This window comes from Sphingomonas xinjiangensis (assembly GCF_014199255.1).
GTDB classification, from domain to species: domain Bacteria; phylum Pseudomonadota; class Alphaproteobacteria; order Sphingomonadales; family Sphingomonadaceae; genus Sphingomonas; species Sphingomonas xinjiangensis.
The window spans coordinates 220,441-450,027 of the sequence record NZ_JACIJF010000001.1 but is presented as its reverse complement, the minus strand read 5'-3'; the positions used below and the strand labels follow the sequence as shown (position 1 = coordinate 450,027).

Sequence of the window (229,587 nt, the reverse complement as noted above, 5' to 3'; positions counted from 1 at the left end):
GACGGCCTGACCCCGGGTCAGCAGCTCGCAGCCATCCTGGCCGAAGCGGCGATCCTCGCCGACAACCAGCAAAGCGTCTGGAACGTGATCCGCAGCGAGCTGGCGCAGGCCGGTATCCATGTCCTGGAAGCCGACGCGATCGAGGGCGAGAGCCAGGACTGGCTGGAAGCGCATTTCGGCGAGCAGATCTTCCCGATCCTGACGCCTCAGGCGCTCGATCCCGCGCACCCGTTTCCCTTCATCCCCAATCAGGGGCTTAGCGTTATCTTCGACCTGGTGCGCGATACGGACCAAGAGCCGATCCGCGAACTGGTGCTGTTGCCCACCACCATGCCGCGCTTCATTCGCCTGCCGGGCGAACCGGCGCGCTATGTCGCGATCGAGACGGTGGTGAAGCATTTCTGGCACCTGCTGTTTCCCGGCTACACGGTGCACGGCTCCGGGGTGTTCCGGGTGCTGCGCGACAGCGACCTGGAAATCGAGGAAGAGGCCGAGGATCTGGTTCTCACCTTCCGCAGCGCGATCAAGCGCCGCCGCCGCGGCCGAGTGATCCGCCTGGAAATGGAGGACTCGATCCCCTCTGCGCTGGAGGCGGTACTCAAGGAGGAACTGGGCGGCAGCGAGGCGCTGCTCACCGAAACCGGCGGCTTCCTGGGCGTCGGCGATCTGGCGAAGCTGGTTGATGAGGAGCGGCCCGAGCTGAAATTCTCGCCCTACACCCCGCGCTTTCCCGAACGGATCCGCGAATATGGCGGCGACTGCTTTGCCGCGATCCGGGCCAAGGACATCGTCGTCCACCACCCGTACGAGACCTTCGACGTGGTGATCGCCTTCCTGACGCAAGCGGCGCAGGACCCGGACGTCGTCGCGATCAAGCAGACGCTGTACCGCGCGGGCAAGCAGGCCGGCGTCATCAACGCGCTGATCGCCGCGGCGGAGGCCGGCAAGTCGGTCACCGCGGTCGTGGAACTCAAGGCCCGGTTCGACGAGGAGCAGAACCTTCTCTGGGCCACCGCGCTCGAGCGTGCGGGGGTGCAGGTGGTCTATGGCTTCATCGATTGGAAGACCCACGCCAAGATCTCGATGGTGGTCCGGCGAGAGGGTAATGGCTTCCGGACCTATTGCCATCTCGGCACCGGCAATTACCACCCGGTCACCGCGCGCATCTACACCGATCTCAGCTTCTTCACTGCCGATCCGCGCATCGGCACCGATGCGGCGCAGATCTTCAACTATGTGACCGGCTATGTCGAACCCAAGAGCCTGAAGCTGCTGGCGATCAGCCCGCGCGATTTGCGCAACCAGCTCAAGGATCTGATCGACGGCGAGATCGCCCAGGTCCGCGCTGGGAAGCCCGGTGCAATCTGGGCCAAGATGAATTCGCTGGTCGACCCCGCGACCATCGAAAAGCTGTACGAGGCGAGCAATGCCGGCGTGGAGGTCGATTTGATCATCCGTGGCATCTGCTGCCTTCGCCCCGGCGTGCCCGGGATGTCGGAGAATATCCGCGTCAAGTCGATCGTCGGCCGCTTCCTCGAACACAGCCGCATCTGGGCATTCGGCAACGGCGCTACGCTGCCCAACGATGGAGCCAGGGTGTTCATCTCGTCGGCGGACTGGATGCAGCGCAACTTCGATCGCCGCGTGGAGTTCATGTTACCGATCCTCAACAAGACGGTGCATGATCAGGTGCTGGATCAGGTGATGGTGGCCAACCTGCTCGACAATGAACAGAGCTGGTTCCTCCAACCTGACGGTAGCTATGTCCGCGCCGATGCCAGCGAAGGGGCATTCAACCTGCACCGGTATTTCATGACCAATCCGTCGCTGTCCGGCCGCGGTGCCGCGCTCGAAAAGCGCAAGCCTGTGCCCAAGCTGTCGTTGAAGCGTCGGCGCGCTGCGGCGAAGGGCGCTTGAGCTTGACCACCGTGTCGTCCCGAACCCCGCCCCGTGCGGGGGACGCCGGGGAACCTCGCATTGCCATCATAGACATCGGCTCCAATTCGGTCCGCCTGGTGGTGTATCAGGGGCCGGCGCGCTTGCCCGCGATCCTGTTCAACGAAAAGGTCATGGCCGGGCTCGGCCGCTCGCTCAGCCAGACCGGCGCGATCGAGGCCGCCGGGCTGGCGCTTGCCTGCTCTGCGCTGCAACGCTTTGCCAAGCTCGCGCGCGAGATGCAGGTGACCGAGCTGCGCACCGTCGCCACCGCCGCCGTGCGGGACGCGTCCAACGGCCACGAACTGATCGACGCTGCACGGCGCTACGGGCTCGAGGTTGAGCTGCTGCCGGGGGAAGAGGAAGCGATGGCTTCCGGATTCGGGGTGCTCTCCGGTATCCCGGACGCGGACGGTATCGTCGGCGATCTGGGCGGCGGCAGTCTCGAGCTGGTCCGCGTCGTCGCGGGCACGGTCACCGACCGCATTTCCTATCCGCTCGGCGTGCTGCGCCTGGGTGCGATCCGCGCCCAGGGCAAGGGCGTGCTCGACCGCACCGTTGCCCGGCTCATTGCCGAGGCGGGGTGGACGGGCAGGGGCAAGGGCCTGCCTTTTTACCTGGTCGGCGGTTCGTGGCGCTCGCTGGCCAAGCTGGACATGCACCTGGCAGCGTATCCGCTGCCGGTGGTGCACCAATATCCGCTGTCGCTCGAGCGCATCGGTGAGCTCACGCGCATGCTTGCAGACTTGTCCAAGGCCGAGCTCAAGGCTGTGCCCGACCTGTCGAGCGCGCGCCTGCCCACCCTGGGCGATGCCGCGGCGTTGCTCGGGAGTGTCGTCAAGCATCTCGGCAGCAGCGGCACGACCGTATCGGCCTATGGCCTGCGCGAAGGGCTGTTGTTCCAGCGCCTTTCGGTCGCGGAGCGCCAACAGGACCCGCTGATCGTCGCCGCACGCGACGAGGGCCGCCGCCTCGGCCGCTTCCCCGAACATGGCGATCTGCTCGGTCGCTGGATTGCGCCGCTGTTCGCCGATGAGCCCGCCGAACTGGCGCGGCTGCGCCATGCCGCTTGCCTGCTCGCCGATGTCGGCTGGCGTGCCAATCCCGAGTTCCGCGACGAGCGCGGCATGGAAATCGGGCTGCACGGCAATTGGGTCGGTGTCGACGCCACCGGCCGCGCGCTGATAGCCCAGGCGCTGTATGCGTCGCTGGGCGGCAAGATGGACAGTCCTGAACCGCTGGGGCGGCTTGCCGGACTTGAAGCGTTGCGCCGCGCCAAGCTCTGGGGTCTTGCTATGCGGCTCGGCCAGCGGCTGAGCGGCGGGGTCGCGGCGCCGTTGCAGCGCTCGCGTCTCGCCCTTTCGGACGGAGCCCTCGCGCTGCGCCTGCCGCCCGACGATGAGGCGCTCTACGGCGACACTGTCGAGCGGCGGCACAAGGCGCTGGCTGCCGCCTTCGGGTGCCAGCCGGTGCTGGAACTCTAGGCCATAGCTGCATTTGCATTTCCCCTCCTTGCAAGGGAGGGGAGTTCAAAGCGCTGAAGGTCGCTACAGCCTGGCCGCGGTTCAGCTGCAGCCGGCGCGCTCGATCTTGCCTTGTGCGTCTAGGTGCAGGTTTAGCCGGTCCTCGCGATAATCCATGGTGACGGCCTGGCCCGGCTCGATCCAGCGCAACGTTTGCGCGCCGGAAAGCCGAAGCGCCTCGGCCGCGACCGCTTCGCTGCGGGTTTTGCCCACCAGCGCGGCAAGGCCTTCCTTGGTGCAGGCGCCCCCGGGGACGGCAGGCGGGGCGACTACCGTGGTCTGGGGATGCTCCTGCTGTGGGTGCCCTTGCGTGCAGGCGGCACAGGCAAGCGCGGCGACGGGCAGCAGAGAACGGATCATGCAGTTGGCTCCTCGGTACGGGTCATCTTCAGCTTTCCGCCCTTGACGGTGAACCCAAGCTGACCCTCTACCAGCGCCAGCGCGTCGCGGCCAAACTGCTCGTAGCGCCAGCCCTCCAGGATCGGTAGCCCGGCCCGTACGCCGGCGGCGAGCGCCTCCAGGTCTTCCGACCGGGCCAGCAGCCGGGCCGCCACGTTGATTTCCTTGGCGCGGATTTTGAGCAGCAGCTTGAGCAGATCGGCGACCAGCGCACCGTCCTTGCCCAACGCCGGCTTGCGCTCGTCGCGTGAGGGCATCTCCGCAGCCGACATCGGCTTCGATCCCTCGATCGCCGCCATCAGCCGCCCGCCGATATCGTTGTTCGCCCATGCCGCGGACAGGCCGCGTACTCGCGTCAAATCCGCCTGCTTGCGTGGTGGATTGCTCGCCAGGTCGGCCAGTGTCTCGTCCTTGACGATGCGGCCGCGCGGCAGGTCCTTGCCCTGCGCTTCCAGTTCGCGCCAGCGGGCGAGCGCCTTCAATCGCCCCAGCACTTCGGGCTTCCGGCTGGAAATGCGCACGCGTTCCCAGGCGACATCCGGATCGTTGCGATAATTCTCCGGATCGCCGAGCCGATCCATCTCCTGGTTCAGCCACACGCCGCGCCCGCTCTTGCGCAGCTTCTCCAGCATCTTGGGGAAGATCTTTGACAGGTGCGTGACGTCGCCGATCGCATATTCGATCTGCCGCGCATCGAGCGGTCGGCGCGCCCAGTCGGTGAAGCGCGCGCCCTTGTCGACGACAATGCCCAGATACGTGTCGACCAGGTTGGAATAACCGATCTGCTCTCCCTGACCCAGCGCCATCGCCGCCACCTGCGTATCGAACAGGGGGAAGGGGGTCTTGCCGGTCAGGTTGTAGACGATCTCCAGATCCTGTCCGCCGGCGTGGAAGACTTTGAGCACGTCGTCATTCTCGGTCATCAGCTCGAGCAGTGGCTTCAGGTCGAGCCCGGGCGCCATCGGATCGATCGCCGCAGCTTCTTCCGTGTTCGCCACCTGGATCAGGCAAAGCTCAGGCCAATAGCTGTTCTCGCGCATGAACTCGGTATCGACCGTGATGAAGTCGGACTTTGCCAGGCGAGAGCAGAGAGCGGCGAGGGTGGCGGTGTCCTCGATCAAGCCATGTATGTGCATCGGCATGGCCATATACCGGTCTTCGGGTTGACAAAAGTGGGGTGTGACAGGAATGCGCGGCCACGCTTAACATGCCTGCGCTGCCGCTAAGGCGACGATCATCGAGAGAATGACCATGCACCCCTATCGCACCCACACCTGCGCTCAGCTCCGCGCCGACCATGTCGGGCAGGAAGTCCGCGTCTCCGGCTGGGTGCACCGCAAGCGCGATCATGGCGATCTCGTCTTCATCGATCTGCGCGATCATTATGGCATTACCCAGATCGTCACCGACGTCAGCGGCCCGGCCTTTGCGGCGATCGAATCGCTGCGCAGCGAATCGGTGGTGACGGTCACCGGCACCGTCGTCGCTCGCGACGCCAGCGTCGTGAACCCCAACCTGCCGACCGGAGAGATCGAAGTCCGCGCGGCCCAGGTCACCGTGCAGTCCCAGGCGCAGGAGCTGCCGCTCCCGGTGTTCGGCGACGCCGAGTATCCGGAGGATATCCGCCTGCGCTACCGCTTCCTCGATCTGCGCCGTGACAAGGTGCACAAGAACATCCTGCTGCGCTCGAACGTCATCTCGTCGCTTCGCCGCCGGATGATCGACCAGGGCTTCACTGAGTTCCAGACCCCGATCCTGACCGCGTCCAGCCCGGAAGGCGCGCGCGACTATCTGGTCCCCAGCCGCGTTCACCCGGGCAAGTTCTACGCGCTCCCCCAGGCGCCGCAGATGTTCAAGCAGCTGCTGATGGTGGCCGGTTTCGACCGCTATTTCCAGATCGCCCCCTGCTTCCGCGACGAGGACGCCCGCGCCGATCGCTCGCCGGGTGAGTTCTACCAGCTCGATTTCGAAATGAGCTATGTCACGCAAGACGATGTTTTTGCGGCGATTGAGCCGGTTCTTCACGGCGTGTTTGAAGAGTTCGCCGATTGGGAAGGGAAGGGCCGCACTGTCTCGGCGCTTCCCTTCAAGCGCATTCCCTACCGCGAATCGATGCTGAAATACGGCAACGACAAGCCTGATCTGCGCAACCCGATCCTCATCACCGACGTGTCCGAACACTTTCAGGGTTCGGGCTTCGGCCGCTTCGCCTCGATGGTCGAGGGCGGCGATGTCGTCCGCGCGATTCCGGCGCCGAACACGCATGAGAAGAGCCGCAAGTTCTTCGACGACATGAACGCCTGGGCGCAGTCTGAAGGCTTCCCCGGTCTCGGCTATGCCACCCAGAAGGATGGCGTGTTCGGCGGCCCGATTGCCAACAACCATGGCCAGGACGGCATGAAGGCGATCGCGCAGGCGATGGGTCTCGGCCCAAATGACGGCATCTTCTTCGCCGCTGGCAAGGAAGCCCAGGCCACCAAGCTCGCCGGTCTGGCGCGCACCCGCGCTGCCGAGCAGCTCGACCTGATTGACAAGAAGCGCTTCGAATTCTGTTGGATCGTCGACTTCCCGATGTTCGAATATGACGAGGACGCCAAGAAGGTCGACTTCAGCCACAATCCCTTTTCCATGCCCCAGGGCGAGTTGGAAGCGCTGGAGACCAAGGACCCGCTCGAGATCCTGGCTTACCAGTACGACATCGTCTGCAATGGCATCGAACTGAGCTCGGGCGCGATCCGGAACCACCGTCCGGAAATCATGTACAAGGCGTTCGAGATCGCCGGCTACAGCCAGGCCGATGTCGATGCGAACTTCGCGGGCATGATCAACGCGTTCAAGTTCGGCGCGCCCCCGCACGGCGGCTCGGCACCGGGTGTGGACCGCATCGTCATGCTGCTCGCCGACGAGCCGAACATCCGCGAGGTAATCACCTTCCCGATGACTCAAAAGGCCGAGGATCTGATGATGGGCGCCCCGTCCTTCGTCAGCGAGAAGCAGTTAAAGGAGCTGAGCATCCGCCTCTCCCCCCAGGTCGCCGCCGACCTCGCCAAAAAGGGCACCGACGGCATCGTCGATCCAGCCGCGGGCTAAGCAGCATCGTCAAAGGCGCTCCGGCCCTCGCCGGGGCGCCCCCGCGCGCCTATATGGTCAAGTGAAGAAGCCGCGCAGGAGAGAGCATGTTGGATCCGGCGAACCCCCGCGCCCGCACCCAGGCGGAGGCGACGATCGGCCTGGCTGACCTGTTCACCATCGGCATCGGCCCGTCCAGCTCGCACACTGTCGGCCCGATGCGCGCCGCCGCCGCCTTCGCCGAAGCCGCGATCGATCGCGGGACACCCACTGCCGTCTCTTGCGAACTGTTCGGCTCACTCGCGCTTACCGGTCGCGGCCATGCCACCGATATCGCGGTGCTGCTCGGCCTCGCCGGCCACCGTCCCGAGGCCGTCGATCCGGACGCCGTCGCGACCATCGTCTCCACCATCCGCGCCGAACAGACGCTCGTCCTCGGCGGCCACGTCGCGGTCCCCTTCGTGGAAGGCCGCCACCTGATCTTCCGTGAGGACCGGTTTCTTCCCGCGCACCCCAATGGCATGCGCTTCGTCGCGCATTACGCCAATTCCGAACCCTATGAGAGCTTCGTCTATTCGATCGGCGGCGGCGCGATCGTAGAGGGCGGCTGCGAACCGCCCCAGACCAACGTCAAGCTCCCTTTCGCCTTCACCTCGGGCGCCGAGCTGCTCGCGGTGGGCGAAGCGCAGGGCGTCTCCATCGCCGACATCGTCCGCGCCAACGAAGCCGCCTGGCGCGACGATGCCGAGACCGACGCCTTCATCGACAGCCTGCGCGCCGCCATGTCCGCCTGTATCGACCGCGGCTGCCGGGGAGAGGGCGAGCTGCCCGGGGGCCTCAAGGTCAAGCGCCGCGCCCGCGACCTCCACCAGCGTCTGATCGCCCGCGGCCCACGCAGCGATCCCTCGCTTGTCTTCGACTGGGTCAGTCTCTGGGCGCTTGCCGTCAACGAAGAGAACGCAGCCGGCGGCCGCGTCGTCACCGCACCCACCAACGGCGCCGCCGGCGTGATCCCGGCCGTGCTGCGCTATTACGAGACCTTCTGCGCTGCGCCCACTCCCGCGGGCGCGCGTACCTTCCTGCTCACCGCCGCCGCCATCGGCTTCCTCTACAAAAAGCGCGCCTCGATCTCCGCCGCCGAGATGGGCTGCCAGGGTGAAGTCGGCGTCGCCTGCTCGATGGCCGCCGCCGGCCTCGCCGCCGCGCTCGGCGCCACCAACGCCCAGATCGAGAACGCCGCCGAGATCGGCATGGAGCATAATCTCGGCCTCACCTGCGATCCGATCGGCGGCCTCGTCCAGATCCCCTGCATCGAGCGCAACACGATGGGCGCAATCAAGGCGATCAACGCCGCCTATCTCGCGCTCCACGGCGATGGCAGCCACATCGTCAGCCTCGACGCGGTGATCGAGACGATGCGCCAGACCGGCGAGGACATGCGCTCCAAATACAAGGAGACCGCGCAAGGTGGCCTCGCGGTAAACGTCGTCGCCTGCTGATGCAGCGTTTCGGCGCGCCCGCACGTTGGACCGCGCATGACCATCGACCTCACCGACTATGAAGCCGGCGCGCCCTATGAGGGCAATTACAAGAAGAAGCTGAAAAAGCTCCAGGATCGCCTCAGCCGGATCCACTACGCCCATATCGTGCACAAACGCCGCGCGATCATCCTGTTCGAAGGCTGGGACGCGGCGGGGAAGGGCGGCATCATCCAGCGCCTCACCGCCAAATGGGACCCGCGCTATTTCGAGGTCTGGCCGATCGCCGCGCCCACGCCCGAGGAAAAGGCGCGCCACTTCCTCTGGCGCTTCTGGCGCCGGCTCCCAGCCGACCACAATATCGCGATCTTCGACCGCAGCTGGTACGGTCGCGTGCTGGTCGAGCGCGTCGAGGGCTATGCCAGCGAAGCCGAGTGGCAGCGCGGCTACACCGAGATCAACGACTTTGAAGCCCAACAGGTCGCCGACGGCACCACGCTCATCAAGATCTTCGTCCACACCACGCAGCAGACGCAGGACCAGCGCCTGAAAGACCGCATCGAGCATCCGTGGAAGCGCTGGAAGACCGGCCTGGACGATTTCCGCAACCGCGCTCGGCGCGCTCACTATCTTGACGCCATGCACGACATGTTCCGCCACACCGACACCGAGGTGGCCCCCTGGACCGTGATCGACGGCAACGACAAGAAAGCCGCCCGCATCGCCGCGCTCAAGGCAATCGCCGACGCGCTCGAAACGCAAGTCCCGATGACCCCACCGCTCCTCGACCCACAGGTCGTCCGCGTCGCGGAGGAAGCGCTGGGCACACTCGATATCGGCACTGCGTGTCCAAATGAAGAGAACAACCGCGGCTAACCGGGAATCAGTGGTAGTCTCAAGCTAGTGGCGACGTTGGGTGGATTGCGGACTGGCGGCTTACGTTGCGATCAAGCGGCGAAGCGGACATAACGATGGGACGGACTAGGGGATAGCGCAGGGTGGAACGGTGCCGCTGAAGCGAGAAGCTTTGGGCTTTGCCCTTGCGCCGCTTCCCGTGGTGCTACAGCTCACCCTCCTGTTCGGGATCATCTTGCTCGATCGGCCTAGTGACAGCGCGTCGGTGATCGAGGCTTGGCTCCAGCTTGTTGTCGCCAGCTACGGTGTTTGCCTGCTGGTAGGTACCCCGGTGCACCTCGTACTTCGTTGGCAAAATCGTTGTAGCCTTCCGACCTACCTGGTTGCCACTACCGCAGTCGTGGCAGTCATTGCTGCCGCAATCGGGATCTTCCAGCTTCTGCTTCCTGCGTCACCAGAGCAGAACCCGCACGGCTTCCATCTCGCAAGTCGCGCCGGATTGGCGGCAATGTTGCTCTTCGAAGGTGCGGCAGTCACCGGTGCGTCCATTTTCTGGCGCGTGTCGGTTCGACAGCGGGACGGACAGAGTTCCGATGTTCGCCCCACAACGAGCGCATGGGGCGACTGACTTTGGGGCGGAAGCCGCCGTGGCTAAAAGTGGTGGCTAGCTGCCTTTCCGTTTCAATAGGAACCATTGCATTCCACTCGCGAAAACCTCCGTTCTTCCGGTTGATACTCAATATCGACCTGAGCACATCCACCGCCACTGATGCCGGGAAGATCAGTCCAGTCCTCCACCCAAGCGCTTTCACCGGCATCCACCAGACGTACCTCGCCGCCAGCTATCGGACAGGGGAACGGGGAATCATCCAGTGTTCGGCAATGCTGCGCAATCGTTCGGCGATGGTCTTCGGAGTGGTTGATAAGGACAGCCAAGACAACGCCGTCACGCTCAGCGTAGTATCGCTCGTAGCTCCCTAGCGGCGCCGCTCCTTGCGGCAACACGACGGAATCCTCGATCGTTTCAGCTAATCTCTCCGTGTCATCACTGGCACCTGCACATCCGGCTAGCAACGATGTGAGTAGTGACAGAAAGGTGAAGCAGGCGGTCCGCATGCAGAGAAGATGCCTTCGAAGTTAAATGACCGCAATTGGGCGGAAGCGGACTGGCCGCTTTGAGGTTCCATATCTCAAAAGCGGCCACTACTCTCTCAGGAAAGCCTAATCGCGGCTGCGATCGATTTGACCTGTTTCAAGTGACCTTCGCCAGCCCCCCGCCGCCACGATCCGCCCCGCCTCAAATGTGAAAGTCACAGGGAAGGCGTCGCGTGAGGTCGCATCAATGAATTCAACCTTGACCTTTTGCACCCCACATACATCTTGGACCGGCGTCGGTATCCCGTCCCAGCCATAATAGCGAAACGACGCAGCGTTCATGTGTTTGGTTAGGGCACGCAATCCGTCCACGCCCATACCCATCGGAAGGCCGACATCTCCGCCACCCGACGAGAATTGCGCCGAAGACGAAACCAACTGGGCCAAGCGTCGGTCGGTTGTTGCAGAAGGTGCCGCAGCCAACCGCACCGCGTCCACCGCTCGAATGCTCAGGATGGCCTGCAATTCCCCGATAGTTTGAACCTCGCCCAGATCACAATCATCAGGAGTTGCGGGAGAAGCCGCCAACGGCGCTCCAAATGATGACGCGATGAGCAAGGTTGCTAGACTGGAGACCTTCATAGACCCAATTTGCCCTTCAAAATAGATCGCCGCAACTGGTTGGTCCGGATGGCTATAGCGCTAAGGTGAACGGCCGTTTTCAGTGGCGCCGACAGTTACACGTAGCGGCCGACATTGGGCGGTCATCGCCGTTCGAAGGCGACTGTTTCGCTCGTAGAGAATGGGTCGCTTGTAACCGTCTCAAACCAGTCGGTGCGAAAGCCTGGTAGCGCCGACAGGTAAGCAATGAGGTCTGACCAGCCAGCCGCCTCCTCATGGAAGCTCCAGACTTGCCCGCCGACATCGACCTCGCAGCAAATAAGGTCGGTCGTGATCTCGTCGCGCTTGTAGAACGTCACCGCTCCGATCTCGGCAAGCGGTAGCTGGCGAAGAGTGGCAGGAGTGATCGTCACCGCCCCATCCTGCCCCGCTAAACGATCGTCCGCAATCAGGCACCGGGTCGGCTACGACCGACATTGGGCGTGTCCGGCCGTTCGCATTTGTGGATTCATCCCCAGCTGCTGAATCCCTCCGTCTTCCTGGTAGCGAGCCGGGATCCAGCTTCTTCTCCGCGGGTTCGAAGACAGCGGGACCCCGGCTTAACGCCGGGGTGAGAGTGGAAAATAAGCCGCGACTTCAGGCCGGACCGAAGCCACCATCCTCATCCATCACATGCAGCACGCCATCCGCAATCGCGAAATACGCGCCGTGCAGCGCCAGCTTGCCCGCCGCCTCGCGCTCCGCGACCCAGGGGAAGGTGCGCAAATTGGCAAGCGACACCCGCGCCGTTTCGAGTTCCAGCGCGTGCACCGCCTTTGCCCCCTCGCCATGTTCGGCAACGATCCGCTCGCGCGCCTCGTCCAATATGTCCACCCAATGCGCGATGAAGCCGCCGGCGCCCGGCTCGGCATCGGCGAAGCGCTTGGTCAGCGCCGCGTGGACGCCGCCGCACGCGCCATGCCCCATTACCACGATCTCGGGCACTTCCAGCTGCGTCACCGCGAACTCCAGCGCCGCCGACACGCCGTGGCGTCCACCGCCGGTCTCGAACGGCGGCACCAGGTTGGCGACGTTGCGCACCACGAAAATCTCGCCGGGCAGCGTGTCGAAGATCTGGGCTGGATCCACTCGGCTGTCGGAACAGGCGATCACCATCACCTTGGGATCCTGCCCCTGAGACAATTCGGCCCAGCGTTCGCGCTGGCGCCGATAGTCGCTGGTGCGGAAGCGCTGATAGCCGTCGAGCAGGTCGATAAAGTCGGTCATGGTCCGCTCGGAACGCTCCCGCCGCGCTTGCGATCCCGCTTCGGCGCGCTGCAACCACGGATGCACAGCGCTTGGTTGTGCCCGGGCGGGCGGATCGCTATTTGCCCTCCCATGAACGAGATGTCGCCGCTTCCCCGTCCCGAGCGTGTCCGCAAGCCCGATTGGATTCGCGTCAAGGCGCCGACCTCCGCCGGCTTCGCCCAGACCCGAGCGCTGATGCGCTCGAAAAGCCTGACGACGGTGTGCGAAGAGGCGGCATGCCCCAATATCGGTGAGTGCTGGTCCAAGAAGCACGCCACCGTCATGATCCTTGGCGACACGTGCACCCGCGCCTGTGCCTTCTGCAACGTGAAGACCGGCATGCCGCGCGCCGTCGATCCGATGGAGCCCAACAATGTCGCCGATGCCGCGGCACAGATGGGCCTGGAACATATCGTCATCACTTCGGTCGACCGCGACGATCTGCCCGATGGCGGCGCCAAGCAGTTCGTCAAGGTGATCGAAGCGATCCGCAAGTCGAACCCGGTCACCACGATCGAGATCTTGACGCCCGACTTCCGCAACAAGCATGAGCAGGCGGTCGAGATGATCGTCGCGGCGCGCCCGGACGTCTACAACCACAATCTCGAAACCGTGCCGCGCCTCTATCCGACCATCCGTCCGGGGGCGCGCTATTACGCCTCGATCCGGCTGCTGGAGACGGTGAAGAAGCTCGATCCGTCGATCTTCACTAAGTCCGGCATCATGCTCGGCCTCGGCGAAGAACGCCTGGAAGTTCACCAGGTCATGGACGACATGCGCAGCGCCGACATCGATTTCCTGACCATGGGCCAGTATCTCCAGCCCACGCCCAAGCATGCCAAGGTGATCGACTTCGTCACGCCCCAGGCGTTCAATTCCTATGGCGCGATCGCCCGTGCCAAGGGCTTTCTGCTGGTCGCATCCTCGCCGCTGACACGTTCGAGCTACCATGCCGGCGACGATTTCGCGAAGATGCGCGCCGCGCGTGAGGCCAAGCTCGCACGTGCCTAAGCATTCCGAAACGCGCTCGCTGCCCTACACGCCCGAGCAGATGTTCGATCTGGTCGCCGATGTCGGCCGCTATGGCGAGTTCCTGCCCTGGGTGTCGGCGGTGCGCGTGCGCTCGAACAGCGACACGCAAATGGTTGCCGACCTGATCGTCGGGTTCAAGGGTCTGCGCGAAAGCTTCACGTCCAAGGTCGAGAAGCAGCGCCCCGAGCATATCCGCGTCGACTATCTCGAAGGGCCGCTGAAATATCTGAACAACGACTGGACCTTCCGCTCGGACGGGCAGGGCGGTTGCCAGGTGGACTTCTGCGTCGACTTCGCCTTCAAGAACCGCGTGTTCGAAATGCTGGCCGGCCAGGTCTTCGACCGTGCCTTGCGCAAGATGATCAACGCGTTCGAGGAACGCGCCGCACGGCTTTACGGCGATGCGGGCGCGCAAAGCGCGGCCTGAACGTCCCGCGCACCGGCTCGGTGCTTCGCCATCACCGTTCATCCGGCCGGTCTTCTTGACGGAGTGACACGCGCTGCCCACTCTTCGAAGCTCTCTGCATCGGAGGGACGGATGCACGCATATGACATCGATGTAGGGCCGTGGCGCTCCGGCAATCCGGATCGCGGCGAGGATGGATGGGCCTTCGGGCTTCCACCCGGCATCGCAGCCGAGCAATGGCCGCTCGATCCCGTCACCGGCTATCCGCTGGTCCATGGCTTTACGCTGCTGTTGCCGCAGGACTATCGCGTCCACGGGCCGGATATCGTCGCGGTCTCGTTCTTCGCCACACCCGCTGACAGCAATGACGGCGGCGCGGCGCCATGGAACGATGCGGTGTCAGCATTGATCGCTGCCCCCGGCAATACGCCGCCCGGCGACCCTGCGCTGCTGCCCTGGTGGGAACGCGCCCGACTCGTGCACCCCCGGACTGCCCGGATGGAGGACATCCTCGGCTATGGCTATGCCGCGGTGCTGCTCACCCAGGCGGAATATGACGGCCCTTCCTGCCCGCCGCCGCCGCCGGTCGACGCACCCAATCCAGCCGCCGCACCGGCATGGCTGGGGGAGGGCGCGGCCGTGGCGTTCGAACGGTTCAGCGGTCGATCGCCTTTCGTGCAAGTGCCTCCCGATCCATGGTCGATCCACTGCCCGCTGCGCCTGATCCAGCGCACCGACGATCCCAATGCCGGCATCGCCCCGCAGGACACATGGGACAATCAGGATGCCGAAAACGGCTACACCGCGCGCTTCTTCACCGATGCCGACGGAGAGTGGCATCCCCAGCCCTGGTCCGAAGGGCACGCCGCCAATCATCTCGGCGGCACCATGCAACCCTGCCAGGCCACACCTGCGTTCAGCCCTTATTACATCGAGTTCGAAGAAGGGCTTGGCGGGTATAATTTCGGCGGCGGCAACGCCCAACTCGATCTTCGCGATCTGAAGTTCGATTGGGCCTGCGGATAGCTGCGGTTAGCTGCGGATAGGGGCGCACCGCCGCGCACCGTTGGCGGCCGTGCGATGGGTCTGGGCTACTCGCCGGGCGTTCTGCCCGGTGCCCCCGGCATCAGCAGTTCGAGCGCGCACAGCGCCGCTTGCAAGCGGATGCCGCCCCGGCCACTATTCTCGAAATGGCGCGCGTCGGCCACGATGTGCTGCGGATCGGCGCCGCGCTCGGCCTGCGCGAACACGACCGTCCCGACCGGCTTCTTCTCCGATCCGCCTTCAGGTCCCGCGATACCCGTGATCGCCACGGCGACATCGGCGTTGGAGCGCTTGAGCGCGCCCTGCGCCATGCTCCACGCCACGGCGATCGACACCGCGCCAAAGGTTTCCAGGACGTCGGTGCTGACCTTCAGCGCCTCGGTCTTGGCTTCGTTGGAATAGGTGATGAACCCCACGTCGAACACGTCGGACGATCCCGGCAATTCGGTCAGCGCGGCCGATACCAGTCCGCCGGTGCAGCTTTCCGCGACGGCGATCCTGCGCCCCAGCGCGCGGTTGGCTTCCAGGACCTTGCGGGCGGACTCGACGAGTTCGGCGGGAAGAATCGTATCCATCAGGTGACTGCCTCTGCCACCTTCGGCACCGCGACGCGAGTCATCGCGCTCACGGCAGCGGGGCAGGGACGGGCACGCGCACCGTCGCGATCGCCTGCGCGGCCATGCCTTCGCCGCGGCCGGTGAAGCCCAGCCGCTCGGTGGTCGTCGCCTTGACACTGACGGACGCGATGGGGAGCGAAAGGATTTCGGCGATGCTCGCGCGGATCGCGTCGCGATGCGGGCCGATCTTGGGCGCTTCGCACATCACCGTCACGTCCACGAAGTCGAGCACGCCGCCCTGGTCGTTGAGCAGGCTGAGCGCATGGCGCAGGAACTGGGCAGAGGCTGCGCCGCGCCATTTGGGGTCGCTCGGCGGGAAATGCATGCCGATATCGCCCGCGGCGATCGTGCCGAGCAGCGCGTCGGTGATCGCGTGGAGCGCGACATCCGCGTCGCTATGCCCCGAAAGCCCCTTGTCGTGCGGGATCAGGATGCCGCCCAGCCACAGTTCCTGCCCCGTTTCGAAGCGATGGACGTCGAACCCCTGCGCGCTGCGGACCTGCATCGCGCCGTTCAGCCGCAGCTCGGCGGTGGCGAAGTCATTGGCAACCGTGATCTTTTCCAGCATCGGGTCTCCTTCGACCAGGCGAACGTCGCTGCCGGCCGCGCGCACCATCTGCGCGTCGTCGGTGGCTTCGCGCTCGGCTGGCCACGCTTGGTGGGCGGCAAATAGAGTTGGGAAATCAAAGGCTTGCGGCGTCTGCACCCGCGCCAAACCTGCCCGCGGCACCACGTCTCCCGCATGCGTTTTCCGCGTCGACAAGATAGTGTCCACCACACCCAAAACCGGCAACGCAGCAACATCCTCATCCAGTGCAGCCAGCAACCGATCGATCACCGCATGCGGCAGCAAAGGCCGAGCAGCATCATGCACCAGCACCCGCGATATTCCGTCGTTCTTCAGATATTCCAGCCCTCGAAGGACCGACTCCCGCCGCGTATCGCCGCCCACTACGCATTCAACATCCCCCAATGCCGCAGCAAGCAGCGCCTGCTGCCCTTGGCCGATCACCACCAGGACGCGGTCGATCTGTGGATGGGAGGCAAAGGCGCGGTAGCTATGCGCTAGAACCGGCCTGCCTCCCAGCGAAGCGAACTGTTTGGGCAACGCTGCCCCAGTGCGCGTGCCGTTTCCTGCAGCCACGACCAGCGCGACGGTTGTTGGATGCCCCATACCCGCCGCCTAGCCCGCGACGCCGCGCTTGCCAATCGCGGCTTGTCCGCGTAGCGGCCAGTGCTTAGTTTCCAGGCAGATGATGCGCGAACTTGCCCCCATCCAGATTGGTCCCGTGCGGATCGAAGCGCCCGTGCTGCTGGCGCCGATGACTGGTGTGACCGATTTGCCGTTTCGCCGCGCCGTGCGCCGCTATGGCTCGGGTCTGAACGTGACTGAGATGATCGCCAGCCAGGCGGCGATCCGTGAAACCCGTCAGTCGATCCAAAAAGCCGCGTGGGATCCGATCGAAGAGCCCGTGTCGATGCAGTTGGTCGGATGCACGCCTTATGAAATGGGTGAGGCTGCCAGGCTGAACGAGGATCGCGGCGCTGCGATCATAGACATCAACATGGGTTGCCCAGTGCGAAAGGTCACGAACGGCGACGCCGGCTCCGCGCTGATGCGCGACCTGAAGCTAGCGGCGGCGCTGATCGACGCCTGCGTGAAAGCGGTGACGGTCCCTGTCACCGTCAAGATGCGCATGGGGTGGGACCATGACAGCCTCAACGCGCCCGAACTCGCGCGGATCGCGCAGGACCTGGGTGCGCAGCTCGTCACGGTTCATGGTCGCACCCGCAACCAGATGTACAAGGGTTTTGCAGACTGGGCCTTTATCCGCAAGGTCAAGGATGCCGTAACAATTCCGGTTATCGCAAATGGCGACATTTGCACGGTGGAGGACGCGCAGGAGGCACTCCGGCAGTCCGGCGCGGATGGCGTGATGATCGGCCGTGGCGCCTATGGCAAGCCATGGGTCCTGCGGCAGGTTATGGATGCCCTTGCCGGTAAGAGCAATCGCGCCGAGCCCGGCTTGGAAGAACAATATCGCGTCATCGTAGAGCATTATGTGGACACCCTCACGCACTATGGGGACGAGGTTGGCGTGAATATGATGCGGAAGCACATCGGCTGGTACACCAAGGGGATCCACGGTTCGGCCGAGTTCCGGAACAAAGTCAACCAAGTTGCGAATCCCAAGCAGGTGCTTGTGATGCTAGACGAATTCTATGCGCCATGGCGTGAGCGCGCGGCGGCTTGAGCCCCGAGGTCGTACCTTTCACAGCAAGGCCAAGCCACGCCGATCTATTCTCGGCCATCCCGGTCGCGGTGTTGGTTTTGGATGCGGAGGGACGGATCACGCACGCGAACTCGGCATGCGAGCTGCTGCTGAATCTGAGTGAGTCGGCCATGGTCGGCCAAGCCTTTGAGGCGGTGCTGCGCCCGCCTCAAGACTATGTCGATCGCAAGAACGGTCATGGCTTCGCTGCCTTCGATGTCGAGGTCGAGACGAGCCGCGGCTTGAGAGTTCGAGTCGACCTTCTTGAAACCCCCGTCAACGAATTCGCAGGATGGCGCGTATTGGTGCTGCATCATGCCGCACAGTCGCGCCGCATGACCCAGGGTGCCGATCGGTCTGCGGGTGCTCGAGCGGCGATCGGTGCTGCCGCGATGCTAGGACATGAGGTTAAAAACCCCTTGTCCGGCATCCGGGGCGCTGCCCAACTGCTGCAAAGCGGTGAAGAGGATGACGGGCTGACCACGTTAATCACCAGGGAGGTAGATCGCATCGCTGCGCTGATCGACCGAATGCAGGACTTCACCGACACACGTCCCCTGACGCTTCAGCCCACGAACATCTATCCCCTGCTGGACCACGCCCGTCGCGTTGCTTCGGCCGGGTTTGCACGTGATATCATCGTCGAAGAGCAGTTCGATCCTTCACTGCCGGAGGTCTTGGTCGATCCCGATGCCCTGCTGCAGGTACTGCTGAACCTCATCAAAAATGCGTCGGAAGCGCTACAAGGAACGACCGAGCCGCGGATCACGCTTGCCACAGCCTATCGCCACGGAGTGTCGGTCAGCAGCGCTGCAGGGCGCCCCCGTCAGCCTTTGCCAATCGAGATTTCTGTGACGGACAACGGTCCCGGCGCTCCAGACGATATACTGGACCATCTGTTCGAACCCTTTGTATCGAGTAAGCCGGAAGGTAAGGGACTAGGTCTGCCGTTGGTTGACAAGCTGATGCGGGACATGGGCGGCATCGTGCAGTACTCACGTGAACGCGGCCCGGAGGCGACCGTACTTCGCCTGCTGCTGCCAAGGGCAATGTGATGGCAACTATACTCGTGGTCGATGATGATGCCGCGATCCGGACGGTGGTGGCTGCCGCTCTAAAGCGTGAGGGGCACCGCGTGGTGCTGGCGCAGAATATCGCCGAACTCCGCCGGAACTTGAACGCCGAGACGCCGGATGTGCTGATAACCGACGTCGTGCTGCCCGACGGGAACGGCCTTGAAGAAGTGACGTCCGTGCTGGGGCGCCACCCCGACCTGCCAGTCATCATCTTCTCCGCCCAGAATACGCTGGCCACCGCCGTGCGGGCGACGGAAGTTGGCGCCTTTGATTATCTGCCTAAGCCGTTCGACCTAGACGTGCTGAGCCAAGCGGTGTGCGGCGCGTTGTCGCGGAGGCAGGGCGGCGCGGATGAGCTGATTGCCAACGAGGACGGTGCGGGAGCGCTGATCGGGCGCTCGCCGCCGATGCAGGACGTGTACCGCGTCATTGCGCGCGTCGTGTCGAACGACCTTACCGTGCTCATCACGGGGGAGTCAGGCACCGGCAAGGAACTCGTCGCAAAGGCGATTCACGACTTGGGTGCACGCCGGCGCGCGCCGTTCATTGCGCTCAACATGGCTGCCATTCCCCGTGAACTGATCGAGGCGGAGCTGTTCGGCCATGAACGCGGGGCATTCACCGGCGCCCAGGCCCGCGTAGCCGGCAAGTTTGAACAGGCTTCTGGCGGCACCCTGTTCCTGGACGAGATCGGCGACATGCCAATGGATGCGCAAACGAGGCTATTGCGTGTCCTTCAGTCCGGGGAGTTCACCACGGTTGGTGGAAATCGAACGATCCGAGTCGACGTGCGTATTGTCGCTGCCACCAACAAGGAGCTGCCCCAGCTCGTGCAAACCGGGCAGTTCCGCGAAGACTTGTTCTACCGCCTGAACGTCGTTCCCATTGCGCTGCCGGCGTTGAGGGATCGGCGGGGCGACATTCCTCTGCTGGCGCACCACTTCTTGGATCGCGCGGTGAAAGATGGCCTTCCACGCAAGCGATTAGAGCAGGATGCGCTAAGTGCACTGCAGGCACATCATTGGCCTGGAAATGTACGCGAACTCGAGAACATGATGCGTCGGCTGTCGGCGTTGACGCGAGACGAGCGGATCGACGGCCAGGCGGTTAAGGATGTGCTAGGTTCGGGGCGGCTCTATGCCCCGGCGGGCACTGCAACGCTGGAGGCGGCAGTAAAGGCTTGGCTCGCCGAAGTCGCGATCGACGCGCCACAGGCGATGAACGACGGCACTTTGTACGACCGGCTGATCGAAGAAGTGGAGCGGCCGTTGATCGAGGTGATGCTGATCCGCCATGGCGGGAATCAGCTCCGGGCAGCACGTGCTATCGGGATCAATCGCAACACGCTGCGCAAACGCTTGGACAGCTTGAACATCCCTTCCAGGGATCAGAGTGCGCCTCCGACCAGTGATTAAGCACCGTTAAACGAAATTATGTGTTTTCGGGGCAACGGTTGCGTTGTATCCTGGCCACGATGGATGTGGCCTCCAAGCAGACTGCCGATCTCCGACCGCGCGAGCGGCGCTTGGTTGTCACGCCAACAATCGAATTCCTCGTCCTTGCAGTAGCAGTGATTGCCGCGGTCGCGACGTACCTGGTCGTCACGCGACAGGGTACGCCGCAGCGCCTGCTCACGCCTCCGCTCGTCGCGACTCTTCTGGTCGCGAACCTCATTACCTGCGGGTCGCTGATCGTGCTGGTGGGACGGCGGGTTGCCCTAAGACGAGCGGCACGCCTGCCAGGGGGCGGGCGTGCGCAGCTGCACCTTCGGCTCGTGGCGATCTTCTCGGTTCTAGCGGCAGTGCCGACGGTTCTGCTGGCGGTGGTCGCGTCCATCCTGTTCCAGTTCGTCGCCGAGTTCTGGTTCACCGGTCGCGCGCAAGGACTGCTGGAAAATTCGCGCGGGCTTGCCGAGGAATCTTACGCCCAGCTTCTGCAATATGTCGACAACGAGAACATAGCGCTGGCGCGGGACGTTAATCGCGCCTTGAATTCGGGCTATGTGATCGACACGCCGGAGTTCAAGGCCAGCTTCTCATGGACGGTATTCCAGCGCAGCTTGTCGAGCAGCCTGCTGTTCTCCTTGTCGAGCAAGGGCGAGATTCAGACTCAGGCGTTGGTCAACAACTCCGACCGCAACCTGATGCTCGACGTGAGCCCGGCGGACGTTCGAAAGCTGAGCGAGGGGAAGCTGAGTGTTGTTGGCACCAACCCGAAGTTCACCTATTCGCTCACCCGCGTTCCCGAGACGGACCTGTATCTCTATTCCTATCGCGAACCGTATGCGAACGAGATGGCGGTGCGGCTGGGCCGTGTGAAGTCGGTGTTCACCGATTACAATGCCTTGCTATCGCGCTCTCGGGCGATCCAGCTTCGATTCAACATCGTCCTGTTCGTCATCTCGCTGATAATCATCGCACTGGTGGTATTCTTTGCCATCACGGCAGCGGACAGGTTGGTTAGGCCGATCAACGAATTGGTGGATGCAGCTCGCCGCGTCGCGGAGGGCAATCTAGGCGCCCGCGTCGCCGTGGCGAAGAACGCCGATGAGATTGCCACGCTTGGCAGCGCCTTCAACGGAATGACCGAGCGTCTGCAAGCCCAGACCGAAGCGTTGGTGTCTGCGAATGCGCAGGCCGAAAGCCGACGCGTTCTGATCGAAGCTGTGATCTCGGGAGTCTCGGCCGGTGTGGTCGCAATCGATGCCGACCGAGGCATCCGGCTGATGAACGCCTCGGCCCGATCACTGCTGGGCCGCGGCGAAGAGGATCCGGTAGGGCGTTCCCTGCGCGATGTCGTGCCGGAACTTGATGCGCTTCTTGATGGAGAAGAGCGGGAGGCGGTTGTTCAGATCAGCAAAGGCAGTGACGCACGCACTCTCGCCGTCAAGGTCACGTCTGACGAGCAGGGGCGCGTACTGACCTTTGACGACATTACCCAACAGCTGAACGATCAACGCAGGGCCGCCTGGTCGGACGTGGCCCGGCGGATCGCGCATGAAATCAAGAACCCGCTTACGCCGATCCAGCTCGCAGCCGAGCGGCTACAGAGGCGGTATGGCAAGCAGATCGATCCTGCGGACCCGACATTCTCAAAGCTGACCGAGACGATCGTGCGTCAAGTGGGCGATCTGCGGAGGATGGTGGATGAATTCTCGTCCTTCGCGCGCATGCCCAAGCCGGTGTTTCGCGAAGAGTCATTACTCGACATCGCACGCCAGGCTATGTTCCTGCACGAAGTCGCGCATCCCGGGATCCGCTTCTTGCTGGATGAGCCTGGTGAAGCCCCGAGCATCGTTTGCGACCGACGCCAGATTGGGCAGGCTCTCACGAACATTGTCAAAAACGCAGTGGAGGCGATCGATACGCGGCTGGAAAAGGGCGAGGGGGGCACCGGCGAGGTCGTGCTCACGCTTCATCCCAAGGCGGACCATCGGGTGCTGCTAACGGTATCCGACAACGGAGTCGGACTTCCGGCTGACCGCGACCGGATAATTGAACCCTACATGACGACGCGGAGCCGGGGCACCGGGCTGGGTCTCGCGATCGTGACCAAGATCGTCGAAGAACATTTCGGCACCATCGCTTTTACCGATCGGACCGGGGGCGGGACAGTGGTGACACTCTGCTTCGATACCGAGATGCTCGACCGTGTGACGACTGCCCCTGACGACGGTGGCGATGCTCGCCCGACAGCAGTTATTTCTAGTGGAAGCCGTAGATCATGAGTCTCGATATCCTTGTTGTCGATGATGAACGCGACATTCGCGAGCTGGTTGCCGGTGTCTTGGAGGACGAGGGCTATGCCACGCGCGGCGCGGCGGATAGCGACGCGGCGTTGGAAGCGATCGCCGAACGTAGGCCCAGCCTAGTGTTGCTCGACGTCTGGCTTCAAGGTTCGCGCCTCGACGGCCTGGAGTTGCTAGACGAGATCAAGCGCCGCGATGCCTCTATTCCGGTGCTCGTGATCTCCGGACACGGCAATATCGACACTGCCGTGGCTGCGATCCGCCGCGGCGCGTCGGATTTTATCGAAAAGCCCTTTGAAGCCGAGCGGCTGCTGCTGCTGGTCGAGCGCGCCACCGAAACCGAGCGGCTTCGTCAGGAAGTGGCATCGTTGCGTGCTTCGGTAGGGCGTAACAACGACCTGACCGGCAATTCAGCCGCGATCAACTCGGTCCGGGCAACGCTGAAGCGAGTGGCGTCGACGGGCAGCCGCGTCCTGATCACCGGGGGTCCAGGAGTCGGCAAGGAAGTCGCGGCGCGCCTGCTCCACGGCTGGAGCCAGAGAACCACCGCGCCCTTCGTGATCGTGAGTGCGGCGCGGATGACGCCGGAACGCGGCGAGGAAGACCTTTTCGGCGTCGAGGAGGGCGGGGACCTGATTCGCACCGGTCTTTTGGAACAAGCTCATGGCGGCACGCTGTTCCTGGACGAGATTGCCGATATGCCGCTTGCCACCCAGGCCCGGATTCTGCGGGTGCTGACCGATCAAAGCTTCAGCAGGATCGGCGGTACGCGCACGGTAAAAGTGGATGTGCGGGTTGTGTCTGCCACTTCGCGCGACCTACAAGGCGAGATCGTGGCAGGTCGCTTTCGTGAAGATCTCTATTACCGGCTCAACGTCGTGCCGGTATTGATCCCGTCGCTCACCGACCGGCGCGAAGACATCCCGGTGTTGGTAGAGCACTTCGTTGCGCATTATGCGAACGAGCGCCGCGTGCCGACGCCAGAGGTTGCGCCGGACGCGATGGTGGCACTGCAAAGCTATGAATGGCCGGGTAATGTTCGCCAGTTGCGCAACATCGTCGAGCGAACGGTGATCCTCGCCCCCGGGGATCGCATCGGTCGGATCGACCTCGACCTTCTTCCGCCTGAAGTGCTCGGCGGATCCGGTGACGCCGGCAATGGCATGGGGGCAAGTGCCATCATGGGCACGCCGCTGAAGGAGGCGCGAGAAAGTTTTGAGCGCGAGTATCTTCGGGTCCAGATACGGCGCTTCTCCGGCAATATTTCCCGCACGGCGAGCTTCATCGGGATGGAGCGATCGGCGCTGCATCGTAAGCTCAAGCTGCTCGGCATCACGGAAACGCGCGAGGATTAGCGCGTGGACGAAGGGCTGCTAAGAAACTAAGGTACGCGCACGCGCCAAGGTGGCGCGGACTCTGACGCCGGGAAACGGCGCAAAGCGGACAAACTCCGCCAAAAATAGAAGGACTTGCAGCCAGTGGCCGAGAAGCAAACCTCGCTCCAGGATCTTTTCCTCAATTCGCTACGTCGCTCCAAGGTCCCGGTGACCATGTTCCTAGTGAAGGGTGTGAAGCTTCAGGGCATCGTCACCTGGTTCGACAATTTTTCCGTACTGCTCCGCCGCGACGGGCAATCGCAGCTTATCTACAAGCATGCGATTTCGACGATCATGCCGGCCGGCCCCATGGATCTCACCTCGCTGCTCGAAGCGGCGGGCGAATATCAGCACAAGAACCCCGTGTTGCAGGAGATTTTCCTGAACGCCGTCCGCCGGCAGCAGGAAAACGTGACCATGTTCCTGGTGAACGGCGTGATGCTGCAAGGGCAGATCGCTGCGTTCGATCTATTCTGCATGTTGTTGCAGCGCGAAGGCATGGCGCAGCTTGTCTATAAGCACGCCGTGTCGACGATCCAGCCGGCGCACCCATTAAATCTTGCCGAGGAAACGAACGGCTCTGACGACGATTGATAGCGCATGAGCACTGGTTTCGATCGCGATCCCGACGAATACACGCGGGGGGCAAAAGCAGCTGTCGTCTATCCCGACATGGGGGCTAGCTCCCGAGACGCCGAGGCGCGTCTCGAGGAGACCGCCGGGCTGGCGGCAGCGATTGGCGTCGAAGTTCGAGAGAAAGTGGCGATCAAGCTGCGACAACCGAAGCCAGGCACACTGATTGGTTCGGGTCAGGTTGAAGCGCTGGCCGAGACTGTGCGCGATCGAGAACTCCAGCTTGCAGTGTTCGATGCTGCACTGACACCGGTGCAGCAGCGTAATCTTGAGACTGCGCTTGGGTGCAAGGTTATTGATCGCACCGGTCTCATTCTCGAAATTTTCGGCGAGCGCGCACGCACGGCAGAAGGCCGTCTACAGGTCGAACTCGCGCACCTCGACTATCAGGCTGGACGGCTTGTTCGAAGCTGGACTCACCTTGAGCGGCAACGGGGTGGCTTCGGGTTCCTAGGCGGGCCGGGGGAAACCCAGATCGAGGCTGACCGCCGGCTTATCCGTGATCGCATGGCACGCCTGCGGCGGGAGCTTGATCAGGTAAGCCGTACGCGGACCCTGCACCGCGATCGGCGCCAGCGTGCCCCGTGGCCCGTCGTGGCGTTGGTGGGGTACACCAATGCCGGCAAGTCGACGCTGTTCAATCGGCTGACCGGGGCCGGAGTGATGGCCGAGAATCTGCTGTTCGCCACCCTGGATCCCACCCTTCGTCAGATCTCCTTGCCTGGCATCGACAAGGCCATTTTGTCCGATACGGTGGGCTTTGTGTCAGAGCTTCCGACGCAGCTTGTGGCGGCTTTTAAAGCGACGCTGGAAGAAGTCGTTTCGGCGGACTTGCTTATCCATGTGCGGGACATCGCCCATCCTGATACCGAGGCGCAGCGGGCGGACGTCGAGAAGGTGTTGAGCGACTTGGGCGTAGCAGAAGCGACGCCGCGCTTCGAAGCTTGGAACAAGCTCGATTTGCTGGAGGAGGCTGAACTCGAGCGTGTGTTGGAGGGAGCGGCGAAGCGATCGAACGTGATGCCGATCTCTGCGGTGACCGGAGAAGGCGTTGATCGGCTGATCAAGACGGTGGCGAGCCGGCTTACCGAAGGGCACCGCCGATATACGATCGAACTCAATCCGGCCGATGGCGCAGGGGCAGCTTGGCTTCATCAGCACGGCGATGTCTGCGATCATTGGGTGGAAGGCGATAAGGCAGTTTATGAAGTCCGGATGGCGCCGCAGGACTTCGAGCGATTCGAGACGCGGCACGCCTGACCGATCAGCGCCGATGCTTGGCCTGTTGCCAGAGTGCCTCCTTGGCATTGAGGTCCAGGGCGGCAAAGCTTTGGCCAGCCTGCGCTTCCATGGCCGCGAACCGCGTTTCGAACTTGCGATTAGCATTGCGAAGCGCCGCTTCGGGATCAATGCCGAGTTTGCGAGACCAGTTCACGACTGAGAATAGCAAGTCTCCGATCTCTTCCTCGCGAGTCGCATCATCTGCCGCTTCCACTTCGGCGAGTTCCTCGTCGATCTTTGCCCGCGCACCGCTTGGGTCGGGCCAGTCGAAACCGACGCGTGCTGCGCGCTTTTGAAGCTTTTCGGCGCGGACGAGCGCCGGCAGGGTTACCGCCACGCCGTCCAGCGCACTGGTCGCTCCTTTTGCTTCCCGCTCCTCAGCCTTGATCTGCTCCCAGCGGTGATGACCGCCTTCTTCCGAGCCGCGGAAGATGTGCGGGTGGCGGCGTTCCATTTTGTCGCTGATGGCATCGATTACATCCTGAAGCGCGAAATGACCGGCTTCCTGTGCCATGCGGCTGTGAAAGATAACTTGAAGTAGCAGATCGCCGAGTTCGTCCTTCAGATCCGCCATGTCATTGCGCTCGATCGCGTCGGCGACTTCGTAGGCTTCCTCGATTGTGTAGGGGGCGATGGAGGCGAAATTTTGGGCAAGGTCCCATTCGCAGCCGCGTTCCGGATTCCGGAGGGTGGCCATGATTTGTTCGAGGCGTTGGATGTTGGTGAAAGTCATGCAGAGAGGGCTCCTGACGGGGCACTAAGATATTGATTTCAGGCCGAAATGGTTTCGCAAGATCGGCCGTTCGCAGTGGATCTCTTAGCGCGGCGGCAGCCGGATACAAAGTGGTGCGGGTTTCCTGCTGGCGGCTGGCTGCCTAATGAGGGTGCCACCTGGTGGCTGGGAGTGCCGGTTTGGAGACTGTTTCCATCGTCCTGTTCCTGCTGCTGGCGGTGGTCGTCAGTGGGGCGGCGTCGCGCATGCTGCCAGTGGCGCTACCGACGCCCCTGGTGCAGATCCTGCTGGGTTCGGCGATCGGGCTGTCCACCTCCTACCGCGTCGAGCTGGACCCCGAGCTGTTCTTGCTGCTGTTCCTGCCGCCGCTGCTGTTCCTCGACGGATGGCGCATCCCCAAGGACGAGCTGCTGAAGGATGTTTCCACCGTCGCCGAACTGGCGCTGGGTCTGGTGCTGATCACCGTCCTAGGCATGGGGTTCTTCATTCACTGGATGATCCCGGCGATGCCGCTGGCCGTTGCCTTCGCGCTTGCCGCCGTGGTCTCCCCGACCGACCCGATCGCGGTGTCCGCCATCGCCGCGCGCGTGCCGATCCCGCGACGGATGATGCACATCCTGGAGGGCGAGTCGCTGTTAAACGACGCGTCGGGGCTGGTCTGCCTGCGCTTTGCCATCGCCGCCGCGCTGACGGGCAGCTTCAGCGCGTCGGCGGCCGCGTTCGACTTCCTGTGGGTAGCCGGCGCCGGAATCGTCGTGGGCGTCGTGGTGACTCTAGCCGCGACCCGCGCCAAGGCATGGGTGTCGCGCCGGTTCGGCGAGGAAGCGGCGTCACAGATCCTGGTGAGCCTGCTGATCCCCTTCGGCGCCTATCTGATCGCCGAGCATCTTCATGCATCGGGCATTCTGGCCGCCGTCGCCGCCGGCGTGACGATGACCTTTGCCGAGATTTCCCGCCAGGCTATGGCGAGCACGCGGATGCGGCGCAATTCGGTGTGGGACACCATCCAGTTCGCGCTGAACGGCATCATCTTCGTGCTGTTGGGCGAACAATTGCCGGCGATCCTGTCCGGCGCGGCCGAGACGGTACGGGTGACCGGCCATCACGGTGTAGCCTGGCTGGGCATCTACATCATGGCGATCGTCGCCGGGCTGGGTACGCTGCGCTTCACCTGGGTTTGGGTTTCGCTGAAGCTCACCTTGCTGCGGCGGCGCGCCGGTGCCTCGGAGGCCGTCCCGCTGCATAGCCCCGGCTGGCGGCTGGTTGCGGCGATGTCCTTTGCCGGGGTGCGAGGCGCGATCACACTGGCGGGTGTGCTGACGCTGCCGCTGACCATGAACGACGGCACGCCGTTCCCGGCACGCGACCTGGCCATTTTCCTGGCGGCGGGCGTGATCATCGTGTCGCTGGTGATCGCCAGCATCGCGCTGCCGCTGCTGCTTCAAGGTCTGACCATGCCCGCCGAGCCTTCGCTACAAGCGGAAGACGATGCCGCGCGGGTTGCCGCCGCCAAGGCAGCAATCCGTGCGATCGAGCGGGCGCAGCATGACCTGGCCGAAGAACGCGACGACGCCGATTTCTACGCCGCGGCCGGCAGCCGGGTAATGGACCTGTACCGCGACCGCATCGAGAGCCGCAGCCAGGGCGCCAAGGTGGCAGCCGAGGCGCGGCTTCAGGACAAGCTGGAGCGCGACTTGCGGCTGGTTGGCGTGCGTGCCGAACGCGATACGCTCGTCCGGCTGGCACGCGAGCGAAAGATCGGAAGCGCCACGCTGCAAAAGATCAACCGCGAGCTGGACCTGATGGAAGCGCGGTATCGCGGGTGAGACCAGCCCCGGCCTCCCGTTCTTCCATCGTCCGGAGCCGTTCTCTAGCCTGCGCGTTGCGTTGCTGTAGCCCGGGAGGAAACCGAATCCATGGAAGCCTTGAAGCGCATCGCGGCGGAAGCCGCGGTGGCGGAGATCGCGGACGGCATGCTTGTCGGTCTGGGCACCGGATCGACCGCGGCTTTCGCGATTGCCGCACTCGGGCGGCGGGTGGAAGAAGGGCTTAAGGTGACTGCCGTCTCGACCTCGTTACAGACCGCGCAAGCGGCAGAGAAAGCGGGGATCCGCGTCCTCGATTTCGCCGACGTCGCCGCGACCGATCTGTGCATCGATGGCGTGGACGAGATCGACCCGCATTTGCGCGCGATCAAGGGTGGCGGGGGCGCGATGCTTCGGGAGAAGGTGGTGGCTACCGCCTCTTCCCGCATGATCGCCATTGCCGATGGTTCGAAGTCGGTGTCGCAGCTTGGAACGCGCCCCGTGCCGATCGAATATCTTCCGTTCGCCCGCGCGTTTGTCGCGCGGCGCGTCCAGGAACTTGGCGGAAACGCAGCCGCGCGTCTGACCGAGGCTGGCAGCGTTTTCCTAACCGACCAGGGCAACCCGATATTGGATTGCAGCTTTGGCCCGATCGTTGATCCGGACGCGCTTGCCCTGTCCCTGTCCACCATACCCGGCGTGCTGGGGCACGGACTGTTCGTCGACCAGATTCACACACTCTACCTCGCAACCGCCGCGGGGCTGAAAAGGTGCGACTGGCGGTTCTGAGCATACGACCGAAACCCAGTGTTTCGCGGCATCCTTCCCTGCTGTTCCTCGTTTGAGTTTTATCTGGATCAAGGACGACCATGACCGAAGCTCCCACTGCAACCGGCACGCGCGAAGACGGCTCACCCGAGCGCCTGGCGATCGACACCATCCGCACCCTTTCGATGGATGCCGTACAGAAGGCGAATAGTGGCCATCCCGGCACACCGATGGCGCTGGCGCCGGTCGCCCATACCCTGTGGCGCGATTATCTGCGCTACGATCCCGAGACGCCGGACTGGCCCAATCGCGACCGCTTCGTGCTGTCGGTCGGCCATGCGTCCATGCTGCTCTATTCGCTGCTGCACTTAGCTGGAGTCCGCGAGATCGACGCCGATGGAAAGCCGACCGGGGCCGAGGCGGTGAGCCTGGACGACATCAAGCAGTTTCGTCAGATGTCTTCCAAGACCCCGGGCCATCCCGAATACCGGATGACCACAGGCGTGGAGACCACCACGGGTCCGCTGGGCCAAGGCTGTGGCAATTCCGTGGGCATGGCCATCGCCGAGCGTGCGCTGGCCGCCAAGTATAACCGCGACGGCTTCGACCTGTTCGATCATGACGTGTATGTCCTGTGCGGTGACGGCGACATGATGGAGGGCGTGTCGGGCGAGGCCGCGTCCACCGCCGGTCACTTGAAGCTGTCCAATCTCTGCTGGATCTATGACAGCAACCAGATATCGATCGAGGGCAGCACGTCGCTGGCCTTTGACGAGGATGTCGGCAAGCGCTTCGAAGCCTATGGCTGGAACGTGCTGCATGTCGACGACGCCAACGACACCGCCGCCTTTGCCCGTGCGCTCGACACGTTCAAGGCGACCAAGGACCGTCCGACCTTCATCGTCGTCAAATCGGTGATCGGTTGGGGCAGTCCCAAGGCCGGCAGCGAGAAGGCGCATGGCGAGGCATTGGGCGAGGACAATGTTCGCGCGACCAAGAAGGCTTATGGCTGGCCCGAGGACGCGCAGTTCCTGGTACCCGAGGGGGTCAAGGAAGCATTTGGCGGCGCGATCGCGGCGCGCGGCAAGCCCGCCCGAGAGGCTTGGGAGGCGCTGTTCGCGCGCTATGGCGAGGCGTATCCTGAGGAAGCCGCCCAACTCCAGGATCTGCGCCGCGGCAAGATCAAGGATGGGTGGCAGGACGCGATTCCCAGCTTTCCCGAGGATGCCAAGGGGCTCGCTTCGCGCGATAGCGGCGGCAAGGTGCTGAACGCACTGGCGCCGGTGATCCCGGCGCTGATGGGCGGCGCGGCGGATCTGTCGCCGTCGACTAAGACCGACATCAAGGGCAAGCCTTCGTTCGAGCCCGACAATTATGCTGGGCAGAACATGCATTTCGGCGTGCGCGAGCATGCCATGGGATCGATCGCCAACGGCATGGCGCTGTCTTATCTGCGCTCCTACACCGCCACCTTCCTGGTGTTCGCCGACTATATGCGTGCGCCGATCCGGCTGGCGGCGATCATGGAGCTGCCGGTCGTGTTCGTGTTCACCCACGATTCCATTGGCGTGGGTGAGGACGGACCCACCCACCAGCCGATCGAGCATCTCGCCACGCTGCGTGCGATCCCCGGACTCGACACGATCCGCCCGGGTGATGCCAACGAAGTGGCGATGGCGTGGAAGGTTGCACTGGAGCACACCCATGAACCGACCGCGCTGATCCTGTCTCGCCAAGCGATACCGACGCTGGACCGCGAGAAATATGCCTCGGCCGAGGGCCTGGAGAAGGGCGCCTATATCCTGGCCGATGCCGTGGGTGGCGAGCCCGACGTGATCCTGATCGGTACCGGGTCCGAACTGCCGATGGTGGCCGATGCGCATGAGAAGCTGACCGCCCAAGGGATCAAGTCGCGCGTCGTGTCGATGCCGAGCTGGTATCTGTTCGAAAAGCAGGACCGGGCCTATCGCGAGCAGGTGCTGCCGCCGAGCGTCACGGCGCGGCTTGCCGTGGAGCAGGGCGGTTCGATGGGCTGGGACCGTTATGTGACCAGCGACGGGGCGACGATCACCATGTCGACCTTCGGCGCTTCCGCTCCCTTGTCGAAGCTGCAGGAAAAATACGGTTTCACCGTGGACAACGTAGTCAAGGTGGCGCGCGAGCTGATTGAAAAGAGCAAGAAATGACCAGTCGTTTGAAGCAGCTCGGCGAGGCCGGGCAGGCGGTGTGGCTCGACTTTGTCGACCGAAAATTCCTGGCCGAAGGGGGCTTGCGCACGCTCGTCGAGGAGGACGGGCTGACCGGGGTCACGTCCAACCCGTCGATCTTTGAAAAGGCGATGGGGCATGGCGACGCCTATGACGAAGGGTTCCAGACCTTTCTGGGCAAAGCCGATGCCAGCGTAGTCGATACCTATGAGAACCAGGCGATCGCCGACATCAAGGCGGCGGCGGCCGACCTGCGGCCGGTCTTCGACCGGCTGGGCGGCAAAGACGGCTATGTCAGCCTGGAGGTCTCGCCGTATCTGGCCGAGGGTACGCAGGACACGATCGAGGAGGCGCGGCGGCTTTGGGCCGCCGTCGGCGAGCCCAACCTGATGGTGAAGGTGCCCGGCACCAAGGCGGGCGCCCCGGCGATCCGGACGTTGATTGAGGACGGCATCAACATCAACGTGACGTTGCTGTTTTCGCTCAGCTCCTATCAGGTGGTGGCTGAGGCCTATCTTGCCGGGCTGGAAGCGCGGGTGAAGAAGGGCTTGGGCGTTGACGGGATCGCCAGCGTGGCGAGCTTCTTCGTCAGCCGGATCGATGCGAAGATCGACAAGGCGATCGACGCGCGGATCGAGGCGGGCGATGCCGAGAGCGAGGCGTTGAAGGCGGTGCGTGGCAAGGTGGCGATCGCCAACGCCAAGCTGGCCTATGCCTGGTACCAGGAAATGATCACGAGCCCGCGCTGGCAGGCGCTCGCCGCCAAGGGCGCGATGCCGCAGCGGCTGCTCTGGGCCTCGACCGGCGTGAAGGACCCCGCCTATCCCGATACGCTGTATATCGACATGCTGATCGGGCCGGACACGGTCAACACGATGCCGCCCAAGACGATGGACGCGTTTCGTGATCATGGCACGGTGGCGGTGACGCTGACCGACGACATCGAAGGCGCCCGCCATGTGATCGCTGAGGCCGAGCGGCTGGGGCTGGGACTGGACACGGTGACCGAGGGGCTGGTGCCCGAGGGCGTGCAGCAATTTTCCGACGCCGCCGACGCGCTGCTCGGCGCGGTGGCGGGCAAACGGGCCGCGTTCCTGGGCGACCGGCAGAACGGCATGGACGCCGACTTGCCCGCGCCGCTGGCCAAGGCGGTCGACGCGCGGCTGGAAAGGGCACGGGCGCAAGGCTGGCCACGGCGGCTGTGGCAGGGCGATGCGTCACTGTGGACCGGTGGAGATGAAGCCAAGTGGCTCGGCTGGCTGGCGGCGGGGCGGGGGACGCAGACCGATCCCGACGCGCTGACCAAGCTGGCTGCCCTGGCGAGGGGACATAAGGATGTCGTGCTGCTCGGCATGGGCGGGTCGAGGCTGGGGCCCGAGGTGCTGTCGCTGATCCTGGGCAGCGCAAATGGCGGACCCCGGTTGCATGTGCTCGACACCACCGATCCCGGGCAGATCGCCAGCGTCGCCGGCGCGATCGATCCCCGGGAGGCGCTGTTCATCGTCTCCTCCAAGTCGGGATCGACGATGGAGCCCGAGCTGCTGCGCGCCTATTTTTGGGAACTGGCAGGCGCGGATGGCAGCCGCTTCGTCGCGGTCACCGATCCGGGATCGAAGCTGGAGGCGGCGGCCAAAGCCGACGGATTCGCGATGATCTTCCCGGGCGATCCGGCGATTGGCGGACGCTATTCGGTGCTGTCGGCGTTTGGCATGGTGCCGGCGGCGGCGATGGGCATCGACACACGCGCCTTTTTCGAAGCGGCCGCGCCGATGGTGCTCGCCTGTGGCCCCGATGTGCCGCCCGCGGCCAATCCGGGTTTCCGGCTGGGCGCTGTGCTGGGCGAAGCGGCGGTCTCGGAGCGTGACAAGCTCACCATTCTGCCTTCCCCCGGGCTGGTGCCGTTCGGCGCCTGGCTCGAGCAGCTGATCGCCGAAAGCACCGGCAAGCAGGGCAGGGGCATCGTTCCCGTCGACCTGGAGCCGGTGGGTGACGCGGTTGGCTATGGCAGCGATCGGCTGTTCGTGCACCTTCATCTCGAGGGGGACGAGGATGCCGCGCTTGAGGCCAAGCTCGCCGCGCTGACGCAGGCGGGGCAGCCGCTGGTCACGATCCGGATCGCCCGGCGGGAGCTGATCGGGCAGGAGTTCTTCCGCTGGGAAGTCGCCACCGCGGTGGCGGGCGCGGTGATCGGCATCAATCCGTTCGATCAGCCCGATGTCGAGGATGCCAAGGTCGCGACGCGCAAGCTGGTCGACGCCTATGCGCAGACCGGGGCGTTGGAGCCGGCGACGCCGATCGCCGAAACCGAAGACTTTGCGATCTTTGGCCCGGGCGATGCCGAGTTCGCGGCGACCGATCCGGCAGCGTTGCTGCGGCTGCACTTCGCCAGCCTGTTCCCGCCGCGCTATGCCGGCTTCCTTGCCTATGTGGAGCGAAACGGCGCCAACGCCGCGGCGATTGAGGCGATGCGCCTGGCAGTGCGCGATGCAACGCAGGCGGCGACGGTCGCCGGGTTCGGGCCGCGCTTCCTCCATTCCACCGGGCAGGCATATAAAGGCGGGCCGGCGACGGGCGACTTCCTGGTCATCACGCGCGAGCCAAAGGCCGACCTGGCCATTCCGGGACACCGCGCCAGCTTTGGGACGGTGCAGATCGCCCAGGCGCGCGGCGACATGGACGTGCTCGCCAGCCGTGGACAACGCGTGATGCGCGTGCATTTGAAACACGAGAACGGCATGGACGCGCTGGTCGCGGCCGTTACCCACGCCGTCCGTCGTTAAACGAAAGGAAATACCAATGCGTCTTGCCATGATCGGCCTTGGCCGGATGGGCGCCAATATCGCGCGCCGGCTGATGGGCGGCGAGCACGAGATCGTCGCCTTCGATCGCGACGCGAACGCCGTCGCCGCGCTGGCAAGCGAAGGAGCGACTGCGGCGAGTTCGGTGGAAGACGTCGTCGCCAAGCTGGCCGCGCCGCGCATATTGTGGGTCATGCTGCCCGCCGGCGAGCCGACGGAGAGCACCATCGGCAAGCTGATCGAACTGTGCGAGCCCGGCGACATCATCATCGATGGCGGCAACAGCTTCTACAAGGACGACATCCGCCGCGCCGCCGCGGCAAAGGCGAAGCAGCTCCATTATGTCGATGTCGGCACGTCGGGCGGCGTGTGGGGGCGTGAGCGCGGCTATTGCATGATGATCGGCGGCGACACGGAAACGGTGGACCTGCTCGACCCCATCTTCGACACGCTCGCGCCGGGCTATGGATCGATACCGCGCACGGCCGGCCGCGATGCCGCCGACGACCGCGCCGAGCGTGGCTACATCCATGCCGGACCCGCCGGCGCCGGGCACTTCGTCAAGATGGTGCACAACGGCATCGAATATGGCCTGATGCAGGCCTATGCCGAGGGCTTCGACATCCTGAAGGGCAAGTCCTCCGAAAAGCTGGCGCCCGAAGAACGGTTCGACATCAACCTGCCCGACGTGGCCGAGGTGTGGCGGCGCGGCAGCGTGATCTCGTCCTGGCTGCTCGACCTGTGCGCGATCGGCCTTGCCAAGGACCACGCCCTCGAAGGCTATAGCGGCCATGTCGCCGATTCCGGCGAAGGCCAGTGGACGATCGTTGCGGCGATGGAAGAGGCGGTGCCCGCCAACGTCCTTACCGCCGCGCTGTTCGCCCGCTATCGCAGCCGAGTCGACCACACGTTCGGCGACAAGCTCCTTTCGGCCATGCGCTTCGGCTTTGGCGGGCATGTCGAGATGCCGCAATGAGCGACGCGCCGCGCGCGCCGGCCGCCACACTCGTGATCTTCGGGGCGATGGGCGACCTTGCCAAGCGCCTGCTGGTGCCGGCGATCGTCAATCTGGTCGAAGCCGGGATCATCGACGACGCGACCACGATCCTGGGCGTCAGCCATCACGATGCCGATGATGCGGCGCTGCGCGGCGCATTAGACGAGTTTGTCGAGGACAAGCAGGGCTGGAAGCGCCTGCGCGACCGGATCACCTATATGAAAGGTGACTTCGAGGAGGCGGCGACCTTCACCACGCTCGCCGAGCGCGTCAAGGGGAATGCGGTTTTCTATCTGGCCACCGCTCCAGCCTTTTTCGGCCCGGTTGCCGACGCGCTCGCCAAGGCAGGGCTGATGCGCGAAGATGACGGGTTCCGCCGATTGGTGATCGAGAAGCCGTTCGGCACCGACTTGCCATCTGCCCAAGCGCTCAACGCGCGCCTGCTGGCGAAAGTCGAAGAGCAACAGATTTATCGGATCGACCATTTCCTGGGCAAGGAAACGGTGCAGAACATCATGGTCGCGCGGTTCGGCAACGCGCTGCTCGAGGCGGTATGGAACAGCCGCTATATCGACCATGTCCAGATCACGGCTGCCGAAGCGGTGACGGTGGGTACGCGCGGCAAGTTCTACGACGCGACGGGAGCGCTGCGCGACATGGTGCCCAACCACCTGTTCCAGCTACTGGCGCTGGTGGGCATGGAACCCCCCAACAGCTTCGACGCCGACGCCGTGCGTACGGAAAAGGCCAAGGTCCTCGCCGCTGCTCGGCCGGTGCAGCCGGATCAGGCCGTCCGCGGGCGCTATGCGGCGGGGACGGTCGGCGACAAGACGGTTCCCGCCTATGTCGACGAAGCCGATGTGGGCGAGAACAGCAACACCGAGACTTATGCCGCGCTGAAGGTCGAGGTCGATAGCTGGCGGTGGTCGGGTGTCCCTTTCTACCTGCGAACGGGTAAGGGGCTGAAGGCGCGCGATACGGAGATCGTCGTCCAGTTTCGTGACGTACCGATCGCGCTGTTCCGCGACAACGGCGCCGCTGCGCCCATGATGCCCAACCGCCTCACCCTTCAGCTTCAGCCTGACGAAGGCATGAGCTTCGAGTTCGTTGCCAAGAAGCCTGGGCCGGTGATGGAGACTGCCCCGGTGAGCATGGACTTCCGGTATGCCGACCGGTTCGATGTCGGCCACCAGACGGGCTACGAAACCTTGCTCTATGACGTGCTGACCGGTGACCAGACGCTGTTCCAGCGCGCAGACCAGATCGAAGGCGGCTGGCGCGTGATCCAGCCGCTGCTGGACGCATGGGCATCGGGAGCGCCCGACGACTATCCGGCCGGCAGCAGCGGCCCGAAGAGTGCCAATGCATCGATCGCGCGGGATGGCCGCCAATGGAACGAGATCGCCTGATGCCCGAAGACAATACCATTCGCCTGCTCGTGTCCGACATCGACGGAACGTTGGTGCGCGACGACAAGACGCTGTCCGACGCCGTTATTGCCGCGGTGGCGCGTATCCAAGAGGCGGGGATCGCGATGAGCCTGATCAGCGCCCGACCGCCCAGCGGCATGCTGTGGATCGCCGAGCGGCTGGGCCTGAAGGGGCCGATCGGCGCGTTCAATGGCGGAACGGTTGTCATGCCGGATGGCCGGATCGTCGCAGCCGATCGCCTGGAGCCCGCGATTGCGGCGCGGGCGCTGGAAAAGATCGATCGCCCCGGAGTCACGCCGTGGCTGTTCGCCGATGGCAAGTGGTACGCGCGCGACCGCACCAACCACAATCTTCCGCGAGAGCGGCGCGCAGCCAATGTCGATGCGGTCTTCGATGCGGACTTCGCGCCGTTGCTCGCCCGGGCCGACAAGCTGGTGGGTGTCAGCGACGACCACGAGCTGTTGGCAGCGATCGAGGGTGAAATGCAAATCGCGTTCGGCGAGGGCGCCACGGTGGCCCGATCCCAACCTTATTATCTGGACATCACGGCACCCACTGCCAACAAAGGCGATGGCATCGCCGGGCTTGCCAAAGCCTATGGCGTTCCGCTCAGCGCCGTTGCAGCACTGGGCGATCAGCGCAACGATCTGCCGATGTTCGCACGCGCAGCGGTCTCCGTAGCGATGGGGCAGGCGCCCGAAGAAGTGCGGGCGGCCGCAAAGCATGTTGCGCGGTCGAACCAAGAGGACGGTGTCGCCGACGCGATCGACCGCTTCGTCCTGCCACCAGCGCACGCGTAAGCCGCACTCGGCTGAACTTCCCGCACTGCCATTGCCGGCCATAGCGTGCGAGATCCGAGGGGTAGCTGTTGGACGCGGCCCGCTCGTTTTGGGCGCCGGGTTGGGCGTAAACGGCGGCGCCGCCCGACGTGCCGGAAAAGAGCGCCGGCACATGCGATGTCCGCAGGTTCGGTGTCGCCTTCGCTGTTGATGCGAATGCCCGGTCTGAGCGAGATTACAGCGAGCTACGCCGTGCGCCAGCACCCCGTCGCAAGAGTGGGGTGCTGGCCGGCAGCGTTCATCTACATGCGGAAGGAGATGCTGCCCACGAAGGTGCGCCCGTTTTTGTAGAAGGCCGAGGGGCGATCGGGCGTGCCGCTATATTGGAGGTACGTTTCGTCCAGCAGATTCTGCGCCTGCGCCGTCAGCGTGACATTCTCAGTCAGCTTGAGCGACATCGAGGCGTCGAGCTGGTTGTATGGCGCCACCATTTCCTGTGAGCCGAGGCGGCCGATCGTGCGGAAATAGGCCGACCGGTAATTGTAGCTAAGCCGCGCCTGGAACGGCCCCTTTTCGAAATAAGGGATGATGTTGACGGTGTGCTTCGAGAGATAGGGCAGGTTCAGGATCGCCGTCGAGTTGATCGTCGTCGAGGTGCTGCTGTCCTGATAGGCATAGTTCGCCTGGATGCCGAAGCCGCCCCAAATCTCCGCCTGGCCGTTTATCAGGACTCCGTTGACCTTGCCCTTGCCCGCGTTGATCGGGCGCTGAACGGTGTAGTTGTTCTCAAGCTGACCGGTCAGCGAATTGAACAGCGTCTGGCCGGGGACGCGCTCGTTGATGATGTAGTTGTCGATCTCGCGGCGATACAGCTCAAGCGAAAGCAGTGCGCCCGGGCGGGGATAGAATTCCGCGGTGACTTCGTAGTTGGTCGATTCATAGGGCCGCAGGTTGGGATTGCCGCCGCCCGCGTCACGGGTCACGTCGTTCTGCGTGATCGATGCAGCAAGGTCCTGATAGCGCGGCCGCGAGATCACCTTGGCCACCGCGCCGCGGAAGATCAGCGTCGGGCTGGCTTCATAGGCAAGGTTGATCGACGGCAGGAACTTCAGATAGCTCGACGTGCTCGTGGTCGGCACCGGAACCGGATTGGGATTCGCGGTGGTGGGTAGCGAGAGCGCATATTGCGACTCGTCCTTGGTGTAGACCAAGCGACCGCCGATATTGCCGCGCAGCCCGCCGCCTTCGAAGTTCAGCTGGGCATAGCTGGCGAGTGTCGTTTCCTTCACACGCGTCGACGCTCCGACCTTTTCCACCAACGGCGAGTTGATCGCGTTTTCGAGGACGTCGATCACCGACTGTTCGGGCAGGTTGAGATATTGCGTGGCGTTGCCGTTGCCGCCGGTGCCGCTGTAGACGCCATCCGGCGTGACGCCGGTTTCGACCCCCAGCTGCGAGCCGAGCAGCGACTGCCGAAGGTAGCTATTCACGCCACGCGAATCGACGCGGTTGATGTGGTTGGTGAAGCGCGAGCCGACCAGGAACTGCTTGAAGAAGCCATCGCCGACAGGGACTGTCGCATCGAAGCCGCCAAAGGCGTCGACATCGGTCGTGACGCTGTAGTCGAGCCCGCCGATCTGCGCGCCCACCAGCTCCGTGCCGCCGACGAGCACGGGGCGACCCTCAATCGTAGCGGGATTGTTGTTCGGATTGGTGAAATAGTTCGTCGGGTTGGTCAGATCGCCAACGAAGTTCACGTCCGCCGACGTGGGGGTGATCGAATAGCTGAACGGCAGACGGGTTTGGACATTGAACAGGTACTCGGGATTGCGCCCGCCCGTCGCCTTGCTCCAGCCGCCGGCAAAGGAGACCTTGGCGCCGTCATCGCCTTCCCAATCGGCGAAGAAGTTGAGGTTGTCGGTCTTCAGCTTGGTGTGGCGGACCAGCGTGTCGAGCTGCGCGCTCTGACCGGTGGCGGCGCCGAAGCTGGCGTCGGTCACTACGCCGTTAGCGACTGTGGCGGATTGCAGCACATCGCCGGTCCACGCGCCCGGAATCGTGTACATCGACTGGCTGTAGTTGTTGTAGTTGCCGTTGATGTGCAGGCCGTTGAGCGTCAGGGTGAGGTCGCTCGACGGGCGGAACTGCATGGTTCCGGCAACGCTGGTGCGTTCGCGCTGCTGCTGAAAATAGGCGTAGTTGATGCCGAAGGGTGAGGCTGCCTTATCCAGGTCGGCCAGCGTGCCGCCGGTGATAACTGCCGCCGGGTTCTTCAACACGCGCTGGCCCGCCGCATTGGTGGTCAAGAACGGACTGCCCGAACCGTCGGCATTGTCATAGCCGAAAAACTCGACGCCTGAACGTACCAGATTCTGCTTGTCATAGGTCGCCGCGAGCAGGATGCCGAAGGTCTCGGCGTCGTTCTTCCAGCTGTAGAGCCCAGATCCACGAATGCTGCCCTTTTCGGCGCGGTCATTGTACGAATAGCCGCCCGAGGCGAAGACGGAGTTGGCTTTCAGCTCCAGCGGGCGGCGGGTGCGCACGATGACGGTACCGCCCAGGCTGCCTTCCTCAAGGCGCGGTTCGGGCGACTTGTAGACTTCCAGCCGATCGACCAGCTCGGGCGCGAGCAGCGAATAGTTGAAGGTGCGGCTGCTGGGATCGTTGTCGTTGCCGCCCCAATCGGCCGAGGCGAGACCGTGCCCATCGAGCAGCATGCGGTTGAGCGCAGGATCGGTGCCGAGGATCGCGACCTTTTCGCCTTCACCGAAGCGGCGGTCGATCGATACGCCCGGGATGTGCGACAGCGATTCGGCAACGTTGCGGTCGGGAAACTTGCCGATGTCTTCGGCCGAGATCGCGTCCACGACTGCGTTCGCGTTACGCTTCACCGCGATGGCCTGACGCAGGGCGCCGGCGTAGCCGGTGACGACGACTTCTTCGCCCCTGTCCGGCTCGGCCTGATCAGCGGAGGCGCCGCCACTGGGAGGCTCGGTGCTAGGGGGTGTGGAAGGATCCTGCTGCGCGTGCGCAACACCGGCGAAACCGGTCATCGCGGTCGTTAGCAAGATGATCTGGCGCAAACGCATCTATGACACTCCCCTTACATAATGCGAAGTGCGGAGCGCCTTGCAGCGTCTTCCCACACTCCATCGCTAGTTTCCGCAAGGGGCAGTCGCCTGCCGATTGCGACACGCAGCGTACCCAATCTCTGACGTCACCGCTAACGTTTTTTACATTTGCATGACATCTGTATCGGTGAACGGACGTTGGTGCTTGCCGTGCGGCGGCGGGAGCCGGCGCGTCACTGCGGCTCCATCACCGCGAGCAGATCGTCGATGCTGCCGACGGCGAACGCAGTGAACTCGTCAGCGATGGCATAGGGGAGCAGGATATTGCGCTTATGCAGCAAGGCGCCGCAGCTATAGGTCACGTTGGGGACATAGCCGCCACGTTGCTCGGCACTGGGGAACAACAGGGGAGAGGCGGTGCGCGCGAGCACCTTTGAAGGGTCCTCCTTGTCGAGAAGGCACGCCCCGACGCAATAGCCGCGCACCATTCCGACGCCGTGGGTGAACACCAGCCAGCCTTCTTCGATCTCGATGGGGGATCCGCAATTGCCGATCTGAACGAGCTCCCACGGATATTTGGGGCCCATGATGCGCTCGCCGGTTTCCCAGCTGAACAGGTCGTCCGAATAGAGCAGCCACAGGTTCTCGCTGTCCTGCCGCCCGATCATCGCATAGCGCCCGCCGACCCGGCGCGGGAATAGCGCCATGCCCTTGTATCCGGCCAAGGCGCCGGTCAGCGCCCGCATCTCATAGGTGCGCGCGTCGATGCCGCGCAGGATCTCGGCACGGGCGCTGACACCGTCGAACGCGGTGTAGGTGCCCATAACGCTTCTGGTGCCATCCTGTTCGGTGAAATGGACCAGGCGAAGATCCTCCACGCCGCGTGCCTGGCTGGGCAGGATCGGGAAGATCACGGTTTCGGAGATATTCTCGCTGTCCTCTGCGCGCATGCGCACCCAGCCGGCATCGTCGCTTTCGATCCGGGGCGGCGCGCCGTGCGGGCTCGCCGGATCGATGACAAGCCCGGTGCCGCCGTCCCAGGTACCGGTGCGGAACGTGACCGAGGAGATATGCCCTTCGCCCACCCCGCGCAGCGACAGGATGAAGCGGATCGAGTCATCGTCGGAATCCTGATCGCGGACCTGGACGATGCTGGGGTTGAACAGTGCCGCGGACTCGAAGGCATATTCCTGGCTGAAATACGCGCCGATCAGCAGGCGGTCCTCCGTGGTTTCGACCGTGATATCGCCGATGTCGCTCTTCACTTCGCCGAAGCGCCGCAGGAACACGCTGTCGACGTTGCGATGCCGCGCTTCCATGGCGCCGCGCAGCCCCTCCAGCATCCTCGCGCGCATGGCGGGATCGAGCGCCATCATGCGCCGGGCCACCGCCTGGGCGCGGGTCGGGCGCTCCACGGCGAACGCCTCGGGATAACCGAAGCTGAAGGGGCGGATCACCGTGCGGGATGGATCGGGCTTCAACTCCAAATCCAGAGTGCGAAATACCTCTGCTGCCTTCACGCATCACCCCTTGTGCAAACGCCAACCTGGCCAGTCGAGACCTAAGCGAAGCCACGCTCGCTTCGATCCATGGTGGGGCAGCTATTCGAGCCGACGGGTGGCCTCGATCGCCCGATCAGCGGCTTGTGAGTCGCGCCGCCGCGTGTCAGGTGAAGCCCAGAACGAAAAAGGAGAGGCGCCCATGATCCGACAGGCGTTGATGCTGACGGCGCTTGCGGTCGTGGGGCCAGCCGCAGCGTTGGCCAGGCAACAGGCCGCACGCCCGCCGATCACGGGTGTGTCGCATCTGGCGGTCTATGCCAGCGATCTGTCGGCATCGCAGGATTTCTATGGCCGCGTGCTCGGCGCGAAGAAGGTAGCCGATCCGGAAAACCCCCGGGGCGTCCGCTATCTCTTCAGCGACCACCAGTTCGTCGAGTTGCTGCCGTTGCCGGCCGGGCAGGGCGAAAGCCGGCTGGCGCATATCGCCTACACGACCACCGACGCTGCCGCACTGCGACGCTATTTGCTGAGCCATGGTACCAAGCACGCCACGGCGCTGACCACCAGCGCAAGTGGGGAGCGCTGGTTCGGCACCCGCGATCCCGAAGGTAATGAGGTCCAGTTCGTTCAGCATTCCATCAAGACGCCCACGGTGTCTTCAGGCGTGGTCAGCGGACGGATCATCCATATCGGGCAGGTCGTGCGCGATCGGGTGGTGCAGGATGCTTTCTATCGCAAGCTGCTGGGTTTCCGGCCCTATTGGTACGGCGCGATGAGGGAAGGCGCGACCGACTGGATCTCGCAACAGGTACCCCAGGGACGGGACTGGCTGGAATATATGATGATCGGCGCTGGCTCCACGGTTGACGCCAAACGTGTCGACGCACGATTGCTGGGGGTGTTCAACCACCTGTCGCTGGGGGTCACCGACATGAAGAAGACGGTGGCGCGGCTCGCAGCCGAGAACCGGTTGAGCCCGCGGCACGATGGTCCGCAAATGGGACGCGACGGGAAATGGCAGGCCAACCTGTATGATCCGGACGGGACCCGCGTGGAACTGATGGAATTGCAGCCGGTGGCGGAGCCTTGCTGCTCGCGCTTCACGGCGGACAGTCCGACCGATTGAGGGAGAGATCGATGGAAGCATGGAAAAGCGGCCTGACGCGGCGTGACTGGCTGGGCGGTGCGGCGGCCACCGCCGGCGTATTGGTGATACCGGGTCAGGCATCTGCGCGCCGGATTGCGGCAAGCGACCGCGTCAACGTGGCGGTGATCGGCGCCGGCGGGATGGGCGCGAACAACATGGCGAAGCTCACCAGCCAGAACATCGTCGCCTTGGCCGATGTCGACCTTGCCCATGTCGCCGAGGCGTTCGTCGACAGCAAGGGCGCACCCAAGCCGGAGATGCAGCCGCTCAAGACCGCCTACGACCGTGCCGCTAAGTTCAGCGACTACCGACGGATGTTCGACAGTCGCAAGGACATCGACGCGGTGGTGATCGCGACACCGGACCACCACCATGCCGTCGCGGCAAAAGCCGCGATGGAGCGCGGCATCCATGTCTATGTCCAGAAGCCACTGACCTATACCGTGCGCGAGGGCCGCACGTTGCTCGAGCTGGCGCGCCGCAACCCGAAGCTGGTGACGCAGATGGGCAACCAGGGTCACTCGGGCGACGACGGGCGCCGCGTGGTCGAGTTGATCCGGGGCGGCGCGATCGGGCGGGTACGCGAAGTCCATGCCTGGACCAACCGGCCACTCTGGCCGCAGGGCGAGGCGCGTCCTGCTGCCGTTGCGAAGCCGGCGAGCCTCGATTGGGACGTGTGGCTTGGGCCAGCGGCGGTCGATTGGGGCTATCACCCTGATTACGCGCACTTCAACTGGCGCGGCTGGGTGCCGTTCGGGATCGGCTCGCTGGGCGATATGGGCGCACACTTAGTCGACTTTCCGGTTTGGGCGCTCGAGCCGGGGTCACCGACGCGGGTTGAAACCCGGCACAGCCGTTGGGGTGGGGACGACAATATCTGGGATGGGAGGCCGCCGGCGGATCTAGGCAGCTATCCGCTTGCCAACATCACCACCTACCAATTCGGCAATGCCAAGGGCGGGCCGCTTACCATGACGTGGTATGATGGCGGACTGATGCCGCCGACACCTCCCGCGATGCCAACTACGGCGCGGATGAACCCAGATGGCGGTGTGCTTTATATGGGCGACCGGGGCATGCTGATGCACGACACGTACGGACAAAAGCCCGTGCTGATCGGCGACGGCGTAGAAGCGCGGGCAGCCGCGGTGCCGGTGTCGCTGCCGCGCATCCAGGACGGGCGCGACGGGCATGAGATGAACTGGATTCGCGCGATCCGCGGCGAAGAGGCCATCTCGTCCCCGTTCTCGGTCGCGGTGCCGCTAAACGAGACCATGCTGTTGGGCATGGTATCAATGCGCGCGGATCAGCCGATTGAATATGATGGCGCAAGCGGCAGGATCACCAACGTCGCAGAAGCCAACCGCTTCTTGGACCGGGAATATCGCAAAGGATGGGCATTATGATCGCCAAAGCCACTACCATCGCACTGATTGGTTTCGCCGCAGCCGCGCCGGCGTCGCAGACTGCGTCCGGCCCGAAACCGCAGGACACCGAAGTGTGGCAGCCCGAAGTGCCGGTGGTGACGCCAGGACCCGCCGTCAGCATCCCGGCGCCATCCGACGCGGTGGTGCTGTTCGACGGCAAGGATCTGAGCCAATGGGTGTCGACAAAGGACAAGTCCGCTGCCCGCTGGACCGTAGCCGGCGGGGTGTTGACGGTGCGCAAGGGCACCGGGAATATCGAGACTCGGCGCCGCTTCGGCAACTACCAGCTTCACCTGGAATGGCGCATCCCCGCGGGAATCACCGGTGAAGGACAGGCGCGGGGCAATAGCGGGCTGTTCCTGGCGTCAACGGGAGACGGCGACAATGGCTATGAACTGCAGATCATGGATAGCTTCCGCAACAAGACCTATGTCAACGGTCAGGCGGGAAGCATCTACAAGCAGTTCGCGCCGCTGGCGAACCCGGTGCGCGCACCCGGGGAATGGCAAAGCTATGACGTGATTTGGACGGCGCCGGTGTTCGCCGCCGACGGGGCGCTGAAGCGTCCTGCGGCGGTCACCGTGTTCCTGAACGGCGTGCTGGTCCAGGACCACACCGAACTGAAGGGAGAGACGGTCTATGTCGGCGCCCCGCGCTATACGGCGCATGGCCCCGCGCCGATCAAACTTCAGGACCATGGCGATCCTAGCGCCCCGATCAGTTTCCGATCGATCTGGTTGCGCGAGCTGAAGTGATCCGCATGCACCCAGCGCCGGTCGATCGATAGATCCGCGCCGGCACTTGGTAGCAGTGGCCGATCCGCAAGACGCTGTCTGCTACAACAGCGACCCGGCGCATTCGACGAAGATATGTTGGATGCGCCTGTTCGCTGCTTGCTTCCTCGCAGATTTGTTCTTGGGCACTTGGGCGAAGTCGCCGCTGGCTGGCGCAGCTTTCGTCCAAGAAACGCCACCAATCTAGTCGTGAAATCGTGTTTCGTGCTCACCTGTACAGGCGGCAGGCACTGGTAAAGCAGCGCCCATCAGCAAATTACGAAAAACGGTTTACGAATTCGGTTGGGCGGCTATGCTCACTCACATTGATCACCTGCCGCAAAGAGCAGGTACAATGTGAGGAGAGGTAAATGACCATGCACAAGGGCATGTTGCTGTCTGCTGTTTCCAGCCTGACGATCCTTTGCGCGCTGCCCGCATCTGCGCAGACTGGGTCTCCAGAGGATCAAACGGCCTCCGGCCAAACCGAAACTGATCCCGGTCCAGCTGCCGTTTCATCGGACCAAGATGTCGTCGTCACTGGTTATCGCCGCAGCTTGCAAAGCGCGCAGGCGATAAAGCGCGACTCCGACCAGATTGTTGACGCGGTCGTAGCCGAGGACATCGGCAAGCTGCCGGACAACAACGCCTCAGAAGCGCTTGCGCGGATCACCGGCGTGCAAGTCAACCGCAGCAGCGACGAAGCGGGTGGGGTACAGGTACGCGGCCTTCCCAATCTGACCACGACCTATAACGGCCGAGAGGTATTCACGGCCGAACTGCGCAACGTGGCGCTGCAAGACTTTCCTGCCGGCGCGCTGGCAGGGCTGGAGGTCTACAAGTCGACGACCGCCGACCTAATTGAGGGTGGCATTGCCGGCCTGATCAACGTGCGGTCGCGCCGTCCTTTCGATTTCGACGGCTTCCAGATCGCGGGCGCGTTCCGGGGCACCTATGGCGACCAGGCGCAGAAGTTGGATCCCAACGTCAACGTGCTGGTAACCGACCGGTGGGAAACGGGCATCGGCGACATCGGCGCGCTGGTGAACTTCTCGTACACGCAGCTACATTATCTGACGTCGTCGCGGTACATCAACGGCAACATCGTCGCCCCGCGCGCCGAGCAGTCGGTGACGGGTCCGCGCGACTTCGTTCTGCCAGAATCGGCAGGGGTCTATTATGACCGCGGCAAGCGCTGGCGGCCTTCGATCAACGGCGCGTTGCAGTGGCGGCCGGCACATAATCTGGAACTCTATGCCGAAGGCTTGTGGCAAGCGGCGCGCACCAATGTCGAGAACGACTTTGTCGGGTTGGACCTGGTCAACGGCAACCCTGCGCTGACCAACATCGTCCGCGACCCCGATGCGCCCGGACAGCTGCAAAGCGTCACCGCCACGCCCAACTTCGCAGGGGGTGAGGACATCGATTTTTCGCGGAGCACCCGCGCCGGACGCACCAACACCTATCAAGCGGCAGTCGGCGGACGTTGGGAGATCGACGATCGCGCGACGCTGACGACGGACTTTGCCTACACCGACACCAGCGCCACCTATATCGACCATAATATCGACTATGCACCTTCGACAGGTCAGTCAGCCGACATCGTCTTCGATGTGCCGGGAGGCGACGGTGGGCCGCAGCTTACAATCCCCGGGTTCAACGCACTCAACCCCAACAACTTCATCCTCCGCGGTATCTGGGACCGGACATCCTACGCCGGCGGTCGCGGGATTCAGTGGCGCACCGACCTGAAGATCAAGACCGAAATGCCGGTCATCACTCAGTTGGACTTCGGATTCCGCTACACCGACCGCGACGCGCGGCTGCGCAGCGGCGGGCGTTACGCGACGCTGCGGCCGCTCGGGATTCGGCTGTCTGCGCTGCCGGGCGCCGACGACGGCGGACCCATCCATGCTGGGTTTCGCGGCAGCGGCGATGCACAGCCTTTCCGTCGATGGTACGCGCCGAGCCGCGACGCGATATTCGGCAACATCGACGCGCTTCGCGATCTTGCACGTTCGGGGCTGACGCAGATCGGGACGCCCAATGCGCTTCAAGAACTTGCGCGATACGGGCCGGACATTCCGCCGGAGATCGTGAATGAGCAGTTCGATGCCACCGAGCAATCCTATGCGGTGTATGGCCAAGTCCATTACGACATGGAACTCGGATCACTGCGGCTCGACGGAGTAATCGGCGCGCGTATCGTCAACACGGTCACCGAGGCGACGGGAACCGGACTGGTCGATGGCGTGCCGACACCGGCAACATCTCGACAGAACTATCTCGACGTGCTGCCTAATGTTTCGATGCGCGCGCACCTGACCGACCAGCTTCAGCTGCGGCTGTCGGCGACCGAGACCCGCACCCGGCCCGAGTTCAACCAATTGAGCCCGGCTCTAAACATCAACCTCAACTCGACGCCGCTGACGGGCAACAGCGGGAATATCGGCCTGCAACCGATCCAATCGTCGAATTACGACCTGTCCCTGGAATGGTACTTCACCCGCACCGGCTCGCTGACCGGCGCGATATTCCGTCGCGATGTGCAGGGGTTCATCACCAACCTGAACGTACCGGTGAACGATCCGCTGTACGGGCAGGTGCTGATCAATCGGCCCGAGAATGGCGGACGCGGCAGGTTGCAAGGTGCCGAAGTCGCATTCCAGACCTTTTTCGACTTTCTACCGGGCTGGCTCAGCGGTTTCGGCACACAGCTGAACGCCACCTATATCGATGCGTCGCAGGCTTTGCCGGCAGCTTTGGGCGAGGCTGGGCAGGATACCGACGTTCCGGGGGTCTCCAAGTGGAGCTACAATGCGGTCGGCATTTATGAGAAGGGGCCGATCTCGGCGCGGCTCGCCTATAATTGGCGATCGCGGGTGACCAACTTCTTCGCCACCGACCGGCAAGGCCAACTGATCGGGGGCGAGTTCAACCGGCCGATCGAGCGGCTCGACTTTTCGCTGTCGGTAACCCCGGCCGAGATGGTGACCCTGACCTTTGACGTCAGCAACATCACCGGCACGCCGTTCCGAGCGCTGCGCGACTCTCCCGACCAGGACGGTCCTGGCTATCCGCGCGACGTCCGTTACGACAGCCGTGTGTTCGCGCTCGGCGCGCGGTTCCGCTTCTGATGGGCGGGTTCGCTATATCGCGCCGCGGCTTTGCCGCGGCCGCAGCACTGGCGGCACTGGCTCCACGCGTTGGCCGGGCGGCGGCATCCAGCAATCGCGCGGAGGGCTGGCGCGTGGCGATGGAGCGCGGTTTCGCTCTAGATGACGGAACCGGACTTTACCGGGAGTATGCGCCCGGGACAACCGCAGACGCCAAATACGCGACCGAGTGGCCGTTCTCTCAGGCGCATATCGCCTATCTCGATTTGGTGATGGCGGGTCCGGCGAGCGCGCGCCGTTATGATGCCGGGCTGGCAAAGGTCCGCGCGGCGCAGCAGCTATATTGGTCAGAAACCTCCACCACAGGTCTTCCGGGGTACCTGTCGCGGGTGGTGGCGCCGCTCGGCACGGGCGACGACCTTTTTTACGATGACAATGAATGGGTCGGCCTAGCCGAGGTGCAGCATCATCGCTTCCGCGGCGACGCTGCCTCGCTGACGCGCGCCAAAGCTGTCTTCGAACTGATCCGCTCGGCTTGGTCGAGCGACGCGAACCTGCCGTCACCTGGCGGGGTGCGTTGGACGCAAAAGGCGGATAACGTCGACCGCAATACGGTGTCCAACATGCCGGGCGCGCAACTGGGCCTGCGGCTGCATCAGATCACCGGCGAGCGCGCTTATCTGGACGATGCCGTTCGTTTTTATCACTGGACCAATGCGGTGCTGCAACGGCCCGATGGGCTGTACCATGACCATTTGAAGCTGGACGGCACGATCGAGAAGACCGTGTGGACCTATAACCAGGGCGTGCCGGTCGGCGTGAACGTGCTGCTGTGGCGCGCGACCGGCGAGAAGCGGTATCTTGAAGAAGCGCGTCGGATCGCCGCCGCCAGCCTGGGCCGATTCACGATCGAGCAGTTGGACCGTCAGCCTCCCCCGTTTAACGCGATCTACTTCAAGAACCTGCTGCTCCTGGACAGCGCCACGGGCGGACAGCAGCATATCGCGCGAATGCGCGCCTATGCCGACCATATGTGGCGCAATCGACGTGACGCCGCGACGGGGCTTTGCCGGCCGCGGAAGGGCCGCGCCGAACTGATCGACACCGCCGCCATGGTGCAGATCGAGGCCGTTCTGGGGTGGGCTCCGGAAAAATGGGCGGCGCTTTACTAGCGCAGCGCTTGCGCCGACGTTCAACCGCCACTCAAGAGGGGAGCGCAATTCATGCTTGAAGCACATCGGGGGCAAGGGCGCGTCACGCTGGCCATGATCTTTAGTGCAGCGGGCGCGGCGCTGGGGGGGCTGTTGTTCGGGTTCGATACCGCTGTGATCTCCGGCGCTACTTCGGCTTTGCAGGACCAGTTCGCGCTGAGCGACGCTGCGCTGGGCTTCACCGTTGCGTCGGCGCTGATCGGAACCGTCATCGGATCGCTGATCGCGGGGGCGCCTGCCGACCGGTTCGGCCGCAGGCCGATGCTGCTTGCCGTCGCAATCGCCTATGTCGTGTCGTCGCTGGGATCGGGGCTGGCGCCGACATGGTCGGCCTTGATCGCGTTCCGCTTTCTTGGCGGGCTTGCGATCGGAGCGGCTTCGGTGGTTACGCCGATCTATATCGCCGAAGTGTCGCCTGCGGCATTCCGGGGAAGACTGGTTGCCCTCAACCAGCTCAACATCGTGCTGGGCATCATGCTGGCGTTCGTATCGAACTACATTATCGCGTCGGTAGCTCCCGAAGAAACCGCGTGGCGATGGATGTTCGGCATCGTCACTGTGCCCTCAATCCTGTTCCTCTTGGTAACGCTGGCGCTGCCGGAGAGTCCGCGCTGGCTGGTCGTCCGGCACAAGGAGTCCGCCGCACGCGCGGTGATGGTCAAGCTTGGCTTTGCTGACCCGGACTGGGAGGTCGCCGGCATGCGCGAAGCGGCACGGCGTACGCCCGACACGGCGGCGCCGCGCCTGTTCCAGGCTGCCTATTCGGTCCCGGTCGCCTGCGCGATCGTGATCGCGATGTTCAATCAGCTCTCCGGCATCAACGCATTGCTTTACTACGCGCCGCGCATCTTCGAATTGGCGGGGGCCGGAGAGGGCTCCGCGCTGCTGCAATCGGTCGCGGTCGGCGGAACGAACCTAGCGTTCACGGTGCTTGCGCTGTTTTTTATCGACAGGTTCGGCAGGAAACCGCTGCTCTACGTCGGATCGGTGTTGACCGGGCTGGCGCTCATCCTGGTCGGCGTGCAGCTGGAAAGCACGAGCCCTGACGGGACGCTAGTGCTGGCTGGCCTGCTCGGCTTCATCGCCGCGTTCGCTGTTTCGCAGGGTGCGGTGATCTGGGTGTTCTTGGCGGAAATCTTTCCCAGCCCAGTCCGCGGCAAGGGGCAGGCGCTTGGCAGCACGACGCACTGGGTGATGGCGGCCGCCATTACCTGGACGTTCCCGATGTTCGCTGCCCGGCTCGGCGGCTGGGTATTTGGTTTCTTTGGGGCCATGATGCTTCTCCAGCTACTATGGGTCTGGAAGTTCATGCCCGAGACGAACGGCGTCGCGCTGGAAGAGATGGCCGTCCGCTAAATGCGGAATATGGTCCAACGCCGCTGTTTGTGATGGATTGAAACCTCCGCCCTTCTTCCCAGGTGTAAGAGTGCACGCCGTGCAACCTGTCGCCGGTCGGCCGTGTGTTTCAAGCCTTGATCAAGATTGGTTCTTAGGAACGACGGCGACGCCCAGCACGTTGACCAGCATGCGCGATCCCGCGTTCTGTCGCGCGAAGCACGGATTTGAAAAATGGCTAATGCTGAGATCGAAACTCCTGCTTCCGGTTCGTGCGCGCTGCTGATCATTGATATGATTACCGACCTCGACTTCCCTGGCGGCGTAGAAATGCTCCCCGTTGTTGCCCGCGCGGCGAACGCCATCGACCGACTCCGCACCAAGTGTCGGGAAGTCGGCGTGCCGATCGTCTATGTGAACGACAACTTCGGGCAGTGGCACTCAGAGCGCTCGCGGCTGGTCGATCTTAGTCAGGGAACGCCGGGGGAAGAAATCGTCGACCGCTTGAAGCCGCACGACGATGATTTCTTCGTCATCAAACCGCAGTTTTCAGGTTTCTATGCGACTAACCTCGCCGTTCTGTTGCCCAAACTCGGTGCAAGGCGCCTGATCGTCACCGGTATCTCTGCCGACATATGCATCCTGTTTACGGCGGCCGACGCCCACATGCGCGAGTATGATCTCTGGGTGCCGTCGGACTGCGTCGCTAGCCAAGATGAACAGCGCACCCGTTGGGCACTCGACATCATGGCCAACAGCATGAAAGCCGAGACATCGTCGACTGCGGAACTCGACGTGGGGCAATGGATGGAGAGCGCGCGGTAGCATGCAAGATGGTTTGCCGAACCGCCGCGGGGGCGCAAGGGGGCGCCCCGTGGGCAGTTCTATCAACCGGAGCTGAGGGTGGGGGGCTAACTTACATCTCGATCAACGCTCCACCACGTCCTGCCGTGCCGCACGCATCTGCCAGCAGAAGCACCGAAGGCTGAAAGGAGGGATGGGGTCTACATCGCGCCACGCATCAGGCGAACTGGACCGCCCTCACGGCAAGGGCAAGATCGGTATGCACGGGGCCCACCGGCACCCGCAGCACTCCGCCCAAGCTATTGGCCTCCAAACAAGCCGTGCTTTCGCCCCGGCGCGTGTCGTAGGTCGTTACAGCATAGCTGCCGTCCGCTAAGCCGGGGATGCTCAGCGTGGTGAGTGGCGCAGTTTCACGTGAGGCGAGCGTGCCTTGGGGAGAAAGGCTGTCCGTCCGCACCGTCCAGATGAGCGCCTGGCCCTCATCACCACATCCGGTCAAGGCAAGCCCGGGGTCATCGCAGCGCAGCGCCTTTGAGAGGTTGCGGCGCCTGAAACGACTCCAATCGATCAGCGGAAGGAAACGAGCTAAAGCGCCCTGCGCCTCCCGCATTCCGCGGGTAAGGACATGCGGGTGCCGGTTGGGCCAGCGCATGCCACCGCCAGCGCCCCCACTCGCCAGGTGTGCCCATTGGATGTGCCGGAAATACTCGTCATCGAATGCGACTGGTAAGGTGCGCTTCTTGTCCTTGAAACTGTGGATCGGACCATGTTCGGAATCGAAGACCGGCCGGGTACCCGCCTCCTCGACTGCGGTGCCCATCAGGCGCGCCACTGCCAATGCCGGGGTGACCGTGTCGGCAGGCGCATCGATCGTGCCGTGCTCGTAGAGATGCGTGTTCGCAAAATCGAGCGCTGGGTGCCGGAAGATCGCCTCAGCCAAGCTAGGGTTGTTGATCAACTCCGGGCCAAAGACGGAGACCGTCTGCAGATTTGCGTAGCCACGCCGCTCGATCTCATGAGCCCGCAACCAGCCCGCAACGTCGTCGATGAACGGCGTGGCAGTTGCTGGATCCCCGCCGCCATGCGCTGGGTGGATCTCGTTCCAGATATCCCAGGCGAACAAGGCCGGGCTGCCGCCCCACCGATCGCTGGCAAAGGCGAGGCGATGCTTAATCGCTGCACGCATTTCAGGACAAGTAAGCCATTCAGCCTGGCTTGCGCACGCGCCACCATTCGCCCGATTGTAGGGATGGTGCCGCCACCGGATCCACATGAAGAATGTGTCGTACGGCGTCAGTAGAACGCGAAGTCCGACTTTCTCCAGCAACTCGAACAAGTCGTCCCAGAACTGCACCATATTCGGCGCGAAGCGGCCGACAGATCGCTCGAGATAGCGATGTTCGCCTTGGCAATACTCGAGCATCAATCGAATGCAGGTGACGCCATGATCGCGCAACCAGATCATATGACGCTCGACGGCGCCGGGATCCCGGCGGCGGAACAGCGGATCCAGCTCGGGCCAGTTCACTGCGTCATTGTGCCCGATTGGAGTCCACGTAGCACCATCACCCGTAACGAAGTAGGGGAGCCCGCGAGGAGCGTGGATGCGCGAGAGTGGGCGCGGAGCGTGATTTGAGATCGATAGCACGCGCGGCGCTTAGCGGCGCGTGGGAGACTTGACCACCGGCTGCTGGCCGCATGTGCTTGGATAATCAGCGATTAGCGCTGGTGCTCGACCGACTTAACAGTCGGTGCGAGTAGCTTACGGTAGGTAAGCTCCCGACACATAGCGACTCATATCAAGCGCGACCGATCGTCTCATCTCTAACCCGCTTGATCGATAATACACATTATGTAAAGCGCCGGGCGCTTTTGAAGGATGGCACGTCCACTAAGACTCAATTGCAGACGTTCAGCGGTCGTCAGAGACACTCCGCTGTTCACAGATGTAGCGGCCCGCGTGCTTCAGCTGATCGTCAAGGCCGTTAAACAAGCAGCCTAGGGCTGACGCTGAGGCGCAGGTACCCTCTCGGTTTTGCCATGGTCCGGCGCGCCTCGGGTCGGCTCAAGGATTAGCGTGTTGTTCTCAACCCGCCAACTATGTAGCCGCGACAGGAAGTTCATGCCGAGCACGTCGAGGTTTCCGAAGCTTTCAGAGATTACCACGCCCAGGTCCTGGGCTTCCAACGGTCCGATCGAAAGCCGCTTGATCCGTCCGCGCTGGGCCGCAACGGTGCCGTTTGCAGTCTCGATCATCACTGGAATACCTGCACTCACCGAGATATCCGCGGCCTGCGCCGTTTCGGCGGACACAGCCGTGATGGTGGCCCCGCTGTCAATCAGCATGCGCCGCTGGATGCCATTGATAGTGACGCGCGCCCAGAAATGCCCGTCGGTACCCATGCGGATGCGGACGATCTGTCCGTCGACCTGTTGATCCTGAATGCCCAGCCGCTCAGTCGCCTGACTCCATAGCGCAGCCAATTCGTTGCGGTTCGCCACTGCCAGGATCGCAATCAGGATAATGAGCGCCCAGGAAAGCAGCGACCTCAGAATGAACCCAAAGCTCAGCCGCCGCGCACTCAAGGCGCTCAGCACCAGCACCAGACCGCCGATCAGCCACAGCGCATTGATGTTGTCGAAGCCGTTCACGCAACCATCTCCAGGCCGTCATAGCCTGGCTCGACACCCTGTGGCAGCTCGGCGACCAGACGCATATAGTCCATGCTGTGGTCCATATGAACCAGCGCAGTGCGTTTGGGCCCCAACTCCCCTACCCAGCCCAGCACTTCAGACAGATGTGGATGCGTCGGATGCGGGGCGCGGCGCAGCGCGTCGACCACCCAGACGTCCAATTTCGTATAGAGCGCACGCATGTCGCTCGTCATGATGTTGAAGTCTGTCGCATAACCAATTGAGTGGAAGCCGTTTTCGAACCGCATGCCTGCGGAGGAAATACTTCCGTGCGGTTGGTCGGCGACCGTGATGGCGATGTCGCCGATGATCAGACGGTCGGCCAAGTCTTCAATCGCTACAGTAGGTGGATATCCGCCCCGGCCGTGGAAGACATAATGGAACTTGGCTTCCAATTGCGCGCGCGTGAAAGGTCTCGCTAAGCCGCGGACGGGCGTCCCATCGCGCAGATGCATCAGTTGGCGCAAATCATCGATGCCGTGCGTGTGGTCGGCATGATCGTGAGTCCAGATCACCGCGTCGACATCGCTGACATCTGCCGCAAGCAGTTGTTCCCGCATGTCCGGGCTGGTGTCGATCAAAATGGTGGTCGTCTCTGTGGACACAAGTGCGGAGGAGCGACTGCGGCAGTTGCGGGGCTCGGCGGGATCGCACGCCCCCCAATCGTTGCCGATGCGAGGCACGCCAGAAGACGTGCCAGAGCCCAATAGCCGTATTTTCAGCATGTCAGCTCAGGATCATCGAAGTAGAGGCAGCTCGTACGCGCAGGTCGACGCGGATGCCGCGCTTTCTCATCGAGCCAAGGTCTTGGCAAAGAGCCGATGGAAGTTGTGGCGAGTAGCCTCTGCCAGCTCGTCGGGATCCTCGCCCCGAAGCGCGGCCAGGAAGCGGCAGGTATCAGCGACAAAGGCGGGCTCACCCGGTTTGCCGCGATGAGGCACCGGCGCAAGGAATGGCGCGTCGGTTTCGATCAGAAGCCGACCGAGTGGCAGGCGCGCGGCGGTTTCCTGTAGATCACGGGCATTCTTGAAGGTCACGATTCCCGAGATGGAGATATAGAAGCCGAGTTCCAGCGCGGTGTCCGCAAACGCTCCGCTGGCGGTGAAGCAGTGGATCACTCCGGGAAACGCACCCTTCTCCATCTCGTCGCGCAGGATCGCGGCGGTGTCGTCCTCGGCGTCGCGGGTATGGACGATGATCGGCAGCTGGGTCTCGCGGCAGGCGGCAAGATGGGCGCGGAAGCTGGCCTGCTGGCGCGCGCGGTCGCTGTGATCGTAATAATAGTCCAGCCCGCTTTCGCCGACGCCTACGACCTTCGGATGGCGGGCACGGTCGACCAACTTCGCAGTGTCGACATGCGAATGCTGGTCGGCCTCGTGCGGGTGGATGCCGATCGTGGCCCAGACATCGGGCTCCCGCTCGGCAACGGCGATGACGTCATCCCATTCACGCTCGCGTGTGGAGATATTGAGCATCGCCACGACGCCACTTTCCCGAGCGCGGGCGAGGACGTCCTGCTGTTCTTCAACAAGCCCTTTGTAGTTCAAGTGGCAATGGCTGTCGGCTAGCCTCACGCGCCCTCCGTCTGCTGGATCTCCAGCCGCGGAAAGATGGGAGTGGGCGGCGCGATACGGAAGGCGTCATCGTCCCGCGAGGGCAATTGCGCCAGCAACTTGGCCGCGGAGCCGGGGATCACCGGCTGGATCGTGGTGGCGAGGTGGCGGATCGCGCGGATCAGCGTACGGAGCACCGCGCGCATGCGATCGGGATCGGTCTTGCGCAGGGTCCACGGTGCCTGTGCGTCGATATACTGGTTACAGGCGAAGACGCCGACCATCCACGCCTCAAGCGCCTGGCTGAGCGCAAGATCCTCGAACGCGGCGTTGAAGGCGGCACAAGCGGTGTCGACTTCGGTCAACAGCACGGCGTCGGGCTCATCGGCCCTGCCCTCCTCGACCTGGCCCTCACAATTCTTGGCAATAAAGGCGAGCGTGCGCTGGGCCAGATTGCCGAAACTATTGGAGAGATCGGCATTGGCGCGAGTGACGATCGCCTCGTCGCTGAAGGTACCGTCATTGCCGAAGCTGACGTCCCGTAGGAGGAAGTAGCGCAGGGCGTCGACCCCGTAGAGTTCGGCCAGTTGCATCGGATCGACGACATTGCCGACCGATTTCGACATCTTCTCCCCACGATTGAGCAGGAAGCCGTGGCCGAAAACCTGCTTCGGCAACGGCAGGTTTGCAGACATCAGGAAGGCAGGCCAATACACCGCGTGGAAGCGGACGATGTCCTTGCCGATCAAGTGGATGTCAGCCGGCCAAAATTTTGCGAACCGTTCCGGATCGTGCGGATAGCCGGCGCCGGTTATGTAGTTGGTCAGCGCGTCAACCCAAACGTACATGACGTGATCGGGGCTGTCGGGCACCGGCACGCCCCAATCGAAGCTGGTCCGGCTGACGGAAAGGTCGACCAGCCCGCCCTCGACGAAGCGAAGAATCTCGTTACGGCGCGATTCAGGCCGAATGAAATCGGGATTGGCCGCGTAGAAGTCCAGCAGCGGCTGCTGGTATTTGGACAGGCGGAAGAACCAGGTCTCCTCAGCAGTCCATTCGACTGGCGTGCCCTGGGGTGACAACTTTGGCCCCCCCTCGCCTTCGCTCAGCTCCTTTTCCTCGTAAAAGGCTTCATCGCGAACCGAGTACCAGCCTTCATATCGATCGAGATAGAGGTCGCCGGCATCGGCCATCGCCTTCCAGATCGCTTGGGACGCGGCGTAGTGCTGGGGTTCCGAGGTACGGATAAAACGGTCATAAGAAATATCGAGGATATCGGCCATGTCGCGGAAATAGCTCGACATTTCATCGGCAAGTTGGCGCGCTTCCATCCCCCGGGCGCGAGCCGTCTGAACCATCTTCAGCCCATGCTCGTCGGTGCCGGTCTGAAAGAAGACGTCGCGGCCATGCTGGCGCTGAAAGCGCGCGATCGCGTCGGCGGCGATCATCTCATATGCATGACCGATATGCGGCCGACCGTTGGGATAGTGGATCGCAGTGCTGATGTAGAAGGGGTTCGCCATGTGTCGGCTTTAGGGATCACGCGCAATGTCGGCAACACGCCTCTAAGGCCGACGGCGTTCTCCGCTAGCGCCCACTTAGCCGCGCGAGCAGGCCGCTCATCTCGAACACGGTCGCGCCGGCGTCGAGCGACAGGCCGCGGGCAGCACCAGCCAGGTCGCGGGCAGCACCATGGGCATCCAGTGCAATTCGCAACCGCTGCCCCGCCAGAACCTTCGCGCGCTGGGCAATGAAACTGGGGGCGCGATCCAGAAAGGCCTCGTAGCGCGGTTGCGCCGCCTTGCGCCCCAGCAGTTTGGCGAGGCGGGCGCGCACGGCATTGGACGGGTCGCCGACGGTCGCAAGCTTCTCCATCTCAGCTTCGAGCGCAGCAAGGTCCAGACCTGCGAAACCAAGCGCGCGTCCGGGCGAGCCTTCGCCGGCGCGGATCAGTGCATCGATCTCGTCGGGGCTCGCGTCGGGGAGTTTGGCACGCAAAATCTGCGCGACATCCCCCTCCTCCAGTGCCTCAAAGCGGAGCAGCCGGCAGCGTGAACGGATCGTCGGCAGCAGGCGTCCCGGAGCGTGGCTAACCAGGAGAAAGATGGTGCCCTGAGGCGGCTCCTCCAGGTTCTTGAGGAGCGCGTTGGCCCCGCCGCGCTCCAGATCGTCGATCGCATCGATCAGGATGACCCGCCGGGGCGACAGCGCCGGCTTGGTGGCGAACAGCGGCTGGAGCGTGCGGACTTGAGCAATGGTGATTGACCGGGCAAGCGCCTCGTCGGGCTTCTCGGGATCTTTGGGGAGCCTTGCCAAGATTCGGAAATCGGGGTGGGCGCCTGACGCGATCAGGTGCGCCGTCTGACTATTCTCCGGTACATCCCAGCCACAATGCAGTTTCTGCGGTTCCAGCGCCTCGGCAAGCATGCGCGCCGCGGCGATACGGGCAAAGCTGCCCTTTCCCACGCCTTCAGGCCCGGCGAACAGCCAGGCATGGTGAAGCGCACCGCTGGCCATTGCTGCGGCAAGCGCGTCGCGTGCGGGTTGGTTGCCGAGCAGCATGAGGAAGCCTCTATTCCTCCCCGCAGGCGGGGAGGAAAGCCGGGTCAGGCGAACAGCGACCAGAGCCCCTGCCAGGCGCGGCGGAAGAAGCCAGCTTCGCCAACTTCCTTTTCCGCGACCAGCGGCAGCGTCTGGGTGGGCATACCTGGCGTTTCGACAACCAAGTCGGCGATATGGGCGCCCGCCTTGATCGGCGCTTTGACAGGCCCCTGATAGACGATCTTGCCTTGCATCTGCGGTGAGGTGCCGGCGGGCACCGTGGCGTTCAAGTCGCGCGGGGCAATCACGCCAACGGTGGTGTCGCTTCCGCCCTGCACGTCCACATCGCCGATCTTGCGGCCCTTGGCCGCGATCGGGCGCGCCTTCCACGAGCGGAAGCCCCAATTCATAAAACGCACCGACTCGTCGGCACGGCCACTATAGCTGTCGAGACCGGCGACGACCATCACCAGCCGACGTCCACCCTGTTCGGCCGAGCCGGTGAAGCCATAGCCGGCCTCTTCGGTGTGCCCGGTCTTGAGGCCATCCGCGCCTTCGACGCGGCCAAGCAGCGGATCGCGGTTGCCTTGGCTGATCGCGGCGCCGGCACCGAGCGTCTTGCCCCAAGTGAAGCTCGGCAGCGAGTAGAACTGCTTGTAGAGATCCGGATGGTCCTTGATCGTCGCGGCTGCGAGGTGCGCCAAGTCACGCGCGGTGACATAGGTGCGCCCTTCGTCGGGCCAGCCGTTCGAGTTCCCGAAATGGCTGTTGGCGAGGCCGATCCGCTGCGCCTGCTGGTTCATCAGGTTGGCGAATGCCTCTTCGGTACCGGCTATCCCTTCGGCCAGAACAACGCAGGCGTCATTACCGGAGAGCGTAACGATCCCCTTGAGCAGATCGGATACGGTCGGCTTCTCGCCCACGGCCAGGAACATGGTCGACCCCTGCGAATGCCACTTCTTCCAAGTCTCGGGCCGAACTTCGATCGGCTGATCGAGCTTGATCTCGCCCTTCTTCACCAGATCAAAGGCGACGTAGACCGTCATCATCTTGGCCATCGACGCTGGTGGTATGCGCCTGTCGGCATCCTTGGCGTAAAGAACCGCGCCGGAGGACAGATCCTCCATATACGCGATCGGTGCCGGCGTGTCGAAGGGCGGATTTGCCGCGGTTGTAGGATACGCGATGGCGAGCGCGAGGAGCGAGGCGGCGGCGAGCTTCTTCATGACTGTACCAGTCCCCTTGGGGGTCAGAACTAATTAGCGATGACGCGCGCGTCTGGATGACCCGCGCGGGCGGCCCTGCCGCGAGCGGCTTCGGCCTGCGTTCGCGTAGCGAACGGGCCAAGCTGCACGCGGTGGAGCCCTCCCCCCTGCTTTACGAACCCGCCCATGCTCCGCGCAAGCGCTTGTGCGTTGCCGGCGGAGGAAAGTGCGGCAACCTGCACAACGTAGCGGCCGGGGGCTGCTGCCGGTTTGGAGACGGGAGTGGACGCCATGCGACGCTGCGGCGTGGCCGGTGGTGTGCGGATGGGCGCCGCCGCCGCGCGAAGCGGGGGCGCCGGCGACACCTCGGGCAGGCGCTTGCGAAGCGCAGTAAGAAGCACCCGGGGGGCGTCGGCACGGGGGCTCGGCGCGGTCCCCGATCGAAGCGCGGCCATGTCGGGACCCGAAGGCGTCACCGCGCGCAGGCGAACCGGGATCCGCTGACCGTGCGCATAGCCGAGCTGAGCCGCAGCGCCGGCGGAAAGGTCGAGCGGATGGTCAGCGCCCGGCGGCAACGGACCGGTAACGAGGACGAGAATGGTGCGGCCGGTATCCAGCGACGTCACCTCCAGCACAGTGCCCCCAGGCAGTGATCGGTGACGGGCGACTGAGGCAGCATCGCCAGCCCCCTCACCTTCCACGCTGCGGACGCCAGCATAGCCGGTCTCGTCATACCGGAACTCGCCGGCGCGTGGTCTGGAGGAGCCGCTAGGCCCTTCCGATGCTGGTGGCGCGAAGCCGTCTTCGTCACGGTTTTGCGCTTGTGGCGGGGCATAGCCAGTGCCGGGGAATTCAGCTTCGTAGCGTAAGGCTGGCGCACGCTGCGCAGCATAGGCGGGCGACCCGGCGCACAAGGCGAACAGGGGCAGCAGGGCGGCGGTGTCAGCGTTCCACTTCATCGGCGAGCAATCCTACCGACAGCGCGTAAAAATTCGAGCAATTATAATCGAGGATCACTCGATAATTGCCCGTGAGCAGATACGCCGTGTTGCCTGGGCCGTCCGGCTCAAGCAACGTCGCCTGAACATTGTCCGCGGGCCAGCCCCGCCCGGTGGGCACGATGCCGAGCGCGCGCCATTCGGCCACAGTCTTCCACTGGCTGTGACGCTCATGCACTCGGGGGCAGCGAGGCGACGCGGTGCGGTTACCCAGCGCGCTGCGGTCCAGCCCAGCGGGCACACTGACGGCGAAACCCCAGGGCTGGCCCGCCCGCCAGCCGGCATTAACGAAATATGCGGCGATCGAAGCGAGCGTGTCGGCCTCGCTCGACCAGATGTCGGCAGTGCCGTCACCATCGCCATCGCGGGCGAGGCGAAGATAAACGCTGGGAAGAAACTGCGGCCCGCCGAATGCCCCCGCCCAGCTTCCCACCAACTTGGAGCGCGGTACGCCGCGATCAATCATCTTCAGAGTCGCTATGAACTCGCTCGAGAACAACGCGCGCCGCCGCCCTTCATAGGCGAGGCTGGCAAGCGCGCGCGGCAAGTCAAAGCCGCCCATCACGCGTCCATAATTTGTCTCGTGACCCCAAATCGCCACCATGATCGACTCGGGAACGCCGCTTTCCTGCTCAATGCGTGCGAGTTGTGAGCGCTGGCGCTGATACGCGGTCCGCCCCTGCGATATCCGGGCGGCATCGACATGGCGGATGCGATAAGGTGCAAAGGGCGGTATGGCCGCGCTCGGCCCGCCATCGGGCTGCTGGCGATCAAGTTCGACCACGCGTGGGTTATAGGTCAGGCTCGGTATCACCAAGTCGATCGTCCGCCGCGTGACTCCTTCTCGTTCAGCCTGGCGCGCGAGCGTTCCAAGATAGGCCTGGAACCCTGCTTCATCCTGCGCGGGCGGGGACCCCGTAGGCGCACTTGCCACCAGGCTCAAAGCCAAAGCCGAGGAACTACCGAACGCGCTGAGCCAACCGAACATGAGCCGTGTTTGGCACAGCAGCGCCGCCCGCTGAACCCCCAAGCGCAACGATCCGCCAAGAAATTGTGGCGGCGCGGCGCAGAAGCGGCTAGCGGGGGCAACCCGGAGAGATGGCCGAGTGGTTTAAGGCAGCGGTCTTGAAAACCGCCGTGGGTGGAAGCTCACCGTGGGTTCGAATCCCACTCTCTCCGCCACTGGTCAGAATCTTTTCTGACCCGCGAAGCCCTGTCGCGGCAAGCGCGTTCTCACCTCCTAACCAGAGGATCTGCTCGATGCGCCGCCCTGCCCTGTTCCAGCCGATCACCGTCGGGGGCCTGGAGTTGCCGAACCGGATCGTCATTGCGCCGATGTGCCAATATTCGGCGAATGATGGCTGCATGACCGATTGGCACCTGATCCATCTCGGTCAACTTGCGCTTTCGGGCGCGGCGCTGTTGACGATTGAGGCGACGGCCGTTGTTCCGGAAGGACGGATCACATGGGCCGATGTCGGTTTATGGGACGACGCTACCGAAGCCGCGATGGCGACGGTGGTCGAAAGTATCCGCCGCTGGTTGCCGATGAAAATTGCAATCCAGCTGGCCCATGCTGGTCGCAAGGCGTCCACGGCGCGCCCCTGGGAAGGCGGGCAGCAACTAAGCCCCTCGCATTCCCATGGCTGGCAAACCGAAGCCCCTTCAGCGCTACCCTTTTCTGACGGAGAGACCGCGCCAACGGCGCTAGACCGCAGCGCCCTGGCGCGGGTACGCGACGCGTTCGCGGCTGCGGCACGCCGTTCAGCCCGGCTGGGGCTGGACGCAGTGCAATTGCATGGAGCGCACGGCTATCTGCTCCACCAGTTTCTTTCACCGCTCTCCAACTACCGCAACGATGAATATGGCGGATCGCTCGAGAACCGCATGCGCTTCCCGCTAGAGGTGTTCGACGCGGTTCGCGCGGCTTTTCCCGCCGAGCGTCCGGTGACGATGCGCCTGTCCGGAACGGACTGGGTCGAGGGCGGATGGGACGTCGAACAGTCGATCGCCTTCGTTCAGGCGCTTGAGGCCCGCGGATGCGCCGCGGTGCACGTGTCGAGCGGTGGCCTAGACCCCCGTCAGCAAATCCTCGTCGGCCCGAGCTACCAAGTCCCGCTTGCCCGGGACATCAAACAGGCGACGGCTATGCCGGTGATCGCGGTCGGGCTGATCAGCGACTATGAACAGGCCGAGGCGATCGTGGGCACGGGCGAGGCTGACATGATCGCGCTTGCCAGGACGATGCTCTACGATCCCCGTTGGCCCTGGCACGCTGCTGCCCATCTCGGCGCAACAGTGAAAGCGCCGGATCAATATCTCCGGTCACAGCCGCATCGTTTCAAGAACCTGTTTGGCGGCGAATAGCGCCACCGCGACTTAGCCCTCCCTCAGTTGCGGAAGAGGGGGAATGGCAGAAGCGACGATTGGGCGGCGGATTGCATACGATGCAATTGGCTCGCGCGCAGCGACAGGTCCTGCCCCTCTGCAAGGCTCTTCGCACGTTCCGCTGATTCTTCCAGATCCTGGGCCGGGGTACGCGTCGTCATGGGGCTCTCTCCGCAGCGTGGAGAGGCATTTACACAACTGATATTACGTCGAAATTACATAGGTGTAGGGGCAGAACCGTTCTGTAAGCGCAGCCGCTCGGCTACCATCGCTTGACTGCCCATGTGAGGCGGCTAGTCGGCGTGCCTGCCTGCGACGGTTTTCCTTGCGTCTGTCGGCTACCTCCATGCGTTGGACCAGCTATGCCCAAGACAGCCACCGAATTGATGCAGGAAATCCTGTTCTCCGCATTTCTCGACTCGGTCGATGCGTTGAAGGCAGGATCCAACGGCTTGCCCAATCTGCTGGTGCGCGAGCTCAACAGCATCCATCGCAACACCACCTTCGCAGACCTGCCCAAGGAGGTACAGGACGCGATTTTGACCAATGTCCGCGGCGCATTCACCAAGCTGCTGAAGGAAGGCTACTCGGTCGGTCTGGCAAGCGCCGGAGCCCGGCCCGCACCGGCCCCGCGCGCGGCGGATGGACGCTCTCCGATGCGAGATCGTCCGCGGCGTCCCGACGGTCCCAAGCCGCGCGGACCGGAAGGCCCTCGTGGCGGCGGCAATCGGCCAAAGCCGCGCGGTTAGGCGGAACGACGCCATGCAGTTGGATGATCAGATGGTCCGCTTCTTCGCGACGGCCGACCTGCAACAGCTTTCCCCCGCTGCGCTGGACGCCGGCGTGGAGCGGATGCAGGTGGAGTTGGGCCTGGAAACGGATCGCGCACGCCGATTTGCTCTCTGGTCGCTGATGTTCATGCTGGGCGCGGCGCCTGACTTGGATGAAGTATTCGCCGAACCCGCCGACCGTGACGCGGCGCGCAACTTCATGGACTTGGTCGATAACGCTTGATCGCGCCAGCGCCGCCGTCGCAAAGCGATAAGAACAATCAGATCCCGTCGATCAGGATTTCGGCATCGCCTGCCATACCACCGCTGCAACCCCGCCCCCGCCGACGCTAAAGGCGGGGCTTTCCGTCTCTCCGTCCAGACGAAGCGTGAGCATCGTGCCCAGCGCGGAGCGGCGGAACCGCGGCTTGCGGTAATCGGACAACGTATCACTCACGGCATAGCGGCCCCCGTCGTCCGCCGTTGTCTCCGTTATGCGGGGTATCGCATCGAACGGCTCGTCAAGATCGTCAGGTGCCAGGTCAAATCGCTGCTTTGCAAATCGGGGCGCCGCAATTACTGCACTGCTGCCCAAAGAACGCCCGTCCAGCGTTCGCACGTCGAGCGGCAAGGCAAAACGCTCAGCTTGGGCATAAGCCAATTGCTTACGGCTTGTACCCGAAGAAACAGCCACTTTCTCGCCGGGTCGATCACCTGCGATCGCAGGCGCCGCCAGCATCAACGAAATGGCACAGGCAAGGAGATCCTTGATCATCACCGGTCCCTTCAGCGATGACTTGGATCATGACCTAAATGTGGCGCATCGGCAAGCGTGCACGAAGACCCTACCTGCGGAACGTTCTAAACGAAAAATCCCCGCATCGCGTGGTCGGCGCTGCCAACACACGCGATACAGGGATCGAAATAAACCGAGAGGCGAGAACGCCCCGCCGATTACTTCTTGCCGAGACTGAGGCCGCCGAAGCGCTTGTTGAAGCGGGCTACCTGACCACCCTGGTCGAGCATCTGACCGCGCCCGCCAACCCAGGCCGGGTGGGCCAGCGGATCGATTTCCAGCTGCATCGTGTCACCTTCCTTGCCCCAGGTGGAGCGGGTCTCGTACACGGTGCCGTCGGTCATCTGAACCTTGATCATGTGGTAGTCGGGGTGCGTGTCAGTCTTCACGATCGAATTCCTTGGAAAAGCCGCCGGTTTCCGACCGGCAGCGGATGCGCGCGCCTAGCAAAGAGCCACGGCGCGCGCAACCATGATGAATGCGCTTACTTGGGCGGATCGGCGATCATCGCAGTAAACTCGCACTCCGTGGCGAGTTCACCCTCGACATATGCCTTGCCGGCGAATTTGCAGACGCGAGAGCGCTTCTGGATGAAGCTGACTTCAAGACGAAGCAGCACGCCGGGCTCAACTGGCTTCCGGAACTTCACACCGTCTATCGACATGAAATAGACCAGCTTGCCAGAGCCGGAGAGCTGAAGGCTCTCCACTGCCAGCACGCCCGCAGCTTGCGCGAGTGCTTCGACTTGCAAGACGCCAGGCATGATGGGGCGACCAGGAAAGTGACCCTGGAAGAATCCCTCGTTCATGCTGACCGCCTTGATCGCCACGATGCGCTCGTCGAGAACGAGTTCTTCGACGCGGTCGACCAGCAGCATCGGATACCGATGCGGAAGCGCCGCCATCACCCGCCCGATATCGAGCGGGCCGATGTTCGTGCCGCCGGTCGCTTCCGCTTCGCTCAACGGGGTTCAGCCGGGCGCGGGGTGTTCGCCGCGGGAGCAGCAGGCGCCGCCGCCGGACGGGCTGCGCCACCCTGCTGTGCCGCCTGCTGCTGATAGGCGCGGATCTGCGCGGCCTGCGCGATCTGCTGCTGGATCGTCATCGTGTCACGCGACGGCTGCCAATTGGCCGGGGGCTGAATGCTGACGGTCGGGGTGGTCTTGTCGATCTCCGCAGTGATAGCGGTGCTGATATCCGCCGAGGCCGGTGCATACTGGAACACTTCGGGTGCGAGCACGACCGAAATCTTGCGCGCGTTGACGACGCGCATCATCGCCGGCTCATACTGGCGCAGAACAGACTCGATCGCGAACAGCTCGGCGCGGGCGGCCGGGTTGCTGAGGCGTGACAGATCGTTCTGGGCATTCGTCTGTGCCGTACGGATACGCTCGATCACCGGGTTCTTGGCTGTCTGCGCAGCAGACAGCTCGGCGTCGCTGACCTGACCGTCCTTGTTGGTGTCGATCTGGGTGATGAGCGGCTTGAGCTCGTTTTCCAGCGTCTGGCGGCGCTGCTGCATCTGATCGAACGCAGCCTTGTAGGTCGTGGAGATCTGCTGGTGGGCGGCGGTCAGGGCCTTGGAGCTTGCGACAACGGCAGCCGGGTTTGCCGAGGCGATGCCGGAGACCTGGGCCTGGACCGGAGCAGCAATGGCAAGAGTCGCTGGAGCGGCGAGCATCGCAGCGAGGATGCACTTCTTGGTGATCATCAGAACTGAGTCCCTACGTTGAAAGTGATGAGCTTGTTATCGTCGCCTTCGTTCTTGAGCAGCGCCTTGGCGACGTCGATGCGCAAGGGCCCGAAAGGCGAATTCCAGTTGACGCCGATACCGATGGAGAGGCGCGGCCGCGCGGAGTCACCGACATAACGTTCGAAGAACGGCGTCGTCGGGTTGTTCGCGATCGGATTGATGGTGGTGCCCACGCACGGCTGGCCGGCTGCGGCAGCATAGCCGACCTGGCACGTGGTGGTCACGGTCGTGTTCCCCCCTGCAAAGTACAGCTGATTACCGGCTGCATCCTTCAGGAAGTTGTCCTTGGGCAGCAACGTCGGCGAACCATCGGCATTGAACAGCAACTTGCCGCCCGCATCCGTGGCTTGCGTGAAGTCGATTGTCTTGAGCGGCCGCGTGATGTTGAACAGGCTGCCCGCCATCACATAGATCGACGGCCGCAAGCCCAGTTCGCGTGCACCGGCGCCAAGCGGGATCTCAAGCTCCGCCTTGGTCAGGTAATATGCCTTGCCGCCGATGGCATCGTCGATGATCCGGTCGCGGTCATCAACCAGCAGCTGGGTGCCGGTAAGCGGATCGCCGGTATAGCCGATACGCTGCACGCGGGGGCCGACACCACGGATGTCGAAGCCGCGGAACTGGGGTTCACCCAGATAGAAGCGGTCGGTGATCCGGATCGGGTCCCTTCCCGCCCCCGGGCTATCCTCGAGTGCGTGAATGTAGCCGCCTTCGGCCGACAACGAGAAGATGAAGCCCTTGCCGATGTTCCAGTATTTATCACCGTCGATACGGCCACGCAGGTAACGGACATCGCCGCCAAGGCCGGCGAAATCCGCGCCGATCGTCAGCCGCTGCCCGCGCGTCGGACGCAAACGGCTGTTGAGGCTGTCGTAAATCAACGAGACGCCGACGAGTGAGGTCAGGCGGTTACCGACGGCGTCGCAATAATAGCGCCCCGCGATCAGCGGATCGCAGGTGTCCCGAATACCGTCGCCGTTGGTGTCCGAATAGAAGCTGCTCTTGTCGAGTGTGACGTTATCCTGGGCAAGCTGGTAGCGGCCCGACAGCGTCCAATATTCGGTAAGCGGCACGCCCGCGACGATCTGAAAACCGGTCGAGACCTGGCTGTAGGTCGTATTACGGTCGCTGCCGATATAGTTGAACGCGTTGTAATCGCGGCGGAAGAGCGTGCCGCCCAGGGCGACATTGCTATCGAAGAGATACGGCTCGGTGAAGCCCAGCTCGACCGATTTCGAATAGCTCGAATAATCGACCGAGGCCGAAACCGTCTGCCCCTTGCCACGGAAGTTGCGCTGGCGGATCGAGGCCTGAAGAATGAACTGCTCCAGGCTTGAAAAGCCGGCGGACAGCGTCAGTTCACCGTTCGCGCGCTCTTCGACATTGGCCGCCAGCACGATCCGATCGGGTGACGAGCCTTCCTTGCGCTCGATCTCGAACTTGTCCTGGAAATAACCAAGGCTGTTGATGCGGTCCTGCGAACGCTTGACCAGGAAGGTGTTGAAGGCGTCGCCCTCGGCCACGCGCATTTCGCGGCGGATCACCTTGTCCTGGGTCTGCCGGTTGCCGGTGATGTCGATCCGCTCGATATAGGTACGATTGGCTTCCGCGATGCGAAAGTTCATCGTCATCGTCAGGCTCTCGCGGTCGCGCTGGAACTCGGGCTTAACATCGGCAAAGGCATAGCCGAACGCGCCAGCGGTTTCGCTCAGCTGTTCGACCGTGTCTTCGACTGCCTTGGCGTTGTACCAGTCGCCTTCCTTGATCGCTAGCGCGGTGGCGAGCTTCTTGTCGTCGAAATCGCGGATCGCACTGTCGACCGTCACCGGGCCGAACTTATAGCGCGGGCCTTCCTCGACCACATAGGTGATGATGAAGTCGCGCTTGTCGGGGGTGAGCTCCGCCACGGCCGAGATCACGCGGAAATCGGCATAACCGTTGGTCAGGTAGAACTGACGCAGCTTCTGCTGGTCATAGGCCAGACGATCCTGGTCGTACGACGTGTTCGAGCTCAGCAGGTTTTTGAGGCTGGACGTCTTCGTCGCCATTTCGCCGCGCAACGCGCCGTCGGAGAACACCTCGTTGCCGATGATGTTGATCTGGCGGACCTTGGACTTGGGACCCTCGTTGATCTCGAAGATGACGTCGACGCGGTTCTGGTCCAGGCTGACCATCTTAGGCTGCACGTTAGCGGCGAAGCGGCCCTGGCGGCGATACAGCTCGACGATGCGCGCGACATCGGCGCGCACCGCGGTTCGCGTGAAGATCTGCCGCGGCGACAGCTTCACTTCCTTCTGGATCTTGTCGGCCTTCAGGCGCTTGTTGCCCTCGAACACCACCCGGTTGATCACCGGATTCTCCTTGATCCGGATGATGAGGTCGCCGCTCAGCGCGCCGTCGATCTCGACATCGGCAAGCAGGTCGGAGGCGAGCAGGTCCTTGATCGCCTGGTCGATCGTCTCGTTGGTGTAGTTCTCGCCGACCCGCAGCCGGGTATAGGACAGCACCGTCTCTGGCTCGACACGCTGCGAGCCTTCGACGCGCAGCGTGCGGACGGTGCGAACTTCCTGAACAGGCACCACAAGGGCGGCAGGCGCCGTTTGCGGAGCGGCCGCAGCTTGCCCGGCAGCGGGCTGGCGTGCGGGCGCCGGACGGCCGGCAGCCTGAGCATGTGCCGTTCCCGAGAGCATCGTGCCCGCGAGAAGCACCGCCACTGCGCGTGTGCCGATATTGCCAGTCTTGATATTCACATCCCACCCCAAGTCGGATTTCGAGAAATGCCGCTGCCCATGCGACGCCGGAACATACCGCCCCTGCCTTAACCGCTTCAGCCGATCAAGCCGGCCAGGTTCTTCCACAAGCCCAATGCTCCAAGATCATTCAACGTGACCAGCAGCATCAGCGCCAGAATTGCGATCAGACCACCCCGATAGGCCCATTCCATCACTCGCGGCTCTATCGGGCGTCGGCGTACGGCTTCGACTGCATAGAACAGCAAATGCCCACCATCCAGCACCGGCACTGGCAACAGGTTGATGAATCCCAGATTAATCGAGATGAGCGCGATCAGAAAAACGAATTCGGTCGGCCCCATGGATAGCCGTTCGCCCGAAACCTGCGCGATCTTGAGTGGGCCGCCAAGCTCGGCCACCGAGCGGCGGCCGGTGATGATCTGGCCCAGCCCATCCAGCGTCATCTGGATGATGTCGCCGGTCATGCGCAGCCCCACCAGCGGCGCCTGGAGCACGTTCACTGGTTGCTGCACGGGGTCGCTCGGACCGATACCGAGCCGGCCTATGCGGAACTCGTTGCCAAATCGGTCGCGTTCGACCCGTACGCCGATGGTGACATCCACCGACCGCGCCGACCCGGCACGCTCATAGTCGATCGTTACCGCTTCGCCGGGGCGAAGCTGGGTGTACTTAACCATGTCGGTGTAGGTCGCGACAGACCGGCCACCCAGCGCTGTGATCCGGTCTCCGGGCTGAAGTCCGGCATGCGCGGCGGCACTTCCCGGCAACAGGAACCCAACCGTGCTCGGCGTGCGATTATCGCCATAGGCGAGCGCGAACGCCGACAATATCAGAATGGCGATGACGAAGTTGGCGATCGGGCCAGCCGCGACAATGATCGCGCGCTGCCACAAGTGCTTGGCCTGGAAAGTGCGGGCCCGCTCATGCGCCGGCAGCGCCAGCCAGTCGGCCGCAGGCTGAGATGCCGGGTTCATGTCGCCTGCGAAGCGGACATAGCCACCCAGCGGCAGCAGGCAGAATTTCCACCGGGTGCCGCGGCGATCCGTGATCCCGGCGAGTTCGCGGCCAAACCCGATCGAGAATTCTTCCGCCTTCACGCCGAACCAGCGACCGGCCAGATAATGCCCCATCTCGTGGAGGAAAACGAGCGGCCCGATCACCAGCGCGAAGGCAAGGAGGGTGAGCAGGAAGCCGGGCGATTCGATCAAACGACACAGTCCTTCACACGCTCGACCGCATAGCGGCGCGCCTCGGCGTCGATCGCAAGTACTGCGTCGAGCGTCTCCGGGGCGGCCGGATCGTAGCGGTCCAGCGTATCGGCAACGATTGCGGCAATTTCAAGAAACTTGACGGCGCCGGAAAGGAAGCCGGCGACTGCAACTTCATTCGCCGCGTTCAATACGGCTGGTCGCGCGCCCCCCGCCGCCAGCGCCTCGCGCGCCAGCCGCAGCGCGGGAAAGCGGACATAATCCGGATCCTCGAACTCCAGCTTGCCGATCTTGGCGAGATCCAGCCGTTCGCACGGCGTCTCCATCCGCTCGGGCCAGGCCAAAGCGTAAGCGATCGGCGTGCGCATGTCAGGCGTGCCGAGCTGGGCAAGCACCGACCCGTCGACATATTCCACCATCGAATGGATCACCGATTGGGCATGAACCAGCACGTCAAGCCGATCCGCGCCCACTGGAAACAAGTGGAATGCCTCGATCAGTTCGAGCCCCTTGTTCATCATCGTCGCCGAATCGACCGAAATCTTGGCGCCCATCGACCAATTGGGATGCGCCACTGCCTGTGCCGGCGTGATTGTCTGCATTCCCTCCAGCGGCGTCTGACGGAACGGCCCTCCGCTCGCGGTGAGGATGATCCGCCGCACGGCCTTGGGTGCGCTGCGGTCGAGGCACTGGAACACGGCGTTATGTTCGGAATCGACCGGCAGCAGCGTGGCGCCATAGCGCTGCGCCGCCGCCATCATCACCGCACCCGCGGATACCAGCGATTCCTTGTTGGCAAGCGCGATCGTGCCGCCCCCTTCCAGCGCCGCCATGACCGGCTTCAGCCCGGCGGTGCCGACGATGGCCGCCATGGTCCAATCGGCACCCATACGCGCGGCGTCGCACACCGCGTCCGCGCCACCGGCGGCTTCGATCCTGGTTCCCGCGAGCGCCGCCCGTAGTGACTCCAGGCAATCGGCATCGGCCACCACCGCGCGGCGCGCATTGGTGCGGATCGCGGCGGCGGCAAGCTTTTCGACATCGCGATTGGCGGTAAGCGCCAGCACTTCGAACGCTTCGGGCGCGCGCTCGATCAGATCAAGCGTTGACCCTCCGACCGAGCCGGTGGCGCCGAGAATAGTGACTGTTTTCATCGGGCGAGCGCGAACACCAGCAGAGCGGCGACCGGCGCGACGAACACCAGCCCGTCAAGGCGGTCCAGAACGCCACCATGCCCGGGAAGCAGATTGCTCGAGTCCTTCACCCCCGCCCGGCGCTTCAAATGACTCTCGTACAGGTCGCCCGCCTGGGACAGCGCCCCGAGCAGCGGGGTCGCGAGCGCTAGCGTCAGCGGCAGATCGAACAAGCGCACCAAGATAAAGGCGAACGCCGTCCCCGCGATGAGCCCTCCGATGAAGCCGGCCCAGGTCTTGTTGGGGCTGATCCGCGGTGCAAGCTTGGGTCCGCCAATCGTACGCCCCGCAAAATACGCACCGGTGTCGCACGCCCATACCAGCGCCATTGCCCAAAAGGTGAGAAGCAGTCCGTTATCCTGACGCTCGCGCAGCATCAGCAGCGCGAACACCGGCAGACCCACATAGAGCGCACCGAACGCAAGGCGCGGCCGCGGCGTCGCAGCACCAAGGAACAACACAGCGCCGACCAGCAGCCCCAAGGCAAGGAAGCTCGGCCCCGCCGCCACGTCCGGCGCCATGACCGCAAAGGGAACGCACATCGTATATTGCGCCAGGCGTCGCTGGCGCGGCGTCGCGCCCGTCAGGCCGGCCCACTCCCCCATCATCAGGATGCCGGCCACTGAAAGGATCAGCCAGAAGCCGAGGCCGCCCGCCCAAAGCGCCACAGCCGCCAGGCCGACCAGCGCTACTCCGACAATCGCACGCGTGCCGAGGTCAGACGTCTTGCTGCTCACAACCCCCCGAACCGCCGCTGGCGCTTGCCGAACTGCTCGATGGCCGCGGCAAGCGCCGCCTCGTCGAAATCCGGCCACAAGGTGTCGACGAACAGCAGTTCGGCATAAGCCGCCTGCCACAGCAGGAAATTCGACAAGCGCTGTTCGCCCGAGGTGCGGATCATAAGGTCGAGCGGCGGCAGGTCCGCTGTCTCCAATCCCGCCTCGAACCGCTGCTCGTCGATTGCCGAAGGATCCAGCGTGCCAGCCTTCACCTCCTCGGCAAGCCGCCGTGCGGCGGCCAGGATCTCCGCCTGTGCGCCGTAGTTAAGCGCAATCACCAGCGTGGGTCCCGGATTGTCCGCAGTGCGCGCGATCGCGGAGTCGATCATCGCCACCAGATCCGGCTGAAGCCGCCGCCAGTCGCCGATCACGCGCAGTTTCACGCCTTCGGAGATCAGCTCTTCGAGTTCGCTGGCGAGGAACTGCCGGAGCAGCCCCATCAGGTCACGGACCTCTTCTTCGGGACGGCGCCAGTTCTCCGAAGAAAAGGCGTAGAGCGTCAGTGCCTCGATGCCGAGCTTGCGCGCGGCGCGGCTGATCCGGCGCACCGCCTCAACCCCCTGCTTGTGCCCGGCGATGCGCGGCAGGAACCGCTTCTTCGCCCAGCGACCATTGCCGTCCATGATGATCGCAACATGACGCGGCACGGCAGCGGAGGCGAGTTGGGGCGCTGGCTTAACAGCCACGGACATCCTCACCCGACCAGACAAGGCGATGCCGGAGCATCACTTGTTGAGAATTTCCTTTTCCTTCGCGGCAGTCGCGGCATCGATATCCGCGACGGTAGCGTCGGTCAGCTTCTGGACTTCCGTTTCAAGGCGCTTGCGGTCGTCCTCGCCGAACACGCCCTTCTTTTCGTCGGTCTTAAGGCTGTCATTGGCGTCGCGGCGGACGTTGCGGACCGCGATGCGTGCTTTCTCCGCATATTGGCTGGCCAGCTTGGCGAGTTCCTTGCGGCGCTCCTCGGTCAAGTCGGGGATCGGCAGGCGGAGCGTCTGTCCGTCGACGATCGGGTTCAGGCCAAGGCCCGCCGAGCGGATCGCCTTGTCGGCCGGACCGACGTTAGTCTTGTCCCATACCTGCACCGACAGCATGCGCGGCTCGGGCGCCGAGACGGTTGCCACTTGGTTCAGCGGCATATGCGCGCCATAAACCTCCACCGTCACAGGATCGAGCAGGTTGACCGAGGCGCGGCCGGTGCGGAGACCCGCCAGGTCATGCTTCAACGATTCGACGGCACCGGCCATGCGGCGTTCGATATCGGCTTTGTCGTAAGCGGCCATTATCGGCTCCTGTTCATTCAAGCTTGAGTTTGGACGATCGTCGAGGTGCCCTCACCGCGCAGCACGGCGGCAAGGTTGCCGCCCTCGCGGATGTTGAACACCACGATCGGGATATGGTTGTCGCGGCACAGCGCGACGGCCGACGCATCCATCACCTTCAGATTGTCGGCAAGCACGCGATCATAGCTCAGCGTGTCGTAGCGCGTCGCACTGGCCACTTTCTTGGGATCGGCATCGTAGACGCCGTCGACCGACGTTCCCTTGAACAGTGCGTCGCAGTTCATTTCGGCAGCGCGCAGCGCGGCGGTGGTGTCGGTGGTGAAGAATGGCAGCCCGGTGCCGGCGGCGAAGATCACGACGCGGCCCTTTTCCATATGGCGCTCGGCCCGGCGACGGACATAGGGTTCGCATACGCTGGCCATCGGAATCGCGGATTGCACGCGCGTCTGGACGCCCACTTTCTCAAGTGCGTTCTGCATGGCGAGTGCGTTCATCACCGTTGCCAGCATACCCATATAATCGGCGCTGGCGCGGTCGAACCCCTGCGCCGCGCCGGCCAGGCCGCGAAAAATGTTGCCACCCCCCACGACCATGCAGACTTCCAGCCCGGTCTCGGTCGCCTCCTTCACTTCCGCGGCAACGCGGTCGCAGGTGGCGGGATCGATCCCGAACTGCCCCTGCCCCATCAGCACCTCGCCGGACAATTTGAGCAGGATTCGTTGGAAGCGCGGAGCGGTCATTGGAGCCTTAGATTCGAAGGAGGGCGCAGATAGCGAAGCGGCGCGAACCTTAGAGGTGCCGCGCCGCCGGAACAAGCAGAGATGCCGGGGAGGTCCGACGCAGGCCGCGCCGCCCCGGCATCCTGTCGTAGGATGCTGGTGTTACTTGGTCAGGCCGGCCGTCGCTGCCACTTCGGCGGCGAAGTCGCTTTCTTCCTTCTCGATGCCTTCGCCGAGCTGGAAGCGGACATAGTCGGTCAGCGTGATCGTCGTGCCGGCTTCCTTGCCGGCCTGCGCGATCACGTCCTGCACCGGCGTCTTGCCGTCCATGACGAACGCCTGGGTCAGCAGCGCGTTTTCCTTCTTGAACTTCTCGATCGGTCCGTTGAGGATCTTCTGCGCCACTTCGTCGGACTTGCCGACGATCTTCTCGGCGTTCTTCTCGCGCAAGATCGCGGCTTCGCGCTCGACGACGTCGGGGTCGAGGGTTTCGACCGACAGCGCCAGCGGGAACGCAGCGGCGATGTGCATCGCGATCTGCTTGCCCAGCGGCTCGAGCACGTCGGCACCGGCATCGGATTCCAGCGCGACAAGCACGCCGATCTTGCCGAGGCCCGGAGCGGCGGCGTTATGAACGTACGGGATCACCGCGCCCTTGCTGACTTCGATCTTCTTGGCGCGGCGCAGCACCTGGTTCTCGCCGATGGTCGAGATGTTGCTGGTCAGCACTTCTTCGACGGTACCGGCGGGCAGCTTGGCGGCCTTGATCGCTTCGACATCGTCGCCGATCGCCATTGCAACGGCGGTCACGTCGCGCACGAAGGTCTGGAAGATCTCGTTCTTCGCGACGAAGTCGGTCTGCGAGTTCACTTCGACGGCGACACCCTTGGTGCCGGCGACTTCAACGCCGACAAGGCCCTCGGCCGCAGTGCGGCTGGACTTCTTGGCGGCCGTTGCCAGGCCCTTGGTGCGCAGCCAGTCAACGGCGGCTTCCATGTCGCCGCCCGACTCGTTGAGCGCCTTCTTGCAATCCATCATGCCGGCGCCGCTCTTTTCGCGGAGCTCTTTCACGGCTGCTGCAGTGATCTCGGCCATGTTTCTATCCTTCAGTTAAAATTCGGGCGGAGCAGTGCCTTGCGCCCTGCCCCGCCCCGATTACGGTTCGATGACGAGGCGATTAGGCGTCGATCTGACGCTCACCTTCCACCGACTGGTTCACTTCGGTGACCGCTGCGGGTGCTTCCGGCTCGCTCTGTGCCGGCGCGCTCAGCGCTTCCTCGACCGGGGGCTGCTCGGCAGCACCGAAGTCATAGCCCGAGTTGCGCATCGCGTCCTGGCCGCCACGGGTCGCCGCGATGGCGATCGCTTCGCAATACAGGCGGATAGCGCGGCTGGCGTCGTCGTTCGCCGGAACCGGGAACGCGATGCCGTCGGGCGAGACGTTGGAATCGAGGATCGCCACGACCGGGATACCCAGCGTGTTCGCTTCCTTGATCGCCAGCTCTTCCTTGTTCGCGTCGATCACGAACATGATGTCGGGAACGCCGCCCATGTCGCGAATGCCGCCCAGCGACATCTCGAGCTTGTCCTTCTCACGGGTAAGCTGGAGCACTTCCTTCTTGGTCAGGCCGACGGTGTCGCCCGAAAGCTGCTCTTCAAGCGTCTTGAGGCGCTTGATCGAGTTGCTGATGGTCTTCCAGTTGGTGAGCATGCCGCCCAGCCACCGATGGTTGACGAAGTGCTGGCCTGCGCGACGCGCGGCATCGGCGATCGGCTCCTGCGCCTGGCGCTTGGTGCCGACGAACAGCACCTTGCCGCCCGAAGCGACGGTGGACGACACGAACTCAAGCGCGCGCGCGAACAGGGGAACGGTCTGCGACAGGTCGATGATGTGAACGCCGTTGCGATCACCAAAGATGTAGGGCTTCATCTTCGGGTTCCAGCGGTGCGTCTGGTGGCCGAAATGCGCGCCCGATTCGAGCAGCTGCTGCATGGAGACGACGGGTGCCGCCATAGGGATAACTCCTTCCGGTTGAGCCTCTGGGAAGCGAGTGACCAGGGGTTCCTGGCACCGGCTTATGATGCTTCCCATGCGGGTTGAAGCGCGCGCCTTAGCCGACGCGCTACCAGCAGGCAAGGAGAACAAAAGAGAACAAAGACATTGACAGCAGGAACGTTAACGGAACATAAAGAGTTCAGATGAGGGGTATGGAACGCCACTCTAAGCTAGCGCGTTGGAATCATTAAGTTCTTGGCACGGTCGGTTCGTGTCGCCGCGCGTACGGGAGTCTGTTCATGGCTATATTGGGTACTTATCTGCTGTTCGTGGCGGTGTTCGCTGCCTCGATCTGGACGCTGTTCGCAAGCGTGCGTCCGCAGCTCCACCGTTTCGCCGAACTGGCGCGGCCGGTCAGCATCCTCCCCGCCCTGCCGCCGCGCCTCAGCCGGGTTACGGTGCGGGCGATGCCGGCACGGATGCCGATCCGCCCGTCCCCACCACAGCGCGCAGTCGCCTGATCCGGCGATAGCTGCGGATGCTGAAGGGGATGGCCGCCAGATAGGCGAGCGCCATCACTGCCAGGGTGGGCCAGGGCGCCGATACCAGCGCCGCGACGAACACCACCAGCACCGCCACCGCTTCGAACCGCACATTTTGCTTCAATCGAATCGTCGGCGCGAAGGTGGCAACGCTGGAGATCATCAGGATCGCGACCATCACGGTCCAGGGCGCCACGATCGCCGGCGCGTTCAGCCGCGGCTCGCCGGTCCACAGCCACAGATACAGCGGCGTCAGCGCCAGCAGCGCGCCTGCCGGGGCCGGAACCCCGGTCAGGAAGCCAGCCGATTTATGTGGCTGGTGCTTCTGGTCGATATTTGCGTTGAAGCGCGCGAGCCGCAGCGCGCAGAACAGCGCAAGAAGCAGCGCCACCAGCCAGCCGAAGCGCCCAAGCGCGTTTAGCGACCACAGGTACAGGATTAGCGCCGGCGCCACGCCGAACGAGATCGCGTCGGACAGGCTGTCTAGCTCCGCGCCGAAACGGCTCTCCGCCCGCACGAGCCGAGCGATCTTCCCGTCCACCCCGTCCAGCACCGCGGCGGCCAGCACCATCAGCACCGCCAGCTCCCATTTGCCGATCATCGCAAATCGGATTGCGGTCAGCCCCGAACACAGCGCCAGCGCGGTTACCGTGTTGGGAAGCACGGCGCGCAGGGGAATGCCGCGCGCCGAGTTGGCGAACCGCATGCCCCGTGGCGAGCGGCCGAGCCTGGGTTCACGCATGCAGATCTGCTCCGTGGATCAACGATGAATGTCGCCGGTCACCTGCTTCGGCTCTCCGGTTCGATAAGCCAGAAAGGCACTGCCGCACGCCGCGCGTCACTGCGCGACGCCAACGGCCTGGGTGCCGCTACGGCGGGCGAGGATCGTTTCGCCGGCAATGGCGCGCTGGCCCAGTGCCACTTCGGCGGCATATCCCTCTGGCAGAAACACATCGACTCGGCTGCCGAACCGGATCAGTCCGATCCGCTGCCCGGCGACGACCATGTCGCCTGCCTTGGTAAAGGCGACGATCCGCCGCGCGATCAGTCCCGCGATCTGCGTGAAGCCGACGCGCAACCCGGCCCGGTCCTCGACCACGAAGTGCTGGCGCTCATTCTCGTCGCTGGCCTTGTCGAAGTCGGCGTTCATGAACTTGCCGGAGATGTAGATGACGTGGCGGATCGTACCCGCGATGGGGGTGCGGTTCACATGGACGTCGAACACGCTCATGAATACCGACACCCGCACCATCCGCGCTTCGCCCAGCGCTTGTGGCCCGCGCAGTTCGGGCGGCAACGGCACGCGCTCGATCATGGTGATCAGCCCATCCGCCGGCGACACGATCAGCCCCTCTCCTTGCGGCGTGACGCGGACGGGGTCGCGGAAGAACGCCGCGACGCCGACCGTCAGAAACACCAGCGGCCAGGTTATGAAGTCCCACACGAACAAGCTCAGGAACGCGATCGCGCCGGCGATCAGCACATATTTGCGGCCTTCGGGGTGAATGTCGGGAAAGCGCCATCTCGCCGTTGTCGTGCCGACGGGAGGCTTGTCTAGCGATGCCATATCCCCGGTGTAGCGGGGTATGGCGCACTTTCCTAGGTTCGTGATTCCGCCGGCACACCCGTCACTCAGGCATTCACGTCGGCCGCAACCCACTCCGTCTGCCGCACCCGTCTGCAAATAATGCAACCGCCCCGCTTGCATGTTCGTTCGCTTTTTTGCAGGCGATTGCACCACGTTCGTCACGACATTCAAAGGAAGTTCATGCCCGCATCGACTGCTGCCGCGAAGCGCCGTCGCTCCCGTGCCCGTGCGGCCGGCGTGCCTTCGCCCTGGGTGATGTTCCTCAAGGGATTCCTGAAGAACCCGGTGATGGTGGGCGCGGTCGCCTCCTCATCGCAGCGGCTGGTGCGGCACATGATCTCCAAGGTCGATTGGGATCAGTGCAAGCTGTTCGTCGAATATGGTCCCGGCGTGGGCACCTTCACGCGCCCGATCCTTGAGCATCTCGGTCCGGACGCCAAGCTGGTGGTGATCGACACCAACCCCGACTTCATCCACTACCTTCGGGCGACGATCGACGATCCGCGCTTCTTCGCCGTGCTCGGCTCGGCCGCGGACGTGCAGCGCATCGTCAACGAACATGGCTTCGACCAGGCGGATTACATCACGTCGGGCCTGCCCTTCTCGACGCTCCCGCCGGGGGTGGGCGAGCAGATCGCCAAAGCGACCCACCAGGTCCTGCGGCCGGGCGGCGCCTTCCTCGTATATCAGTACAATCCAAAGGTGCGGAATTTCCTGACTCCGCACTGGCCCAAGATCGATCATGAGGTCGAGTGGTGGAACATCCCGCCGGCCCAGCTGTGGTGGGCCTGGAAGGAGTAAGCGCCTGAGGGCGCTTGATCCCCCTCCACCATCCTCCTAGACGCTCGCTCGACCAAAAACACACAAGGACGAGCGAGCCCATGTCGAAGATCAAGGTTGCAACGCCGGTCGTGGAGATCGACGGCGACGAGATGACGCGGATCATCTGGCAGTGGATCCGCGAGCGCCTGATCCTCCCCTATCTCGATATCGACCTGAAATATTACGATCTCTCGGTCGAGAAGCGCGACGAGACCAACGATCAGATCACGATCGATTCGGCAAACGCGATTCGGCAGTACGGCGTCGGCGTGAAGTGCGCCACGATCACCCCCGACGAACAGCGCGTCGAGGAATTCAGCCTCAAGGAAATGTGGAAGTCGCCCAACGGCACGATCCGCAACATCCTGGGCGGCACGATTTTCCGTGAGCCGATCGTGATCTCCAACGTGCCCCGCCTGATCCCGGGCTGGACCAAGCCGATCGTCGTCGGCCGTCACGCGTTCGGCGACCAGTATCGCGCGACCGACTTCAAGGTGCCCGGCGCCGGCAAGCTGCGCCTGGTGTGGGAAGGCGAAAATGGCGAGAAGATCGACCGCGAGGTGTACAACTTCAAGGACGCTGGCGTCGCGCTGGCGATGTACAATCTGGACGACTCGATCCGCGATTTCGCGCGCTCGTCGCTGAACTACGGTCTCAACCTGGGCTGGCCGGTATATCTGTCGACCAAGAACACCATCCTCAAGGCCTATGACGGCCGCTTCAAGGACCTGTTCCAGGAAGTGTTCGAGACCGAAGGCTTCAAGGAGAAGTTCCAGGCAGCCGGCATCGTCTATGAGCACCGCCTGATCGACGACATGGTCGCCTCGGCGCTCAAGTGGCACGGCGAGTTCGTCTGGGCGTGCAAGAACTATGACGGCGATGTGCAGTCGGACCAGGTCGCACAGGGCTTCGGCTCGCTCGGCCTGATGACCTCCGTCCTGATGTCGCCCGACGGCAAGACGATCGAGGCAGAGGCGGCGCACGGCACTGTCACGCGCCACTATCGCCAGCACCAGCAGGGCAAGGCGACGTCGACCAATCCGATTGCGTCGATCTTCGCCTGGACCGGTGGTCTCAAATATCGCGGCAAGTTCGACAACACGCCCGACGTCGTCCGCTTCGCCGAAACGCTCGAGCGCGTCTGCATCGAGACTGTCGAAAGCGGCAAGATGACCAAGGATCTTGCGCTGCTGATCGGGCCGGACCAGGCCTGGATGACCACTGAGCAGTTCTTCGAGGCGATCCGCGTCAACCTCGAAACCGCGATGGGCAGCTGGCAGTAAGCCACAGCTGAAGGATCGCAGGAAAGCGCGGGGGCGGCAACGCTTCCCGCGCTTTCTTTTTGCCCGCGGCGCGACGCAGGAGGATCGCCGCCAATCCCACTGCAACGCTCTTCGTTTCAACGATGGGCGCCGGGGAGCGCACATGTTCCGGCCGTATCCCCGTGCCGATCAGTCTGGCGGGGATGCGCCGTGTCGCCGCGAACATCGCGCAGGAAGTCGGCATGCTTCTCGACCGCCAGCGTCCGCACCCCGGCGCAGGCGAACAACAACCCGGCAACCATGCTCGCCGGGCTGCCCCGACGATGTGAAGCTCCGTCTCTTGCACATCTGCCGCATGACAATGTCGCAATCAGCCGTTTAGATACAACAATGCTCACCCTTCAGAACAGTGGTCTCAGCGACGCCCTCGTAATCCTCGGCGCGGCAGGGCTGGTGATCCCGGCCTTTGCTCGTTTCCGCGTCAGTCCGGTCATCGGCTTCATCCTTGTGGGCGTTTTGGTGGGGCCTTCGGGTCTGGGCGCCTTGGTCGGACAAAGCCCATGGCTCTATTATTTCACGATCTCGGACGTTCACTCGATCGAACCCTTCGCAGAATTCGGCATCATCCTCCTGCTTTTCTCCATCGGGTTGGAACTGTCCTTTCGCAGGCTCTGGGCGATGCGAGCGCTTGTTTTCGGCGTTGGCGCGGCGGAGTTGCTGGGCGCCGGGCTTATCCTGGGCGGCGCCTTCTACCTTACCGGGCTCAGCACGGGCGGATCGATCGGCCTCGGTCTTGCGCTGGCGCTGTCCTCGACGGCGCTGGTCATCCCGATCGCCGGCACCACCAGCGCGGTCGGTCGCGCCGCCTTTGCGATGCTGCTGTTCGAGGATCTGGCGCTGGTGCCGATTATCTTCCTGCTTGGCGCGCTGGCGCCGTCGGCGGGCGACGCCGGCATGTGGGGCCTGCTGCAGACATTGGGTGCCGGGGTGATGACGGTCGCCGTGCTGTTCGTGGGCGGCCGGTTCCTGCTGCCGCGGATGTTCGCACAGGCCGCGCGTACCAAAAGCCCGGAGCTGTTCCTCGCCGCCAGCCTGCTGGTCGTCATCGTCGCGAGCCTGGCGACTGCCGCGGCAGGATTGTCGCCGATCGTCGGTGCCTTGATCGCAGGGCTGCTGATTGCCGAGACCGAGTATCACGGCGAGGTTGAGGCCATCACCGCCCCATTCAAGGGGCTGGCGCTGGGAGTGTTCCTGATCACCGTTGGCATGCGGCTCGACCTGCGCTTCGTCGGTGAGAATTGGGGAGCGTTGCTCGGCGCGACAATGCTGGTGATGCTGGTGAAAGTCGCCGTGACCATGGGGCTGTTGAAGCTGTCCGGCGCACGGACCGGCACCGCGGCGGAAACCGGCGTGCTGATGGCCAGTCCGTCCGAAACCACGCTGATCGTGCTGGGCGTCGCCGGCGCCGCAGGGCTGATCGCGCCGGGAACCGGCGCATTCTGGACCACCGTCACCGCGATCGGGCTCACCGCAACTCCGCTGCTCGCCAAGGCAGGACAGACGATCTCGCGCCTGATCGAGGGGTCGACGCCCACCGACGGCACCGATACCCTGGTCGACGAGGCCGGTCCCGGAGCAGTGATCATAGGCTTCGGCCGGGTCGGCCGGACCGTCGCCGACATGCTCAATCGGCACAACCTGCCGCTGCTGGCAGTGGATGCCGACATCGACAATGTGAACGCGGCGCGCCGCGACGGGTATCGCGTGCTGTTCGGTGATGTCACGCGCACCGAATTGGTCGATCAGCTACGGCTTGGCCATGCCAAGGCGCTGATCCTCACCATGGACGATCCGGTGCTGACGGTTCGGCTCGCCAAGCGGGTACGTGCCTGGGTGCCCGATCTGCCGATCATCGCCCGCGCCCGTGACGCGGCGCATGCCGCCGAACTGTACCGCGCCGGGGTTACCGACGCCGTGCCAGAGACGCTGGAGAGTTCGTTGCAGTTGTCGGAAGCGGTGCTGGTCGATCTCGGCATGGCGGTCGGCCCGGTGATCGCCTCGATCCACGAAAAACGCGACGAGATGCGCAAGTCGATTCGCCTTGCCGCCGGACTGGAACGCGATCCGCGGCTCCGCCGCAGTCGCATGAGCGACGCGAAGGAATAGGCGAAGGCTGAGCCGATCCGCTTCCCCTGGAAGCGGATCGGCATCAATCAGGCAGCGGCACGCTGCGCTTCCAACGCGCTACGCACGGCGGCGACGGCTTCGTTCGCCTTGCCCGCGTCTGGGCCACCGCCTTGGGCCATGTCCGGACGGCCACCGCCACCCTGCCCGCCCAGTGCCGCGACCGCGCGCTTGACCAGCTCGACTGCGCTCTGGTTGGCGATCAGGTCGTCGGTAACGCCGACCGCCACCGATGCACGCCCGTCATTGGTGGCGACCAGCACCACCACGCCCGATCCGATGCGCTGCTTGGCGTCGTCCACCGCACCGCGAAGCGCCTTGGCCTCCAGCCCGTCCAGCACCTGGCCGACGAAGTTCACGCCCCCGACTTGTTCAGGGCCTGCCGGCGCCGCCCCGGTGCCACCGCCCATCGCTAGAGCCTTCTTCGCCTCGGCGAGTTCGCGCTCCAGCCGGCGGCGCTCCTCGACCAGGCTGGCGACACGCGCCGGCACTTCATCTGGCGAGGATTTGAGGACGGCGGCAGTGTCGCGCAGCTTCTGGTTGCGCGCGGCCAGCCACTGCCGCGCGGCCTCCCCGGTCAGCGCCTCGACGCGGCGAATGCCCGACGACGACGCCCCTTCGTCGACGATCTTGAACAGGCCGATCTCGCCCAGCGCGTTCACATGGGTGCCGCCGCACAGCTCGAGCGAATAGGTCTTGCCATCGTCGTTGGTGCCCATCGACACCACTCGCACCTCATCGCCATATTTTTCGCCGAACAGCGCCATCGCGCCTTCCTCGATCGCCTCGTCGGGCGTCATCAGCCGCGTCACCACGCTGCCATTGGCGCGGATATGGTGATTTACGTCCGCCTCAACCTTCGCGATGTCCTCGGCGGACATCCCCGTCGGCTGGGAGAAATCGAACCGCAGCCGCTCGGCCGCGACCAGACTGCCCTTCTGCGCGACATGGGTGCCTAGCCGCTCGCGCAACGCTTCGTGCAGCAGGTGCGTGGCGCTATGGTTGGCGCGGATGGCGCCGCGGCGGGCATGATCGACGCTCAGGTGCACCGCGTCGCCCACGGCAATCTCGCCAGCGTCGACGCTCAGTTCGTGCGACCACACGCGGCCCAGATACTTGCGCGTATCGCTGACCGTGGCGTGCAGCCCCTTGTCGCTGGTGACCGTCCCGGCATCACCGACCTGACCACCGCTTTCGCCATAGAATGGCGTCTGGTTGACTACCACCGACACCCGGTCGCCCTGCGCCGCCCGCTCCACCCGGACACCGTCCTTCAGGATCGCGAGCACTTCGCCCTCGCCTTGCTCGGCGGCATAGCCGGTGAACTCGGTGCCGCCGAACTCGTCGGCGATGTCGTACCACAGCTCGTCCGAGGCCTTCTCGCCCGATCCCTTCCAGGCTGCGCGCGCGGCGCGCTTCTGTTCGGCCATCGCCGTGTCGAAGCCCCCCCGATCCACCCCGATCGACTTGGAACGCAGCGCGTCCTCCGTCAGGTCGTACGGAAAACCGAACGTGTCATACAGCTTGAACGCCGTCTCGCCGGGCAGCGTCGCGCCCTCGCCCATACCCACGGTCGCTTCGTCCAGCAGGCGCAGCCCGTTGGCCAGCGTCTTGCGGAACCGAGTCTCCTCCTGAAGCAGGGTCGCCTCGATCAGCGGTTGCGCGCGCACCAACTCCGGGAACGCCGCACCCATCTCCGCCACCAGGCTCGGCACCATGCGGTGCATCAACGGGTCCTTGGCGCCCAGAATATGCGCATGCCGCATCGCCCGGCGCATGATCCGGCGTAGCACATAGCCGCGGCCTTCGTTCGCGGGCAGCACCCCATCGGCGACCAGGAAGCCCGACGCGCGCAGATGGTCGGCGATCACGCGGTGGCTCGCCTGGTTCTCACCCGTCGTGGCGGCGCCGGTAAGCGCGCCGCTTTCAGCGATCAGCGCCTGGAAGGTGTCGGTGTCGTAATTGTCGTGCACGCCCTGCAGCACCGCGGCGATCCGCTCCAGCCCCATGCCGGTGTCGATCGACGGCCGCGGCAAGTCGCCGACGATCTGGTCGGCTTCCTGCACGAACTGCATGAACACCAGGTTCCAAATCTCGACAAAGCGGTCACCATCCTCCTCTGGGCTTCCGGGAGGGCCGCCATAAATGTGCTCGCCGTGATCGTAGAAGATCTCCGAACACGGCCCGCACGGGCCATCGGCGCCCATCGCCCAGAAATTGTCCTTGGTCGCGATCCGGATGATCTTGTGCTCGGGCAACCCGGCGATCTTCTTCCACAGATCCGCCGCCTGCTCGTCGGTGTGATAGACGGTGACCACCAGCTTCTCGGCCGGAATGCCCCACACCTTGGTCAGCAGGGTCCAGGCATGGGTGATCGCCTGTTCCTTGAAATAGTCGCCGAACGAGAAATTGCCCAGCATCTCGAAAAAGGTGTGGTGCCGCGCGGTATAGCCGACATTGTCGAGATCGTTGTGCTTGCCGCCGGCGCGCACGCACTTCTGGCTCGACGTCGCCGTCGAATAGGGCCGCGTCTCCAGTCCGGTGAACACGTTCTTGAACGGCACCATGCCCGCATTCACGAACATCAGCGTGGGGTCGTTGTGCGGCACGAGCGGCGCGCTCTGCACGCGGGCATGACCCTGGCCCTCGAAATAGTCGAGGAAGGAGCGGCGGATATCGTTGGTCGACGTCATGGCTTGCGACTTAAGCGGTGCCGCGGCTGCGCTCAAGTGAAACGGTGATGCCTGCGCCAAAGCTTCTTACCGCCGTCTCTCACCCCACCGGCGCGTCGATCGATCGCGGCGGCGTGCTGAACCAGCGCGGCCCCTGCGCGGTCATGTGGAAGCAATCCTCCAGCCGCACGCCGAAGCTCCCCGGGATGTAGATCCCGGGCTCGTTGGAAAAGCACATCCCCGGCGCAAGACGAGTCGTCTCGCCCCGCACAAGGTTGACCGGTTCGTGCCCGTCCAGGCCGATGCCATGGCCGGTGCGGTGCGACAGCCCGGGCAACGCATAGTCCGGCCCATAGCCAAGCGTGGCATAGTAGCGCCGCACCGCATCGTCGACCTGGCCGGTCGGCACGCCGATCCTGGCCGCCTCGAACGCGATCCTCTGCCCGCGCGCGACCTGGTCCCACACCTTGCGCTGCTCGGCCGACGCCGTTCCGTGCACAAAGGTACGCGACACGTCCGACTGATAGCCCTGCACCGCACAGCCGCAGTCCATCAGCACGATGCGCCCGGCCGCGACGTCCGATGGCGTCCGGGTCCCGTGCGGATAGGCCGCCCCTTCGCCGATCAGCACCAGGCTGAACTCCGGCTCCCCGCCCAGCTTCACTGTTGCGGCGTCCATCAAGGCGGCGATGTCGCGCTGAGTCATTCCCCGCTCCACTCGCGGATGCACGAAGCGATAGGCGGCGATCGTCACGTCGGTCGCCTTCTGCATCAATGCGATCTCCGCCGGCGACTTGATCATCCGGCAGCCGCGCACCACCGGATTGGCCGACACGACACGCAGCCCCTGCTTCTGCAAGCCGTCGACCGCGAAGAACCGCACCGTCTCTTCCACGCCCACCGGCCGGCCGCTCAGCTTGCGGTCGCGCAAGAACCCCGCGACCAGCGTCAGCGGATCCTCATGCTCCTGCCACACGCGGATGTCTGCGGGGATCACCAGCCCCTCGCGGGTGCGCGGCGCCTCGAAAAACGGCGTGACGATGCACGGCTCGCCTTCCACCGGCAGCACCAGCGCGGTCAGCCGCTCGCTGCGCCCCCAGCGCAAACCCGTGAAATACAGCAGCGACGATCCCGGCTCGACCAGGATCGCGCCAATCCCCGCCGCTTTCATCAGCGACTGCGCCTTGGCAATGCGCGCGCGGCGCTCTTCCAGCGGAATCGGCACGGTGTCGCCAGTGATGTCGCGCAGCGCTGACAGGTCGGGCTCGGCGGCGCGAAGCACTGACGGAACCCCGAGCAGCGGCAGCGCGGCAGCGGCGGTCAGCATTTGCCGGCGCGTGGTGAGCGGCATCGAAATCTCCTCTGAATTCGGCTGCCGAAGCGATAGGGTGCTTGACCCGGCGGCGACAATCCCCTTCCGTGGTGCGAACTTCTTGGGGGATTGCGTGGGTAAGCGGCTTACTTGGTGGATCTTGGCGGCGCTGGTGCTTGGCGGCATGCTCGGCTGGGCGCTGAACGTCGCCTATGACGGTACCGGCGCAGGTACCCAGACGCTGGCGGACATCGCCTATTATCTCGACATCCCGACCCAGATGTTCCTCCATCTGATCAAGATGATCATCGCTCCGCTTGTGGTTTCCACGCTGGTGGTCGGCATCGCGCATATGGGCGGCGGCGGCGCGATCGGCCGTGTCGGGCTGAAGGCCTTTCTGTGGTTCGTCTGCGCCAGCCTCATCTCGCTGACGCTCGGTCTGTTGCTGGTCAACCTGCTTCAGCCCGGCGTCGGCCTGAACCTGCCGCTTCCCGACGCGGCGGCATCCAGCGGTGTCGACCGCGCGGCGTTCGATGCTGCCAAGTTCTTCACGCACATCGTGCCCACCTCCGCGATCGACGCGATGGCGAGCAACGACATCCTCCAGCTCGTGATCTTCTCGCTATTCTTCGGGGTCGGCCTCGCCGCCGTTGGCGAAAAGGGCGCACCGCTCGTCCGCGGGCTCGAAGCACTGGTCAGCGTCATGCTGACCGTCACCGGCTATGTCATGCTGTTCGCGCCGGTGGCGGTGTTCTGCGCGGTTGCCCGCACGCTTGCGACTAAGGGCCTCGGCGTCGTTGGCGATTTGGCCTTCTTCATGGCCAGCTTCTATATCGGCCTGTTCGCGCTTTGGGCGGTGCTGCTCGGCGCGTGTTTCCTGTTCGTCGGACGCCGTACCGGCACCCTCATCCGCTATTTGCGCGATCCGATCCTGCTCGGCTTCTCCACTGCTTCGTCCGAGGCGGCATATCCCCGCACGCTCGACGCACTCGACCGCTTCGGCGTCCCGCCGCGCATCGCCAGCTTCGTGCTGCCGCTCGGCTATTCGTTCAACCTCGACGGTTCGATGATGTACATGACGTTCGCGTCGATCTTCATCGCCCAGGCCTATGGCATCGCCCTCGATTGGGGCACGATGATCCAGATGCTGCTGATCTTGATGGTCACCAGCAAGGGTATTGCCGGGGTGCCCCGCGCCAGCCTGGTGGTGATCACCGGCACGCTGGCGCACTTCAACATCCCCGAAGCGGGCATCCTGCTGATCCTGGCCGTGGATCATTTCCTCGACATGGGCCGCACCGCCACCAACGTGATCGGCAATGCCGTCGCCGCCGCGGTGGTCGCGCGTTGGGAGGGGCAGCTGGACGTGCCCGAAGCCGCCGAGCCCGCCGTCGCCGTGCCCCATGGCGCGGCGCTAAAGGACGACAGCTTTCAGGAATATGGTGAACCGCGCCACTAGGCCCGAGCTAGCATCTACGCTGCACCGCTCCCGGCAAAGGCTGGGGCTCAGTCGTAGCATCATCGGGGAAGCGGATGGCCTCACCCGCTAAGTAGGTCTTCCTCACCCCGGCCTAGAGCCGGGGTTCCGCTGCCTCCGACCGCCAAAGAAGCCGCATCTCGGCCCGAGGCCGCACGGCAGCAAAAAACGCTCATCCCGCATACGCATAGGGCCCACCTGCCTTCAGCGCCGCCTGATAGGCCGGCCGCGCGTGCACCTTCTCCAGCCACGCGGCAAGATGCGGGCGACCCTGCGTCGCGCCGGCACGCGTGACCGCGGCTTCCAGCGGAAAGCTCATCATGACATCGGCAGCGGTCAGTTCCTTGCCCGCGAACCAGGGCCGCTGCGCGAGTTCGGCCTCGACATAGTCGAGATGCACGTCGACCATTGGCTTGAACTTCTTGATCGCAGTTTTGCCGAACAGCGGCACCCGGCTGAGCACCAGCGTGGTGAAGAGCGGCGGCATCAGCGAGCCTTCGGCGTAATGGAGGAAGTGACGATAGCGCAGCGCGTCCGCGCGATGCGCAGGCGCGCCAAGCCGGCCATCGGCCTTCTCCACCAGATACTCGATGATCGCGCCGGTCTCTGCCACCATCTGGTCGCCATCCTCGATCACCGGCGCCTTGCCAAGCGGATGGACGCGGCGCAGCCCGGCCGGCGCCAGCATCGTCGTCTTGTTACGCTCGTACCGGCGCACCTCATATGCCAAGCCGAGCTCCTCGAGCAGCCACAGGATACGCTGCGAGCGCGAATTTTCGAGATGGTGGACGATGATCATGCGGGCTCTCCTGCGGTCGCGGTCCAGATCCAGGCGCCGGCATCGAATGCGACGGCACCATCCCGTACATGCTGGGTCAAGGCGTTGCGGAGCGAAGCGCATAGCGCAGCGCGGCGTTCCGGCGCCGCATCGGCCAGCGTGCGTGCCGCCGATCCGATCCGCGAGAGGAAGCTGAGTGCATCGTCGACCGGATCGGCGCCAGCACCCGCGACATAGCGAAAGTCGACAGAATGGGGTGCGGCACGGGTCCAGCCGGCCCGGCGGAGCACATCGCGCGTGAAGTCCGGGTCGGCCAGCCCATACGGACCAGGGGCGTAACCGGTCACAGGCGCGGGATCGTTGCCAACCGCTGCGTCGACCACCCTCGTCCAGGCGTTATCGGCACGTGGCCGAAAGCAGGAGAAGACCAGGGCCGCCCCCGGCGCCGCTGCCTCGCGCAACGCCGCGAAGCCGGCGACCGGATCAGCAAAGAACATGACGCCATGCCGAGAGAACAACAGGTCCGCGCGACGCCCGCCAAGGCTTTGCGCATCGGCAATGTCGAACTGGAGGTTGGCGACACCGGCCCCGCGTTCGCGCGCAACGCCGACCAGCGCCGGCGACAAGTCGATGCCGTTGATCGACAGAGCCGGCCGTATGGCGGCGAGCGCCAGCGACGTGCTCCCGGCGCCGCAGCCGATATCGATGGCACTCCCGCGTTCCGGCGCCGCGGCAAGGATGGCGGCGTTCAACGCCGCGCCGACGCCGGCCAGGCTCCGGTCAGTGCGCTGCCACTCCGCGGCCCAGACATCCCCGACCCGACCGGTCCAATCGAATGCCTTGGTCATCTACCCTCCCCGTTTAAGCTCGATGCTACCAGACCTTCGCGAGTGGCGAAACAAGCTGCCTTGAGGGCTCATCAGGTCGTGAACTCATGAGTCTGACTGCCGATAGTGGTGCCCAGGCGCCATCAGCACCGTGCACAGTTGAGGGAATTGACGTCTGCGCGCCCCCGCCACGCCACACCGATACGCCGATGAAGTGCCGCAACGGATCATACTGCCCTGCCCCCGACCCGCAGCCAACGTCATGTGGCGAAAACCGCCTTCTCGCGGAGTATGAACCACCCACGGAGATCAACGAGTTGGAGAAGATTGTTGTAAAGTTCTGCGAACACGGCCTGAACAAAAATAAAGTATTTCCCTCCACTGCAGAAGACATCTCATCGAATCTACGCCCGCTTCATCTTGCCTCTGGCGTCCGCTCAGAGCGGCTTTTCGAGCGCAAGGGGGTGCATGCTGATGGCGATTACATCCCGAGCCCCTGTTATTTGCGGAAAGCTTATGATGGAAAGCCTGAGTGAAGCGTGCGAGCAAGCAAACCCGACGCGTTCGTCGCCGTTATAGTCGCCGATACAGCGCGGTGGTAATCTGCTTTGCCGCGTGCAGTATATGCCATAGCCGGTTGATTTACGGAGGGAACAGACCAGAATTGCGCGCCTGTGTGCCGAGTGACTCCGCGCCAGCGTCGGGGTGATGGAGCGTCCGCCTTTCTAGTCGACCACTCGCCATGCGCCCGCGGGCTGCGCAACCGCCCGCAAGTTGAGGATGTTGCGCCCTCCACGAGTTCTTCTCGACTTCGCCAAAGCGCAAAAGACCCGGCGCAGGCGCTGCGTCGGGTCTTTCGTTACACGTTGACGGCCATCTCGCACGCGGCAGAAACCGCCGCCGCCCGCCTTAAAGATCGTCGTCCGGCTCCGGGCCTGCCATCAGCCCTTCGGCGACTTGGTCGGTGCGCCCGCGGATCGCGGCTTCCAGGCGGCTGCACAGCTCGCCATTGTCGCGCAGGAAGTTCTTGGCGTTCTCGCGGCCCTGGCCGATGCGGACACTGTCATAGCTGAACCAGGCGCCAGCCTTTTCCACCAGCCCGGCCTTCACGCCGATGTCCAGGATCTCGCCGATCTTGGAGATGCCCTCGCCATACATGATGTCGAACTCGACCTGCTTGAACGGCGGGGCGACCTTGTTCTTCACCACCTTCACGCGCGTGGAATTGCCGATGATGTCGTCGCGGTCCTTGATCTGCCCGGTGCGGCGGATATCCAGGCGCACCGAGGCGTAGAATTTCAGCGCGTTGCCGCCGGTCGTGGTCTCCGGGTTGCCGTACATCACGCCGATCTTCATGCGCAGTTGGTTGATGAAGATCACCATGCAGCGCGAACGGCTGATCGATCCGGTGAGCTTGCGCAGCGACTGCGACATCAGGCGCGCCTGGAGGCCGACATGGCTGTCGCCCATCTCGCCTTCAATCTCGGCGCGCGGCACCAGCGCGGCGACCGAGTCCACCACCAGCACGTCGATCGCGTTCGAACGCACCAGCGTGTCGACGATCTCCAGCGCCTGCTCGCCGGTGTCGGGCTGCGACACGATCAGCTCGTCGATGTTGACGCCCAGCTTCTTGGCATAGACCGGATCGAGCGCGTGCTCGGCGTCGACGAACGCGGCGGTGCCGCCATTCTTCTGCGCTTCGGCGATGACATGGAGCGCCAGCGTCGTCTTGCCCGAGCTTTCCGGGCCATAAACTTCGATCACGCGCCCGCGCGGCAGCCCGCCGACGCCCAGCGCGATGTCGAGCCCCAGCGAACCGGTGGAGATCGCCTCGACCTGCATCGTTTCCTTCGAGCCGAGCTTCATGGCGCTGCCCTTGCCGAATGCGCGGTCGATCTGCGCGAGTGCGGCGTCGAGCGCCTTCTGCTTGTCTGTGGATGCCGCCATGTTGCCGTCGATTACCTTGAGGGATGCTGCCATCGGATGTCCCCATCGCTAAAGGGTTTGCGCAGTTCGTTCAATCTGTGATCGACTATGTACTATGTTTGTTCTTGAAGAACAAGAGGGAAACAAATCTTAATTTTCAATGTGAAGCACGCACAGCGCCACCTGGAACTGCAGCGCGCGGTCGCGAACCATCGGCGTGGCCGACGCTGCCTCCATCGGCACGCACATCGTCCTTTTCCGCGTCGACAAGAACGTGGCCGCCGCGCGCGGCTGTGCGTTCCTGAACACGATCCAGGCCCGGCGTTGCCTAGTTGTATCAGGCAGGATAGCTGGCGCCCATGTCGCGGATCGTGGGTCATGTTGCCGAGCTTCATCGCTTTCCCGTGAAATCGATGGCCGGCGAGAAGCTGACGGTCGCCGAAGTCGACTGGCAGGGCATCGAAGGCGACCGTCAATATGCCTTTGTCCGCACCGCGAACGGCACCCGCTTCCCTTGGATGACCGCCCGCCAAGTGCCCGCGATGTTGCTGCACAAGGCCCACTTCGCCGAGCCCGGCCGCCCCAAGGCCAGCGCCGTCCTGGTCGAGACTCCGGATGGCGCCGTGCTATCGCTGCATGATCCGCAACTGCGCGCGCATCTGGAGACCGCTGCACGCGAGCCGGCGCACCTGATACAGGTTGCCCGCGGCGTGTATGACTCCATGCCGATTTCGCTGCAGACCACCGGCAATCACGCCCGTGTCGAAACGGTGCATGGCTGCACCGTCGATCCCCGCCGCTTCCGCGCCAACGTGATCCTCGACAGCGATCTGGACGCCAGCGAGTGGCAGGGGCTGCGTCTCGCCTTTGGTGATCGGGACGATGGCGCGGTGGTGCACTGCGCCGATCCGATAGCGCGTTGCATGCTGGTGACGATCGATCCCGACACCGCCGCGAAGGAGCCCAAAATCTTGCGGACCCTCGTGCAGCGCTTCGGCAATGCGTATGGCCTCTATGCCGCGCCGGCACGGCCCGGGCTCATCCGGCTGGGCGACGCAGCCCGCGTCATGGATTGAGCTCCACCGCGCAACACCGGCCTTCGGCGAATGCAAAGAGGCCGCTGAGCCTCATGCCAGCGCCGCTTTTTGCCACATCATATCGGGCTAGTTCCCGCAGGCGTGAAACGGGGAGGCCCACCGCCAAGGATCGCCGGTCGATGTCCCGGCTCCGACGGCCAGCCTCCGTCGACAAAAGCGCTGACTTTGGCCGCAAGATCAGGGTCGTGAAACAAGTCCCCCACCAGGATCAGATCGACCGGCGGCGGGCCTGTTCCGGTCGAGCTTCCTGACGGAAGTCGAGTTCGACGCCGTTGCGTTCCGCGTTTAGACGCAGCCCAGCCGCCACATGAAGTCGATATCGGCCGCGATGAAATGCGCTGCACCCGCTTCAACCCGCGTCACCAGCGGATTGGCCTCGATGAAGGGCGGTATAGAGGCGGTGTCAGGCCGCTGCTGTGCCTTCAGGCGAGCCCGTCCAGCGCCCGCTCCACACCATCCATCGTGAACGGCTTCGAGAGGATCGGCCGCCCGCGAAATGGTTCGGCGATCATGTCACCGGCGCCGCCGGTCGCAAGAATAAAGGGAATGCCATCCTGGGTCAGCCGCTCGGCCACCGGCCAGCTTTGCTCACCGGCGCGCAGATTAACGTCGAGAATGGCCGCATCGATCCCGCCCTGATCGATCAGGGCGATGGCACCCGCGACATTGTCGGCGGCGCCCGCCACCTCGCGGTCCAGCGCGTCGATGAAGTCCTCGAGCATCATCGAGATCAAGGGTTCGTCTTCAACGATCAAGATGCGACGCAAAGCAGACATAGAACATCGCCTTTACAGAGAATTGGCGGGCGGCCAAGCGTTATTTCCCGTCAAGGATGTCCCGCGTGGCCTCGGCAAGTTGTTGAACGGAGAAAGGTTTCGGCAGAAAAGCGACATTGTCCAAGTCGATCGAGCGCCGGAGCTGCTCCTCGGCGTAACCCGACATGAACAGGATCGGCAGATCGGGATATCTGTTGCGGATCTGGCGGGCCATGGTCGGCCCGTCCATCAGCGGCATGACAACATCGCTGATAAGCAAATCCGGACGCTCGATCCCGTCGAGCATTTCCAGCGCAACTTCCCCATTTTCGGCAGTGATCACTGTATAACCCTGCCGGCTGAGCGCGCGCTCGGCAATGGCGCGGACCATGTCCTCGTCCTCGACCACCAGTACCGTCCCGCTGCCCCAAAGATCAGCCGGCTTCTGCTTCGCGAGCGGCGCCTTTGCAACCTGTGCTTCAGGCGCGGCGTGCACGGGAAGGTAGACCGTGAACTCGGCGCCTCCGCCCGGAAGGTTATCGGCGAAAATGAACCCGCCGGACTGCTTGATGATGCCATACACAGTGGACAAGCCCAGCCCGGTGCCCTTGCCCACCTCCTTGGTGGTGAAGAATGGCTCGAAGATCTTGGGCAGGATATCGGCAGGAATGCCGGTTCCGGTGTCGGCGATGCGCAACGCGGTATAGTCGCCGAGCGGCAGCACATCGTCATCCATGCGGCGCACCTCGGTGGCAGACACCGCCAGCGTCTCTATGGTGAGAATGCCGCCGCCATTAGGGTTGGCGGAAAGCATCGCGTCGCGCGCGTTCACGGCAAGGTTCACGACGACTTGTTCGAGTTGCCCTGGATCGGCGCGCACCGGCCCCAGATTGCGGCCGTGCTTCACTTCCAACCGGACCGTCTCGCCCAACAAGCGCTTGAGCAGGTTCGAGACCTCTGAAATGACATCCGGTATCTGGAGCACCTGCGGCCGCAGCGTCTGCTGCCGCGAGAAGGCGAGAAGCTGGCGGGTCAGGCTAGCGGCGCGGTTGGAGTTGGCGCGGATCTGCTGGATGTCGTCATAATCGCTGTCGCCGGGTGAATGGCGCATCAGCATCAAGTCGCAATGGCCGATAATGGCGGTCAGGATGTTGTTGAAATCGTGCGCCACGCCGCCGGCGAGCTGACCGACCGCCTGCATCTTGGTGGCTTGCGCAACTTGGCGCTTGAGCTTGCCCTCTTCGCCGGAGTCCTTGAGGCTGATGAGCACCGCAGCGTCCCCCAGCCCTCGCGCGCCGGCAATGGTGAGCGCCACTGGCTCTTCGGGCGCGTCCACGAAGCGCACCGTCATCTCTGCTGACTGCCCCGCACCACCGGCGAAACGGCGCACGGCGTCCGCCAGCGCTGCCTTGTCCTCGCGCACCACCAGATCGATCGGATAGAGCGGCGGCGCGGCGGCATTGATGCGCGCGGCCCGAACGAACGGATCGTTCATGTGGACGAAGCGCCCGTCGCGGTCGATCAGCGCGATGCCCGAGGGCAGCAGTGCAATCAGCGAGCGGACATGCGCTGCCGCGCCAGGACCGATCGCAGGTGCGGGCCGTTCCATATTCTCTTCATCAAGCAAGGCGACCAGGATGGGCGCGTCTTCGCCCTCCAGGAACGGGATCTGCAGCACCCTGAGCGGCGTGCCGGACAAGCCCTCGCGCTCGAACCGGACGAGCCCCGATGAGTCCGTAATAAGGAACCTGGCAAAATCGCGGCCTTCGATCGCCGCGTCGACATTGCCCATGGCGCGCTCGCGGAACACCGGATTGGCGGCGCGAACACGGCCATTGAGCGTGACCATGACAGTCATGATCCCTGCCGCGCCCAGCCGATCGCCAGTGGCGCCATCGATCAGATCCTGCACCTGATTGGCAAGGTCGAGCGCCTGGATACCCACAAAGCGCCAGACCAAAGAATCCTCGCCAGAGCGCGCGACATGCGCCGCGATCGGCGCGCCGAAAACCTGGACGTTCTCCACTTTGCCCCCGCCGTCGCGCCAGGCGGCACGGGCCGCCTGGCCGAGCGCATCGGCGGCGGTATCGCTGACCGGCAGGTTCGGCGGGGTCGGCCAGCCACCGAACAGCGTCTCATAGAGATCGTTGGCGCAGACCAGCTTGCCCGATCGGTCGGTCACCGCGAGCGCGTCGCTGCTTGCGGCGGCCAGCGCATGGGCGACGGCCCAGTCGGCCCGCTGCTCGGCCGCCGCCTCACCACGGAACAGGCGGCGCGCGGACCACATCACGCCACCCAGGAGCAGGCCGGTCCCGGCAAACCCCACGGCGATCGCCCGGTCGTTCAGTGTAAACAGCACTAGCGCCGCCGCGGCAAAGCCCGCCAATACCGCCGCGGCGAGCGGCAGCAGAGTCAGTCGGTGGCGATTGGTCCGGGGCAGCGTGGCCATGGCGCTTAGCGTTGTTCGGTCAGCAGGCCTCGGTCAAGCAATTCCCCTTCCTCCGGCGGAGGGGGAAGCGGCGTGACAGGCGTTACCAGATACGCACGCGCTGTTCGGGCGTCAGGAACAGCCGCGAGCCGGGCGTCGGCGCGAACGCCGCATACCAGGGGTCGAGGTTGCGCACGACCCAGGCCCGCTGCTCGGACGGCGAGTGCGGATCGGTGAGGAGCCGCTGGCGCAGGTTCGCCTCACGATAGTTGCGACGCCATACCTGCGCCCAACCCAGGTAGAAGCGCTGGTCGCCCGAGGCGCCGTCGAGCACCGGCGCGGGCTGACCGTTCAGCGACGTCTTGTACGCGTCATAAGCGACCGTCAGGCCGGCGAGATCGGCGACGTTTTCACCGAGCGTCAGCGCGCCCTTCACATGCAGGCCGGGCAGCGGCTCGTACTGGTCATATTGCGCCACCAGCGCGTCGGTGCGCTTCTTGAACGCCGCAACATCGGCGGGAGTCCACCAGTCGGTCAGACGCCCCTCCCCATTATACTTGGCACCCTGATCGTCGAAATGGTGGCTCAACTCATGGCCGATCACTGCGCCGATGCCGCCATAGTTCACCGCCGGATCGGCGTTGGGGTCGAAGAAGGGCGGCTGGAGGATCGCGGCAGGGAAGACGATCTCGACCATGCCGAAATTGGCATAGGCGTTCACTTCCATCGGGGTCATCCCCCATTCCCAGCGCTGGAGCGGCTTGCCCAGATGGCTGACATTCTCATCATGCGACCAGTTGTTGGCGCGGACGTTGTTGCCATACGCATCGCCGGCGGCGATCCGCAGGGCCGAATAGTCGCGCCAGCGATCCGGATAGCCAATCTTTGGCGTGAAGGCGGCGAGCTTGGCGTGCGCCTTGACCTTGGTCTCGGGCGCCATCCAGTCGAGCTGATCGATTCGGCGATCCATGGCGGCGATGACGTTCTTCACCAGCGCGTCGGCTGCGGCCTTGGTCTCGAGTGGGAAGTATTTCGCCACATAGGCCTGGCTGACTTCGTCGGACACCGCGTTGGTGGTGAAATCGACTGCGCGTTTCCAGCGGACTTCCTGCTCGGGCGTGCCGGACAGCACCGTGCCGTAAAAGGCGAACTGTTCCTTGTCGAAAGCGCTGGGCAGCACATCAGCGAAATTGTCGAGGCTGCGGACGAGCAGCTGGTCCTTCAGCACCGCGATCGGCGTGGTGGCGACCAGCTTCGCGATCCCGGTCACGGCGGTCGGCTGGGCGACGATGACGCTCTCCACCGGCGCACCGATACCGGTGAAATAGCCACGGAAATCGAATCCCGGCGCGCGGCGGGTCAGCTGCGCCACGGCCATCTTGTTATACGTCTTGTTGGCGTCACGGCTGTCGATGCGCGTCCAATGCGCCTGAGCGATCCGCGTCTCGAACGCCACGATCGCCTTGGCACGCGCGGCCGCGTTGGGCTCACCGGCCAGCGTCAGCACATTGGTGAGATGCTTTCCATAGGCTGCCTTGGTCTCGACCAGCTTGGCGTCCTTGGACAGGTAATAGTCGCGATCGGGCATGCCCAGCCCGCCCTGGCTGATGCTCAGCGCATAGACTTCGGGGTTCTTGTCGTCCTGGCCGACATAGGAGCCAAATAGACCGCCCACGCCGTTGCGGTCGGCTTGCGCATACAAGGCCGCGAGCTGCGTCTTGGCTTTGACCGCCTTGATCTGGTTCAGCCACGGCTGGATCGGGGTTAGCCCCTTTGCATCGATAGCAGCAGTGTCGAGATAGGTTGCGTACGCGGTGCCGATCTTTGAATTAGGGTCGGACTGGGCAGCGTCGAGGATTTCACGCGTACGCGACTGCGACAGGTCGGCAAGCACGTTGAACGCGCCATAGTTCGACTTGTCGGCGGGGATGGCCGTGGACTTGGCCCAGGTGCCGTTCGCGAAACCGTAGAAGTCGTCACCCGGCGCGATGGAGCGGTCCATGCCCGCTTCGTCGAAGCCATAGGTACCGAGCTGCGGCCGGGGCGCGTTCGCCGGCGCTACCGGCCCGACAGCAACCTGCGACACGGTCGCGGTCTGTTCGGCCATCGAGGCAGGCGGCGGGGTGTCGCCCTGGGTGCAGCCGACGAGCAGAACGGGCGCGGCAAGGAAGGAAGTGGCGAGCAACGAAATGCGCATTCGAGCGGTTCCCAGAAGGTGAAGCCGCTGTCTTAACTACTTGGTACGGCAGGTCAATCGACGCTGACTTCGCTCGCCCTGTCGCTGCTCGCGAGGTACGCGTCATGGTCGCGGCCGCGCTTGTTCCACTTGTGTGCGATCCAAAGCCGCCAGCTGAGCGCGCTGATGCCATAGCCTAATGCCGCTCCCAGAATCGCGCAGATCACCATGCCGACTGCAGTGGGCAGCCCGACATCGGCGGCAAGCCAGTGCAGCCAGCCTCCGTCGGCTGCGGCGGTCTTGGCCACCGCAGCCGTGGTGCCGCCCAGGCCGAGGCTCCACACACCGACCTTGTAGTACAGGATGAACAGCAGCGGCGTAGTCAGCGGATTGGTAAAGAACGTCGTGAGCGCCGCGGCGGGAACGTTGGCACGTAGCGGCAGCGCCAGCACCGCGGAGGCGGGAATCTGGCCCATCGGGATAAGGATGCCCGTGAACATGCCCAGCGCCACGCCCCGGGGGACCGAACGCCGCGTCATGCGCCACAGCGCCGGATGCAGGATCCGATGGCCCAGCGGCTTCAACCAGCGATTGGACTCAAAGCTCTCGCGCGTGGGCAGATTACGCATCACCCACCCACGAAAGCGGGCGATCAGCCCCCGCTCAGCCACGGTCGCGGAGCAGTCGGCCCTGCTCCCGCTTCCAGTCGCGTTCCTTGATCGACTCGCGCTTGTCATGCGTCTTCTTGCCCTTTGCGAGCGCGAGTTCGACCTTCGCGCGTCCCCTCCCGTTGAAGTAGATCGACAGGGGCACCAGCGTCATGCCTTCGCGCGCCACCGCGCCATGGAGCTTGTTTATTTCACGCTCATGAAGGAGCAATTTACGCGGGCGCTTGGGCTCGTGATTGTAGCGGTTGCCGTGGCTGAATTCGGGAATGTTGGCGTTGACCAGCCACACGCCGTTTTCCTTCACCTCGGCATAGGCTTCGGCGATCGAGCCTTCGCCGAAGCGCAGCGACTTCACTTCGGTTCCGGTGAGCGCCAGCCCTGCTTCATACACCGTCTCGATGAAATACTCGAACCGCGCACGCCGATTCTCGGCGACGGTTTTCACTTTCTCGAAGGTAGCGGGACGCGGACGGGCCATGGGAGGTGGGCATGTAGGACGCCCATCGCGTGAAGGGAAGCCGTCCGCTCTTCCCCGAAAAAGAAAAGGGCCCGGCATGGCGCCGAGCCCTTTCCTTAACCTAGGCTGTGATCAGCGCAGGCGGCCGTTGAACGACACGCCGATGATGCGCGGATCGTTGAACACCGCGGCCATGTAATTTTCGAGAACGCCCTTCAGGTTCTTCTCGTTGGTGATGTTGCGGGCGAATGCGGCGATTTCCCAATCGCCATTGCCGCCTTCATAGCCAACCTTCAGACCGCCTTCGAAGTTGCCGTTCGAATTGAACTCCTTCGTGTCGTACAGCACGAAATTCGTGAACCCCTGCACGTTCCAGTCGGTGGCGATGAAGAACTTGCCGTCGTCCTGCACCGGGATGTCGTAGCGCGCCGCCACGTTGAAGTTGTATTCGGGCGCATTCGGCAGGCGGTTGCCGTCGATGCCAGCGAAAGCGCCGCGGCCCGGGATGTTCACGATCGGATCGGTGACCGTGCACACCACTGTCCCGCCAAGCACGCAGACCTGCGCCAGCGCCGCATCGTCCTTGATCTTGGTGTGCAGCCAGCTGCCGCCGAGCGAGAGCGCGAAATTGTCGATCGGCCGCATGTCCAGTTCGGCCTCGACGCCATATGCCTCCGCCTTGTCGGCATTCAGCAGCACGCCGCTGCCGTTCACGTCATTCGCGTTCAGCTGGATGTTGTCGACGGTGTAGTAGAAGCCGTTGAGGTTGAAGCGCACGCGGTTGTCGAGCGCCGCGCCCTTGATGCCGGCTTCCCATGACAGGATCGTCTCGGAATCCGCAGTGGTGAAGTCCGAGTTGAACACGGCCGAACGACCCTGGATCGTCGGCCCACGGAAACCGCTGGCGACGCGCGCATAGACGCTCACATCGGGCGTCAGCTTATAGAGCGCGCTGATGTCCCAGCTCTCCCGCGTATCGTCGAGCTCGACGTCGCGGCGGCCGGTATAGGTCACCGCGCCGGTGCCGCTGTCGGCGGTCTTGAGCAGGCGGGTGCGCTTCGTGTCGTTGGTGATGCGTGCGCCGCCGGTCAGCGTGAAGCCGTCCGCCAACTCATAGCTCAGCTGGCCAAAGCCCGCCCAGCTGGTGTTGGTGTTGCGCAGCCGCACCCAATTGTTCGGATTGTTGCTGTTCGGGTTGGTCGGGCTGAACGGCGTGGTGAGGAAGTAGCGTCGCTGATAGAAGTCGGTGATGTCGCGGCTGTCGAAATAATAGCCGCCGACCTGCCAGTTGAACCGGCCGGTGCCCGGGCTGGCGAGGCGCAGCTCCTGACTGAACTGGTCGAGATCGCGGATATTGCCCTGCGACTCGCCGTAATAGGCCGGACCGGCAAACGCCGTCGCGGCGCCGCCATCGGTGTCGCCGCGGCTATAGCCTTCGGTGGTTTCCCATGCGGAGATCGAGGTCAGCACCGCACCGCCGAAGTCATAGCTGACGCGCGCCGAGGCGCCATAGGTGTCATACGCCTGCGGATTGTTGAGCGCCTCGTCCAGCGCGATGCGGTCGCGCGGCTCGTTCTCAACGCTGTTCGATCCGCGGATCAGCGCGCCGCGATGGAAGATCGTAGAGGTGCCCTCATACCAGCGGCCATGGCCCGACAGGTCCACGGTCAGCGCGTCGCTGGGGGTGAAACGCAGCTGGAGGCGCAGGTTGCGGTCGTCGAACCCGCCCATGACGTTGTAGCCGCCGCGGGTGCCGTCGAAGGACGGACCCGTATAGCTGTTGTCGACCCAGCCATCGCGGTGCTGGTACAAGCCCGAGACGCGGAACGAGACCAGATCGTCGACGATCGGCCCGCCAAAGCCGGCATCGATGTTCGAGCTGCCATAGGTCCCGACCGAGGCCGAGGCGCGGCCTTCAAAGGTGTTGCTGGGACGGATCGTGTCGAACTTGATGATGCCGGCGGTGGTGTTGCGGCCGAACAGCGAACCCTGCGGGCCGCGCAGCACTTCGACTCGGTCGAGATCGTAGACTGGGTTGGACTTGAGCACGACATGCTCGAGCACGACGTCGTCCTGGATGATCGACACCGGCTGCGAGGCGCCAAGATAGAAGTCGATGTTACCCAGGCCGCGAATGTAGAAGCGCGGGAATATGCGCCCCGTGGTGGTCTCCGCATACAGGCCGGGCACGCGGCCGGCCAGCGCGAGCGTGTCGTCGCCTGCCGCCTGGAAATCGCGCAGCTGCTGGCCGCGGACCACGGCCACCGAAACGGGCACGTCGACCAGACGCTCTTCGCGGCGCTGCGCGGTCACGACGATGTCGCCGGTCTCGGCTTCCTCGGACGTGGTGGCAGTGGTTGCGGCGTCCTGCGCCTGAGCTGTGCCGGCGCAAAGCGCCGCGGCAAGCGCAGCGCCAGACAGCAGCGCACGGCGAGCGGTGACGAAGTTCATGATGTTCCCCCGATGATCGGATACTTGGTTGTCGCCCGAAAGACGCGCGCAATAACCGCCCGCACGTGCATGCGGGCGGCGGCGCGGCAGCTATCGGACACGGGTGTGTCCCCCGATCGCGCCGCTAGCCGCCGATTATGATGCGATTGTGACGGTTTCCGCCGCTTTGCGACAAACGGGTTGCGCATTTCGCAACCCTGATTGCGTCAGATCAGGCCGGCATGTGCCAGTGCCGCATCCACCGACGCGCGGCTTGCCTCACCCGCCTGCGTCATCGGCAGGCGGAGGTCTTGCGGAAACCCGTCGCGGACTTTCCCCAGCGCGTACTTCACCGGGCCAGGCGAGGCATCGGTGAACATGGCGATATGCAGCGGATACAGCCGGTCGTGCAGCTCCAGAGCCCGCCTGTGGTCGCCTGCGGCCCAAGCGGCCTGGAACTCGGCGCACAGCCGCGGCGCGACATTGGCGGTAACCGAGATGCACCCCACGCCACCCATTGCGTTGAAGGCGAGCGCCGTCTCGTCATTGCCCGAAAGCTGGATGAAATCGGCGCCGCAGCCGCTGCGCTGTTCGGATACCCGGGCGAGCTGGCCGGTGGCGTCCTTGATTCCGATGAAGATGTCGGGAAACGCCATGACCATCCGGGCAATGGTTGCCGGCTGGATATCAGTGACGGTGCGCCCGGGCACATTATAGAGCACCACCGGCAGCGCCGCTTCACGCGCGATCGCCTCGAAATGGCGGAAGATGCCCTCCTGGCTCGGGCGGTTGTAATAAGGCGGGACCATCAGCACCGCGTCGGCGCCCGCCTGCTTGGCGGCATGCACGTTGGCGATGGCGACCTTGGTGTCGTTCGATCCCGCCCCGGCAAGCACCGGCACCCTGCCCGCAGCCTGCTCCACACAGGCGCGGACGACGCGGAAATGTTCCTCGCTCGGCATGGTCGCCGCTTCGCCGGTGGTGCCGCACGGCACCAGCCCCTTGGAACCTTCGGCAATCTGCCATTCAACAAAGTCGCGATATACGTCTTCGGCGAAGGCTCCTTCGCGAAAAGGCGTGACCAGCGCCGGGATGGAGCCTGAGAACATGGAAAATCGTTCCTCAACCGCATTTGGGGGACTGGCAGATAGGCGGCGATCTCGTATCATGTCCAGTATGGTGGGGCCTGTACTCAAAAGCGTTTTCCTGCTGGCCGGCGTATCCGGGCTGGCGGCGACCTCCGATCTGACTCAGGCGCATATCCGATGGGTGCGCCAGGCAGTCGGGCAGACCGGCGGGCCGATGGTTCAGCCCGTGCCCAGTGCCGCGCGAAGCGATCCGCTGGACGCGTCGCTGAACGAGTGGAAGCGGCTGCAACAATCCGACAATTTGCCGTTCTCCGATTATGCCAATTTCCTGCTCGCGCATCCCGGCTGGCCGGGCGAAACCAGCCGCCAGTCCGCGGCGGAGACGGTGCTGGACAGCGGCGCCGCCATGCCGGGCCTGGTCGTGCGCTTCTTCGAACGATTCGCGCCGCGCACCGCCGCCGGTCATCTGCGTTATGCGGAGGCACTCGCCGCGTCCGGCCGGCGCGCCGAGGCCGATGATCAGGCACGCCGGGCCTGGCGCATGGGCGTGCTGCGCCCGAACGACGAAGCGCGGCTGAGCGGCACCTTCCTGGGCGCGCTGACCCCGGCTGATCACGACGCACGAATGGACATGCTGTTGTGGCGCGGCAGGACCGGCGACGCACAGCGGCAGATCGGCTTCGTCTCCTCTGCCCGCCGCCCGATCTTCGATGCGCGGCTGGCCTATCGCACCCGTGCCGTGGATGCAGATGCGCGTGGCGCCGCAGCACTCGCCATTGCCCGCAATGACGCCGGTCTCCTCGCGGACCGCGCCACTTGGCTGCGCGACACTGGCCAAAGCCCTGCTTCACGGGAGTCGCTGGCGAACCGTCCGGTGCTCGCTTCCCCTCCCGGAGATCTTGAGAACTGGTATGAGGTGCTGCTTACCGCCGCCCGCGGCGCAGCGGCAGACGGGCGGTTCACCCTCGCCTATCAGATCGCCAGCCGCGTGGACGACGCGGTACCGCCCGGCGCGAGCGTCGCCGACATGCCACTTGGCGAGCGCGACGATTATACCAGCCTCACCTGGCTCGCCGGCACCACGGCGATGTACGACTTGCGGCGTCCCCAGGACGCGGTCGGCATGTTCGAACGCTATTCGCGCGGGTCCAAGACGCCACAGACTCGGTCCAAGGGGCTGTACTGGGCGGGCCGTGCCGCCGAAGCCGCTGGCGACGCCGCGGCAGCGCAGGGCTTTTATGCCCGCGCAGCCGGCTTCCCCGATTTGTATTACGGCCAGCTCGCGCTCGAACGCACCAGCCGCCCACTGCGCGCGCCGACAAACCTGAGCAACCGGATCGTCGACGCGCCGACGCGCGACGCCTTTTTCCGCCGCGAAACCGTGCGCGCCGCACAGCTACTCGGTGCGCAGGGCCGGCGCGGCGACCAGGACCAGTTCATCCGCCAGATCGCTCGCGACGCCACCACCGACACGGATCACGTCCTTGCCGCCGAACTCTCGCGCACTATCGGCAGGCCCGATCTGGGCGTGATGGTCGGCCGCAGCGCGCTCGAAAACGGTCTTTCCGACTATACCGCCGCCGGCTTCCCGTCGGTCTCGGTTCCGGAAAGCCAGAACAATTATTGGACGATCATCCACGCAATCGCCCGGCAGGAAAGCCAGTTCAATCGCGACGCGGTCAGCCATGCGGGCGCACGCGGCCTGATGCAGTTGATGCCGGGCACCGCGGCGGAGGCCGCGAGCAAGCTCGGGCTCGGCTATAATCGCGAAGCGCTGAACAGCGACACCAACTACAACATCCAGCTGGGATCGAGCTATTTCCAGCGCATGTTCGCGCTGTACGGCAGCTATCCGCTTGCGGTGGCGGCATACAATGCCGGTCCGGGCAACGTGAACAAGTGGATCCGCCTCAACGGTGATCCCCGCCTGCCCGGTGGCGATATGATCCGCTGGGTCGAACAGATCCCTTATTTCGAGACCAAGAACTATGTGCAGCGCGTGCTGGAAAATGCAGTCGTGTACGACCTGCTGAACCCGCAACGGGCACGCAGCCTGGGGCCGGCGAACCTCAGCTGGTATCTGGGCAAGAACCGGCCGGGCTGAACCGGCGCAAGGACGATGGATCGGCCCAACTACATCACGCCGGCCGGCTATGCCGCGCTGAAGGCGGAATATGACGCGCTGTTCGGCACCGAGCGGCCGCACATCGTTGAGGTCATTTCCTGGGCAGCGGGAAATGGCGACCGTTCGGAGAATGGCGACTATCTCTATGGCCGCAAAAGACTCCGCGAGATCGACCGCCGTCTGGGCTGGCTCGCCAGGCGGATGAAAGCCGCCAAGGTGGTCGATCCCGCCATGCAGGAGGATCGCGGCCGGGTGTTCTTCGGAGCGACCGTGACGATTGCGGACGAGGAAGACAATCATCGCACCGTCACCCTGGTGGGCGACGACGAAGCGGATGCCGCGCAGGGACGGATCGGCTGGAATGCGCCGATCGCCCGGGCCTTGCGCGGCGCCGGCGTGGGTGACCTGCGCCGCGTGACGCTTCCGGGCGGCGAGCGCGAATATGAAGTGATGACCGTCCGCTACCCTTGACGCGTGCCGCAGACGCGGCGAACCGCATGCGCGCGGGTAGCGTTCTTTTGGCTGTTGCGAGAGAGAGTTACGAGCCGGCGTGGCGTTCAAGATAAGGGTGGGGACTATGGCGACACAGCGTATTTTCGTGTCGGGACGCGTTCAGGGCGTCGGCTATCGCGACTGGGTGGTGCGCACAGCGCAGGGCCTGGGGTTAACCGGCTATGTCCGTAATCTGAAGGATGGTCGCGTCGAGATCTTCGCGGCGGGTGAAGATGCATCGCTTCAAACACTGGTGAAGGAATGCCGCGAGGGGTCACCGCTGGCGCGGGTGGACCATGTCGAGAACTTCCCGGCGGACGAGGAACGCGGCCATAAGGGTTTTACCAAACGCTTCACCGCGTGACACGGAACAGGCGGCCTCTCCGGACGATTAACTCCGTGAGAGGAAACGGAAGATGGAAAACCCACGTACCGAAACCGCGCGCGACACCGATGACAGCGCGATGATCGACAATCTGGAGACCGGGGCCGCTGGCGGCAGCATGGCAGGCGGCAATCTGGCGCGCGACATCGCGACCGAAGCCGATCTCACCGAAGTCGCCGAGCCCGACGCGAACACGCGCGTCCGCAAGGGCCACACGCTCGAACACGGCACCGAGCAACGGCCGGACCGCGCGCGTAACGCCGACAGCTGACCCTCGGGGAGATCTGCCCCCCGCGCGCCGCTGCCAAGTCTCACGCCGTTGGCAAGTCATGCTGCCTGAAAGCCGGCATGCATTCTAGGCGGATCCCAGCTATGTAGCTCCCCTAGCGTTAGCCAAGGGGACGACCGTGCAGATTGCCGTTTTAACGTTTGACGGGTTCAACGAGCTCGACTCCTTCGTCGCGGCGGCAATCCTGAACCGTATGCGCGCGCAAGGATGGATCGCGCACATCACCTCGCCAACCCAGGAGGTCACGTCGATGAACGGCGTTACCGTTCGGCGCCAGAGGCCCTTGGAGTTTGCAGCCGAAGCTGACGCGGTCTTGATCGGCAGTGGCATCAAGTCAGGGGAAATTGCCCGCGATGCGGGGATGCTTTCCCGGATAAGGCTCGATCCCGCCCGCCAACTTATAGGCGCACAATGCTCGGGGACGTTGCTGCTTGCGAAGCTGGGCCTCATTGGCAACCTTCCTGCCTGTACCGACCTCACGACCAAGCCATGGGTGATCGAAGCAGGGGTGACGGTGGTCGACGCTCCCTTCGTCGCGCATGGCAATGTAGCGACCGCCGGCGGTTGTCTTGCCTCACAGTACCTCGCGACATGGATGATCGCGCGTGGCGCGTCGGTCCGCGATGCGGAAGAAGCGATGCACTATGTCGCACCAGTGGGTGAAAAGGCACTTTATACCGATCGAGCGCTATCGGTCGTAAGACCTTTCATTGAACAAGAGGCGCTGGTTGCCGCGTAGCTCTGCTGCCCGCCTGTTTCCGCGATCGAGCCGCTGCAATTGGGGCGACAGAGCATGGAAGCGCACGCACAGGAACGCGTATCACGAACCTCAGCCCGCGCTACCATAGCTCGACATTCCACACCTCACGCCCTATATACGCATCATCACTGGCAACACCGCACGTAGGCGCCAATGACTGAGAGACCATCCGCGCTCCCGTCTACAGTCCGGGAGTCCGCGATATGGACCTCAACCAGCTCCTATACCGCCAGCAGGTTTCGCTGATGCGCTCCGATGCCGCCGCTTGCTGCGAAGCACGTGTTGCACATCGTGGATTGGCCATTGCCTATGGCCACCGTATCACCGAACTTCAGCGCGCATCCGCAACAACAGAGGCAACTGCTTAATGGCCAAAGAAGAACTGATGACGCTCGACGGCATGATCGAGGAAATCCTGCCGGACGGCCGCTTTCGCGTGAAGCTGGAGAACGATCACCGCATCGTCGTGTACACCGCGGGCAAGATGCGCAAGTTCCGCATCCGCTCGATCGTCGGCGATCGCGTGATGGTCGAGATGTCGCCTTATGATCTCGACAAGGGCCGCCTTGTCTATCGTGAGCGCGTGCAGGGCACCGGCTTTGGCGGTGCGCGCCGCGGGAACCGTCGTTGATGGATCGCGACGAGGACGAAACGCAGCCGATCGCGCCGAAGGATTCGGCCGAAGACCGGCCGATCATGGACGCTGGCGAGGAGCCGGATGTGCACGAGTCCGCCGAGGACCAGCGCCCGGCCCGCAAGCCTTTCCGCAAGCGCTTCACTGAAAACCGCCTGTCGCCCGAAAGCGCCGAGCGCCAGGGCCGCATCACCATGCTGGCCTGGGAAAAGCTGGGCGGCACCGATGCGGCGCGCGAATTCCTCAACAGCTTCGATGAAACGCTCGGTGGCCGTCCACTCGATCTGGCCGTCGCCAGCATCGAGGGGCTTCGCGCGGTCGAGAACGCCATTGCGGAGCGTGCTGCAGCCCGCGCCTGAGCGCGGGGCCTGCACCGGTATCAAAACCGCTTGAACTGACGCCGCCCGGCATTCCGCCGGGCCGTGCGGTCAACCCGCCTGCGGCTCCACGCCCATCAGCGTCACGCCCTGATATTTGTCGAGCGTCGAGTCGAACAGCGCGCTGATCGCAAACGCCCGCTCCAACAGGTTCAGTTCCTTCAGCCCATCGAGCTTGAACGTCCCCATCTTCTCCTCGCGCGGGATCATGCCTTCGCGAACGATAACCACGCCGTCGACGTACAGCTTGTCGTCGCGAGTGTAGAGGATGTGCGGCGCCAGGATCATGCGCGTGCGGTTATACTCGGCCGACAGGCAGCGCAGGCGCACGATCGCTTCCAGCACGAGGAGCGTGCTGGTGCTGGGCTGAGAGGAGGTATCGGCTTGCGTCGTCAACTTCATGCCCGTGCTATGCGTCCTTTGCTGCGCTGCAACAAGTCCGGACGACTGTGTTCCATGCCGCAGCAATCCCTTCCTAGCTACATCTCGCCGATAGTGCAGCCCGCACATGCCGGATTAACTGACTTTGCGCGCTGGAGCAGCCGCGTGCGTCGGGCGTTCACGCGTTCAGCCGTGCTTCACCCGCGCTGGCCGATCTGCTCGCTCAAGGCCATCGTGGCCGCTCAAGGAAGGAGAGCGTTGATGAAACACCTGTATGGCTTTGCCGCCATCGCTGCCGCGACGATCGCCGCCGCCAGCCCCGCCGCCGCGCAGACGGGCGACAGCGCGCGCTATTCGCAGGACGAGGAAGCGCGCTTCGACGCCGCGCAGCGCCGCTTCGACACCGAATATGATACGTTCCAGCAGGCGCTGGAGCGCTATCGCCGCTTCCGCGGATCGCAGCCAAGCTGGAGCAACAATCCGCCGCCGCGCCCGGGCTATGACGATGGCCGTTACGACGATCCCGACTACGATCCCGCCCGTGACTATCGCGCCGGCAACTATCAGGAGCGCGTGCTGCGCACGGACGACCGCGTTTATCGCGGCAATGACGGCCGCTATTATTGCGAGCGTCCCGACGGCACCACAGGCCTGATCGTCGGCGCCGCTGCTGGCGGCCTGTTCGGCAACGTCATCGCCGGCCGCCGTTCGAGCACCGTCGGCACGCTGCTGGGCGCCATCGCCGGCGGCGCGCTCGGCAACCAGGTGCAGCGCAACCAGCAGCAGGTCCGCTGCCGCTAAGCCGTAAGCGAGGGGAGCGTCGCCCGGCGCTCTGAAGCGGAACCGCCGCGCCGCTCATGCCTTGAGCAGCCGATGACAGAAGCTCCCGCGCTGCGCCGCCGCGTCCAGGCCGTCGCCGCGATCTCCTGCGGCACCGCGCTGGTGGTGATCGACGGCGCGATTGCGACCGTGGCACTGCCCACCATCGCCCGCGACCTGCACGTCGATCCCGCCTCGGCAGTGTCGGTGGTAACGGTGTACCAACTCGTGCTGGTGATGCTGCTCCTCCCATTCTCGGGCCTGGGCGACCGCATCGGCCTCAAGCGGCTCTACCAGATCGGACAGCTGGTCTTCACCGCCGCGACGATCCTGTGCTTCTTCGCCAAAAGCCTGCCCTTCCTCCTCATCGTCCGCGCCGCTCAGGCAATGGGCGCCGCCGCCACGCTCAGCGTCGCCTCCGCGCTGATCCGCCGCGTCTATCCGCCCGAACAGCTCGGCCGTGGCCTCGGCATCAACTCGGTGGTGGTGTCCAGCGCCGCCGCGCTCGCCCCAACGCTCGGCGGGCTCGTTCTCGCGGTCGGTCCTTGGCCTTGGGTGTTCGCCTCGGCGGTACCCTTCGCGATCCTCAGCCTGCTGCTCGGCCGCGCATTGCCTGAGTCGGAACGCAGCACCGAGCCGTTCGACCTGCTTGGCGCGCTGCTCTGCGCAGCCATGTTCGGGCTGGTCATTGGCGGCCTCGAAAGCGCGGTCCATGGCGACAGCCCCGTCGTGTCGGCGGGCGTGGTCGCCGCCGGCTTGATCATCGCTATCCTGTTCGTGCGCCGCGAACGCGACGAGCCGCGCCCGATCCTGCCGATCGATTTGCTCAGCCGCCCGGTGCTCGCGCTCTCCACGCTCGGCGCATTCACCGCCTTCATCGCCACGATGACGACCTTGCTTTCGCTCCCCTTCCGCCTTCAGCACGTCTATGGCTTCGCGCCGTCGGAGGTCGGCGCGGTGCTCGCCCCTTGGCCGCTCACCACGATGATCGTCGCCCCGCTCGCCGGCGCGCTGTCGGACCGCTATCCCGCCGGCGCGCTTGGCGGCATCGGCATGGCGGTCGCGATCACCGGCCTGGTCTCGCTCGCCTTCCTCCCCGCCGATCCCAGCTGGTTCGACATCGCCTGGCGCATGTCGCTCAGCGGCGGGGGCTTTGGCCTGTTCCTCTCCCCCAATGCGCGCCTTATCATCGGCTCGGCACCGGTACAGCGCGCGGCGGCGGCCGGCGGCCTCATCTCCACCACTCGGATGGTAGGCCAGACCACCGGCGCCACGCTGGTCGCCGCGCTGCTGGCCATGGGCCTGGGCGGCGGCACCATCCCGCCGCTCACCGCCGCAGCACTAGCGCTGGTCGCCGGACTGTGCAGCATCGCCCGCCTCAACCCCGCGATACGCAACCCGCCTCAGGAAGAAACCGCCGCCGCCCAGCCCGCCCAGGTCCGCTGACGCGATGCAGCAATCCGCGATTGCAGAGCCGCCAACGAAGCGCCAAGACCCCGCCATGCCCAGCCATCCTTTCGCCGTTCCCAATTTTCGCGCTTATTGGGTGGCCCGCCTGTCCGCCACGCTGGCGCAGATGGCGATGGTCATCGTCATCGGCTGGCAGGTTTACGACATCGCCCGCAAGACGATGACCATCGAGGAGGCCGCTTTTCAGCTCGGACTGATCGGCGTCGCGCAGTTCCTGCCCCTGTTGCTGCTGTCGCTGTTCGCTGGCTGGCTCGCCGATCAGATCGACCGCCGCTGGATCGCCCGTGCCGCCGTCGCACTCGAGGCTGGCTGCGCGCTGTCGCTCGCCTGGCTGACCTATAGCGACAATATAAGCCTGCCTGCCTTGTTCGGCATCGCCGCGCTGCTCGGCGTCGCCCGTGCCTTTGCCGGCCCGGCGCTCGGCGCGCTTGCCCCCAACCTCGTGCCCAAGGCAATCCTGCCGACCGCCATCGCGCTCAGTTCGCTTTCCTGGCAGGCCGGCACTGTGATCGGGCCCGCGCTCGGCGGTTATCTCTACGCCGCCTCGCCCTGGCTGCCCTACACCGTCTCGGGCGGGCTGTTCCTGCTCTCGCTCACGATGCTTCTCCTCATCACGCCGGTACCGCGCAGCAACGTCAAGTTCTCGGGCAGTCCCTTCGCCCAGATGATCGACGGCCTGCGCTATGTCCGTCGCAACCGGCTCGTGTTCGGCGCGATCTCGCTCGATCTGTTCGCGGTGCTGCTCGGCGGCGCCACCGCGATGCTGCCGGTCTATGCCCGCGACGTGCTCCAGGTCGGCTCCGAAGGCCTCGGCCATCTTCGCGCCGCCCCGGCGCTCGGCGCGGTGATCACCGCCGCCGCCTTCGCCTGGCGCCCGCTGAAGACCGAAGTCGGCAAGAAGATGCTGTTCGCGGTGGGCGTGTTCGGCTTCGCGACGGTGGTGTTCGGCGCCTCCGCGCCGCTGCTGCTACCCGCGCTCGGCCCCGCCGCGATCGGCCATGACCTCGCTCCCGCCGTGCTGCTGTCGCTCGCCGCGCTGTTCGTGTTGGGCGCCGCCGACATGGTTTCGGTCTATGTCCGCCAGTCGCTGATCCAGCTTTATACCCCGGACGAGATGCGCGGCCGCGTCGGCGCGGTCTCCACTCTGTTCGTGTCGGGCTCCAACGAACTGGGCGAGGCTGAATCCGGCTTCCTCGCCGCAGCGATCGGGCCGGTCGCCGCAGTGATCGGCGGCGGCATCGGTGCCATCCTTGTCACGATCCTGTGGGCCAAGCTATTCCCGGAACTAAGGCGGGCTCGCACCTTTGATCCTCCGGCCGATCTCGAAGTGCCTCCCAAGGAGATGACGACATGAAGGCGAACACAATCCTCGACACGATCGGCAACACGCCGCACGTGCGCATCAACAAGCTGTTTCCCGGAGCCGAGGTGTGGATCAAGTCCGAACGCGCCAACCCCGCCGGCTCAATCAAGGACCGCATCGCGCTCGCGATGATCGAAGCGGCCGAAGCCTCGGGCGATCTGAAGCCCGGCGGCACGATCGTCGAGCCCACCAGCGGCAATACCGGCGTCGGCCTGGCGATGGTCGCGGCGGTCAAGGGCTACAAGCTGATCCTGGTCATGCCCGAAAGCATGAGCATCGAGCGTCGCCGCCTTATGCTCGCGTACGGCGCCAGCTTCGACCTGACCCCGCGCGAAAAGGGCATGAAGGGTGCGATCGAACGCGCGATGGAGATCGTCGAGGCGACGCCCGGCTCCTGGCTCGCGCAGCAGTTCGAGAACCCGGCCGCTATCGACGTGCACGTTCACACCACCGCGCAGGAAATCCTAAACGACTTCCGCGACACACCCATCGACGTGATCATCACCGGCGTCGGTACCGGCGGCCACATCACTGGCGTTGCCGAGACGCTCAAGAAGGAATGGCCGAGCCTCAAGGTGTTCGCGGTCGAGCCCGAGTTGTCGCCGGTGATCTCGGGCGGCACGCCGGGCCCGCACCCGATCCAGGGCATCGGCGCTGGCTTCGTCCCACGCAACCTCCATACCGACGCGATCGACGGCGTGATCAAGGTCGATGCCAACGTCGCCAAGGACATGGCCCGACGCTCGGCCAGTGAAGAAGGCATGCTGGTCGGCATCAGCTCGGGCGCGACGCTCGCGGCAATCCTCCAAAAGCTGCCCGACCTGCCCGACGACGTTCGCGTACTCGGCTTCAACTACGACACCGGCGAGCGCTATCTGAGCGTCCCGGACTTCCTGCCGGAGAGCTGACGCGCCCGGTGCGGGAGGGGGCGGTCGCACGCCGGGCGCGGACAAGTCCCCTCCTTCGCTTCGGCACAAGCAGCATGGAACGCCTGGCAGCGGGCGAACCGCCGGCCAGCCGCCGTCGAACCTGTCCCGCTTCGCTACCAAATGGATCGCTGCCTCCGGTTTCTTGTTGGCAGTAGCTGCGTTATGTCGCGCAACCCCGCCCAAGGAGCCTGCCACTTGATCCGTCCTGAAGCCTTAGCAGCACAGCGCCAGAACTGACGTCCCGGATCATGCTTCCCCTCCAAGATCAACGTGTTCAGGACCAGCGCGTCGGCCCTTCGCCCGCCGTTTCGCCGGTGCTGATCGCCGTCGTGGCCCTGCTCGCGCTGCTCGTGATCGCCGTGCCTGCCTGGCTCGTCGCGAACAGCCCCCGCGTCGTCGTGCACAAGCGGCCGCCGGTCATGATATCCCGACGCGTCGTGCCTCAGGCCGAACTGCCTCCGGTCGAACCGGTGCAACTGCAGGCGGTCGACCCCGACGACGCTCGCGCGATCAACGCGGCGGTGCCCTTCTCCACGCTGCCCAACCCCGCCGCGCGCCCGTTTCGTCTGCCGGGCGCCGCCGACAGCCGTGCCCGCGCTATCGATTGCCTGGCAGCCGGGGTCTATTACGAAGCCGGCGACGACACGGTAGGCCAGCGCGCGGTCGCACAGGTCATCATCAACCGCCTGCGCCACCCTGCCTTTCCAAAAACGGTGTGCGGCGTGGTGTTCCAAGGCTCGGAGCGCCGCACCGGTTGCCAGTTCACCTTCACCTGTGACGGCGCCATCCTGCGGTACACGCCGACCGCGGCTGCCTGGAAGCGTGCCCGCGAAGTCGCCGAACTCGCCTTGAACGGCTCGGTGTACAAGGCGGTGGGACACGCCACCCATTATCACACCGATTGGGTGGTGCCCTATTGGAGTGCCAGCCTGGAGAAGATCTCGGAGGTCCATACCCACCTCTTCTTCCGCTGGGCCGGATGGTGGGGTACCCCGCCCGCCTTCAACCGCGGCTATGCCGGCACCGAGCCGAACGTGCCGCAAATGGCCCGGCTTTCCGCCGCGCACACCGGCGATGCGGGCGATCTGCTCGCGCCGGAACTTACACTCGACGGTGCTCCCGTGGACCCCGCCGCCATTCCGGACGAGGCAGTGCCTGCTCCCTTGGGCACCACCGGGGTCGACAATAACAGTTTCGCGGTCACGCTGGACAAGGCGATGAACCCCGAAGCCTTTGCCGCCCTGGCGATCAGGACCTGCGGCGAACGACCCTTCTGCAAGTTCATGGCTTGGACCGACGCCAAGCAGACCCCGAAGCAACTCCCCCCAAGCCCGGCGCAAAGCGCGGCCATGTCGTTCAGCTATCTGCGCGATCAGAATATGGGCTTCGCCAAGGCGCTGTGGAACTGCCAGCAGTTCAAGCGCCCCAGCCCGGTCCAGTGCATGCGCGCGCAACCCCCGGCAGCCCCCGCTGCCGCGCCGACTCCGACGCCAGCGGTCGAGGCAAAGGCGATCGGCCCCGCTCCCCTGGCTGGCATACGTAAAAAGGGCGGCGGAAACGATCCTGTCGCTCCCGCCGCCCCTGTCGCCGATAGGCCTCAACCCAGCCCCACGCCGCGCTGAACTGGGCTCAGCCGGTGCACCACTGGGTGGCGATCACGCCGCCCGGAACATCTCCGGATCCAGCGCCATCACCGTCTCGCTGCCGGCCTCGACTTTCCGGCGCAGACCACCCGCGTCCGGCAGGAACCGCTCTGCATAGAAGCGCGCAGTCACCAGCTTGGCTTCCAGGAACTTGGCGTTGTCCGCACCCGATGCCAGCCCGTCCGCAGCCGCCTTGGCCATGCGCAGCCACATCAGTCCCAGCGCCACTGTGCCGGTCAGCTGCATGTATGGATAGGCACCCGCGCCGACATCGTTGGGGTTCTTGAAGCCGTTGGCCGCGAGCCACATGGTCGCACCCTGCAAATGGCCCAATGCCTTTTCCAGCGCTTCGGCAAAGCCCTTGAGCTTCTCGTCCTGCTTGGCCGCGGCAACCTCTTCGGTGACGACGCGGAACAGCGCCTGCACCGCGCGGCCGCCATTCTGGGCGAGCTTGCGTCCAACCAAATCCATCGCCTGCACGCCGTTGGTGCCTTCATAGATCATCGAGATGCGGGCATCGCGGACATATTGCTCCATGCCCCATTCCGCGATGTAGCCATGGCCGCCATAGACCTGCTGCGCGTCGGTCGCGACGCGGTAGCCGATGTCGGTGCCGACACCCTTGATGACCGGGGTCAGCAGCCCGACCAGGTCACCCGCCAGCTGGCGCGCCTCCTCGCTCTCGGCGGCATGCTCCAGGTCCACCTGCAGCGCACCCCACAGGCACAGCGCGCGCAGCCCCTCGGTCAGCGCCTTGCTCTCCATCAGCATGCGGCGCACGTCGGGATGGACGAACAGCGTGTCGGCCTTTTCGTTCGGCTCGGCCGGACCAGTCAGCGCGCGGCCCTGGCGGCGGTCCTCGGCATATTGCACGGCGTTCTGGTACGCGGTCTCGGCCACGCCCAGGCCCTGAAGCCCGACGCCCAGCCGCGCGGCGTTCATCATGATGAACATCGCCGCGAGGCCCTTCATCTCGTCGCCGACCAGCCAGCCGGTCGCCCCGTCATAGTTCATGACACAGGTCGAATTGCCATGAATGCCCATCTTGTGCTCGATCGAGCCGCAGCTGACCGCGTTGCGCGCGCCCGGCGAGCCGTCTTCGTTGACGATGAACTTGGGCACCACGAACAGCGAGATGCCCTTGCTGCTCTCCGGCGCGCCGGGGGTCTTGGCCAGCACCAGGTGGATGATGTTGCTGGTCAGGTCATGCTCGCCCGACGAAATGAAGATCTTGGTGCCGGTGATCGACCAGCTGCCATCGGCGTTCGGCTCGGCGCGCGTGCGGATCAGGCCCAGATCGGTGCCGCAATGCGGCTCGGTCAGGTTCATGGTGCCGCCCCATTCGCCCGACACCATTTTGGGCACGTACATCGCCTTTTGTTCGTCCGAACCCTTGGCGAGCAGCGCGGCGATCGCGCCGTGGGTCAGCCCGGGATACATGGCGAACGCCATGTTGGCCGAGATCATATATTCCTGAAACGCAGTCGACACGACGTGCGGCATCGCCTGCCCGCCAAACTGCTCGGGCGCGCTCAGCGTGCCCCAGCCGCTCTCGACGAACTGCTGATAGCCTTCCTTGAACCCCGGCGGCGTGGTGACGCTGCCATCCTCGTTGCGGGTGCAGCCATGCTGGTCACCCACTTGGTTGAGCGGGAACAGCACTTCGGCGACAAACTGCCCTCCCTGCTCCAGCACGGCTTCGACGGTGTCGGCGGTCGCGTTCTCGAAACCGGGCAGGTTCGCGTGGCGCTCCAGTCCGATCACCGAGTCCAGGATGAAGCGCGTGTCGCGCACCGGCGGCGTATATTGCGGCATGTCAGGTTCCTCAGATGGTGTCGCTGCTTTGGAGCAGTTCGACGAAGTGCTGGAGCTCGGTGATATGGGCGTCGATGTCGCGCTTCTGGTTTTCGAGCAGCGCGATGCGGTCCTGGCAGCGTTCCAGCGTCACCTGCCGCTGCACCCGCCGCCCGTCACCGATGTCATACAGGTCGATCATCTCGCGGATTTCGGCCAGGCTGAAGCCCACCCGCTTGCCGCGCAGGATCCAGGCCAGCCGCGCGCGGTCGCGGTGCGAATAGATCCGCACCGTACCCCGCCGCTCGGGCGTGATCAGCCCTTCATCCTCATAGAAGCGCAGCGCGCGCGGAGTAACCGCGAACTCGGCGCACAGGTCGGAAATGGAGAACGCGTCCTGATCCGGACGGGTTTCGATCGGCGCCAGGGCCTCGACGGGAGCGGCAGCGGACATGCCCCCAATTTAGTTTCCCCTTACGTGAACGTCAAGCAGCTCACACGCCGCAAAGCCGTCGCCCGCCCGCATCGCGCAGCGCCGCGGCTTCGGCATCGGACTCGCTGAGCAACGACACCTCCAGCCCCGACAGAGAGGCCCGCTTGGCGCACAATGAAGCGCATTCGGCCGGCACCGTCCCGGGAAAGCGAATGGCGGCCCCGTCGAACCGCGCCTCGAACGCGCAGCCGCCACCCGGCCCCAGCGAAAGGTGCAGCGTCTCGCCCTCCTGCCGCACGCTGCCCGCCGCGCTACAGGTGATGCCGTCGCCATAATCGACAAACACCCCGATCCGCGCGGTATTGCCCGAGCGCGGGCGCACGCACACTCGGTCGGTGTCGCGCGCATACAGCCCGGCAAGCCGCATCGCGTCGGGATCGCGTACCAGCCCGCGCGCGATCGCCGCCGATTCCAGATCGGCGCTCGCCCCCACGGCATTGCCGGCCCCGCCCCCGTCCGAGCACCCGGTCAGCACCAGAACCAAGGCCAGCAGCGCCTTCATGCCCCGCGCACGAGCCCACCATCATCGATGATCCGGTAAAAGCACGTCCGCGCGCCGGTATGGCAGGCCGGCCCTTGCGGTTCGACCTTCAGCCACACCGCGTCCTGATCGCAGTCGATGCGCGCTTCCACCACCTTGAGCACATGGCCCGAGGTCTCGCCCTTCTTCCACAACCGTCCGCGGCTACGCGACCAGAAGGTGGCCTCCCCGTTCTCCATCGTCAGCTTCAGCGCATCGGCGTTCATATGCGCCACCATCAGCACGTCGCCGCTGGCCGCATCGGTCGCCACTGCCGTCACCAGCCCGGCCGCGTCATATTTAGGGTCGAGCCGCAGCCCGGTTTCGCGTTCATCACTCACGCGGCCACCTTACGCCGCCGCTCCTGCCGGGGGAATGAAAACAATCGTGACAAAGTGGCGACAAACCGGATGCGCCCCCCTATATGGCCCCCAAGAGTCGCAAACCCCACTGAGGGCTGATGCTTACCACGCACCCATTTGATGATGACAAGCTGCGCGAAGAGTGCGGCATCTTCGGCGTTTCCGGCATGGAGGGCGCTGCGGCGGCCGTCGCGCTGGGGCTCCACGCGCTCCAGCACCGTGGCCAGGAGGCGGCGGGGATAACCAGCTGGGACGGGCATCAGTTCCACATCCACCGTGCGATGGGCCATGTCGCCGGCAATTTCGACCGCGACGAGATCATCCGCAGCCTGTCGGGCAACGTCGCATGCGGCCATGTCCGCTATGCCACCACCGGCGGATCGGATCTGCGCAACGTCCAGCCGCTCTATGCCGAGCTGGCGAGCGGCGGCTTCTCGGTCGCGCATAACGGCAACATCTCCAACGCGATGCGGCTGCGCAAGGACCTGGTCCGCCGCGGCGCGATCTTCCAGTCGACCTCCGATACCGAGGTGATCATCCACCTCGTCGCCACGTCGCAATATCGTACGCTGATCGACCGCTTCATCGACGCGCTCAAGCAGGTCGAGGGCGCTTATTCGCTTATCGTCATGACGCCCGAAGGCATGATCGCCTGCCGCGATCCGCTCGGCATCCGTCCGCTGGTGATGGGAAAGCTCGACGACACGATCGTCTTCGCCTCCGAAACCGTCGCGCTCGACGTAGTCGGGGCCGACTATGTCCGCGATGTCGAAGCCGGCGAGTTGGTCATCGTCAAGGGCACCGAAATCACTTCGCACAAGCCCTTCGCCCCGCTCGCGCCGCGGCCGTGCATCTTCGAATATGTCTATTTCTCGCGCCCTGATTCGATCAGCGAAGACCGCTCGGTCTATTCGGTGCGCAAGGCGATCGGCGCGCAACTGGCAATCGAGGCGCCGGTCGAGGCCGATCTCGTCGTCCCGGTCCCGGACTCCGGCGTCCCTGCCGCGATCGGCTATGCCCAGCAAAGCGGCATCCCGTTCGAGCTCGGCATCATCCGCTCGCATTATGTCGGCCGCACCTTCATCCAGCCTGGCGACAAGGTCCGCCATTTGGGCGTGAAGCTCAAGCACAACGCTAATCGTGAGCTGATCAAGGGCAAGCGCGTCGTCCTGATCGACGATTCGATCGTGCGCGGCACCACCAGCCTCAAGATCGTGCAGATGATGCGGGAGGCCGGCGCCGCCGAGGTCCATATGCGGATCGCCTCACCGCCGACGCGCCACAGCTGCTTCTACGGCGTGGACACGCCCGAGCGCGCCAAGCTGCTGGCGGCAAAGCTCGATGTTGAGGGCATGACGGACTTCATCCATGCCGACAGCCTGGCCTTTGTCACCATCGATGGGCTGTACAAGGCGCTGGGCGAAGCGCGTCGCGCCGACATCCACCCCAAATATTGCGATGCCTGCTTCACCGGCGACTATCCCACGACGCTGACGGACCAGGACGAACTCGCCCCGGTCGATCAGTTCGCGCTGCTCGAAGAACGCGTCGGCTGAGCCACTCCACGCACCGTTCGCCCTCAGCCTGTCGAAGGGCCGCTCTTTTTAAGAGCGCGGTTCACGATCAACCGCCCTTTTGACAGGCTCGGGGCGAACGGAAGCGTTCCCATGACCGACAAGCTCCTCGCCGATCAAACCGCATTGGTGACCGGCGCCAGCCGCGGCATCGGCGCCGCCACTGCGCTCGCTCTGGGTGCGGCGGGTGCCCATGTCATCCTAACCGCCCGCACCGCCGGTGGGCTCGAGGAAGTCGAGGAAGCGATCTTCGCCGCTGGCGGTTCCGCCACCATCGCGCCGATGGACCTGGCCGAGAATGAAAGCGTATCGCGCCTCGCGGTCGCCATCGCCGAACGCTGGCCCGCGCTCGACATGCTGGTCCTCAACGCCGCGTCGCTCGGCACGCTCAGCGCGGTACCCGCCTTCGACTTCAAAGAATTTGCGAAGGTCCTGACGCTCAACGTCACGGCCCAGGCCGCGATGCTGGCGGCGTTCGATCCGCTGCTCAAGAAAGCACCGAACGCTCGCGTGATCGGCGTCACCTCCAGCGTTGGCCGAACTCCGCGCGCTTATTGGGGGATGTACGGCGCGTCCAAGGCCGCGTTCGAAAACCTGCTGCTCAGCTATGGTGAGGAAGTCCGCCACATCACCAACATACGCACTGCGATCGTCGATCCCGGCGCCACCCGCACCAAGATGCGCGCCCGCGCCTTCCCAGGCGAAGATCCCCAGACGGTGAAGGCCCCTGAAGCCGTCGCCGACCGTATCGCCGCGCTGCTCACCGCCGGCTTCGACCACGGCCATTTCGAACGCGTGGGCTAACCACCTCCAGTCCCCCGCCGCGAAGGCCCGGGCCAGCTGCAACGCGGCAGCAGCAAATATCCTGATCCATCCACAAATCAGCGCATCTCGCGCCCAGCCTCCGCCGCGCAACCAGCAGATCAGTCCTCCCCTGGAAGGGGAGGTGGCAGCCCGAACGGCTGACGGAGGCTCGAGGCGCATGCTTCGGCCGACCCAGTGACCCCTCCGACGCTACGCGCGCCACCTCCCCTGGGTAGGGGGTTACCCGTCGGGTCCAGTGCAACCTGCACCACGCGGTCCGCCAGCGTTTCGCGCCAGCTGCACAGCTGGGAAACTGGGCTCCGCCTCGACCGGGGAACTGGATGCGCAAGCCTTGGCGCCCGCTCCCATATCACCCCAGCCCAGCGCCCACGCCCAGCGCCACGATCGAAGCAACATGCCGCTCCGCCACCTCCATGGCATCCACCCCATACCCGCCGCCCAGCGCACTCGCGAACGGGACGCCCCGCAGCCGCAACGTGGCCCCGATCCACCGGTCGCGCACCGCCAGCCCCTCGCGGCTCAGCCCCAGCCGTCCCAGCCGATCCTCCGCCCAGGGATCCACCCCCGCCTGGTACAGCACCATGTCCGGCGCGAATTCATCAAGCAGCGGCAGCAACGTCTCTTCAAGCGCCGCCATATACCCCGCATCCGCCACCCCGTCGGGCAGCCCCACGTCCAGCGTCGACCGCGCCTTGCGCACCGGAAAGTTCTTCTCGGCATGGATCGAATAGGTGGCGATACCGACATGCCCGGCAGTCAGCGCCGCGGTTCCATCGCCCTGGTGCACGTCGCAATCGACGATCAACACCCGCTGCGCATCCCCCTCCTCCACCAGCCGCACCGCCGCGAGCGCCAGGTCGTTGAACACGCAAAAGCCCGCACCCGTGTCGCTCAGCGCATGGTGGCTTCCGCCCGCGGTGTTCGCTGCGAAGCCGTGCCGCTGCGCCAGCTTGGCCGCCAGCCAGGTGCCTCCCGGCACCATCTGCGCACGCAGCGCCACCTGCGGGGTCACCGGGAAGCCGATCCGCCGCTCCTTCTCGCGCGGCACCCGCGCCTCCAAGACCTCGGCGACATAATCCGGATCATGCACGCTTTCCAGCCACTTGCGCGGCATTGCTTCGGGTTCGTGCCAAAACACCCGCTCGCCCTCCGCTACCAGCAGGTCGCGCACCAACCCGTTCTTGTTCCATTGATACTGGCTGCGGGCGGGTGCCGGCGCAACATAAGCGGGATGGTGCACGATCGGGATCATCGCAGGCAGATGTGGCATCGCCCGCCCGGCTGCACTAGGTGAAGGATCATGACCGACATTGCTTCCCTGCCCTACCGCCCCTGCGCCGGCGTCATGCTGATGAACCGCGATGGCCTCGTCTTTGTCGGCCAGCGGCTCGATTCGACGCTGGAAGCCTGGCAGATGCCGCAGGGCGGCATTGATCCGGGTGAGGATGCGCTGGAGGCTGCGTATCGCGAGCTGTGGGAAGAAACCGGCGTTGTCCGCGAGCATGTCGCGCTGGTGGCCTCGGCGCCTGAGGAACTGTGGTACGACCTTCCCGAGGACCTGATCGGCAAGGTCTGGAAGGGCAAGTGGCGCGGCCAGCGCCAGCGCTGGTTCCTGTTCCGCTTCCTGGGCGAGGATGCCGATATCAACATCGCCACGGCGGAGCCCGAATTCCGCGCCTGGCGCTGGGCGCAACCCGCCGATCTTCCCGAGCTGATCGTTCCCTTCAAGCGCGAGCTTTACGCAAAGCTGCTGGAGGTGTTCGCGAACGAAATCGCCTCGGCTCGTCGGGCCTGACACTCTTTTCATCTCTGAGCGCCCTTTTCGCGCCGCATTGCCCGGCTTAAGGCGAACCGTGATGCGTGCCCTGCTCTTTGCCTTGCCGCTACTCCTCGCCAACACGGACGATCCGACGATCCCGCCGACGATTAGGGCGATGCTGGACTCCGCCATGGCGTCGGGAAACGAAGGCGATGTCAGCGTCATCGTAAAATATGCCAAGGAAGCCTCGCCCGAGAGCGCCGATCTGGTGACGCGCATCGCGGCGGCATGGCGCGACGACCGCCAGCAGAACGCGACCCGCAGGATCCAGCAGTCCGACTTTCTCGACCTCCTCAAGGGGCATGCCGAACTCGGCGGTTATGTCTCGACGGGCAATACCGAGAATGTGGGCCTTACCGCGGCGGCGGAGCTCACGCGCGAGGGGCTCGAATGGCGCCACAAGATACGGCTGCGCGCCGATTACCAGAAGAGCCTGGGCGTCACCAACCAGGAACGCTACCTCGCGGCCTACGAGCCCAACTGGAAGTTCGACGACCGCGCCTATCTCTATGGGGCGGCGCAGTATGAAAGCGATCGGTTCTCGGGTTTCTACGACCGCATCTCGATATCCTCGGGTGCCGGCTACAGCGCGATCCGCTCGGCCGCGGTCAAGCTCGATCTGGAACTCGGGCCGGCGTTTCGCCGCACCGAGTTCATCGACACCAGCATCGAAAGCAACGTCGCGGCGCGCGGATCGTTGGATTTCGGCTGGAAGCTTTCGCCCAGCGTCTCCATCACGCAGAACGCGTCGGCTTATCTGCAGGCCGCAAACAGCACGGTTACGAGCAAATCTGCGCTGCTTACGCGGCTGATCGGGCCGCTGTCGGCGCAGTTCAGCTACACCGTGCAGTTCGAAAGCATGCCGCCCGTGGGCCGCAAGACGACGGACACGACCAGCCGCGCATCGCTGGTGCTGGACTTCTAACCCATTGTCGTAGCGCGATATTTGGAGGGGTGTTCAACACAACCCGTCCGCGTTACGCTCCCTCCATGATCCCACTGGCCATAGACGATTTCCGCGTCGACCAGATGCTAGCCAACACCGAAAGATGGGTCGCAATCAACAGCGGAACCCGCAATCTTCTGGGCTTGCGAAACATGGCCGATGACCTCGCAAATTGCTTCGCGATCCTGCCCGGCACGCTCTCGCTGATCGATCCCGAACCGGTAGAAACAGTAACGAACTCAGGCTGTATCGAAGCGTTGGATCATGGGCAGCACCTACACCTCCGCGTCCGCCCCGACGCGCCTGTCCAGATGCTCTTCACCGGACACATGGACACCGTATACGGCACAGATCACCCTTTCCAATCGGCGCGCTGGATGGAGAACGGCACGTTCAACGGCCCCGGCGCCGCAGACATGAAAGGGGGGCTTGCCGTCATGCTCGCCGCTCTCGAGGCGGTCGAAGCCAGTCACCTTGCATCACGCATCGGCTATGAAGTGGTGATCAACTCGGACGAGGAAACCGGCTCCCTATCCTCTAATGGACTGATCGCAAGCGCCGCCCGCGGCAAACACGCCGCCTTCACGTACGAGCCGGCACTGCCAGACGGCACGCTGGCCGGTGCGCGCGGCGGCACGGGAAACTTTTCGCTGGTGGTGCGCGGACGCAGTGCGCATGCCGGCCGCAATCCTGAGCAAGGCCGCAATGCCTTGGTCGCAGCCGCCGACCTTGCGGTCAGGCTCGCAGCCGCGGCGACACCTACGCTTTCGGTAAACCCGGCAAAGATCGAGGGCGGCGGGCCGAACAATGTCGTTCCCGATCTTGCGATACTCCGCGTCAACTTTCGCCCCAGAAGCGGAGATGTCATCGAAGTTGCCCGAGCCGCGATCGAGCGCATCGCGAGAGAGGTGGAGCAATCACACGAGGTCCGCGTGACCCCGCACGGGAGCTTCAACCGTCCGCCCAAGCCGATCGACCCAGGTGCTGCACGCCTGTTCAACCTGGTGCGTGAGACCGGTAGCATGCTCGGCTTGGACGTCGGCTGGAAAGCCACGGGTGGGGTATGCGACGGCAACAACATAGCGGCCTGTGGAGTTCCGGTCGTCGACACCATGGGCGTCCGCGGCGGAGCTATTCACTCCGTGGAGGAGTTCTTAATCCCGGGCTCCTTATCAGAACGCGCTGCTCTGTCGGCGCTCAGCATCCTCCGCATCGCAGAACAGGGTGTTCTATGAGCTTCCGCATCCGAGCTGCACGCGACGAGGACCTACAGCACCTATACGAGATGGCGAAGCTCACCGGTGGAGGCTTCACCAATCTTCCGCCCGAACGGCCATCGCTTCAGGCCAAACTGGTCCGCAGCCACGCGGCCTTCGCGCGCCAGGAAGAAGGGCTGTTCGACGACCTGTTCGTTCTGGTTTTGGAAAATGCCGATACCGGCGACATCCGCGGCACCTGCCAGATATTCACTCATGTCGGCCAGACATGGCCATTTTACAGCTACCGCATTGGTACGGTGACCAAGCACAGCCAGGCGCTTAACCGCACCTTCCGCGCCCAGATACTTAACCTGGTGAACGACCTCGAAGGATGCAGCGAGGTCGGTGGCCTTTTCCTGCACCCGAATGAACGGGCTGGGGGTCTTGGGATGCTCTTGGCGCGCAGCCGCTATCTGTTTATCGCGCGGCACCGTGCGCGCTTCGCCGACCGGATCCTGGCTGAACTCCGTGGGGTCATCGACGAAGCGGGAGCATCACCATTTTGGGACGGAGTCGCTGGCCGGTTCTTTGGAATGAACTTCCAGGAAGCCGATGTTTTCAACGCAACGCATGGCAACCAATTCATCGCCGATCTGATGCCCAAGCACCCAATTTACACCGCCATGCTAAACGAGCATGCCAGGGCCGTCATGGGGATCCCCCATCCAACGGGCCGAGCGGCCATGCGTATGCTTGAGAATGAAGGATTCGTTTTCGAACATTATATCGACATCTTCGACGGCGGGCCGACCATGATGGCGCGGACCGATCAAGTGAAGACCATCCGCGGTGCGATCACCAGCACCGTTATCGGCATCGGCGAGGCTGATGGAGCAGCGCTGATCTCGACCGGACATCTGGCGGAGTTTCGGGTGGCGCACGGCTATGCCCGTGATACGGGTGAAGGCGTGATCGTCGACGCCGTCACAGCCCGCTTGCTCAACCTTCAGGCTGGCGACGAGATCGTCCACGTGACTCGTTGATGCTGACCGAAATCAACTTTGACGGGATCATCGGCCCGAGCCACAACTATGCAGGCTTGAGTCCGGGAAACCTCGCCGCCACCCGCAATCGTGGGCTCGTCTCCTCGCCACGTGCCGCAGCCTTGCAAGGCTTGGCCAAGATGAAGGAAAATCTTCGGCTGGGGCTTACCCAAGGCATCTTGCTGCCCCACAGACGGCCTGATCATGCGTGGCTGAAAAGCCTCAGCACGCAGTACGAAGAGGCTTCCCCGCTTCTACAGGCACAAGGGCTCTCGGCCTCCGCTATGTGGGCGGCAAATGCCGCGACGGTGTCCCCCGCGCCTGATACTCGCGACGGCCGCTGTCACCTGACTGTGGCAAATTTGGGCACTCTGCCGCATCGCAGTCACGAGTGGCCGGAAACCCTGGCGCAACTTCGACTCGCATTTGCCGCCGACGCGTTCCGAGTTCACCAGCCGATCCCCTTGCCGTTCGGCGACGAGGGTGCCGCGAACCATATGCGGCTAGCGCGAAGCCATGACGCGCCTGGCCTTGAGATTTTCGTCTATGGCTTACCTGGTGGCGCCTTTCCGGCCCGTCAGCACCGTGAAGCAAGCGCAGCAATCGCTCGCGGGCACCGCCTGGATCCCGCACGCACCTTTTTCGCGCAGCAGTCTCCCGAAGCCATCGAAGCGGGCGCGTTCCACAACGATGTCGTCGCGGTGGCGAATGGGCGTGTGCTGTTTGCGCACGAGCGGGCTTTTCATGATGCCGACCAGCTTTATCGCAGCCTGCGGTCCGCGATGCCGGAAATCGAGATCGTTGAAGTCCCCGCCTCCGAAGTAAGTCTCGGGGACGCCATCCATTCGTACCTCTTCAATGCACAGCTCGTAACGCTCCCTACCGGGGAGAGCACGCTGATCGTGCCGGAAGAAGCTCGCCGAACACCGAGTGTCTGGCAGTGGCTGCAGCAACATGTCGCCGGCAACGGCCCGATCCGACGGGTGGAGGTAGTAGATGTACGCGAATCGATGGCAAATGGCGGCGGGCCCGCGTGTCTGCGCCTTCGCGTCGTCGCCGATCCTGCCACGGTAGACCGCCGCTTCCTCGTAGATGAGGCCAAACTCGATCTGCTAGGCGAAACAATCGAACGTTATTGGCCGGAGGCCATTCACATCACAGACCTGGGGAATGCCGGGTTGATCAATGACATCGAACATGCGCGCCATCGGCTGCTGACTGCCCTCAAAACTGTCGAGTTAATTGACAGCTAGCCATCTGCCTCCCTTGCAAACGCCCATTTTGCGTGGTTGGTCCGAACCTTGCTAAAAATGATGCCATGCTCGCTCGCATTCGTAGTCTCTTCATCATCAAGACCAAGTTTGAGGCATTTCTGATCATCTACGGCCTTGCTACAGGTGCCGTGGAACGCGGCATGCACTATCTGCAACAATATCCAGGGCTCAGCGGACAGGCTCTGTTTACCCTCTGCCCGGTTGCAGTATTCATGGCGGGAGCGAAAATTCTGGACAGCCTCTACGACCCCGAATGAGGCTGGCTGCCGCTCTTCATTCTCATCAGGAGAATGGCGCGCCCGGAACGATTCGAACGTCCGACCCTCAGATTCGTAGTCTGATGCTCTATCCAGCTGAGCTACGGGCGCTTGGAAGAGGCGTCCTTAGAAGCGGAATCGGCGACGCGCAAGCCCGTTGCGCATGATTTCCTTCGATCATAAAGCGAGGCATGCGTTGTCTTCTCCCCATCCTGGCAATCGGCCTCAGCGGCTGCGCCAAGAACGCCGACGACTTTCCGTCACTTCTTCCGCGCGCCGTGGAGGGGCAGAGCCTGGCCGAACCTGAGCGACCGGTGGAGATCGCCATTGCCGATTCCAGTCTCGACAAGAAGATCGTTGCCATCACCAACAGCCTCAATGATGTGGAGAGGCGTTTCACCGCGGCTGCCCGCGACGCGGAGGCGAAGGTCGCCGTTGCACGCGGCGTGCCGATCGGATCCGAACGCTGGCTGGACGCGCAGGTGGCGCTCAGCGCATTGGACGCCGTGCGAGCTCCGGTCGCAACTGCGCGGGCCGATCTCGAACAGCTGATCATCGAGCGTGGTGCCGAAGGCAAGCCGCCCTACCCGGCGCTGCAATCGGCCACGAGCCACGCCGACGCAGTGTCGGCTGCGCAGAGCCGCCGGATAGCGGCGTTCGAGGCAGCGCTAGGCGGCGCCTAGTCGCTCGACGGCGACCGGTTCCATATGCGCAATACCGGCATGATCGACGCGTAATCGTCGGTCCAGCCTTGAAAGCCCGGTTGCGCGAGCAGTGGCTGCCATCCGCTACTTCTACGCGTAAGTTGCTGTAACTTGCCTGGATCATGCGACAAGGCGATCCAATCGGACGTGCTTGCCTCGTCCTTCTTCTCCAGCGCACTTGGCTGATAGATCAGGCGCGCCGCATGCCAGCCCTGACGCTGCGCCGTGGCGGCGACAACCGGCGAAAGCGCCAGGAACCGGTTGGAGATATGAACAAGCAGCAATCCGTTCGGGGCGAGCACCCGGCCATAGCTGGCGAATGCTTCGGCAGTCATCAAATGAGTCGGCACAGCGTCTGAGGAAAACGCATCCAGAGCCAACATGTCGAGGCTTGCGTCCGCCGTGTGATCCAACCGAAGACGCGCGTCACCAAGCAGGATTGTTGGATCGGGCAAGCAGCGTTTGAGAAACGTGAACCTCGCCTGCGCAAGCCGGACCACTGCGGGGTCGATCTCGAAAAAGCGCCAGGACTGCCCCGGCTTGGCGTAGCAGGCCAATGTCCCCGTACCCAGGCCGACGGCCCCGACTCTGGCGTTTGGACCATAAAGCAACGGCAACGCTTGCATAGCGCGCCCTACGCCCGATCCACGAACATAGTAGGTCGTTGGCATGCGCTCTCGCGCGCCGAGTAACTGCACACCGTGAAGGGTCGTGCCATGCGCAAGGCGTCGCTCGCCTGCTTCGTCGGAAACCGTGTAGACGCCGAAGTAGCTGCGTGTTCGTGCGTCACTGAACGACATCTCGAGTGCTCGATAGCCGCCGAAGATGAACAATGCCCCTGCCAGCGTGACCATGAAGGCTGGTCGAGCGCCAACCGTCGCCAGTCCGACAGCAACCACGGCAATGAAGGCGATTTGCTCGTGGAAGTTGCCCAGCACGTCTGCGGGATTGAAAATACCAAGAAAGACGAGCGCTGCCACGATGGTAGCCACAATCATGGTGCGACGTAGGCGACGCTGTGGGTCCGGGTGCCAAATCCGGGCAATGCGCGATGAAAGGAAGGCCTGCGGAACCAGCAATCCCGCCGCTAGGATCAACAGCGGGTATTCGTAGGTCCAATCGAACACGAGCGGCGCGACGAGAGCGGAGAATACCCCGCCCAACGCTCCACCCACGGCCATCGCCAGATAGAAGCCGGTCAATTGGTCGGCTGCGGGACGAAGTGCATACATGCGTCCGTGCAGCGCCACCGATGTCACGAAGAGCAGCACCAGCCCTATGAACGCGTTCATATAGGCAAGTTGCTCATGACCGGCGATTAACGTCGCCCCAAACAGCAGCAACATGACGGGCACGAACTGCGCCAGCATATGCGGCAGCGCTGCTCCTTCCCGAAACGCCAGTGAGAAGCTGAGAAGATAGAGTCCAAGTGGCAGCACCCACAGCATGGGCACTGCCACAATATCCGTGGTCAGAAAGGTGCTGGTCGCCAGCATCAACCCGGAAGGAACGAATGCGAGTGCGATCCACAGCGCGATGCGCCTGATGCCAATTGGACGCGTCTCAGACGAAACTGCCGTTACCGCTTGACTCGTGCGGGGAAGCACCAGCGCGCAACCGACGATCAGAGCCGCCGCCAAGCCATACCCGATGGTCCAGAGCCAGCTCTGACTTTTCAGGGCGAACTGTGGCTCAACAAAAAGGGGATAAGCGAGCAAACCACCGAAGCTGCCGACGTTGGACGCTGCATACAGCGCATAGGGATCGCGCCCTCCGCTTGCGCTGGCGTACCAGCGCTGAAGCAACGGCGCTTGTGCCGAAACTGCAAAGAACAGCGGCCCTATCGATGCACACAAAAGCCATGGCACCCAGAGCGCAGGCTCGATGCCCTGGGGCAGGTCGCTTCGGATCAAGCCGATGGGAAGAAGCAGCGCCGCCGCTGCCAGGAGAGCCAGATGTATACCCGCTTGGACCCGGGGGCGAAAGTGTCTAAGCCAATGCGCATAAGCGTAGCCGCCAAGCAGCAGCGCCTGATAAATGAGCATAGCCGAGTTCCAGACCGCGGGCGCACCTCCGATCCGTGGCAACGCCATCCGCGCTACCATCGGCTGGATCAGGAATAGCAGAAACGAACCCGTTAGAATGGCCGCGAGGAAGAGCCCGCGCACATAGGGCTTAGCAAGTGCTTGCCGCGCCGGCTCCGCGTCGAAATGCATCAGTGCGCGGTTTCCGGACGGCTCACTGCAAAAGTGACAGTCGCACGCATCGGATCTTCGGCGCCGTACAAAGGATGATCGAAGTCGCCGTCCGGCAAACGACTCATGCCTAGCCGCAACATCACATCCTGGCTTTTTAGATGGCTGGCGGCGGTGATCGCCACAACTCGCGACGCCACGGTATGCTCCCAAGCCCATCCAAGGCTAACGCGTGCGGCTTCGGTGGCGAGCCCGCGCCCCCAAAATGGCTGAGCCAGAAGCCAGCCAATTTCCAGTTCACCCTCTATAGGGGTGTTTGGCGCACCTGGCTTCAGACCACACAGGCCTGCCACCTGGCCAGCCTCCTCTACGGTCCAGAACCCGATCCCATGTCTAGCGCGATAGCCGATATGACGCTCTATGCTCGCGTTCGCCGTGTCCTCCGTGGGGTTGCGAACCAGATCGCGCATGACCAGTGGATCGCTGAGCATCGCAACCAGCGGCCCGCGGTCACGCGCCTCAATCGGTCGCAATACCAGCCGCTGAGTGCGAATCATGCCCCCATCAACCGGGCGGCGTGCGGCGCGTGATACGTCAGAACGCCCGAACACCCTGCTCGTTTGAAGGCCATCAACGTTTCCACGACCAAGCCGTCGCGATCGCCGGCACCCGCTGCCGCGGCGGCTTCGATCATCGCATATTCCCCCGAAACCTGATACGCGAATACCGGTACCTCAAACGCGGTCTTTACCCGCAAAATGATGTCCAGATAGGGCAACCCCGGCTTGACCATCACGCTATCGGCGCCCTCGCTCAGATCAAGCGATACTTCGCGCAAGGCCTCCTCAGCGTTGGCTGGGTCCATCTGATACGTCTTTTTGTCGCCTTTCAGCAGCCCGCTTGAGCCGACCGCATCGCGAAACGGACCATAGAAGCCGCTGGCATATTTCGCCGCATAGGCCATGATCTGTACATTGCTGTGACCATTGGTCTCGAGCGCGCTGCGGATCAGACCGATGCGGCCGTCCATCATATCGGAGGGAGCAACAATGTCCGATCCTGCGTCGGCCTGAACCAGCGCCTGGTCCGCGAGCACAGCAGCCGTATCGTCGTTGCGGACGTATCCACCTGCATCGACGATCCCGTCATGGCCGTGACTGGTGTAGGGATCGAGCGCGACATCGGTCAGCACTCCTACCTCAGGTACGGCATTCTTGATTTCGCGGATCGCGCGGCACATCAGATTGTCTGGGTTCAGCGCCTCGCGCCCGTCCTCGCTACGCAGTGCCGGCGGGGTGTTCGGAAACAGCGCCACACACGGAATGCCGAGCGCGCGTGCCTGACGGGCTTGCTCGACGATCCCCTTCAAGCACCACCGCGACACGCCCGGCAGCGCAGCGATCGGCTCTTCACCCTCGCCCTCGGTCACGAACATGGGCCAGATCAGGTCGGCTGGCGTGAGCACATTCTCGGCATACATCCGCCGGCTCCAGGCAGCGACACGGGTGCGGCGAAGGCGAAGCGCGGGATACTGACTCATGCGGCGGTTGATGCTCCCTCAGCCAGTAGGTTGCAAGCGCCCGGCCGGCTCCGTCGAGGCGAGTGCATGCTCATGTCCCTCGCGCTGGCGAAGGATCGCGCCTTTTCGCCACTTGCCGGAGCGATAATAGCTCGCTGCCAGAACAAGCGCTGCCAGCGAGCCGATCGGGAAGCTCCACCATAATGCATCGCTTCCAAGCGTCGGCTGAGCGCCAATCGCAAAACCGATGCGCACCGGGTACATGGCGACGATGAGCGCGAGCAGCGGCATCCAAACCGCCCCATTGGCACGCACCGTCGAGAACAGAACCATGGTCATTCCGAACAGCACGAAGTTCCAGCTGGCGATAAGCTGAATGTGGCGCGCGATCGGCAGCGCGGGGCTGCCCTCCCCGACGAACAGCGTCATCACCGGCCGATCGAACAGCAGCACCGCCGCGACCATCGCGCCAGTGATCAGGCAGTTGTAGATCAATCCGGCGCGGGTGATTCCACCTACCCGGTCCCACGCGCCGGCGCCTATATTCTGCGCCGCCATGGCACTGACGGCTGCGCCGATCGCCATCGCTGGCATTTGGATATAGGTCCACAGCTGCTGCGACACGGCGTAGGCTGCGACGGTCTCCACCCCCAGCCGATTGACCAAGCCGACCATGGTGAGCCCAGCCAATGACATAACGAGCATCTGCGCACCCATGGGCAGGCCCTTGCCGACGATTACCCGCATCAGCGATGCGCTGGGAAGTAGATAACGGACTTCGCTGCCGCGCAGCCGAATGGGGAGGTTTCGAAGGTAAATCATCGCCACCAGGCCGAGCACCGCTACATGATTTGCGATCAGCGTCGCGGCGGCGGATCCGGCGATACCCATCCGCAGCGCGGGTCCAAGCCCAAGGATCAGGATGGGGTTAAGCCCCGCGTCGAGCACCACGCTCAGCACCATGAACCACAAAGGCGTCATCGCATCACCGGCACCGCGCAGGCCCATCATCAGGAGCACCAGCAGCATCGCAGCGGGCAGTCCTAGGAAGATCACCTGCAAATAGCTTTGCGCTAGCGGCATTGCGTCGCCCGGCGTTGCTAGCAGACGGAGGATCGCCGGTGAGAGAAGATAGCCGAGCACCGCAACCACAACCGCGCCACCGAGCACCAGGCCGACCGCTGCACCGAATGCCTGACGGGCAGCGTCGACATCGTGGCGCCCCATCGCTTGGCCGATCAACACCGTGGCAGCCATACCGAAACCGAAGACCGCGCCGAACAACAGGAACATGATGATGTTGGCGTTGGAGGTCGCGGCCAATGCACTCTCGCCCAGAAAGCGACCCACCCAGATGGTGTTGATCGATCCGTTGAGCGACTGAAGCACATTGGAGCCCAGGGTCGGCAAGGCAAAGAGCAGCAGCGTGCGGCCGATCGGCCCCTCCGTCAGATCGCGCCGTGCCGGTTGTGCCATACGTAGTTCCGCTTCTGGATCATCCCGCCGCTGACAAGCGTTGCACTCCCGATACGTTCCCCGTGGGAGGACAGATGACGAAAAGTTCGGCCAAGGCGGTGATGGTGGTGAACACCAGATCGCGTAGCGGGCAGCGATGGTTCGATCGCGCTTGTGCCCGGTTTGACGAACTCGACTATCTGGTCGACGCCTACGCGGTCGATGATCCGAGGAAACTGGACCAAGTTGTTACGGAAGCGTTGCGATCAGATCCGGAGGTCCTGATCCTGGGCGGCGGCGACGGGACGATCAGTTGCATGGTGGACCTGATCGTCGGCAAAGGCGTGAAGCTGGGCGTGCTGCCACTGGGCACTGCCAACAGCTTCTCGCGCTCACTGGGCATCCCGCTCGACGTAAACGGCGCCGTCGATGTGATCGTCAACGGCGCGCCACGACGCATCGATTTGGGGATGATCGGCGACGACTATTTCGCCAATGCCGCAGCCATCGGGCTTTCGCCGAAGATCGCCGAGACGGTGCCCCACCTGCTCAAGCGCTGGTTCGGCCGCGCGGGCTATCTAAGCTGGGCAACGCTTCAGTTTGTCCGGTTCAAGCCTTTTACGCTGATCGTTGGATCGGGAGCCGATGCTCAGCGGCTGAAGGTGGTGGAAGTGCGCATCTCCAACGGGCCGTTCCATGGAGGAACCGAGCTGGTGGAAAGCGCGCAGCTGGATAGCGGCCAAATTGTAGTACAGGCAGTTAAAGGGCCGCTGAAGCGACGACTGGTTCACAATTGGGCGGCCTCTGCGCTGCGCCTGAAGACGCGACACGAGGATGTGGTGGAATTCAGCGGCACTTCGCTGGAGATCGCCACCGAGCCGCCCCTGCCCATCTCGATCGATGGCGAAGTGCTTGCCCATACCCCGACCACCGCCAGGATCGCTCCCGGGGTGATCGAAGTCATGGCGCCCCGGCCTTAGCCCAAGCGAGCGAGCGCAGCTGAAAGCCGTTCGGCTTCCGCTGCCTTTTCGGCATGGTCCGCGCGGGCCTTGTCCACCGCTTCGGGCTTTGCACGCTCGACGAAGCTAGGGTTGCCGAGCCGCCCCGCTAGAGCGTCGCGCTCCTTCTCCGCGGCGGTGATCGCCTTAGCGAGGCGGGCCTTCTCGGCGTCGAGATCGACCACGTCGCCGAGCGGTATGACGAAGGTCGCCTCGTCGACGATGATCTGGAGTGCGCCGCCCGCAGGTACTTCGCCGCTCGCCTGATCGACGCGGGCGAGACGGGCAAGTGCAGCGTCCTGCCGCTGAAGCCGATCGGCGGTTTCGCCGCTGGCGTCACGGACATGGATCGGCAGCCGTGCGCCAGGGGGCACGTTGAGCTCGGTGCGCGCGGCGCGAACTTCGCTCACCAGGCGGATCAGCCAGTCGACTTCCGCAGCCGCCTCTGGATCGAGCGCGCGGGCGTCTGCCATCGGCCAGCTCGCGACGATCAGTTCATGGCTGCGCGGCCCCATCTTGGACCACAGCTCTTCGGTGATGAAGGGCATAAACGGGTGGAGCATGACGAGGATCTGATCGAGCACCCAGCCGGCAACGGCGCGGGTCTCATCTGCACCGGCGACACCCTCGCCCTGCAGCACCGGCTTGATCAGTTCGAGATACCAGTCGCAGAACCGGCTCCAAGTGAACTGATACACCGTGTTCGCGGCTTCATCGAAGCGCAGATCGACAAGCGCAAGGTCGAGCGATTGCACTGCCGCAACAGTTTCCGCGATGATCCAGCGATTTACCGCGAGTTCCGCAGATGGTGGCTCAAGCGTGGTGCTCGCGCCGATGCCGTTGGACTGGCAGAAGCGCGCGGCATTCCAAAGCTTGGTCGCGAAGTTGCGATAGCCCTCGATCCGCTTCTCATCCATTTTGATATCGCGACCCTGGCTCTCCATTGCCGCCATGAAGAAGCGCAGCGCATCGGCGCCGTATTTGTCGATCAACCCGAGCGGATTAACGACATTGCCCTTGGACTTGGACATCTTCTGCCCGTCGGATGCGCGGACAAGACCGTGCAGATACAAGGTCTTGAACGGCACTTCATCCATGAAGTGCAAACCCTGCATCATCATGCGCGCGTTCCAGAAGAACAGGATGTCGAAGCCTGAGATCAGTACGTCGTTAGGATAACGGCCCGCGGCCTTCACATCGGCGTCGGGCCAGCCCATCGTGGCGAAGGGCCACAGTGCCGAGGAGAACCAAGTGTCGAGAACGTCCGGATCGCGCGTCAGGGCGACGTCTTCACCCGCCGCAGCCTGTGCCTCGGCCTCGGTTTCGGCGACATAGATGCTGCCGTCCTCGGCGAACCAAGCCGGGATCTGGTGCCCCCACCAAAGCTGGCGCGAAACGCACCAGGGCTGGATGTTCTCCATCCAATTGAAATAGGTCTTTTCCCAGCTTTTCGGCACGATCTTGGTCGCGCCCGAGCGGACCGCCTCGATCGCCGGCTTGGCGAGGGTGGCGGCGTCGACATACCATTGGTCGGTCAGCCAGGGCTCGATCACGTCGCCCGAGCGGTCGCCGAACGGGGTGGCGATGGTGCGCGGCTCGGCGTCATGCTCGGCGCCTTCCTTGTCGAGGTGCGGGATCAGGACCCCGTCGTCCTTCAGCCGCTGAACAATCACTTTGCGCGCCTCGAACCGGTCGAGGCCGAGCAGGTCGTCGGGGATCAGGCCGTCGGCGGTCTGAATGATGCGGGCCTTGGCGTCCAGCATGTTGAGCATGTCGCGCGCCTCGATGCCAGCACGGCGGCCAACCTCGAAGTCGTTGAAGTCGTGTCCGGGGGTGATCTTGACCGCGCCCGAGCCAAGTTCGGGATCGGCATGATCGTCGGTGATGATGGGGACGAGACGGCCGGTGATCGGCAGGCGGACCTTCTTGCCCACCAGTGCGGTGTAGCGTTCGTCGCCGGCGTTCACCGCGACGGCCATGTCGGCGAGCATCGTCTCGGGCCGCGTGGTAGCCACTTCAATGAAGCCGCTTGCGTCCTCCAGCGGATAGCGCAGGCGCCAGAAGCTGCCCTTGACGTCCTTGGTCTCGACTTCGAGGTCGCTGATCGCGGTGCCGAGTTTGGCGTCCCAGTTCACCAGCCGCTTGTCGCGGTAGATCAGCCCCTGCTTGTGGAGCTCGACGAACACCTTGAGTACGGCTTTCGAGAAGCCCTCGTCCATGGTGAAGCGCTCATTGGTCCAGTCCATCGAGCAGCCGAGGCGGCGGAGCTGCTGGGTGATCTCCCCGCCGCTTTCTTCCTTCCACTCCCAAACCTTCGCGATGAATTCCTCGCGGGTGAAATCGGTGCGCTTCTGCTGCTTGGCGTTGAGCTGGCGCTCAACGACCATCTGGGTGGCGATGCCGGCATGATCGGTGCCGACCACCCAGCGCGCGTCCTTGCCTTTCAGGCGGGCGTGCCGGACGAGAATGTCCTGAAGAGTGTTGTCAAGCGCATGGCCGATATGGAGGCTGCCGGTGACGTTGGGCGGCGGGTTGACCAGTGTCCACGGATCGGCACCCGGGCGCTCGGGAGCGAACAGGCCCTTGTCTTCCCAATGGCCGTACCAGCGGGACTCGATTTCGGCGGGGTCGAAGGTTTTGGGAAGCTCGGTCATAGGAGTGGGCTTTAGCGGGGTGTGCAGCGCGTGCACAAGCCGTACGCCCATCGCTGCTGGCAAGGAGGGGCTGGCCGCCCAAGAACCACGAAGCGTTCAAGCGGGCAGCGAGGCACCGAGCCTCGCTAAACCCACCCCTAGCCGCTCCCTTTTAGGGAGGGGAATGCCGTCACTTGGCCGTGTACTTCCCCAACCAGCCAAGCACTTCGCCATACCATTGCAGGGAGTTCTTGGGCTTGAGTACCCAATGGTTCTCGTCGGGGAACACCAGCAGGCGGCTGTCGACGCCCTGGCGTTGCAGCGCGGTGAACGCGGCGAGACCCTGCGTATAGGGGATGCGGAAGTCCTTCTCGCTGGTGATCACCAGCTGGGGCGTCTTCCACTTGGCCACGTGGTGGACCGGGTTCCACTTCTCGAACGCGTGCGGGTCCTCATAATAGGTCTTGCCGCCATGCTCCCACTCGTCGAACCAAAGCTCTTCGGTCTCGTAGGCCATGGCGCGGGCGTCGAACACGCCGTCATGCTGAACGATGCACTTGAAGCGATCGGGCCACTGCCCTTCGATCCAGTTCATCATATAACCGCCATAGGAGGCGCCGAGCGCGCAGGCGTTGCCGCCGTCCAGGTACGAGAACTTTGCCGTCGCCGCGGCGAGGCCCTTTTGCAGGTCCTCGAGCGGCCAGCCACCCCAATTGTTGCGGATCGCGTCGGTGAAAGCCTGGCCATAGCCAGTGGAGCCGTGGAAATCGACCGAGACCACAGCGTAACCGGCGCCGGCGAACACAGCCGGGTTCCAGCGATAGGACCAGCTGTTGTTGCTCGATCCTTGAGGCCCGCCATGGACGATGAAGGCGACCGGGGCCTTGGTGCCGGCGGCGAGGCTCGCCGGACGCACCGAATACCCCCACACGGTGTCGCCATTGGCGCCGGCGAAGCTGAACCGGTCGACCTTGGGCATATCGATGCCCGCGAGCTTGGCGGCATTAACTGAGGTGAGGCGCGTGACCTTCCTGCCGGTGAGGGCGTAGAAGTCGTCAGGCGCGGTCAGGCTGTTCATCGCGAACACCGCGCCGGTGGGAGTCGGCAGCACGGCGCCGACGACACCCTGCTGCGTCAGCCGCGCGACCTTGCCGCTCTTCACATCGACTGTGAAGAGCGGCTCTTCCTGCGTGTCCTGCGCAGTGACGTAGAGGCGCTTGCCGTCGGGCGCCCAGGCGATCGAGGCGACCGAACGATCCCAGCCTTCCGTTAGCGCGCGGACTTCGCCAGTGGCGAGATTGCGCAGCTTGAGGACCTGGCGATCGGCTTCGTAGCCGGGGCGCGCCATTGAGACATAAGCGAGCCACTTGCCGTCGGGCGAGACGGTGGGCAGCGTGTCGGTACCGTCATTGTCGGCGGTGAGGTTGACCGGCGCGGCAGAGCCATCGGCGGGCGCGGCGAAGATGTCGAGATTGGTGGAGGTCGCTTCGATCCGGCCTGCTTCGCGCAACGCGAAGTAAACGGTCTTGCCATCGGCGCTCCAGGCGAGTTCCTCGCCGCCACCGAACGGTTTGGACGGCGTGTCGCCGATCAGCTGGCCGACGATGGGGGCGCCGCTGCCGGTCGCACCGGCCGGGGAGAGCGGAAGGACAAATAGCTGCGAGCGCTCGCCGTTTGACCATGTGTTCCAGTGGCGTACGAACAGCTGGTCATACTTCCGTCCCGAGCCGGCGTGCGCGTCCTTTTTGACCATCGCAGGCTCGAGGCTGGGCGCGCCCGGCTTGCGGTCGGCCCAGACCAGCAACTTGGTACCGTCGGGTGACGCCTTGAAGCCGCTGAAGCCGCCAGGGATGTGAGTCAGCTGGGTGGGAGCGCCGCCGGCTATGGGAACGCTCCAGACGGCATCCTCGCCGCCCTTATCCGACTGGAAGTACACGGTACCGCCATCGCGCGAGAATTGCGGCGCCGTCTCATTCACCTCGGCCTCGGCGATCAGCCGCTCGGGCACAGCGCCCTTCCGGCGAAGGTCGAGCCGCCAGAGATCCAGCCGCCCGCGATTGGCGGCGAGATCGGTTTCGCGCTGCTGCCAGACGAGCCAGCGGCCATCGGGTGATACGGCAGGCGCGCCGACGCGCGAGAGCGTTGCGACATCTTCCGTGGTGAGGTCCCGCGCCCAGGCCGGCGCGGCAGCGGAAGCGAGCGAAGCGCCCGCGAGCAGGATGTGCTTCATGCGCGAGATAGAGCAGGAACGCAGCGGCGCCGCAATCCTTCCCTGCCCGACGCGCAGTCCTTAGTTGCGGCCAGTGATCCGCGAGATTTCGCGTGCAACCATCGTTTCGACGATGTGCGGAAGATTTTCGTCCAACCAGTCGCGGAGCATAGGCTTCAGCATATCGCGCACCATGCCCTCAAGCGTGTCCGACCCGGGGATCTCAGGCTTGACCACGATCCGCGACAAAGCCTCGAGCGGGCCGCGAGTCGCTTCAGCGGCGCGCTCGGAGAGGATCGCCTCTGCGGCCGTGCTCTCGGGCACAGATGCATGAGGCTTCGCCTCGGTCACCGGCTGGCTGAGTTCGAGAATCTCATCCTCATCCCCGCCCTCCGGGATGAGTGGCTCGCGGCGCGCAGCCGACCGACCGCGCCGGCTGCGCGTCGTCACCGCAGCCTCGCCCTCCTCAGCTATGATGCGTTTGATGGAGGAGAGGATCTCTTCCATCGACGGCTCGGTACTCAAATCCCCCATCGCCCGCACCCTGTCGCGTGGTTAACCACTTCGCTCAATCCGGGTTTGTCCGGTTCGTGTCAACTGGTCGCTGCAGAACCGGATCCAATCGGCCCGGGGCGACCGTCGCGCCCTGCACCGGCGTTCCGGCCGTTGAAGTGCCCACCGCCTGCGGCGCGCGATCGTCTGCCCAATCGTTCCAGCGGCCTTTCACGCGGTTATAATTAACTTCGGGATCATAGAGCGGGCCATCGCCCAGGTTGAGGTCCGAGGCTTCGGCGCGACCCATTGCGGCGAGCAGCGAGAAGCCGGCGATATAGGCGTCGCGCTCGGCAGTGACATACTGCACCTGCGAGTTCAGCAACTCCTGTTCGGCGTTGAGGATGTCGAGGATGGTGCGGGTGCCGACGCTGTTCTCCGCCCGCACGCCTTCAAGGCTGAGCCGATTGGCCTCCACGGCAACGCGCGACGATTCGATGACCTGCAACGCGCCTTGATAAGAGGCATAGGCCGAGCGCGCCTGCGCGATCACGCCGCGTTCGGCGAGCGTCACCGACTCGATGGCCGAGGCTTCGCGTGCCTGGGCCTGCCGCACTTGCGCCGCGGGGCGACCGCCCTGGAAGAGCGGCAACGTCACCTGCGCGCCCAGCGAAGTCGAGAAGCCGCTGCCGGATACTTCCTGCGCCGCGATTCCGGGGACGGAGCCCAAATTGTTGTAATAATTCCCGCCGACGCCGAGGCTCAGCTGCGGTAAGCGGCCGGCGCGGGAGACGCGGACATCGAAGCGGGTGGCGTCGCGCTGCAGCTGCGCGGCTTCCAGGAACGGATTGTTCGCCAGCGCGGTCTGTTCGGCGAGCTGTGCGTCGTCGGGAAGGTTAGGCAATGGCGGGGGCGGCGCGAGCACGCCGGGCGGGGTGCCGACCACGCGGATATAGGTTTCGCGGCTGCCGATCAGCTGCGCTTCGGCACTGCGAAGCTGGCTCTGCGCCAGCGCCAGCCGCGCCTCGGACTGGGCAACGTCGGTGCGGGTGAGGTCGCCGACTTCGAAGCGGTCGCGGGTTGCCTGAAGGTTCACCTGCAGCACGCGGACATTTTGCTGGTTCAGGCGGACGATCGCCTCGTTTCGGATCACGTCGACATAAGCAGTAACGACGGACGTGAAGGTATCGGCCTCCACTCCGCGCAGATTGGCCCTGCCTGCATTGACGCGCGTTTCGGCAGCGCGGACCGAATTGCGGACTGATCCGCCGCTATATACCGGCTGCGACACGTTCAGACCAAGCCGGCCTTGCCGTGTCGGTGCGAAGGCATTGTTGTCAGAGTCGTAGACGCTGGTGTTGAGCGACCCGTTGCTGCTGACGCCGACGCGCCCCTGGGAGCGGGCGATCGGCACGTTTTCGTCATTGGCGCGCTGATTGGCGCGCTCGCCCTGAAGGTCCGGATTGGTGTTGTACGCCTGAACCAGCGCGTCCCGCAGGGTCGTGGTCGGTGCCGCCGTGGTCGCCGGGGTCTGGGTTGCCGCCTGCGGTGCGGTCTGGACCGTCACGTCGGCCGCGGTACCTTGGCGCGTGGTGGTGGCCTGCGCCAAGGCAGGCTCCACAAGCGCCGTCAGGCTCACGCCCAGCAGCAGGATTTTCAAGCGCATCTCCCCCTCTTTCCTTGATCAGAAAGTAAATTTTCGGTGGCGCCGGAAACCCGGCAACTCCGCGCATTCGATGTCCATGAAGTCGAGAAGAGCGAAGCCGCCCTCTGTGCGGGAGCCGGCGGCCAGCCGCGTCACGCCATTTTCGACCACGCCCGAAAGAACGCGTCCTTCCAGGCCGACCTGTGCCACCAGCGCTTCGGGCAGTTCCTCCACTGCGCCATCGACGATCATCAGGTCATAGGGCGCGCCGGCTGCCCAGCCGGCGTTCAGCGAACCTTCGACAATTTCGACCTTCGGCTCACCGGCAAGCGCCTGTCGAGCGAGTGCCGCGAGCGCCGGCTCTTCCTCCACCGCCACCACCGACTTAGCGAGCAGCGCCAGAATGGCTGCGGCATATCCGCCCGCCGCGCCGATCAGCAGCACACGATCCGTCGATCCGATCCGCGCCTGAGTAAGCAGGCGGCCTGTAGCGAGGGGAGAGTTGTGGCGCCGGCCACCTGGCAGCGGCAACAGCGTGTCGCGATAGGCCAGGCCACGATGCTCCGCAGGCAGATATTCTTCCCGGGCGACCTTCGCCATTGCGTCCACCACACGGGGATCGTTGACCGCGTTAGGACGCAGCTGACTTGCCACCATGGCATGGCGCATCGCCTCGAAACGGTTCGTCTCGACGGGGGCGGAATCGACCGAAAAAGTCATCATCACTCCGGCAATCTGGCACAGCTGTTTTAGCTGTGCAACACACTTGTTGAAATCGTCTCGCTTCTATCGTGGCCATCGTAGATCGCCAAGCGAACGTCATGCGATTCTGAAACTATGTTGACATGGAGCCACTGCCCTGCGCATTGCCGCCGCCTCACCTGTGGATGGCCCGATGGCGGAATGGTGACGCAGCGGACTGCAAATCCGTATATGCCGGTTCGATTCCGGCTCGGGCCTCCAACTCCTTCCAAAACGCCTAGAAACGAAAAAGGCGCCCGCTTTCGCGGACGCCCTTTCAGCACCGATTCGGACGCGATCAGCGGCGGCAATTGCCCCCGTCGACCTCACGGCCGAGCAGCGCGCCTGCGCCGGCACCGATGATCGTGCCGGTGGTGCTGCGGCCTCGATAAGAGTTGCCCCGGCCAATCTCGCCGCCCAGCAGCCCGCCAGCGACTGCGCCCAGGATCGTCCCGGTGGTCCCGCTGCTGCACCGCCGATAGCCGCGGTCGCCGCGATATCCCCGATAGTTGCGATAGCCACGGTCTTCACGATGCCCGCGGTCACCACGATAGCCGCGATACCCGTCGCGGTAGCCGCGATCCTGATAACCATAACCGTCATAGCGCTGTGCGGCGGCCGGAGTGGCAGCCATGCCGCCCATGGTCACGGTTGCGGCAAGCACGGCGGAAAGCAGGGTCTTCTTCATGGCAGTCCTCCTGTCCAGCGGCTTCGATGCCGCCTTTCAACGAATGACCTTTTGCCCGATTCGTTGTGCAGCGAGCCTGAATGGACCTGTTAGCTGTCGTTCAGGTCCCTGCTCGCTCGCCTGCCCTTTGCTCACGTCCCAACGATGTGCGATGACAGCGACTTGAACCCTGACGCCCTGAGCCACAAGGAACGGGGCCGCGAAGCGGCGCGTTTCGTGGCTCTATTCAAAGCAGGAGCAGCGTTTCGATGACCGACATTTCCGTCACTTCACCCGTTGAGCGGATCGCCCGCGTGATCGCCGCGGAAGCAATCAGCATCAACGGCGACGGACAGGACGCCAGTGCCGGTGGTGAAGTGGACGCCGCATGGCCGCAGGAAGTGAACCGCGCCATGGCGGTGCTGCGCACGCTTCGCGAGCCCACGCCGGAAATGGTCGAGGCAGGCCGCGCCGCAGGATCAGACCCGGCCGAGATCTGGAACGCAATGGTGCGTGCCGCCATCGGTCAGGAAGAGACCGTCTGACCCTCGCCTGAGTGGTCTTTCAAACGGCGAATCACCCCGGCTTTGCCGGGGTGATTGATTCTCAACGCAGGACCTTTACGTCCGCCTGAGCTTGATGACGCGAGGAAGCCCAAATCCGTAAACGGCTCCTCCCCTACGAGAGAGTGACAGTGCGTCAGAGTCCGCCGCGACTTTCCTCGACATCGTCGGGCTTGGCCATGCCGGTGTGCATCTTGGCATTCAGCGTGTCGGGGGTGATGTGGCTCATCGCCGCCTGCACCTTGTTCATGAAGCCCGAGACGACGTGCGGCTTATGCGACGTCATCGCGCCCCAGCCATCCTGCGCGACCTTTGCCGCATCGGCCTTTTCGGACTGCCCCACCGGCGTGTTGCGCTCCATGTCGGCGCGACGGAAGAATTGGGTCTCCGTGGGCCCGGGCATCAGCACGGTAACGTTGACGTCGGTATCCTTGATCTCCTCACGGATCGCGTAGGACAAGCTGTCCAGATAGGCCTTGGTGCCGTTATATACCGCCTGCCATGCGCCCGGGATCAGCCCGGCAATTGATCCGGTGATCAGCACATTGCCTTCGTTGCGCGGGACCATCTGCTGTAGCACCTTCTGGAGCAGATAGGTGGTGCCGGTGACGTTGGTGTCGATCACCCGGCGCCACTCCGCCGGGTCCTGCTCGAGAAAGCCCTGTCCCAACCCGCGGCCCGCATTGGCGACGAGCACGTCGATCGGCCGGCCCCCGCAGGCCGCGAGCAGTTGGTCGTTGCCCTCGAAAGTCGACAGATCAGCCTCAATCGCCTGGACGTCGACGCCGAAGCTGCTCAACTCGCCTGCGGCCGCGTCGATCTGCGGCTCATCAGCAACAATGATGAGGTCATAACCCTCACCGGCGGCGATCTTCGCGATCTCCTTGCCGATGCCCGTCGAGGCACCGGTGATCACTGCTAGTTTGTTTGCCATCTGGTTTTACTCCTCAGGCTTCCATGCCAGGCTTGAGCACCACCTTGGTGCAGGTATTCTGTTCGCTCTTGAACATCTTGTAGCCCTCGGGCGCCTGCTCGAGCGGCAGCCGGTGCGAGATCAGGAAGGTGGTATCCAGTTCCTTGTTGCCGATCATTTCGAGCAGCTTGGGCAGATATTTCTGCACATGAGTCTGGCCAGTCTTCATGGTCAGGCCCTTTTCCATGAAGGCGCCGAACGGGAACTTGTCGAGGAACCCTCCATAGACACCGGGGACCGACACGCGGCCACCCTTGCGGCAGGCGAGGATCGCCTGGCGCAATGCATGCGGACGATCGGTGCCCAGGAAGGTCGACGCTTTGATCTGGTCGACGATGTTGTCGCCAAAGAGGCCATGTGCTTCCAAGCCGACCGAGTCGATTACGGCATCCGGGCCTATTGAGCCCGTCATCTCCATCAGCGCGTGATAGGTGTCGGTTTCCTCAAAATTGATCGTTTCCGCGCCGAACTTGGCGGCGAGTTCGAGCCGGTGCGGGAAATGGTCGATCGCGATGACGCGGTGAGCGCCCATCTTGAACGCCGATTGCACCGCAAACAGGCCGACCGGGCCGCAGCCCCAGACCGCGACGGTATCGCCATGCTCGATCTGCGCGTTCTCCGCCGCCATCCAGCCGGTCGGCAGGATGTCCGACAGGAACAGGACGTCATCATCGGGCATGCCGTCAGGAATCACGATCGGGCCGACATCGGAGAAGGGTACGCGGACCAGTTCCGCCTGCCCACCCGGATAGCCGCCGGTCAGATGGGTATAGCCGAACAGGGCGGACATCGGCTCGCCGTAGAGCTGCTGGCCAAGATCCTGATTGTCGGCGGGATTGCCGTTGTCGCAGGCCGAGAATTGCTGCTTCGAGCAATGAAAGCAGCTGCCGCACGAGATGGTGAACGGCACCACCACGCGCTGCCCCTTTTTCAGCGTCGACTTGGGGCCGACATCGACAACTTCGCCCATAAACTCATGGCCGAGGATGTCGCCCTTTTGCAGCGTTGGGATATAGGCGTCGTAGAGGTGCAGGTCCGAACCGCAGATCGCGGTCGAGGTGATCTTGATGATCGCATCGCGCGGATTGAGGATTTCGGGATCGGGAACGGTTTCCATCCGCACGTCGTGTTTGCCGTGCCAGGTGAGTGCGCGCATCGGATATAAACTCCGCTGAGGAAATGGGATCGATCAGGAATACGGTTCGCGGTTCGGCTGGGTTGTCGTCGCGATCTCACCCGTTTCCATCAGCTGCTTGAAGCGCCGCAGGTCGCGATTGGATTGGATCTGCGGCTCCTTCTGCGTCAGCGTAGCGATCAGCTTGCCGATCGCGCCCATTGGCGGCTGATAGGCAAGGATCGCGCGGACATAGGTGCCATGTCCGGGCGGGCCGTCACGGAATTCGATGCGGCCGCTATTCTTTACGTCGCCATCCTCAGCTTTCCAGGCGATCACCTCGCCGGGCCTGTCTTCGGTGACCAGCGCGGTCCATTGATACTCGCCATTGGGGCCGCGGACGGTCCAATGCGAACGCGTCTGATCAAGCACCTCGATCGAGACGATGTTCTGCATGAACGTCGCCAGGTTCGCGAAGTCGCGCCAATAGGCGTACAGTTCTTCGCGCGGCCGCATGATCGAGACCGTATGGCCCCAGACGGTGCTTTCGCCGTTCTGAGCCTCGCTCTTCTGGAGGTCCTTGTCCTTGGACACGTAGGAGGGTGCGCCACGCACTTCGCTCATCGTTGGCTCCTCAATTCTGCTCGTGGCGTTCGGGATAATCGTCGGGCGTCGCCTTGCCCTGGTTCTTCACCGCCTGGCGCTCGTTACCCTGCAGCGCAGGATCATCGTCGGCGCCGTCCAGCGCCGAGCCACGATCACCGACTCCACCTTCGGAGATATCCTTGTGTTCAGACATGCTTCGCCTCCTCGGAAAGCGCGGGCTTCCCGATTGGTTTGTTGCTGCATTTCACTTGCGCGCCTTCGCCAGGCGCTTGGCCGATTAACCCTCGGCAAAGTCGGGCGTTCCATCGCACGCCAAGGAGGATGGGATGACGCGGGGCACGGCAGCGGCTAAAGGCGCCACCATGCAAGGCGCCGCACTGACCCTCTATAACTCGCTCACTCGCAGCCTGGAGCCTTTTGCTCCGCTCGATCCTGAAAAGGGCGTGCGTGTCTATTCATGCGGGCCGACCGTCTACAACTACGCCCACCTGGGTAATCTCCGCGCATATGTGTTCACCGACACGCTTGCTCGGACGCTGCGCTGGAAGGGCTATGCGCTCACTCATGTGATCAACATCACCGATGTTGGCCACCTGACCTCTGACGCCGATGCCGGCGACGACAAGATGGAAGCAGCTGCACGCGCCCAGGCAAAGAGCATCTGGGATATCGCCGCGCATTATACCGCGGCGTTCAAACAGAATCTGAAAGATCTGAACATCCGCGAGCCCTCGCGCTGGTCCGTCGCGACAGACCACATTGCCGAGATGATCGCCTTTGCGGAGAAGATCGCGCCCGAACATTGCTACGAGCTCGACAGCGGGCTGTATTTCGACACCAGCACCGTGCCTGATTATGGCCGCTTGGCAGGTGCGCAGGACGACGTCCGTGAGGGACGCATCGATCCCGTGGCTGGCAAGCGCCATCCCCAGGATTTCGCGATCTGGCGTAAGTCGCCTGCGGGCGAGCAGCGCCTGATGGAATGGGAATCGCCCTGGGGCATGGGCGCGCCTGGCTGGCATCTGGAATGCTCGGTGATGAGCCTGAAATATCTTGGCGCGCCGTTCGACATCCATACTGGCGGCATCGATCACCGTGAGATTCACCATCCCAATGAGATCGCGCAAAACCAAGCTTATTGCGGCTGTGGCGATAGCGGATCGCGTTTTTGGATGCACAACAACTTCCTGGTCGACCGCCAGGGGAAGATGTCCAAGTCCAAGGGCGGGTTCACTACGCTCCAGTCGCTGATCGACGCCGGCGTACACCCCCTCGCCTACCGCCTCATGTGCCTTCAGGCACATTATCGCAGCGAACTGGAGTTCAGCGGGGAAAACCTGGCCGCTGCGCTGACGCGGCTCAAGCGGCTGGCGCTTACCGTAACCGCGGTGCGCGCCAAGGCGGTTGAGCCCCCGCCCGCCACGGTGCCGCCGCAGATCGCTTCAATGCTTGCGGAGTTCGACGCGGCGATGTCGGATGACCTTAACACCGCGCGGGCACTGGTTGCGCTGGACACGCTGCTTGCGTTGAAGCGCATAGATCCGGCGGCGCAACTCGCCGCCGCATTGCGAATGGACGAGGTTCTTGGTTTAGAACTTGGCACGCTCTCGCGTGAGGCACTGCGCGTGCGGCCGGCAGCCGCGACAATCACGGCCGAGGAGATTCAGACCAAGCTAGCCGAACGGAAGCAAGCGCGGGCGGAAAAGGATTTTGCGCGGTCCGATGCCCTACGTGATGCTCTTATAGAGCGAGGCGTGGACGTGATGGACGGTGATCCGCTGGGGTGGGACTGGCGGCCTGCACTTTAGATTTACCCTCTGCGGGAAATTAGGGTTGCATCTGCTTACCCGCAATGGGTAAGTGGCGCCATGACGACACTCGCTGGTAACAAAATCCGCCGCTTTCGCGAAGAACGCTCCCTCTCTCGCGCTGCCTTCGGGGCATGGTTCGACACGCCCGGTTCAACGGTACAAGGGTGGGAGGAAGACGGGAAGCGGGCCTCTGCCGCTGTGGTCAACCAGATTGCCGCTAACGGCATCGCCCATCACCAGGATTGGTACGTCCCCATTCGCAATGTGGAGGACGCGATGGGCTGGACACCCGACAGCTGGCGGAAGGCGGAAGCACGCCAACTCCCGGTTTACCCTGATCCCGTCGCGTTGGACGCCGCCACCCGCCAGCTCGAGACCGCGCCGCCGCTGGTCTTTGCTGGGGAGGCGCGCCAGCTTACCCAGGACTTGGCCAAGGTCGCGCGAGGCGAGGCGTTCCTGCTGCAGGGTGGCGATTGCGCGGAGAGCTTCGCGGAGTTCCACCCCAACAATATCCGCGACACCTTCCGCGTGCTGCTGCAGATGGCAGTGGTTCTCACCTTCGCGTCGAAGCTGCCGACGGTGAAGCTCGGCCGCATGGCAGGCCAGTTCGCCAAGCCGCGGTCAACCGATACCGAGACAATCGATGGCGTCACCCTGCCCTCCTATCGCGGCGACAATGTCAACGACATCGCTTTCACACCACAGGCGCGCAATCCCGATCCGCAGCGGATGGTCCAGGGCTATGCCCAGTCCGCCGCCACGCTCAACTTGCTGCGTGCCTTTGCCCAAGGCGGTTATGCCAACCTTCACCAGGTGCATAAGTGGACGCATGACTTCCTGGGGCAGAGCCCCTGGACCGAGCGCTACAAGCACGTCGCGGATCGCATCGGCGAGGCGTTGGACTTTATGGCGGCGTGCGGCATCGACGCTGACAGCGTGCCGCAGCTCAAGGCGACGCAATTCTATACCAGTCACGAGGCGCTGCTGCTCCCCTACGAGCAAGCGCTGACGCGGCAGGACAGCCTGACCGGCGACTGGTACGACACCAGCGCACATTTCTTGTGGATCGGCGACCGCACCCGCTTCGAGGGTTCCGCGCACGTGGAGTTCCTGCGCGGGATCGGGAATCCAATCGGAATGAAGTGCGGCCCGAGCCTGGAGCCCGATGCGCTGCTGCGACTGCTCGACGTGCTCAACCCCGCGCGGGTGCCCGGGCGAATGACGCTGATCACCCGCTATGGTCATGACAAGATCGAGGACGGGCTGCCCAAGCTGGTACGCCCGGTAAAGCGCGAGGGGCATTCGGTGGTGTGGAGCTGCGATCCGATGCACGGCAATGTCGTGAAGGCGGCGAATGGTTATAAGACCCGGCCGTTCGACCGGATTCTTGCCGAAGTGCGCGGCTTTTTTGCCGTGCATCGTGCAGAGGGTACCTTTGCCGGCGGCATTCATGCTGAAATGACCGGGCAGAACGTCACCGAATGCACCGGCGGCGCGCTTGAGATCACCGAGCAGGGACTTGCCGACCGCTATCACACCCATTGCGATCCACGCCTGAACGCGGGGCAGAGCCTGGAACTCGCCTTTCTGCTGGCGGAGATGCTGAACGACGAAATGGCCGAGCGGCGCAAAACAGCGGCGTAGAAGTGAAATCAGCCCCGCGCGCCGATGGTAAGTCGCGCGGGGCCGAAGGCGTGTAGTCGATCATAGGCGACCCGCCGCTCAACCGAGCGGCAGGCGCCAGCGTCATCCGTTTGCGGCGCTCAGGTTCAGTCCGCCATTCACGCCGCTGGGGAAGAAGCCGCCCTTGTTGGTGGCCGTCGGCGTCAAATAGACGATGTTGAGGACCTGACCCGCGCTTCGTCCAAAGGCGAGGGCATTTGCGTCGGTGGGGACGATATTGGCCACGCCATTGACCGCCGGGCGCACGCCCTGGTCAAGGTCGGTGTTCCCATCCAGGCTATCGCGGGCGTTGGAGATCGACTCGGTTGCGTCGATCAGCGTCGGCGTTTGCACGCCTCGGCGGAACAACGCGGTCCGAACCATGGCGGCATGATACCCTTCGGCTGCCATGATGCCCGCAGCCGCTTCGAGATACAGCTTGCTCTCGAGCAATGCCGCGGAGCCCTTGTACGCCGTGACGCCGACATCTTCGAACAGGAAAGCGGCAAGCAGGAAGTTGTTCTCGTTGGCGTACGGGTCGAACGTGGCCGTCGCGCCGACCAGCCCGGCTGCGCGCGCGGCAGCGGTGAAGGCGCCTTCCGGACGCAGGTCCAGTGCAGGCTGCGCCACGGCCGCAGATCCCAGCTGGCTACGCAAAAAGGCGACATGTGCCTGCTCGTCGGCCGCGATCTCGCGCGCAAAGGCGCGGATCATCGGATCAGTAAACGTCACCTGCTTGGCGCCTGTGGCAGCCCCGCCGGTGCCCGTTCCTGTCAGCAGCGTATCAGGCAGATAGGCGCCGTTCACAGCAAAGGCGTAAAACTGCGCCTCCAGATATTCCAAGTTCAACGCGAAGTTCAGAATGTTCTGGTCCGACACCACCTGCGGGGGCGATGTGGGTGTCGGGGTGGGGGTGGGACTGGGAGTCGGCGTGATGACATCGCCGTCATCATCGTCATCATCGTCGCAACCTGCCAGCAGCGACGCACCGGCGACCGCTGCGCTTACACCGCCCGCCATCTTGATGAACTGACGCCGCTGCGCGCGGCGCTCGTCGCACGCGGCGAGCATTTCCGTGATTTCGTTGTTTTTCATGACAGCCTCCCTCAGCTCGCGGCGCTTACGCGGATGTTGCCGTTCACCCCGTTGGGGAAGAAACCGCCGCGGTCGGTGGATGTACGGGTCAAATAGGCGATGTTGAGCACCTGGCCGGTCGTTCGGCTGAACGCCAATCCGTTGGCATCCAGCGGCGCGATGTTGCTCGTCAGCGTGTCACCGGATCCGCTCGGACGAACGCCTTGATCAAGGTCAGGCGCGCCGTCGAGCGTGTCACGGGCGTTCGAGATCGCTTCACTGCGATCAAACACAGCCGGCGTCGCCATTCCTTTCATGTGGATAGAGGCGCGGAGTATCGCAGAGTGATATGCCTCTACCGCCAAAATGCCGGCCGACGCATCGATGAACGTCTTGTTTGTCAAAAGCGGCGCGGCGCCCTTGTATGCGGTAACTCCGACATCCTCGAACAGGAACGCGGCGAGCAGGAAGTTTTCTTCGTTCAGATATGGGTCGAATGACTCGCCCTCACCGATCAGCCCGGCCGAACGGGCCGCAAGCGAAAAGGCGCTGGTGGGGCTCACGCTAAGATCGATCGCGGGCTGCGCGATCGCGGCAGTCCCAAGCTGATTGCGCAGAAAGGCCACATGGGTTCGCTCATTGAGCGTGATTTCCCGTGCCATCTGCCCGAGGACCGCATCTGTGAAGGTCACCTGCCTGCCACCGGACACCGCTCCCGGCGTGCCGGTCCCTGTCCGCAATTCTGCCGGCAATTGCTCGCCCAGCACTGCGATGCTGTAGAAGTTAGACTCGAGATATTCGAGGTTCAATGCAAAGTTGAGTACGTCGGCGTCGGTCGGCGCTGCCGTCTGCGCTTCGGCGAGCTGATTGCCACCGATCAGCGACAAGCCGCCGCCAAGGGCGGTGGCCAGCCCCAGTGCACGGAAGAAATTCCGCCTTCCTGGCACCCCTTCGGCTTCGGGGCTACGGCGCAACGCCATCATATCGGGGTCGGTATCCATCGCAATTCTCCCTGCGCGTCTTCAGGCGGAACCGAGGGGAAGCGGCGGCGTTCCAGCCACTTAGGCTTGGGTACGCTACCGTACGCGGACTGGACAAAAACTGGCGGTTGGTGCGCCAGGGGGAGACCGGATGGGGGGCTTGGCGGCAGTGTCGCGGTCTGATGCGCACGCATCCGCCAACGCACTGATACGTGCTCTGCCTTTTGACAGTCGTGACACACTGCTTGCCGCTTGCGAGAGACAAACCTTTGTTTGTGGCCATCGGCTGGGGACCGAGGGCACCCCTCTGATCTTTTTCCCCGAAACCGCAATCATCAGCGTAATCAACCAGCACGGTGCCGAAGTAGGTCTCGTGGGGTTCGAGGGCATGACAGGCTGGTCGATTCTGCTCGGCAGCCTTCCTCTGGGTCTCTCCAGCGTGATCGAATGCAGCGGCAGCGTCCTCGCCCTTCCCGCGTCCGAATTGATCCGGCTCTGCCGCCATTTACCCGCGATCCGCGCAGTGGTACTGCGCTTCATCGAAGTCGTGGTAGCGCAGATGGTGGATGCGATCGGGGCGGCCGCACATCACGGCGTCTCCGCGCGGCTCGCGCGACGCCTCCTGATGCTGCACGACCGTGGCGTTGGCGACAGTTATGAAATCACGCATGCGCGGCTTGCCGAAGCTTTGGCTGTGCGGCGTGCAAGCGTTACCGACTGCCTGCATGTGCTGGAAGGCCAGCGCACCCTTCGTTGCACCCGCAACAGAATCACCGTGCTCGATCGCCCCGCTCTGGTCGCGGAAGCTGGCCTCACCTATGGTGGTGCGGAGCGGGCGTACCGCCAAATCATCGGCGCTTTCGGCAAGCCTTGAAATAGGTGAGCCTGTTTCCCTGACCGTGCCGATTTTTTCGACGGCCGCTGACGTCACACCAGATCTGGCACGTCTGAGATAATGTTACACCGTTGACACACGCCTGCAACGTGGCGGGTCCAAAGCCGCTCGGTCGGTGGCATTTCCCCAAAACTCTGCCGACACCCTCCCTGAACTGCGGGGCGGCTCACGCTGCCCCGCCCTTTTTCAGGGATATAGATCGACGACCTCGGCGCCTTCGCCTTCCTCCGCCAGCAGCAACGTTCGATGGCAATGGCCCGGCTCACGCTCGTAGCACAGCAGTGCACTCGGCTTGTCCTCGGCCAGCACGCGCATCCTAGCTGCCTCTGCCTGTGCTTCGGGCAAACCCAGCTGCGCCTCATAGACACGCGTCAGCGTGGCGACGTCGCCACGCTTGGCTGCGTCCCGTCCTTCCTTGGGGGTCCCGAGATGCCTCAGATGGGCATAATCAATCCCCGCGTCCTTCAGGCTGGCGGCAAGCACATTCTTCGAAAAGCCAGGTCGCCGCGATAGCGGCAGCGCCCGGACATCGATCACTCGCTCCACGCCGGCGCTCTTCAGCGCGGCGATGAAGTCGGCCATGGTCGTGGCCTCATAGCCGATGGTGAAGATCTTCATCATGCTTCCTCTCGCATCAACGCGTTAGCCCCGCTATCTGCCGGGCCGTGACTCACGACATTCATATCATCGGCGGCGGCCTGGCCGGCTCCGAAGCCGCATGGCAGCTTGCCCAAGCCGGGTACAAGGTCCGCCTTTCTGAAATGCGGGGCTCGGGTACCATGACCCCAGCGCACCAAAGCGACCGGCTCGCCGAGCTCGTATGTTCCAACAGCTTCCGCTCGGACGACGCTGAGCGCAACGCCGTGGGGCTTCTGCATCAAGAAATGCGTGATCTCGGCTCCCTCATCTTCACCGAGGCGGACCGCCACAAGGTTCCGGCAGGATCAGCGCTTGCGGTGGATCGAGACGGTTTCGCTGACAGCGTCACCGCCGCCCTTGAGGCCCATCCCAACATCATGGTCGTCCGGGAGCGCGTCGATAGTCTTCCAGACAAAGGTCCGACAATCGTGGCGACCGGTCCGCTGACGGCGCCAGGATTGGCCGAGAGCATCGGCACTGCGACGGGCAAAGACAGCTTGGCCTTTTTCGACGCGATCGCCCCGATCGTCCATCGCGACTCGATCGACTTGGAGACCGCCTGGTTCCAGTCTCGCTGGAACAAGGGATTGGGCAAGGACTATATCAACTGCCCCATGACCAAGGAGCAGTATGTCGTCTTTCACCAGGCGCTGCTTGACGGTGAGAAGACCGAGTTCCGCGAATGGGAGGACGTGCCTTATTTCGAAGGCTGTATGCCGATCGAAGTGATGGCGGAGCGCGGCGTGGATACGTTGCGTTTCGGCCCAATGAAGGGCGTGGGGCTCGACCAGCCGAGCACCGGACGCTGGCCCTATGCGGTCGTGCAGTTGCGGCAGGACAATGCCAGCGGGACGCTGTGGAACATGGTCGGCTTTCAGACCAAGCTGAAATACGCCGCGCAAGTCGAGCTGTTCCGTACTATCCCCGGCCTGGAGCAGGCCGAGTTCGCCAGGCTCGGCGGGCTGCACCGCAACACCTTCATCAAGTCGCCTGAGCTGCTCGACAGCACGCTGCGGCTGAAGTCGCGACCCAATATTCGCTTCGCCGGTCAGATCACAGGCTGTGAAGGCTATGTCGAGAGTTCTGCAATCGGAATGCTTGCCGGTCGGTTCGCGGTGGCAGAACTGCGGGGGACTACCCTTCCCTTGCCGCCGCGCGAGACTGCTCTCGGCGCGCTGCTGGCGCACATTACCGGCGACGCGGAGGTCGAGACCTATCAGCCGATGAACGTGAATTTCGGACTGTTTCCGCCGATCGAGGGGCGCACCAAGAAAGCCGATCGCAAGCTGATGTATACCGGACGCGCACGCGCCGCGTTTAGTGACTGGTTGCCGGCTTAGTCGTCTGACGCGCCCGCAGCCGGCTTGCAGGCGCAGGCCGGCTTCTTCGCCTTGCGCTTGGGAGCAGTGGTTACGAATTCGGTTCGCGTGAGCGTACCCGATCTGTCGCCATCCGCCGTGGCGAATTTAGTGCTGGTCTTCACCACCCACTCGTCAAAGCTGAGGCGGCCGTCGCCGTTGCCGTCCAGCTTCGCGAACGCCTTGCGCCGCGACAGCAGGTACTCGTCGCGGGTGATCGTTTCGTTGTGATCCTTGTCATAACGGTCGAACCGCTTTTCTTCGCGCGTGCGCAGCGTCGCGCTGGGCGCTTCGTCGGGGAGACGGTTTTCGCTGGCGGGATCGTCGCCGAGATTGGAGGCCTTCGGCGCTGCGGGCAGTATCGGTTTCGACGATGCAGGCGCACGAAAGAAGAATAACGCCGCCGCGCCAACCAGAAGCACTGCAACCCCACTCAAGAGATAGCGCCACATCATCGTGCCTCCCCCTTTGGCCTACCTCAGGCTAGCGGCTTACTGAGAGAACACAATGATCATCGACCGGACAGCCTGTGCCACAGCAGTCGGCCCAGGCGCCGGATCGGTCTCCGGCCCTCATCCATATCCATCAAGCTGATGTGTGCCATGGCGCCTAGCGCACGTGCGCCCGGGCTCCAACGGCGTTTGAGAGCATCCGCGAGGATCGGTCTCGCCTCCGCCCGGACCTCAGCCGCCTCTTCGGGGTTGCTCAAATTATTCGCCAGATCCGCTAGTGCCCAGCCCCGTCCGGCGAGATCCAACGGGTCATCCGTTTGCGCCCCGATCGCCGCACCTGCCGCGACGAACAGAACCCCGCGACCTTCGGCGAAGCGCTTAAGTGCGTCGGAATGCAATCGCTCTTCTTCAACCAGCACTTCCCAGCCATGCACGATCGGTACCAATGAAGCTCCGCTGACCCCGCGTGACAGTATATGCGCTTCCAGTCCTTGCAGCACGGGTTCCGCCGGCGCCGGCGCCGTATCCAGGCGAGGCAAGCTGTCGCGCCACCACGCCAGCCGAAGTTGGCCAAGTGCCGGCTCATGGGTTGTACGCATCAGCCGCGCGAGGGTGTCGTCCAACGCCAGCAAGGCAGAAAGCCCGGCACGTCCATTCGCCGGCGCATAGGCGAGGATCAGTTCGCGTAGGGGCCGTTCGGCTTCATCGATCATGGGATTTCAACGCAATATACACCCTTCGCCTGTACTGACGTGCCGCAGATGTGTCGACGGTGGGGTTCAGGTGTCCGGTACAAAGAAGGCGCAAGTACAAGGAGTCCTCTCGCGGCTTCGCCGTGATACGTCGGGCAATGTCCTGGCGATAACCGCCGCGGCGGTGCTGCCGATGGTGGGGTTCGTTGGCGTCGGCGTGGACATGAGCCGCGCCTATCTTGTCCGGACCCGGCTTCAACAGGCGTGCGATGCCGGCGTCCTCGCCGGACGCCGCAGCATGGGAGCGGGCGGATCACTCACGACCCCGGTAAAGAACGAAATCACAAATTATGTGAAGTTCAACTTTCCCGACGAAACGAACGATACGACCGCACTGACAGTTTCGCCGACGCTGACTGCCGCGACGGATACGATTAATCTTTCGCTCTCGACCAACATGAACACCGCCATCATGCGGATATTCGGCAAAAACACCGTTGCTATCGGTGTCGATTGCAGCGCCCGCGACGATTACTCCAACATCGACATTATGCTGGTACTTGACACCACCGGCTCGATGGCATGCGCGCCGAGCAAGACGGCGAGTGAATGCTCCACCTATGCGAATACCAATGGCGTCAGACAAACTAAGACGCTTACCGGTACCGGGCGCTCGACGGTATATTACACGGAAGAGTCCGGAACTGACGGCTCACGCATGCAAGCCTTAAGGGATGCGCTCAGCAAGCTGCAGAGCCAAATGGGTGAAATCGAGAAGCAGTTCAATCTTGCCGACTCCGAAACGCGCAAGCGCATCCGCTGGTCGGTCGTGCCATTTTCGATGGGAGTGAACGCCGGCCTGTCCACGGGTAAGGCTGGAACTACGCTATACGCGCGCAACCCTACGTGGTTTAATCGTGACGGCACCTATAAGCGCTGGGATAGGGATTCCCGAGGGTACACCTATTTCGCTAGTACGACGAGCAAACACAGCGATTCGTGGATAGCTAATACTTGGGATGGGTGCGTTGAAGAACGAACCACCAGCAGCGACATAACTGCGACGTCGAGCTATCAGATACCTAACAATCTTCCAGGCACTGCAAACGATCTTAAGTTTGATCAAGCGCCCAACGACGTCGACACGCGTTGGACGATGATGGACCCTAGCCTCGTGGGTAATGCGCAATATGCGTGCCCGAAGGCGATGCTGGAATGGACTCCGCTTACCACCACTCAGTTCAACAACTATTTCAAATTCGACAACGGCTTCGTTGCCAACGGCGGCACCTTCCTGGATGTCGGCATGCTTTGGGCCGCGAGAATGTTGTCGCGTACCGGTATGTGGAAGAACGATAATCCTGGCACTTATAACGGCTTCGGTGTGAAGCGGTACCTTATCCTAATGACTGACGGTGAGATGGACACGGGGCTGGGTGGCTACAGCACCTACGGGCAGGAAGAGCAGTGGCGCCGTGTCTCCAAGAATGGCGATAACAAGGACACTCTCGACGATATTCACACGCGCCGCTGGATGATGACCTGCGCCGCGATCAAGAATATGGATGTCACTATCTTCTCGATTTCCTTCTCCAAAGGGTCGGCGCTAAGCAACGACCTGAAGAACTGCGCCACTCGTCCCGCCTATGCCTATAAGGCTGACGACAGCACCGCATTGGAAAACGCGTTCCGCGACATCGGCGAGAATATCGGTTCGCTAAGGCTTTCGCAGTGACACGCCCGTTGCTCATCTGCTTCGCCCGTGACGACCGCGGCATGTCCGCGGTTGAGTTCGGCATCCTTACACCGGTTTTCCTGCTATTGCTGATGGGCTCGTTCGACATGGCTTATTCAGTCTACGTCCGATCAGTGACGTTAGGCGCGGTGGAGACCCTAACCCGTGCAATTACCGTGGAGGGAGTGGACGAGAGTGCTGCGGAGAGCCAGCTTCGCAGCAACATCCTAACCGTCTCCCCCGCCGCCGACATACAAGTACAACGGGGCAGCGTTTCCCGGTTCGGTCAGATGGGAGCCATGGAGCCGATCACCGTGGATCGCACCAGCAACGGAGCACTGGACATAGGGGACTGTTGGCTCGACATCGACGAAGACAACAACCGCAACGTCGTCACGTTGGGCAAGAACAGCATCGGCGGCGCGGACGATGTGGTTCGGTATGACGTCTCTGCCAAGTTCGACCGTTTGTTTCCGATCTGGTCGCTGTTCAATCAACCGAGCCAGACCACCGTTGCAGTGTCCACGATGGTCCGTCGTCAGCCTTTTGAAGGCCAGAAATCGCCGCCTGAAAGGTGTAAGTGATGATCTATTGCAGCGATCGGTTAACCCGCGTCGGTGCGTTGTTGGCGCACAGCCGAAGCCTCTTCACTGAAAAAACTGGCGTGACGATCGTCGAGTTCGGACTGTGCCTGCCGCTGTTCGTCAGTCTGGCCATGATGGGGGTTGAGACAGTCAACTTCGCCTACGCGCATCAAAAAATGGGCGATATCGCAACCCTGACAGCTGACAACATCTCGCGAATCCGGCTGGGCATCAGCGAGGAGGACATCACCGAAACGCTGAACGGTATCAAGCAGACTGCGGGCAATCTGAACTTTCCGGAAAATGGCCGGATCATCGTATCCAGCGTGCAGCCGGTCACGAACGCTGCCAAGGTCGTTGCAAATCAGAAGATCCGATGGCAGCGCTGCTCCGGCGCGCTCAACGTCACGTCCTCATATGGCCGGCAGGGCGACTTGCTTGGGGCCGCCGGTATGGGACCATCGGATAACAAGATCGCTGCTAGCGAAGGTAGCGAGCTAATCTTCGTAGAAGTGGTCTACACCTACCAGCCGCTGATCTCACCGCAGCTGCTGGGAAATCGCACCATCCGTAACATCGTCGCGATGAACGTGCGCGAACGTACTGCTAACGATGTATCGGCGACGGGGGCGGTGTCGTCCTGCGCAACCTAACGCAGGCGAGCGCCCCAAGCAGACAGGAGACGGGCTCCGCACGACCACGGAGCCCGCCTGACCTGATCAACCCTTGTACGTGACCTTCTTCACTGCCGCGACGACCCGGGCAGCGTCGACCAGGGCGAGCTTCTCCAGATTGGCGGCATAAGGCAGGGGCACGTCCTCGTTCGTGACGCGCAGGACCGGGGCGTCGAGATCGTCGAAACCCTGCTCCATCGCCACTGCGATAATCTCCGAGGAGATCGAGCAAGTTGGCCAGCCTTCTTCGACCACTACCATGCGGTTGGTCTTCTTCAGGCTCTCCAGAACCGTCGCGGTGTCGAGCGGGCGCAGCGTGCGGAGATCGATGACTTCGGCGTCTACGCCCTCGCTCGCCAGCGTCTCGGCGGCTTCAAGCGCGACGCCGACGCCGATCGAATAGGACACGATGGTGACGTCCTTGCCCGCGCGGACGATCCGCGCCTTTCCAATCGGTAAGACATAATCATCGAGCTTCGGCACTTCGAAGTGACGGCCGTACATCAGTTCGTTTTCAAGGAACACGACTGGGTCTTCCGAGCGGATAGCCGCCTTCAAGAGTCCCTTGGCATCGGCCGCGTCATAGGGTGCGATCACGATCAGGCCCGGCACCGAAGCATACCACGGGCCATAGTTCTGCGAGTGCTGCGCGCCGACGCGAGACGCCGCGCCGTTGGGACCGCGGAACACGATCGGACAGCGCATCTGGCCACCCGACATGTAATTGGTCTTAGCAGCCGAGTTCACGATGTGGTCGATCGCCTGCATGGCGAAGTTGAAGGTCATGAACTCGACGATCGGCTTGAGTCCACCCATCGCCGCGCCTGTGCCGATGCCGGCAAAGCCATATTCGGTGATCGGCGTATCGATCACGCGCTTGGCGCCGAACTCTTCCAGCAGCCCCTGCGTGACCTTGTAGGCGCCCTGGTACTCGGCGACTTCCTCGCCCATCACGAAGATGCGCGGATCGGCGCGCATTTCCTCGGCCATCGCGTCGCGCAGCGCCTCGCGGACGGTCGTCTTGACCATCTCGGTGCCCTGGGGGATCGACGGATCGGCAGCGAGCCGGGTCTTCTCGACCGCCGCGGTCAGCTGGGCCGTACCAGTCGCCTGCGGCCTGTTGTCCGACGTCGCCTCGGTCTTCTGGTCGGCCGGAGTCTCCTGCGGCGCAGCGGCAGGCGCCGGCGTCGCGGCGACAGAGGCATCCTCGCCCTCACCCGCGATCATCGCGATCACGGTGCCGACCTTCACATTGTCGGTGCCTTCGCTGACAAGGATCTTGGCGATCGTGCCTTCATCCACGGCTTCGAATTCCATCGTCGCCTTGTCGGTTTCAATCTCGGCGAGGATGTCGCCGGACTTTACCACATCGCCTTCCTTGACGAGCCACTTGGCGAGCGTGCCCTCTTCCATGGTCGGCGAGAGTGCCGGCATTTTGAGTTCGATCGCCATCTCAGTAGGTCTCCACCAGCACGTCGGTATACAATTCAGCAGCATCGGGCTCGGGAGTCTGCTCGGCATAGTCGGCCGATTCGTTGACCACCTTGCGGATCTCCTGCTCGATCGGCTTGAGCTCTTCCTCGCGAACGCCGAGCGCTTCGAGCTCGCGCTTCACCGCCTCGATCGGGTCTGACTTGTCGCGCACCGACTGCACTTCCTCGCGCGAGCGGTACTTGGCCGGATCAGACATCGAGTGACCGCGATAGCGATAGGTCTTCATCTCCAGGATGATCGGCCCCTTGCCCGCCCGGACCCAGGCAAGCGCCTCTTCGGCCGCCGCACGGCAGGCGAGCACGTCCATGCCGTCGACCTGGATACCGGGAATGCGGAAGCTTTCGCCGCGCTTGTAAAGCTGATCCTCGGCGGACGAGCGGTTGACGCTGGTGCCCATCGCGTACTGGTTATTCTCGATCACATAGATGATCGGCAGCTTCCACAACTCGGCCATGTTGAACGATTCGTAGACCTGGCCCTGGTTCGACGCGCCGTCGCCGAAATAGGCCATGGCGACGCCACCGTCCTCGTTATACTTGTGCGCGAACGCCAGGCCTGTGCCGAGCGACACCTGCGCGCCGACAATGCCGTGCCCGCCGTAGAACTTCTTCTCGGTCGAGAACATGTGCATCGAACCGCCCTTGCCGCGGCTGATGCCAGCGGCGCGGCCGGTCAACTCGGCCATGATGATCTTGGGGTCGATACCGTAAGCGAGCATGTGGCCATGGTCGCGATAGCCGGTAATGACCGAGTCCTTCTCGCCATCCAATGCCGACTGCAGGCCGACGGCAACCGCCTCCTGGCCAATATACAGGTGGCAGAACCCGCCGATGAAGCCGAGGCCGTAAAGCTGTCCGGCCTTTTCTTCGAAGCGGCGGATCAGCAGCATCTGCTTGTAAAAGGCGAGCAGCTCTTCCTTGGAAGCCTGATATCGCTCCGGCTGGTTGGGTCGTTCGCGATTGGGAATCGCGGGTTCGGTCGTTGCTGTGCGTGCCGGTGCTTTGGCCACGGTCAGGAAATCCTCATGCCCGGGGGAAAATAGGTGCCGGCCTATAGGCGCGTTCTTGGCCCGGACGCAACGTCAACGCGTGCAACGGCATGGGCCTTCGATTGCACGCGACGATCAACGTCGCGTCTGTAGCGCCTGGTATTATCCGCGCGAGCCGGCGCAGCAGGATGCGCGCCAGCCATGCTGAATGGCGAGCGCCTTTCGCTTTCCGGAACGAAACAGTAGAAAGTACGGCCTAGAATTAAAGAAGATTCCAGCGCGACGACACATCGTCGGGCCCGAAAAGGCTTGGGAGATTGCCAGTTCGGATCCGATCCGAGCTGTGGCCGGTGGAAGATGTGATTGCCGCATTGGGCGCAGAAGTCACGCTTGAAAAGCGTGCGATGCTCGGTAGATCACGAGCGCCTCGCCAAAAACGACAGGTCAGGCCACCTGCACCGCCATCAACGGTCCGCCGGTCCAACGCCGGCACATGGCGAAGTGGCAGACGCCCACATCATACATACCTTGGGCAGCGCGACGCTCGCCCCGCCGCACAGGTATGTTCCAGGACATAGATCTTTGAACGGTTCCCGCGCGCCTTTGGGCTTGCTACCGCCGCGACGTGCCGGTTTACTTGTTGAGCGGGATGATCACTTCGTCAGGACGCGCCACGTTCAGCTGGCGGCGGACTAGCTCGTCGACCATGTCCGGGTCCGCGCCGCGCTTGGGATCGAGCAGACCGACTCGGTTCTTGAGCTCGGCGCGCTTCTTGTCGAGCGCAGCGTACTCCACCTTCTTTTGCGCCAATTCGACTTGCAGCGCCTTCGCCGCCACGAACCCCGTCGGCCCCAAGGCGGCGTTATAGACGAAGAACGAAATGGCGATGAGCGCCGCGGCGGACAACCCCGCGCGGCGCAGCAACGTCGTCACAGGTGAAGTACGCCTCATAAGGCTGATTCTCGCTTAACCAGCGCCGTTAATCAAGGCGTACTTCTACCTAGCGATCACTTCAGGATCGAGCGTCCAGCATATACTGCCGCGTCGCCCAGTTCCTCCTCGATCCGGATCAGCTGGTTGTACTTTGCAAGCCGGTCCGAGCGCGCCAGCGAACCCGTCTTGATCTGCCCACAGTTGGTCGCAACCGCCAGATCGGCGATCGTCGCATCCTCGGTCTCGCCCGAACGGTGCGACATCACCGCCGTGTAGGAAGAACGCTGCGCCAGACTGACCGCGGCGAGCGTTTCAGTCAAAGTGCCGATCTGATTGACCTTCACCAGCAGCGAATTGGCGTAGCCCCCCTCGATGCCGCGCAGCAGGCGGGCGGGGTTGGTCACGAACAAGTCGTCCCCGACCAGCTGGACCTTGTCGCCCAGCAAGTCGGTGAGTGCCTTCCAGCCTTCCCAATCGTCCTCAGCCATGCCGTCCTCGATCGAGAAGATCGGATAGTTCGCCGCGAGATCGGCGAGGAACGCAGCGTTCTCGGTCGAGGAGAAGGTCTTGCCCTCACCCACCATCTTGTACGCGCCGTCCCCGTAATATTCTGTTGCTGCGCAGTCGAGCGCCAGCATGACGTCATCTCCGGGGGCGTAGCCTGCGGCAACGACCGATTCCATGATAAAATCGAGCGCCTCGGTCGTGCTCGCGATGTTGGGAGCGAAACCGCCCTCGTCGCCCACGCCGGTGGCCAAGCCCTTGTCGTGCAGCTTCTTCTTGAGCGTGTGGAAGATTTCCGACCCGCAGCGCACCGCCTCAACGATGTTCTCCGCGCCGACCGGAACGATCATGAATTCCTGAAAATCGATCGGATTATCGGCATGCTCACCGCCATTGATGATGTTCATCATCGGCACCGGCAGAACGTGTGCCGACACGCCGCCGACATAGCGGTACAGCGGCAAGCCGCGGGCTTCGGCGGCAGCCTTCGCAGCCGCCAAGCTCACGCCCAGGATCGCGTTGGCGCCGAGGCGCCCCTTGTTCGGCGTGCCGTCCAGCTCGATCATGGCGCGATCCAGATCCGCCTGATCTTCAGCGTCCAGACCGAGCACCTCATCGGCGATCTCATCATTGACGGCTTCCACCGCCTGCTCGACCCCCTTGCCCAGCCAACGCGTCTTGTCGCCATCGCGCCTTTCCACCGCCTCATGCGCGCCGGTCGATGCGCCCGAGGGCACTGCGGCGCGCCCGAAGCTGCCGTCTTCCAGCAGCACGTCGACCTCAACCGTAGGATTGCCTCGGCTATCGAGGATCTGGCGAGCATGGATGTCGATGATTGCGGTCACGTAACGGTCTCCGTATCGAGAGAAGCTGGCTTTCGGCGCGCGCTCTAGCCGCTCGCCATGGAACTCGCAAACGTGGCCGTGGTTGTTCGGCCAAGCAGACAGAAAGGGCTTCGGCATGGCTGACCAGAACAATACGACCCAATCCGGTACCGGCACCGCCGGTGCAGTGAACTTCGACGCGGACCCCAAGCTGAAAGCGGATACCGGCGCTGCCGCCACGGCGGAGATCGCGTTCGACTCGGCTGACGGCGTGGCTGAGGCCGACACGCAGCCAGGTGGCAGCACTGTCGAAACCGCCAAGCAGCAGATCAAGGACGGCGCGAGTAAACTCGGCACGCAGGCCGCTGAACAGGCGCGCGCCTTTGCCGGGCAAGGCAAGGAGCGCGCCACGACGGCGCTGGACGATGTCGCACGCATGTTCCAAAATGCGGCCGATGACGTCGATGCCAAGATTGGCGCGGAATATGGAAAATACGCCCGCTCCGCGGCGGACACGATCAGCGGTTTTGCAGAGTCGCTGCGCGGCAAGGAAGTCGAGGAGTTGGTCGATCAAGCAGGCGAACTGGTGCGTAAGAGCCCGGCGATCGCCGTCGGCACGGCTGCGGCCCTTGGCTTCGTGCTCGCGCGCTTGATCAAATCGGGTGTCGATGCCGCCTCCGACCTCACCGACACGAACTCGGCGACCGACACGAACTCGACGACCGCCACGACCACCGATCAGACGGCTGCGGTCTGAAGAGGGTTTGGGCGTGATCGCACCGGAGCCACAGGAAGAGAGCGTTGGCGCGCTGTTCGGCCGCCTCGTCGAAGACGGCAAGAGCTTCGCGCGGGCGGAGATCGGTTATTACCGCGTCCTGCTCACGGGAAAGCTTGGTGAGGCAAGTGTCGGCATCGGGTTCGGCGTCGCCGCGTTTGCGCTAGCTTGTTCGGCGGTCACGGCGCTGCTCGTCGGGCTGATACTCAGCCTCGCGACTTTGATCGGCCCCGGTTTGGCGACTCTCGCGGTGGTGATCGTCACGCTGAGTGTGGCGGGACTGCTTGGCTGGTTTGCCTACAAGCACCTCATGCGTGTCTTTGGAGGCGCGTCATGAGCAGCAACCCGGATTTGATCGCCGCACAGGCGCGAGTGGAAGCGGCGCGTGCGCGGCTGACCGGAACGTTGAGCGAGGTTCAGACGCGGCTGAAGCCCGGCAACCTCGCTCAGAATGCGATGGACAGCGCCACCACCACCCTCACCACCGCGGCACAACGCGGTGCGGATGCAGCGCGGGCGCGCCCCTATGCCGCCGCGGGTGTGGCAGGCGGCGTGGTGCTCTTCCTGGCCCGCGGGTGGATCGGAAAACTCCTGCGCCGCAAGCCTCGACAGAATGCAACCCCGGCAGGGGCCGGTGGTTTGAACGACGAAGAAACTGCGACGGCTTACGCCGTCAGGAAAGGACAGCAACCATGAGCAACGGCACTTCGACGCAAAGCGGGCAGACCGCCAGCCAAACCACCAGCACCACCGACAAGGCGCGTCAGGTAGTTGGCGATCTTGGTGACAACCCGATCGCGCTCCTCGCCGGCGGCGTCGCCTTGGGCGTTCTCGTCGGCGTTCTGCTGCCGCGCGTCGCCAAGGAGCGTGAACTGCTTGATCCGCTCGGCCGCACGCTGGCACAGCGCGCCACTGCGGCAGCGCAGGCGGCGAAGGAAGCGGGGCGTCAGGAAATCGACGCGCTGATTCCCGACAAGGATGCGACGAAGGAGCGGGTTTCGGCGTTTTTCGGCACGGTTACGGAAGCTGCCAAAGGTGCCGCGCAGCAGGCGTGATTACGGTCACCACCTTTTGGGGTTGAGCGGTCGCGGCTTTCCTCGGTAAGGGCAGCCGCGTACCGCTCCTCCAGGAGGAAAAATGAGCAAACTGCACCTCGTCTTCGGCGGTCGCGTGACCGATCCGCAGACGCTCGATTTTACCGACCCATCGAAACTCGATGTTGTCGGCATCTACGCCGACTATGCCGCAGCCGAGAAGGCGTGGCGCGCTGCTGCCCACCGCACGGTGGACGACGCAGAGATGAAATACGTGGTCGTCCACTTGCACCGGCTACTCGAGCCGGACCTGGACAAGACCCAGGCGTGACCTAGCTGACCCCGGCCCCGCGCCGGGGTCATGCTTTGCGCCAGCGCCAGCGCAGCAGCGGCTTGGCCAGCACCAGCCCGGCGAGGAAGCCGCCGATATGGGCCGGCGCCGCGACCGCCACGCCAGCGCCGAGAAACGCAAAGGCGCTGAGCAGGTTCACCACCGTCCACGCAACGGCCAACCACACCACATGCACCGCCTGCGCCGGGATCGGTCCGATCGCCTTGGCGCGCGAACGGCCGAACAGCAGCGAATAGGCGCCGACCACCGCCGACGCCGCGCCGCTGGCACCGATCATCGGAATAGTGGCCTGAGGATCGGGCAGCCACTGCGCGAAGGCGGCGACGAACGCGCCGACCACATAGAGCAGCACGATACCGGCGGCCCCAAGCGCACGCTCGGTTTCCTTGCCGGTGAAGCCGAGCATCAGCATGTTCATGCCCAGGTGCAGGAAGCCGCCATGGAGCAGCGTACAGGTGAGCGGGGTCAGCCATGCAGGCACCGCGGCGAAATCGGTGGCCACCCCGCTGAGGCGCGCAGGAATGAACCCCGCGCGCATGCTCGCGTCATAATCGTAATGGCCAAGGATGACGGCCGCGCTCACCACCGCCGTCAAGGCGATGATCGCGGTCGTCGCGGAGACCCGCTGCATCAACGGGCTCAGATGAACTCGATCTTCGAGACGAGATAATAGCGGTCGCCTGCCGGCACCGACACTTCGACCTCTTCATCGATCTTGCGGCCGATCAGGGCGCGCCCGATCGGCGAATTGTACGAGATGCGTCCGATGCTGGCATCGGCTTCGGTTTCGCTGACGATCTGGTAGCGGATCGGCTTGTCGTCTTCGTCAAGCAACGTCACCGTCGCGCCGAACACGATCTTGTCACCCGACAGATCCTTGGGATCGATGATCTGGGCGCGGCTCAGCTTGCCTTCGATATCGGCGATGGTCGCTTCGTTCTGGCCCTGCTGCTCCTTGGCAGCATGATATTCGGCGTTTTCCGAAAGATCGCCGTGCGCGCGCGCTTCCTCGATCGCGTCCACGATCAGTGGGCGTTCCGTTTTGAGGCGCTTCAGCTCGGCGGTGAGCTTCTCATAGCCTTCCTTGAGCATCGGCATCTTATCGACCGTCGCCATGCGCCCGTGTCCTTCGTCAAAGCCTCCTCCCCAAGCGCCTCGTGAAGAGAGCGCCCGCACATGATGGTGATTGGGGAGATCGTTGTGCGAGCGATAATATTAAGGCTGCCAGGGGCAAACATCAAGCGGGCTGCCTGGATGTGGCCGTAATTCACCGCCGGCAAGCCCCTTGTTGTAAGGGAGGGGTCAGGGTGGGTGCGCGCGTCTGCGCGGTTAAGAGACTCTCGCCTAGTCCAGGCGGCGGTTCGAGGCGTCGAGCCTCGCCCGCCGCAACACCCTCCCCCTGCCCCTCCCTTGCAGGGAGGGGAGGAAGAAGGCACATGGTGCGGCGCTTAGCGCGAGGCGTAGAAGGATTGGAGCGGGCGGACGTCGAGGGTGTTGGCACCCATCGCTTCGATCGCCCGCGCCGCCGCGACGCTGCCGGGAGCGGTGGTGAAGTAGGGGATCTTTTGCGCCATTGCCGTGGCCCGGATACCCGCAGAGTCCTTGAGCGACTGCCAGCCTTCGGTGGTGTTGAAGATCAGCGCGATGTCGCCGTTCTGGATCCGGTCAACGATGTGCGGACGGCCCTGCGCGACTTTGTTGACGCGCTCGACCACGATCCCCTGCCCTTGAAGATACTCGGCGGTGCCGCCGGTGGCGACAATGGTGAAGCCGAGCCGCGAGAGGATCTGAACGCCGGGCAGGATCACCGCTTTGTCGCTGTCCTTGACGCTGACGAACACCGTGCCCTTCTGCGGCAGCACGGTGCCGGCGCCGAGCTGCGCTTTCGCAAAGCTGGTGGCGAAATCCTTATCGATTCCCATCACTTCGCCGGTCGACTTCATCTCCGGTGAGAGCACCGGATCGACGCCGGGGAAGCGGCCCCAAGGAAACACGGCTTCCTTGACGGCGATGTAGTCGATGTTGCGGTCGATGACCGGCAGGTCCTTTAGCTTCTCGCCCGCCATCACGCGCGCGGCGATCTTCGCGATAGGAACGCCGATCGCCTTGGCAACGAAGGGCACCGTACGGCTGGCGCGCGGATTGACTTCGATGAGGTAGACTTCGCCGTCCTTGACCGCGAACTGGATGTTCATCAGCCCTTTGACCTTCAGCGCGCGGGCGAGCGCGTGAGTCTGGCGCTCGATCTCAGCGATGATGTCGTCGGACAGGCTGTAGGGCGGGATCGAACAGGCGCTGTCGCCGGAGTGGACGCCGGCTTCCTCGATATGCTGAAGCACGCCGGCAACGACCACATCGTCGCCATCGGCGATGGCGTCGACATCGACTTCGATCGCATCGCGCAGATACTGGTCGATCAACACCGGGCTGTCGCCCGAAACCTGCACCGCAGTCTGGATGTAATCGTCGAGCTGCTGGAGCGTGTCGACGATCTCCATAGCGCGGCCGCCGAGCACATAGCTGGGGCGCATCAGCACCGGGAAACCGATCCGCTCGGCGGCCGCCACCGCTTCGTCGCGGCTGCGGGCGAGGCCATTGGCGGGCTGCTTGAGGCCAAGCTTGGACACGAGCGCGGCAAAGCGCTCGCGGTCCTCGGCCAGGTCGATCGCGTCGGGCGACGTGCCGAGGATCGGGATGCCGGCATCTTCGAGTGCCTGGGCGAGGTTGAGCGGGGTCTGGCCGCCGAACTGGACGATGACGCCGACCAGCGTGCCGTTCGACTTCTCGACCTCGAGGATCTCGAGCACGTCCTCGGCAGTCAGCGGCTCGAAATAGAGCCGGTCCGAGGTGTCATAATCGGTGCTCACCGTTTCCGGATTGCAGTTGACCATGATCGTCTCATAGCCCGCGCCGCCCTGATCGGAGCCCAGCGCGAAGCAGGCGTGGCAGCAGCAATAATCGAACTCGATGCCCTGGCCGATCCGGTTGGGGCCGCCGCCGAGGATCACGACCTTCTTGCGGTCGCTGGGGTTGGACTCGTTCTCGGGCGCGCCGAAGCTGGGCGCTTCGTAGGTCGAGTACATGTACGGCGTCTTGGCTTCGAACTCGGCCGCGCAGGTGTCGATGCGCTTGAACACCGGGCGCACGCCCAGCTTGTGGCGCAGCTTGCGGACGTCGGCCTCGGTGACGCCGCCGGTCATTGCCTTGGCGACTTCGCCGATCAGGCCATGGCTGCGGGCCATCGCCCCGGTGCCTTCGCGCATGTTGAGCGACTTGAGCGAGAGATAGGCCAGACGCTTGTCGCTGAAGCCCATCGCCTTGAGCCGGCGCATGCCCTGCGCGTCCTGCGGGAGGCCATCACGGCAAACCTGCTCTTCGGCTTCCACGATCTCGGCAATGCGCTCAAGGAACCAAGGATCGTACGCAGTTAGCGCCTGAACCTCCGACACGGTGAAACCTTCGCGCAGCGCCTGGGCGGCGATCAGCAGCCGGTCGGGGCTTCGGACAGCCAGCGCGGCCTCGATCACGTCACGCGGTGCGCCGGCGAGCTTGTCGACATTGTTGAAGCCGCTGAGCCCCGTTTCCAGCCCCCGCAGTGCCTTCTGCATCGATTCGTGAATATTGCGCCCGATCGCCATGACTTCGCCAACCGACTTCATCGCGGTGCCGAGCGTGGCTTCGGCCCCCTTGAACTTTTCGAAGGCGAAGCGCGGGATCTTGGTCACGACATAGTCGATCGTCGGTTCGAACGAAGCCGGCGTCGCGCCGGTGATGTCGTTGGTGATCTCGTCGAGCGTGTAGCCGACCGCCAGCTTGGCCGCGACCTTGGCGATCGGGAAGCCGGTCGCCTTGGACGCCAGCGCCGAGGAGCGCGACACGCGCGGGTTCATCTCAATGACGATCAGGCGACCGTCCTTCGGATTCACTGCGAACTGCACGTTGGAACCGCCGGTTTCGACGCCGATTTCGCGGAGCACCGCGATCGATGCATTGCGCATGATCTGGTATTCCTTGTCGGTCAGCGTCAGTGCCGGCGCGACAGTGATCGAATCGCCGGTATGCGTGCCCATCGCGTCGACATTCTCGATGGAGCAGATAATGATGGCGTTGTCTGCACGGTCGCGGACCACCTCCATCTCATATTCCTTCCAGCCGAGCAGCGATTCCTCGATCAGCACCTCGGTGGTTGGCGACAGGTCAAGGCCCGAGCGGACGATCGCGATGAACTCCTCGCGGTTGTACGCAATCCCGCCGCCCGATCCGCCCATGGTGAAGCTGGGGCGGATGATCGCCGGCAGGCCGACATGCTCGAGCGCGGCGAGCGCTTCGGCTTCGCTGTGGGCGATCGCCGAGCGGGCGCTTTCGAGCCCGATCTTGGTCATCGCGTCCTTGAACTTCAGCCGATCCTCGGCCTTGTCGATCGCTTCGGCATCGGCGCCGATCATGACGCAGCCGAACTTCTCCAGCGTGCCGTTGCTGGCGAGCGCCAGCGCGGTATTGAGCGCGGTCTGCCCGCCCATCGTGGGGAGCACCGCGTCCGGGCGCTCCTTTTCGATAATCTTGGCGACGATCTCGGGCGTGATCGGCTCGACATAGGTCGCGTCGGCCATTTCGGGATCGGTCATGATCGTAGCCGGGTTCGAATTGACCAGGATGATCCGATAGCCCTCTTCGCGCAGCGCCTTGGCCGCCTGCGTGCCCGAATAGTCGAACTCGGCCGCCTGGCCGATGACGATCGGGCCGGCGCCGATGATGAGGATGGACTGGATATCTGTACGCTTAGGCATGATGGTATCCGGGGTAGCCCTCCCCCGCTTCAGGGGGAGAGGGTTGGGAGAGGGGGGCTCCGCCTTGGCGAAGCGAAACGTTCAGACGAGAGTGCGTGCGAAGGAACTTCGACGCGACATGAGCGAGCCCGAGCGGGCGCTGTGGGAAGTGGTTCGCGCCGGCAAGCTTCAGGGCGTCAAATTCGTTCGGCAGAATGTCCGCCAACGCTTCATCGCCGACTTCGTAGCGCGATCGCACCGCCTGATCGTCGAGCTTGATGGAGAAACGCACGCGCTGCCCGGCGCGGAAGCGCATGATGCGGCGCGCACTGCCGAACTCGAGGCACAAGGCTGGCGCGTGGTCCGGTTCGCCAACAACGACGTCATGACCAATCCCGAAGGCGTCGCCCGCGCGATCCTCATGGCCGTCGGCCGCTACTTCTAAAGCCCTCTCCCTCTTCAGGGGGAGAGGTTTGGGAGAGGGGGAAGCGGGCTGCGCTCGCGAGGAAGTAGCTATTCCCCCCGCTCCCTTCGCCGCTACGCGGCTCTTCCCTCTCCCCCTAAAGGGGGTGAGGGAGAACACGCCGTCCGCCATCAAGCGAGCATCCCCACGAACCGTTCGAACAGATACAGGCTGTCTTGCGGCCCCGGGCTCGCCTCCGGGTGGTACTGCACCGCGAAGGCCGGGCGGTCGGTAAGCTCAAAACCCGCGTTCGACCCGTCGAACAGCGACACATGCGTTTCGCGCGCGTTGGCCGGCAGCGTCTCGCTCAGCACGGAGAAGCCGTGGTTCATGCTGGTGATCTCGACCGCGCCGTCGCTCAGGCGCTTGACCGGATGATTGGCGCCACGGTGGCCCTGGAACATCTTCGACGTCTTGGCGCCGACCGCGAGCGCCAGCAGCTGGTGGCCCAGGCAGATGCCGAACACCGGCTTGCCGCTTTCCAGCATCTGCTGGATCACCGGCACGGCATAGTCGGCGGTTGCGGCGGGGTCGCCGGGACCGTTGGAGAGGAAGAAGCCGTCGGGCGCGAAGGCCATCGCCTGTTCGAAGGTCGCCTGTGCGGGCAACACCGTCACGCGGGCGCCGGCTTTCGCCAGGTTGCGGAAGATGTTGTGCTTCGAGCCATAGTCGATCGCGACCACGTGCGGCTTGCCCTGCGCGGCCTGCTCGCCGGCCGCGTCATAGCCGAAGCCCAGGCGCCAGACGCCGCCTTCCCAGCCATAATGCGTCTCGGCGGTGACCGAGATTGCGAGGTCCATTCCCTCGAGCCCCGGCCATTCCTTGGCTTGTTTGAGCAAAGCGGGGATGTCGAACTTGCCGGCCTTCGAATGCGCGATCACGCCGTTGGGCGCGCCGCCCGTGCGGATGCGGCGCGTGAGCGCGCGGGTGTCGATGCCCGACAGGCCGATGCGGGCGTGCTTGGCCATCCAGGTATCGAGATGCTCGGTCGCCCGGAAGTTCGACGGCTCGGTCACGTCCTCGCGCACGATCATGCCCAGCGCGTGCGGCTCGTCGGCCTCGACATCGTCGGGGTTGGCGCCGACATTGCCGATGTGCGGGAACGTGAAATTGATGATCTGACCGGCAAAGCTCGGGTCGGTCATGATCTCCTGATAGCCGGTCATCGCGGTGTGGAAGCACACTTCGCCGACCGCGTGGCCCTCGGCCCCGAACCCTCGGCCCCAGACCACGTCGCCAGAGGCCAATACCAATACGCCGGTGGCTCCGGGAGGCGCAGACAAGGGTTTGGCTTCGGCCATCGAGGGGTGGCTCTCCATTCAGGTTGCAGCGATGTCGCTAAGTCGCGGCGGCTAGACCCCCTGCCCCCTCGCGTCAACCGGTTCGCGGGTCTATCAGCACCACATTCCCCGATTCCAAGAGAGTTCGACATGATCCGAGACGATATCAAGGCTGCCCAGATCGCGGCTATGAAGGCCGGCGACAAGCCGACGCGCGGGGCGATCAGCTTGATCCAGAGCGCCATCAAGAACCGCGACATTGAAGCGCGCACCGGCGGCGCGCCGGCCGATGACGACGCGCTGGTGGTCGAAGTGCTCCAGAAGATGGTCAAGCAGCGCCGCGAATCGATCGAGATGTACACCCAAGGGGGGCGCCAGGAGCTTGCCGACGCGGAGGCCGCCGAGGTGGCGGTGATCGAGCGCTTCCTGCCTGCGCAGATGAGCGAGGACGAGACACGCGCGGCGATCGAGACGATCAAGGCGGATCTCGGCGCAGCGGGGATGAAGGACATGGGCCGGGTGATGGCCGAGCTGAAGGCCCGGCATGCCGCGAGCCTGGACATGAGCAAGGCGAGCGGACTGGTGAAGGCGGCGTTGAGCTGAGGTGAGCCTTACCCCCGCCTTTCTCGACGAACTGCGCGCCCGGACGTTGCTGTCCGGGCTGATTGCCAAAACCGTGAAGCTGCAGCGCGCCGGGCGGGAGTTCCGCGCCTGCTGCCCGTTTCATAACGAGAAGACGCCGAGCTTCTACGTCAACGACGACAAGGGCTTTTACCATTGCTTCGGCTGCTCGGCGCATGGCGACGCGATCCGCTGGATGACCGAGCAGCAGGGGCTGCCGTTCATCGATGCAGTGAAGGAGCTCGCCCATGCGGCGGGTCTGGAAATGCCCGAGCAGGACCGCCGCGCCGCGCAAAAGGCCGAGCGCGCCAAGGGGCTGCACGACGTCATGAGCGACGCTGCCGCGTGGTTCACCGAACGGCTGGGTGGGATCGAGGGGAGCGAAGCGCGCGCGTTGCTCAAGCGGCGCGGGATTTCGGAAGCGACCGCGCGCGCCTTTGGCATGGGCTTTTCGCCTGACTCGCGCGGCAAGCTGCGCCAGGCGCTGGCGAGCTATGGCGACGCGATGCTGGTCGAAGCCGGGCTGCTGATCCAGGTCGAGGGCAAGGAGCCCTATGACCGGTTTCGGGGGCGGCTGATGATCCCGATCCGCGATGCGCGCGGGCGCGTGATCGCGTTTGGCGGGCGGATCATCGGTGAGGGCGAGCCCAAATATCTGAATTCCCCGGAGACCCCGCTGTTCGACAAGGGGCGCACGCTCTACAATCTCGACCGGGCCCAAGCCGCTGCGCGCAAGACCGGCCGGGTGATCGCGGTCGAAGGCTATATGGATGTGATCGCGCTCGCCCAGGCCGGATTCGACGAAGCCGTCGCGCCGCTTGGCACTGCAATGACCGAGCACCAGCTCGAGCGGCTGTGGCGGATGACCGAGGTGCCGCTGCTGTGCTTCGATGGCGACTCGGCAGGACAAAAGGCCGCGTTGCGCACCGCGCACCGTGCCCTGCCCTTGCTCCAGCCGGGCCGCAGCCTCGCCTTCGTGCCGCTGGGCGACGGCCTCGACCCGGACGACTTGGTCCGCACGAAGGGCGCCGCCGCGTTCGAGGGACTGCTGGCCCAGCCCCAGCCGCTGTCGGATCTGTTGTGGCGGAGCGAAGTTGCCGCCGAACCACTCACCACGCCCGAACAGCGCGCCGGGCTCAAGCAACGGCTGACGGCGGTGGCCGAAACGATCGCCGAGCCAAGCGTGAAGTCGGAATACAAGGCCGAGTTCCGGGAGCGGATCGATAAGCATTTCGATCGCGGCCCGCGCGAGTTCCAGCCGCGCCAGTACCAGGCGGGCGGAGCGCGCCCGGGGCGCGGTAGCCGCAACGCACGCGGGGTGTGGCAGCCGCCTGAGGCGCCCCCTTCGGCCAAGGCCCGCACCCTGGGAACCGACGGACTCGACCCTGCCCTCGCCAAGGCCGTTCTGGCCGGGCTGATCCGCCATCCGGTGGAGATCGCCCGTCACATGGAAGTGCTCGGCTCGTTGCGCACAGCTTCCGGCGCGCTCGGCAAATTGTTCGAAGCGGTAATCGACGTGGCGCTTGAAGACCGGCAGCTTGATCAAGGTAAAGTCCTCACCATATTGGCGCGGTCTGGATTTGATCAGGTGGCGAGCGACCTTCTTCGAGCCGATACGCTACCCTTTTCGTTTTGCCGGTCCAACCCGGCCGATGCGGAAAGGGCGCGCGAGGACTTGAACGAGGCGATAGCGGTCATGGTGGAGCAGCCGGCGGTAGACGCGGCGCTAGCCGAGGCAACCGCATGCTTGTCGAGGGACGGGTCGGAGGAGGCCTTTACCCGGCAGGTGGCGCTTTCGCGGAGGCGTCAGGAACTGCTCGAGCGGCTTGCCAACCTGAGACTTGCGGACGAAGAAGAATTCGATGATTAGGGCGGCGTATAATTGCCGCCATCTGCATACCGAGGGTTTTTGATGGCGAAGGCTAATGGCGGCGGCGACGGCGACGACACCACGATCGACGTGGGCGACGCGCCGCTGATCGATCTTAACGAAGGCACGCTCAAGAAGCTTGTCGCGCGCGCCAAGAAGCGCGGCTACATCACCGTCGACCAGTTGAACGAGATGCTGCCGCAGGATCAGATGTCCTCCGAGCAGATCGAGGACGTCATGGCCGCGCTCAACGACATGGGCATCAACGTCGTCGAGAATGAGGAAGCCGGCGAGGACGCCGAGCCCGAGGACGACACGCCCGACGAGGCCGAGTCGGCCGAAGGCAAGGAAGACGAGCCCGCCTTCGAAATCGCCAAGAAGAAGGAAACGGTCGACCGCACCGACGATCCGGTGCGCATGTACCTGCGCGAGATGGGCGCGGTGGAACTGCTCAGCCGCGAAGGCGAGATTGCGATCGCCAAGCGGATCGAGGCCGGGCGGGACACCATGATCCTTGGCCTGTGCGAGTCGCCGATCACCTTTAACGCAATCATCGGCTGGTCGAACGCGCTGAACGAAGGCACGATGCAGCTGCGCGAAATCCTGGATCTCGACGCGATGCTGTCCAAGGACCCCGGTGCCGATGCGCTTTCCGAAGAAGGCGACGGCGAGATCAGCGAAAAGACCGCTGGCCCGTCCTTCAAGGAAGAAGAAGAGCCCGAAGAGGTCGCCGAGGACGAAGACGAGGACTCGATGACCGAGCGCCGCACCCCGCGGGCATCGGACGACGATGAGGAAGACAACACCCTCAGCCTGGCGCAGATGGAAGAAACACTCAAGCCGCAGGCGCTTGAGAAGTTCGCCAACATCACTGCGATCTACAAGAAGTTCTCGAAGCTCCAGCAGCAGCGGCTGGAAGCAATGGCAGCCGGCGGTGAATTGGCCGCCGCGCAGGAGCGCAGCTATCACAAATTGCGCGAGGAACTCACCGCCGAGGTGGAGAGCGTCCAGTTCCACAACGCCAAGATCGAGTATCTCGTCGACCAGCTCTATAGCTTCAACCGGCGCCTGACTGCGCTGGGCGGCCAGATGCTGCGCCTCGCCGAGCGCCATAAGGTGCCGCGCAAGGACTTCCTCGACCGCTATGTGAACCATGAACTGGACGAGAGCTTCATCGCCACGGTGTCGAAGCTCGACAAGAAGTGGAAGGCGTTCGCCGAAAACGAAGCGCCCGCGGTCGACCGCATCCGCATTGAGATCAGCGAGATCAGCCAGGCCACCGGCATGGCCTTGGCCGAGTTCCGCCGCATCGTGAACATGGTGCAAAAGGGCGAGCGCGAGGCCCGTATTGCCAAGAAGGAGATGGTCGAGGCCAATCTGCGTCTCGTGATCTCGATCGCCAAAAAGTACACCAATCGCGGCCTTCAGTTCCTGGATCTCATCCAGGAAGGCAATATCGGCTTGATGAAGGCAGTCGATAAGTTCGAATACCGCCGCGGCTACAAGTTCTCGACCTACGCGACTTGGTGGATTCGGCAAGCGATCACGCGCTCGATCGCAGACCAGGCGCGGACCATCCGCATCCCGGTTCACATGATCGAGACGATCAACAAGCTGGTTCGAACCAGCCGGCAGTTCCTTCACGAGCAGGGCCGCGAGCCTACGCCCGAGGAAATGGCCGAGCGCCTCTCCATGCCATTGGAGAAGGTCCGTAAGGTCATGAAGATCGCCAAGGAGCCGATCTCGCTCGAAACGCCGATCGGCGACGAGGAAGACAGCCATCTGGGCGACTTCATTGAGGACAAGAACGCGATCATCCCGGTGGATGCCGCCATTCAGGCGAACCTGAAGGAAACGGTCACGCGCGTTCTTGCCTCGCTTACTCCGCGCGAGGAGCGCGTGCTGCGCATGCGCTTCGGTATCGGCATGAACACCGATCACACGTTGGAGGAAGTAGGGCAGCAATTCTCGGTGACTCGCGAGCGCATTCGCCAGATCGAAGCAAAAGCTTTGCGCAAGCTGAAGCACCCTTCGCGGTCGCGAAAGATGCGTAGCTTCCTGGATCAGTAAGAATCACTCGCCACGTTACCAAGACGCCTCGGAGTGAACTTCCGGGGCGTCTTGTTTTAAGACCGATCTCATCGCGGGACACTGATCGATTTCAAGACAAATCCGGCGTAAACTTACTTTTTACATGCCAGCGCATATTCAAGATTTGCACAGAGACGCGGCACGCCTGCCGGCCGCGGGTTTCGGGATTTTGGGGCTATGCCGTTCGACTCCGCACAGATCGCACGCCTGGGCAGCAGCTGGGGTGCCATGGGGTCGCTCGTCGCTTCCGACGGAAGTGCCAATCACGGCTATCTTCGTCGCCTGGCAGCCGGAGACCAACCGCCCCGCGATCTTGCCGATGCGGCGCATTATATCTGCTTGCTGCATGGCCGCCATCCCGGCGTGATCGACCATGCACGCGGCAGTGCGCGCGCACCAATCGAGTCCGAGTGGCTGGAAGCGGCTGCGGAGGCTTTCGGGACCGAGCGTGGTTTCCTGGCCCGCATCGTCGCCGCCGCCGGCCCGCTGCCCAGCACGCCCGGGCATGACCGGTCGGAGGCGGTCGCGCATGCCCAAAGGCACGCCCTGGATATTTTATCGCGGTCGGACCGGGCCGGCTGCGCGGTCGGCGCAGCCCTCGCGCTGGCGATCGACTGGAGCACGATACGCCAGTTCCTGAACATCGCGGCCGGCCGGCTCGGCTTCGACATCCCGCGTCTTGGCCTTCCTCCGGCCGAGGAAACGTTGAGCGTGGTCGACGCGCTTGCCCGTCAGGGATCGATGGAGCGGGCCATGTTGTTCGGCGCGCAGCAGGTCTTCGCACAACATCGCGGTTTGTGGGACTTGCTCGAAGCGCGCGCCGACGCCCGCGAGCGCCCCTGAAGCGCGCGGCTTGCGCCTGGGCGACATCGCCCGGTATTCAGGAGCCATGCGTTTCGAAGGCACTCAAAGCTATGTCGCCACGGAGGACCTGAAGGTCGCCGTCAACGCGGCCGTCACCCTGCGCCGTCCGCTGCTCGTCAAGGGGGAGCCCGGCACCGGCAAGACCGTCCTTGCCTATGAGATTGCGCGTGCCGTCGGCGCGCCGTTGATCGAGTGGAACGTCAAGTCGACGACCAAGGCGCAACAGGGCCTGTACGAATATGACGCGGTGGCGCGTTTGAGGGACGGGCAACTCGGCGATGCGCGCGTGCACGACATCGCCAACTATATCCGTCGCGGCAAATTGTGGGAGGCGTTCACCGCTCCCAAGTTGCCCGTTCTGCTGATCGACGAGATCGACAAGGCCGATATCGAGTTCCCGAACGACCTGCTCCAGGAACTCGACCGCATGTCGTTCCACGTCTACGAAACCGGCGAGGACGTGGCGGCAGCGGAACGCCCGATCGTCGTCATCACGTCCAACAACGAGAAGGAACTGCCCGACGCGTTCCTGCGCCGCTGCTTCTTCCACTATATCAAATTCCCCGATCGCGAGACGATGGAGGCGATTGTCGACGTTCACTTTCCGGGCATCCAGAAGCTGCTGGTCAGCCGGGCAATGGACCTTTTCTACGATATTCGCGAAGTGCCGGGCCTGAAGAAAAAGCCGTCCACCAGCGAGTTGCTCGACTGGCTCAAGCTACTCCTGCACGAGGACATGCCGGTGGAGGTGCTCCAATCCCACGACTCGAGCAAGGCGATACCGCCGCTCCACGGCGCGCTGCTCAAGAACGAACAAGATGTCATGCTGTTCGAACGCTTGGCCTTCATGGCGCGCCGAGGGAAATGATAGCTGCGCTTCGCGCGAGTACACCCTGACCAGCAAGTTAAACGCAGTTAACAAATTTTTAACCTCGGTTGGATACCGGGAGTTTTGGGGGGGTGCCCTGTAACCGGTGCCCATATGCGTATCTTGGGATCTGTGCTTACCGTGCTTGCGGCTGTGGCCTGTTCGCCTGCCGCCCGAGCCGACTCCTTGCTGGATTATGTCGGGGAGTGCGTGCCGTTTGCGCGTGCTGCCTCGGGTATTCAGATCTATGGCGATGCCTGGACTTGGTGGGATCAGGCCAAGGGCCGATATGCGCGTGGATCCACGCCGCGGGTCGGCTCGGTCGTCGTGTTTCCCAAAAGCGAGAAGCTCCGCCTCGGCCATGTCGCCGTGGTGAGCCGCATCGTCGAGGATCGCGTGCTGATGCTCACCCATGCCAACTGGTCCCGAGTCGACGGCGTTCGCGGCCATGCCGAACAGGATGTGACGTTGTTCGACGTTTCACCGCGAGGAGACTGGAGCCAGGTTAAGGTCTGGTATGGCGACATGGATGGACTGGGTGGATCGGTGTACCCGGTTTCAGGCTTCATCTACGGCACGCCGGACCGCGGGGCGCCGCCCGCGGTGCATACCGCCCGCCCTTCTTCGCAGCTTACCAGCACGAACCCGGATTATGTTGGATCGCTCATCGACGCTTATGCACGCTGACTTGCGGCACGCCTGATGCTGCCGCATGCTGGCGCGCATGGGGGGATGGACGAGCGACCGGCGCTGGCCGTGGCTGCTGGCGGCAATTACGCTGTTGGGGCTCGCCCTGCGCATCGCGGGCGCACAAGGCGGGCTTTCGCTGGATGAGGCGTGGTCGGCGGTGCAGGCGCGTGCTGCCGGAACGCCGCTCGGCATCTTCCTCGGCATCAATCACGACAACAACCACCATTTGAATTCGCTGTGGCTGCTGGTGGTCGGCTTCGATGCCCCACCGCTGGTGCAGCGGTCTCTGTCGATCGTGGCGAGTACCCTCACCATTCTCATCGCGGCGCAGATCGGTGCGCGCCGCGGCCCTGCACTCGGCCTGCTTACCGCATTGTTGTTCGCGGTGTCGCCCGTGCTGGTCACGCTGGGCTCCGAGGCCCGCGGCTATGCGCCGATGGCGCTCGCGCTGCTGGTGGCGTTCAACCTGGCCGATCGCTGGCTCGCCGAGGAGGAACGCGAAAGCCCGGCATTGTCGCTGGCGCTTTGCTTTTTCTTGGGTGCGCTGTTCCAGCTGACCATCTTGTTCGGCTTGTGCGCGATCCTTGGCTGGGTGTTCGTCACCCTGGTGCAGCGCAACGGCCTCCGGACTGCGAGCCTCGCCACGCTTCGCCTGTTTATGCCCACGCTTTTCGCCATCGCGCTGGTCGTGGCGATCATCGCCTATGGCGCGATCACCCATCATGGCTTTCACTTCGGCAGCTACGACCCGTTTGGGCTTTCCTGGTTCCTGCACGGCATGGCCGAGCTGTACGCCTATACATTGGGTCTTACCGGCCTGCCTGCCGGATGGCTGCTGGTCGTGCCTGCCCTGCTGCTGTTCGCGCTCAAGCTGCGCGCGCAGCGGCTGGCGTTTCACGCCCTTGCGATCCTGGGCTTTCCGGCCGCGCTGATGCTGTTGCAAGCCGGCAATGTCGGCCATCCACGCTACTACTTGCTCTGTGGCCTCTCGCTGCTGGTCCTGTTGGCCGAGATGCTTTGGCTGGAAATGCGCGATGGAGGCTGGCGGCGCTGGGCGGCGGGTGCGGCCTGTGCTGCAATCGTGATGGCGAGCCTTGCCCGCGACATCGAACTCGCGAGCAATCTTCGCGGCGACTCGTTCGCTACGATCGCCGCGCTGCAGGCGCGTGCCCCGCAGGGTACCCGCATCCTCCTCGACGGTGACCCGGGGCGTGCAATCCTCGAAAGTGCTGCCGCCAGTCGCCACTATTCGCTGACGGTCGCGCGAGCCGAATGTCCCCCGCCCCGCTTTCTCTACTTCTTCCGGTTTCGTGGCCATGAACGCGCGCCGCGGCTTACCCGTTGCGGCCGGCAGTATCGGTGGATGGCGGGCATGGAGGCGCGGGGCCTTTCCGGCACCCCCTGGACGCTCTACGAACTCCAGCCATAAAAGGTCGGGATGTTCCTGGCCTTTCTCGACGCACTGCGCGCTGCTGGCATTCCTGCCGGGCTGAAGGAGCATCTGGTGCTGCTTGAGGCGCTCGACGGAGAGGTGATCGCACGCACGCCCGAGGCGTTCTACTATCTCGCGCGCGCAACCTATGTGAAAGATGAGGGGCTGATCGACCGGTTCGACCAGGTGTTCGCCCATGTGTTTCGCGGCGTCGTCGGCAGTGAGGGTCTGACCGGCGATATTCCCGATGAATGGCTGCGCGCGGTGGCGGAGAAGTATCTGACGCCCGAGGAAATGGCGGCGATCCAGTCGCTGGGCGACTTGGACAGTATCTTGTCGACGCTGAAACAGCGGCTGGCCGAGCAGCATGAACGGCACCAGGGCGGCAGCAAGTGGATCGGGACGGGCGGCACGTCGCCCTTTGGCAATAGCGGCTACAACCCAGAAGGGGTGCGGATCGGTGGCGAGAGCCGCCACCGGCGCGCGGTAAAGGTTTGGGAAAGCAGGGAATTTCGCAACCTGGACAGCAGCCGCGAGCTTGGCACTCGCAACATCAAGGTGGCGCTAAGGCGGCTGCGCCGGTTCGCGCGCGAGGGTGCGGCGAGCGAATTGGACGTGGAGGGTACCGTCGCCGGCACTGCGCGTCAGGGCTGGCTGGACGTCCGCATGCGCCCGGAACGGCACAACGCGGTCAAGCTGCTGTTATTCCTGGACGTCGGCGGATCAATGGATCCCCATATCCAGCTGTGCGAGGAGCTGTTCTCCGCCGCCACCGCCGAGTTCAAGAACCTCAAATTCTTCTACTTCCACAACTGCGTCTATGAAGGCGTGTGGAAGGACAATCGCCGCCGGAGCAGCGAACGTACCCCCATGTGGGAGGTGCTGCACAAATTCGGGCACGACTATAAGCTGGTGTTCAAGGGCGACGCGTCGATGAGCCCGTACGAGCTCACCCATGCCGGGGGCTCGGTGGAGCATATGAACGACGAGGCCGGCGCGGTGTGGCTCAAGCGCCTGATCGACACCTACCCCGCCGCCGCCTGGCTCAACGTGCTGCCCGAAGCGCATTGGAACTACACTCAGTCGGTGCAGATCGTCAGGCAGATCATGAAGGACCGCATGTACCCGCTCACGCTCGCCGGGTTGGACGAGGCGATGCGCGAGCTCAGCCGCAAGCGCTGAAAGCTTACAGCCGCTCGACCGCGCGGTGGAGCCGGCGAAGCACCGTGCTGTCATGCGCCTGGCCGGCTGCCGCTTCGGCGGCGAGCGCCATCAGCCGCACCGCGCCGAAGCTCGCGGCCAGCCCCTTGAGACGCAGCGCAAAGCCTGCCCACTCGTCGGGACTCTCCGCGGCCTTCATACCGCGCAGGCAGCGCTTCACGCTTTCGAGAAAGGATTCGCGCAGCTCGGCGATCAGCGCTGGTTCGTCCCCCACCGCCGCCGCCAAGGTCGCGTCGATTGCACCCGGATCATAGGCCATTTGCGACGAACTACACCGACAGGGTTAATCGGAAGTTTCTCCGGTGTTGGTCGCCAAGCGTTTTGTGGTAAACCGCAGCCATGATTGGGGGACATCTGGCCGCATCGCCGCAGGCGCAATTCACGCCCGTGGAAGAGGACGCGCTCTTGCCCGGGACGACGGAGCCTGCGCCGTTAGCCTTTGACGATGAAGACGAGGCGGCAGCGGGTGCGGCCGCGCGTACCGGCTGGCTGTTGCCGGCCTTGGCCGTCCTTGGATCGGCATGGATCGGCGGGATGCTGTGGTGGTGCCTGCCTTCGCTGCCCGACCTGAGCCCTGTCGCGCTGGTCGAGTTCATCGCGGCGTTGTGCGTGCCGCCTGCGTTGATCGCGATCCTGAGCCTGCTAGCACTGCGTACCAGCCGCGCCGAGGCGCGCCGGTTCGGGGCCACTGCCCGCGCTATGCGTGCCGAAGCCGCCAGCCTGGAACAGATGATCGGCAGCCTGTCCCGGCGTATCTCGCAGAACCGCGAGGCGCTGGCGGAACAGACCACCGTGCTGATGGCGATGGGCGACAATGCCGCAGCGAGGCTCGAAGCCGCGTCCGAGAGCGTGACGCGCCAGTCCCAGCGGATCGACACCAGCACGCGGATGCTGAACGAAGGGATGCAGGCGATAGACCGCCGCTTCGACACGCTTTCGACGCACCTGCCCAAGGTCCATGCCGAGATGCAGGGGCTTCGCGGACGCGTCGACGAAGTGGGGCTTGCCGCCAGCCGGCATGCCGCAGCACTGGATTCGCAGCTCAGCGCGCTTGCCGAGCGCGGCCGGGAAGCCAACCAGGTCGCTGGCGGCGCGGCCGAACGGCTGTCGGCGCACATCTCGCACATGGAGTCGATGAGCCAGGCCGCCGGGGCGCGTCTCGAGGCAGTGACGGGCCAGATGTCGACTGCCGTCGAGGATGTGCTCGATCGCACCGCCAACGCGGTCGACGAGGCGCGCAAGGGGATCGCCACGCAGGGCGAGGCCATTCTGGCGATGCTGAGCGCAAATCAGGCCGCGCTGGACCAGGCAGGGCGCGACAGTGCCGCCGCGCTTGGCGCGAACATGGCCGAGATTGAGCAAGCGATCGGGCGGATAGGCACCCGCCTGGCCGAGGAACAGGCGCGCGGCGACCTTCTGCTCGACGGGCTCACCACCGGCACGGAACGGGTCGGGCGGGCGCTGGACACCACTCACGCCGCAGGCATGGAAAAGGCCGGCGCGCTTTCCACGTCGCTGGACAAGGTGTATCGCATCCTCTCGGCTATTTCGGACGAGCTGCGCACCGGCGATCACCTTGCCCGCACGGTGATCGCGACCTCCGATGAACTGCTTACGGCGCTCGACGCGTCGGCGCGCGAAATCGACGAGACCCTGCCCCAAGCGCTCGCGCGTCTGGACGACCGCATCAACGCCACGCGGCAAGCCATCGGTGCCACCCAACCCGAATTGCTGGCGATGGTCGACACGGCCGAGGCGACGCTCCGCGACGTCGGGCGGATCGGTGCGCTGGTCGCGAAGCAACGCGAAGTGGTCGGTCAGACTCAATCCTTGCTGCTCGAAACGCTGGAAGCCGGCAGCGACAAGGCTGCCGCCATGGGAACGGTGGTGACGGAAACCGCCGCCGCCACGCGCCGCTTTGCCGAAACGACTGCCCCCGAACTGGTCGACGCGCTGCTTCGCGTTCGCGAGACCGCCAATGCCGCGGTCGATCGCGCACGCGAGGCATTCTCGACCATCGTACCCGAAGCCGCACGGGCGCTGGAAGAAGCGAGCGGCGAGGCGTTGAAGCGCGCCGTCGATACCCAGGTGCATCGCCAACTGGCTGAGCTTGCCGAGGCCAGCGACGCGGCGGTTTCAGCAGCGGGAGCGGCGTCGGACCGGCTCGGCGAGCAGATGCACGCCCTGGACGTGGCGACCGCGGAAGTGGAGCGGCGCATCGAGGCGGCGCGGACGGATCGCGAAGCGTCGGACAGCGAGAATTTCACGCGGCGCGTGTCACTGCTGATCGAGTCGCTCAACTCGGCGTCGATCGACATCGCCAAGGCATTCTCCGCCGATGTCGCAGACAGCGCGTGGGCGGCGTATATGAAGGGCGATCGCGGCGTCTTCACCCGCCGCGCCTCGCGCCTGCTCGACCCGTCCGAGACGCGCGAAATCGCCCGCCTCTATGATGAGGATGAGGCGTTCCGCGACAACGTCAATCGCTACATCCACGATTTCGAAGCGATGCTGCGCCACATCCTGGTGTTGCGCGACGGGTCCCCGCTGGGGGTGACGTTGCTGTCCTCGGACATGGGCAAGCTCTATGTCGCGCTGGCGCAGGCGATCGAGCGCCTGCGGACTTGATGCGCTGGCTTCCGGCGGGACGCTTAGCGTTCGCTGCAAGGGTCTTGTTTGCTGGCCTGGAGGTGCTCGGGCTTTCGTCTGGCCTCTGACTTTTACCAGGAGCGGCGATACTCCTCCGCCCCCCTATGCGCGCCACCTCACCCCTTGCAGGGGAGGATGTTTGGGCGCCTCGCCGCTCTTCGGATACGCTCTGCCTAGTCCGCCCTGTCAGCTGCGCTTTGCCTAGGTGGCGGGGTGGAGCCAGTCGAGCATCTCCACGCTCACCCACCCGTTGACGTAGTTGAGATAGTAGAGCCCGAACAGGACGGTCGCGACGATCGTGGTTCGAAGCGCGATCCTGCCGGGGCGGAATTCGTGCGGGGCGCTGTCGGCCTGACCTGGTACCAGTTCCCCGCCGGCCTCGTGCGCGGTCCGCACTCCGAACGGGAGCACCAGGAACACGCAAAAGGCCCAGAACAGGAAATAGATGGCCAGCGCCGACTGCCACCGCATCGTCAGACCTCCAGGATCAACACGTCCACGACGGGCTTCTTGCCGGTGAAGCGGGTTGCCGCACGGCGCACCGCCAGCCGCACGCTTTCGCGCAGCTTTTCACGGTCGCGGCCCGCCTTGCGCACGGCTTCGGCGGCGGCAGCGGAGGCTTCTTCAAGGAATTCCTCGCGGTCCTCCTCGACCGGGACGCCCTGTACCCGCACCTGCGGCTCGCCCATCAGCTGCCCCTTGCGCACCGCGACCGCGACCGACAGCTGGCCATAAAGCGCCAGCCGGCGGCGTTCGTTCATGGTCGTGCCGTCGGCGGGCAGGATCACGTCGCCGTCGATCACTAGCCGTCCGGTGGGCGCGGAGCCGATCCGTTGCGGGCCGTCCGGCGCGAGCCGCCATACTTCGCCGTTGGACTGAGACGCCACGCTCGGCACGCCCTGGCTCAGGGCATAGCGGGAATGCTCGATCAGGTGCCGGGCCTCGCCATGCACCGGCATCACGATCTGCGGCCGCATCCAGCGGTACATCTCGGCGAGTTCAGGACGGCCGGGATGGCCCGACACGTGCACGAACGCCTGGCGATCGGTCACCAACTGCACGCCCTTGGACGCCAGCGTGTTCATGATCCTGCCGATCGCGACTTCGTTGCCGGGGATCTGCCGCGAGGAGAAGATCACCATGTCGCCTTGGCTCAGCTTGAGCTGGTGATTACCATCGGCGATGCGGGCGAGCGCCGCGCGCGGCTCGCCCTGTCCGCCGGTGCCGACCATCAGCACCTGGTTGGGCGGCAACGTCATCGCGGTGTCGAAGTCGACCACCTCGGGGAAGTCGCGCAGATAGCCGGTCGCCTTGGCGACGCGCAGGATGCGATCGAGCGAGCGGCCCGCCACACACAGCTGCCGCCCGGTGTCGCGGGCGACTTCGCCCAGCGTCTGCAAGCGCGCGGCATTCGAGGCGAAGGTGGTGACCAGCACGCGCCCCCTGGCGGCGCCGATCACTTCATCGAGCCCCTTGCGCACCTCGGCTTCGGTGCCGGATGCTTCCTGCTGGAACACGTTGGTCGAATCGCAGACCAGCGCGAGAATGCCCTTGTCGCCGATCGCCGTCAGCTCGGCGGCAGTGGAGGCGCCGCCCAGCGCCGCCGCTTCATCGAGCTTCCAGTCGCCAGTGTGGAACACGCGGCCCGCCTCGGTCTCGATCAACAGCGCGTTGCCTTCGGGAATCGAATGGGCGAGCGGCGTGAAGGTGACGTTGAACGGACCGACCCGGAACGGGCCATCCTCGTTCATCACCTTGAGCTCGACGCGATCTTCGATCCCTTCTTCTTCCAGCTTGCCGCGGACCAGGCCCGCGGTGAACGGCGTGGCATAGATCGGCACGTCAAGATCGGCGGCGAGATAGGGCAGTGCGCCGATATGATCCTCATGCCCATGGGTGAGCACGATGCCGACCAGATCGTCGAGCCGTTCCTCGATGAACTGAAGGTCGGGCAGGATGATGTCGATGCCGGGATAGCTGGCGTCCCCGAAGGTGACCCCGCAGTCCACCATCAGCCACTTGCCTTGGGTGCCATACAGATTGACGTTCATGCCGATTTCGCCCGATCCACCGAGCGCGACGAAGAGGAGTTCGTTTTTTCCGGGAGTCACTCTGTTCCTAACGTTGTTCGCTGCCGCTGCTTGGCGGAGCACTGCCGGAACCCGTTGTCCGGCTTGGAAAATCCATCCTCACTCTGGTGGGGATGACGGGTGCAATCTTCAACCGCCCTATGTGCCGGGGTGCGTGCCGGACTGTGTGCTGCGTTGCCATAGCATGGCGAGACCCTGAATGGTTAGATCGGGTTCGATCGCGTCGAACACGTCGGTGTGACGTTCGAACAGCACGGCAAGGCCCCCGGTTGCGATCACCTTGGACGGGCGTCCGACTTCGGCCTTGAGCCGGGCTACCAACCCCTCGATCATCGCGACATAGCCCCAATAAATGCCGATATGCATCTGGTCGACGGTGTTGCGGCCGACGACGCTGGTGCCCTGCGGCGCGGAAATGGCGATGCGCGGCAGCTTGGCGGCGGCGGTGACCAGCGCGTCGAGCGACAGGTTGATGCCCGGGGCGATGATACCGCCCTTATACGCGCCCTGATAGTCGACCACGTCGAAGGTGGTGGCGGTGCCGAAATCGATCAGGAGCAGGTCGCCTTCGTGAAGGGCGTGGCCCGCGATCACGTTGAGCGCCCGGTCGGCGCCCAAATTGCCGGGTTCGTCCACGTCGAGCGCGAAGCCCCACTGGGCGCTCCCCTGCCCCGCGATCACCGCATCGGTCTTGAAGTATTTGCTGGCCAGCACCTGGAGATTGTGGAGCGCGCGGGGAACCACGGTGGCGATGATGACGCCGGTCACGTCGCTGCGATCATAGCCTTCGAGCTGGAGCAGCTGGCTGAGCCATACGGCATATTCGTCGGCGGTGCGGCGCGGATCGGTGGCGATGCGCCAGCGGGCGCGGATTTCGCGGTCCTGCACCAGTGCGAACACGACATTGGTGTTGCCGGCATCAATGGCGAGCAGCATGCGAAGAGCCCTTCAGAGCAGGAAGACGTCGGCTGCGTGAATGACACGCACCGAGCCGTCCGCCAAGCGCAGCATGAGCGCGCCGCTTGCGTCGAGGCCGCCGAACAGGCCGTCCAGGGACGATCCATCGGCGAGGCGCGCGGTGAGTGCGGTGCCCACCGGGTGCGCGCGGGCGGTCCAGCGGTCGCGGACGGTAGCCAGCTCCTCGCCGCGCCAGCGGGCGACCCAGCGCTCGAAACTCTCCGCAAGGGTGTCGGCGAACAGCTGGGGATCGGGGGCCCCGCCGTGGGCCGCCATGCTGGTGGCGGCGCGGTCGAGGTCATGCGGGGCTTCGGCAAGGTTCACGCCGAAGCCAATGATGACGGCATCATCGACTCGTTCCAGCAGGATGCCGGAAAGCTTGGCGCCTTCGACGAGCAAGTCGTTGGGCCATTTGAGCGTCGCGCGGACGCCGAAGACCGCGACGACTTCCTCCAGCGCCACCGCCGCGACCAAGGCGAGGGTTGCGGGCGGCGGGTCGCTGGGACGCAGCCGCACCAGCGTGCTGGCGTAGAGATTGCCGGCGGGCGAGACCCATTCCCGCGCCTGGCGGCCCCTGCCAGCGGTCTGGCGCTCGGCGCGGAGCCACAGGCCCTCGCCGGCGCCACTTCGGGCGAGCTCGGCGAGGTCTGCGTTGGTGGAACCCGTCTGCGCGACCGTCCGGACGGCTGCGGTCAGAACAGCGCCTTTGCCGCGAGCATCGTCCACGCGCCGAGCGGCAGCAGCAGCGGCCAGCCGAGCGGCGAGATCACCGCCGCGGTCAGCGCGATCAGCCCGCCTTCGACCATGCCGGGCTTGCCGTGGAAGGCAGGCGCGGGCTCATCGAAGTACATCGTCTTGACGATGCGCAGGTAATAATAGGCGCCGATCGCCGAGGCCGCGGCGCCGACCACCGCGAACACGATGAGACCCGCCTGCACCGCTGCCATGAACACCGCGAGCTTGGCGAAGAAGCCGAGCAGCGGCGGGATGCCGGCCAGGCTGAACATGAAGATCGCGAGCGCCGCCGCCAGACCGGGACGCGTGCGCGACATGCCGGCAAGGCTGGCAATGTCCTCGATCGGCTCGCCGTCAGGGCCGCGCATCTGGAGGACGACCAGGAAGCTGCCGATCGTCATGACGACATAGATCGCCAGGTAGGTCAGCACCCCCGCCACGCCTTCCGCCGTGCCGGCGGCGAGGCCGATCAGCGCGAAGCCGACATTGTTGATCGAGGAGTAGGCCAGCAGGCGCTTGACATTGGTCTGGCCGATCGCCGCGACCGCGCCGAGGATGATCGAAGCGAGCGACGCGAAGATCACGATCTGGCGCCAGTCGTGCAGCGCCGGGCCCATCGCTTCAATCGCGACGCGAACCGCGAGTGCGACCGCCGCGACTTTGGGTGCCGAGGCGAAGAACGCCGTCACCGGCGTGGGTGCACCTTCGTACACGTCGGGGGTCCACATGTGGAACGGCACGGCGCTCATCTTGAACGCGAGGCCCGCGAACACGAAAACCAGGCCGAACAGCAGGCCCATCGAGCGCTCGCCACCGGTATAGGCAGAGGCGATGCCGTCGAACAACGTGGTGCCCGAAAAGCCGTACACCAGGCTGATGCCGTAGAGCAGGATGCCCGAGGCGAGCGCGCCGAGGACAAAATACTTCAGACCCGCTTCGGCCGAACGCGCATCGCGGCGCATGAAGCTGGCGAGCACATAGCTCGACAGGCTGAGCAGTTCGAGGCCGACATAGAGCGTCAGCATGTCGCCCGCCGACACCATCATGCCCATTCCCGCAGTCGAAAGCAGGATCAGTACGGGATATTCCGGACGCAGATCGTCACCCGAGGTGCGCTGGAAGAAGCGCGGTGCGATCAGGATCGAAACGGCGGCGGCGACATAGATCAGCACCTTGCTGAACGCCGCGAACATGTCGGCGCGGTACAGCCCATCGAACGCATCGCCGCCCGATGACGCCGGACCGGCCAGCGCGATGCCTGCGCCGATCAGCACGGCGATGGCCGCCCAGCTGACCAGCTTGGTCGACTGGTGCCCGCCCCATGCGGCGACGAGCATCAACACGATCGAGCCGACCGCCAGCACCAGCTCGGGCAGGGTCATCAGCAGTTGCAACGAGTAATCCATCAGTGCGCACCCCCATGCGCGGGAGCAGCACCATGGGCTTCGCCGTGTGCGGGCGCAGCCGCCGGGTGGCCCGGGGTCGGTTTGGAATCGCCAGCAGGCGCGGCACGCTCAAGGCGCGCAACGAGGCGGGCGGTGTCGGCACGCATCGGCGCCAGGAAGCTTTCGGGATAGACGCCCATCCACAGCACCGCCGCAGCGATCGGCACCAGCAGCGCGATCTCGCGCAACGAGAGGTCCGGCATCGCCTTCACATCGTCCCTGGTCAGGTCGCCCCACACCACGCGGCGGAACAAGTACAGCATGTACGCGGCACCCAGGATGATGCCCGTGGTGCCGATCAGCGCCGTGATGGTCGATACGCGATAGACGCCGGCCAAGCCGAGGAACTCGCCGACGAAGTTGCTGGTACCCGGCAGGCCGACCGAGGCCATGGTGAACAGCAGGAACAGCACGGCATAGCGCGGCATGTTGATCGCCAGGCCACCATAGCGGCTGATCTCACGCGTGTGCAGCCGGTCGTAGATGACACCGACGCACAGGAACAGCGCACCCGACACCAGGCCGTGGCCCAGCATGACCATCATCGCGCCTTCGATGCCCTGCGGGTTGAAGGCGAACAGGCCCATGGTCACGATCGCCATGTGCGCCACCGACGAGTAAGCGATCAGCTTCTTCATGTCGCTCTGCACGAGCGCGACGAGCGAGGTGTAGACCACCGCGACGCAGGACAGCGCGAACACCAGCCACATCAGCTGCGCCGAGGCTTCCGGGAACATCGGCAGCGAAAAGCGCAGGAAGCCATAGCCGCCAAGCTTCAGCAGCACGCCGGCCAGGATCACGGAGCCCGCGGTCGGCGCCTGCACGTGCGCGTCGGGAAGCCAGGTGTGGACCGGCCACATCGGCATCTTCACCGCGAACGAGGCGAAGAAGGCTAGCCATAGCCAGGTTTGCATCTGAGGCGGGAAGTCATACGCCATCAGCGCCGGGATCGACGTAGTGCCGGTCATCAGCACCATCGCGATCATCGCGACGAGCATCAGCAACGAGCCTAGCAACGTGTACAGGAAGAACTTGTACGACGCGTAGATGCGGTTCTGTCCGCCCCAGATGCCGATGATCAGGAACATCGGGATCAGGCCACCTTCGAAGAAGATGTAGAACAGGAACAGATCCTGCGCCGCGAAGGTGCCGATCATCAGCACTTCGGTCAGCAGGAACGCCGACATGTACTCGGGCACGCGCTTCTGGATCGCTTCCCAGCTCGCCCCGATGCAGATCGGCATCAGGAAGACCGAAAGGACGATCAGCATCAGCGCATAGCCGTCGATGCCCAGCGCCCAGGCGAACTGGGCAGTGCCCATGTCGAACAGCGGCACGTGCTCGACGAACTGCCACTGCGGCGCACCGGCGCCCATCTGGAAATCCGACCAGAGCAGAATGCCGAGCGCCAGGTCGACGAAGGTTGCGGCCAGCGCAATCCAGCGGGCACCCTTGTCGCCAGCAAAGAGGCAGGCGATCGCCGCGACCGCAGGGACCGCGAGCATGACGGAGAGGATCGGGAACCCGCTCATCCTGCGATCACCCATGTCAGCGCCGCGGTGAGGCCGATCAGCATGATGAAGGCATAAGTATAGAGATATCCCGATTGCAGCTTCACCGCACCGATGCTGCCCACGCGGACGACATTGGCGAGCCCGTTGGGGCCGAAGCGGTCGATGGTGTTTTCGTCACCCGCCTTCCAGAGCAGACGGCCGATCGCGAACGCCGGCCGGACGAACAGGAAGTTGTAGAGTTCGTCGAAATACCACTTGTTGAGCAGGAAGGTGTAGAGCGGGCGGATATGCTCCGCGGTCGCGGTCGCAAGGCCCGGCTTCACCACATAGGTGTACCAGGAGATGCCGAGGCCGAGCAGCATGGCGATGGTCGCCGACAGCTTCACGCCCATGGGCACTTCGTGCATCGCGTGCATCAGATGTTCGTTGAAGAAGAGCGAACCCTTCCAGAAACGCTCGCCAGCCTCGGGCTCGATGAAGAAGCCGTGGAAGACGAAGCCCGCGGCGATCGCGCCGATCGTCAGCACCAGCAGCGGGATCAGCATCACGATTGGGCTTTCGTGCGGGTGGTAGCCCGCAGTCCCTTCTGGCGCGTGATCGTGCAGCGCATGGGTGGCGCTCGGCGCGTGATGACCGGAGTCTTCCTGCGCCGGGGCATTGGCATGCTCGCTGCCATGGCCGTGCGTGTCAGGGCTGTCATGGCCGTGGCCATGCGCGTCGTGGACGGCGTGCTGGATGTGCTCCGAGCCCGCCCAGCGCGGCTTGCCATAGAAGGTCAGGAAGACGACGCGCCACGAATAGAAGCTCGTCAGCAGCGCCACGAACACGCCGACCCAGAAGGCGCTCGGCACGCCGGCCGCCCAGCTGGCTTCGATGATCGCATCCTTCGAGTGGAAGCCGGCAAAGCCGATCGCGTCGAAGCCGAAGATGCCGGGGATTCCGACCCCGGTGATCGCGAGCGTACCCGCCATCATCGTCCAGAAGGTCACCGGGATGTGCTTACGCAGGCCACCATAGAAGCGCATGTCCTGCTCGTGGTGCATCGCATGGATCACCGAGCCGGCACCCAGGAACAGCAGCGCCTTGAAGAAAGCGTGGGTGAACAGGTGGAACATCGCCGCGCCATAAGCGCCGACGCCGGCGGCGAAGAACATATAGCCGAGCTGCGAACAAGTCGAATAGGCGATGACGCGCTTGATGTCGGTCTGCGTCGTGCCGACGGTCGCCGCGAAGAAACACGTCGCGGCGCCGACGAACGTCACCACGCCCATCGCCACCGGGCTCATCTCGAACATCGGCGACATGCGGCAGACCATGAACACGCCCGCGGTGACCATGGTCGCGGCGTGGATCAGCGCCGACACCGGGGTCGGGCCTTCCATCGCGTCGGGCAACCAGGTGTGCAGGCCCAGCTGCGCCGACTTGCCCATCGCGCCGACGAACAGCAGCAGGCACAGCACGGTCATCGTATCGAAGCGCGCGCCAAGGAAGCCGATGGTAGAACCGGCCATGTTCGGTGCTGCGGCCAGGATCTCGGGGATCGAGACCGTGCCGAACACCAGGAAGGTGCCGAAGATGCCGAGCATGAAGCCAAGATCGCCGACGCGATTGACGACGAACGCCTTGATCGCGGCAGCCTGAGCGCTGGGCTTGCGAAACCAGAAGCCGATCAGGAGGTAGGAGGCGAGACCCACGCCTTCCCAGCCGAAGAACATCTGCACCAGGTTATTCGCGGTCACGAGCATCAGCATCGCGAAGGTGAACAGCGAGAGATAAGCAAAGAACCGCGGCTGATCCGGGTCCTCGCTCATATAGCCCCAGCTATAGATGTGGACGAGCGCCGAGACGCTGGTCACCACCACGAGCATCACCGCAGTGAGCGCGTCAACACGCAGCTCCCAGGCGAAGCTCATCGTGCCCGACGTCAACCAGTGCAGGACCGGCACGACCGTGGCTTCGGAGGTGCCGTTGAGGAACCCGATGAAGATCGGCCAGGACAGCGCGCAGGCTATGAGCAACGCGCCGGTGGTCACGATCTTCGGAAAGGCCGTGCCGAACGACTTGTTCGAAAAGCCGCCGACGATCGCAGCGATCAGCGGCAGGAATACGATTGCGAGGATCGGCGACATCAGCCCTTCATCCGATTGACGTCGTCGACCGAGATCGTGCCACGACCGCGGAAATAGATGACGAGGATTGCCAGACCGATCGCCGCCTCACCGGCAGCGACAGTCAGCACGAACATGGCGAACACCTGGCCGACCAGATCCCCCAGCGCCGCCGAGAAGGCGACAAGGTTGAGGTTCACGGCCAACAGGATAAGCTCGATCGCCATCAGGATGACGATCAGGTTCTTCCGGTTCATGAAGATGCCGAGCACCCCCAAGGTGAACAGGATCGCCGAGACGACGAGATAATGCGTGACACCGATCACAGCTGCATCCCCTCACCCACGCCCGGGTTCATGTTGCGGGTCGCGTCCTTCGAGCGGCGGTTGATCTGGTGGCTGACATTCTGCGGGCGAACATCGCTGCGCTGGCGGTAGGTCAGCACGATGGCACCAATCATCGCGACCAGCAGCACCAGGCCGGCGCCTTCGAAGATGAACAAATAGCGGGTATAGAGCAGTCGCCCGATCGCCTCGATGTTTGGGACGTCCGACGCGATCGGGGCTGCGCGGCGGCTCATCTCGAGCCCGCCGGCGCTCCATGCGCCGATGGCGATGATGATTTCGGCGACCAGCGCGATGGCAAGCGCCAGCCCTACCGCAGCATATTTCATCACGCCCGAACGCAGCTCGGCGAAGTCGATGTCGAGCATCATGACCACGAACAGGAACAGCACCGCGACCGCGCCGACATAGACGATGACGAGCAGCATCGCGATGAACTCCGCGCCCGCGAGCACCATCAACCCGGCGGCGTTGAAGAACGCCAGGATCAGCCACAGCACGCTGTGCACCGGGTTGCGCGACAGGATCGTGAGCGCGCCCGAAAGGCACACCACGATCGCGAAGAGATAAAAGGCCAGGGCTTGGATCACGCGACCGCCGCCTTTGCCAGAGGATGGTGAATCATCATGCGTCCCACTGTTGGCGCGCGCTTAACGGTACGGTGCATCGGCGGCAAGGTTCGCGGCGATCGAGCGCTCCCAGCGGTCGCCGTTCGCGAGCAGCTTGTCCTTCTGGTAAATCAGCTCTTCACGCGTCTCGGTCGAGAATTCGAAGTTCGGACCTTCGACGATGGCATCGACCGGGCATGCTTCCTGGCACAGGCCGCAATAGATGCACTTGGTCATGTCGATGTCGTAGCGCGTGGTACGGCGGCTGCCGTCCTCGCGCGGTTCGGCCTCGATCGTGATCGCCAGCGCCGGGCACACCGCTTCGCACAGCTTGCACGCGATGCAGCGCTCTTCGCCATTGGCGTAGCGGCGCAGGGCATGCTCACCGCGGAACCGCGGACTGACCGGGTTCTTCTCGTACGGATAGTTGATCGTCGCCTTGGGCTTGAAGAAGTATCGCAAGGTCAGCCAGTGCGCCTTGAGGAACTCCCAGAGCGTGTAGGAGCGGATGATCTGAGCGACGCTCATGCGGGAACTCCGACGCGGGTCCACATCAGGAACCCGGAAACGAGGAAGACGAAGAACAGCGACAGCGGCAGGAAGATCTTCCAGCCCAGCCGCATCAGCTGGTCATAGCGATAGCGCGGCACCGTTGCGCGGACCCAGCTGAACACAAAGAAGAAGAACAGGATCTTGGCGAACAGCCAGATAATGCCCGGCACCATGTACAGCGGCGCCCAGTCGATCGGGGGCAGATAGCCGCCCCAGAACAGCGTCGCGTTGAGCGTGCACATCAGGATGACGTTGGCATATTCGCCCAGCCAGAACAGCGCGAAGGCCATCGACGAATATTCGGTCTGGTACCCCGCGACGAGCTCCGATTCCGCCTCGGCCAGATCGAACGGCGCGCGCTGGGTCTCGGCCATCGACGAGATCAGGAACACCACCCACATCGGAAACAGCAACGGGTTGAATCCATGGCCGTTTAAGAAGCCGTAATACGCCTTCTGCCCCTCGACGATGCCGCCCAGGTTGAAGGTGCCCGACCACAGCACGACCGAGATCAGCACGAAGCCGATCGACACTTCATACGACACCATCTGCGCAGCGGCACGGATCGCGGAGTAGAAGGGGTATTTGGAGTTGGACGACCAGCCCGCCAGGATTACGCCATAGACGCCGAGCGACGAGGCGGCGAGGACGTAGAGCAGCCCGACATTGATGTTCGAGAGCGCCACGCCCGCCTGGAAGGGCACCACAGCCCACACGATCAGCGCGACCGTGAAGGTGATGATCGGCGCGAGCAGGAACAGGCCCTTGTTCGCGCTCGACGGGATGATCGTTTCCTGGAGAAACACCTTCAGACCGTCGGCGAAGCTCTGCATCAGTCCAAACGGACCGACAACGTTGGGACCGCGGCGCAGCGCCATCGCCGCCCAGATCTTGCGATCAGCATAGATGATCATCGCCACCGCCAGCATCAGCGGCAGCGCGATGACCAGGATGTCAATGATCGTGGCGATGAACCACGCCCACCCATAAGGCAGGAACCCGGTGAACCAGGAGGTCATTCCGCAGCCTCCGCATAGTCTTCGCCGTGGAGCAGTTCAGCCGAGCAGCGCTGCATCGTCGGCGACGCACGGCAGATGGCGTTGGTGAGATAGAAGTCCTGGATCGGATAGGCGATCGGACCCTCGGCGTCGGGGGCGAGCGCCGGCGCGTCCCAAGAATAGCCGGCCAGCCCTTCCGTGCCGAGCGCGGGCACCTCGGCAGCCATAGCCGCGCGCAGCTCCTCGAAGCTGTCGAAGGTGAGCGTATGGCCGAGCTTCTCGGACAGGGCGCGCAGGATCGTCCAGTCCTCACGCGCGTCGCCCAGTGGGAACACCGCGCGGTCGGCACGCTGCACGCGGCCTTCCAGGTTCACATAGGTGCCCGGCTTCTCGGCATAGGTGGCCGATGGCAGGATCACGTCGGCGTGGTGCGCGCCCTTGTCGCCATGATGGCCGATGAACACCTTGAAGCTGTTCGCGAACATCGCGAAATCGGCTTCGTCGGCGCCCAGGAAGAAGGTCAGCTTGGGCGCGGCGCGGAAGATGTCGCCGATGCCGCCCTTCTGCGCGAAGCCCAGCATCAGGGCGCCCATGCGGGCTGCCGCGGTGTGGATCACGCCGAAGCCGTTCCAGGCGGTGCCGTCCTCGAGCGTGCGCACGAGATTGGCCGACTTGGCAAACGCCAGCGCGGCGCCATGGCCCTTCGCCAGCGCGCCCGGGCCGACGATCGCCAGCGGACGCTTCGCGCCGTCGAACGCCTGCGCCAGCGATTCCGGCAGCGTGCCGAGCACGCCCAGATCGTTGCCCAGCCACTCGACCTTGTAGGTCAGGTCCATCTCGGGCCCGATCGCGAAGACCTTGGCGCCCTTCTTGATCGCCTTGCGCACGCGCGTGTTGATCAGCGGTGCTTCCCAGCGGAGATTGGTGCCGATCAGCAGGATCGCGTCGGCATCCTCGACGCCGGCGATGGTCGGGTTGAACGCCACGGCGCCGAGGCTGGACACGTCATAGGACATGCCGGTCTGGCGGCTCTCGATCAGGTCGGAGCCCATCGCCTTCACCAGCGACTTGGCGGCGAACATCGTCTCGCAGTCGAGCAGGTCGCCGGCAATGGCCGCGACGCTCGAACCCGCGCCCTTGGCGACGGCCGCGATGGCGTCGAACGCTTCATCCCAGCTGACGGGGACCAGCTTGCCATCCTTGCGGACGAACGGGCGATCGAGCCGGCGGCGTACCAGGCCATCGACATGGTAGCGGGTCTTGTCGTGCGCCCACTCCTCGTTGACGTCCTCGTTGATGCGCGGCAGCACCCGCATCACCTGACGCCCACGGCTGTCGGCACGGATGTTGGTGCCGACCGCGTCCATGACGTCGATCGACAGGTTCTTGCGCAACTCCCAGGGACGATATTCGAAGGCGACCGGCTTGTGCGTCAGCGCACCCACCGGGCAGAGGTCGACTGCGTTGCCCGAAAGCTCGCTCTTGAACGCCTTTTCCAGATAGGTGGTGATCTGCATGTCCTCGCCGCGATAGATCGCGCCGATATCCTCCACGCCGGCCACTTCCTCGCCGAAGCGGACGCAGCGCGTGCACTGAATGCAGCGGGTCATGACCGTCTTGATGATCGGACCCATATACTTCTCGGTCACCGCACGCTTGTTCTCGGTGTAGCGGGAGTGGCTCCGGCCATAGGCCAGGCTCTGGTCCTGAAGGTCGCACTCGCCACCCTGATCGCAGATCGGACAATCGAGCGGGTGGTTGATCAGCAGGAACTCCATCACGCCTTCGCGCGCGGCCTTCACCATCGCGCTGTCGGTGCGAACCTCTTGCCCTTCGGCGGCGGGCAACGCGCACGAAGCCTGGGGCTTGGGCGGCCCGGGCTTCACTTCGACCAGGCACATGCGGCAATTGCCGGCGATCGAAAGGCGCTCATGATAGCAGAAACGCGGAATTTCCTTGCCCGCGGCTTCGCAGGCCTGAAGCACCGTGGCGCCCTGCGGCACCTCCACTTCGATTCCGTCTACCTTTACCTTAGGCACAATTAACCTCCTGCCTGGGGCGTTTCCGGCGGGAGGCGCAACATCGCCTCGGCCAGCAGGAAACGTATCCAGGGTGCGTTCAAGCGCACTTTGAAACCGGGCATGCACGCCCTGAAATCATTCCACAGCCCTGCTACGGCTTTTACTTCCTCCGGACTGCCCGCCCGCGTCGAAAGTAGATCGCGGACCTCACTACGATGCCCATTGGTGTAGCAGCGCGCCACGCCATGAAGGTCCTTTGCTTCACCGACAGCGGGCGCTGCCAGCCGGTACGTATGGGGCACGCCGCCGGATCCGAGCAGCCCCTCCGCAATCGCTCCGCGTGCAAACACACCCGGCATCGCCATCTTCGTGCCGCCGAAAAGGCAGGTCGTATGCTCGCCAGCAATCAACTTGCCCAAGACGCTCTTTTCCTCTGCCGACCCCGGCTGAGTGGCGATGATGCGCAGCGCGTCCTTGGGTTGGTTGCGCGCAAAGCAAGCGCCAAAGTTTCGTAGTTCCTGAAATGGACGCATGTTCGTAGCCGGCGTCGACGTCGACACGCCAGACTGACCGCCCCCGACCTGCGCCGAAGCTGGTGCCGCCAGGATCATGCCGAGAAGCACGAGCCTCTTCATTCAGCAGCCTCCTGCATCGCGCCCAAGCCGCTACCCTGCTTCTCGTGAATGCGGCGCTCGATCTCGGGGCGGAAATGGCGGATCAGGCCCTGGATCGGCCAGGCGGCGGCGTCACCCAGAGCGCAGATCGTGTGACCTTCGACTTGTTTGGTGAGCTGCTGGAGCGTGTCGATTTCGCTGATGTCGGCGTCGCCGGTGCGCAGCCGCTCCATCACGCGCCACATCCAACCGGTGCCCTCACGGCACGGGGTGCACTGGCCGCAGCTCTCATGCTTGTAGAAATAAGACAGCCGGGCAATCGCGCGGACGATGTCGGTCGACTTGTCCATGACGATCACCGCCGCGGTGCCAAGGCCTGAACCGACCGCGCGCAGGCCATCGAAGTCCATCGGCACGTCCATGATCTCGGCAGCCGGCACCAGCGGCACCGACGATCCGCCCGGGATCACCGCGAGCAGATTATCCCAGCCGCCGCGGATGCCGCCGCAATGCTTCTCGATCAGCTCGCGAAACGGGATGCTCATCGCTTCCTCAACCACGCAGGGCTTCTCGACATGGCCCGAGATCTGGAAGAGCTTCGTGCCCTTGTTGTTCTCACGCCCGAAGGAGGAGAACCATTCCGGTCCACGCCGCAGGATTGTCGGCGCGACCGCGATCGATTCGACGTTGTTCACCGTCGTCGGGCAGCCATAGAGGCCGGCACCCGCCGGGAACGGCGGCTTGAGGCGCGGCTGGCCCTTCTTGCCTTCCAGGCTCTCGAGCATTGCGGTCTCTTCGCCGCAGATATACGCGCCGGCGCCCCGGTGCACGAACACGTCGAAGTCATAACCCGAGCCGGACGCGTTGCGCCCGATCAGACCGGCGTCATACGCCTCGGCGACGGCAGCAAACAGCGTCTCGGCCTCACGGATATACTCACCGCGAATGTAGATATAGGCCGCACGCGCGCGCATCGCGAAGCCGGCGATCAGCGCGCCTTCGATCAGCTTGTGCGGATCATGACGGATGATCTCGCGGTCCTTGCACGAACCCGGCTCGGATTCGTCGGCATTAATCACCAGGAAGTTCGGCCGCGTCGGGCTCGGCTCCTTGGGCATGAAGGACCATTTCGTGCCGGTCGGGAAACCCGCCCCGCCCCGCCCGCGCAGGCCCGAAGCCTTGATGCGGTCGATGATCGTGTCCTGCCCCAGCTGCATCAGCTGCGCGGTGTTGTCCCAATCGCCGCGCATCCGCGCCGATGACAGGTTCCACGGCTGGTAGCCGTAGAGATTGGTGAAGATGCGGTCCTTGTCGCCAAGCATCTCAGCGGGCGCCCTTCTTGAAGAACATGAGATAGATCAGCACCGCGACGGCAATTACCAGCAGCGGGCCGAGCAGGTTGAAGGTGATCTTGAGCACCCAACCGGCGACGACGATGGCGCCGATGATGGCGAGGATCGTCACGACGAGGCTCTTGTTGGAACCGCTCATGCCCATTCGCCCCGGTAGTCGTGGTTCTCGTTCACCATCGCGGTCAGCGTAGTGGGACCACCGACCGGTTCCACTGTATGGCGGCCCGGCTCCTGCGTGCCCGTCTTGGGCTGATCGCCCCCGGCAAGCCGATCGAGGATCGCCACCGTGCGGTCGAAGGTGAGGTCTTCGTAATTGTCGTCGTTGATCTGCACCATCGGCGCGGAAGCGCAATTGCCCAGACACTCGACTTCGGACAGCGTGAACAGCCCGTCCTCGGTGGTATGGCCCTTCTTCAGCCCGCGGCTCTTGCACGCCGCCAGCACATCGTCCGACCCGCGCAGCATGCACGGCGTCGTGCCGCATACCTGCACATGATAGCGGCCGACCGGCACCAGGTTGAACATGGTGTAGAAGGTCGCGACCTCGAACACGCGGATATACGGCAGATCAAGCTCGCGCGCGACGAACTCGATCACCGGCACGGGCAACCAGCCTTGCGTGTTGGTCTCTGCGCCCACCTGACGCTGGGCCAGGTCGAGGAACGGGATCGTGCACGACATCTGCCGGCCCGCCGGATAGCGGCCCATGATCTCGCGCGCCTTTTCGGCGTTCGCCTCGCTCCAGGCGAAATTGCCCCAGCGTGCGCGGGTCTCAGCTTCGTCGGGAAGTTTGGGTGCGTCAGCCATTAGCGGTCACATTCACCAAAAACGATATCCATCGCGCCCAGGATCGCGGTGGTGTCCGCGAGCATGTGGCCCTTGGACATGAAGTCCATTGCCTGAAGATGGCTGAACGCCGTCGGGCGCACCTTGCAGCGATACGGCTTGTTGGAACCGTCGCTCACCAGATACACGCCGAACTCGCCCTTGGGGCTTTCGGTCGCCACATAGACTTCGCCTTCGGGCACGTGGAAGCCCTCGGTAAAGTGCTTAAAGTGGTGGATCAGCGCTTCCATCGACTGCTTCATCGCACCGCGAGACGGCGGCACGACCTTGTTGTCGAGGCTCTTCACCGGGCCTTCGGGCATCTGCTGCAAACATTGCTTCATGATCCGCGCGGACTGGCGAACCTCCTCCACGCGCACCATGAACCGATCGTAGCAATCGCCCCGCGTACCGACCGGAATGTCGAACTCTACGCGATCATAAGCATCGTAAGGCTGCGACCGGCGGATATCCCAGGGGATGCCCGCGGCGCGGATCATCGGACCCGAGAAGCCCCAGCGCATCGCGTCCTCGCGGTTCACGATCGCGATGTCGACGTTGCGCTGCTTGAAGATGCGGTTCTCGGCCACCAGGCTGATCGCGTCTTCGAACAGGCGCGGGAGGCGCGTGTCGAGCCAGTCGGCGATGTCGGTCAGCAGCTTCAGCGGCACGTCCTGGCGGACTCCGCCGACGCGGAACCAGTTGGCGTGCATGCGCGCACCCGAGGCCCGCTCATAGAAGTTCATGCAGTCTTCGCGAAGCTCGAACAACCACAGATTAGGTGTCATCGCGCCCACGTCCATGACGTGCGAACCCAGGTTCAGCATGTGGTTCTTGATGCGCGTCAGCTCGGCGAAGAAGGTCCGCAGATACTGGGCGCGGATCGGCACTTCCAGATCGAGCAGCTTCTCGACGGCGAGCACATAGCTGTGCTCCATCGCCATCGGGGAGCAGTAGTCGAACCGGTCGAAATAGGGCAGCGCCTGCGTATACGTCTTATATTCGATCAGCTTCTCGGTGCCGCGGTGAAGCAGCCCCACATGCGGATCGACGCGCTCGACGATCTCGCCGTCCAGTTCCAGCACCAGGCGCAGCACGCCGTGCGCTGCGGGATGCTGCGGACCGAAGTTGATCGTGTAGTTCTGGATCGCGACGTCACCCGTATTCGGGTCCTTTACGGTGTCGCGCGCCATCATCGCTTCAACGGTGTCGGTCATTGATTCTGCCCCTCATGCTTGCTGGGCATGATGTCCGGGTCCTTCGGCTTCTGCTCGGGCAAGTTGCCCGGCTCGTTCTGACCGACGCCGCTGTCCTGCGGACCTTCCATGGTCTTGATCCGCTTGGCCTGCGGCTCCACCGTCTTCGACGCGGCATCGCCGGCCTTGACGACATCGTCGGCAGTCACTGGAGTCGGCGCACCCTTGGCTTCGGGAACAGGCGGGGGCGGCGGCGCGGACGGGGTCGGCGCAGGCTTGCCCTGCGGCGTGTCGCCTGGGCCGGCGCCGGTCACCTTTTCGTCGCCCGGCAGCACATAGGCGGCACCTTCCCACGGGCTCATGAAGTCGAAATTGCGGAAATCCTGAGCCAGGCTGACCGGCTCATAGACGACGCGCTTCGCCTCCTCCGAGTACCGCATTTCGACATACCCCGTCATCGGGAAGTCCTTCCGGAGCGGATGCCCCTGGAAGCCATAGTCGGTGAGGATCCGGCGAAGGTCCATGTTCCCGTCGAACAGCACGCCATATAGGTCGTACACTTCGCGCTCTAGCCAGCCGGCGACCGGCCAGATCTCGGTAACCGACGGTACCGGCTGCTCCTCATCGGTCATCACGCGCACGCGAATGCGGTGGTTCCGGGTCAGGCTCAGCAGATGATAGACGATGTCGAACCGCTCTGCGCGCTGTGGATAATCCGCGCCCGCGATCTCCATCAGCATCTGATATTCGAGGCCGGGCGTGTCGCGCAGCGCGACCATGACGTCGACAAGACGCTCGCGCCGTACCGTCAGCGAAACTTCGCCAACCGCGTCCTTGGCCTCAACGATCAGGTCACCGAAAGCCGCCTGCGCGGCATCGATCACGCCCTCGTTCGAAGCGTAGCGGGGAGCAGGCGCTTTCACCGTTCCAGCGTCCCGATGCGGCGGATCTTTCGCTGCAGCTGCATCACGCCATAAAGCAACGCCTCGGCGGTCGGGGGGCAGCCAGGTACGTAGATGTCGACGGGCACGATGCGGTCGCATCCGCGCACAACGCTGTAGCTATAATGATAATAGCCGCCGCCATTCGCGCAGGAACCCATCGAAATCACGTATTTCGGCTCGGACATCTGATCGTATACGCGGCGAAGCGCCGGCGCCATCTTGTTGCACAGCGTCCCTGCGACGATCATCACGTCCGATTGACGCGGGGAAGCGCGCGGCGCGGCACCGAAACGCTCCATGTCATAGCGTGGCATGTTAACGTGGATCATCTCGACCGCGCAGCATGCCAGACCAAAGGTCATCCACCACAGCGAGCCGGTGCGGGCCCACTGGAACAGCTCCTCGGTCGAGGTGACCAGGAAACCCTTGTCGCCGATCTCGGCATTGATGTCGTCGAGAAACGCAACGTTCGGCAGCGTTCCCGGCGGCGGAGGGCTGAGTTCTACTCCCACTCCAACGCACCTTTCTTCCAAGCATAAACCAGACCGAGCGCAAGCTCGGCAATGAAGATCATCATCGAGATCCAGGCGGTCCAGCCGAGATCGAAAACGCTGACTGCCCAAGGATATAGGAAGGCAGCTTCGAGATCGAAGACGATGAACAGAATAGCAACGAGGTAAAAGCGCACGTCGAACTGGCTGCGCGAATCCTCGAACGCCGGAAAGCCGCACTCATATTCGGTGAGCTTTTCCGGAGTCGGCTGATGCGCGCCTGTCAGCCGCCCCACCACCATCGGCAGGAACACGAAGGCGCTTGAAAGCACCAATGCCACTCCCAGGAACAGGAGGATCGGCAGATATTGAATTAGATCGACCAAGGGGCCTTCTCGCGACTGCGGAATCTGAGGGTGGCTTTAGGCCGATGGGGAGAGTGCGGCAAGGGGCGGAACCCCTGAGAATCACTCGCAATAATAAGATGTAACAATCGCCGGCGCATGCAAACAGGCGCCACCGCGAACGGCAGCGCCTGCATCTGAAAAATAGGAGTCGGCGGCAGAACCGCCGGTGATCAGGTCAGTTGTTGCGCAGCGCGCCCGCGACCAGCTTGTGCAGCTTGGAATGCAGCACGTCGTTGGCGGCGAGGAACTGGTTGCGTTCGCGCGCCATGTCCTGCCCGCGATAGTCAGTGACGAAGCCGCCTGCTTCCTTGACCAGCAGCATGCCCGCCGCAACGTCCCACGGCTTCAGGTCCGATTCCCAGAACCCGTCGAAGCGCCCCGCGGCCACCCAGGCCAGGTCGAGCGCCGCGGCGCCCAGCCGGCGGATGCCGGCGACTTCGGGCGCAACCGCACCGAAGATGCGAGTCCATTCAGCGAAATTGCCATGGCCCATGAACGGAATGCCCGTCGCGATCAGCGCATCGGGCAGGTCGCGCCGCGCAGAGACGCGCAACCGCTGGTCCTGCAACCAGGCGCCCCGCCCCTTCTCGGCCCAGAAGCTCTCATCGGTCAGCGGCTGATAGATATAGCCATGGGTGATCTCGGGCTTGCCCTGCGTACCACGCGGATCCTCGACCGCGATCGACATGCAGAAATGGGGGATGCCGTGGAGGAAGTTGGACGTGCCGTCGAGCGGATCGATGATCCAGCGCGGCAGGTCGGGATCGCCCGCGATCTCGCCACGCTCCTCGACCAGAAAACCCCAGTCGGGCCGCGCCTTTTGCAGCTCCTCGATCAGCGTGTCCTCGGCGCGTCGATCGGCAATCGACACGAAGTCGGCCGGCCCCTTGCGGCTGACCTGGAGGTGCTGGACCTCGTTGAAGTCACGGCGCAGCCGCGGCCCCGCCTTGCGGGCGGCACGTTCGATGACGGTGATGATACCGGAGTGGGCGACCATTAGACAGAGCCCTTACGCTCGAAGACAAGGATGCGGGCTTCGCCCAGGGGATGCGCAACATGCTCGTCACCGATGCCTGCCACGAACATGTCACCGGCATCCAGCCGCACGACATGTTCGCCGTCATCCTGCCGATAGTGCATGTCCACCGCACCATCGACGACGCAGAACAGTTCGGCACCGTCGTTGATGTGCCATTGATAAGGCTGGTCGGTCCAGTGCAGGCGCGCGGTTGCGCCCTCGATCTCGACCAGGTCGCGCGCACCCCACGGGCGGTTGGCCCGGAAGGTGCGCGCATCTTGAATGATTTCAGGCATCAATCCGCGCGGCGGACGTAGGTCTGTTCGTACACATCGACGACGATCCGGGTTCCCGACGCGATGTGCGGCGGCACCATCACGCGCACGCCGTTCTCGAGCAGCGCCGGCTTGTACGAGGACGAGGCGGTCTGCCCCTTCACCACCGCGTCGGCCTCGACGATCGTCGCCTCGATCGTGTCGGGCAGCTGCACGCTGATGGGATCCTCGTCATACAGCTCCATCACCACGTCCATGCCGTCCTGAAGAAAGGCAGCCGCGTCGCCGAGCAGGTCGCGTGGCAGCGTGGTCTGGTCGTAGGTGATCTTGTCCATGAAGGTCAGCGTCTCGCCGTCCGCGAACAGGAACTGGAAATCCTTGGTGTCCAGGCGCACGCGCTCCACCGTCTCGGCCGAGCGGAACCGGACATTGTTCTTGCGCCCGTCGCGCAGGTTCTTGAGTTCGACCTGCATATACGCCCCGCCCTTGCCAGGCTGGGTGTGCTGGATTTTGACGGCGCGCCAGATGCCGCCTTCATATTCGATGATGTTGCCGGGACGGATGTCCACGCCGCTGATCTTCATGATCCGAGACCTGTAAGCTGAGAAAGAGCCGAAGTCGGCCCCTTAGCCGGGCGCGGCCATCCTCGCAAGCGCCGCTCAGTCACCGCCACGCATCAGCAGCGGATAGGGATTGACGTTAACTCCCTGCCACCACCGCTCGCCCGGCCGCATCGTCTTGATCTCGAAATGAAGGTGGGGTGCGCCCGTGGCGCTGCCCGTGTCGCCGACGGTGGCGATGGGCTGCCCCTGTCGCACCACCTGCCCTTCGCCCGCCAGATAGCGGTCGAGATGCGCATAGTAATGGACCGTCCGCTGGTCGGGCAGCCGCACATAGACGGTGTGGCCGCCATTGCCGCTCTCGAAGATCTTTTCGACCCGCCCGCTGGCGGCGGCGAGCACCGGGGTGCCACGAGGCGCCATGATATCGATCGCGTGGTGCTCGCGCGCACCCCCGGCCCTGCTCTGGCCCCAGGTATCGCTCAATTGGCGCCGGGTGATCCCCTCCACCGGCACCACCAGCGGCTGGCGATCGACCGGTTCGGCCTGGATCGTCTGCGAAGTCGCCACCGCCGGCCGCGCCGGGTCGCGCGGCAGGACAGTGATCCGCACCATCGACAGGTAGGCCACGGCCAGGACCAGCAGCAGCGCCGCCAGTCCCCAGCCGACCCACCTGCCGCGCGTCACGCCATCACTCCTGGAACACGGCCTTGGCGCCGGGCTTGATCATCAGCGCCAGCCGCGCCGCGTCCCAGTTCGCCAACCGGATACAGCCATGACTTTCAGTGCGGCCGATATTCTGCGGCTCGGGGGTCCCATGGATGCCGTAATGCTCCTTGGACAGGTCGAGCCACACCACGCCCACCGGGCCGTTCGGCCCCGGAGGCAACAGCGTCTTCTCGTCGCCGGCCTTCGCGTCCCAGAACAAGTCGGGGTTGAAGTGGAACTTGGGATTAGTATCGGCGACGTTGATCTTCCACGTACCGATCGGCAGCGGATCATGCTCGCTGCCCATCGACGCGGTGAACTGCGCGACGAGCTTGTCATCCTTGTCGAAGACCTTGAGCACCTTCTCGGACTTGTCGACCACCAGATGGTCGGCGGCAGGCTGCTTGGCATCGACGTTCAAGTCGCTCAGCGTCTGGCGCCACTCGGGCTTGATGTCCTCGCCCTCATAGTCGCGCGACTGGGCTGCGACGTTCGGGAACAGGAACACCGCGCCGCGCTCGATCTTTCCGCCGCCGGGGTTCATCTCCACCAGCACCTCGGGCGTGGTGTGGAACATTTCGCCCATCTTCTCGAGCGGACGGCTATAGCCGATAGACGGCAGCTTAGCCTGTTCCTCGGGGTCCTTGGGCACCGGATTGACGAAGAAGCCCTGCAGCGCCGCGTCGGGCACCGCCATCTTCACTGCCGGCCGCCATTGGCGGTACTGGTGCAGCGCGCCCAGCGTGGCGCGGTCGAGCTCGCCGCTCGTGGTCAGCCCGCGCGTCTCCTGGAACCCCTTCAGTGCGGCGGTGAGCGACTGGCCCTCGCGACCATCGATGATGCCGGGTGAGAAGCCGAGCCGATCGAGGATCACCTGCGCATGCATCACCGTCCAGTCGATCGGCGGTTTGCCCCCATTTTTGGTGTCTTTGGGCTGCTGCGCCATCGCGGGCGCGAGGGAGATCAAGGCAAGGGAAGCAACACCGAACAGTTTACGCACAAGATACTCCGAACCAACCTAAGTCAGGCCGAAGAACGACGCGGGTACCGGCTTTGTTTCACTTAGAGCCAGTTTCAGCCCTTCAGCACCTCGGCAAACGCCTGCACCGCTGCGGCCTCGTCCCCGCCCCATATCGCGCTCGATGCCGCGATGAAGTCCGCCCCGGCAGCTATCAACGGCGCGGCATTGCCCGGCGTGATCCCGCCGATCGCCACGCACGGGATCTCGAACACGGTCGTCCACCAGCTCAGGAGCGGTGTTTCGGCCCGGTGCCGCGCTTCCTTGGTCGTGGTGGGGTAGAAGGCACCGAACGCGACATAATCCGCCCCGGCCTCGCCGGCTTCCATCGCCAGGTGACGGCTGCCGTGACAAGTCACCCCGACCTGCGCCGATGGCCCGAGCACCGAGCGCGCTTCCCGGGGGTCGCCGTCGTCCTGCCCCAGATGCACACCGTCCGCGCCCAGCCGCTTGGCCAGACTGATGCTGTCATTGACGATGAACGCCACCTCGCGGTCCGTACAGATTCGCTGAAGGGGCTCGGCAAGCCGCGCAGCCTCATGCTGATCCACATCCTTCACCCGAAATTGGAACGCCGCCACGGGGCCGGCATCCAGCGCCCGCGCCAACCGGTCGGGAAACGCGCCGCTCACGTCCAGCGGTGAGATCAGGTAGAGCTGACAGGCGGGGCGCCGACTGTCCCGCACGAAATTGTCCGCAAAGCCCACCAATGCGTTCTCTTCGTCCAGGTCGACAATTTCAGGATCGTTCATGCAAGGCTCCGCGGCAATTCACATCGGGTGTTCCGGCTGGATCTACCCGCATTGGCGTGGCCGCTTCTACCCCGACAAGCTTGCGGTCAAGAACTGGTTCGCCTTCTATGCCGAGCATTTCGACACGGTCGAGATCAACAACAGCTTCTACCGCCTGCCCAAGGCCGAGACCTTCGACGCCTGGGCCGCGCAGGCGCCGCCCGGGTTTCGCTATGCGGTGAAGGCCAACCGCTTCCTCACCCAGGCCAAGAAGCTGAAGGACTGCGAGGAGCCGCTCCAGCGCATGATGCCGCCCTTCCGTCACCTGGGTGCAACGCTCGGCCCCATCCTCTACCAGCTGCCGCCGCGCTTCCGCCTCAACCTTGAGCGGCTCGACAGCTTCCTTCAACTGGCGCCCAAGGATGTGACCAACGTCTTCGAGTTCCGCGACAAAAGCTGGTACACCGACGCCGTCTTCGCGCTGCTGGAACGCCACGGCGCCGGCTTCTGCGCGCATGACATGCCCGACCTTCAGAGCCCCAAGCTTGCAGTTGGCCCAGTCGCCTATGTTCGCTTCCATGGTGGCCAGGGCAAATATTGGGGCCGCTATGCCGAGGACGAGCTGCTCGGCTGGGCCGACTGGATGGCGGAGCAGGCACGCGGCGGGCGAACGGTCTGGGCCTATTTCAACAACGATATCGATGGCGCGGCCATCCAGGACGCGTTGACGCTGAAAGCGATGATCGGCCAGACCGCGCGCTGAGCGACCGGTCAGGCGGCTCCGGCCTTCTGTATCGATGCCGTGTAGATTTCGTCGATCGCACTGGCCAGCGCCGCGTCGAACGCCGCGTCGTTCATCCCGTGACGCAGATCCTCCAGCAGCGCGCGGCTGAAGCTCGCGATCATGCCGCGGTTCTTTGCCAGCTCGGCACAGGCCTGGGCCCGCGCATACCCGCCAGACAGCGCAACCACGCGAAGAACCTTGCGATGATCAACCAGCGTGTCGAACAATCCGGGATGAGCCGGGATCGACAGCTTGAGCATCACCTGCTCGCCTTCGGGTAGCGCGTCGAGCGCCGTCAGGATCTCATCCCGCAGCATTGCGTCGGCCTCGGCGCGTTCGGGGCTCTTGATGTTCACTTCGGGCTCGATGATCGGCATCAGTCCTGCCGCGGCGACCTGCGCCGCCACTGCGAACTGCTGCCGAACCACGGCGGCAATGCCGTCGCGGTTGGCGAGGTTCACCACCGAGCGTTCCTTGGTGCCGAACACGCCCAGCCCTTTGGCACGCGCCAGCAGCGTGTCGAGTCCCGCGATCGGCTTCATCAGCTGGACGCCGTCGGCCTCCGCTTCCAACCCTTTGTCTATCTTGATGAACGGCACCACGCCGCGCTCGATCAGCGCAGCCGGCGCAGGCTTCCCGCCGACATCCCCGTCCATCGTCCGCTCGAACAGGATCGCGCCGATAACCTTGTCGCCGGTGAAGGCGGGCGACTGGATGATCCGCGCGCGCATCGCGTGGATCAGCCCGAACATCTCCTCGTCCGTCGACCAGGCGTCTTCAGGCACCCCATAACCGGCAAGCGCCTTGGGGGTGGAACCGCCGCTCTGGTCCAGCGCGGCGATGAAGCCTTTGCCCTGGGCGATCTTCGCGGTCATCTCGGCAGTGTTCATGCACGTCCCTTTGCAGATCGTTGCGAACCCGTGATTCGCTTGCCTGCCGGGCTATTGCAGCGCGGCACAGGGCTGAGAACCCTGACAACGCTAGCCAAAGGATGAATGAGCCTCATATACGCACGAACGGCTGATTTCAGCCGTTTTTTGCACCTAATTGGTCTTCAAAAGGTACGGTGCTGCGCCGCAACACGGGCACCAGCTATGAAGGTGCGACCTTCAGCCGCGCGCCAGCGCCGCGACTCCGGGGAGCGCCTTGCCCTCCATCCATTCCAGGAACGCACCCCCGGCTGTCGACACGAAGGTGAAGTCACCCGCGGCACCAGCCTGGTTGAGCGCCGCGACCGTGTCGCCACCCCCCGCTACCGACACCAGCGAACCTTCTTTGGTAAGCGCCGCCGCGGTCCGCGCCAGTGCCACGGTGGCGGTGTCGAATGGCTGCGTCTCGAACGCACCCAGTGGCCCGTTCCACACCAGCGTGCGGCAATTCTTCAGCACGTCCCCCAGCGCCTCGGTCGCCGCAGGGCCGATGTCGAGGATCATCTCGTCCTCGCCTACTTCATGGACATTGACGGTGCGCAGGCTCGGCGGGTTGGCCGCGAACTCCTTGGCCACCACGACATCGTAGGGCAGGTGTACGGTGCAGTTCGCCTTGTCGGCGGCGTCCAGGATCGCCTCGGCCGTGCCGGTCAGGTCGTGCTCGCACAGCGACTTGCCGACGTTTACGCCGCGCGCCGCGAGGAAGGTGTTGGCCATGCCGCCGCCGATGATCAGGTGATCGACCTGGGCGACCAGATGCTGCAGCACGTCCAGCTTGGTCGACACCTTGGCCCCGCCGACCACGGCCGCGACCGGATGCTCGGGATTGCCCAGCGCCTTGTCGAGCGCGTCGAGCTCGGCTTCCATCTGCCGCCCGGCGAATGCGGGCAGCTTGTGCGCCAGCCCCTCGGTCGAGGCATGCGCACGGTGCGCTGCGGAGAAGGCGTCATTGACGTACAGGTCACCGAGCGCCGCAAAGCGGTCCACCGTGGCGGGGTCGTTCTTTTCCTCGCCGCCAAAGAAGCGCGTATTCTCCAGCACCGCGACATCGCCCGGCTGCAGCGTGGCGACATTCTCCGCATCGCCCTCCCAATCGATGTAGCGCACCGGGCGCCCCAGCACTTCGGAGAACGGCTTGGTCAGCTGCGCCAGCGACAGTTCCGGCGTCGGCACCTTTGGCCGGCCGAAATGCGCGAGCACCAGCACGATCGCGCCCTTGTCCGACAGCTCGGCCACCGTCTGCACCGCGGCGCGCAGCCGGGTGTCGTCGGTCACGGCACCATCGGCCATTGGCACGTTCAGATCCTCGCGGACCAGCACCCGCTTGCCGGCGATGTCGCCCATGTCGTCCAGCGTCTTGAAGTTGCGCGCCATCTGCCCCTCACATCAATCGATAAGGACCCCTCCCGCGCGAGCGGGAGGGGAAGTGTTCAGCCCAGCTTCGCCATCGCGCCGGCGGTGTCGACCATCCGGTTCGAAAAGCCCCATTCATTGTCGTACCAGCTGACCACGCGCACCAGCTTGCCGTCGATCACCGCGGTCTCGAGGCTGTCGACCGTCGAGGACGCCGGCGTGTGGACGATGTCGATCGAAACCAGCGGTTCATCCGAGTACACCAGCACGCCCTTGAGCGGGCCGTCCTCGGACGCCGCCTTAAGAATGGCGTTCACTTCGTCGCGAGTCACGTCGCGCTTGGGCGTGAAGGTCAGGTCGACCAGGCTGCCGTCCGGCACCGGCACGCGGATCGCCGATCCGTCGAGCTTGCCCTTCAGTTCCGGAAGCACCTCACCCACGGCGCGCGCGGCACCGGTGGTGGTCGGGATGATGTTCATCGCCGCAGCGCGGGCGCGACGCAGGTCCGGGTGGATCTGGTCGAGGATCTTCTGGTCGTTGGTATATGCGTGGACGGTGGTCATCAGCCCGCGCTCGATGCCGATCGCGTCATTCAGCACCTTGGCCACCGGCGCCAGGCAGTTGGTCGTGCACGACGCGTTCGAAACGATCGTATGTCCGGCTTCGAGCTTGTCGTGGTTGACGCCGTACACGACCGTCAGGTCGACATTCTTGCCCGGCGCGGAGATCAGCACCTTCTTGGCACCGGCATCGATGTGCTTCTGCGCATCGTCGCGGGTGGTGAAGAAGCCCGTGCACTCCAGCACCAGCTCCACGCCATTGGCGGCGTGCGGCAGGTTGGCGGGATCGCGCTCCTTGGTCACCTTGATGTGCTTGCCGTCGATGACCAGGTCATCGCCCTCGGCGGTGACGGTGCCGGGATATTTGCCATGCACGCTGTCGCGGCTGAACAGCCATGCGTTCGACTTGGCGTCGGCCAGGTCGTTGATCGTCACCAGCTCCAGCCCGCTGTCCGGCCGCTCCAGGATGGCGCGCGCCACCAGCCGGCCGATGCGTCCGAACCCGTTGATCGCAACCTTCGTCATGCTTGTTCTCCGTTCAACTTGGCGAGAATCCTGGGCACGATCGCGCCCACGGTGAGGCCGTACTGCTCGTACAGGCCCAGATAGGGACCCGATGCGCCGAACACATCCACGCCAAAGCGCAGTCCCTCGATATCGGTGTACCGCTCCCACCCAAAGGTGGAGCCTGCCTCGATCGACACCTTGAGCGCGTCCCGTGGGATGATGTCGCGGCGATAGTCCGCGTCCTGCATCTCGAAGCGTTCCCAGCACGGCATCGACACCACATCGGCGCCGATCCCCTGCGCTTCCAGTTCGTCGCGCACCGCGACGGCGATCTCGACTTCGGAGCCGGTGGCGATCAGCACCACCTTGCGTGGCGCCTCCGCCTCGCGCAGCGCATAGGCGCCGCGTGCGGTGCGGTTCTCGGCCGCCTCGGTGCGCAGCTGCGGCAGGTTCTGCCGGCTCAGCGCCATCAGCGACGGCCCGTCGGTGTTCGACAGCGCCAATTCCCAGCACTCCGCCGTCTCGACTGTGTCGCACGGGCGATAGACATGCAGGTTGGGGATCATCCGCAGGCTCATCAGATGCTCGATCGGCTGGTGCGTCGGGCCATCCTCGCCCAGCCCGATCGAATCGTGCGTCATCACGTAAACGACCCGGGCCTGCTGCAACGCCGACAAGCGGATGCCGCCGCGCATATAGTCGGAGAATACCAGGAAGGTGCCGCCATAGGGGATCACGCCCCCGTGCAGCGCCATGCCATTCATCGCCGCCGCCATGCCGAACTCGCGAATGCCATAATAGACATAGCGCCCGTCATAGGTGGCGGCGGTCAGCGCATGCAGGTTCTTGGTCAGCGTGTTGTTCGAGCCGGTCAGATCGGCCGAACCGCCGATCGTCGCGGGCACCAGCGCGTTCACGGCTTCTAGCGCCATTTCGGACGCCTTGCGGGTCGCGACCTTCTGCGGATTGGCGAGCAGTTGCTCGACAAAGGGCCGCAACAGGTCGACGGGAACATCGTCGCGGCTTTCGAAGCCGATCCGGTCGGGGTGGGTCTCCAGCCGCTTGGCCCAATCGGCGTGCGGCTGCTTGCCGCGCTTACCGGCTGCTAGCCAGGTGTCGCGGATATCGGCGGGGATCTCGAACGCCGGATGCGTCCAGCCCAGCGCCTCGCGCGCCAGCTTCACTTCGTCCTTGCCCAGCGGCGAACCGTGCACCTTGGACGTGCCCTGCTTGTTGGGCGCGCCCTTGCCGATGATCGTGCGGCAACGGATCAGCGACGGGCGGTCGTCCGACAGCGCTTCTTCGATTGCCGCAACGATATCCAGCTCATCGTGCCCGTCGCACTCGACCACATGCCAGCCGGTTGCCTGATAGCGCGCCGGGATGTCCTCGCTCGACGACAGCGACACCGATCCGTCGATGGTGATCTTGTTGTCGTCCCACAGCACGATCAACCGGTCGAGCCTCAGATGCCCCGCAAGCCCGATCGCCTCATGGTTGATGCCCTCCATCAGGCAGCCGTCGCCGGCGATCACCCAGGTGCGATGGTCGACCAGATCGTTGCCGAACACCGCGTTAAGGTGCCGCTCGGCCATCGCCATGCCAACGCCCATCGCCAGCCCTTGGCCCAGCGGCCCGGTGGTCGCTTCGATGCCTGGCATTTCGAAATTCTCGGGGTGCCCCGCGCACGGGCTGCCGACCTGGCGGAAGCGCTTGATGTCGTCCAGCGTCGGCTGGGCATAGCCGGTGAGGTGCAGCGCCGAATAGAGCAGCATCGATCCATGCCCCGCCGACAGCACGAAGCGGTCGCGGTCGGCCCATTTAGGCGCCGCGGGATCGAACTTGAGATAGCGTTGGAACAACACCGTGGCGACGTCGGCCATCCCCATCGGCATGCCCGGGTGCCCCGAGTTCGCGGCCTCCACGGCATCCATGGCGAGTGCGCGGATCGCGTTCGCGCAGTCGGTGAAGGACGCAGCCATCGAAACTCCCCCTTGGTTGGTCGCGGACGCCTTTGGTCCGCATGCGCCCGCGCGTCAACCGGCTGGCCGCAATCGAAACGAAGGGGGGACTTGCCGCTCTCCCGGCCAGTACCTATTCCCAAATACAGTGATGCCTGAAACAGCAGCAGACCGCATCGAACAGGCGTTGGCCCGTATCGAAGCCGCGGCGAACGCCCGCACCCACGAAGAGCAACGCCTGCGCCAGCGCCATGCACGGCTGCGCGGCACGGTGGAGGAAGCGCTGGCGTCGATCGACGCCCTGCTCGCGCACGAGTCCGCCGATGGGGATCAGGGCTGATGGCCGACATCACGCTGACTGTCGCCGGCCGTAGTTACGTGGTCGCGGCACGCGATGGCGACGAACCGCATCTGCGCCGCCTTGAAAAGATGCTGCAAAAGCATTCCCCTGCCGCGCAGCGTGCCTCGGGCGGGATGAGCGCGGAGCGCACGTTGGTCTATCTGTCGCTGATCCTCGCCGACCTTCTCGACGAGGCTCAGGAGGCTGCACCCCAAAGTGCGCCCAACGCCCTGCTCGACGCCATAGCCGACCGCCTCGAAGCCGTCGCCACTGCGCTGGAAGAAGACGCGGCACCCTAGGCCGAGTGCAGACGACGCAGTTCCCCGGCGAAGGTTGGGGCCCAGCTGCAGCCGGCTCGCGAAAGCGGGGAGCCGCTTCAGCTTCATCGAAACTGGGCCCCGGCCTTCGCCGGGGGAACTGCACGTGGTGCATCGTGCACTGTGACGCCTTCTGCCTCAAATCGCCGCCTCAGCACCCAAGCTTTTACACCATCCCGGTTGCACCGCTCCCCTCAATCCCCTACATACATTCCTGGCGGGAACTGCCCGGCACGAGCCTTGGCATATCCCTGAGGCTATTCATCTTCCATGGGAGCTGTCCCTGTGCAGATCCTGGTCTGCGGCACATGGTTCCCACCTGACGTAACGGGCGTCGGAGGATATTCTGGCAAACGACCATGGCGGTCCCGCCACCCCATCCATGACAGTTGAGAAGCCGGTCCTGCGCGCCAGGCTCCGCGCTGCGCGCGACTTGTTCGCTAGCGAAGGTACCCAGGCGATCACCGCGCCGGCTGCTTTCCTTGATCGCCTGCGCCCGGGCCAAACCGTCGCCACCTATTTTCCCGTTGGCAGCGAGGCCGACCCGAGCCAGCTTGCCGCGGCCGCCCTGGAGCGCGGCTGCGCCCTGGCTTTGCCCCATGTGGTGGATCGCGCTACACCGATCCGGTTCCTCGCCTGGAACGTGGGCGAGGCGCTGGTCGATGGCCCCTTCAACTTGCGGCAGCCTGCGCTGACGCAGCCCGAAGTCGCGCCCGACATCATCCTCACGCCGCTGGTTGGCTTCGATCCCCGCTTGAACCGCCTCGGTCAGGGCGCCGGCCATTACGATCGCGCTTTTGCCCGCTATCCCGATGCCTGGCGCGTCGGCATCGCCTGGTCGGTGCAGGAAGCACCCGCAATCCCCGCCGACATCTGGGACGTACCGCTGGAGGCGATCATCACCGAGAAAGGCATGCTGTGGCACGCGAACCGGTAAAGGCCAGCTGGCGCAAGCCCGCCGGTATGTTCGCCATCCTCGCACTGATCTTCGTGTGGGTGATCCTGGTCGCCAGCTTTTCAGGCCAGATCGGCACCCTGCCCGTCCTGGCGCAGTGCGCGGTCTATTTGGTGCTGGGAATCGTGTGGATCGCGCCGCTCAAGCCACTGCTGCGCTGGATGGAAACCGGCCACTGGCGCGCCGCCTGAGGTTACCAGGCGTACCACCGAGCAATGCAGTTCCCCGGCGGAGGCCTGGGCCGATCTGCAACGAACGCCCTAATCAAAGCTCGGAACGCAACTGAACTGCGCTTTTGCTGGGTAGCGCGCTATGGGCGCCAGCGCATAAATCAAAGTTTTGGGGTGAAGAATTGCCTGCGCTCTGCAATCGAGGCGCATGGCGCGAGTGACGGGGCTCGAACCCGCGACCTCCGGCGTGACAGGCCGGCGCTCTAACCAACTGAGCTACACCCGCATATCCCAAGCGATGCAGACCCGATGGCGTGAACGCCTGCCAAGGTCGGCAAAGATGGAGTCTGGATCAAACACCACACTCTTCTTAGCGAAGAGGATGGCGCGAGTGACGGGGCTCGAACCCGCGACCTCCGGCGTGACAGGCCGGCGCTCTAACCAACTGAGCTACACCCGCTTGATCCAAGCGAGGAGGCGGGCACTAGCCGCGCCTTTTTGCACTGTCAACCGGATTGGTCGCGACTATTTCGCCAGTTCGCCCGCGGGTCGGCGGGATCGTGCACCAAAGTACCGTGTTCGAACAGGAAACCGGCGATGTCGGGCTTGCCTGCGGCGCGCAGCACGGTCTGGATGATGATCAGCAGCGGCACCGCCAGCAGCGCGCCGGTGGTGCCCCACACCCAGCCCCAGAAGCTCAGCGAGATCAGGATCAGGATCGGGCTGATCGTCAGCCGATGTCCCACGATCAACGGCGTGACGGCATTGGCCTCCACCAGATGCGCGCCGATCATGATCACTGCCGGCATCAGCGCCCACCACAGGTCCGAAAAGGTCATCAGTCCGCCCATCGCCAGCAGGAACGCCGCGAAGATGGGGCCGAAATAAGGGATATAGTTCAGCAGCGCGACGATGCCGCCCCACATCAGCGGGCTGGGCATCCCCATGAACCACAGCGCGCCCGAAACGATTAGTCCCAGCATCGCGTTGATCAGCGTGATCGTACCCAGATAGGCCGAGGTATCGTCCACCACGTCCTGGATCACGCGCGCGGTCGCCATCGCCCCGCCAAAGCTCGACCGGCTGGTGATCGCGTTGCGCCGCAGCCGCGTCCAACCCGACAGGAAGAAATAGATCACCAGGATCGCGAAGAAGCTTTCGATGATCGCAGATGGTGCCGAGGTCGCGAACAGGTCCAACAACGACCTGGGCGGAGTCGCCGCCGTGACCGCCGGCCTGCGCATGGGCTCGTTGGCGAAATTCATCAGCGTGTGGTTCACGAACTTGTCGAGGTTGGAATACAGGTCGATCAGCGGTTGCAGGTTGCTTTGGATCTGCGGGATCTTCTCGGGCAGCCCGCGCACCCACTCGGTCGCCGGAACCACGATCGACGCCAGCGCCACGTTTGCCGCGATAAGGAAGATCAGCACGCACAGAAACGCGGCCAGCGGCGCCGGCGCGCGGTGCCGCTCCAGCCATTCCAGCAACGGGACGAGCGCAACCGCGATGACGATCGCGGCGGTGAGCGGCAGGAAGAAGCTCGACCCCGCTTGCAACGCGAACGGCAGCGCCAGCAACAGCCCGGTACCAGCGATCAGCGTCAGTGACGCCATCAGCCGATCGCGCTTCATGCCATCGCCCGTCGTCTCCTTGGGCTCGGGCGCAAGGATCGGCTCGCGCGGCGTGGACGGCGGCACGCCCCCGTCGCCACTACCCAACACGCTGGATTGTTCGTTCACCGGTCCTCCTTCTGAACGCCAACCCTAGCGCGATTTGCACCGCCTGTAATCCCGGCTACCGTGGCGCCATGGGCAAATTGCTGCTGGTCATCGACGAAGGCACCACTTCCACGCGGGCAATGGTGTTCGAACCCTCGGGCGCGTGCCTGGGCAGCGAATCCGCCGACCTCATTCAACATTATCCCGGTCCCGGACTGGTCGAGCATGACGCCGGGGAAATCTGGGAGCGGTCCTTCGCCTGCGCACGCACGATGGTGGAACGCTGCGGCGGTGCCCAGGCATTCGCCGCGATCGGCATCACCAACCAGCGCGAAACCGTGGTCTTCTGGGACAAGCAGACCGGCGAGCCCCTAGCCCCCGCCATCGTCTGGCAGGACCGCCGCACCGCCGCGCTCTGCCGCGAATGGCGCGACGCCGGCGAGGAAGCCGCGCTCCACGCCCGCACCGGACTGCGGCTCGACCCGTATTTCTCCGGCACCAAGATCGCCTGGGCGATGCGGCACTGGCCCCAGCTTCGTGAGGCGGGCGACCGGCTGGCGATCGGCACGGTGGAAAGCTGGCTGGTGTGGAAGCTGACAGGGGGCCTTCACGTAACGGACGCCACCAACGCCTCGCGCACGCTGCTCATGGGGCTCGGCAGCGGCGGCTGGAACGACAGCCTGCTCGACATGTTCTCCGCGCCCCGCGAAGCGCTGCCCGAGATCGTCGACTGCGCCGGCCGCTTCGGCACCACCACCTTGTTTGGTGGCGAGATCCCGATCTGCGGCCTCGCCGGCGACCAGCAGGCCGCGACGATTGGCCAGGCCTGCCTCTCCCGCGGCGACACCAAGGGCACCTTCGGCACCGGCGCGTTCGTCCTCACCAACGCGGGCACCACCCCGCCAACCTCCAAGCACCGCCTGCTCGCCACCGTGCTCTGGCAGTTGAATGGCCGCCGCACCTACGCGATCGAAGGATCGGTGTTCGTCGCCGGCAGCCTGATCCAGTGGCTGCGCGACTCGATCGGCCTCGTCGCCACCGCGCCAGAGACCGACGCCATCGCCCGCTCGGTGCCCGGCAGCGGCGGCGTCTATCTCGTCCCCGCGCTCAGCGGCCTCGGAGCCCCCTGGTGGGAGCCCGAAGCCCGCGCGGCGCTCTCGGGCATGACCTTCAGCACCACCCGCGCCCACATCGTCCGCGCCGCACTCGAGGCGATGGCGCACCAGAGCCACGACCTGAAGACCGCCTTCGCCGCCGACGGCGCCGATTGGTCGCGCCTACGCATCGATGGCGGCATGGTCGCCAACGACTGGATCGCCCAGGACCTCGCCGACATCCTCGGCATCCCCGTCGACCGTCCCGCCTTCACCGAAACCACTGCACTGGGCGCTGCGATGCTCGCCGGGATCGGCTGCGGGATCTTCACCGACCTGGAAGACGCCGCACAGATGCGCGGTTCGTGCACCAGTTTCGAACCGCAGCTCGACGCCGCCACGCGCGACGGGCGCCTGGCCGGCTGGAAGCGCGCCGTCGAACAGGTCCTCGCCTAAGCCGCCGCCTCCTCTGCGAACAGCGCATGCAGTTCGCGCTTCAGGATCTTGCCCTGCGCGTTGCGCGGCAGCACCTCGCTCACAAAGCGGATCGCCACCGGCACCTTGAACGCCGCCAGCCGCGCCCGCACCCAATCCTGCAGTTCCGCCTCGCCCGCCTGCGCGCCCGGCGCCAGGTGGACCACCGCGGCGGGCTCCTCGCCCAACACCCGGTGCGGCAGCCCGATCAGCGCGCAGTCGGTCACCGCCGGATGCGCGTAGAGGACGTTCTCCACCTCGGACGAATAGATGTTCTCGCCCCCGCGGATCACCATGTCCTTGGCCCGGTCGACGATGTAGAGATACCCCTCCTCGTCCAGCCGCGCGAGATCACCGGTCCGCACCCAGCCGTCGACAAACGTCTCCGCCGTCGCCTCGGGCTTGTTCCAATAGCCCTTCACGATCATGGGCCCGCGCGCCCACAGCTCGCCCACTTCGCCGACCGGCAGCTCGACCTTTCCGTCGGCATCCATGATCTTCAGGTCGGCGACCGGCACCGGCGGCCCCGCGCTGGTCGGCCGCGCCAGATACTCCTCGCCGCTGTGCAGCGTCACCGTGGCCATCGTCTCGGTCATGCCCCAGCCATTGCCGGGCTGCGCGCCGAACGCCTCGCGAATGCGCTTCACCAGCTCGGGCGCGGAGGGTGCCCCGCCATAGCTCACGCTCTCCAGGCTGGAGAGGTCGTACTGCTCCCGCTCGGGATGCTCCAGCAGCTGCCAGGCGATCGTCGGCACGCCGCCGGTCAACTGGATGCGCTCCCGCTGGATCAGGTCCATCGCCTGCGCTGCGTCCCATTTCCGCATGAAGTACAGCGTCGACCCCGTCACCACCGCGCCCATCAGGCTGGCGCTGCACGCGGTGACGTGGAACAGCGGGATCACCAGCAAGCCGCGCTTGGGTTCGGGCGGCGATGCCGGAGTCTCGCCCCGCCGCAAGGTGGTCCGCGCCGCGCAATAACCACTCGACAGCACGTTGGTGATCAGATTCCGATGCGTTCCTAGCGCCCCCTTGGGGCTGCCCGTCGTTCCGCTGGTGTAGAAGATCGTGACATCATCGTCGGGCGCCACTTCGACCTCGGGCAGCCCGACATCGTCGAGCCCCGCCCAATCGTTTGCACCGCCCAGCCAGTCCTCCAGCCGAACCGCGCTCGGGCCGGCGCCGCGGCTTACCACCACTGCTTCCAACGCTGGCCAGTCGCCGTAGCAATCCTTCAGCCGCGCGTCCCGCTCGCCGTCGACGAACAGGATCTTCGCGCCCGAGTCCCGCACCGCATAGTCGATCTCGCTCCCGGTCCACCACGCGTTGAGAGGCACTACGATCGCGCCAATGCTCGCCGCGGCAAAGAAGATCGCCGGCCATTCGGGCAGATTGCGCATCGCCAGCGCGACTCGGTCGCCCTTGCCCACCCCCAGCGCCACCAGCCGCCGCGCGATGTGGCAGGTCGCGCGATAATTCGCTTCGAAGCTGACTCGCTCACCTTCGTACACCGTGAAGTCGCGCATGCCATAGGCGCGCACCAGCTGGGTGATCACCCGCAGCGACGGCGGCGCGTTCTTCCACACTCGGGTTGGAACTCCGCGAATGTCCACGCTTTCCATCTCGAACGGCGCACCGGGCGCGGTCAGCAGCCCCTGCGCCTGCGCCAGGGACAGCCGCGGCCATTGCGGGTCCAGCGGCACGATCGCTTCATTGCCCAAGCATTCTCTCCCGTGGGTCGTTTTCTGAACTTCGGGTTTGGACTCTCCGGCCCAATGCCAGGACGCAAGGTTAGAGTTGATTCACGCGCCGCTCAAGGCAATAGGAGCATGGCACCCGCAAGAAGGTGCCGCATCGTTATTCGAACAAGAGGTATGCCGGCCGAATGCAGCAGCCACCGCACGGACGCTACGGATTCTCCGCCGAACGGCTCGCCCGGATCGACGCGTTCCTGCGCAGTCGCTATCTCGACTCGGGCCGCTTCCCGCACGTCCAGCTACTGATCGCCCGCGAAGGCGAGATCGTCCATTTCTCGCACCAAGGCCCCGCACGTGACGGTGGCGCGACGGTGGACGAAGGCACGCTGTTCCGCATCGCCTCGATGACCAAGCCGATCACCAGCCTCGCCTTCATGATGCTGGTCGAGGAAGGCCGTGTCGCGCTGGACACCCCCGTCCACCACGTCCTGCCTGAGCTCAAGGGCGTCGGCGTATACACCGGCGGCGGTAACGGCACCCCGTTCGAAACTCGGCCGACCGACCAGCCGATGCGCATGGTCGATCTGCTCCGCCACACCGCCGGTCTCACCTATGGTTTCCAGGAGCAGACCCCGGTCGACGCCGCTTACCGTGCAACGCGCATGGAGCGTTGGCACGACAATCTGACGCTGGACGGCTTTATCGCCGAACTGGCCAAGCTGCCGCTCGAATATTCCCCTGGCACCGCCTGGACCTACTCGGTCGCCACCGACGTGCTCGGCGCAGCGATCGAGCGCGTCTCCGGCACCACGCTCGACCGTTTTCTGTATGACCGCATCTTCATGCCCCTCGGCATGCACGACACCTTCTTTCAGGTGCCCGCCGACAAGCTGGACCGCCTCGCCGACTGCTGGGCCGTGGACGAGAAGACCGGCAAGCCCTTCGTCTATGATGCCGGTGCGGACTCGGCCTGGGCTCGCATGCCCCGCCTGCTTTCGGGCGGCGGCGGCCTCGTCTCCTCGGCGCTCGACTATCATCGCTTCGCCACGCTTTGCCTCAACGGTGGCGAACTCGACGGAGTCCGGCTGGTCAGCCCCAAAACCATCGCGCTGATGACGATGAACCACTTGCCCACCGGCGGCGACCTGACGGGCTGCGCGCGCGGCCTGTTCAACGAAGCCAGCCTGTCCGGCACCGGCTTCGGGCTGGGCTTTGCCGTCACCACCGATGTCGCACAGACCCTCGTCCCCGGCTCGGTGGGTGACTATTATTGGGGCGGCATGTTCTCGACCGCCTTCTTCGTCGATCCGGTGGAGCGGATCTCCATGGTCTTCATGACTCAATTCACCCCATCGATGCGCTACCCGGTCCGCCGCGAGCTCAAGACGATGATTTATTCGGCGCTGTCATGATGCTCCGCGATCTTCTGATTTCACGCGAAGGCGCGAAGGCGCAAAGAAGCAAGCGGGCCGCGCAGAGGCGGAGAGGTGCAGAGATGGATCCCTCGCCGCGCCAGCGGCCCTCAACAACGCACCGCGCCGATCATCCTGCCGCTGACGCGGCACGCTCGCTAACCGAGCGAACTGCCTCTCTGCGCCTCCGCGCCTCTGCGCGAACCTCTCACTTCTTCTTAACTTCGCGCCTTCGCGTGAACCCGAATCACTTCTTCAGCACGCGCAGCGCGTGACACCATAACGGAGACCAACAATGACCTCCCCCATGACCACCAGCCGACAGGGTGACATCCTCATCCTCACCTCCGACAATCCCCCGGTGAACGCGCTCAGCAACGCCGTGCGCCAGGGCCTTCAAGCCGGGATCGAAGAGGCGAAGAACGACGACAGCATCAAGGCCGTCATCATCACCTGCGCCGGCAAGACCTTCTTTGCCGGCGCCGACATCACTGAGTTCACCAAGGGCATGCAGGAGCCCGCGCTCCCCACTCTGGTCGACCAAATCGAAGCACTCGACAAGCCGGTGATTGCAGCGATCCACGGCACCGCGCTCGGCGGCGGCTGCGAAGTGGCGCTCGCCTCGCACTACCGCATCGCCGTGCCCAGCGCGAAGTTCGGTCTTCCCGAAGTGAAGCTTGGCATCCTCCCCGGCGCCGGGGGTACCCAGCGTATGCCACGTGTCGCCGGTGTTGAGACTGCGCTCGAACTCGCCACCAAGGGCGATCCGATCTCCGCCACCCAGGCACAGCAGGTCGGGCTGGTCGACAAGCTCGCAACCGAAGGCAACCTCCTTGCCGAAGCCATTGCATATGCTCAGGAAGTTATCGGCCAGCCGGTCTCACGCTCCAGTGAGCGGCCAGTCACGGTCGACACGGCTGTCTTCGAAACCTTCCGCAAAACCAACGCCAAGCGCTTCCGTGGGCTCGACGCCCCGGCCACGATCATCGACCTGATCGAGCAGACCGCCGGTAAGCCTTATGGCGAGGGTGTCCAGGCTGAGCGCATGGGCTTCATGAAGCTCATCATGGGCAAGCAGTCGGCGGCGCTGCGCCACGTCTTCTTTGCCGAGCGTAAGGCGTCCAAGATCGATGGCATCGCCGAGGACGTGCAGCTGCGCCCGATCAATCGCGTCGGCGTGATCGGCGCCGGCACGATGGGCGGCGGTATCAGCATGAACTTCCTCTCGGCCGGCATTCCGGTAACCATCGTGGAGATGGCACAGGACGCGCTCGACCGTGGCACTGCCACCATTCGCAAGAATTATGAAGCGACTGCGTCCAAGGGCAAGATGACGACCGAGCAGGTCGAAGGCGCGATGGGCATCCTCAAACCCACTCTGAACTTCGACGATCTCGCAGAGTGCGACCTCATCATCGAAGCCGTATATGAGAGCATGGACGTCAAGAAGGACGTGTTCGGCCGCCTCGACAAGATCGCCAAGCCCGGCGCGATCCTCGCCTCCAACACCAGCTATCTGAACGTCGACGAGATTGCCGCCGCGACCAGCCGCCCGCAGGACGTGCTCGGCCTGCACTTCTTCTCGCCGGCCAACATCATGAAGCTCCTCGAGATCGTCCGCGGCGCCAAGACCGCCGACGACGTGCTCGCCACGGCAATGGCGCTCTCCAAGAAGATCCGGAAGACCGCGGTCATCGCCGGCGTCTGCTATGGCTTCATCGGCAACCGCATGCTGATGCCGCGCCAGGTCGAGGCCAATCACCTGCTCATGGAAGGCGCCACGCCCGAGCAGATCGACAAGGTCCATGTCGCCTTCGGCATGCCGATGGGGCCGTTCCAGATGGCCGACCTCGCCGGCGTCGACATCGGCTGGCACCGCGATCCGACCCGCATCGAGAATATCCGCGACGCCCTCGCCGCCGAGGATCGCTGGGGCCAGAAAAAGGGTGCGGGCTATTACGACTATGACGAGAAGCGCACCCCCTCGAACAGCGCGCGCGTCGCCGAGCTGATCGAGGAATGGCGCGGCAAGTTGGGCGCCACGACCCATGATATCACCGAAGAGGAGATCATGGTCCGCACCTTCTACACCATGGTGAACGAAGGCGCGAAGATCCTGGAGGAAGGCATGGCCCAGCGCGCCTCCGACATCGATGTCGTCTGGGTCTATGGCTATGGCTGGCCTCCCTATAAGGGTGGCCCCATGTACTGGGCCGACCAGGAAGGCCTGAAGAAGATCGTCGAAGGCCTTGAGAAATATGGCTTCGAGGTCGCCCCGCTCCTCCGCAAAAAAGCGGAAAAGAACGAGAAGTTCAGCAAGTAAGTCACCAACCTACTCCCTTTACCGCCTGCGGGAGAGGGCCGGGGTGAGGGTTCGGAGCAATGCACTCCCGACCCCACCCCTCTATCCTTTGGAGAGGATGCCAGAATGGTTCACGCGAAGGCGCGAAGCCGCGAAGAAGACAGAGGTTCGCGCAGAGGCGCAGAGGCGCGGAGATACAGTCTTCGCGGCGCCAGCGGCCCTCAATTCCGAACGTTGAAAGCACATATGGCCGCTGACGCGGCACATGCAGCCGCCGCGCGCCACCCCTCTCTGCGCCTCCGCGCCTCTGCGCGAACCTCTCACTTCTTCTTCAAAAACCTTCGCGTCTTCGCGCCTTCGCGTGCACCAAAAGGAACCCAGCCATGAGCGACCTGGACCAGTTCCGCCAAGAAACCCGAACCTGGCTGGAAGAAAACTGCCCCCCCACCATGCGCACCCCGATGCGCAGCGAGAAGGACGCCACCTGGGGTGGCCGTAACCCGGAGTACGCGCATCCAGACCAGAAGCTCTGGCTGGACCGCATGGCAGAGCGCGGCTGGACCGTTCCCGACTGGCCGACACAATATGGCGGCGGCGGCCTCACCCCAGGCGAAACCAAGATCCTGCGCGAAGAACTCGCCCGGATCCGCGCCCGCAACCCGCTCAACAGCTTCGGCATCTCGATGCTTGGCCCCGCGCTGCTCAAATACGCCACCGAGGAACAGAAGCTAGAACACCTCCCCAAGATCGCTCGCGGCGAAATCCGCTGGTGCCAGGGCTATAGCGAACCCAATGCCGGCTCCGACCTCGCCGGCCTCCAGACCAGCGCCGAGGATGCCGGTGACCACTTCATCGTCAACGGCCAGAAAGTCTGGACCAGCTACGCCGACAAGGCGGACTGGATCTTCTGCCTCGTCCGCACGGACAAGAGCAGCAAGCAGGGCGGCATCAGCTTCGTCCTGTTCGACATGGCCAGCGAAGGCGTCAGCATCAAGCCGATCCTGCTGATCAGCGGCAACTCGCCTTTCTGCGAAACCTTTTTCGACAATGTGAAGGTGCCCAAGGCGAACCTGGTCGGCGAACTCAACAAGGGTTGGGACGTCGCCAAATATTTGCTCGGCCACGAACGCGAGATGATCTCGGGCATGGGCCTCGGCGCCGGGTCTGACCCGCTTCTGGACGCCGCGCGGAAAGGCGCAGACCCGCTGCTGCGCGCGCAGATCGCTTTATTCCAGGTCCGGTCCCAGGCGTTCAAGGCCATGTCCGAACGCTTTATCGACGAACTCAAGGCAGGCCACGCCCATCCCGCCCAGCCTTCGATGATGAAATATTACGGCACCGAGCTGAACAAGACGCGCCACGAGCTGCTCATGGCCGCCGGCGGCTCCGACGCGCTCGAATGGGAAAGCGAGCGCTCGCACGGTGGCGCCGCCGCCCGCACCTGGCTGCGCACCAAAGCCAATTCGATCGAAGGCGGGACGAGCGAGATCCAGCTCAACATCATCGCCAAGCGCATCCTCGATCTGCCGTCCTAAGGAGCCCGCGCATGCCCCTCTACCACACCGACGACCAGAGCCTGCTCCGCGACACCGCCCGCGACTTCGTCGCCGAGCATGCCCCGGTCTCGCACCTGCGCAGCCTGCGCGACGCGAACGACACCACCGGCTTCAGCCGCGACCTGTGGCGCGAATTCGCCACGCTGGGCTTCACCGGCATCCTCATCCCCGAAGCCCAGGGCGGCCTTGGCCTCGGCCATGTCGAAGCGGGGATCGTCCTGGAGGAAATCGGTCGCAACTTGTCCCCCTCGCCTTTCCTCACCACCGCCATCGCGGCGGTCGAGGCGCTGAAGGGCACCGCGCAGGCGGACCGCTGGTTCCCCGGCATCCTCGCCGGCAAGGCCGTCGCCGCGCTCGCGATCGACGAAGGCCGCAAGCACAATGCCCGGATCACCCTGAAGGCCGAGCGCGCCGGCAACGGCTACCGCCTGACCGGCTCCAAGCAGTTCGTCCACCACGGCCATGCCGCCGACCTGCTCCTCGTCGCCGCGCAGACCGACGCCGGGACGGCTCTCTTCGCGGTTCCGGCCAGCGCCACCGGCCTGACCGCCGATCCCGAACGCCTCGCCGATTCCTCGATCGCCGCCCGCCTCACCTTCGACGGCGTCCAGGTCGATGCCGACGCGGTGATCGGCGAAGGCGACGCCGCCCTCACCCGCCTGCTCGCCGCCGCCCGCACCGGCGCCTCGGCCGAGCTGGTCGGTGTCGGCGGGGCCACGCTTGACATGACCATCGGCTATTTGAAGCAGCGCAAGCAGTTCGGCGCCGTCATCGGCAGCTTCCAGGCGCTCCAGCACCGCGCCGCCCACCTCTACAGCGAACTCGAAGTCGCCCGCGCCGCCGTCCTCAAGGCGCAGCAACTGCTCGACACCGGCGAAAACGCGGCCCAGGCCGTCGCCCTCGCCAAGGCAATGACCGGCCTCGCCACCACCCTGGCGGTGCAAGAGGGCATCCAGATGCACGGCGGCATCGGCATGACCGACGAATATGACCTCGGCTTCTACATGAAGCGTGCCCGCGTGCTCGCCGAGCTTTTTGGTGACACCAACTTCCACGCCGACGCGCTCGCCCAGGCCGCAGGCTATTGATGGAGGACGCCGCCGCCCTCGTCGCCCAGCTCACGACGCTGCTCGCCCTCGATCAGCTCGAGCCCGATCTCTACCGCGGCGCGCGCCAGCCCGGCGGCGTCGGCCGCGTCTTCGGCGGCCAGGTCGTCGCCCAGGCGCTTCAGGCCGCCCAGCATTCCGTCGAGGCCGACAAGCCCGCCCACTCGCTCCATTGCTACTTCATGCGCCCGGGCAGCGAGGATCATCCGATCCTGTACCGCGTCCACCGCGACTTCGATGGGCGCAGCTTCGCCACCCGCCGCGTCGTCGCGCTCCAGAACGACTTGCCGATCCTCACCCTCACCGCCAGCTTCCAGCGCCGGGCGGAGGGGTTCGACCACCAGTCGCCAATGCCCGACGTCCCCGGCCCCGACGAACTCCGCTCCGAGGCGGAATTGCGCGAGGAGCTGCGCGATCAGGTGCCCGATAAGCTCCGCCGCTTCTTTCTGCGCGCCCGCCCCATCGAAGTCCGTCCGGTCACCCCCCGCAACTGGTTCGCTCCCGCTCCTGCCGATCCGGTCCAGCACAGCTGGCTGCGGACCGTCGCCCCCCTGCCCGACGATCCCGCGCTGCACCGCGCCGTGCTCGCTTATGCCAGCGACATGACGCTGCTCGGCACCAGCCTGCTTCCCCATGGCGCCAGCTGGCTGACCGGCGAGGTGCAGACCGCCAGCCTCGACCATGCCGTCTGGCTGCACGCGCCGTTCCGTGCCGACGAATGGCTGCTTTACACCACCGATAGCCCCTGGGCCGGCCAGACCCGCGGCTTCAACCGGGGCCGCTTCTACACGCGCCGCGGCAAGCTGGTCGCCAGCGTCGCGCAAGAAGGCCTGATCCGTGCTAGTAACCTAAGATAAGATCGAAAGAAGCGATCTAACCTATTGATTTAAGCGATTTCCATTCGACGTGCCCAACGCTCGCTTCATCGAAACACGGTTGGTCGGAACGCTCCTGCAATAAACTCGCGCGCTCGCCTCCTGTTGGCATCGCTGTCGGACCGCCGCGTGCGTCCGAGCCATTCGCCACAGGAGGAAACCCCATGTTCTATCATGATCGCCGGCTGCAACGGCAGGTAACCGTCGACAAACCCGATCCACTGTTCGCGCGCATGCTGCAACAGGCGATCGGCGGCGTGGAAGGCGAGATCCGCGTCTGCATGCAATACATGTTCCAGGCCTATGGCGCGCGCGGCCCCAGCAACAAGTATCGGGACCTGCTGCTCCACACCGCCACCGAAGAACTCGGCCATATCGAGATGCTGGCGACCGCCGTCGCGCTCAACTTGGAAACCGCACCCACCGAAGCGCAGGAACAGGGCGCCAAGGACGCGATCGTCGGCGCGGTCATGGGCGGCGGCGAAAGCCCGCGCCATGTCCTGGAGGGCATGCTCCACAAGCAGCTGCTCTCCACCGGCATGTCCGCGCATCCCTCGGACTCCGATGGCGTCCCCTTCGACATGTCGCACATCTATGCCAGCGGTAACCTGGCCGCCGACATGTACTGCAACGTCGCTGCCGAAAGCACCGGCCGCGTCCTTGCCACCCGCCTCTACAACGCCACCGCCGACGCCGGCATGAAGGACATGCTGGGCTTCCTGATCGCCCGCGACGCGATGCACCAGAACCAGTGGCTGGCGGTGATCGAGGAACTTGGCGGCGAAGCGGGCGCCCTGCCGATCCCGAACAGCTTCCCCGAAGCGAACCAGACCAACGAGCACGCCTATCAGTTCTTCTCGACCTCGGTGGACGGCAGCTATCCCGCCGGCCGCTATACCGAAGGTCCGAGCATCGACGGCAAGGGCGAGTTCAGCGTGTTCCAGGCTCAGCCGATGGGCGAGGAACCCGTGCTCGGGCCGGCACGCCCAGACAGCGGCGCCCAGAACGAGCAGATCGGCGCCAAGCCCGCGCAGCAGATCCCCTGAACCAGCGACCCGGAGCGGCGGCACTAGCCGCCGCTCCACACCTCATGCCGGCTCGTGGATCGGACACCCGTTCACGCGCGCCCTGAACCTGCTGAAACGCGGATAGTCCCCGCGCCGCGCCCGGTTGATCCCGGCCCCCGGCTGATGCGCCGCCAGCCCCGTCCAGATGCTCAGGCGCATTGCCTCGTTGCCCTGGCGACGAATGCCTCGTCCCAGCGCTCCTGCGCCGCGGCGTGCAGCGTGGCCACCGCTTCCCCCGTTTCTCCCGGAAGACGCTCGCCGTCAGACGCTGCCGAGGCCGAGCGGCCTCACCCGCCCCTCATCAGACAATCTTCAAACGTCGATGCTGTCATACACCACGACACGCTCCCACAGGTCCCCGCACGTCTCCACGAAGGCCTTGTGGATCGGATGGTCCTGATATCGGCGCTGATCCTCGACCGTGTCGAACACCATCAGCTCTGACACCTGATAGCTGCTCTCGACCACCGAACGCTGTTCGGTGGCTGCGGGAACCCCGATCCGCAACTCGCGGATCTGCGGGATCCCGCGCAATGTTTTCAGCCCCGCGATCAGCTTGTCCCGGTCGGCCTGAGAGGTCGGGTTCTTGAGCCAGAAGAACACATGATGCACCATCTGCTTCCCGCCGCCGCGCTCCGGTGCGGCCGACGCGCCGGCCGGCGAAAGGCCCAGCATCACCAGCAGCCCTATCCAATGTCTGCGGTTCACGACCATGGCATGTCTCCCGATACTTTGCCGTCCTCGAACCAAGGTGCGGAAGGCGTTCTTGCGTCCGACCTTGCCATGTGGAGGTTCGGGCGGCCAGCCCGGATCCCCGGTGCCGGCGCTCCGAACGCGCAGTCATTACCCTTCGTTGATGGGTCCCCGCCCTTCGGCGATCACGAACCGCACGACATCCACGCATCCGCTCGCCCCGGTTGAAGAAGCAGGTTGCCGCGCTTGCTGGATCACTCGCTGCGCCTGCTCACCAAACGCCGCCGCGGGTTCGGCCGCCAGCACTCGGACATTGCCCGTCACACCCCAGGGAGCGACATCATAGCCGACAATCGCCCACCCCTCGATCCGTCGCCGCTCGAACCCTTGCGGAAAACGCAGCGGCGGCAGGAACGCCCAATCTATGGTCTCATCCGGACACCGTGCATCGGCAGCCTTGAAGCTGGCCTTTGGCGGCATCGCCGGCCCGGTCATCGCGGTGGTCGAGTAGCGGTAGTACGGATAGGTGCAGCCATGCCGCGCCTCCGGGGCGAAGCGAGAGCGCCGAATTGCCGCAAGCGCCTCGCGGTCTAGCACTGCGTTGCCGTTGGACTCCGTCAGCTGCACCCGCACCGGCTTACCCGAAGCGTCGATGTCGAACCCGGTCATGCTGTACGACCAGGTTCCCGAGGGCTGGGGGATATCCTCGAACGCAGGATAGGCGCGTAACCGCACTTGGGGCACGCCCGCCTCGATGCAGTTGGTGTCGGCGGGATGCAACCGGGCGAACAGCTGGCGTTCCTGGGGCCTGCGCTGATGGGGCGAGACATAGTAGCGCCGCAGCAACGTCGGCGATGCCGTGGCGATCGGTGCCGCCAC

The 229,587-nt window shown here is 64.3% G+C and carries 214 protein-coding genes and 5 tRNA genes (2 of these 219 cut by a window edge); 100 read left to right on the top strand and 119 right to left on the bottom strand.

Annotated features, from left to right (window positions below; all coding sequences use genetic code 11):
• Window positions 1-1,917: the 3' portion of an RNA degradosome polyphosphate kinase gene (locus tag FHT02_RS02265; RefSeq protein WP_184083776.1), read on the top strand. The gene continues 252 nt to the left of window position 1, outside the view; 1,917 of the gene's 2,169 nt are visible here — the last part of the coding sequence; its start codon lies off the left edge, out of view; its stop codon occupies window positions 1,915-1,917.
• A gap of 2 nt (window positions 1,918-1,919) precedes the next feature.
• Entirely contained in the window at window positions 1,920-3,419 is a 1,500-nt protein-coding gene (locus FHT02_RS02260; RefSeq protein ID WP_221239282.1) for a Ppx/GppA family phosphatase, read from the top strand.
• A gap of 81 nt (window positions 3,420-3,500) precedes the next feature.
• Here the strand turns inward: FHT02_RS02260 and FHT02_RS02255 are convergent, their stop codons facing one another.
• A complete protein-coding gene (locus tag FHT02_RS02255) occupies window positions 3,501-3,818 on the bottom strand; it encodes an I78 family peptidase inhibitor (protein WP_184083774.1) in 318 nt (105 codons plus the stop codon).
• Complete coding sequence (rnd, locus tag FHT02_RS02250; protein ID WP_184083772.1) at window positions 3,815-4,993, bottom strand: ribonuclease D; 1,179 nt, start codon at window positions 4,991-4,993, stop codon at window positions 3,815-3,817. The genes FHT02_RS02255 and rnd overlap by 4 nt, the downstream gene beginning before the upstream one ends.
• Before the next feature lie 115 nt (window positions 4,994-5,108).
• Between rnd and aspS the strand changes: the two genes are divergently transcribed.
• From aspS to FHT02_RS02225, 5 genes are all read left to right on the top strand, one after another.
• Complete coding sequence (gene aspS, locus FHT02_RS02245) at window positions 5,109-6,947, top strand: aspartate--tRNA ligase (RefSeq protein ID WP_184084243.1); 1,839 nt, start codon at window positions 5,109-5,111, stop codon at window positions 6,945-6,947.
• Between the two features lie 86 nt (window positions 6,948-7,033).
• A complete protein-coding gene (locus tag FHT02_RS02240; RefSeq protein ID WP_184083771.1) occupies window positions 7,034-8,425 on the top strand; it encodes an L-serine ammonia-lyase in 1,392 nt (463 codons plus the stop codon).
• Window positions 8,426-8,461: 36 nt separating this feature from the next.
• A complete protein-coding gene (locus FHT02_RS02235) occupies window positions 8,462-9,280 on the top strand; it encodes a polyphosphate kinase 2 family protein (protein WP_184083769.1) in 819 nt (272 codons plus the stop codon).
• A gap of 181 nt (window positions 9,281-9,461) precedes the next feature.
• Window positions 9,462-9,887 (top strand): hypothetical protein, encoded by a 426-nt coding sequence (locus tag FHT02_RS02230; RefSeq protein WP_221239244.1) that lies wholly within the window; start codon window positions 9,462-9,464, stop codon window positions 9,885-9,887.
• A gap of 101 nt (window positions 9,888-9,988) precedes the next feature.
• Window positions 9,989-10,240, top strand: a complete 252-nt coding sequence (locus FHT02_RS02225) for a hypothetical protein (RefSeq protein WP_184083765.1) — start codon at window positions 9,989-9,991, stop codon at window positions 10,238-10,240.
• A 240-nt stretch (window positions 10,241-10,480) separates the two neighbouring features.
• Here the strand turns inward: FHT02_RS02225 and FHT02_RS02220 are convergent, their stop codons facing one another.
• The 3 genes from FHT02_RS02220 to FHT02_RS02210 form a co-directional block, all read right to left on the bottom strand.
• The gene (locus tag FHT02_RS02220) at window positions 10,481-10,996 is read right to left on the bottom strand and encodes a hypothetical protein (RefSeq protein ID WP_184083763.1); all 516 of its coding nucleotides are present in this window, start codon (window positions 10,994-10,996) and stop codon (window positions 10,481-10,483) included.
• 122 nt (window positions 10,997-11,118) lie between these two features.
• Complete coding sequence (locus FHT02_RS02215; RefSeq protein WP_184083761.1) at window positions 11,119-11,388, bottom strand: hypothetical protein; 270 nt, start codon at window positions 11,386-11,388, stop codon at window positions 11,119-11,121.
• Between the two features lie 223 nt (window positions 11,389-11,611).
• Window positions 11,612-12,241 (bottom strand): carbonic anhydrase, encoded by a 630-nt coding sequence (locus FHT02_RS02210; RefSeq protein ID WP_184083759.1) that lies wholly within the window; start codon window positions 12,239-12,241, stop codon window positions 11,612-11,614.
• Between the two features lie 111 nt (window positions 12,242-12,352).
• Between FHT02_RS02210 and lipA the strand changes: the two genes are divergently transcribed.
• From lipA to FHT02_RS02195, 3 genes are all read left to right on the top strand, one after another.
• On the top strand, window positions 12,353-13,273 hold the full coding sequence (gene lipA, locus FHT02_RS02205) for a lipoyl synthase (RefSeq protein WP_184083757.1): 921 nt from the start codon (window positions 12,353-12,355) through the stop codon (window positions 13,271-13,273).
• A complete protein-coding gene (locus FHT02_RS02200; RefSeq protein ID WP_184083755.1) occupies window positions 13,266-13,721 on the top strand; it encodes an SRPBCC family protein in 456 nt (151 codons plus the stop codon). Before lipA ends, FHT02_RS02200 begins: the two co-directional genes overlap by 8 nt.
• 111 nt (window positions 13,722-13,832) lie before the next feature.
• Window positions 13,833-14,726, top strand: coding sequence for a hypothetical protein (locus FHT02_RS02195; RefSeq protein ID WP_184083753.1), 894 nt, complete (start codon window positions 13,833-13,835; stop codon window positions 14,724-14,726).
• A gap of 65 nt (window positions 14,727-14,791) precedes the next feature.
• Here the strand turns inward: FHT02_RS02195 and FHT02_RS02190 are convergent, their stop codons facing one another.
• Window positions 14,792-15,319, bottom strand: a complete 528-nt coding sequence (locus FHT02_RS02190) for a CinA family protein (RefSeq protein ID WP_184083751.1) — start codon at window positions 15,317-15,319, stop codon at window positions 14,792-14,794.
• Window positions 15,320-15,368: 49 nt separating this feature from the next.
• Entirely contained in the window at window positions 15,369-16,535 is a 1,167-nt protein-coding gene (locus tag FHT02_RS02185; protein WP_184083749.1) for a bifunctional 2-C-methyl-D-erythritol 4-phosphate cytidylyltransferase/2-C-methyl-D-erythritol 2,4-cyclodiphosphate synthase, read from the bottom strand.
• An 82-nt stretch (window positions 16,536-16,617) separates the two neighbouring features.
• On the opposite strand from FHT02_RS02185, the gene dusB reads away from it, so the two are divergent.
• The 7 genes from dusB to hflX all read left to right on the top strand — a co-directional run bounded on the left by dusB (window position 16,618) and on the right by hflX (window position 25,727).
• Window positions 16,618-17,616 (top strand): tRNA dihydrouridine synthase DusB, encoded by a 999-nt coding sequence (dusB, locus tag FHT02_RS02180; protein WP_184084241.1) that lies wholly within the window; start codon window positions 16,618-16,620, stop codon window positions 17,614-17,616.
• Entirely contained in the window at window positions 17,613-18,689 is a 1,077-nt protein-coding gene (locus FHT02_RS02175; RefSeq protein ID WP_184083747.1) for a two-component system sensor histidine kinase NtrB, read from the top strand. Before dusB ends, FHT02_RS02175 begins: the two co-directional genes overlap by 4 nt.
• A complete protein-coding gene (ntrC, locus tag FHT02_RS02170; RefSeq protein ID WP_184083745.1) occupies window positions 18,689-20,125 on the top strand; it encodes a nitrogen regulation protein NR(I) in 1,437 nt (478 codons plus the stop codon). The genes FHT02_RS02175 and ntrC overlap by 1 nt, the downstream gene beginning before the upstream one ends.
• A gap of 59 nt (window positions 20,126-20,184) precedes the next feature.
• On the top strand, window positions 20,185-22,437 hold the full coding sequence (locus tag FHT02_RS02165) for a sensor histidine kinase NtrY-like (RefSeq protein ID WP_184083743.1): 2,253 nt from the start codon (window positions 20,185-20,187) through the stop codon (window positions 22,435-22,437).
• Entirely contained in the window at window positions 22,434-23,813 is a 1,380-nt protein-coding gene (gene ntrX, locus FHT02_RS02160; protein ID WP_184083741.1) for a nitrogen assimilation response regulator NtrX, read from the top strand. The genes FHT02_RS02165 and ntrX overlap by 4 nt, the downstream gene beginning before the upstream one ends.
• Window positions 23,814-23,936: 123 nt before the next feature.
• Window positions 23,937-24,428: an RNA chaperone Hfq gene (hfq, locus tag FHT02_RS02155; protein ID WP_184083739.1), complete on the top strand. Its 492-nt coding sequence runs from the start codon at window positions 23,937-23,939 to the stop codon at window positions 24,426-24,428.
• 6 nt (window positions 24,429-24,434) lie between these two features.
• Window positions 24,435-25,727, top strand: a complete 1,293-nt coding sequence (gene hflX / locus FHT02_RS02150) for a GTPase HflX (RefSeq protein WP_184083737.1) — start codon at window positions 24,435-24,437, stop codon at window positions 25,725-25,727.
• 4 nt (window positions 25,728-25,731) lie between these two features.
• On the opposite strand, the gene mazG is transcribed toward hflX, so the two are convergent.
• Window positions 25,732-26,481, bottom strand: a complete 750-nt coding sequence (gene mazG, locus FHT02_RS02145) for a nucleoside triphosphate pyrophosphohydrolase (protein WP_184083735.1) — start codon at window positions 26,479-26,481, stop codon at window positions 25,732-25,734.
• Between the two features lie 179 nt (window positions 26,482-26,660).
• Here mazG and FHT02_RS02140 point away from each other — a divergent pair, with 179 nt between their 5' ends.
• From FHT02_RS02140 to FHT02_RS02110, 7 genes are all read left to right on the top strand, one after another.
• Complete coding sequence (locus FHT02_RS02140) at window positions 26,661-28,307, top strand: Na+/H+ antiporter (protein WP_184083733.1); 1,647 nt, start codon at window positions 26,661-26,663, stop codon at window positions 28,305-28,307.
• Between the two features lie 90 nt (window positions 28,308-28,397).
• Window positions 28,398-29,075 carry a ribose-5-phosphate isomerase RpiA gene (gene rpiA / locus FHT02_RS02135; RefSeq protein ID WP_184083730.1) on the top strand — a complete coding sequence of 226 codons (678 nt, stop codon included), beginning with the start codon at window positions 28,398-28,400 and terminating at the stop codon, window positions 29,073-29,075.
• A gap of 80 nt (window positions 29,076-29,155) precedes the next feature.
• The gene (tkt, locus tag FHT02_RS02130; protein ID WP_184083728.1) at window positions 29,156-31,240 is read left to right on the top strand and encodes a transketolase; all 2,085 of its coding nucleotides are present in this window, start codon (window positions 29,156-29,158) and stop codon (window positions 31,238-31,240) included.
• A complete protein-coding gene (locus FHT02_RS02125) occupies window positions 31,237-34,041 on the top strand; it encodes a bifunctional transaldolase/phosoglucose isomerase (protein WP_184083727.1) in 2,805 nt (934 codons plus the stop codon). The genes tkt (FHT02_RS02130) and FHT02_RS02125 overlap by 4 nt, the downstream gene beginning before the upstream one ends.
• A 16-nt stretch (window positions 34,042-34,057) precedes the next feature.
• Entirely contained in the window at window positions 34,058-35,035 is a 978-nt protein-coding gene (gnd, locus tag FHT02_RS02120; RefSeq protein WP_184083725.1) for a phosphogluconate dehydrogenase (NAD(+)-dependent, decarboxylating), read from the top strand.
• Complete coding sequence (gene zwf, locus FHT02_RS02115; RefSeq protein ID WP_184083723.1) at window positions 35,032-36,465, top strand: glucose-6-phosphate dehydrogenase; 1,434 nt, start codon at window positions 35,032-35,034, stop codon at window positions 36,463-36,465. Before gnd ends, zwf begins: the two co-directional genes overlap by 4 nt.
• Window positions 36,465-37,286 carry a Cof-type HAD-IIB family hydrolase gene (locus FHT02_RS02110; protein ID WP_184083721.1) on the top strand — a complete coding sequence of 274 codons (822 nt, stop codon included), beginning with the start codon at window positions 36,465-36,467 and terminating at the stop codon, window positions 37,284-37,286. Before zwf ends, FHT02_RS02110 begins: the two co-directional genes overlap by 1 nt.
• A 281-nt stretch (window positions 37,287-37,567) precedes the next feature.
• On the opposite strand, the gene FHT02_RS02105 is transcribed toward FHT02_RS02110, so the two are convergent.
• The gene (locus FHT02_RS02105; RefSeq protein WP_184083719.1) at window positions 37,568-40,354 is read right to left on the bottom strand and encodes a TonB-dependent receptor; all 2,787 of its coding nucleotides are present in this window, start codon (window positions 40,352-40,354) and stop codon (window positions 37,568-37,570) included.
• Between the two features lie 215 nt (window positions 40,355-40,569).
• Window positions 40,570-41,856 (bottom strand): glycoside hydrolase family 130 protein, encoded by a 1,287-nt coding sequence (locus tag FHT02_RS02100; RefSeq protein WP_184083717.1) that lies wholly within the window; start codon window positions 41,854-41,856, stop codon window positions 40,570-40,572.
• A 181-nt stretch (window positions 41,857-42,037) separates the two neighbouring features.
• Here FHT02_RS02100 and FHT02_RS02095 point away from each other — a divergent pair, with 181 nt between their 5' ends.
• The 7 genes from FHT02_RS02095 to FHT02_RS02065 all read left to right on the top strand — a co-directional run bounded on the left by FHT02_RS02095 (window position 42,038) and on the right by FHT02_RS02065 (window position 51,672).
• Entirely contained in the window at window positions 42,038-42,964 is a 927-nt protein-coding gene (locus tag FHT02_RS02095; protein ID WP_184083716.1) for a VOC family protein, read from the top strand.
• A gap of 11 nt (window positions 42,965-42,975) precedes the next feature.
• Complete coding sequence (locus tag FHT02_RS02090; protein ID WP_184083713.1) at window positions 42,976-44,391, top strand: Gfo/Idh/MocA family protein; 1,416 nt, start codon at window positions 42,976-42,978, stop codon at window positions 44,389-44,391.
• The gene (locus tag FHT02_RS02085) at window positions 44,388-45,167 is read left to right on the top strand and encodes a 3-keto-disaccharide hydrolase (protein ID WP_184083711.1); all 780 of its coding nucleotides are present in this window, start codon (window positions 44,388-44,390) and stop codon (window positions 45,165-45,167) included. The genes FHT02_RS02090 and FHT02_RS02085 overlap by 4 nt, the downstream gene beginning before the upstream one ends.
• Before the next feature lie 389 nt (window positions 45,168-45,556).
• The gene (locus FHT02_RS02080) at window positions 45,557-48,322 is read left to right on the top strand and encodes a TonB-dependent receptor (protein WP_184083709.1); all 2,766 of its coding nucleotides are present in this window, start codon (window positions 45,557-45,559) and stop codon (window positions 48,320-48,322) included.
• Entirely contained in the window at window positions 48,322-49,473 is a 1,152-nt protein-coding gene (locus FHT02_RS02075; protein ID WP_184083707.1) for a glycoside hydrolase family 76 protein, read from the top strand. Before FHT02_RS02080 ends, FHT02_RS02075 begins: the two co-directional genes overlap by 1 nt.
• A 93-nt stretch (window positions 49,474-49,566) precedes the next feature.
• Window positions 49,567-50,868: a sugar porter family MFS transporter gene (locus FHT02_RS02070; protein WP_184083705.1), complete on the top strand. Its 1,302-nt coding sequence runs from the start codon at window positions 49,567-49,569 to the stop codon at window positions 50,866-50,868.
• 213 nt (window positions 50,869-51,081) lie between these two features.
• A complete protein-coding gene (locus FHT02_RS02065; protein ID WP_184083703.1) occupies window positions 51,082-51,672 on the top strand; it encodes a cysteine hydrolase family protein in 591 nt (196 codons plus the stop codon).
• A 196-nt stretch (window positions 51,673-51,868) separates the two neighbouring features.
• Here the strand turns inward: FHT02_RS02065 and FHT02_RS02060 are convergent, their stop codons facing one another.
• The 9 genes from FHT02_RS02060 to FHT02_RS02020 all read right to left on the bottom strand — a co-directional run bounded on the left by FHT02_RS02060 (window position 51,869) and on the right by FHT02_RS02020 (window position 61,630).
• Window positions 51,869-53,179: a glycoside hydrolase 5 family protein gene (locus FHT02_RS02060; protein ID WP_221239241.1), complete on the bottom strand. Its 1,311-nt coding sequence runs from the start codon at window positions 53,177-53,179 to the stop codon at window positions 51,869-51,871.
• Between the two features lie 470 nt (window positions 53,180-53,649).
• Window positions 53,650-54,303 carry a TIGR02281 family clan AA aspartic protease gene (locus tag FHT02_RS02055; RefSeq protein WP_184083701.1) on the bottom strand — a complete coding sequence of 218 codons (654 nt, stop codon included), beginning with the start codon at window positions 54,301-54,303 and terminating at the stop codon, window positions 53,650-53,652.
• A complete protein-coding gene (locus tag FHT02_RS02050; protein WP_184083699.1) occupies window positions 54,300-55,070 on the bottom strand; it encodes an MBL fold metallo-hydrolase in 771 nt (256 codons plus the stop codon). Before FHT02_RS02050 ends, FHT02_RS02055 begins: the two co-directional genes overlap by 4 nt.
• Window positions 55,071-55,136: 66 nt before the next feature.
• Window positions 55,137-55,919 (bottom strand): TatD family hydrolase, encoded by a 783-nt coding sequence (locus FHT02_RS02045; RefSeq protein WP_184083697.1) that lies wholly within the window; start codon window positions 55,917-55,919, stop codon window positions 55,137-55,139.
• Window positions 55,916-57,421, bottom strand: a complete 1,506-nt coding sequence (gene metG / locus FHT02_RS02040) for a methionine--tRNA ligase (RefSeq protein ID WP_184083695.1) — start codon at window positions 57,419-57,421, stop codon at window positions 55,916-55,918. Before metG ends, FHT02_RS02045 begins: the two co-directional genes overlap by 4 nt.
• A gap of 64 nt (window positions 57,422-57,485) precedes the next feature.
• Window positions 57,486-58,460, bottom strand: coding sequence for an AAA family ATPase (locus tag FHT02_RS02035; RefSeq protein WP_184083693.1), 975 nt, complete (start codon window positions 58,458-58,460; stop codon window positions 57,486-57,488).
• 44 nt (window positions 58,461-58,504) lie between these two features.
• Window positions 58,505-59,665 carry a D-alanyl-D-alanine carboxypeptidase family protein gene (locus FHT02_RS02030; RefSeq protein WP_184083691.1) on the bottom strand — a complete coding sequence of 387 codons (1,161 nt, stop codon included), beginning with the start codon at window positions 59,663-59,665 and terminating at the stop codon, window positions 58,505-58,507.
• A gap of 29 nt (window positions 59,666-59,694) precedes the next feature.
• Window positions 59,695-60,603 carry an SPOR domain-containing protein gene (locus tag FHT02_RS02025; RefSeq protein WP_184083689.1) on the bottom strand — a complete coding sequence of 303 codons (909 nt, stop codon included), beginning with the start codon at window positions 60,601-60,603 and terminating at the stop codon, window positions 59,695-59,697.
• Entirely contained in the window at window positions 60,587-61,630 is a 1,044-nt protein-coding gene (locus tag FHT02_RS02020) for a lytic murein transglycosylase (RefSeq protein ID WP_184083687.1), read from the bottom strand. Before FHT02_RS02020 ends, FHT02_RS02025 begins: the two co-directional genes overlap by 17 nt.
• A 104-nt stretch (window positions 61,631-61,734) precedes the next feature.
• On the opposite strand from FHT02_RS02020, the gene FHT02_RS02015 reads away from it, so the two are divergent.
• Both FHT02_RS02015 and FHT02_RS02010 read left to right on the top strand, forming a co-directional pair.
• Window positions 61,735-61,824 (top strand) — tRNA-Ser (locus FHT02_RS02015).
• Between the two features lie 78 nt (window positions 61,825-61,902).
• The gene (locus FHT02_RS02010; protein WP_184083685.1) at window positions 61,903-63,009 is read left to right on the top strand and encodes an NADH:flavin oxidoreductase/NADH oxidase; all 1,107 of its coding nucleotides are present in this window, start codon (window positions 61,903-61,905) and stop codon (window positions 63,007-63,009) included.
• Window positions 63,010-63,032: 23 nt separating this feature from the next.
• Here the strand turns inward: FHT02_RS02010 and FHT02_RS02005 are convergent, their stop codons facing one another.
• Window positions 63,033-63,191, bottom strand: a complete 159-nt coding sequence (locus FHT02_RS02005; RefSeq protein WP_184083683.1) for a hypothetical protein — start codon at window positions 63,189-63,191, stop codon at window positions 63,033-63,035.
• A 201-nt stretch (window positions 63,192-63,392) separates the two neighbouring features.
• On the opposite strand from FHT02_RS02005, the gene FHT02_RS02000 reads away from it, so the two are divergent.
• Both FHT02_RS02000 and FHT02_RS01995 read left to right on the top strand, forming a co-directional pair.
• Entirely contained in the window at window positions 63,393-63,779 is a 387-nt protein-coding gene (locus tag FHT02_RS02000; protein ID WP_184083681.1) for a hypothetical protein, read from the top strand.
• A gap of 13 nt (window positions 63,780-63,792) precedes the next feature.
• Window positions 63,793-64,044 carry a hypothetical protein gene (locus FHT02_RS01995; protein ID WP_184083679.1) on the top strand — a complete coding sequence of 84 codons (252 nt, stop codon included), beginning with the start codon at window positions 63,793-63,795 and terminating at the stop codon, window positions 64,042-64,044.
• A 51-nt stretch (window positions 64,045-64,095) separates the two neighbouring features.
• On the opposite strand, the gene FHT02_RS01990 is transcribed toward FHT02_RS01995, so the two are convergent.
• The 13 genes from FHT02_RS01990 to rpsB form a co-directional block, all read right to left on the bottom strand.
• A complete protein-coding gene (locus tag FHT02_RS01990) occupies window positions 64,096-64,575 on the bottom strand; it encodes a hypothetical protein (protein ID WP_184083677.1) in 480 nt (159 codons plus the stop codon).
• 179 nt (window positions 64,576-64,754) lie between these two features.
• Complete coding sequence (rpmE, locus tag FHT02_RS01985; RefSeq protein WP_184083675.1) at window positions 64,755-64,985, bottom strand: 50S ribosomal protein L31; 231 nt, start codon at window positions 64,983-64,985, stop codon at window positions 64,755-64,757.
• 95 nt (window positions 64,986-65,080) lie between these two features.
• Window positions 65,081-65,560: a 3-hydroxyacyl-ACP dehydratase FabZ gene (fabZ, locus tag FHT02_RS01980; protein ID WP_221239240.1), complete on the bottom strand. Its 480-nt coding sequence runs from the start codon at window positions 65,558-65,560 to the stop codon at window positions 65,081-65,083.
• Complete coding sequence (locus tag FHT02_RS01975; protein ID WP_221239239.1) at window positions 65,557-66,306, bottom strand: OmpH family outer membrane protein; 750 nt, start codon at window positions 66,304-66,306, stop codon at window positions 65,557-65,559. Before FHT02_RS01975 ends, fabZ begins: the two co-directional genes overlap by 4 nt.
• On the bottom strand, window positions 66,306-69,038 hold the full coding sequence (bamA, locus tag FHT02_RS01970) for an outer membrane protein assembly factor BamA (protein WP_184084233.1): 2,733 nt from the start codon (window positions 69,036-69,038) through the stop codon (window positions 66,306-66,308). Before bamA ends, FHT02_RS01975 begins: the two co-directional genes overlap by 1 nt.
• Window positions 69,039-69,175: 137 nt before the next feature.
• Window positions 69,176-70,309 (bottom strand): M50 family metallopeptidase, encoded by a 1,134-nt coding sequence (locus FHT02_RS01965; RefSeq protein WP_184083673.1) that lies wholly within the window; start codon window positions 70,307-70,309, stop codon window positions 69,176-69,178.
• Window positions 70,306-71,463, bottom strand: a complete 1,158-nt coding sequence (locus tag FHT02_RS01960; protein ID WP_184083671.1) for a 1-deoxy-D-xylulose-5-phosphate reductoisomerase — start codon at window positions 71,461-71,463, stop codon at window positions 70,306-70,308. Before FHT02_RS01960 ends, FHT02_RS01965 begins: the two co-directional genes overlap by 4 nt.
• Window positions 71,460-72,239, bottom strand: coding sequence for a phosphatidate cytidylyltransferase (locus FHT02_RS01955; RefSeq protein WP_184083669.1), 780 nt, complete (start codon window positions 72,237-72,239; stop codon window positions 71,460-71,462). Before FHT02_RS01955 ends, FHT02_RS01960 begins: the two co-directional genes overlap by 4 nt.
• Window positions 72,236-72,973, bottom strand: a complete 738-nt coding sequence (locus FHT02_RS01950; protein WP_184083667.1) for an isoprenyl transferase — start codon at window positions 72,971-72,973, stop codon at window positions 72,236-72,238. The genes FHT02_RS01955 and FHT02_RS01950 overlap by 4 nt, the downstream gene beginning before the upstream one ends.
• 33 nt (window positions 72,974-73,006) lie before the next feature.
• The gene (frr, locus tag FHT02_RS01945; RefSeq protein WP_184083664.1) at window positions 73,007-73,564 is read right to left on the bottom strand and encodes a ribosome recycling factor; all 558 of its coding nucleotides are present in this window, start codon (window positions 73,562-73,564) and stop codon (window positions 73,007-73,009) included.
• Window positions 73,565-73,581: 17 nt separating this feature from the next.
• Window positions 73,582-74,304 (bottom strand): UMP kinase, encoded by a 723-nt coding sequence (gene pyrH, locus FHT02_RS01940; RefSeq protein WP_184083662.1) that lies wholly within the window; start codon window positions 74,302-74,304, stop codon window positions 73,582-73,584.
• Between the two features lie 141 nt (window positions 74,305-74,445).
• Complete coding sequence (gene tsf, locus FHT02_RS01935) at window positions 74,446-75,378, bottom strand: translation elongation factor Ts (protein WP_184083660.1); 933 nt, start codon at window positions 75,376-75,378, stop codon at window positions 74,446-74,448.
• A gap of 82 nt (window positions 75,379-75,460) precedes the next feature.
• Window positions 75,461-76,297: a 30S ribosomal protein S2 gene (gene rpsB, locus FHT02_RS01930; protein ID WP_184083658.1), complete on the bottom strand. Its 837-nt coding sequence runs from the start codon at window positions 76,295-76,297 to the stop codon at window positions 75,461-75,463.
• Window positions 76,298-76,578: 281 nt separating this feature from the next.
• Between rpsB and FHT02_RS01925 the strand changes: the two genes are divergently transcribed.
• The gene (locus tag FHT02_RS01925) at window positions 76,579-76,800 is read left to right on the top strand and encodes a hypothetical protein (protein WP_184083656.1); all 222 of its coding nucleotides are present in this window, start codon (window positions 76,579-76,581) and stop codon (window positions 76,798-76,800) included.
• Here FHT02_RS01925 and pssA read toward each other — a convergent pair.
• Window positions 76,733-77,563, bottom strand: coding sequence for a CDP-diacylglycerol--serine O-phosphatidyltransferase (gene pssA / locus FHT02_RS01920; RefSeq protein ID WP_184083654.1), 831 nt, complete (start codon window positions 77,561-77,563; stop codon window positions 76,733-76,735). The genes FHT02_RS01925 and pssA overlap by 68 nt on opposite strands.
• 96 nt (window positions 77,564-77,659) lie before the next feature.
• Window positions 77,660-78,388, bottom strand: coding sequence for a phosphatidylserine decarboxylase (locus tag FHT02_RS01915; protein ID WP_184083652.1), 729 nt, complete (start codon window positions 78,386-78,388; stop codon window positions 77,660-77,662).
• Window positions 78,389-78,589: 201 nt separating this feature from the next.
• Here FHT02_RS01915 and FHT02_RS01910 point away from each other — a divergent pair, with 201 nt between their 5' ends.
• Together FHT02_RS01910 and FHT02_RS01905 are read left to right on the top strand one after the other, a co-directional pair.
• Window positions 78,590-79,210: a class I SAM-dependent methyltransferase gene (locus FHT02_RS01910; protein ID WP_184083650.1), complete on the top strand. Its 621-nt coding sequence runs from the start codon at window positions 78,590-78,592 to the stop codon at window positions 79,208-79,210.
• 80 nt (window positions 79,211-79,290) lie between these two features.
• Window positions 79,291-80,514 carry an NADP-dependent isocitrate dehydrogenase gene (locus tag FHT02_RS01905; RefSeq protein ID WP_184083648.1) on the top strand — a complete coding sequence of 408 codons (1,224 nt, stop codon included), beginning with the start codon at window positions 79,291-79,293 and terminating at the stop codon, window positions 80,512-80,514.
• Between the two features lie 116 nt (window positions 80,515-80,630).
• Here the strand turns inward: FHT02_RS01905 and FHT02_RS21300 are convergent, their stop codons facing one another.
• Window positions 80,631-80,795, bottom strand: coding sequence for a hypothetical protein (locus FHT02_RS21300; protein ID WP_221239292.1), 165 nt, complete (start codon window positions 80,793-80,795; stop codon window positions 80,631-80,633).
• Window positions 80,796-80,883: 88 nt separating this feature from the next.
• Between FHT02_RS21300 and FHT02_RS01895 the strand changes: the two genes are divergently transcribed.
• Window positions 80,884-82,659 (top strand): cation:proton antiporter domain-containing protein, encoded by a 1,776-nt coding sequence (locus FHT02_RS01895; RefSeq protein WP_184083644.1) that lies wholly within the window; start codon window positions 80,884-80,886, stop codon window positions 82,657-82,659.
• Between the two features lie 47 nt (window positions 82,660-82,706).
• On the opposite strand, the gene alaS is transcribed toward FHT02_RS01895, so the two are convergent.
• Both alaS and FHT02_RS01885 read right to left on the bottom strand, forming a co-directional pair.
• Entirely contained in the window at window positions 82,707-85,370 is a 2,664-nt protein-coding gene (gene alaS / locus FHT02_RS01890; RefSeq protein WP_184083642.1) for an alanine--tRNA ligase, read from the bottom strand.
• A gap of 79 nt (window positions 85,371-85,449) precedes the next feature.
• Window positions 85,450-86,700 (bottom strand): M24 family metallopeptidase, encoded by a 1,251-nt coding sequence (locus FHT02_RS01885; protein WP_184083641.1) that lies wholly within the window; start codon window positions 86,698-86,700, stop codon window positions 85,450-85,452.
• A gap of 94 nt (window positions 86,701-86,794) precedes the next feature.
• On the opposite strand from FHT02_RS01885, the gene FHT02_RS01880 reads away from it, so the two are divergent.
• Complete coding sequence (locus FHT02_RS01880) at window positions 86,795-88,120, top strand: cation:dicarboxylate symporter family transporter (RefSeq protein WP_184084231.1); 1,326 nt, start codon at window positions 86,795-86,797, stop codon at window positions 88,118-88,120.
• Between the two features lie 190 nt (window positions 88,121-88,310).
• Here FHT02_RS01880 and FHT02_RS01875 read toward each other — a convergent pair whose 3' ends face one another.
• Window positions 88,311-88,937, bottom strand: coding sequence for a glutathione S-transferase family protein (locus FHT02_RS01875; protein ID WP_184083639.1), 627 nt, complete (start codon window positions 88,935-88,937; stop codon window positions 88,311-88,313).
• Window positions 88,934-89,764, bottom strand: a complete 831-nt coding sequence (locus tag FHT02_RS01870; RefSeq protein WP_184083637.1) for a class I SAM-dependent methyltransferase — start codon at window positions 89,762-89,764, stop codon at window positions 88,934-88,936. Before FHT02_RS01870 ends, FHT02_RS01875 begins: the two co-directional genes overlap by 4 nt.
• A 296-nt stretch (window positions 89,765-90,060) precedes the next feature.
• Between FHT02_RS01870 and FHT02_RS01865 the strand changes: the two genes are divergently transcribed.
• Complete coding sequence (locus FHT02_RS01865) at window positions 90,061-90,279, top strand: hypothetical protein (protein ID WP_184083635.1); 219 nt, start codon at window positions 90,061-90,063, stop codon at window positions 90,277-90,279.
• A 373-nt stretch (window positions 90,280-90,652) separates the two neighbouring features.
• Here the strand turns inward: FHT02_RS01865 and recA are convergent, their stop codons facing one another.
• Window positions 90,653-91,723, bottom strand: coding sequence for a recombinase RecA (gene recA / locus FHT02_RS01860; protein WP_184083633.1), 1,071 nt, complete (start codon window positions 91,721-91,723; stop codon window positions 90,653-90,655).
• 305 nt (window positions 91,724-92,028) lie between these two features.
• Here recA and FHT02_RS01855 point away from each other — a divergent pair, with 305 nt between their 5' ends.
• Window positions 92,029-92,745, top strand: coding sequence for an MOSC domain-containing protein (locus FHT02_RS01855; RefSeq protein ID WP_184083631.1), 717 nt, complete (start codon window positions 92,029-92,031; stop codon window positions 92,743-92,745).
• 443 nt (window positions 92,746-93,188) lie between these two features.
• Here the strand turns inward: FHT02_RS01855 and FHT02_RS01850 are convergent, their stop codons facing one another.
• From FHT02_RS01850 to dapA, 7 genes are all read right to left on the bottom strand, one after another.
• Window positions 93,189-93,542 carry a response regulator gene (locus FHT02_RS01850; protein WP_184083629.1) on the bottom strand — a complete coding sequence of 118 codons (354 nt, stop codon included), beginning with the start codon at window positions 93,540-93,542 and terminating at the stop codon, window positions 93,189-93,191.
• A gap of 40 nt (window positions 93,543-93,582) precedes the next feature.
• On the bottom strand, window positions 93,583-95,970 hold the full coding sequence (locus FHT02_RS01845) for a hybrid sensor histidine kinase/response regulator (protein ID WP_184083627.1): 2,388 nt from the start codon (window positions 95,968-95,970) through the stop codon (window positions 93,583-93,585).
• Between the two features lie 82 nt (window positions 95,971-96,052).
• Complete coding sequence (locus FHT02_RS01840) at window positions 96,053-98,056, bottom strand: M13 family metallopeptidase (RefSeq protein ID WP_246352153.1); 2,004 nt, start codon at window positions 98,054-98,056, stop codon at window positions 96,053-96,055.
• Window positions 98,057-98,199: 143 nt separating this feature from the next.
• Window positions 98,200-98,796, bottom strand: coding sequence for a DUF2062 domain-containing protein (locus FHT02_RS01835; protein WP_343056797.1), 597 nt, complete (start codon window positions 98,794-98,796; stop codon window positions 98,200-98,202).
• Window positions 98,789-99,271 (bottom strand): SsrA-binding protein SmpB, encoded by a 483-nt coding sequence (smpB, locus tag FHT02_RS01830; RefSeq protein WP_184083623.1) that lies wholly within the window; start codon window positions 99,269-99,271, stop codon window positions 98,789-98,791. Before smpB ends, FHT02_RS01835 begins: the two co-directional genes overlap by 8 nt.
• Before the next feature lie 111 nt (window positions 99,272-99,382).
• Window positions 99,383-101,701: a TonB-dependent receptor gene (locus tag FHT02_RS01825; RefSeq protein ID WP_184083621.1), complete on the bottom strand. Its 2,319-nt coding sequence runs from the start codon at window positions 101,699-101,701 to the stop codon at window positions 99,383-99,385.
• A gap of 206 nt (window positions 101,702-101,907) precedes the next feature.
• A complete protein-coding gene (gene dapA / locus FHT02_RS01820) occupies window positions 101,908-102,789 on the bottom strand; it encodes a 4-hydroxy-tetrahydrodipicolinate synthase (protein ID WP_184083619.1) in 882 nt (293 codons plus the stop codon).
• Between the two features lie 67 nt (window positions 102,790-102,856).
• On the opposite strand from dapA, the gene FHT02_RS01815 reads away from it, so the two are divergent.
• The 7 genes from FHT02_RS01815 (at window position 102,857) to FHT02_RS01785 (ending at window position 107,812) form a co-directional block, all read left to right on the top strand.
• On the top strand, window positions 102,857-104,872 hold the full coding sequence (locus FHT02_RS01815; RefSeq protein WP_184084227.1) for a lytic transglycosylase domain-containing protein: 2,016 nt from the start codon (window positions 102,857-102,859) through the stop codon (window positions 104,870-104,872).
• A 15-nt stretch (window positions 104,873-104,887) separates the two neighbouring features.
• The gene (gene greB, locus FHT02_RS01810) at window positions 104,888-105,364 is read left to right on the top strand and encodes a transcription elongation factor GreB (RefSeq protein ID WP_184083617.1); all 477 of its coding nucleotides are present in this window, start codon (window positions 104,888-104,890) and stop codon (window positions 105,362-105,364) included.
• A gap of 106 nt (window positions 105,365-105,470) precedes the next feature.
• Entirely contained in the window at window positions 105,471-105,749 is a 279-nt protein-coding gene (locus FHT02_RS01805; protein WP_184083615.1) for an acylphosphatase, read from the top strand.
• Window positions 105,750-105,801: 52 nt separating this feature from the next.
• Entirely contained in the window at window positions 105,802-106,041 is a 240-nt protein-coding gene (locus tag FHT02_RS01800) for a hypothetical protein (RefSeq protein ID WP_184083613.1), read from the top strand.
• 136 nt (window positions 106,042-106,177) lie between these two features.
• Window positions 106,178-106,798 (top strand): DJ-1/PfpI family protein, encoded by a 621-nt coding sequence (locus FHT02_RS01795; protein WP_184083611.1) that lies wholly within the window; start codon window positions 106,178-106,180, stop codon window positions 106,796-106,798.
• A gap of 388 nt (window positions 106,799-107,186) precedes the next feature.
• Complete coding sequence (infA, locus tag FHT02_RS01790) at window positions 107,187-107,450, top strand: translation initiation factor IF-1 (RefSeq protein WP_184083609.1); 264 nt, start codon at window positions 107,187-107,189, stop codon at window positions 107,448-107,450.
• Entirely contained in the window at window positions 107,450-107,812 is a 363-nt protein-coding gene (locus FHT02_RS01785; protein ID WP_246352130.1) for an antitoxin Xre/MbcA/ParS toxin-binding domain-containing protein, read from the top strand. Before infA ends, FHT02_RS01785 begins: the two co-directional genes overlap by 1 nt.
• Window positions 107,813-107,881: 69 nt before the next feature.
• Here FHT02_RS01785 and FHT02_RS01780 read toward each other — a convergent pair whose 3' ends face one another.
• Window positions 107,882-108,232 carry a WYL domain-containing protein gene (locus tag FHT02_RS01780; protein ID WP_184083607.1) on the bottom strand — a complete coding sequence of 117 codons (351 nt, stop codon included), beginning with the start codon at window positions 108,230-108,232 and terminating at the stop codon, window positions 107,882-107,884.
• A gap of 240 nt (window positions 108,233-108,472) precedes the next feature.
• Here FHT02_RS01780 and FHT02_RS01775 point away from each other — a divergent pair, with 240 nt between their 5' ends.
• The 5 genes from FHT02_RS01775 to FHT02_RS01755 all read left to right on the top strand — a co-directional run bounded on the left by FHT02_RS01775 (window position 108,473) and on the right by FHT02_RS01755 (window position 114,414).
• On the top strand, window positions 108,473-109,012 hold the full coding sequence (locus tag FHT02_RS01775; RefSeq protein ID WP_184083605.1) for a glycine zipper 2TM domain-containing protein: 540 nt from the start codon (window positions 108,473-108,475) through the stop codon (window positions 109,010-109,012).
• Between the two features lie 72 nt (window positions 109,013-109,084).
• Entirely contained in the window at window positions 109,085-110,476 is a 1,392-nt protein-coding gene (locus FHT02_RS01770) for an MFS transporter (protein ID WP_184083603.1), read from the top strand.
• Window positions 110,477-110,531: 55 nt separating this feature from the next.
• Window positions 110,532-111,854 (top strand): MFS transporter, encoded by a 1,323-nt coding sequence (locus tag FHT02_RS01765; RefSeq protein ID WP_184083601.1) that lies wholly within the window; start codon window positions 110,532-110,534, stop codon window positions 111,852-111,854.
• Window positions 111,851-112,771: a cysteine synthase A gene (gene cysK / locus FHT02_RS01760; RefSeq protein WP_184083599.1), complete on the top strand. Its 921-nt coding sequence runs from the start codon at window positions 111,851-111,853 to the stop codon at window positions 112,769-112,771. The genes FHT02_RS01765 and cysK overlap by 4 nt, the downstream gene beginning before the upstream one ends.
• Window positions 112,772-113,040: 269 nt before the next feature.
• The gene (locus FHT02_RS01755; RefSeq protein ID WP_184083597.1) at window positions 113,041-114,414 is read left to right on the top strand and encodes a cell wall hydrolase; all 1,374 of its coding nucleotides are present in this window, start codon (window positions 113,041-113,043) and stop codon (window positions 114,412-114,414) included.
• A 33-nt stretch (window positions 114,415-114,447) separates the two neighbouring features.
• On the opposite strand, the gene FHT02_RS01750 is transcribed toward FHT02_RS01755, so the two are convergent.
• From FHT02_RS01750 to hisI, 4 genes are read right to left on the bottom strand one after another with little or no spacing between them, the layout of a single operon-like run.
• On the bottom strand, window positions 114,448-116,250 hold the full coding sequence (locus FHT02_RS01750; protein ID WP_184083595.1) for an acyl-CoA dehydrogenase C-terminal domain-containing protein: 1,803 nt from the start codon (window positions 116,248-116,250) through the stop codon (window positions 114,448-114,450).
• Window positions 116,251-116,260: 10 nt separating this feature from the next.
• Entirely contained in the window at window positions 116,261-116,683 is a 423-nt protein-coding gene (locus tag FHT02_RS01745; RefSeq protein ID WP_184083593.1) for a MerR family transcriptional regulator, read from the bottom strand.
• Between the two features lie 40 nt (window positions 116,684-116,723).
• On the bottom strand, window positions 116,724-117,224 hold the full coding sequence (locus FHT02_RS01740; protein ID WP_184083591.1) for a hypothetical protein: 501 nt from the start codon (window positions 117,222-117,224) through the stop codon (window positions 116,724-116,726).
• Complete coding sequence (hisI, locus tag FHT02_RS01735) at window positions 117,221-117,583, bottom strand: phosphoribosyl-AMP cyclohydrolase (protein ID WP_184083589.1); 363 nt, start codon at window positions 117,581-117,583, stop codon at window positions 117,221-117,223. The genes FHT02_RS01740 and hisI overlap by 4 nt, the downstream gene beginning before the upstream one ends.
• A 119-nt stretch (window positions 117,584-117,702) precedes the next feature.
• Between hisI and purF the strand changes: the two genes are divergently transcribed.
• Window positions 117,703-119,160 carry an amidophosphoribosyltransferase gene (gene purF / locus FHT02_RS01730; RefSeq protein WP_184083587.1) on the top strand — a complete coding sequence of 486 codons (1,458 nt, stop codon included), beginning with the start codon at window positions 117,703-117,705 and terminating at the stop codon, window positions 119,158-119,160.
• Between the two features lie 111 nt (window positions 119,161-119,271).
• A complete protein-coding gene (locus FHT02_RS01725) occupies window positions 119,272-119,982 on the top strand; it encodes an SDR family NAD(P)-dependent oxidoreductase (RefSeq protein ID WP_184083585.1) in 711 nt (236 codons plus the stop codon).
• Between the two features lie 370 nt (window positions 119,983-120,352).
• Here the strand turns inward: FHT02_RS01725 and FHT02_RS01720 are convergent, their stop codons facing one another.
• A complete protein-coding gene (locus tag FHT02_RS01720) occupies window positions 120,353-121,255 on the bottom strand; it encodes a histone deacetylase family protein (RefSeq protein ID WP_184084223.1) in 903 nt (300 codons plus the stop codon).
• Window positions 121,256-121,303: 48 nt separating this feature from the next.
• Between FHT02_RS01720 and FHT02_RS01715 the strand changes: the two genes are divergently transcribed.
• From FHT02_RS01715 to FHT02_RS01690, 6 genes are all read left to right on the top strand, one after another.
• On the top strand, window positions 121,304-121,798 hold the full coding sequence (locus FHT02_RS01715; protein WP_184083583.1) for an RNA pyrophosphohydrolase: 495 nt from the start codon (window positions 121,304-121,306) through the stop codon (window positions 121,796-121,798).
• 61 nt (window positions 121,799-121,859) lie between these two features.
• Window positions 121,860-122,747, top strand: a complete 888-nt coding sequence (locus FHT02_RS01710; RefSeq protein WP_184083581.1) for a DUF481 domain-containing protein — start codon at window positions 121,860-121,862, stop codon at window positions 122,745-122,747.
• A gap of 65 nt (window positions 122,748-122,812) precedes the next feature.
• The gene (locus FHT02_RS01705) at window positions 122,813-124,003 is read left to right on the top strand and encodes a hydrolase (RefSeq protein WP_246352129.1); all 1,191 of its coding nucleotides are present in this window, start codon (window positions 122,813-122,815) and stop codon (window positions 124,001-124,003) included.
• Window positions 124,000-125,010, top strand: coding sequence for an arginine N-succinyltransferase (locus FHT02_RS01700; RefSeq protein WP_184083579.1), 1,011 nt, complete (start codon window positions 124,000-124,002; stop codon window positions 125,008-125,010). The genes FHT02_RS01705 and FHT02_RS01700 overlap by 4 nt, the downstream gene beginning before the upstream one ends.
• Window positions 125,010-126,263 (top strand): N-succinylarginine dihydrolase, encoded by a 1,254-nt coding sequence (locus FHT02_RS01695; protein WP_184083577.1) that lies wholly within the window; start codon window positions 125,010-125,012, stop codon window positions 126,261-126,263. The genes FHT02_RS01700 and FHT02_RS01695 overlap by 1 nt, the downstream gene beginning before the upstream one ends.
• A 65-nt stretch (window positions 126,264-126,328) precedes the next feature.
• The gene (locus tag FHT02_RS01690; protein WP_184084220.1) at window positions 126,329-126,541 is read left to right on the top strand and encodes a hypothetical protein; all 213 of its coding nucleotides are present in this window, start codon (window positions 126,329-126,331) and stop codon (window positions 126,539-126,541) included.
• Window positions 126,542-126,575: 34 nt separating this feature from the next.
• Here the strand turns inward: FHT02_RS01690 and FHT02_RS01685 are convergent.
• Window positions 126,576-126,652 (bottom strand) — tRNA-Arg (locus tag FHT02_RS01685).
• An 80-nt stretch (window positions 126,653-126,732) separates the two neighbouring features.
• On the opposite strand from FHT02_RS01685, the gene FHT02_RS01680 reads away from it, so the two are divergent.
• Window positions 126,733-127,224: a hypothetical protein gene (locus FHT02_RS01680; RefSeq protein WP_184083575.1), complete on the top strand. Its 492-nt coding sequence runs from the start codon at window positions 126,733-126,735 to the stop codon at window positions 127,222-127,224.
• On the opposite strand, the gene FHT02_RS01675 is transcribed toward FHT02_RS01680, so the two are convergent.
• The 4 genes from FHT02_RS01675 to FHT02_RS01660 are packed head-to-tail and all read right to left on the bottom strand — an operon-like array spanning window position 127,221 to window position 132,435.
• Window positions 127,221-129,461: a fused MFS/spermidine synthase gene (locus FHT02_RS01675; RefSeq protein ID WP_184083573.1), complete on the bottom strand. Its 2,241-nt coding sequence runs from the start codon at window positions 129,459-129,461 to the stop codon at window positions 127,221-127,223. The genes FHT02_RS01680 and FHT02_RS01675 overlap by 4 nt on opposite strands.
• Window positions 129,461-129,997, bottom strand: coding sequence for a GNAT family N-acetyltransferase (locus tag FHT02_RS01670; protein ID WP_184083571.1), 537 nt, complete (start codon window positions 129,995-129,997; stop codon window positions 129,461-129,463). The genes FHT02_RS01675 and FHT02_RS01670 overlap by 1 nt, the downstream gene beginning before the upstream one ends.
• The gene (hemB, locus tag FHT02_RS01665) at window positions 129,994-130,980 is read right to left on the bottom strand and encodes a porphobilinogen synthase (RefSeq protein ID WP_184083569.1); all 987 of its coding nucleotides are present in this window, start codon (window positions 130,978-130,980) and stop codon (window positions 129,994-129,996) included. The genes FHT02_RS01670 and hemB overlap by 4 nt, the downstream gene beginning before the upstream one ends.
• A gap of 18 nt (window positions 130,981-130,998) precedes the next feature.
• Window positions 130,999-132,435 (bottom strand): MATE family efflux transporter, encoded by a 1,437-nt coding sequence (locus FHT02_RS01660; RefSeq protein ID WP_184083567.1) that lies wholly within the window; start codon window positions 132,433-132,435, stop codon window positions 130,999-131,001.
• Between the two features lie 74 nt (window positions 132,436-132,509).
• On the opposite strand from FHT02_RS01660, the gene FHT02_RS01655 reads away from it, so the two are divergent.
• A complete protein-coding gene (locus FHT02_RS01655) occupies window positions 132,510-133,394 on the top strand; it encodes a diacylglycerol/lipid kinase family protein (RefSeq protein ID WP_184083565.1) in 885 nt (294 codons plus the stop codon).
• Here the strand turns inward: FHT02_RS01655 and FHT02_RS01650 are convergent.
• The 5 genes from FHT02_RS01650 to FHT02_RS01630 all read right to left on the bottom strand — a co-directional run bounded on the left by FHT02_RS01650 (window position 133,391) and on the right by FHT02_RS01630 (window position 141,114).
• On the bottom strand, window positions 133,391-136,066 hold the full coding sequence (locus tag FHT02_RS01650; RefSeq protein WP_184083563.1) for a valine--tRNA ligase: 2,676 nt from the start codon (window positions 136,064-136,066) through the stop codon (window positions 133,391-133,393). The two genes, FHT02_RS01655 and FHT02_RS01650, sit on opposite strands and share 4 nt — an antisense overlap.
• A 169-nt stretch (window positions 136,067-136,235) precedes the next feature.
• Complete coding sequence (locus FHT02_RS01645; RefSeq protein ID WP_184083561.1) at window positions 136,236-138,275, bottom strand: alpha/beta hydrolase family protein; 2,040 nt, start codon at window positions 138,273-138,275, stop codon at window positions 136,236-136,238.
• A 60-nt stretch (window positions 138,276-138,335) separates the two neighbouring features.
• Complete coding sequence (locus tag FHT02_RS01640) at window positions 138,336-138,788, bottom strand: DUF2497 domain-containing protein (protein ID WP_184083559.1); 453 nt, start codon at window positions 138,786-138,788, stop codon at window positions 138,336-138,338.
• A gap of 34 nt (window positions 138,789-138,822) precedes the next feature.
• Window positions 138,823-140,412 (bottom strand): TolC family outer membrane protein, encoded by a 1,590-nt coding sequence (locus FHT02_RS01635; protein ID WP_184083557.1) that lies wholly within the window; start codon window positions 140,410-140,412, stop codon window positions 138,823-138,825.
• A gap of 18 nt (window positions 140,413-140,430) precedes the next feature.
• On the bottom strand, window positions 140,431-141,114 hold the full coding sequence (locus FHT02_RS01630; protein ID WP_184083555.1) for a protein-L-isoaspartate O-methyltransferase family protein: 684 nt from the start codon (window positions 141,112-141,114) through the stop codon (window positions 140,431-140,433).
• Between the two features lie 166 nt (window positions 141,115-141,280).
• Here FHT02_RS01630 and FHT02_RS01625 point away from each other — a divergent pair.
• A tRNA-Cys gene (locus tag FHT02_RS01625) sits at window positions 141,281-141,354 on the top strand.
• Between the two features lie 76 nt (window positions 141,355-141,430).
• On the opposite strand, the gene FHT02_RS01620 is transcribed toward FHT02_RS01625, so the two are convergent.
• Window positions 141,431-141,820 carry a glycine zipper 2TM domain-containing protein gene (locus FHT02_RS01620; RefSeq protein ID WP_184083553.1) on the bottom strand — a complete coding sequence of 130 codons (390 nt, stop codon included), beginning with the start codon at window positions 141,818-141,820 and terminating at the stop codon, window positions 141,431-141,433.
• 248 nt (window positions 141,821-142,068) lie between these two features.
• On the opposite strand from FHT02_RS01620, the gene FHT02_RS01615 reads away from it, so the two are divergent.
• Complete coding sequence (locus FHT02_RS01615) at window positions 142,069-142,344, top strand: hypothetical protein (RefSeq protein WP_184083551.1); 276 nt, start codon at window positions 142,069-142,071, stop codon at window positions 142,342-142,344.
• A 154-nt stretch (window positions 142,345-142,498) separates the two neighbouring features.
• Here FHT02_RS01615 and FHT02_RS01610 read toward each other — a convergent pair whose 3' ends face one another.
• From FHT02_RS01610 to FHT02_RS01595, 4 genes are read right to left on the bottom strand one after another with little or no spacing between them, the layout of a single operon-like run.
• The gene (locus FHT02_RS01610; protein ID WP_184083549.1) at window positions 142,499-143,296 is read right to left on the bottom strand and encodes an SDR family NAD(P)-dependent oxidoreductase; all 798 of its coding nucleotides are present in this window, start codon (window positions 143,294-143,296) and stop codon (window positions 142,499-142,501) included.
• Between the two features lie 13 nt (window positions 143,297-143,309).
• The gene (locus tag FHT02_RS01605) at window positions 143,310-144,491 is read right to left on the bottom strand and encodes a zinc-dependent alcohol dehydrogenase (protein ID WP_184083547.1); all 1,182 of its coding nucleotides are present in this window, start codon (window positions 144,489-144,491) and stop codon (window positions 143,310-143,312) included.
• Window positions 144,492-144,524: 33 nt separating this feature from the next.
• Window positions 144,525-145,073, bottom strand: coding sequence for an SRPBCC family protein (locus tag FHT02_RS01600; protein WP_184083545.1), 549 nt, complete (start codon window positions 145,071-145,073; stop codon window positions 144,525-144,527).
• A gap of 10 nt (window positions 145,074-145,083) precedes the next feature.
• Window positions 145,084-145,248, bottom strand: coding sequence for a hypothetical protein (locus FHT02_RS01595; protein ID WP_184083543.1), 165 nt, complete (start codon window positions 145,246-145,248; stop codon window positions 145,084-145,086).
• A gap of 133 nt (window positions 145,249-145,381) precedes the next feature.
• Between FHT02_RS01595 and cysS the strand changes: the two genes are divergently transcribed.
• Both cysS and FHT02_RS01585 read left to right on the top strand, forming a co-directional pair.
• The gene (cysS, locus tag FHT02_RS01590) at window positions 145,382-146,863 is read left to right on the top strand and encodes a cysteine--tRNA ligase (RefSeq protein WP_246352127.1); all 1,482 of its coding nucleotides are present in this window, start codon (window positions 145,382-145,384) and stop codon (window positions 146,861-146,863) included.
• Between the two features lie 279 nt (window positions 146,864-147,142).
• A complete protein-coding gene (locus FHT02_RS01585; protein WP_184084218.1) occupies window positions 147,143-148,510 on the top strand; it encodes a class II 3-deoxy-7-phosphoheptulonate synthase in 1,368 nt (455 codons plus the stop codon).
• Window positions 148,511-148,612: 102 nt separating this feature from the next.
• On the opposite strand, the gene FHT02_RS01580 is transcribed toward FHT02_RS01585, so the two are convergent.
• Window positions 148,613-149,623 carry a ferritin-like domain-containing protein gene (locus tag FHT02_RS01580; RefSeq protein WP_184083541.1) on the bottom strand — a complete coding sequence of 337 codons (1,011 nt, stop codon included), beginning with the start codon at window positions 149,621-149,623 and terminating at the stop codon, window positions 148,613-148,615.
• Between the two features lie 11 nt (window positions 149,624-149,634).
• Window positions 149,635-150,603 (bottom strand): ferritin-like domain-containing protein, encoded by a 969-nt coding sequence (locus tag FHT02_RS01575; protein ID WP_184083539.1) that lies wholly within the window; start codon window positions 150,601-150,603, stop codon window positions 149,635-149,637.
• Window positions 150,604-150,751: 148 nt separating this feature from the next.
• Here FHT02_RS01575 and FHT02_RS01570 point away from each other — a divergent pair, with 148 nt between their 5' ends.
• Window positions 150,752-151,456, top strand: coding sequence for a Crp/Fnr family transcriptional regulator (locus tag FHT02_RS01570; RefSeq protein ID WP_343056811.1), 705 nt, complete (start codon window positions 150,752-150,754; stop codon window positions 151,454-151,456).
• A 207-nt stretch (window positions 151,457-151,663) separates the two neighbouring features.
• Here the strand turns inward: FHT02_RS01570 and FHT02_RS01565 are convergent, their stop codons facing one another.
• Complete coding sequence (locus FHT02_RS01565; protein ID WP_184083535.1) at window positions 151,664-152,095, bottom strand: DUF488 domain-containing protein; 432 nt, start codon at window positions 152,093-152,095, stop codon at window positions 151,664-151,666.
• Between the two features lie 47 nt (window positions 152,096-152,142).
• Here FHT02_RS01565 and trmFO point away from each other — a divergent pair, with 47 nt between their 5' ends.
• A complete protein-coding gene (trmFO, locus tag FHT02_RS01560; protein ID WP_184083533.1) occupies window positions 152,143-153,456 on the top strand; it encodes a methylenetetrahydrofolate--tRNA-(uracil(54)-C(5))-methyltransferase (FADH(2)-oxidizing) TrmFO in 1,314 nt (437 codons plus the stop codon).
• Here the strand turns inward: trmFO and FHT02_RS01555 are convergent.
• Together FHT02_RS01555 and FHT02_RS01550 are read right to left on the bottom strand one after the other, a co-directional pair.
• On the bottom strand, window positions 153,453-153,926 hold the full coding sequence (locus FHT02_RS01555) for an EF-hand domain-containing protein (protein ID WP_184083531.1): 474 nt from the start codon (window positions 153,924-153,926) through the stop codon (window positions 153,453-153,455). The two genes, trmFO and FHT02_RS01555, sit on opposite strands and share 4 nt — an antisense overlap.
• Before the next feature lie 59 nt (window positions 153,927-153,985).
• Window positions 153,986-154,639 carry an isoprenoid biosynthesis enzyme family protein gene (locus FHT02_RS01550; protein WP_184083529.1) on the bottom strand — a complete coding sequence of 218 codons (654 nt, stop codon included), beginning with the start codon at window positions 154,637-154,639 and terminating at the stop codon, window positions 153,986-153,988.
• A gap of 70 nt (window positions 154,640-154,709) precedes the next feature.
• Between FHT02_RS01550 and FHT02_RS01545 the strand changes: the two genes are divergently transcribed.
• The 3 genes from FHT02_RS01545 to FHT02_RS01535 are packed head-to-tail and all read left to right on the top strand — an operon-like array spanning window position 154,710 to window position 157,590.
• On the top strand, window positions 154,710-156,353 hold the full coding sequence (locus FHT02_RS01545) for a pilus assembly protein TadG-related protein (protein ID WP_184083528.1): 1,644 nt from the start codon (window positions 154,710-154,712) through the stop codon (window positions 156,351-156,353).
• The gene (locus FHT02_RS01540) at window positions 156,350-156,937 is read left to right on the top strand and encodes a TadE/TadG family type IV pilus assembly protein (RefSeq protein ID WP_184083526.1); all 588 of its coding nucleotides are present in this window, start codon (window positions 156,350-156,352) and stop codon (window positions 156,935-156,937) included. Before FHT02_RS01545 ends, FHT02_RS01540 begins: the two co-directional genes overlap by 4 nt.
• Window positions 156,937-157,590, top strand: a complete 654-nt coding sequence (locus tag FHT02_RS01535; protein WP_184083524.1) for a TadE/TadG family type IV pilus assembly protein — start codon at window positions 156,937-156,939, stop codon at window positions 157,588-157,590. Before FHT02_RS01540 ends, FHT02_RS01535 begins: the two co-directional genes overlap by 1 nt.
• 66 nt (window positions 157,591-157,656) lie before the next feature.
• On the opposite strand, the gene FHT02_RS01530 is transcribed toward FHT02_RS01535, so the two are convergent.
• From FHT02_RS01530 to eno, 4 genes are all read right to left on the bottom strand, one after another.
• Window positions 157,657-159,063 (bottom strand): pyruvate dehydrogenase complex E1 component subunit beta, encoded by a 1,407-nt coding sequence (locus FHT02_RS01530; protein ID WP_184083522.1) that lies wholly within the window; start codon window positions 159,061-159,063, stop codon window positions 157,657-157,659.
• 1 nt (window position 159,064) lies between these two features.
• Complete coding sequence (gene pdhA / locus FHT02_RS01525; RefSeq protein ID WP_184083520.1) at window positions 159,065-160,114, bottom strand: pyruvate dehydrogenase (acetyl-transferring) E1 component subunit alpha; 1,050 nt, start codon at window positions 160,112-160,114, stop codon at window positions 159,065-159,067.
• A 612-nt stretch (window positions 160,115-160,726) separates the two neighbouring features.
• Complete coding sequence (locus tag FHT02_RS01520; protein WP_343056795.1) at window positions 160,727-161,026, bottom strand: FtsB family cell division protein; 300 nt, start codon at window positions 161,024-161,026, stop codon at window positions 160,727-160,729.
• 74 nt (window positions 161,027-161,100) lie between these two features.
• On the bottom strand, window positions 161,101-162,375 hold the full coding sequence (eno, locus tag FHT02_RS01515) for a phosphopyruvate hydratase (RefSeq protein ID WP_184083516.1): 1,275 nt from the start codon (window positions 162,373-162,375) through the stop codon (window positions 161,101-161,103).
• A 115-nt stretch (window positions 162,376-162,490) separates the two neighbouring features.
• On the opposite strand from eno, the gene FHT02_RS01510 reads away from it, so the two are divergent.
• From FHT02_RS01510 to FHT02_RS01490, 5 genes are all read left to right on the top strand, one after another.
• Window positions 162,491-163,111, top strand: a complete 621-nt coding sequence (locus tag FHT02_RS01510; RefSeq protein ID WP_184083514.1) for a hypothetical protein — start codon at window positions 162,491-162,493, stop codon at window positions 163,109-163,111.
• Window positions 163,112-163,124: 13 nt separating this feature from the next.
• Entirely contained in the window at window positions 163,125-163,466 is a 342-nt protein-coding gene (locus tag FHT02_RS01505; RefSeq protein ID WP_343056794.1) for a phage holin family protein, read from the top strand.
• Window positions 163,463-163,825: a DUF3618 domain-containing protein gene (locus tag FHT02_RS01500; protein ID WP_184083512.1), complete on the top strand. Its 363-nt coding sequence runs from the start codon at window positions 163,463-163,465 to the stop codon at window positions 163,823-163,825. Before FHT02_RS01505 ends, FHT02_RS01500 begins: the two co-directional genes overlap by 4 nt.
• On the top strand, window positions 163,822-164,184 hold the full coding sequence (locus FHT02_RS01495) for a hypothetical protein (RefSeq protein WP_221239238.1): 363 nt from the start codon (window positions 163,822-163,824) through the stop codon (window positions 164,182-164,184). Before FHT02_RS01500 ends, FHT02_RS01495 begins: the two co-directional genes overlap by 4 nt.
• A gap of 82 nt (window positions 164,185-164,266) precedes the next feature.
• Window positions 164,267-164,494, top strand: a complete 228-nt coding sequence (locus FHT02_RS01490; RefSeq protein ID WP_184083510.1) for a DUF4170 domain-containing protein — start codon at window positions 164,267-164,269, stop codon at window positions 164,492-164,494.
• 28 nt (window positions 164,495-164,522) lie between these two features.
• Here the strand turns inward: FHT02_RS01490 and FHT02_RS01485 are convergent, their stop codons facing one another.
• From FHT02_RS01485 to carB, 3 genes are all read right to left on the bottom strand, one after another.
• Window positions 164,523-165,146: a rhomboid family intramembrane serine protease gene (locus FHT02_RS01485; RefSeq protein WP_184083508.1), complete on the bottom strand. Its 624-nt coding sequence runs from the start codon at window positions 165,144-165,146 to the stop codon at window positions 164,523-164,525.
• Between the two features lie 8 nt (window positions 165,147-165,154).
• Window positions 165,155-165,631 (bottom strand): transcription elongation factor GreA, encoded by a 477-nt coding sequence (gene greA / locus FHT02_RS01480; protein WP_184083506.1) that lies wholly within the window; start codon window positions 165,629-165,631, stop codon window positions 165,155-165,157.
• A 332-nt stretch (window positions 165,632-165,963) separates the two neighbouring features.
• Window positions 165,964-169,302: a carbamoyl-phosphate synthase large subunit gene (gene carB, locus FHT02_RS01475; protein WP_184083504.1), complete on the bottom strand. Its 3,339-nt coding sequence runs from the start codon at window positions 169,300-169,302 to the stop codon at window positions 165,964-165,966.
• Between the two features lie 91 nt (window positions 169,303-169,393).
• Between carB and FHT02_RS01470 the strand changes: the two genes are divergently transcribed.
• On the top strand, window positions 169,394-169,726 hold the full coding sequence (locus FHT02_RS01470) for an endonuclease domain-containing protein (protein WP_343056810.1): 333 nt from the start codon (window positions 169,394-169,396) through the stop codon (window positions 169,724-169,726).
• A gap of 149 nt (window positions 169,727-169,875) precedes the next feature.
• Here the strand turns inward: FHT02_RS01470 and carA are convergent, their stop codons facing one another.
• Window positions 169,876-171,045, bottom strand: a complete 1,170-nt coding sequence (gene carA, locus FHT02_RS01465; protein ID WP_184083502.1) for a glutamine-hydrolyzing carbamoyl-phosphate synthase small subunit — start codon at window positions 171,043-171,045, stop codon at window positions 169,876-169,878.
• A gap of 129 nt (window positions 171,046-171,174) precedes the next feature.
• Between carA and FHT02_RS01460 the strand changes: the two genes are divergently transcribed.
• The 8 genes from FHT02_RS01460 (at window position 171,175) to FHT02_RS01425 (ending at window position 180,642) form a co-directional block, all read left to right on the top strand.
• Window positions 171,175-171,627: a GatB/YqeY domain-containing protein gene (locus tag FHT02_RS01460; RefSeq protein WP_184083495.1), complete on the top strand. Its 453-nt coding sequence runs from the start codon at window positions 171,175-171,177 to the stop codon at window positions 171,625-171,627.
• A gap of 1 nt (window position 171,628) precedes the next feature.
• Window positions 171,629-173,515 carry a DNA primase gene (gene dnaG, locus FHT02_RS01455; RefSeq protein WP_184083493.1) on the top strand — a complete coding sequence of 629 codons (1,887 nt, stop codon included), beginning with the start codon at window positions 171,629-171,631 and terminating at the stop codon, window positions 173,513-173,515.
• A gap of 42 nt (window positions 173,516-173,557) precedes the next feature.
• Window positions 173,558-175,585, top strand: coding sequence for an RNA polymerase sigma factor RpoD (gene rpoD, locus FHT02_RS01450; protein ID WP_184083491.1), 2,028 nt, complete (start codon window positions 173,558-173,560; stop codon window positions 175,583-175,585).
• A gap of 198 nt (window positions 175,586-175,783) precedes the next feature.
• Window positions 175,784-176,449 carry a DUF6975 family protein gene (locus FHT02_RS01445; RefSeq protein ID WP_184083489.1) on the top strand — a complete coding sequence of 222 codons (666 nt, stop codon included), beginning with the start codon at window positions 175,784-175,786 and terminating at the stop codon, window positions 176,447-176,449.
• A 46-nt stretch (window positions 176,450-176,495) separates the two neighbouring features.
• Window positions 176,496-177,338, top strand: a complete 843-nt coding sequence (locus FHT02_RS01440; protein ID WP_184083487.1) for an AAA family ATPase — start codon at window positions 176,496-176,498, stop codon at window positions 177,336-177,338.
• A gap of 114 nt (window positions 177,339-177,452) precedes the next feature.
• Window positions 177,453-178,025, top strand: coding sequence for a CHAP domain-containing protein (locus FHT02_RS01435; protein ID WP_184083485.1), 573 nt, complete (start codon window positions 177,453-177,455; stop codon window positions 178,023-178,025).
• 37 nt (window positions 178,026-178,062) lie between these two features.
• Window positions 178,063-179,457, top strand: coding sequence for a hypothetical protein (locus tag FHT02_RS01430; RefSeq protein ID WP_184083483.1), 1,395 nt, complete (start codon window positions 178,063-178,065; stop codon window positions 179,455-179,457).
• Between the two features lie 9 nt (window positions 179,458-179,466).
• The gene (locus FHT02_RS01425; protein WP_184083481.1) at window positions 179,467-180,642 is read left to right on the top strand and encodes a vWA domain-containing protein; all 1,176 of its coding nucleotides are present in this window, start codon (window positions 179,467-179,469) and stop codon (window positions 180,640-180,642) included.
• A 4-nt stretch (window positions 180,643-180,646) separates the two neighbouring features.
• On the opposite strand, the gene FHT02_RS01420 is transcribed toward FHT02_RS01425, so the two are convergent.
• A complete protein-coding gene (locus FHT02_RS01420; RefSeq protein ID WP_184083479.1) occupies window positions 180,647-180,940 on the bottom strand; it encodes an Hpt domain-containing protein in 294 nt (97 codons plus the stop codon).
• An 80-nt stretch (window positions 180,941-181,020) separates the two neighbouring features.
• On the opposite strand from FHT02_RS01420, the gene FHT02_RS01415 reads away from it, so the two are divergent.
• Window positions 181,021-183,309: a coiled-coil domain-containing protein gene (locus tag FHT02_RS01415; RefSeq protein ID WP_184083477.1), complete on the top strand. Its 2,289-nt coding sequence runs from the start codon at window positions 181,021-181,023 to the stop codon at window positions 183,307-183,309.
• A 222-nt stretch (window positions 183,310-183,531) separates the two neighbouring features.
• On the opposite strand, the gene FHT02_RS01410 is transcribed toward FHT02_RS01415, so the two are convergent.
• From FHT02_RS01410 to thiE, 26 genes are all read right to left on the bottom strand, one after another.
• On the bottom strand, window positions 183,532-183,801 hold the full coding sequence (locus FHT02_RS01410; protein ID WP_184083475.1) for a DUF1467 family protein: 270 nt from the start codon (window positions 183,799-183,801) through the stop codon (window positions 183,532-183,534).
• 2 nt (window positions 183,802-183,803) lie between these two features.
• Entirely contained in the window at window positions 183,804-185,441 is a 1,638-nt protein-coding gene (locus FHT02_RS01405) for an MBL fold metallo-hydrolase (RefSeq protein ID WP_184083473.1), read from the bottom strand.
• A 117-nt stretch (window positions 185,442-185,558) separates the two neighbouring features.
• A complete protein-coding gene (locus FHT02_RS01400) occupies window positions 185,559-186,356 on the bottom strand; it encodes a type III pantothenate kinase (protein ID WP_184083471.1) in 798 nt (265 codons plus the stop codon).
• Between the two features lie 12 nt (window positions 186,357-186,368).
• Window positions 186,369-187,103, bottom strand: coding sequence for a biotin--[acetyl-CoA-carboxylase] ligase (locus FHT02_RS01395; protein WP_343056793.1), 735 nt, complete (start codon window positions 187,101-187,103; stop codon window positions 186,369-186,371).
• Complete coding sequence (nuoN, locus tag FHT02_RS01390; RefSeq protein WP_184083469.1) at window positions 187,070-188,518, bottom strand: NADH-quinone oxidoreductase subunit NuoN; 1,449 nt, start codon at window positions 188,516-188,518, stop codon at window positions 187,070-187,072. Before nuoN ends, FHT02_RS01395 begins: the two co-directional genes overlap by 34 nt.
• Window positions 188,518-190,089 carry an NADH-quinone oxidoreductase subunit M gene (locus FHT02_RS01385; protein ID WP_184083467.1) on the bottom strand — a complete coding sequence of 524 codons (1,572 nt, stop codon included), beginning with the start codon at window positions 190,087-190,089 and terminating at the stop codon, window positions 188,518-188,520. Before FHT02_RS01385 ends, nuoN begins: the two co-directional genes overlap by 1 nt.
• Complete coding sequence (nuoL, locus tag FHT02_RS01380) at window positions 190,086-192,200, bottom strand: NADH-quinone oxidoreductase subunit L (protein ID WP_184083465.1); 2,115 nt, start codon at window positions 192,198-192,200, stop codon at window positions 190,086-190,088. Before nuoL ends, FHT02_RS01385 begins: the two co-directional genes overlap by 4 nt.
• Entirely contained in the window at window positions 192,200-192,505 is a 306-nt protein-coding gene (gene nuoK / locus FHT02_RS01375) for an NADH-quinone oxidoreductase subunit NuoK (RefSeq protein ID WP_184083463.1), read from the bottom strand. Before nuoK ends, nuoL begins: the two co-directional genes overlap by 1 nt.
• Window positions 192,502-193,113 (bottom strand): NADH-quinone oxidoreductase subunit J, encoded by a 612-nt coding sequence (locus FHT02_RS01370; RefSeq protein ID WP_184083461.1) that lies wholly within the window; start codon window positions 193,111-193,113, stop codon window positions 192,502-192,504. The genes nuoK and FHT02_RS01370 overlap by 4 nt, the downstream gene beginning before the upstream one ends.
• 60 nt (window positions 193,114-193,173) lie before the next feature.
• On the bottom strand, window positions 193,174-193,659 hold the full coding sequence (gene nuoI, locus FHT02_RS01365) for an NADH-quinone oxidoreductase subunit NuoI (protein ID WP_184083459.1): 486 nt from the start codon (window positions 193,657-193,659) through the stop codon (window positions 193,174-193,176).
• Window positions 193,656-194,702, bottom strand: coding sequence for an NADH-quinone oxidoreductase subunit NuoH (gene nuoH, locus FHT02_RS01360; protein ID WP_184083457.1), 1,047 nt, complete (start codon window positions 194,700-194,702; stop codon window positions 193,656-193,658). The genes nuoI and nuoH overlap by 4 nt, the downstream gene beginning before the upstream one ends.
• Complete coding sequence (gene nuoG, locus FHT02_RS01355; RefSeq protein WP_184083455.1) at window positions 194,699-196,720, bottom strand: NADH-quinone oxidoreductase subunit NuoG; 2,022 nt, start codon at window positions 196,718-196,720, stop codon at window positions 194,699-194,701. Before nuoG ends, nuoH begins: the two co-directional genes overlap by 4 nt.
• A 2-nt stretch (window positions 196,721-196,722) precedes the next feature.
• Window positions 196,723-197,337, bottom strand: coding sequence for a hypothetical protein (locus FHT02_RS01350; RefSeq protein WP_184083453.1), 615 nt, complete (start codon window positions 197,335-197,337; stop codon window positions 196,723-196,725).
• Entirely contained in the window at window positions 197,334-198,638 is a 1,305-nt protein-coding gene (nuoF, locus tag FHT02_RS01345) for an NADH-quinone oxidoreductase subunit NuoF (RefSeq protein WP_184083451.1), read from the bottom strand. The genes FHT02_RS01350 and nuoF overlap by 4 nt, the downstream gene beginning before the upstream one ends.
• Window position 198,639: 1 nt before the next feature.
• A complete protein-coding gene (locus FHT02_RS01340) occupies window positions 198,640-198,807 on the bottom strand; it encodes a hypothetical protein (RefSeq protein WP_184083449.1) in 168 nt (55 codons plus the stop codon).
• Window positions 198,804-199,475 carry a complex I 24 kDa subunit family protein gene (locus FHT02_RS01335; RefSeq protein ID WP_184083447.1) on the bottom strand — a complete coding sequence of 224 codons (672 nt, stop codon included), beginning with the start codon at window positions 199,473-199,475 and terminating at the stop codon, window positions 198,804-198,806. Before FHT02_RS01335 ends, FHT02_RS01340 begins: the two co-directional genes overlap by 4 nt.
• The gene (locus FHT02_RS01330; protein WP_184083445.1) at window positions 199,475-200,710 is read right to left on the bottom strand and encodes an NADH-quinone oxidoreductase subunit D; all 1,236 of its coding nucleotides are present in this window, start codon (window positions 200,708-200,710) and stop codon (window positions 199,475-199,477) included. Before FHT02_RS01330 ends, FHT02_RS01335 begins: the two co-directional genes overlap by 1 nt.
• On the bottom strand, window positions 200,707-201,612 hold the full coding sequence (locus tag FHT02_RS01325) for an NADH-quinone oxidoreductase subunit C (protein WP_184083443.1): 906 nt from the start codon (window positions 201,610-201,612) through the stop codon (window positions 200,707-200,709). Before FHT02_RS01325 ends, FHT02_RS01330 begins: the two co-directional genes overlap by 4 nt.
• Complete coding sequence (locus tag FHT02_RS01320) at window positions 201,609-202,145, bottom strand: NuoB/complex I 20 kDa subunit family protein (protein WP_184083441.1); 537 nt, start codon at window positions 202,143-202,145, stop codon at window positions 201,609-201,611. The genes FHT02_RS01325 and FHT02_RS01320 overlap by 4 nt, the downstream gene beginning before the upstream one ends.
• On the bottom strand, window positions 202,136-202,510 hold the full coding sequence (locus tag FHT02_RS01315; protein ID WP_184083439.1) for an NADH-quinone oxidoreductase subunit A: 375 nt from the start codon (window positions 202,508-202,510) through the stop codon (window positions 202,136-202,138). Before FHT02_RS01315 ends, FHT02_RS01320 begins: the two co-directional genes overlap by 10 nt.
• Window positions 202,511-202,706: 196 nt before the next feature.
• A complete protein-coding gene (locus FHT02_RS01310; RefSeq protein WP_184083437.1) occupies window positions 202,707-203,528 on the bottom strand; it encodes an inositol monophosphatase family protein in 822 nt (273 codons plus the stop codon).
• Window positions 203,528-203,845: a cupin domain-containing protein gene (locus tag FHT02_RS01305; RefSeq protein WP_184083435.1), complete on the bottom strand. Its 318-nt coding sequence runs from the start codon at window positions 203,843-203,845 to the stop codon at window positions 203,528-203,530. The genes FHT02_RS01310 and FHT02_RS01305 overlap by 1 nt, the downstream gene beginning before the upstream one ends.
• Window positions 203,845-204,408, bottom strand: coding sequence for an elongation factor P (gene efp / locus FHT02_RS01300; protein ID WP_184083433.1), 564 nt, complete (start codon window positions 204,406-204,408; stop codon window positions 203,845-203,847). Before efp ends, FHT02_RS01305 begins: the two co-directional genes overlap by 1 nt.
• 75 nt (window positions 204,409-204,483) lie before the next feature.
• Entirely contained in the window at window positions 204,484-204,999 is a 516-nt protein-coding gene (locus FHT02_RS01295) for a M23 family metallopeptidase (protein ID WP_184084211.1), read from the bottom strand.
• Window positions 205,000-205,075: 76 nt separating this feature from the next.
• Complete coding sequence (locus tag FHT02_RS01290; protein ID WP_343056790.1) at window positions 205,076-206,059, bottom strand: L,D-transpeptidase family protein; 984 nt, start codon at window positions 206,057-206,059, stop codon at window positions 205,076-205,078.
• A 107-nt stretch (window positions 206,060-206,166) separates the two neighbouring features.
• Window positions 206,167-206,862 carry a thiamine phosphate synthase gene (gene thiE, locus FHT02_RS01285; RefSeq protein WP_184083431.1) on the bottom strand — a complete coding sequence of 232 codons (696 nt, stop codon included), beginning with the start codon at window positions 206,860-206,862 and terminating at the stop codon, window positions 206,167-206,169.
• On the opposite strand from thiE, the gene FHT02_RS01280 reads away from it, so the two are divergent.
• Window positions 206,861-207,604 carry a DUF72 domain-containing protein gene (locus FHT02_RS01280; RefSeq protein WP_184083429.1) on the top strand — a complete coding sequence of 248 codons (744 nt, stop codon included), beginning with the start codon at window positions 206,861-206,863 and terminating at the stop codon, window positions 207,602-207,604. The two genes, thiE and FHT02_RS01280, sit on opposite strands and share 2 nt — an antisense overlap.
• A gap of 8 nt (window positions 207,605-207,612) precedes the next feature.
• Here the strand turns inward: FHT02_RS01280 and FHT02_RS01275 are convergent, their stop codons facing one another.
• The 4 genes from FHT02_RS01275 to tkt (FHT02_RS01260) form a co-directional block, all read right to left on the bottom strand.
• Window positions 207,613-208,515, bottom strand: a complete 903-nt coding sequence (locus tag FHT02_RS01275) for a fructose bisphosphate aldolase (protein ID WP_184083427.1) — start codon at window positions 208,513-208,515, stop codon at window positions 207,613-207,615.
• 219 nt (window positions 208,516-208,734) lie between these two features.
• Window positions 208,735-209,928 carry a phosphoglycerate kinase gene (locus FHT02_RS01270; RefSeq protein ID WP_184083425.1) on the bottom strand — a complete coding sequence of 398 codons (1,194 nt, stop codon included), beginning with the start codon at window positions 209,926-209,928 and terminating at the stop codon, window positions 208,735-208,737.
• A gap of 56 nt (window positions 209,929-209,984) precedes the next feature.
• A complete protein-coding gene (gene gap / locus FHT02_RS01265; protein ID WP_184083423.1) occupies window positions 209,985-210,992 on the bottom strand; it encodes a type I glyceraldehyde-3-phosphate dehydrogenase in 1,008 nt (335 codons plus the stop codon).
• A complete protein-coding gene (tkt, locus tag FHT02_RS01260) occupies window positions 210,989-212,956 on the bottom strand; it encodes a transketolase (RefSeq protein ID WP_184083421.1) in 1,968 nt (655 codons plus the stop codon). Before tkt (FHT02_RS01260) ends, gap begins: the two co-directional genes overlap by 4 nt.
• Before the next feature lie 130 nt (window positions 212,957-213,086).
• On the opposite strand from tkt (FHT02_RS01260), the gene FHT02_RS01255 reads away from it, so the two are divergent.
• The 4 genes from FHT02_RS01255 (at window position 213,087) to FHT02_RS01240 (ending at window position 214,738) form a co-directional block, all read left to right on the top strand.
• Window positions 213,087-213,275: a hypothetical protein gene (locus tag FHT02_RS01255; RefSeq protein WP_184084207.1), complete on the top strand. Its 189-nt coding sequence runs from the start codon at window positions 213,087-213,089 to the stop codon at window positions 213,273-213,275.
• Window positions 213,275-213,574 carry a cell division protein ZapA gene (locus FHT02_RS01250; protein ID WP_184083419.1) on the top strand — a complete coding sequence of 100 codons (300 nt, stop codon included), beginning with the start codon at window positions 213,275-213,277 and terminating at the stop codon, window positions 213,572-213,574. Before FHT02_RS01255 ends, FHT02_RS01250 begins: the two co-directional genes overlap by 1 nt.
• Window positions 213,575-213,974: 400 nt before the next feature.
• The gene (locus tag FHT02_RS01245) at window positions 213,975-214,529 is read left to right on the top strand and encodes a 5-formyltetrahydrofolate cyclo-ligase (protein ID WP_184083416.1); all 555 of its coding nucleotides are present in this window, start codon (window positions 213,975-213,977) and stop codon (window positions 214,527-214,529) included.
• Entirely contained in the window at window positions 214,511-214,738 is a 228-nt protein-coding gene (locus FHT02_RS01240) for a DUF2842 domain-containing protein (protein WP_343056789.1), read from the top strand. Before FHT02_RS01245 ends, FHT02_RS01240 begins: the two co-directional genes overlap by 19 nt.
• A gap of 188 nt (window positions 214,739-214,926) precedes the next feature.
• On the opposite strand, the gene FHT02_RS01235 is transcribed toward FHT02_RS01240, so the two are convergent.
• The 3 genes from FHT02_RS01235 to FHT02_RS01225 form a co-directional block, all read right to left on the bottom strand.
• A tRNA-Asp gene (locus tag FHT02_RS01235) sits at window positions 214,927-215,003 on the bottom strand.
• A gap of 97 nt (window positions 215,004-215,100) precedes the next feature.
• Window positions 215,101-215,177 (bottom strand) — tRNA-Asp (locus FHT02_RS01230).
• A gap of 46 nt (window positions 215,178-215,223) precedes the next feature.
• A complete protein-coding gene (locus FHT02_RS01225; RefSeq protein ID WP_425506402.1) occupies window positions 215,224-216,456 on the bottom strand; it encodes an AI-2E family transporter in 1,233 nt (410 codons plus the stop codon).
• A gap of 68 nt (window positions 216,457-216,524) precedes the next feature.
• On the opposite strand from FHT02_RS01225, the gene FHT02_RS01220 reads away from it, so the two are divergent.
• Window positions 216,525-217,985: an FGGY family carbohydrate kinase gene (locus FHT02_RS01220; protein ID WP_184083414.1), complete on the top strand. Its 1,461-nt coding sequence runs from the start codon at window positions 216,525-216,527 to the stop codon at window positions 217,983-217,985.
• On the opposite strand, the gene FHT02_RS01215 is transcribed toward FHT02_RS01220, so the two are convergent.
• Window positions 217,982-219,721, bottom strand: a complete 1,740-nt coding sequence (locus tag FHT02_RS01215) for a class I adenylate-forming enzyme family protein (RefSeq protein ID WP_246352125.1) — start codon at window positions 219,719-219,721, stop codon at window positions 217,982-217,984. The two genes, FHT02_RS01220 and FHT02_RS01215, sit on opposite strands and share 4 nt — an antisense overlap.
• Before the next feature lie 164 nt (window positions 219,722-219,885).
• Here FHT02_RS01215 and FHT02_RS01210 point away from each other — a divergent pair, with 164 nt between their 5' ends.
• From FHT02_RS01210 to FHT02_RS01185, 6 genes are all read left to right on the top strand, one after another.
• Window positions 219,886-221,109, top strand: a complete 1,224-nt coding sequence (locus tag FHT02_RS01210; protein WP_184083412.1) for a serine hydrolase domain-containing protein — start codon at window positions 219,886-219,888, stop codon at window positions 221,107-221,109.
• Window positions 221,110-221,404: 295 nt separating this feature from the next.
• Window positions 221,405-223,432: a 3-hydroxyacyl-CoA dehydrogenase NAD-binding domain-containing protein gene (locus tag FHT02_RS01205; protein ID WP_184083411.1), complete on the top strand. Its 2,028-nt coding sequence runs from the start codon at window positions 221,405-221,407 to the stop codon at window positions 223,430-223,432.
• 362 nt (window positions 223,433-223,794) lie between these two features.
• The gene (locus tag FHT02_RS01200; RefSeq protein WP_184083409.1) at window positions 223,795-224,946 is read left to right on the top strand and encodes an acyl-CoA dehydrogenase family protein; all 1,152 of its coding nucleotides are present in this window, start codon (window positions 223,795-223,797) and stop codon (window positions 224,944-224,946) included.
• Window positions 224,947-224,957: 11 nt separating this feature from the next.
• Complete coding sequence (locus tag FHT02_RS01195; RefSeq protein ID WP_184083407.1) at window positions 224,958-226,055, top strand: acyl-CoA dehydrogenase family protein; 1,098 nt, start codon at window positions 224,958-224,960, stop codon at window positions 226,053-226,055.
• Window positions 226,055-226,930: an acyl-CoA thioesterase gene (locus FHT02_RS01190; protein WP_184083406.1), complete on the top strand. Its 876-nt coding sequence runs from the start codon at window positions 226,055-226,057 to the stop codon at window positions 226,928-226,930. Before FHT02_RS01195 ends, FHT02_RS01190 begins: the two co-directional genes overlap by 1 nt.
• A 182-nt stretch (window positions 226,931-227,112) precedes the next feature.
• Window positions 227,113-227,994 carry a manganese catalase family protein gene (locus tag FHT02_RS01185; protein ID WP_184083404.1) on the top strand — a complete coding sequence of 294 codons (882 nt, stop codon included), beginning with the start codon at window positions 227,113-227,115 and terminating at the stop codon, window positions 227,992-227,994.
• A 333-nt stretch (window positions 227,995-228,327) separates the two neighbouring features.
• Here the strand turns inward: FHT02_RS01185 and FHT02_RS01180 are convergent, their stop codons facing one another.
• Window positions 228,328-228,729, bottom strand: a complete 402-nt coding sequence (locus FHT02_RS01180; RefSeq protein ID WP_246352124.1) for a Dabb family protein — start codon at window positions 228,727-228,729, stop codon at window positions 228,328-228,330.
• 129 nt (window positions 228,730-228,858) lie between these two features.
• A protein-coding gene (locus FHT02_RS01175; protein ID WP_184083402.1) for a TonB family protein crosses the window boundary here: on the bottom strand, window positions 228,859-229,587 show its 3' portion. Its footprint extends 417 nt past the window's final position; 729 of the gene's 1,146 nt are visible here — the last part of the coding sequence; the start codon falls outside the window, past its right edge — the gene reads right to left on this strand; its stop codon occupies window positions 228,859-228,861.

Coding starts and splice junctions, on each gene's coding strand:
- FHT02_RS02255 (WP_184083774.1), bottom strand. CDS start 3,818: ATGATCCGTTCTCTGCTGCCCGTCGCCGCGCTTGCCTGTGCCGCCTGC.
- rnd (WP_184083772.1), bottom strand. CDS start 4,993: ATGCACATACATGGCTTGATCGAGGACACCGCCACCCTCGCCGCTCTC.
- aspS (WP_184084243.1), top strand. CDS start 5,109: ATGCACCCCTATCGCACCCACACCTGCGCTCAGCTCCGCGCCGACCAT.
- FHT02_RS02240 (WP_184083771.1), top strand. CDS start 7,034: ATGTTGGATCCGGCGAACCCCCGCGCCCGCACCCAGGCGGAGGCGACG.
- FHT02_RS02235 (WP_184083769.1), top strand. CDS start 8,462: ATGACCATCGACCTCACCGACTATGAAGCCGGCGCGCCCTATGAGGGC.
- FHT02_RS02220 (WP_184083763.1), bottom strand. CDS start 10,996: ATGAAGGTCTCCAGTCTAGCAACCTTGCTCATCGCGTCATCATTTGGA.
- FHT02_RS02210 (WP_184083759.1), bottom strand. CDS start 12,241: ATGACCGACTTTATCGACCTGCTCGACGGCTATCAGCGCTTCCGCACC.
- lipA (WP_184083757.1), top strand. CDS start 12,353: ATGAACGAGATGTCGCCGCTTCCCCGTCCCGAGCGTGTCCGCAAGCCC.
- FHT02_RS02195 (WP_184083753.1), top strand. CDS start 13,833: ATGCACGCATATGACATCGATGTAGGGCCGTGGCGCTCCGGCAATCCG.
- FHT02_RS02190 (WP_184083751.1), bottom strand. CDS start 15,319: ATGGATACGATTCTTCCCGCCGAACTCGTCGAGTCCGCCCGCAAGGTC.
- FHT02_RS02185 (WP_184083749.1), bottom strand. CDS start 16,535: ATGGGGCATCCAACAACCGTCGCGCTGGTCGTGGCTGCAGGAAACGGC.
- dusB (WP_184084241.1), top strand. CDS start 16,618: ATGCGCGAACTTGCCCCCATCCAGATTGGTCCCGTGCGGATCGAAGCG.
- ntrC (WP_184083745.1), top strand. CDS start 18,689: ATGGCAACTATACTCGTGGTCGATGATGATGCCGCGATCCGGACGGTG.
- FHT02_RS02165 (WP_184083743.1), top strand. CDS start 20,185: ATGGATGTGGCCTCCAAGCAGACTGCCGATCTCCGACCGCGCGAGCGG.
- ntrX (WP_184083741.1), top strand. CDS start 22,434: ATGAGTCTCGATATCCTTGTTGTCGATGATGAACGCGACATTCGCGAG.
- hflX (WP_184083737.1), top strand. CDS start 24,435: ATGAGCACTGGTTTCGATCGCGATCCCGACGAATACACGCGGGGGGCA.
- mazG (WP_184083735.1), bottom strand. CDS start 26,481: ATGACTTTCACCAACATCCAACGCCTCGAACAAATCATGGCCACCCTC.
- rpiA (WP_184083730.1), top strand. CDS start 28,398: ATGGAAGCCTTGAAGCGCATCGCGGCGGAAGCCGCGGTGGCGGAGATC.
- tkt (WP_184083728.1), top strand. CDS start 29,156: ATGACCGAAGCTCCCACTGCAACCGGCACGCGCGAAGACGGCTCACCC.
- FHT02_RS02125 (WP_184083727.1), top strand. CDS start 31,237: ATGACCAGTCGTTTGAAGCAGCTCGGCGAGGCCGGGCAGGCGGTGTGG.
- gnd (WP_184083725.1), top strand. CDS start 34,058: ATGCGTCTTGCCATGATCGGCCTTGGCCGGATGGGCGCCAATATCGCG.
- zwf (WP_184083723.1), top strand. CDS start 35,032: ATGAGCGACGCGCCGCGCGCGCCGGCCGCCACACTCGTGATCTTCGGG.
- FHT02_RS02110 (WP_184083721.1), top strand. CDS start 36,465: ATGCCCGAAGACAATACCATTCGCCTGCTCGTGTCCGACATCGACGGA.
- FHT02_RS02105 (WP_184083719.1), bottom strand. CDS start 40,354: ATGCGTTTGCGCCAGATCATCTTGCTAACGACCGCGATGACCGGTTTC.
- FHT02_RS02095 (WP_184083716.1), top strand. CDS start 42,038: ATGATCCGACAGGCGTTGATGCTGACGGCGCTTGCGGTCGTGGGGCCA.
- FHT02_RS02090 (WP_184083713.1), top strand. CDS start 42,976: ATGGAAGCATGGAAAAGCGGCCTGACGCGGCGTGACTGGCTGGGCGGT.
- FHT02_RS02085 (WP_184083711.1), top strand. CDS start 44,388: ATGATCGCCAAAGCCACTACCATCGCACTGATTGGTTTCGCCGCAGCC.
- FHT02_RS02080 (WP_184083709.1), top strand. CDS start 45,557: ATGACCATGCACAAGGGCATGTTGCTGTCTGCTGTTTCCAGCCTGACG.
- FHT02_RS02075 (WP_184083707.1), top strand. CDS start 48,322: ATGGGCGGGTTCGCTATATCGCGCCGCGGCTTTGCCGCGGCCGCAGCA.
- FHT02_RS02070 (WP_184083705.1), top strand. CDS start 49,567: ATGATCTTTAGTGCAGCGGGCGCGGCGCTGGGGGGGCTGTTGTTCGGG.
- FHT02_RS02065 (WP_184083703.1), top strand. CDS start 51,082: ATGGCTAATGCTGAGATCGAAACTCCTGCTTCCGGTTCGTGCGCGCTG.
- FHT02_RS02050 (WP_184083699.1), bottom strand. CDS start 55,070: ATGCTGAAAATACGGCTATTGGGCTCTGGCACGTCTTCTGGCGTGCCT.
- metG (WP_184083695.1), bottom strand. CDS start 57,421: ATGGCGAACCCCTTCTACATCAGCACTGCGATCCACTATCCCAACGGT.
- FHT02_RS02035 (WP_184083693.1), bottom strand. CDS start 58,460: ATGCTGCTCGGCAACCAACCCGCACGCGACGCGCTTGCCGCAGCAATG.
- FHT02_RS02030 (WP_184083691.1), bottom strand. CDS start 59,665: ATGAAGAAGCTCGCCGCCGCCTCGCTCCTCGCGCTCGCCATCGCGTAT.
- FHT02_RS02025 (WP_184083689.1), bottom strand. CDS start 60,603: ATGAAGTGGAACGCTGACACCGCCGCCCTGCTGCCCCTGTTCGCCTTG.
- FHT02_RS02020 (WP_184083687.1), bottom strand. CDS start 61,630: ATGTTCGGTTGGCTCAGCGCGTTCGGTAGTTCCTCGGCTTTGGCTTTG.
- FHT02_RS02010 (WP_184083685.1), top strand. CDS start 61,903: ATGCGCCGCCCTGCCCTGTTCCAGCCGATCACCGTCGGGGGCCTGGAG.
- FHT02_RS02005 (WP_184083683.1), bottom strand. CDS start 63,191: ATGACGACGCGTACCCCGGCCCAGGATCTGGAAGAATCAGCGGAACGT.
- FHT02_RS02000 (WP_184083681.1), top strand. CDS start 63,393: ATGCCCAAGACAGCCACCGAATTGATGCAGGAAATCCTGTTCTCCGCA.
- FHT02_RS01995 (WP_184083679.1), top strand. CDS start 63,793: ATGCAGTTGGATGATCAGATGGTCCGCTTCTTCGCGACGGCCGACCTG.
- FHT02_RS01990 (WP_184083677.1), bottom strand. CDS start 64,575: ATGATCAAGGATCTCCTTGCCTGTGCCATTTCGTTGATGCTGGCGGCG.
- FHT02_RS01975 (WP_221239239.1), bottom strand. CDS start 66,306: ATGATCACCAAGAAGTGCATCCTCGCTGCGATGCTCGCCGCTCCAGCG.
- bamA (WP_184084233.1), bottom strand. CDS start 69,038: ATGCTCTCGGGAACGGCACATGCTCAGGCTGCCGGCCGTCCGGCGCCC.
- FHT02_RS01960 (WP_184083671.1), bottom strand. CDS start 71,463: ATGAAAACAGTCACTATTCTCGGCGCCACCGGCTCGGTCGGAGGGTCA.
- FHT02_RS01950 (WP_184083667.1), bottom strand. CDS start 72,973: ATGTCCGTGGCTGTTAAGCCAGCGCCCCAACTCGCCTCCGCTGCCGTG.
- frr (WP_184083664.1), bottom strand. CDS start 73,564: ATGGCCGCTTACGACAAAGCCGATATCGAACGCCGCATGGCCGGTGCC.
- pyrH (WP_184083662.1), bottom strand. CDS start 74,304: ATGACCGCTCCGCGCTTCCAACGAATCCTGCTCAAATTGTCCGGCGAG.
- tsf (WP_184083660.1), bottom strand. CDS start 75,378: ATGGCCGAGATCACTGCAGCAGCCGTGAAAGAGCTCCGCGAAAAGAGC.
- rpsB (WP_184083658.1), bottom strand. CDS start 76,297: ATGGCGGCACCCGTCGTCTCCATGCAGCAGCTGCTCGAATCGGGCGCG.
- FHT02_RS01925 (WP_184083656.1), top strand. CDS start 76,579: ATGGCTATATTGGGTACTTATCTGCTGTTCGTGGCGGTGTTCGCTGCC.
- pssA (WP_184083654.1), bottom strand. CDS start 77,563: ATGCGTGAACCCAGGCTCGGCCGCTCGCCACGGGGCATGCGGTTCGCC.
- FHT02_RS01915 (WP_184083652.1), bottom strand. CDS start 78,388: ATGGCATCGCTAGACAAGCCTCCCGTCGGCACGACAACGGCGAGATGG.
- FHT02_RS01910 (WP_184083650.1), top strand. CDS start 78,590: ATGCCCGCATCGACTGCTGCCGCGAAGCGCCGTCGCTCCCGTGCCCGT.
- FHT02_RS01905 (WP_184083648.1), top strand. CDS start 79,291: ATGTCGAAGATCAAGGTTGCAACGCCGGTCGTGGAGATCGACGGCGAC.
- FHT02_RS21300 (WP_221239292.1), bottom strand. CDS start 80,795: ATGGTTGCCGGGTTGTTGTTCGCCTGCGCCGGGGTGCGGACGCTGGCG.
- FHT02_RS01895 (WP_184083644.1), top strand. CDS start 80,884: ATGCTCACCCTTCAGAACAGTGGTCTCAGCGACGCCCTCGTAATCCTC.
- alaS (WP_184083642.1), bottom strand. CDS start 85,370: ATGACGTCGACCAACGATATCCGCCGCTCCTTCCTCGACTATTTCGAG.
- FHT02_RS01885 (WP_184083641.1), bottom strand. CDS start 86,700: ATGCCGCTCACCACGCGCCGGCAAATGCTGACCGCCGCTGCCGCGCTG.
- FHT02_RS01875 (WP_184083639.1), bottom strand. CDS start 88,937: ATGATCATCGTCCACCATCTCGAAAATTCGCGCTCGCAGCGTATCCTG.
- FHT02_RS01870 (WP_184083637.1), bottom strand. CDS start 89,764: ATGACCAAGGCATTCGATTGGACCGGTCGGGTCGGGGATGTCTGGGCC.
- recA (WP_184083633.1), bottom strand. CDS start 91,723: ATGGCAGCATCCCTCAAGGTAATCGACGGCAACATGGCGGCATCCACA.
- FHT02_RS01855 (WP_184083631.1), top strand. CDS start 92,029: ATGTCGCGGATCGTGGGTCATGTTGCCGAGCTTCATCGCTTTCCCGTG.
- FHT02_RS01850 (WP_184083629.1), bottom strand. CDS start 93,542: ATGTCTGCTTTGCGTCGCATCTTGATCGTTGAAGACGAACCCTTGATC.
- FHT02_RS01845 (WP_184083627.1), bottom strand. CDS start 95,970: ATGGCCACGCTGCCCCGGACCAATCGCCACCGACTGACTCTGCTGCCG.
- FHT02_RS01840 (WP_246352153.1), bottom strand. CDS start 98,056: ATGGCCGAACAGACCGCGACCGTGTCGCAGGTTGCTGTCGGGCCGGTA.
- smpB (WP_184083623.1), bottom strand. CDS start 99,271: ATGGCCCGTCCGCGTCCCGCTACCTTCGAGAAAGTGAAAACCGTCGCC.
- FHT02_RS01825 (WP_184083621.1), bottom strand. CDS start 101,701: ATGAACTTCGTCACCGCTCGCCGTGCGCTGCTGTCTGGCGCTGCGCTT.
- dapA (WP_184083619.1), bottom strand. CDS start 102,789: ATGTTCTCAGGCTCCATCCCGGCGCTGGTCACGCCTTTTCGCGAAGGA.
- FHT02_RS01815 (WP_184084227.1), top strand. CDS start 102,857: ATGGTGGGGCCTGTACTCAAAAGCGTTTTCCTGCTGGCCGGCGTATCC.
- greB (WP_184083617.1), top strand. CDS start 104,888: ATGGATCGGCCCAACTACATCACGCCGGCCGGCTATGCCGCGCTGAAG.
- FHT02_RS01805 (WP_184083615.1), top strand. CDS start 105,471: ATGGCGACACAGCGTATTTTCGTGTCGGGACGCGTTCAGGGCGTCGGC.
- FHT02_RS01800 (WP_184083613.1), top strand. CDS start 105,802: ATGGAAAACCCACGTACCGAAACCGCGCGCGACACCGATGACAGCGCG.
- infA (WP_184083609.1), top strand. CDS start 107,187: ATGGCCAAAGAAGAACTGATGACGCTCGACGGCATGATCGAGGAAATC.
- FHT02_RS01785 (WP_246352130.1), top strand. CDS start 107,450: ATGGATCGCGACGAGGACGAAACGCAGCCGATCGCGCCGAAGGATTCG.
- FHT02_RS01780 (WP_184083607.1), bottom strand. CDS start 108,232: ATGAAGTTGACGACGCAAGCCGATACCTCCTCTCAGCCCAGCACCAGC.
- FHT02_RS01775 (WP_184083605.1), top strand. CDS start 108,473: ATGAAACACCTGTATGGCTTTGCCGCCATCGCTGCCGCGACGATCGCC.
- FHT02_RS01770 (WP_184083603.1), top strand. CDS start 109,085: ATGACAGAAGCTCCCGCGCTGCGCCGCCGCGTCCAGGCCGTCGCCGCG.
- FHT02_RS01765 (WP_184083601.1), top strand. CDS start 110,532: ATGCCCAGCCATCCTTTCGCCGTTCCCAATTTTCGCGCTTATTGGGTG.
- cysK (WP_184083599.1), top strand. CDS start 111,851: ATGAAGGCGAACACAATCCTCGACACGATCGGCAACACGCCGCACGTG.
- FHT02_RS01755 (WP_184083597.1), top strand. CDS start 113,041: ATGCTTCCCCTCCAAGATCAACGTGTTCAGGACCAGCGCGTCGGCCCT.
- FHT02_RS01750 (WP_184083595.1), bottom strand. CDS start 116,250: ATGCCGCAATATACGCCGCCGGTGCGCGACACGCGCTTCATCCTGGAC.
- FHT02_RS01745 (WP_184083593.1), bottom strand. CDS start 116,683: ATGTCCGCTGCCGCTCCCGTCGAGGCCCTGGCGCCGATCGAAACCCGT.
- FHT02_RS01740 (WP_184083591.1), bottom strand. CDS start 117,224: ATGAAGGCGCTGCTGGCCTTGGTTCTGGTGCTGACCGGGTGCTCGGAC.
- purF (WP_184083587.1), top strand. CDS start 117,703: ATGCTTACCACGCACCCATTTGATGATGACAAGCTGCGCGAAGAGTGC.
- FHT02_RS01725 (WP_184083585.1), top strand. CDS start 119,272: ATGACCGACAAGCTCCTCGCCGATCAAACCGCATTGGTGACCGGCGCC.
- FHT02_RS01720 (WP_184084223.1), bottom strand. CDS start 121,255: ATGATCCCGATCGTGCACCATCCCGCTTATGTTGCGCCGGCACCCGCC.
- FHT02_RS01715 (WP_184083583.1), top strand. CDS start 121,304: ATGACCGACATTGCTTCCCTGCCCTACCGCCCCTGCGCCGGCGTCATG.
- FHT02_RS01710 (WP_184083581.1), top strand. CDS start 121,860: ATGCGTGCCCTGCTCTTTGCCTTGCCGCTACTCCTCGCCAACACGGAC.
- FHT02_RS01705 (WP_246352129.1), top strand. CDS start 122,813: ATGATCCCACTGGCCATAGACGATTTCCGCGTCGACCAGATGCTAGCC.
- FHT02_RS01700 (WP_184083579.1), top strand. CDS start 124,000: ATGAGCTTCCGCATCCGAGCTGCACGCGACGAGGACCTACAGCACCTA.
- FHT02_RS01695 (WP_184083577.1), top strand. CDS start 125,010: ATGCTGACCGAAATCAACTTTGACGGGATCATCGGCCCGAGCCACAAC.
- FHT02_RS01690 (WP_184084220.1), top strand. CDS start 126,329: ATGCTCGCTCGCATTCGTAGTCTCTTCATCATCAAGACCAAGTTTGAG.
- FHT02_RS01680 (WP_184083575.1), top strand. CDS start 126,733: ATGCGTTGTCTTCTCCCCATCCTGGCAATCGGCCTCAGCGGCTGCGCC.
- FHT02_RS01675 (WP_184083573.1), bottom strand. CDS start 129,461: ATGCATTTCGACGCGGAGCCGGCGCGGCAAGCACTTGCTAAGCCCTAT.
- FHT02_RS01670 (WP_184083571.1), bottom strand. CDS start 129,997: ATGATTCGCACTCAGCGGCTGGTATTGCGACCGATTGAGGCGCGTGAC.
- hemB (WP_184083569.1), bottom strand. CDS start 130,980: ATGAGTCAGTATCCCGCGCTTCGCCTTCGCCGCACCCGTGTCGCTGCC.
- FHT02_RS01660 (WP_184083567.1), bottom strand. CDS start 132,435: ATGGCACAACCGGCACGGCGCGATCTGACGGAGGGGCCGATCGGCCGC.
- FHT02_RS01655 (WP_184083565.1), top strand. CDS start 132,510: ATGACGAAAAGTTCGGCCAAGGCGGTGATGGTGGTGAACACCAGATCG.
- FHT02_RS01650 (WP_184083563.1), bottom strand. CDS start 136,066: ATGACCGAGCTTCCCAAAACCTTCGACCCCGCCGAAATCGAGTCCCGC.
- FHT02_RS01645 (WP_184083561.1), bottom strand. CDS start 138,275: ATGAAGCACATCCTGCTCGCGGGCGCTTCGCTCGCTTCCGCTGCCGCG.
- FHT02_RS01640 (WP_184083559.1), bottom strand. CDS start 138,788: ATGGGGGATTTGAGTACCGAGCCGTCGATGGAAGAGATCCTCTCCTCC.
- FHT02_RS01635 (WP_184083557.1), bottom strand. CDS start 140,412: ATGCGCTTGAAAATCCTGCTGCTGGGCGTGAGCCTGACGGCGCTTGTG.
- FHT02_RS01630 (WP_184083555.1), bottom strand. CDS start 141,114: ATGATGACTTTTTCGGTCGATTCCGCCCCCGTCGAGACGAACCGTTTC.
- FHT02_RS01620 (WP_184083553.1), bottom strand. CDS start 141,820: ATGAAGAAGACCCTGCTTTCCGCCGTGCTTGCCGCAACCGTGACCATG.
- FHT02_RS01615 (WP_184083551.1), top strand. CDS start 142,069: ATGACCGACATTTCCGTCACTTCACCCGTTGAGCGGATCGCCCGCGTG.
- FHT02_RS01610 (WP_184083549.1), bottom strand. CDS start 143,296: ATGGCAAACAAACTAGCAGTGATCACCGGTGCCTCGACGGGCATCGGC.
- FHT02_RS01605 (WP_184083547.1), bottom strand. CDS start 144,491: ATGCGCGCACTCACCTGGCACGGCAAACACGACGTGCGGATGGAAACC.
- FHT02_RS01600 (WP_184083545.1), bottom strand. CDS start 145,073: ATGAGCGAAGTGCGTGGCGCACCCTCCTACGTGTCCAAGGACAAGGAC.
- FHT02_RS01595 (WP_184083543.1), bottom strand. CDS start 145,248: ATGTCTGAACACAAGGATATCTCCGAAGGTGGAGTCGGTGATCGTGGC.
- cysS (WP_246352127.1), top strand. CDS start 145,382: ATGACGCGGGGCACGGCAGCGGCTAAAGGCGCCACCATGCAAGGCGCC.
- FHT02_RS01585 (WP_184084218.1), top strand. CDS start 147,143: ATGGGCTGGACACCCGACAGCTGGCGGAAGGCGGAAGCACGCCAACTC.
- FHT02_RS01580 (WP_184083541.1), bottom strand. CDS start 149,623: ATGAAAAACAACGAAATCACGGAAATGCTCGCCGCGTGCGACGAGCGC.
- FHT02_RS01575 (WP_184083539.1), bottom strand. CDS start 150,603: ATGGATACCGACCCCGATATGATGGCGTTGCGCCGTAGCCCCGAAGCC.
- FHT02_RS01565 (WP_184083535.1), bottom strand. CDS start 152,095: ATGAAGATCTTCACCATCGGCTATGAGGCCACGACCATGGCCGACTTC.
- FHT02_RS01555 (WP_184083531.1), bottom strand. CDS start 153,926: ATGTGGCGCTATCTCTTGAGTGGGGTTGCAGTGCTTCTGGTTGGCGCG.
- FHT02_RS01550 (WP_184083529.1), bottom strand. CDS start 154,639: ATGATCGATGAAGCCGAACGGCCCCTACGCGAACTGATCCTCGCCTAT.
- FHT02_RS01535 (WP_184083524.1), top strand. CDS start 156,937: ATGATCTATTGCAGCGATCGGTTAACCCGCGTCGGTGCGTTGTTGGCG.
- FHT02_RS01530 (WP_184083522.1), bottom strand. CDS start 159,063: ATGGCGATCGAACTCAAAATGCCGGCACTCTCGCCGACCATGGAAGAG.
- FHT02_RS01510 (WP_184083514.1), top strand. CDS start 162,491: ATGGCTGACCAGAACAATACGACCCAATCCGGTACCGGCACCGCCGGT.
- FHT02_RS01500 (WP_184083512.1), top strand. CDS start 163,463: ATGAGCAGCAACCCGGATTTGATCGCCGCACAGGCGCGAGTGGAAGCG.
- FHT02_RS01495 (WP_221239238.1), top strand. CDS start 163,822: ATGAGCAACGGCACTTCGACGCAAAGCGGGCAGACCGCCAGCCAAACC.
- FHT02_RS01490 (WP_184083510.1), top strand. CDS start 164,267: ATGAGCAAACTGCACCTCGTCTTCGGCGGTCGCGTGACCGATCCGCAG.
- FHT02_RS01485 (WP_184083508.1), bottom strand. CDS start 165,146: ATGCAGCGGGTCTCCGCGACGACCGCGATCATCGCCTTGACGGCGGTG.
- greA (WP_184083506.1), bottom strand. CDS start 165,631: ATGGCGACGGTCGATAAGATGCCGATGCTCAAGGAAGGCTATGAGAAG.
- carB (WP_184083504.1), bottom strand. CDS start 169,302: ATGCCTAAGCGTACAGATATCCAGTCCATCCTCATCATCGGCGCCGGC.
- carA (WP_184083502.1), bottom strand. CDS start 171,045: ATGGCCGAAGCCAAACCCTTGTCTGCGCCTCCCGGAGCCACCGGCGTA.
- FHT02_RS01460 (WP_184083495.1), top strand. CDS start 171,175: ATGATCCGAGACGATATCAAGGCTGCCCAGATCGCGGCTATGAAGGCC.
- rpoD (WP_184083491.1), top strand. CDS start 173,558: ATGGCGAAGGCTAATGGCGGCGGCGACGGCGACGACACCACGATCGAC.
- FHT02_RS01445 (WP_184083489.1), top strand. CDS start 175,784: ATGCCGTTCGACTCCGCACAGATCGCACGCCTGGGCAGCAGCTGGGGT.
- FHT02_RS01440 (WP_184083487.1), top strand. CDS start 176,496: ATGCGTTTCGAAGGCACTCAAAGCTATGTCGCCACGGAGGACCTGAAG.
- FHT02_RS01435 (WP_184083485.1), top strand. CDS start 177,453: ATGCGTATCTTGGGATCTGTGCTTACCGTGCTTGCGGCTGTGGCCTGT.
- FHT02_RS01430 (WP_184083483.1), top strand. CDS start 178,063: ATGGGGGGATGGACGAGCGACCGGCGCTGGCCGTGGCTGCTGGCGGCA.
- FHT02_RS01425 (WP_184083481.1), top strand. CDS start 179,467: ATGTTCCTGGCCTTTCTCGACGCACTGCGCGCTGCTGGCATTCCTGCC.
- FHT02_RS01420 (WP_184083479.1), bottom strand. CDS start 180,940: ATGGCCTATGATCCGGGTGCAATCGACGCGACCTTGGCGGCGGCGGTG.
- FHT02_RS01415 (WP_184083477.1), top strand. CDS start 181,021: ATGATTGGGGGACATCTGGCCGCATCGCCGCAGGCGCAATTCACGCCC.
- FHT02_RS01410 (WP_184083475.1), bottom strand. CDS start 183,801: ATGCGGTGGCAGTCGGCGCTGGCCATCTATTTCCTGTTCTGGGCCTTT.
- FHT02_RS01400 (WP_184083471.1), bottom strand. CDS start 186,356: ATGCTGCTCGCCATTGATGCCGGCAACACCAATGTCGTGTTCGCACTG.
- nuoN (WP_184083469.1), bottom strand. CDS start 188,518: ATGGATTACTCGTTGCAACTGCTGATGACCCTGCCCGAGCTGGTGCTG.
- FHT02_RS01385 (WP_184083467.1), bottom strand. CDS start 190,089: ATGAGCGGGTTCCCGATCCTCTCCGTCATGCTCGCGGTCCCTGCGGTC.
- nuoL (WP_184083465.1), bottom strand. CDS start 192,200: ATGTCGCCGATCCTCGCAATCGTATTCCTGCCGCTGATCGCTGCGATC.
- nuoI (WP_184083459.1), bottom strand. CDS start 193,659: ATGAGCGTCGCTCAGATCATCCGCTCCTACACGCTCTGGGAGTTCCTC.
- nuoH (WP_184083457.1), bottom strand. CDS start 194,702: ATGACCTCCTGGTTCACCGGGTTCCTGCCTTATGGGTGGGCGTGGTTC.
- FHT02_RS01350 (WP_184083453.1), bottom strand. CDS start 197,337: ATGAAGAGGCTCGTGCTTCTCGGCATGATCCTGGCGGCACCAGCTTCG.
- nuoF (WP_184083451.1), bottom strand. CDS start 198,638: ATGCTTGGCGACAAGGACCGCATCTTCACCAATCTCTACGGCTACCAG.
- FHT02_RS01340 (WP_184083449.1), bottom strand. CDS start 198,807: ATGAGCGGTTCCAACAAGAGCCTCGTCGTGACGATCCTCGCCATCATC.
- FHT02_RS01335 (WP_184083447.1), bottom strand. CDS start 199,475: ATGGCTGACGCACCCAAACTTCCCGACGAAGCTGAGACCCGCGCACGC.
- FHT02_RS01330 (WP_184083445.1), bottom strand. CDS start 200,710: ATGACCGACACCGTTGAAGCGATGATGGCGCGCGACACCGTAAAGGAC.
- FHT02_RS01310 (WP_184083437.1), bottom strand. CDS start 203,528: ATGGTCGCCCACTCCGGTATCATCACCGTCATCGAACGTGCCGCCCGC.
- FHT02_RS01305 (WP_184083435.1), bottom strand. CDS start 203,845: ATGCCTGAAATCATTCAAGATGCGCGCACCTTCCGGGCCAACCGCCCG.
- efp (WP_184083433.1), bottom strand. CDS start 204,408: ATGAAGATCAGCGGCGTGGACATCCGTCCCGGCAACATCATCGAATAT.
- FHT02_RS01295 (WP_184084211.1), bottom strand. CDS start 204,999: ATGGTGCGGATCACTGTCCTGCCGCGCGACCCGGCGCGGCCGGCGGTG.
- FHT02_RS01280 (WP_184083429.1), top strand. CDS start 206,861: ATGCAAGGCTCCGCGGCAATTCACATCGGGTGTTCCGGCTGGATCTAC.
- thiE (WP_184083431.1), bottom strand. CDS start 206,862: ATGAACGATCCTGAAATTGTCGACCTGGACGAAGAGAACGCATTGGTG.
- FHT02_RS01275 (WP_184083427.1), bottom strand. CDS start 208,515: ATGAACACTGCCGAGATGACCGCGAAGATCGCCCAGGGCAAAGGCTTC.
- FHT02_RS01270 (WP_184083425.1), bottom strand. CDS start 209,928: ATGGCGCGCAACTTCAAGACGCTGGACGACATGGGCGACATCGCCGGC.
- gap (WP_184083423.1), bottom strand. CDS start 210,992: ATGACGAAGGTTGCGATCAACGGGTTCGGACGCATCGGCCGGCTGGTG.
- tkt (WP_184083421.1), bottom strand. CDS start 212,956: ATGGCTGCGTCCTTCACCGACTGCGCGAACGCGATCCGCGCACTCGCC.
- FHT02_RS01255 (WP_184084207.1), top strand. CDS start 213,087: ATGCCTGAAACAGCAGCAGACCGCATCGAACAGGCGTTGGCCCGTATC.
- FHT02_RS01250 (WP_184083419.1), top strand. CDS start 213,275: ATGGCCGACATCACGCTGACTGTCGCCGGCCGTAGTTACGTGGTCGCG.
- FHT02_RS01245 (WP_184083416.1), top strand. CDS start 213,975: ATGACAGTTGAGAAGCCGGTCCTGCGCGCCAGGCTCCGCGCTGCGCGC.
- FHT02_RS01220 (WP_184083414.1), top strand. CDS start 216,525: ATGGGCAAATTGCTGCTGGTCATCGACGAAGGCACCACTTCCACGCGG.
- FHT02_RS01210 (WP_184083412.1), top strand. CDS start 219,886: ATGCAGCAGCCACCGCACGGACGCTACGGATTCTCCGCCGAACGGCTC.
- FHT02_RS01205 (WP_184083411.1), top strand. CDS start 221,405: ATGACCTCCCCCATGACCACCAGCCGACAGGGTGACATCCTCATCCTC.
- FHT02_RS01200 (WP_184083409.1), top strand. CDS start 223,795: ATGAGCGACCTGGACCAGTTCCGCCAAGAAACCCGAACCTGGCTGGAA.
- FHT02_RS01195 (WP_184083407.1), top strand. CDS start 224,958: ATGCCCCTCTACCACACCGACGACCAGAGCCTGCTCCGCGACACCGCC.
- FHT02_RS01190 (WP_184083406.1), top strand. CDS start 226,055: ATGGAGGACGCCGCCGCCCTCGTCGCCCAGCTCACGACGCTGCTCGCC.
- FHT02_RS01185 (WP_184083404.1), top strand. CDS start 227,113: ATGTTCTATCATGATCGCCGGCTGCAACGGCAGGTAACCGTCGACAAA.
- FHT02_RS01180 (WP_246352124.1), bottom strand. CDS start 228,729: ATGGTCGTGAACCGCAGACATTGGATAGGGCTGCTGGTGATGCTGGGC.